The following is a 230,686-nucleotide window of genomic DNA, read 5'->3' on the forward strand; positions in this document are numbered from 1 at the left end:
AGAGCATAAGGATCCTGAGATCCAGTAGGAATAATGCCGATGGAGAAGCAGCCAACAATCGTATCCAATTTATCCGCAAGGCTTACAACGGCGCCTGTTATCGAGGCCGGTGCACGATCTCCAGCAAAGCGCGGCTGGTAATGCTCATTAATGGCAGCAGCAACCGTCTCGTTCTCGCCTGCTTTACGAGCATAATCCTCACCCATAATGCCCTGCAGCTCTGGAAACTCGCCGACCATTTGGGTGACCAGGTCGAACTTGCATATATCAGCCGTCCGGGTAATATGCGCTGCGGTACCCGCATCCACCTGCAATTTCGCTGCAAGCAAATCAGCCAAAGATCTGATACGGCCTACTTTATTAGCAACCGTTCCTAGCTCCTCGTGATATACGATGTTTTCAAGCTTGGCAAGCGCGTCGCCAATGGCCAGCTTCTGATCCTCTTCATAGAAGAACTTCGCATCAGACAGACGGGCGCGAAGCACCTTTTCATTGCCTTTTGCTACAACGTCAATTTTGTTCCGGTCGCCGTTGCGCACCGTTACAAAATAAGGGAGCAGCTGACCTTTGCCGTCCAACACCGGGAAATACCGCTGATGCTCACGCATCGACGTAATAAGCACATCCTGCGGAATGTTGAGGAATTCGGGATCAAATGCACCGTATAATACATTCGGAATTTCCACAAGGAACAGCACTTCCTCCAGCAAATCCTGATTGATGGCAATCTCCCAGTTTTGCTCCTTCGCCAGCTGCTCAATTTGAGTGACGATTATTTGTTCCCGCTCTTCTACATCGACGATGACATGCTGCTCGCGCAAACGTTCTTTGTACGCCGCAGGCTCTGTCACTGACGTCTCAGCGCCGAGGAAACGATGTCCTCTGCTGCTGTTGCCGCTGCGCACGCCTGTAATTTCAAATGGTACAACATCTTGGCCATAAAGCGCCAATAACCATTTTATCGGCCGAATGAACTTCAAATCGTAGCTTCCCCAACGCATATTTTTCGGAAACGACATCGAGGTAATTAAATTCGTCAAGCCTTCGGATAAAACAGCAGCCGTATCGATACCGATGCTGCTTTTGTTCGCATATACATATTCTACCCCTGCCAGCTCCTGAAAATAGAGCTGCTCCGGCTCTGCGCCTTGACTGCGTGCAAAGCCAAGCGCCGCTTTGCTCCAATTGCCCTGATCATCCTGGGCAATTTTGCGGGAAGGGCCTTTAACCTGCTCATTGACATCCGCCTGCTTCTCTTCCACACCTTGCACCAAAACAGCAAGTCTGCGCGGCGTAGCATAGGCTTGTACATCTTGATGAGCAATACGCGATTCCGCGAGCCACTTTACCAGCTTCTCCTTAAGCTGATTCATAGCCCCTCTTACAAATCTTGCAGGAACTTCCTCCAAACCAATTTCCAGCAATAAATCTTTAGCCATTACGCCTCGCTCCTTTCTTTCAGCATCGGGAATCCAAGGCGCTCGCGCTCTTCCAAATAAGTCGCAGCCACTTGGCGTGCCAAATTTCTCACGCGCATAATGTAGCCTGTCCGTTCCGTCACGCTGATGGCGCCGCGCGCATCCAGCTGATTGAACGCATGCGAGCATTTCAGCACATAGTCATAGGCCGGGAACACGAGATTATGCTCCATCGTCTTCTTAGCTTCCTCTTCGTACATATTAAACAATGAGAACAGCATCGCGGTATCCGACGTCTCAAACGTATATTTGGAATGCTCATATTCCGGCTGCTTGAACACATCGCCGTACGTTACGCCATCAACCCATTCGAGATCAAACACGTTTTCCTTGTCCTGAATATAGGAAGCAAGACGCTCCATGCCGTATGTAATTTCCACGGCTACCGGACTTGCATCAAGGCCACCCACCTGCTGGAAATAAGTAAACTGCGTAATTTCCATGCCATCGAGCCATACTTCCCAGCCAAGTCCCCATGCGCCAAGCGTCGGTGCTTCCCAGTTATCCTCAACGAAACGGATATCATGATCTTTCGGATCAATGCCTAGGCGAGTAAGGCTCTCCAAATAAAGCTCTTGAATATTGTCTGGTGACGGCTTCAAAATAACTTGAAACTGATGATGCTGATACAACCTGTTCGGATTTTCACCATAACGGCCATCGTTCGGGCGTCGCGAAGGCTCAACATAAGCTACATTCCAAGGCTCTGGCCCAATGGAGCGTAAAAACGTCATCGGGTTCATCGTGCCTGCCCCTTTCTCTACATCGTAAGGCTGCACCAAAATACAATTTTGCTCGGCCCAGAACTGCTGCAGCGTGAGTATCATGCTTTGAAAGTTCATACCTTTTCCGCTCCTTTTTTTGCTTTTGCAATTTCACCAGCGGCGGCAGTCTCAAGGGAACACAAAAACTCTCGCCTCTACGTCTGCCGCCAGACATAGGGACGAGAGCTGATCTCCCGCGGTTCCACCCTACTTGGCTTTCTTGGATGCAGCAACAATAACCAGTTAACCTTACACCAGTTCTTCTCTACTTGCTGCGCAAGAAAACCCGCTTTCTTAAACGCGACTCCGGAGTGCCCTTTCGCTGCTGGTCCGCTCCGGGCTTCCACTATCCCCGAATCGCTAAAGCTGTAACCATCACAACTACTTTCTCCATCATTGTCCGATATTTATATCTGTTTATCATAAACAAATTGCATGCGGTTGTCAAACCTGATGGCAGAAAGCCGTCTATTCCATTGCCCGTTCCCGTTGAAGCGGCGACCAGCCATCAGCTCCAGCCAAAATATGGGTTAGAGAATAATCAGCTGCCTGATCGGCTGTAAGCTGCTGCGACCAGCTAATACGCTTGTCGCTGGAGCCGCCCGGCCCTGTACTTGCGTATTCCCCATAATGAACGGTAGGGTGGGCTTCAGGCTTGTTCCAATCATCCCATCCGGCAGGAGCAATATGCTCGCCCATCCAGCAGCGAATAAAGATCGTTTTGGCATGATTGCGCCATGGCCTTCCTAAATATACACTTCCTGCTGGAGCATCACCTATCAAGCGGCATTCATTGAATACATATCCGTGAGGCGCATGCTCTGGGGTAGATGCAGCAGCAATCCATCCGTTAATGACATCCGGCTCAGCAGCGCCGCGATTTTTAGCAAAAATATCGCAGTAGTTGAACAGCACCGTAGCCGAGCCGAAAATAAAATCAACATCGCCTTCAATATAACAGTTCTCGTAATATTGCCGGGACTGCCTTCTTGGAGCTCCTTCCCTTGGACCGCCAAAAAAACTGCGGTCAATAGGAACTTCCGGCAGCGGCCCCGTAAACAGCGTATCCTGGTGTCCAATTAAACGACAATTGCGGAAGCAGGCGCGATCGCCATCGGTGTAAAGTGCGAGCGCTTGGCCTACCTTTTCCCCGGGGCCAGCCGTATTGATAAACGTCATATTTTCTCCTATAAAATCATCCGCTCCAACGAAAACAGTATACGAATAAAACGTATGATAGAGCTCGCCGTCCGGAAATGCTTTTGTGGCATGGTCGTCAAAGCTGATGATCGTCTCATTGGCGCTTTCCCCTATTAAGCTGATCATTGGCTTTTCGATATGAAGCTTCTCATAATAAAACCCGTTGCGAATGTAAATGATGACCCGCTCCTTGTTCGTTGCTGGAACGGTATCAACAGCTGCTTGAATAGACGTAAAATCACCGCTTCCGTCAGCGGCTACTACAACGGAGACAACCTTATCTTCTTCTTCTTCTTCTGCTTTCATTCTAGCCGTTACACCTCCGCCGGAAAAGCAGGATGCCTGCCCTCGTCCGTCTCCTGAAAAATCGCTTCCGCTGTCCGTATCGCCCAGGAAAGCTTCTTTGTCTGTTGCATCGCAAAGTCCTCCTTCAATAATGTCTGCCCAGCGCAGACTATAAAGCCGCCATTGCTCCTAGCCTCCTATTAGAATAAATTCTAACTAAATTAGCTCCTTGCAAATCGCTACCGAATTCCGTAAATACAGCTTCGGCTGGATGACAACCGGATATTTAGCATCTTCACCCCGTATTAGTGCCACAATCAGCTCAGCAGCCTGAACAGCCAGCTCGCCGAGCGGCGGGCCGATCGTCGTCAATGCGACCTCGGCATACTGCATATCCGGCAAATCATCGTAACCGATTAACGATATATCCTGCGGCACTTGGAAGCCCGCTTCAATGAAAGCACGCAGCGCCCCGCGTGTAACCAAGTTGTTGAGGCCGATGAAGGCGGTTGGCGAGCTGCTCGTAAACGTGTAGTTGCGTACGGCAAAATAACCGTCTTCCCAAGAGGAATAAGCCGGAAGCACGCTGCCTTCACAAAATTCCAATCCCGTCCGCTGCAGCGCCTCCTTGTATCCTTCAATTTTTATGTTCTGGGAGTTGCCGATAAACCCAATCCGCTCATGGCCATGCGCTTTCAAATGCTCGACCGCTTTGAAGATGCCTTCTTTGCGGTCGATTTTAATATAAGGCGAATTGGGATTTTCATCCGCGCCGAGTACGAAGCATGGCATCGGCATCGAGGAGACGAGCTTCCAGAACGCCTCCCGATCATCCAGCATGTACTCCCAGAAAATACAACCATCGACTCGAAGCTGGCTGAAGATATCTACCCCATCGCCCGCTATGACCAAAATCATTTGATAGCCGCGGCTTTTCAGCTCGCTATGCAAATTTTTCGAGATATTGGAAAAGAGCGGGTTGCTGAGTTCATCCAAAACAAAGCCAATAATATTGCTTTTGCCTGAAGAAAGCTGCTGTGCCATAATATTTTTTCGGTATTGATATTTTTCCGCAATTTCCAGCACCTTCTGTCTAGTTGCCGGTTTAATTAGCGGATCATTGTTCAATGCCTTGGAAACTGTGCTGTAGCTTACTCCTGCAAGCTTGGCGATGTCCTTTATTGTAACCATTCCTGAGCCCACACCTTTCCCATCAACCGCTTGCGGGTCCTCCTGCCCTATGCCCTATGCTATAGAAGCTAGGATTTCGAGGCAGCCAAATACCGATCATACTGAGCCTGTCTGCCCGCAATGATTTGTTCAATATTCATATTTTTTAAGTTTGCAATATAAGCATCGAATTGATCAAGACTTTCTTTTCCTGTAATGAATTTCAAATTCATTTCATCTACATACGTTTGGATGTCCGGCATCGACATATTCTCAACGCTTGCTTCCTCCGGCAGCGCATATACGATAGGGAATGGAGGACGGATGTATTGCTCAAGCTCCTTATCCCGTTTCTCATGCCATGGCGCTACGATTGCATCCGCAGAATCTGTCGATTGCGCGCTAGGCAGATTGACCGGTCCAATGCCATATTTTTGAATGAAGTCATTGTCCTTGCCCTTCTCGGTAAAATGCTTCTTGCCGTCCTTGACTTCGTACGTTACGCCTTCAATACCCCAAGTGTAGTAGGTTTGCGCTTCTTCACCAATAGCATAGTCTAGAAACTTGAAGGCCAGCTCAGGGTTTTTCGCATTTTTGGAAATGCCGAAAATCCCGCTTACTGGCGTACGCCCCACGTAAAACTGGTCACCATGCGGACCTTTCAGCGGCAAAATGCCTTGGATAAGCGGCTCCTCCGGATTGTAGTCCGCGAACAACGGGCTGTAAACCATGGAGGTATACCAGCTGAAGTTGAATGTAGCTCCAGTTACATTTTGTGAAAATCTCGATGTCACTTGATCCGCTGTCGTACTGGCAAAATCAACGCCCAGCAAACCGTCTTTATACAAGCCGTTCAGGTAAGTTAAATACTCCTTGTATACCGGCTCGTAGTAGCCATAATGCACTTTACCGCTGTCATCGGCGTAAAAATTACTCGATAAATCCATACCAAACACCGGACCAAAGGCCATCGGGATAAATTTCGGGTCCATCGACATTGGAATTTCATCCTGCTTGCCATTGCCATTCGGATCATCTGTTTTGAATTTTCTCAGCATTTCTGTAAATTCGTCGAGTGTAGTCGGCTCTTGAAGGCCTAGCTTGCTGAGCCATCTTTCATTTACCATAAACTCTGGCATATAATTTTTCGTCAGCGTCTGCTGCGGGATATAATACATTTTACCATCTGGAGTTGTCAGGCTGGCCTTAATATCTGGCGACTCCCCATAAAGCTTCTTCAAATTGACGCCATATTTCTCGTACAGCTCATTAATCGGCAGAAACATTCCGCTGCTCAAATATTTCATCGTCTGATCCTTGTCGGGCAAATACACAATGTCAGGCAAATCCGTACCAGCTGCAAGCCTCGGCCCTACCGCATCCGGATAGTTTTGCGGAGGCAGCAGCTCCCAGTTTACTTTTACATTGGCATTTTTCTCAATCTGCTTGACAATTTCTGCCGTTGCCAGGTCCACATTCGTCGTCCAAGCATTCGTTCCTAGAATGGACAGCTCCTGGTTAGCTTGGTCGGTTATCGGCCCTGATCCGTTGTAGGCTGGTCCCGACTCCACGGCCGTGCTTGCCGCTGGTGCAGCATTTCCATCTGTTGCTGCCGGCGTCCCACTGTTGCTGCATCCCGCCAATGCTGTTGCCAAAATCATGACCGACAATACTCTTTTTGTCCCTTTTAACTGTTGTGCCATTTAACGTTCCCTCCCATTAGTCAAAGCCGAGTTTACAAGCGGTCATTAGCCTTTCACTGCGCCCAGCGTAATGCCTTTAACGAAATAACGCTGGATAAAGGGGTAAATCATAATAATAGGCAAAATGCTTACGACGATAGACACATATCTGACCTGCAGTGAGGATACCGCAAGCGAGGCCGTCGACGTTGCACCTCCCATACGCTGCATAATTTCCGGAGATGCCATAATGAGCACCCTTCGCAGAAAAATTTGCAGCGGCTGCAGCTCCTGATTGCCTAAATAAAGCAGTGCCGAGAAAAAATTGTTCCAGTGAAACACCGCGTAATACAAGGTCAGTACCGCAAGCGTTGGCTTGACGATCGGTACGGCGAGCCGGAACAGCATCGTAATATCATTCGCTCCATCGATGGAGGCGCTCTCGAAAATTTCCTTCGGAATGCCTTCAAAGGCCGAGCGGCAAATCATGACGTTGAACGTAATGACGAGCACTGGAACGACCATAACCCATCTCGTATTGTAAAGGCCAAGTGTCGTCAGCAACATGTAGAGCGGAATTAATCCGCCGGAGAAATACATCGTAAAGGCAATGAAGAAATTCAGCTTGCGTCTTAGGAAAAAATGCGCTCTGGACAAAGGGAAAGCGGCCAGGCAGGTGGCGACAATGTTCAGCGTCGTTCCGACAACGGTGTACCATACCGTATTGTAAAAGGAAACCCACAGCTCCTTGTACTGAAGCACCATTTTATACCCCGAAATCGTGAAATCGACTGGATATAAAAACACCTGCTGCTTGTCAATCGCGCTGACGGAGCTGAATGATACGCTGACGACATAGAGGAAAGGATATAAAGTTACGAGAATGGCCACACAAGTTATGAAATACACGAGGCCATAATAAATCAGATCTGTGCTAGATTTTTTCATACCTAACTCCTTTTCCAGCGGCTTGTATGGTGTGGGCTTTTACCATAGCGACATGTTCGTTGCCCGACGAGTTAATTGATTCGCCGCAAATACGAGAATAAAAGTAATGATGGAATTGAATACGCCAATGGCTGTTGCGAAGCTGTAGTTTTGCCCGATGATACCCATCCGGTATACATAGGTTGAAAGCACATCTCCTGTTTCATACGTTGCTGCATTATAGAGCAAATATACTTTCTCGAAGCCTACGCTCATAATGCCGCCAAGCGACAGCAGCAGCAAAATAATAATCGTAGGTTTAATGCTCGGAAGCGTTAAATGCCATAATTCCTGAAATTTGTTGACCCCGTCGATTTTTCCCGAATCATACATTTCTGGATCAATGCTCATAATAGCTGCAATATAGATGATGGAGCTAAAACCGAAGCTTTGCCAAATGTCCGAGCTGGTGAAGATCGTTCGGAACCATCCCGGCTCCATCATGAAATTAATCGGTTCAAGTCCTACTTTCCCCAGCAAAATGTTGACGATGCCATCCGTCGGCGACAGGAAGTTGATCAGCATGCCGGCGATGACAACGGTTGAAATAAAATGCGGCAAATACGTAATCGTTTGGGCGAAGCGCTTGAACGCCCTGTTTTTAATTTCGACTACGCAAATCGCGAATAAAATCGGAATCGGAAAGCCGAACAGCAATGGCAGAAAAGCGAGCAAAAAGGTGTTGCGGAGTAGCCTCCAAAAATAAATCGAGTCATAAAATTGGATGAACCATTTTAACCCCACCCAATCTCCGCTGAAGATCCCCTTTCCTGGGGTAAAGTTTTTGAAAGCCATAATGACGCCCGGCATTGGAAAGTACATAATGACCAAATAATAAATAAAAATAGGGGAAAACATGAGCAGCAAATATTTGTCCCGTTTGATTAGCCTAATCAGAGTCGCAGTGCGGCTATTCAATGAAATCCACTCCCTTCAGGTTAAAATTTACAACGTTTGAAAAATTGAATATGACGCTGACTCCAATCAAGGATCAACAGGCAAATTATCTACTCATCATTCCCCCTAACCAAAATTTACAACGTTGTAATTTTAATATAAATGTATGCGTTTTCATTACGTTTTTTATCATTCTAGCAGTTTATTTTCGTTTTGGCAATGAAAACGATTTAGAATTTTTTAAAGTCCCGCCATCACTGGGTTTCAGCGTTCGTTGGATTCGTCAGATTAATGGGGTCCCGCATTCGCTTGCACGATATTCGGAACATTCTGAACTGCATCCAGCGAATAGCTGTAAGGGAACGGCAGCGATGATGGGAATGCAGCTCCAGTGGCCGATGTTCCAGTTGTCTGGTTGTAATAATTGTTGCGCTCATAAAACGTATAGGCATGCGTTGAGCTGTCTAGTCCAACCTGATTGCTTTGATTCGTTTTGTAAAAATAATTGCGTTCAGAAAAAATGACGCTGCCGCTGCCAATTTGGTTCGCATTGTATTGCTGCTGCGAAAATCCGGCTGAATTGTTGCCGCTCGGCGTTGTGCTGTTATCAAAGTAATTGTTGTACAGATGAACAAAGCCTCTCATCAGCGGACGCCCTTTCATATTCGGGCCGAACCAATTGTGATGCATCGTGACATGCAGCTTGCCGCCACCATAGGTGTAAGAATCGTTGGCATTCGAGCCAATAATGAGCGCAAGTCGCTCGGAGGCGAGATCCTGATTAACGCCTACCCAGTTCCACAACGGATTCGGATTCATATTTACCCAGCTGTCTGTAAAGTAGAAATGATTATAGGAGAGGGTTACATTATCCGACTTTTGCGAGACGAGCAGCAAATCGTCACTAATGTTGTAGAAGGTGCAATGGTCCACGAGCGCATTCGTCACCCGGCGGAAGGATACGCCCAAATAGTTGGTGCCGCTTCCGCCTGGCTGCGTCGCTGCTCCTGAAAGATTTTGCAAATCCTGAATTTTGCCGTAAAAGGTAATGTTCTTAATAACGATATTTTCGATATTCGTTCCTGCCGCAAGCAGCTCGCCACTGAACTTGAGCTGAATATTTTGCAGCACCGCTTGTCCGCCTGCCGCCCCTTCAATCGTGACATTGTTCCAGCTGGTGCTCGCGAATGTCAGTGTCGTTAATTGCGAGCCGCCGTAAATGTTGCCTCTAACAATAATGTGATGCTTTCCACTGTTAAAGGCCGCTTGCAGCTCGGCCAGGTTGGTCACGGTGACCGCTGCAGCCGTAGAGCCATCTGTTGTTCCATAACCGCCTGTTGAAGCCGCCGACGCTTTAGATACACCAAAATCTGATACGGGCGCTGAAACTAAACAAGCACTCACCATCAACGTACTCAGTAAAACTATAGACCATTTTTTCAAAAGCATTGCCTTACCTCCTCTTGGGTTTTGGTGAAGCGGTGCAGCTGATCAATCACATCCTCCTTTCTATCCTGAAAGCAAACGATCAAATAGTAAGCGCTTACAAGATGGAATTGATTATACATCTTTTTGTAAATTTTGGATAGTATTTTCTTTTTTTAAAGGGAGCAGGCTCATGGCCTGCTCCCTTCCCTCACCATTCCTTATTTCCCTTTTGCTAATTTTCCTGCCTGCATCCGTTCCCGTTCGATCAGTTCCTTCATTGAGGAATTACCCATCAGCAGTACACAAGCAAGCGCCAGCACGGCCGGCACGATCGACCACATGAACGTTGTGGAAATTGAATGCGACAGCGCGCCAATGATTTTATCCATTATTTCCGCTGGAATCGACTCCCGTTTTTCAGGGGTTAAAATTTGCCGAACATTTTCAGTAGGAAGCGCCGCTCCGCCACTGCCGCCTGAAAAAGCGTCGGTCATGCCATTCGTGAAGCTGTTGCGCTGAATAATCCCAAACACGGTAATGCCCACTGTCATCCCGAACGAACGTATAAAGGACATCGTGGCATTCGCTGAACCACGCTGCCTCATATCGAAGCTGTGGATGGTAGACATTCCAAGCACCGAGAACGAGAAGCCAATCCCAAAGCCGGTAATGAACATATAGAAGGCAAGCGTCCATTTAGTCGTTTCCGGACTGATCGTTGAGAGCAATACAATGCCTGCAATAAAAATAATGGCGGACAGCACCATAACATTGCGATATGGCATTTTATTAGCGAGAAAACCGCCCATTTGCGCTGCAAATACCGAGCCTAATGTCATCGGCAGCAGCATCAGTCCAGAGCTGGTAGCCGTACCTCCGTATACCCCCTGCACAAAAATCGGAATGTACAAAGCTGCTGTAATAAAGGCTGCGCCATAAAAAAGGGCAGCACCTGTACTTGCGCCATACAGGCGCACACGGAACATTTTGAACGAAATTATCGGCTCAGCCGCCTTACGTTCAACAAATATGAAAATAATAAACAAAATAGCGAAAGCCGCGAACAACCCTAAAATTTGGGTAGAATCCCAGGCGTATTCATTGCCGCCAAGCTCAAGAGCGAACATTAAGCTGACAATCGAGCCCACAAGTGTTGCGGCTCCCCACCAATCAATTTTCTGCTTGGAGTGTTCCATCGATTCCTTGTAAAACAATAAAATAAATAACATCGCTACAATACCGAACGGAATATTAATATAAAAAATCCAGCGCCAGTTGATGTAGTCGGTAAAATAGGCGCCAACCAGCGGGCCGAACAAGCTTGACGTACCGAATACGGCGCCAAACAAGCCTCCCATTTTACCGCGCTTTTCAGCTGGAAATACGTCGAAAACAATCGTGAAGGCAATCGGCATCATCGCGCCGCCACCGATACCTTGAATCGCTCGGTAAATGCTGAGCTGTGTGATGGACTCAGCGGTTCCGCAAAGCACCGATCCAAGTAAAAATAAGAAAATACCTAATATAAAAAACCGTTTCCTGCCGTACATGTCGGATAGCTTGCCGAAAATCGGCATTCCTGCCATCTCCGTTACCAAATATGCAGAGGTGACCCATACAAATTTATCCATACCGCCAAGATCGCTCACAATCGTTGCCATTGCCGTCGAAACAATCGTATTATCAATTGATGCAACGAAGATGGCTAGCAGCAATCCTGCTACGACGAAGCCAAGTCTACTTTGACTCGCAGACATTAAAAATTCCCCCTTGAAATGATGTGTTGTACTTGAAAAGCTCAGGTTGTAGCGTATTGCCTTGCTCGCTTAGCCTTGTTATTATAAACAATCTCTACCTAGCGTCCTATTGGACGAGAGAACGAATAAACGCTCGGTCCTGGGACCGAACGTTATTCTTTATAAGCTATATTTATCAAGCTGATCCAGAAAGCCGCGAGATTTCAGCGGAATGCCAATATGCAGATCCATCAGCATACGCATTACCTTCTTAAGCTCCTGCTTCGTTTCTGGCTTGACTTGAATAGAACCAAGCCTGCGCAAATCCATTCGGACAAATAATCGCAGCAACTTATACGCTGCTTCAGATAATACGATACCTTGGGGGTCTTTGTGACCGCAGCGTCGGCATAATACACCGCCTGCGGCTGCACTAATTCGGAAGGGAGTCTCCTCACCGCCGCATTCCACACAATGATCCAGTACAGGCGCATAGCCAGACATATCCAGCACTCTCATCTCGTAAAGATGAGATACAATTTGCGGGTCCTTTCCCTCTACCAAGCCGCTTAAATAAGCTTTCAGCTGCTCGAATAGAAAAGAACTGGTATCCTCCTCCTGCATCGCCCTATCCGTTAATTCTGCCGCATAGGAAGCGTAAGCAGTCAGCTCCAGCTGCTCGCGAAGCAGATGGTTGGACGCTAAAATCTCACCATGATTCAGCGTACCCAGCCCGCTTGTGCGAAAAAAAGTAAATTCCGCGTATGTAAAGGGCTGCGCGAGAGAAGCGTGCCTGCTCCGAGCCTTCTTCGCGCCGCGTATCAATATCCCTACCTTGCCATTCGTATTCGTCAGCACATTAATTATTTTATTATTTTCCCCATAATCCATGCTGCGAATAACGATGCCTTCCAAACGATACAGCATAATGAAACTCCCCCATGACCTGCTTAAGACAGTCAGAAGGCTGCGAGCCCACTGAACTAAGGAGAAGCTTCTTCTAGCTCGGACGCCCATTCCTGGTCATCACCGAGCATTGAGTTAGGATGATCCGCTTCTCCAAGCTGATCCATTTCCTTGTAGAGCATATATGACTCCACATCACCGGTCAATGTAAAATACTTCCACGAAAAATTCCGCAATCGTATCAACCCTTTCCGCCTCGGAAATGCTGCTCCAGACGGTATTAGATTGCGTTGATCGCATGAATGTTATCCTTAGCAATTTACGTCAAATTAGAAGCGGACCATTAGTCATTTCTAAAGCCTAAGTCTTTAAGCACTCTCTCCTGGTTGCGCCAATCCTTCTTGACCTTGACCCACAGCTCAAGGAACGTACGAGAGCCCAGAAGCGCTTCAATATCGCGGCGCGCCAGCTTGCCAACTTCCTTGAGCAAGGCACCCTTTTTCCCGATAATAATGCCCTTCTGGGAATCGCGCTCGACATAGATGACACAGCCGATGTAGACAACGCCATTTTCCTGCACCTTCATGTCCTCAATCGCAACCGCAATGGAATGCGGAATTTCCTCACGCGTCATATGCAAAATCTTCTCGCGCACCAGCTCCGTTACAACGAACTGCTCCGGATGATCCGTAATTTGATCTGCAGGGTAATATTGCGGTCCTTCAGGCAAATAACGGATCAATTGATCCATAAGCGTCTCCACATTATTGCCCTGCAGCGCAGAAATCGGAATGATTTCCGCAAAATCATATAAATCTTTATATTGCGTAATAATTGGCAGCAGCTGCTCTGGATCGATTTTGTCGATTTTGTTCAGCACGAGAAAAATCGGCGTTTTGACCTTTTTAAGCTGCTCGATAATAAAACGGTCGCCGCCACCAATGCCGTCGGCTACATCAACAAGAAACAAGGCAGCTTCGACTTCTTGAAGGGCGCTTTGGGCGGTTTTCATCATGTAGTCGCCAAGCTTGGACTGCGGCTTGTGAATGCCAGGCGTGTCCAGAAATACGATTTGCGTATTGTCTTTCGTGTATACACCATGAATTTTGTTGCGTGTCGTTTGGGGCTTATCCGACATAATGGCAATTTTTTGCCCGATCAGATGATTCATCAGCGTGGACTTGCCCACATTAGGTCGGCCGATGATGGCTACAAAGCCGGAACGAAATTTGCCGTTTGAACGGTTGTCAGTTGTAGGTGTACTCATTAAGCTTCAGCTTGCCCCTTTTTCAATACCATTGGTGTAAATGCTCCAGGCAGCAAGTCTGAGACGGTCGAAATCGACCAGTTGCCCCGCAGATTGCCCATAATAACTGGCGTATCCGGGTAAAGCAGCTCAACGAGCACCTGGCGGCAAATTCCGCATGGCGTAATAGGTTCTTCCGTATTGCCAATAACTGCAATCGCTTGAAATTGTCCTGGCTTTTTGCCATCGGCAATCGCTCGGAACATAGCGGTGCGCTCCGCGCAGTTGCCAGGACCATAAGCGGCATTTTCAACATTGCAGCCAAAGTGGACATGCCCGTCGTTATCCAACAGGGCAGCGCCAACATTAAATTTGGAATACGGGGTGTATGCCCGCGTCATCGCCTCACCTGCCTGATTAAGCAGCGCAGCATAATTCTCCTGTAAACCCTCATAAGTAACTGTCATTTATTATTAGCTCCCTTAAAATCACTGTCTTCCCGCCGTTATTACCTTCCACAATGGCGGGCCAAGAATAATAAAACCAATGAAGACGGCAAAGCATGCTGCCAGCAGTACAGCGCCAGCAGCAACATCTTTTGCCGTCTTAGCGAGCGCATGGCGCTCCGGGCTTGCAAGATCTACAACCTTTTCCACCGCAGTATTAATCATTTCTGCTACGATTACAAGTGCCATCGTGAGCAGCAGCAGTGCCCATTCCATACCTGAAAGCGATAGAAAAGCACCGAGCAGAATGACGGCAGCAGCGACCAGCACATGAATGCGCATATGGCGCTCATTTTGCACGCCAAATGCGATGCCCGCCCACGCAAATCCTAAGCTGCGTATGAATTTTTTCATTAACGCGACAAGCCTGCCTTCGAAAGCACCGCTTCCTGCTTGCTCGTCATCACTGCCTCATCGCTTTCCGTCTCGTGATCATAACCGATTAAATGCAGAAAGCCATGAACGAATAGGAAGCCGATCTCCCGCTCGAGCGAATGGCCGTACTCCTCACTTTGCTCAACCGCTTTCTCCACGGAAATGACGATATCACCCAGCATGCCCGATATAGGATCAACTTCATCTTCGCTTTCCACTTCAAAAATGATGTCCAGCTCATCTGTGCCATCATCCTGCATCGCAAATGATAAAACATCAGTAGGGCGATCAATATTGCGGTAGTCGCGATTCAACTGATGAATTTGCTCATTGTCGGTAAAAGTCAGCGTCACTTCGCCCGTTGTCAAACCTTCCGCTTCGCCAGCCAGCCCAAGCAATTGCTCCAACCGGGTGATCCATGCTTCGGGGATGTCTACCTTATCCTGCTCATTACTATAATCCAGCTGCAAACTCATGCTAAACGCTCCTTTGACTTAACATCCTCAGGGTACTCAATGCGGGAGTGAAAAATCCCGATGACGCTTTCCTTGAGCGACTGCGCGATCTTATCCAGCTCCTTGAGCGTCAAATCGCATTCGTTGTATTGATTGTCGTCCAGCCTGCTTTTGATAATTTTGTTGATCATCGCTTCTACCTGCTCAACCGTTGGGCTGCGCAGGCTGCGGACAGCTGCTTCCACGCAATCGGCAATGCCGACCACAGCGGCTTCCTTCGACTGGGCTTTCGGGCCAGGATAGCGGAAATCATCCTCCGTAAAGGAAGGCTCCTCCCCCTGTTCCTCAGCCTGCTTAAGCGCCTTGTAATAAAAGAATTTCAGCGACGTCGTGCCATGATGCTGCTCGGCAATATCACGAATAGGCTTCGGTATATTATGCGCCTTGAGCATATCGACACCGTCCCGCGCATGAGCGCAAATGATCGACCGGCTGAGCTTTGGATCAATCGAATCATGCGGGTTTTCCATGTTGGTCTGATTTTCAATAAAATAATTCGGCCGCTTCGTCTTCCCAATGTCATGGTAAAACGAGCCTACACGGCAGAGCAGCCCGTCCGCCCCGATGGACTCAGCCGCAGCTTCCGACAAATTGCCGACCATGACGCTGTGATGATACGTTCCCGGCGTCTCCGTGAGCAGCTTGCGCAGCAGCGGATGGTTCGGATTAGACAGCTCGACTAGCTTGAGCGCTGACAAAATGCCAAAGGTCACTTCAAAAAACGGCATAAGGCCAATAACAAGTACGGCTGTAAGCAAGCCGCTCGCAAAGGCAAAGCAAAGCGAATACACAAGCGGCCCCTGATCCAGCCGCTCCGTCAGCAGCATAAGCGTAAGAACGGAAAACGTGCCGAACAGGCTGACCATAATGCCTGCCTTTAAAATCGTCGATCGCTGGCTCGCTCGATGAATCGAGAAAATAGCAGCAACAGATACGACGATAATGACAAAGCCGTATTGAAAATCGAAGATTTGATTTTGCCCCGTGCCCGCATTCAGCACAATGCTGCCGATAATCGCAAACAAAATCGAGCTAATCAATGCCAAATGCATATCCAGCAGCAGCGTAATCAGCATCGTCCCGAGCGCCGCCGGAGCAAGGAAGCCGACATACGGGATTTCATCTGTCTGGATTAATGAAATAATGATCATCACAACGATATTGATCAAATAAATGAGCCACAGCATTAAAATTTGCGCATTGTTATATTTCGGCTTCAGGCCGGAAATGCCGCCAGACTGATGCAAATAGCTGTACATCGCCGTGATGAACAAAACGGACAAAATTAGCAAGCCAAGCTGCGGCCAATAATTGCGTTTATCCTGCAGCAGCGCCGAATCCTTCAGCAGCTCATACATTTCCGGCGTAATGACTTGACCGCGCTTGACGAGAACGTCGCCTTCCTTGATAACGACCTGAGGCGTGTTTTTCTTCGCCTGGATTTTTGCTTCATCCGTTGCTTCCTTATCGAGAAAGCGGTTCGGCATAATCGAGAAACGCGCCAGCTCCTGCACAATTTCACGGCTAGTCCGGTCGGAGAGGGAGCTTGCGTTCACCAGCTCCGCCACACGGGTACGCGCAGCATCCGCACTGCGGAGCTGCTCGCTCATAAGCTTGCGCACAATTTCCTGAGCAACCTGGCGCATTTCCGTGATTGACTCTACCGACATGCGCGGCATTTTATAAAACGTTTCCTCAGGAATCGCATATTCCTGTTCTTTAATAACGACCGCCATCTCATCAAGCAGCGTATCGCTATAAGTGCCATTGCCTTTATTTACCTTGACGTAATTATCGACAAAATCGGGATACCGACCAGGAATTTCATTGCGGTAAATATCGATTTTATTTTGCGTCGTAACCTGATCATCCTGATTCAACTGCTCCATGCGCGAGAATATCTCGCCCAGCAGCAGCTCGCTGCGCAGCGCGACGTTCGAATAGATTGCATCTACGCGGTTCGCCGCTTCCTCCTGCGCCTGAAGCGTCGCCTTGCTGTCCGGTATTTGATGGGGAGCGACGATATCCTTCTCGCTGGCAACGCCCTCTTGAATATCATACGTTTCCGGAACGAGATGCGGAGCGAGACTGAAATAAAACAGCAACACAAATAATAACATGAGCACGAAGCGGACAGCTACGCTCTGTTTCCACCCCGCAGCCTTGGAGCTCTGCAGGTTCCCCTGTTTACCGGAATGATTCTGGTTCTGGTTCTGGTTCATGGAGCGGACATTCCTCTCTATGCTTTGTTCTCAGCGTCCTGATTGTAGGCGACAATGATTTTCTGCACTAAGGAGTGACGGACAACATCCTGCTCGGAAAAAAAGATAAAGCCAAGTTCGTCTATGTTTTGCAAAATCCGTTGTGCTTCTATTAAACCCGAGTTTTTCCCCCTTGGCAAATCAATCTGTGTCACATCGCCAGTAATAACCATCTTTGAGCCGAAGCCTAGCCGTGTCAAAAACATTTTCATTTGCTCCGGCGTCGTATTCTGAGCTTCATCTAAAATAATAAAGGAATCATCAAGGGTCCGTCCCCGCATATACGCAAGCGGTGCAACCTCAATGGTGCCGCGTTCAAAAGCCTTTACCGTCTGCTCAGGTCCCAGCACATCATGCAGGGCATCATAAAGCGGTCGCAAATAAGGATCGACCTTCTCCTGCAAATCGCCGGGCAAAAAGCCGAGATTCTCGCCTGCCTCGACAGCTGGCCTTGTCAGTATAATTCGCTTCACCAAGCCCTGCTTCAAGGCGGCTACAGCGAGCACAACAGCCAGGTAGGTTTTTCCTGTGCCGGCTGGGCCAATACCGAATACGACATCATGCTTGTGAATCGTCTTTACATAATGGCGCTGGCCGATTGTCTTAACCCGGATGGGCTTGCCGCGAAACGTAGTTGTAATTTCAGCCTTGAATAAATCAAGAAGCTCTTCTGCCTGCATCGTACGGGCCAAATCAAGCGCATACATCATGTCTCGCTCTGAAGGCATGTAGCCGCCTCTTACAAGTTGCAGCATAACGCTGAACAGCTGCTCAAGCGAGCGCACCTCCTGCACGGCACCTGAAATGACGATTTCTGCCTCACGAGATGTGATCGAGGACTCGCACTGCGCCTCTACCAGCCTCAGGAACTTGTCCTGCGGGCCAAATACCGCTAATCCTTCTCCCGCGTTTTCCAGCGGAATTCTGACGACTATTGTTTCATTTTGCAAACAACCTCAATCTCCTTGCATCTGGACTAGTGGCATCTCTTTCACAATCGATTGCTCTACTTCAAAAAGAACTTTCATATAAACTTTACCATTCTCCGTCTTTTCATGCAAAACAATTTCATCCCGGATGACCGCATCGCTGCCCGCTTTTGTCATTACATTCGCTTTCGCCTGCAAAATTCCACCCGCGCGCGCTTCATCTGCTGACAGTTTCTGCTCTTCCGTATGTACTTCCATGACCGTCTGCTTCATCCGTCCGAAGGGCAGGCTTATGCTTTTAAAGTTCGCCTTGTCCTCCTCCACGATCGTCTCCGATAGCTCGTACGGATTTTTGCCGTAGCCGCTCACCTGCAGCGCCCTTCCGCCAATGACCACATACCACTTCTCCTTCTTCTCCCCCGTATACACTTTAACCTGCTGAGACATCGGTGAAGCAATATTAAATTCATACCAGACTAGCCCGCGGACAGAGCCCTTCGCCACAACCGACCGCATGTAAGCGCCGCCGCCCAGCGTGCCTGAAATCAACGTTTGGCCTTTTCTGACCTTCGCGTTTTTCTTTACGACAGCGCGACCGCGTTCCGTATAAATTTCCGTAATGACCGCATCAGCAGAAGCGATGAGATGGCGGGGATTTTCCAATTCGCGATGATCAGGTTCGGTCGTTTCCACGACTTGAATGATGATTCTCGTTCCTCTTTTCTCCACACCGATCCATGTTGCTTTCGGCAGCTTGTTGACGAGCCTCTTTGAAATAATATCTGTATCCGCCATGCGGAACGACCATTGGAGCGGGAAAACCCCCTCCTGCCGCGCCGCCTCTACAATTTCCTCCTCCGTCAATTTCACGTTGCCCTTAACTTCAACCGACCATATAAGCGAGGAAAGCAAATAGATGCCAATAAAAAATAACGCAATGCCTGCGATGAAAAATTTTCGTTTTTCCACTCTTACTAACCAAAACGGCATCCCTTGCCGCTTTACGACATGTGCCCTACAGCCTGTCTCCTTTAAAAAAGGCTTCAAGCGAAAATAACCGCTCACCGATACATCAAACTGCAGCTTGCCATCGCCCGTCCAACCGATGGACGCAAGCTGCAGCCCTCCTTCCAATGCCCGATTCACAAGCTGCTCAGGTTGTCCGCCCCTGATAGTTACTGTTACGACGCCGATTACCCAGTCCGACCATTTCAGCTTCAAGCCGCTCCCCTCCTACTCCCGCAAGGCTATGCCCGTAATTTGACCTTCGATAAAAACCTCTTCTGTCCAAATCGTCCGAATAACGAGCGAGCTGCCCGTCACTTCAAGCTCGCCCTTGCTGAGTGCGAGTCTAAGCTGCTCACTGGAAAAATGAATAACACCGCGATGGTTCTCAATATATAACTGGCGATCGCCGATCATCGTCAGCCGGGGAAGATCATAGACGACATCCTGGGGCAAATCCAGAATATCCGCTGTCATTTTGCGAAGTTTGCGTTTTAAACGGTTCATAGGTAAAGGATCGTCCCCCTTATCACGCTCGCCAGACGTTAAATATGACACAAGGCCCATTATCGTACTATATCAAGCTATGCGCCGGGTGATGATTTTATGAAAAATAGCGCAGCCCTCAGCCATCCTTAATGGATTTTTGAAAGCCGCGCTATTCAAAATTAAAGCTTATCTTATCTGACTTTGCCATAAGGACGCTTCGATTTCGGCGGGCCCAATATTTCGGACCAGATGACCGCTTTGCGAAGCTCCTCCGCGCTCAAAGGCGCTAAACGAGTGCCAGTAGCGACCTCAGCCTCGCTGCTAGCCCGATTGCTGCGCCCTGCAGCGGCTTCGCGCTGCTGTGAGGCCGTTATAGCTGCTTGCTGCTTCTGCTTATTCTCAAGCGCTCTGGCGAGCTCTGACAGGTGGCGCTGCTTCTCACGCTCAGCCTCCTCCTCCGCTTGGCGGTAGGAAATCGACCGTTCCTCATAATCATCGTTATCATCCCATTCCGGGTAAGCCTCTTCCTGAGTATATCGACCAGACTGATGCTGCTGCACCTCTGTCCCCTCCTGCGGGTAAGCAGCATCCGCAGCGCTTTGACCATTAAAGTCCGGCATCCGCGGATGGGTCCGTTTTTTCGCACTGACCCGATTGAAAATCGACAGGAGGAAGCCTCCGACAATAACGACGAAATAAATATTTTTTGTAATAAATTCTAATACTTGTTCCACTGGTTCAGATTCACCTCCAGGGTAAGCAGCTACGCCCCTGCTTTATTTGCCATCTTTAATTGTCATTTTTTTCGGTTGGGGCGTCGCTCTTGCCAATGGAATTACGCATTTGTGTATCCGACTCCAGGTTTTTCAGGTTCAAATAGTCCATGACGCCGATTTTTCCGTTTTTGAGCGCTTCAGCCATAGCAACTGGCACTTGCGATTCGGATTCCACGACCTTCGCCCGCATTTCAATAACGCGCGCTTTCATCTCCTGCTCCTGCGCAACTGCCATTGCCCGGCGTTCCTCAGCTTTCGCTTGAGCAATCCGTTTGTCAGCCTCCGCTTGCTCCGTTTGGAGATGGGCACCAATGTTTTTACCTACGTCTACGTCGGCAATATCAATGGACAAGATTTCGAAAGCTGTACCGGCATCGAGACCTTTTCCGAGTACCGTACGGGAAATCATATCCGGATTTTCAAGCACGTCTTTATGGGAATTTGCCGAACCAACCGTCGTAACGATCCCTTCGCCGACACGGGCGATAATCGTCTCTTCACCCGCACCACCGACTAGACGCTCGATGTTTGCACGTACGGTAACACGCGCTTTAACTTTCACCTCAATACCATCTTTTGCTACTGCTGCAACAGTTGGTGTTTCAATGACACGTGGATTAACGCTCATCTGCACCGCTTGAAGCACATCGCGGCCAGCAAGATCAATGGCAGCCGCACGCTCGAACACGAGCGGGATATTGGCGCGCTGCGCCGCAATCAGTGCATTGACAACGCGGTCAACGTTACCGCCTGCAAGAAAATGGCTTTCCAGCTGATTGATATTCAGCCCCAGGCCAGCTTTCGTTGCTTTAATGAGCGGATTAACAATCCGGCTCGGAACAACCCGGCGCAAGCGCATCGCAACGAGCGTAATAATACCGATACGAACACCCGAAGCTAATGCTGAAATCCAGAGCATAATTGGAAAAAAGCTCAGGAAGACGGACAACGCAATAATAACAATAACCGCTATAATCAATATCGAAACAACCGGATCCAGACCCATAAATGAATACCTCCATTGCTTTAGTGAAGCGCTGAATTGCGCTTATGTTATGCTTTTTACTGTCTCTTTCACAACAACCCAAGTTCCTTCTGCCTTAATGACGACAATGCTTGCTCCAGTCGAAATAAACTCGCCTGACGTGACGACATCAATCCGCTGATCGCCGATTTGCACCGTTCCGGCTGGTCTCAGCGGAGTAAGTGTAACCCCAACAAGTCCCAGCAGGCTGTCCTTTTCATCCGCGGATACATAACCCTCTTCCTTCGTCAGCTTATCGCGGAGAATGAATTTGTTCCAAATTCCTCTATGCCTATATTTTCTGAAAATATAATACATCACAAGAACGGCCACTACGAGTGCCGTGACGAGCGAGATAAATGCTGTCATCGGATCAGATGCCGCAGTAACTACCCCAGCAACAAGTGCTGCGCCGCCTAGCAATCCTAAAATTCCGAAGCTTGGAACAAATACCTCGATAATGAGCAAAGCCAAGCCTATTACGAAAAGAACAATCGACTCCATACCTGCAAATCCAGCCACATAATGACCGAAGAAATACAAGCTGAAAGCGATAATGCCCAGTATGCCCGGTACACCGAAGCCTGGCATCAGCAGCTCAACGACGATGCCCGCAATGCCAAGGATGAGCAGCACAGTCATCACATACGGATTAACGAGCCAGCGTGAAGCTTTCTCAGCGAGCGATGGCTCAAACGAAATGAGCTGCTTCTGATCAAGCTTCAGCCATGTAATAGCTTCCCCGACAGAAGCTGCGATATGCTCAGCGTAGCCGCTAGCCAGCGCCTCATCGGCGGATAGGGACAATATTTCCCCAGCCGGTTTCTCTATGCCTGCTTTCGGCAAGCTAAGCGCCACTGTCGTATCAACCATGGCAGCTGCAATATTCGCATCCCGGCCACCCAGCTTTGCAGCCTCCATCATCGTCTTCGTCCAATAGGAGACAATCTTCGGGTTATCAATCAATTGCCCTCTGCCATCAACGACAGCAGCTGCGCCAATTGTGCTTCCCGGCTCCATGACAATATTTTGCGCATTAAGCGCGATGTAAGTACCTGCCGACACCGCTTTTCCCTCAATATACGCGGTTGTAGGAATGGCGCTTTTTCGGATGACCTCCCCGATCTCCTCTGCGCTCGTCACTTCTCCGCCGAACGTGTTAATAACGAGAACGACACGTTCTGCCTTTGCCTCAGCCGCGTCTTTGTAAGCGCGCTCCAAAAATGATTTGAGTCCACTCTCGATTGTCTGTTTGACTGGAACAATGTATACCGCTCCTCCAGCTTCATCTGAGGCAAGCTGCTGAGCCTTTGCAGGCTGCAAACCGACCAGCAGGCCGCTGCCTAAGGCGAGCACCAACGCTGAAAAAACAGCTAATTTCGCCCAAAAAGCGGTTTGGCATTTTTTTATATTCAACCTTCCACCCTCCCTTATATCCATTATATTCGTTATTACGAAGGATTACCCTGAAACGTTGCAAAATAAGCTTAAATAGCTTACACGAACTGAAAACAACGGACCTATTTGGCAAGAAGCCAGAGACCCTTTTTTATGTGATCCGCATATGAAAAAAAGTATGAAAAAGCAAAAAACACCCCTTGGAAGGGATGTTTTCGTCCGAACATATCGTTATTGCAGAAATTGTTGTACGAGCTGATTTACTAGTTTACCGTCAGCGCGCCCTTTCGTTTTTGGCAACAAGGCGCCCATGACTTTCCCCATCTCGGCTTTGGAAGAAGCACCGAGTTCATGGATGGTCTGCGTTACTATCGCTTTTATCTCTTCTTCGGTCAGCTGCGTGGGAAGGTATTGACTAATAATTTCAATTTCTGCGTTAAGACCTGTTACCAGGTCCTCACGGCCGGCTTTGCTAAATTCTTGGAGGGAATCTTTACGTTGTTTGATCTCACGACTTAGGATATCAAGCATTTCACTATCGTCCAGAGGACGCTTCAAATCAATTTCCAAGTTTTTAGCTGACGCACGCATCATACGAATGGTTGTAAGCCGGAACTTGTCCTGATTCCTCATGGCCTGCTTCATATCGTCGTTCAATCTTTCGCTCAGGTTCATTATACTAGGAGCCTCCTAAAACTTTCTCTTACGAGCAGCCTCGGACTTCTTCTTACGCTTTACACTCGGCTTTTCATAATGTTTGCGTTTCTTAACCTCAGCCAACACGCCATCTTTAGCGATAGAACGTTTAAAGCGGCGAAGTGCAGAGTCAATGGTTTCGTTTTTCTTAACCTTAGTTTCAGACACAAGTTTTCCCTCCCTCCGAAACAGACCGTCCAGAGCATTAAACACGGTTTATCAAACTCCATTATAAGTCAAAACAAAATACAGTGTCAACTCACTAATTTCACTCGTAAACAATGCCAAATCCATTTTTCAAAATATCGTAGAACATCATGTAAGTATCCCCATTCGTCAGCTCTTCTACATTGAGCATTTGACCAATGATTTCCTCGCTAATCCAGCCGCGGGAAACGAGATCCTTAAGCGCCGTTTCTCTCGTCGTATCGAGTCCAGCCGTCAGTGCCAGCATATAGGCCGCCTGCTCCAATGTCAATGGCCCCGTCAATAAATCCTTCATATCCTTGACTGCACCGTCAGGAAAACCCGGGAACTGCTCGGGATGCGCTTTTTTGAGCGTTCTAAGCTTGTTCAAATAGCGCCCTATGCTCATCGTGCCATCAAGGTCCCATGCCTCATTGGAATAGCTGCCAGACGTCATATACATGCTCGCAGCTGTCACAAGGCCCTTGAAGTCCTTGTGTTTCATGTAAGCCGGCTGTTCAAACTTTTCATACGTCAAGTCCATGCCCTGCTTAACGAGCTTCTTGCGCAGCTTGCTGATAAGCTTCGTCGATTGGGACAGCTCCCTGACCGTCATGTCGTTGCTAATCGCAAGGCTTGCCGCCGCTCCTGCTGCTTCTGCCGTCGCCATGCCAAGCGGAATGACCCTTGCGCTGCCGTGAGGGATCGTATCAAAGCTGGCTGAGCGTCCAACAACGAGCAGCCCATCAACTTTGAGCGGCACCAGGCTGCGGAATGGGACGCCATATTGCATCGGACTTAGCATAATTGTACCCACATCGCTGTAGTTGATGCTTTGAATATCGACATCGTAGGAGCCATAAGCAATAGCATCCCATTTATCCCGGTTTTCCAGCACATCGGCAAGCGATAGTCTGTATTCGCCGTATATATGACGGGATTCTCTAATATACAGCTCTGATGCAGTACCCGCGTAGTTCATATTGGCAAACTCCGGGTACGTCTTTTTTAAATAATCAACGATGAGCGGAGACTCTTTTTTGCCAACTTCCATTCCTCGAGCCACCGATTCTGGATCAAGCGGATCGACTCCGTAAATTTGCATCGTATTAAACAACATCGTCTCATTGTTTTCTCTGCCAATATTAAGGCTGCGAATTTTCACCTTGTTCGGATCACTCGGCGGATATTTTCTAGCGTCGCCAAATCCCCAAATGCTCGTGCTGTCTAAGCCCAAGCCCTCCAGACCTTTGAAATTCCGCCAAGCCTCGTTCGTCACATTGTCCATTCTAAACACGAGCGTTGCCGCCATCTTCGCTTTGCCTTCGCCAATATCCTGGCGCCCAATGGAGAAAGGCACACCCGAAGCAGCAGCGATATCCGCATCCTGAGTCGCATCAATGACTACTTTCGCCTCTACCTTCTCGGCCTTGCCATCCGGTTTAGTAATGGTCAGCCCCATTAGCTGCATATTCTCGCCGGACTGCTGCAAAATCGGCTCCATCTTCTGCACATGCATGAGCAAATCTATGTTTTGCTCCTGTTTAACCATCTTGTAAAAGACATTGGCCGCCGTATGCGTATCAACCGAACTGCCCTCTACCTGATCAAACCATTCCTGAAATAATCCTTCATTCAAAAACTTCGACTTATGCAAATAGCGGTAATACCATGGTTGATTCGGGGCATAATTCAAATCAAGCGTATTCAGCCCGCCCAGCGTCATTAAACCGCCCAAAATATCGCGGTCCCTGCCTTCAAGCAGCAGTACTTTGAGCCCATTCCTGGCTCCAGACACAGCAGCCATTATACCTTCTGGATCTGTGCCGACAACAATTAAATCATAGTTCGACTGTACGGTTTCAACCGATTCAACCTCCGTAAATGGGGCCTGAACGCGGTCAATGGACAAACGATCGATAGAAGCTACTTTAAATTTATATAAATAATAGCAACCGATCAGCATCAAAAAAGCGAGAGCAACGATCGTCAACATCTTATATTTCGTCTTCAACAACTAAAATAACCTCCGAATTATGAATGCCGCCAAGCAGCAAAGCTTTCATTGCTAGATTAATAGATTCAATTGATTGAAAAAAGAACAGGCCCCCACTTCTCATTAGGAGCCTGCGTATCATGCGGATGCTGCACCTGGCTGCATCAATTCAAGCTGGATTCGGGATGAAGCAGCGTGTGCATATCCGTCGAAGAAATAACGGTCAGCCTTGGAATCTTCATCGGCGGTGTGCCCGGCTGAGCGAAACCGTTGCGAACGGAAAACGCCATCCGGTAACCATTTTCACGCAAATGATAAATAATCTGTGTATTCATCTCGCCGTAAGGGTAAGCAAAATATGGCGAGTCGATGCCCAGCACTTTTATTTTGTGACTATCGCTCGTAATCAAGCTGGTGTCAGCAAGCGATGAATAAGCAATGCCGCAAAGCGCCGTCTCTTTTTTGTGCAAATCAAAGGTGTGGCTGTGATATTCAAATACGTCGCTCGACGCTTTCATTTCGTCATTGGAAAGAAAGCTCGATTTTTTCGGATTAAATGTCGCCGTCTTCTGTTGAATATGGCTGCCTACGACAAACATCGTAGCGTGAAAGCCGTATTTTTTCAAAATCGGATACGCATAAATGATATTGTTTTGATAACCGTCATCAAAGGTAATGACGACCGATTTGTCAGGCAGGACGCCTTCGCCATTAATGTATTTCTCCAATTGCTCCATCGTCGCTGTCTTATAACCGTTCGTGTGCAAATATTCCATTCCCTGCTCAAACGATTCCAAATCAATAATGGAATGATTGTCTGGCTCGCTATTGTCAGCCTTCGGTGTAATGTAATGATACATCAGCACTGGTACCCGCTCAGCATTGCCTGAAAGCGCCAGAGGTTTTGAATCGGCCAACGGCTTAATAGCCTGCTTATGCGTCATAATAAAAGCTTTATTTTTAGCTATTTCCCATGAGGTACAGATTTTTTTCGTAACAACCGTCCCCGGATGGGCTACTGCCGTAGCATAAGCAGCGATAAGCAGGACGAAGGAAAACAAACCAGCAGCAATATACTTTCTGTAACGAACCATGCAAGCTCCTTTCAAAAACGTTTAATGCACGTTTGGCTTGCGCTATTTCGCATTCAAGGCACCAAGCTTCTCTCCGCCGAGCAAATGGAAATGCAAATGGTATACCACTTGGCCACCATCGCTATTCACATTATTAATTAAACGGTAGCCCGATTCGGCAATGCCCTGCTCGATCGCAATTTGACGTGCGGCTGTGAACAGCTCTGCCATGATAGTATCGTCATCTGCAGTCACTTCATTCATCGTGGCGATATGTTTTTTAGGAATGATTAAAATATGTACGGGCGCTTCCGGTTTAATATCTTGAAAGGCAACTACTGTATCCGACTCATACACCTTAGTTGATGGCAATGTACCTTCGACAATTTTACAAAAAATGCAATCCATTCAAAACTCCCCCTAAATTATGTTATACACCCTTCTTCCATCATAACGGAATGAGCAAAGCTCGTCCAATCCCATCCATCTTCCTAAAGGATAATACATAGATGGGCATTGGTTTTTGGCAACTCGCAGCTATCGCAGCTCAACGTCTGTGTGGTCGTCAATCGCCTGCTCCAGCTTATCCGCAATTTCCAGCCAATTGTTATAGCCATTGCCGATTTGAATCGATAAGCTTCTGCTTTCTAATGCATCTGCATTAAAAGCCGTTACAGCTTCCAACTGCTTGCTGAATGCCTGCTTAAGCTTCGTAAGGTAATCCTGCTCGGCTGCCGTTAGAGCGCCTTCATGGCTGCCTGCCTTGGCCAGCGACTGCTGCACCGCGTTAAAATAAGCTTCCAGCTTGCCTGCAGCAAACTCCGTGCCGTTATACTGATGCGCTTCTTTCAGAAAATCCAGCACATGATCCACATTTCGGAAAGCCGCACCAGCATTGAATTTGGCCTCATTTCGTCCCAAAAGCTCCGCTGATGCCCCAAGCTTCTCCAGCTCAGGCAATATCGCATTATAAAATGCAGCGGCACCGATAGCGTCCGAAGCAACTCGCTGGCCCGTCTCATATTTTTTCTCTTGAACGTTCGATAAATATTGCGAATATAAAAACATATTTCCATTAAGGCTGCACACCAGCAGCACAATTGTGATTGCCAACGCAATCGGCTTTTTCTTCGGCGGTTGTTGCTCTACGGACACGCTTTCTTCCCCCTAAAATTAAATCGCCTTACTTAATAACTACTGCTATAGCTGCCACTTCGCCTTTAAGGTGCTGTTCCAGCTTCAACGAAGTCGCACCGACTGACCGCCATCGAAAAAGAACACATAGCATTCTGCTACCTGGCGCAGCAAAACGGCTTCGAGCGCCTCCGCATAAAGCTCCAGCTGAAAACGATGGCGCTCTGCTGCACGCTCCCATTGCTGATTGAGGATCCGGTCCGTTTTATAATCGACCAGCACCAGTCCATGTTGGTCCTCGAACACGCAATCCATAACGCCTTGAATTAAAATCTGTTCATCCTTTGCATCTTCAGCAACGAAAGGATGCACGCGCGAGGCAGGCAGCATACAGCTGAATGGCACCTCGCGCTTGACCTCATCTGCTGCCAGCAGCCGCAAGCCGAGAGGACTTGCGAAAAAAGCAGCAATATTCATGCTGTCGATGGCTTCCGCCTGGCGCGGTGTTAACAGCTTGCGTTCAATCATGCCCTGGGTAGTCTGCATAACGACGTGCTCATCGACAGTTCCCTTAAGCGGTAAATGCTGCATGACCAGGTGATTGACAGAGCCTTTCTCTGCCGCTGTGAGTGAAGTCTGCTCCATAAACCGCGGACGGCGCAATCGAAATGAGCCTCCGGGCGCCGGCTGCAGGTCATTGCTATTATTCCCTTCACCTTGCTCACCCAAGTTATCCGGCTCTTCCGGGAAATCTAGTCGTTCGGACGATGAATGACTGCCGCTTGCGTCTATATCATTGTCCGCTGAGTCTCCAGTGTCAAACAAAGGAGCGGCTTCGCGATCAGCAAAAGCTTCGCCGTGAAGACGTTTAATTTCAGTTACAGACGTTTTGGCAGGCAAAAGAGTTGCAGCTTGATGAGAATAATGAAAATCCAATCGTTCGCGCAGCTCACTATCCTGCTCCTCAGGCTGCAGCTCAAGCTGGGCCAGCGAAAGAACGCCTTGCAGCCGCAGTTCTCTCTCTTCGTGGCCAGCATCTTGCTGAAGCGCTGCCGCTGCTTCAATGCTGAATATCGCAGCTGCAACGAAGCCCGATCGCCATTCCAGCCTTTTCATGCCGGAAAGCTGAGCGATTTGTTCTGTTTCCTGCTGCTCAAAGCTTGTTGCGGCCAGCGGGCCAAGCCAATCCAAAAAAGTCGATGCCGCAGCCAGCTTAAAATCAGGTATTCGACCGCTTGCGTCAACAGCTGCCAGCCAGCCCTGCAGCTTCTTTGCCGCGTCTGCCACCGTGCCGACCAAAAACATTTTTTCCTTCGGGCGGGTGAGAGCCACATATAATATTCGCATTTCCTCGGCCAGCATTTCCATGCGCAGCCTGCGGCGAATCGCTAGAAATGGCAGAGTTGGATAGCTGACGCGCCGCTGTGGATCCACAAATCGCGGGCCAAAACCGAGCTGCTTATGTCGAAGAAAGGCGCTGCGCAAATCCTGCTGGTTAAACGACTTGCCAAGACCTGCCGTGAACACGACGGGAAACTCCAGCCCTTTGCTTTTATGGATCGACATAATGCGGACGACATTTTCCTGCTCGCCAAGCGCCCTTGCCGTGCCTAGGTCCCCTCCGCTATCGCGCATTCGCTCTACGAAACGCAAAAACCGGAACAGGCCCCGGAAGGAGGTCGCCTCGTAACCGCGAGCGCGGTCATATAGAGCGCGTAAATTCGCTTGACGCTGTGTGCCGCCAGGGAGACCGCCAGCAAAATCATAATAACCAGTCTCACGGTAAATACGCCAAATGAGGTCGGCCAACGCTCCCTGTCTGGCATCACTGCGCCAGCGCTCAAGCTGCGCGAGAAAGTAGGTCAGCTTCTGGCGCAATGACTCTGGAAGCGTTAAACTGCCTTCCGCGGCCAGCAGCGCTTCAAAATAACTGACGCCGGATTTTTCAATCCTAATAAGCGCCAGCTCCTCGGCATCCAAGCCAAAAATAGGGGAGCGCAGCGTGCCCGCGAGCGGAATATCCTGATAAGGATTGTCAATGACTCGAAGCAGCGACAATACAGTCTGCACTTCTATGGCATCAAAATAGCCGCTGCTGAGCTCAGCATAGGCAGGTACGCCATCTGCCTGCAGCTCCTCGATAATAATTGGCGCCCATTGCGATGTCGCGCGCAGCAAAATAACGATATCCCGCCATTCCAACGGACGGGTCCGTTTGCTTTTTCCATCGTAAATGCGGTAGCCGCTCTCCATAAGCGACTGAATTTTCTGGGCAATCAGCCGCCCTTCCAGCTGCGCCGTCTGCAAATCCTCCGCCGACTCAGCCGCATCTAGCCCTTCTTCCTCATCCTCTGGCTGCGCTTTATCCTCCGCCATGACGGAGCCTGCCTTATCAATGACGACCAATTCTACTTCAAATTCCCCTGCTTCCTCTGCTGCCGGGAAAGAAGCGCCGCAAACCAGCTCCGCGCGCTGATCATAATCCATTTCGGCTACGGATTCCCGCATAATGCCGCGAAATACATTATTTACGCCGTCAACTACCTCCTGACGGCTGCGGAAGTTGCGCGCCAGATCAATGCGCAAGCCTGCTGAATGGCCAGCGGAAGAAGCTGCTTCAGTGCTTGTATGTGCAAATGCCGCAGCGTCTCTATCCGCTCCATCCGTTCCGGGCAGAACAGCCTGTACGGCATAGCTTTTATACTTGTGCATGAATAGATTGGGCTCCGCGAGCCGAAAGCGGTAAATGCTTTGCTTCACATCACCAACCATGAAACGGTTCCCCGCTCCCGGCCTTGAGATCAGCGTTACAATCGCCTCCTGCACCATATTCATGTCCTGATATTCATCAAGCAAAATTTCATCAAATTGGTTCTGGTATTCCAGCGCCGCGGGCGAAGGCAGCGTCTGCTTCACGGAAGAGTCCTCCGTACGCAATATCCGCAAGCAATAATGCTCCAGATCGCCAAAATCAAGCAGCCCCTTCTCCCGTTTCGCTGCTTCATACCTTTGCCCAAAATCAATAATGAGCTCGCTCAGTGCCGCCATTAATGGAGCCAGCTCCTGCAGCTCCTCCAAAAACTGCTCAGGCGTACGGCCGAACAGCTCTTCGGCTAGCGTGCCCAGCAGCTTCTTGGCACTGTCTCGCAAATCTTTCGCCTGCTCCTGCAGCGATTTATCGTATTCGTCGCCGCGCATAGCCTTCAATTTTCCAAATTCCACCGTATGAAACGGCTCGAACCACTGCTCCCAAGGTCTCTCCTGTACAGCAGCTTTAAGCATAAGGACAAGGGCCAGATCGTCCTCGAAATTGACGGCATAAGGCGCCGGCCCCGCAGGCTCGCGCGTTAAATCAAGCGCCTTTCGAAGCAGCGCTTCCGCTCCGGCGAGAGCCAGCTCCACATCAGCTCGCAAGCTGGCAACCCAGCTGCTGTGCTGAAGCTCGGCTGCATTTTGCAAATTAAAGCTTTCGGACGTCTCGCGCAGCCAAGCTTCAGGCCATGGATGGCTTTGCGCAAAAGCATACAGGTCCTGTACGAGTTTGTACAGCGGCTCATCCCCGCGTTCTCCCCCCAGACGGTCAGCGAGCGCGAGAAAAGCGCCACCAGCCCTAGAGTCGGCATCCGCCTCGTCATATTTCTCCTCGAAGAGCTGATCCAGCACCTCCATCCGCAGCAGCTCGCTCTCCGTTTCATTAGCGATGCGAAAGCCGGGATCAAGCCCAATCAGCGGATAATAACGGCGAATGACATCGAGACAAAAAGAATGCAGCGTCGTGATCGACGACCTGTTCATAAGCGCGAGCTGGCGACGCAAATGCTCAGAGTCAGGCTGGCGATCCAACTCCTTCTCCAGAGCAATGCGAATCCGCTCCTTCATTTCCGCAGCTGCCGCCTTCGTAAAAGTGGCAACGAGCAGGCGGTCCACATCGGTCGAGGATGAAATTTTGCGAATAATGCGCTCCACCAGCACTGCCGTCTTGCCAGAGCCGGCAGCAGCAGCTACAAGAATGTTGGAGCCTTCCGTTACAATGGCGCTCCACTGCTCATCGGTCCAAGTGCTGCCTTCCGGTTTAATGACCTTTGCCATGTCCGTCATCGATGCTTTCTCCTTTCTCCAGCCGCTGCCATAGCTCTTCCGTTGAAGGCTTGCGAAGCCGCACATACTCATTGCCGTCAAACAGCGGATCGAACTGGCAAACCGCCTTATAATCACAATATTGGCACGGAATTTTTGTTCCCAGCTTGTAGGGCTCAATCGATACTTTGCCACAGCTGATTTCCGAGCCAATTCCGCTAATGGTCCTCCGGACAGAATCCCGCAAAATGTCCCACTGCTTGTCCGTCACGACGGAGGAGCTGCTGTAGAACGCCCCATCCTTCTTGAGCGCTACAGGCAATAGCTCGGAATGTCCCGTTTCCAGCTGATCATCCATAAGGCGCACCGCCTCGGCTTCTGCCGTAACAAGTCCTCTTAGCTTAAAGCGTTTGCGCAGCTCTGCTTTGATTTTCGCTTCGTTCATTTGATTAGAAAGCGCCAGCAGCGGATTATGGACGTGAAAATAAAGCACACCCGCAGGCGATGCCTGCTTTCCAAGCCAGCCGGGAGAATGCGTCACCAATACGTCCAAATACGTCAGCATTTGCAGGGAAAGGCCAAAGGCCACTTCCTCCAGGCGCAACTGGGTCACGCTAGACTTGTAATCCAGCACGCGCAAAAGCAGCCCCTGCTCTGTATCCGCAGCATCAACCCGGTCGATTCGCCCGATTATTTCCATGGAACGTCCATCCTGCAAGGGAATAATAAGCGGCGGCAGTGTGCCTTCCGGCCCAAAATCAACCTCCAGCCCAACGGGCTGGAACGCGGCCCGGCGTGCATGCTCGCTCAGCATAATGGCCGCCTGCGCTACAATTTCCTTAAGCTTGCGGGCAATGTAGCGATAGCGGCCGCTGCTCAGCAAAATTTGCGATTGCAGCCTAGGTGCGAGCTCGTCCACCGTATGAACTGCCGCCTCGCGGATCTCACGCTCGGAAGCCGAGCCGAAGGCGTGGCCAAGCCCGCCTTCTCCAGCCAAACGGCTGAGCGCAGCGTGGAACAGCTGTCCCACATCCGGCGCCTCCAGCCGGTGCATTTTACGCTCGCGCAGCTTCAGTCCGTGAATCGCAAAATGCTGAAAAGGGCACGACACGAAACGCTCCATTCTCGATACGCTTGCTCTCAAGCGAACGCCATAAAGCTGCTGTGCCGTATCAGCGGTCAACAGCTCCTCCTGATTCACATAACCAAGGGATTTTGTAAGCAGCGACAGCTTCGTTTGCCATTCTGGGCGCACCGCAAACCAATTGTAAAGCTCCCACCAAAAAGGAGCAATCTCGCTTCCTTGCTTCCAAGCTCGCAGCTCCGTTATTAAATACGACAAGGCCCGTTCTGGATGCTGAATATATTCCCTTTGCTCCTTTAAAGACATAGTCTGCGTAGGCTCCGCCTGCACTTGCTGTATTGGCAAACCGTGAAACAGCTGCCTCACCTGCCTAATAATTTCCGATGGCAGCAGGCTTTTCCCCTCTTCATCAGCCTCCGACCAGCTTATCCACAAATGGCGGCTCGGCGTTGTGAGCGCACTATAAATCAGAAAACGCTCATCCAGCAGCCTTCGCTTGAGGCCCGGCGCCATGACCAAGCCTTCTTCAGCCAGCCGCTCCCGCTCCTGATCCGTCAGCATGCCATCCTCTTGAAAACGCATCGGCATGACGCCATCATTGGCTCCCAGCACGTAACAGATCTGTACCTGACTGGAACGCGTACGGTCCATGCTGCCCACCAGCACTTGATCGAGAGCGGGCGGTATCGCACCTAGTTTGAGGCTTTCCAGACCCGTCTCAAGCATGCCAACGAAAATATCGGGAGGCAGCGGTTCATTCCCAACCAGCTCTACTAATTGGTCAAGCAGATTCATAACTCCATCCCACAGCTGGCGATGACCGCGTGAACGCTGCACTCGGCCAGCTTCGCTATCCTCGCGGCTCCAGCGCTCCAACCGCTCCGCAGCCCCTGTATGCTCAAGCAAGCGATATAGCGCCTCACACATCATTGTGACATTTGAAGCCTTCTCCAGCTCTTTGCCAAACTGCTGCAAAGGTGGAACGATCACGCCGCGCGCGGCCATGACCGCCTCGAACTCTGCCTTTGCACGCAGCGATGGCGCATTGGCCGCTGCATCCTGCTCTTCCTCCAGCGACTCGATGATGAATGGACGCCATCTTTTTTCATCCAGCCACTTCCAGCCATCAATGCCCGCAGCCAAGACGAAGTTTTCCAGCCAATCAAATTGGTCGCGGGGAATGCTTCCATCAAGCGGAAACAGCAGCTCAGTCTTAATGCAGCGGAACACCGCCTCATAGCTCCAATTATGCAGCACCGTCTCAAGCGCCGAGCGAATGAACTCGACGAGCGGATGATGGACGGTCGTATGCCTCTGATCAAGGAAATAGGGGATGCTGTATTCTTGGAATACAGCTTCGATATAGTCGCTGTAATCTCCCGCATTGCGCACCATAACCGTCATATCGCGCCAGCTTAGGCCATCTTCCCTGACTCTGCGCAGCATATCGCGCGCCAGCAGCTCCACCTCGGTTCGCCGATTTGCTGCTGCATGCAGCGATAAGCCGCATAACGGGCTGGTTGCATCGAGCATAGCCGGATTAGGAAGCGCCATTTGTGTCCGCCCTCCGTAATGGCGCTCCAAATGAGCCAGCATCGGGCTGCTGCTAAACCTGCCCAGCGCTTCGGCAGCAGCATTTCCAGTACCGCCGAGCATAATAGGCTCCGCCAATTCAACCCCTAATCCCTCCGCAAGCTCCCTCAGCTTCACATAAGCATCTGCTGTAGGATGAAACAAATCCAGCTCGCCTGGCCGTTCTCCAGCCGTATAGGCTCGATTCAGCTTAAGCGTAATCGTCACTTTCTTCGCCATGCTTATAAGCGAGCTAAGCGCGGCATATTCTTTTGGCGTAAAGCCATTAAAGCCGTCAATCCAAATTTCGGTGTCCCGAATCGTTGAAAATTGCGACAGCCCCGTTGACAGATGAACCAAATAATCCTCCGAATCGACATACAGCCCGGCTAACTCCGCCTCCAGCTTTTCGTATACTAGCTGCAAGTCATGCAGCTTGCGCTTCAGCAGCGCCGAGTCCTGTAAAGCAGAAGCGGCCTCTTCTCTGCGCTCAGCAATCATCGCCGGATTAATGCCATAACGCTTCCATTCCGTCAACAGCTCGCCCAGACGCTCAATGAAACCAGGCTTTCCAGCACCATGCTCGAACAGCTCCAATTGGTCGCCCAGACGCTGCACAATTTTGTACAGCAGCATGTTTTTGCCTTCATCGCCGATTGGAATGAGCGCGGTTCCCCCAGTTTCCTGCATAACGCGAAGAGCAAGCCTGCGAAGGCTCAGCACTTGCGCCCGAATCATTCCCTGCAATCCACTGCCTCGAAGCAGCGTGTATTCGGACTGGAAAGTCGCCTGCTCCGGCACGAGCAAAATAAGCGGAGGCCCATCCGGGTCTGCGCTCAGCCTGCCGCGAATTGCATCCAGGCAATATGTCGTCTTTCCCGCTCCCGAGCGGCCCAGCACTAATTGAAGCGGCATCCTGCAGCCCTCCCTTCCGTAACCTGTCTTTTATCAACCATACTACCATACCCGCAGCGACTTTTCACGAGCCCTTCAAACATACGTTCTTAAATATTTGGCAAAAAAACCTCTTGAACGAGTAAAAAGCATACTCGCCGTTCAAGAGGTTTTTCGTTATTTGCTGCGCACCTCAAAGATGGCAAATTTCAAGTAATGCCCTTCTGTTACGCCAAGCAGCTGCGGATGATCCTTGCCTGCCGCCCGCCATTCCACAAGCCGGAGCAGCTTGCCAGCATCAGCAGCGGCCTCCTGGATCGTCTCGAGAAACAAATCAGGACGCATATGATACGAGCAACTCGCCGTTACCAGATAGCCGCCTTCATTTACCAGCTTCATGCCATGCAAGTTAATATCTTTATAGCCGCGGACAGCGCCTGCTACCGCATTTTTTGTTTTGGCGAACGCTGGAGGGTCCAAAATGACAACGTCCCATGTCTGACCGCCTCCGCTAATTGGCTTGGACGTATCCGTGCCTGCGCGGCTGCGCTCCAGACGCTCCTCCAGCCCCTTCGTTTGCAGTCTCAAGTAATCAAAAGCATCGGTTACGACGAATTGCACGCGATCGGTAAAGCCGTTTCGCTCCACATTGCGGCGCGCCGTATCAATCGCATGCTCGGAAATGTCCAGACAGGTCACTTTCTTTGCTCCGTATTTGCAGGCATGCAAGGTAAAGCTGCCCGTATGAGCAAAGCATTCCAGCACCGTCGCACCGTCCCAGTAGGGGAAGGTCACCTCTTTGCCATTTGCATTGACTGGAACGAGACCGCTTGCTGTCCCTGCACTCGCACTGCCCGCTTCAGCAGGCTTTGGCATCAGTTTAATGCCGCTGCGGTGGCCCCAGCCCTTCATCAGCGGAGCGATGGAAGCGCGATTTTCACGCTGGTCATAGAAATAGCCCGTCTTTTGGCCTTCGACTATATCAACCTCAAGCTTTAGCCCATTTTCTTCGATCTCGAGTATGGCCGGACATTCCCCATATAGCACGCCTGTACGCTTCTCTAAGCCCTCCAGCTGTCTGACACCGACATCACTGCGCTCATAAATGCCGCGCGGCTCAAACACCTCGATAAGCGCTTCAATGATCGCAGCACGGTGAATATCCATGCCAAGTGTCAGCAATTGGATAACCAGCACATCATTAAAGCGATCAACGGTCAGCCCTGGCAGGAAATCAGCTTCTCCGTATACGAGCCTGCAATCCTGATCCGATACGAAACGGCTGCGATGCTCCTTCGCCTGCCGGAAACGCTCATGGAAAAAAGCAGCATCCATCACCTCCAGCGGCTTGTACGAAATAATGCGCACCGTAATTTGCGATTTCGGATTCCAATAGCCCGTCGCCAGATAACGTCCCTGATGGCTGACTACATCAACCAAGCCGCCCGGCTGCGCGGTGCCTTCCATTTTCTCAATCTCGCTTGCATATACCCATGGGTGGCCCTGCTCCAAACGTTTTTTGCGCCCGCGCTGCAGCGCTATCCTTGCTCTCGTCATAATGGAAAAATCAACCTCTCTCATGCTTGTCATGCATGTCTTGTTTGCTGCATATGTATGGGTACACCTGTCACTCGTTTATAAAAAAGGAGATTCAGCCCATGCTTCATTCTATTATTTTGCCGATTGCAATCGGCTTTGCCTTGTTCTTAAGCGGCATGAAGCTGATGGAGCTGGCACTGCATCGCCTTGCCGGGACGCAATTGAATCGTATTTTGCAGCGGTTTACCGCTACGCCCATTCACGGACTGGCGGCTGGCGCCATCTCTACTGCTTTTCTTCAGAGCAGCACAGCCGTAACCGTCATCTCTATAGGTCTCGTCAATGCCGGACTGCTCACCTTTCCGCGAACGCTCGGCATCATTCTTGGCACCAACATCGGCACCTGCCTGACGACGGAGCTGCTTGGGCTGAGCCTTGAGCGTCTTACAATGCCCCTGCTTATTCTCTCAGTCTCTGCCTGGCTGCTGACCGCGCTGCTTGGCGAGCTGCAGCTTATCCCCGCCTTGCGGACTGGCGGCTGGCTAAACACGATTCGCTCCGCTTCCATCGCCACGCTCGGCTTCGGCATATTGCTCGCTGGCATGGCGATGATGCAAAGCGTTGGCCCGGACATTCAGCAAAGCGCCATGTTTGACTGGTTTATGAGCAAAACGGCGGACAGCCTCTGGTGGGGGCTGGCCGCCGGCGCAGTGCTAACCGCAGCCGTGCATAGCAGCACGGCTGTCATTGCCATTATAATGGGTTTTGCGGCAATCGGTGCTATGCCACTAGAGGTTGGCATTGCCGTTGTGCTAGGCGCAAACATCGGCACCTGCATCACTGCGCTGCTCGCCTCAATTAGCGGATCGCGCGCGGGACAATTCGTTGCGCTCGCCCATATAACGCTGAATGTCGGCGGCGCACTGCTCTTTATGCCGTTTGTCGGCCTGCTCGCTGGACTATCAGCTTGGCTTACCGCAGCCCCAGCGGCGCAAATTGCCCATGCGCAAACGCTGTTTAATATTTTCAGCTCGCTGCTTGCCCTGCCGCTCTGCTATTTGCCAGCGCTGCGACGGATGCCTCGCCAAGATTAACCTTCCAATGCTACACCATAAAACTATGTAAATGGTATGCCCAGCAGCTCTAATGCACCGGAGACGATCCGATTATTGTTGTCATAGCCGGATTGCTTCTGTCGTCTCCATGCATCAAGCGGCTCGAACCAATCCACTCCGCGAATTTCTTCTACTTGAGCTTGCAAATCGCCGCCGATGGCTTCAACCAGGTAATAGTGAACCTCTTTATCGACCGTACCATAGGTATCGTGCTGGTACTGATATTTAATTTGGTCAATAGGTGCTATGATATTGCCCTGAAGCCCCGTTTCCTCAGCAATTTCCCGCAATGCGGTCTGCTCAACGGTTTCGCCTGCCTCCATCTTGCCTTTGGGAAGCGATACTTTGCCATAACGATCCTGAATAAGCTGAATTTGCAGCTTGCCTTCCTCCGTGCGGCGGTAGACGACGCCTCCTGCTGATATTTCCTTCACACCTGTTTCCCCCTTGCCTGATTGACATCATATCGCAATAGTGAAAATTCCAGCCGCTTCCTCCAAGTGAAGCCAGCGGCCGAAATTCCCGACTATTATTTGGCCTTTTGTTATGCTCTTAATGCTTCCGCTTTTGTATGAACGGCCGCCTGCTGATCTTGAACATCATCCAGCTCCAACACAAAGCTGTGAGTTTCGGAGCCGCGAAGCGCCTGCGCTTCGCCTTCCAGCACTCGCACAAGCTGGCCTCGGCATTCATTGACACCAGCTTCCGTTACCTTAACGCGGCACAGCTTGCCGATTAAGTCCTCGGAGCCGTTGAATACCACTTGAATGTAGTTGTCGGAGTAACCCATAACAAGTCCCGTTCCTGGAGCTCCCTTGTAGTCGCGCTCTGGAATAATATCAAGCACAGCGCCTACATACTTCTCTGCATAAGCAAGCTGCATGCGCTCAGACAAGTCGATCAGCTTATGGACGCGTTCGTTCTTCAATTCTTCATCCACTTGATCCTCCATGCGCGCTGCTGGTGTACCCGTCCGTTTGGAGTAAGGGAATACGTGCATTTCCGAGAAGCCCAGCTCCTCCATAAAGCGGAAGCCTTCCTCGAACATTTCGTCCGTTTCGCCAGGGAAACCAACGATGACATCCGTTGTAATAGCTACGCCCGGCATAACCTCGCGGATACGCTTGATTTTCGCCGCGAATTCCTCGGTCGTATATTTGCGGCGCATCCGCTTCAGCACGGAGTTTTCGCCGGCCTGCAGTGGAATATGGAGATGGCGGCACATTTTCGTGGACCGATTCAGCACATCAATCATCGCCTCATCGATCTGGCTTGCTTCGATCGAGCTGATGCGGATCCGCTCGAGGCCTTCGATATGATCCAGATCCCAGAGCAGGTCGCTCAGACGGTAGTTATCCAAATCGTCGCCATAGCCGCCTGTGTGAATGCCCGTAAGCACGATTTCCTTGTAGCCTGCCGTAACCAGCTGCTTCGCCTGCTCAACAACGCTATGCGCCTCCCGGCTGCGGGACAAGCCGCGCGACCATGGAATAATGCAGAAGGTGCAGAAGTTGTTGCAGCCCTCCTGAATTTTCAGAAACGCCCGCGTGCGCTCGGCAAAATCCGGCACATCCAGCTCCTCAAACTCGCGCGTCTTCATAATGTTGCGAACAGCATTGACTGGCTGGCGGTCCGCATGAATTTGATCGACAAAGGTCATGATTTTCTCGCGGTCCTGCGTACCGATAACGAGATCGACGCCAGGAATCGCCATAATTTCGGCTGGGGACGTCTGTGCGTAGCACCCTGTTACCGCTATAACGGCATCCGGATTGCGGCGCACCGCGCGGCGAATGATTTGGCGGCTCTTCTTGTCGCCTGTATTGGTCACCGTACAGGTGTTGATTAAATAAACATCGGCGGTCGCTTCAAAATCGACCTGCTCGTAGCCTTCATTTTTGAATAGCTGCCAAATCGCTTCTGTGTCGTAAAAATTCACTTTGCAGCCTAATGTATAAAATGCAACCGATGGCATGTTGTTATACTCCTCCCATTTCTCCGGCTTCATACAGCAAGCATGTCAATCCGACGATACCTGCGGTTTCCGTCCGCAATATCCTTTTGCCGAGGCCGACAATAATGGCTCCTGCTGCTTCTGCCTCATCTGCTTCACGCTCGGTAAAGCCGCCCTCCGGCCCTACCATTAGCAATACGCTCGGAGCGGAAGCATCGCTTCCCCTGTTAGAGCTCCAGCTATTCAGCGCCTGCCTAATACCCACGCCTTCCGCTGCATCGCCTTCGCGTTCGTAACAAAACAAAACTAAATCATAGGAAGCGATCGATTTGACCAGCTCGCGCCAGCTCCGCACCGGCTCTACAGCCGGTACGCGGCAGCGATGCGACTGCTCCGCCGCTTCCTTGGCGATTTTGCCCCAGCGCTCCAGGCGCTTTACTTCCTTCTTGCCGTCATATTGCACAATCATGCGCTCCGACTGGAACGGGACAAACGAATAAGCGCCAATTTCGGTGCCCTTCTGGATGACCAGCTCCATCTTGTCGCCTTTCGGCAAGGCTTGGGCAATCGTAACCGACCAGCTCGGCTCGCTATTTTGGGGAAGCTCTTCTGAAATATCCGCTACAATCTCGGTGGACGCCGCTTCCCGCACAGAAGCAAGCACGACCCGCTGCTCGCCGTCGCTTGCTATAAACATATCGCCTGCCTTCATCCGCATGACGCGCACAGCGTGGAAAGCATCCTCGCCGAGCAAGCGGACTTCATTATCTTCAAACTGCTCTTTCGCTATAAAATACCGCTGCATATCGTCTACATAACCATCCTTCATAATAGCATGTTTTCATGTCGAAAATCCATGACCAAACCGTGTCACCCAAGGTGAAACGGCTGCCCTCCGTCCTTTGGCGGTTAAATAAACAGTCCACCGATCAGGTTCATAAAATAGGCGGCCAATTCCTGCGAAAAGTTAAGAATCGGGCTAATGGTCACCGCGCGAAGCGGTGGAATGAACAATAGCAGCAGGAAAATAATAATGCCCCATTGCATGTTCTGCTCCATTTTATAGCCGACTTTAAGCGGTACGAGATTTTGGATGATCCGGTAGCCGTCAAGCGGCGGCAATGGAATCAGATTGAAAATAAACAGCAAAAAGTTAAGCGATATGAAATAAGAGAAAAAGACTTGTAAAGCGTCCTGTACGCCAATGGAGCCCATATGGTACAGTCCTGTCTTGATGCTGACATAATAAAGAATAATGCCAAGCAGCCCGAGCACAAAGTTGCTGAGCGGACCTGCCGCCGTCACAATAACGCCCATTAAGCGCGGATGCTTAAAGCGATTTTGGTTTACCGGTACAGGCTTGGCCCAGCCGAAGCCTGCAAGCAAAATCAAAATCATCCCCAGCACATCCAAATGAACGCGCGGATTCAGCGTTACCCTGCCTGCATCATAGGCCGTATTGTCACCGAACTTGTACGCCGTGTAAGCATGCGCAAACTCGTGAACGGTGAAAGCAATAATAAGCACAAGCACAGCAAAAGGCAATTCTGCGGTCGGATAAGCAAACCACCCATCCATATTCATTCTGTTACCTGCGGCTTGCGTGCAACGAATACAACCCAATCTTCATTGCGGCGTGTTTCTTCCACGATAAAGCCGGCTTTCACAAGCCCTTGCTCCACAAGCTCTTCCTTGTTTTTATAAATACCGGAGGAAATATACAGCCCGCCCGGTTTCAGCGCCTGATACACCTCATCAATAAACAGCAAAATAATTTCCGCTAAAATATTTGCAACGACCAGATCGACTGGCACTGTAACAGTCGTGGATTCATTAGAGCCCACAGATCCGCGCGCGCCTTTGCCTCCTAATACGCCAAGCAGATCGCTGAGCTTAACTTCGACTTGCTGCTCAAGCCCATTCAGGCGTACATTTTCCGTCGCACTCGAGACGGCAATTGGATCCAGATCAAGTGCAAGCACACGGCTGGCACCCAGTCTGCAAGCCCCAATCGCCAAAATGCCAGAGCCTGTACCAACGTCAATGATTTCCTCGCCGCCTTTAATGACGGATTCCAGCGTCTGCAGGCAGAGGGACGTTGTCGGATGTGTACCTGTCCCAAAAGCCATACCAGGGTCAAGCTCAATAATTTTCTCATTCGGCGCAGCTTCGTACTCTTCCCACGTCGGTTTGATCGTGAGTGTATCCGATACTTTAAGCGGCTTGAAATACTGCTTCCATGCCGTCGCCCAATCCTCTTCATCTACCATTTGTGAAGTCATTTCATAATCGCCTGGATCAATGCCGAATTCGCGCAGCTGCTCGATCGGCGCTACCAGCTCTGCTTTCAAAGCGGCGATATCTGTTCCTTCCGAAAAATACCCCTTTATAACGGCTTGTCCTTCCGGAATATCATTCAGCGGCGTTTCATACCACTGGCCGAGGGACGTATCCCGCTCTTTGTTCAGCGTGCCGGATTCTTCAATGGAAACCCCGTCCGCATCCCGTTCATGCAAAAAGTTAGAAATCATCTCAATCGCTTGCTCCGTCGTCGAGATTGTAAGTTCATGCCATTTCATTTGCTTCTACGCCTCCAGTGTGAAAAACTAACATCTATTGTACACCAATCCGCATTGATGCACAAAATATGTATTTGAAAATGTGATAATCCTGCTATTTTACAGCCTTTCCAGCAGCTATATCGTCTTTTTCGCATACAAAAAGAGAGGGCAGGCCCTTTGCTCCTGCCCTCTCCCGCTTGCGATTGCAAATACGGACTTTCCCCTTGCCCGGTTACATCAATTGCTCCATACTTCCGCCCGCATCCTCAATTAGGCGCAGTGCCCTGTCCTTGACATGCTCTTCAAGCGTCGCTGTAAGTGCCGTACTGTCTGCCTGTCCATCAACCCGAAGCGCCTGCAGCTTGCGCAGCGCTCCCTGTGCCGCCTCAGAATGTTCAAATACAGCGCGTATGTGTTGATCAGCCATAATGAGCCCAGCCTCCTTCTACGTGTAGGTAGGCGGTATTCAACCGCCTTCGCTTCCTACTACGATAGAATGGAAAGCCGGGGCCATTATTATTCGTTTTTTCGCATGCTTTCAGAAAAAAAGACGATCCGCGCTTATTCGCCGCGGAACGCCTTTTTCATCCGTTCAAAAATTGATTCGTGATTTTCTGCTGTTTCTGTCGGAACGGAGCCTGAAACGCCGCCAAACTGGCGAAGCAGCTCTTTCTGTTCATCCGTCAGCTTTTGTGGGGTAACGACTGTCACTTTAACGTGCTGGTCGCCCTGCCCATATCCGCGCAGCTTAGGAACACCTTTGCCTTTCAGGCGGAAGTAAGTGCCCGTCTGAGTGCCGGCTGGAATTTTCAGCTTGATTTTCTCCGTCAGCGTAGGAATTTCGATTTCGTCCCCGAGTGCCGCCTGTACGAAGGACAGGGGAACCTCGCAATAAATATCATCGTTTTCACGCTCGAAAAACTCATGCGCTCTTACGCGAATAACGATGTACAAATCGCCCGCAGGACCGCCGCGTTGACCAGCTTCACCTTCGCCAGACAAACGGATTTGTGCGCCTTCATCAACGCCGGCCGGGATTTTCACTGTAATTTTACGCTGTTTTTTCACTTTGCCTGCGCCATGACAAGTTCCGCATTTTTCTTTGATTACGCGGCCCGTTCCGCTACAGTTGGAGCAAGCACGGCGGTTGACCATACGGCCGAATGGTGTATTTTGCACAACTTCCTGCTGGCCAGTACCGCTACATACGGAGCAAGTGTCCGGTTTCGTTCCTGGCTTAGCACCAGAACCGCTGCAAGTATCACAGTTTTCGGTGCGAGGAATCGTAATCTCCGTTTCCTTGCCGAATACCGCTTCCTTGAAATCGATCGTCATTGTATATTGCAAATCGCTGCCACGCTGTGGCGCATTCGGATCCCGACGGCCACCGCCGCCACCGAAGAACATATCGAAAATATCGCCGAAGCCGCCGCCGTCGAAACCGCCGGCTCCACCGCCCATGCCTTGATTCGGGTCAACATGCCCGTATCGGTCGTAGGTAGAGCGCTTGCCATCGTCACTCAGTACGTCGTAAGCTTCCTTGACTTCTTTAAACTGCGTCTCGGCATCAGCTGCCTTGTTGACGTCCGGATGATACTTTCGCGCGAGCTGACGGTACGATTTCTTAATGTCATCCGCTGAAGCGTCCTTGCCTACACCCAGAATTTCATAATAATCTCTTTTTGACAAACGGTATCACCTCCGCCCATAAATGTGTTGGATAAGCTGGTTACTCCCATGCTTCATATATTTCCTTCGTTCAACTTATCCTTTTAAAAAAAGTATAGCTTCGTATCCATTAATCGTCGAAGCTTTTATGATGACATAATCATGGAACAAGGTCAAAGACAGGGAAAGCCCTGTCTTTGACCTCATCCGCACTACAGGCTTAGTTTTTGTCGTCAACTACTTCGTAGTCAGCGTCAACCACATTGTCTTTGCCTTTTGCTTCCGGCTGTTCGCCTTCTGCGCCTGGCTGCCCAGCCGCTTGCTCATACAGCTTCACGGATAGCTGCTGTACAATTTCAGTCAGCTCATCAGAAGCTGCTTTAATTTCCTCCAGGTTGTCGGTTGCAAGCGAAGCTGTTACTTTTTCTTTCGCAGCATTTGCTTTTTCGATTTCTTCTGGAGCTACTTTGTCGCCAAGATCTTTAATCGTTTTGTCTACCGAGTATACGAGTTGGTCAGCGTTGTTTTTCGCTTCTACCAGCTCACGGCGTTTGCGGTCTTCTTCCGCATTCAGCTCGGCATCCTTCATCATTTGTTCAATTTCCGCGTCGCTCAGGCCGCTGGAAGAAGTGATTGTGATTTTTTGGCTTTTTCCTGTACCTTTATCAAGTGCCGATACGTTAACGATACCGTTCGCATCGATGTCAAAGGTAACTTCAATTTGCGGTACGCCGCGCGGTGCAAGAGGAATATCACTCAGGGTAAAGCGGCCCAACGTTTTGTTGCCCGCTGCCATTTCGCGCTCGCCTTGAAGGACATGAATTTCAACGCCTGGCTGGTTGTCAGCATACGTCGAATACACTTGCGATTTGCTTGTTGGAATCGTAGTGTTGCGGTCGATCATCTTCGTGAAGACGCCACCTGCTGTTTCGATACCAAGGGAAAGCGGAGTAACGTCAAGCAATACAACGTCTTTAACGTCACCAGTCAATACGCCTGCTTGAACAGCCGCGCCCAAAGCAACAACCTCATCCGGGTTAACGCCCTTGTGCGGCTCTTTGCCGATCAGCTTTTTAACCGCTTCTTGAACGGCGGGAATACGTGTCGAACCGCCTACAAGAACGACTTTGTCGATTTGGTTTGCGGACAAGCCGGAATCGCTCAGCGCCTGACGAGTTGGTTTCAGCGTGCGCTCTACGAGGTCTGCTGCCAGCTCTTCAAATTTTGCGCGAGTCAGATTTGTTTCCATATGCTGAGGAACGCCATCTACCATCGTAATAAACGGCAGCGAAATGGTTGTCGACATTACGCCTGACAGTTCTTTTTTTGCTTTTTCAGCAGCATCTTTCAGACGTTGTACAGCCGCTTTATCTTTAGAAAGGTCAGCGCCTTGCTCTTTTTTGAATTCAGCTACGAGGTGATCGATAATGACTTGGTCAAAATCGTCGCCGCCCAGCTTGTTGTCGCCGCTTGTTGCTTTAACTTCGAAGAAGCCATCGCCAAGCTCAAGGATCGATACGTCAAATGTACCGCCGCCAAGGTCATAAACGAGAATCGTTTGATCTTCTGTTTTCTCAAGGCCGTAAGCAAGAGCTGCTGCTGTCGGCTCGTTGACGATACGAAGAACTTCCAGACCTGCGATTTTACCAGCATCTTTTGTTGCTTGACGCTGGCTGTCATTGAAGTAAGCAGGAACCGTAATAACGGCTTGCGTTACGGTTTGACCTAAGTAAGCTTCTGCATCAGACTTTAGCTTTTGCAAAATGATTGCGGAAATTTCTTGTGGCGAATAATCTTTGCCATCAATGCTTTCCTTATGGTTTGTACCAATATGGCGCTTGATCGAAATGATCGTGCGGTCAGGGTTAGTGATCGCTTGGCGCTTCGCGCTTTCACCGACGATACGCTCGCCGTCTTTTTTGAAACCAACGACCGAAGGGGTTGTACGGCTGCCTTCCGGGTTAGGAATAACGACAGCCTCGCCGCCCTCCATTACTGCAACGCAAGAGTTTGTTGTACCAAGGTCGATACCGATTACTTTACTCATCGTGAATTTCCTCCTTATAATGGTTCTTCATTCATACATTCTATTATCAAAGGAAAATATCGGTTAGCCGCTCACTTTAACCATTGCTGGACGGAGAACCTTCTCCTTCAGCATGTAGCCTTTTTGAACTTCCTCCACAATAATTCCTTCTTCATATTCATCGGATTCCACCGTCATAATCGCCTGATGGAAGTCAGGGTTAAAAGCTTCTCCAACGACATTCATCGCCGTGAGACCTTCCTGCTCCAGCGTTTGCGTCAATTGGCGGAAAATCATGTCCACACCTTTCGCAAGTGCCTCTACGTCACCATTAACGGAAACAGCAGCTGTAGCCCGATCGAAGTTGTCGACAACCGGCAGCAGCTCAGTAACGAGCTTCATCGACGCATAACGCGCCAGCTCTTCTCTTTCCTTAGTGGAACGACGACGAAAATTGTCAAAGTCCGCTTGTGTGCGAAGGTAGCGCTGCTGGCTCTCTTCAAGCTGCTTCTCAAGCTCTGCATAACGCGCATCAACTGCTTCAGCTTCATTTTGCCCAGCTTCAGCCGTTTCTTGCGATTCGACAGTCTCGTCTGCCACTAGCTCCTCAACCACATCATTTTGTTGCTCTTTACTCACCCTATTCACCTCCTTCAAATGCCGCTACGGCATGCATGGCTTCATCATTTATACCAGCGGGCCAAAAATGCAGCCATATCTTTAGAAATCAAATCAACCAAGCTCATCACCTTGCCATACTCCATCCGCGTGGGACCAAGAATGCCGATTGTACCGAGCGGCTGCCCGTCAACCGAATAGGAAGCGGTAATCAAGCTGCAGCTGGCGATCGCCAGATTATCATTTTCCGTCCCAATGCGCACTTGTATGCCTGAAGGCAAGGAGGAAAACATTTTCATCACGGCTGGCGTTTCTTCCAGCAAATCCAAAATCGTTTTTACCTTGTCAACATCTTTAAATTCCGGCTGCGTCAGCATATTCGTCGTTCCGCTCAGAAACAGGCGATGATCATTATCAGGCTGCAGCGCCTGATCCAGTACGCTCAGCACTTCCTCGCAATGATCGACGTAACGCTCAAGCTCCTGACCAACCTCAAGATAAAGCTTTGATTTCAAGCGGACTAAAGGAATGCCGACAAGCTTCGTATTCAAAATATGGACGACCTTCTCCAGTTCCTCCATCTTCACCTCAGACGGCAGCGTAATGGTGCGATTCTCGACGCGCCCCGTATTGGTGACAATAATGGCGACCGCAGAACGTTCATCCAGCGGCACAAGGCTGAAATGCTTCAGCGATGTATTAAACAGCTCCGGGCCCAGCAATATCGACGTGTAGTTCGTCAGGCTGGACAAAATCGATGCTGCATGCTGAATAACCTGCTCCATCTGGCTCATCTGCTCGGTGAAAAAAGAACGAACCTTTGTCATATCCGCATCGTTCAACTCTTCCATCCTCATCAGATGATCAACGTAATAGCGATAGCCTTTAGTAGAAGGAATTCGGCCTGCCGACGTATGTGGCTGCTCCAGAAATCCAAGCTCCTCCAAATCCGCCATTTCATTACGAATGGTAGCTGGGCTGAAGCCAACATCACCGCGCTTAGAAATACTGCGTGAACCGACTGGCTCAGCCGAGCGGATATAATCATCTACGATAGCTGTTAAAATCATTCGCTGTCTATCCGTCAACATGCGCATTCCCTCCAAGTCATCGGCTCTGTCATTAGCACTCGTCTTGATTGAGTGCTAATCGTTAATACAAAAATACCAAACCCGCTCGAGCATTGTCAAGTGAGTTTGGCATTTTTAGTTATCCTATTTTAAGAATATTCATTATAATGACTTGCGGAAGCTCGGAAAAGCCTCTACTCCAGCACTTTCAACACGGCGATTTCATCGCAAGCATTCTGCTTCGGACAGTTGACGCAATCGGTCCATACCTTTTCGGGAAAAATGTCTTTATCCACGACCGTGAACCCATTCCGCAGAAAAAAAGCGACCTCATACGTCAGCGCCATTACCTTCGTAATGCCCTGTTCCTTCGCCGCAGCAAGCAAGCCGTCAACGAGCTTGCTGCCAATGCCCAGACCCTTGTAGCCATCCGACATGCCAAGTGACCGGATCTCTACCAAATTATCGCCTAGCTTCGTCAACGAGCCGCAGCCGACAACCTGGTCGCCTACTTCCGCTACTATAAAAGAATTTATCGAATACTCAAGCATATACCGGGTACGTGGCAGCATGATCCCTTTCTCTGCATAGCCTTGAATTAAATCAAACAATACGTCAACATCATCTTTGGTTGCTTTTCTGCACACTGCCTGCAAGCTGTCCATTAGTTTCATGCTGCTCCCCCCATCCGGTGCTTGTTTCATCACCATATATCATTGAATAAATATACAACATCGCGTATGTTTTCTCAATAGGCAATTTTAAAAAATCTTCATATAAATTTTCATCATCGCCTATCTAGCTAAACTTCCAAACCAATAAACGATCCAAACACTTCATTGCCGAGCAATACGCCTTTATCCGTCAGTCGATAACCCGACCCACGCTCATCCTCCAGACGCTCCATTAAGCCGTCATTCAAATGCTTGTCAATAATCGGGCCAAAATAGCCTTCGAGTATCTTCCCGTCAAACTGACGGGTAAAATCAGCTGTACGGATGCCATCCAGCAGACGCAAGCCGACCATCATAAAGTCCTCCATCGCCTCAAGCTCGGATATCGTCTCCGTATCAAGCCGCGGCAGGCGGGCAAGCGTAGCGTCAATATAAGGCTGCACGCCCTTGATATTAACATGGCGCTCGCGATTTGCGTACCCATGGGCACCAGCTCCGAGCCCATAATAGTGCTCATTGCGCCAGTAAGTTGAATTATGTTTACTCTCGTAGCCTGGGCGGGCAAAATTACTTATTTCATAGTGCTGATAGCCGCCAGCCTTAAGCTGCTCAATAAGCAGCAAATACATATTTAAATCCTCATCCTCTGTCGGCAGCGGCAGCTCATTGCGCTCATACAGCTTGTGGAACAGCGTGTTTTCCTCCACTTTAAGGCTGTACAGCGAATAATGCGGCAGCTTAAGCGCAAGTGCCTTCTGCACGCTGTCAGCCAGCAGCTCAACCGTCTGTCCTGGCAAGCCAAACATCAGATCGATCGACAAATTCGTAAAACCTGCTGCTCTAGCATTCTCCAGGCTGCGATACACGTCCTCCACATTGTGAATGCGTCCAATACGCTCCAGCAGCGTGTTGTTAAACGATTGCACGCCAAAGCTGATCCGGTTCACCCCACCGGCATACATCGCCGCCAGCTTGTCAGCATCCGTCGTGCCTGGATTGGCTTCCATAGAAAACTCGACATCTGGTGTAAGTGGAAAATGCCTGCGGACGGCAGCGAGAAATCGCTCCATCTGCGGCGGTGTAAGCACCGTCGGCGTACCTCCGCCTACGAATACCGTATCGATTTGCTCTGGCGGCAGCACGCTGATCGTCCGCTCCATTTCGCGCTCCAGCGCATCCAAATAATCGTCCACAGGCTGGCCTTTCAGCACATAGGACGTAAAATCGCAGTAATGGCACTTATTCGTACAAAAAGGGATATGAATATACAGCGCTCGCGGCGCGTGATGAATCGTCATGCTGTACACCTGCTTTCCTGTGGCAAGCTCTCTTCAAGTGCCAGCCCCTCATAGCGCAGCTGGCTTCTTGCCTCTATCATGATAAAAAGGAGAGCCCCCGGCTCTCCTTCTCCCTCTAGCTTTCGTCGATCTTGAGCACAGCCATGAACGCTTCCTGCGGCACCTCAACGCTGCCGACCTGCTTCATGCGCTTCTTGCCCTCTTTTTGCTTCTCAAGCAGCTTGCGCTTCCGGCTAATGTCGCCGCCGTAACATTTGGCAAGTACGTTTTTGCGCATCGCCTTAACGGTTTCACGGGCAATAACCTTGGTACCCAACGATGCCTGAATCGGAACCTCAAACATTTGACGAGGGATAAGCTCCTTCATCTTCTGACAAATAATCCGTCCACGGAAAAACGCTCTATCGCGGTGAACGATGACGGATAATGCATCGACCTGTTCGCCATTCAGCATAATATCCATCTTCACAAGGTTGGACTTGCGGTAGCCGGATACTTCATAGTCGAACGAAGCATAACCCTTCGTGCTTGATTTCAACTGGTCGAAGAAATCATATACAATTTCCGAAAGCGGAATTTCATACGTAATCGTGACGCGGTTCGTATCCAAATATTCCATGTTAACGAATTCGCCGCGCTTATTCTGGCACAGCTCCATAATCGCGCCGACATAATCATTCGGAACGATAATGCCTGCTTTAACATAAGGCTCCTCGATAAAATCAAGCTTGCCCTGTTCTGGCAGGTTGGACGGATTGTCGATGCTCATGACTGTTCCATCCGTCAGCGTTACCTGATAAATAACGCTTGGCGCCGTCGTAATAAGCGGAATGTTGAACTCGCGCTCAATACGCTCCTGAATAATTTCCATATGCAGGAGGCCCAGGAACCCGCAGCGGAAGCCAAAGCCTAACGCTGTCGACGTTTCCGGCTCGTAGCGCAGCGAAGCATCATTGAGCTCCAGCTTCTCTAGCGCTTCGCGCAAATCGTTGTAATCCTGTGTTTCAATTGGATATAATCCGCAAAATACCATTGGATTAATCCTGCGGTAGCCCGGAAGTGCTTCCGGTGCCGGACGCTTCGCTTCGGTTACGGTATCGCCGACACGCGTGTCTTTTACATTTTTGATACCAGCAACGACAAAGCCTACATCACCGACTGCCAGCTCGTCCACGATGCCCATACGCGGCATGAACGCGCCAACCTCAATAACCTCAAACTCAGCGCCAGTCGCCATAAAGCGGATTTTCTTGCCCGCCTTGATGCTGCCGTCAATAACCCGGACGTAAACGATAACGCCTTTGTACGCATCATAGTGTGAGTCGAAAATCAGCGCCTTAAGCGGCTGATCAGGATCACCTGTAGGAGCTGGAACCTTGGCAACGACCTGCTCTAAAATCTCCTTAATGCCAATGCCTGCCTTCGCCGAAGCATGAACCGCCTCGCTCGCATCCAGCCCAATAACATCTTCAATTTCCTGCTTGACGCGATCTGGCTCTGCGCTTGGCAAGTCGATTTTATTGATGACTGGAAGAATTTCGAGGTTGTTGTCGAGTGCCAAATAAACATTGGCAAGCGTCTGTGCCTCAATCCCTTGCGCAGCGTCTACAACGAGCAGCGCGCCTTCGCAAGCAGCAAGGCTGCGGGAAACTTCATATGTAAAATCGACGTGTCCAGGCGTATCAATCAAATTGAGCAAATATTCCACACCGTCATCCGCCTTATAGGTCAGACGAACAGCCTGCAGCTTAATTGTAATGCCGCGCTCCCGCTCCAAATCCATTTGGTCCAGCACCTGAGCTTGCATTTCTCGCGAAGTGAGCGCCCCAGTGTATTCCAAAATGCGATCCGCAAGCGTAGACTTCCCGTGGTCAATATGCGCGATAATCGAGAAGTTTCTAATTTTCTTTTGTCGGTCACGTACGTCAGCCATGCCTAACCCCCACACCATCCATTATTGCTAATCATTCTTTCCATTATATCAGCAATGAAGTGCGCCAGCAATGCGGTTGCCGAAATTCCGAAAGAGCGCCTTCTTTAATTCGTCACCTTTTCAAACAAATCTACAATAAATGCCATGCTTCCGGTCGAAAAAGATTGCAGCAAGCCTGCTGTGCCATCAGCCAGCTTATTGACCGAGGGCTCCTGATTTTCATAAGGCATACCCGGCAGCCGGTCGCCATACAGCGCATTTTGCTCGGCAAGCTTCCGCACCTCGGCCAGCTCCCTCTCAAGCTCGGATATTTTGCGCGAAGCGGCATCCGACATGCCGGCAATCGACTGTGTTTCTGGTCCAATGCTTCCGCTGCCGCCTTCTTCTGCGCCTTGCCTAATGATCGCATCTACCGGCATGACAGAGGAAGCTCCGGTCTCCTCAATCGGCCCATAAATCCGTTCAATGCCCGAGGAGGACATTTCAATGCCATACAAGATAACAAAAACGAGCACCCCGCCGATGATCGCCCATTTAAACGCATCACGCCGCTTTCTCATACCGCAACTATCCTTTCTACTCTAGATTCGCCATTTAGCTTTGTGGAGCTGTAACCTTCTCATCCTGCCAATAAATATCCGCGATTACTTTAGCCAGCACATCTGCGGTGCGATACGACTCTACCAGCGTATTGTCTACACCGCCTACCTCGATCAGCACGCTGTCTGCGGCGAGCGATTGATTGTATTCCCCGTTGCCTGTGGCGGCTGTTTTGCCCCATATACCCCTTGAAATGCCCGGGTACTGCTTCTCCAGCGCTTCATGAATTTTAGTGGCGAACGCTTCGTTTTCCTTCCAGTTCGGATTTTTATGGCCGATGATAAAATAAACCTGCGCATAGCTTTTGCCCTTAATTTCGGTCGTCGTGTATTTGCGCTTCTGCGAATCGCGATGCAGATCGAATAAAAACTTCAAATCCTTGCTGCTCGCCAGCGCCTCTTTAACCGTCTTCATGGAATATTTATATGACAGCTCCCATTTGTAATTTTTCATGGCGGTCGGATAATCGGTTTCTGAATGCATAGCGCCAACCCCGCGCTGCTCCAACTGCTCCGCAAGCCGCTTGCCGACCAGCGTAATATTCGTTGTGCTGGAATTCGGGTCCTTGGCACCATCCTTCAATTCTGGATACCACGATTCCCGATTATGGGAATGATAGATAAATGCAATCTTAGCCTCCCCTGTCGAAGGCTTCGTATTGCCGCTGCCGCTTTGCCCAGGCTTGTCCCCCGGCTCTAGAGTGCTTGGCGGAAGCGATGGCTGCGGCTCCACATTCGGCTGTCCACCTGTCGTCCCTTCTTCGGCATGCGAAGGAATCGGCTCATTATCCTCAGGCCCGACGGCAGTATCGGTCCCGCTGCCTTTGCGAATGAGAAAGGAATCTCCGGCACTCATGCCGGGCATGCCTGCTGCTAGCAGGCTTTTCGGCTGGGTAGGATTAATATCCGTCATCAGCCTGACTAAAAAAGCGCTCACTTGCGGCACAGACAGCTCGCCTGACTGATTGCTGCCCTGATATGCGGGCAGCTCCATTTCCAGCATATCCCCGAACAAACCGCTCGATACAGCCGCTGCAAAACCTTTCATCGACGACACCGGCGCAGCCGACGCTTGACGGTGGGCAACTGCTGCAATGCCTATAATGACGAAAAAAATCATCGAACATAAAGAAAGAACAGCGAATGTTCTTCCTGTGACCAGCAATTGCCGAAGTTTCCGGCTTCCATACGCCAAATCGAGCAGCATGATTTTACGTCTCATCGTTTCTCTTACCTCCCGGTTCTGTGCTAGAGATGTCCTGCTGCTATTAATCTATGAACAAGCAGGCATTAATAGAACCGACGGCAACTTCATTTTTAATATAATCGGCTGCTAGATTTAGAGTGAAAGAGACATGCTTAATAGACATTGTATTAAGAAGATGAGAAGATGCACAAAAAAAACGCCATACAATGCCTATGTGTTGAAAGGCATCGTATGGCGGCTTGCTGTTAATGGGTATAGGCGGCTACATTATCGGTATCAACCGCATCATGCAGCGAAGCATTAAGCCCGCTCGCAATAATGTTGGCGATGTCCTCGATAAACTGGTCAATCTCCTTCGGCGTCACGAGCAAATCATGGCCGAGCGGGTGAAGCACCTCTTTGACGAGCTGCAGCCGCTCCTGCTCCTCCAACTGGTTCATAATGCCAAACACCTGATTGCTGTCGCCCTTGTTCGTTTCAATGTGGTGGCGCATCAGCTCCAGTGTATTATTCACAATTGTAGAAGCATATACGACTGTCGGAACTCCAATGGCAATGACTGGAATACCTAAAATTTCCTTCGTGAGTCCTTTACGCTTATTGCCGATGCCAGAGCCGGGATGAATGCCGGTATCGGCAATTTGAATCGTCGTGTTCACCCGTTCCACCGCCTTGGATGCAAGAGCATCAATGGCAATAATGACATCGGGCTTCGTTCGCTCGGCAATGCCTTGAATAATATCGCTGGACTCAATGCCGGTAATGCCTAGTACACCAGGCGCAATAGCGCTGACCGCACGATAGCCAGGCGCAACCTGATCGGGCATCAGCTCAAAAAAATGGCGGGTCACCATTACGTTCTCCACGACAATTGGGCCCAGTGCATCCGGCGTCACATTCCAGTTGCCAAGTCCAACAATAAGCACCCGTGCTGTCTTGCCGACACCGATGCGTTCAAGAAAAGTCTCAAAATGCTTGGCGAACATCGTCGCAACCCGGTTCTGCAGCTCCGTATCTTGCGTACGCAGTCCTGGAACCTCCAGCGTGACGTAGTGGCCCTGCATTTTGCCAATTGCCGCGGCCCCTTGCTCATTTTGGACATGGAGGCTTGTAATGACGATGCCATCCTCATCTTGGCGCTCGGAATGGATGCCCGGAATGACGCCGCCCGACTGCTCGGCCATTTCTTTTGCTTCCAGCGCCAAATCCGTTCGAACGTTGTAAGCCTGCAAATCAAGTTGTCCCACCGCATACCCTTCTTCCTTGAAAAAAATAAATGCTTTCTGCCATTAGTGTTCGCAAGCATTTGGTTTTCATGCGTGCTATTGCTTTTTGGGTATACGCGTGATAATATATTTTAAGTTGTGTTATCCAGAATTATAGCGTATGCTAAAGATTGCCTGTGCATATTTCGTAGGAGGTGAAACTCGATGCCAAACATTAAATCCGCAATTAAACGCGTCAAAACGAGCGAAAAACGCCGCGCTTTGAACGCTTCCCAAAAATCCGCGCTTCGTACGGCTGTTAAATCTGCTGACCAAGCTATCGCCGGCACTGATGTAGCTGTTGCTAAAACAGCTCTAATCGCTGCGACGAAAAAATTGGACAAGGCGGTTACTAAAGGCCTGATTCATAAAAATGCGGCTGCCCGCAAAAAATCTCGTCTTGCTAAAAAGCTTAACGCTCTTTCGGCGCAAGCTTAAACCGTCCTTGAACATACAAAGAAGCTGTCTTCCGGTTATCCGGTTGACAGCTTTTTTGTGTGTTATGATGTGGCGGATGGCCTCTATGCCATCCGCTTCGGGGCGCCAAGCGATAATAAATAAAGCTCAAGTCCAAAGTTTTTATCCATTTGCCCTGTCTTCATCTTATAATCCAGATCAGCTATAGAGGATAGCAATGCCCCTAGCCGCGACGTTGAAAACTTCCGGCACTTCTCCGCAGCCAGCTTAACCGCATAAGGATGGAGCCCTAACTGCCCGGCCATTTGCTGCGGTGAATAGCGATGCTGCTCCAGCTCTTTAATTTGCAGCATAATACGCAGCTGTCGTGCAATCAAAGCCGCGATTTTTATCGGCTCCTCGCGCCTGATGAGCAGTTGTCGATACAAGCGGAGCGACCTGTCCACCTGCAATTCCGCAATCGCATCAACTAATGCGAATACATCCTCTTCAACAGTCGACACCGTAAGCAGCTCCACATCCTTGCGTCCAATCTGACCGCCAACACCTGCGTGCAGACAAAGCTTGTCCACTTCCAGCGCCAGCTGCTGCATATGAGCTCCGACCCGTGACAGAAGCAGCTCAACCGCCTCTGTGTCCAGCGTGCGTTTCTGTTCCGCAGCCCGGCGGATCGCCCAGCCCTTCAATTCGGATGCATCCAGCTCTTGAAAAGCAATGAGCGCATTGCGATCCTTCAGCTGCTTAACGAGCTTGCGCCGTTCATCCAGCTTCTCCGCATTTATCAGAAACAAAATGACCGTTGTCTCAGAAGGATTCTCTATATATTGCTGCAAGCGGTCGGTGCGATGGTCCAGCTTGCCCCCCTCTTTCCCGCCAGCTGCAAATACGACGGCATCCCTCACGATGACCAGCTTGCGTTCAACGAAGAAGGGCAGCGTCTCCGCTTCCAGCACGGCCTCATCCAGCACACTTTCCGCTGTATCGAATTTGACGATACCCAGCTCCCGCTCATCAGCGGTGAACATCGCGTCAGCAAGCGCACTCTCAAACTGCTGAATTCGGTATCGGTCTTTGCCGAACACGACATATACAGGGCGAAATCGCTTGCCCTTGATTTCCTTCAATGCTTCTTTCCCATCCAAAGGTTATTCCTCCCTACCTTCTCCTGTGAACGGCAACAAAGGGATGAGCCCGATCGGCTTCATCCCTTTGTCCCTGAACATCTATATAAACATCAGCAGAAAGATCCATGGCTTCCCCTTCTGCTGATGGTCATACGACGATCAAGGCTAACACGTCGCATCTTCTCTCCACTCTTTAACATACGCAGCAAGAGCGGAAAGTGTGCATACACCTGTAGACATTCAACTCAAATTAATGCGCTGCTTTTTCATCCTTAAGCGTATTCAAATCTACCGCATATTTTTCAATGCCGCCCGACTCCAGATGAATTTCATAATTTAATATCTTATTATCCTCTGACCAGCTCAAATTAGCGATTTGGCCGTTTTTGCGCGCTGTTTCCAGCAGCAGCTTATGGTCGCTTGCCTCATAAATCTTAATGGCATAGCCAACAACCTCAGCAGAATAAACGCCGTCAGCAGAAACCAATGGAACCGTTGCAAGAGGAGCTTTCTCCGGTTCGCCTGAAAGGCTTTCCAATGGTTTGCCATCCTCCGCGGCAGGAGCTTGAGAAATGCTAGTGTCTGTACCCGTGTCAGACCTTGCATCTTTGGAATCCGGAGCAGTAAGGCCAGAAGCCGAACCAACATCAGAAGCTCCAAATTCGCTGCTGTTATTGCCGGTAGCGCTTCCGCCATCTTGATTTGATCCATCGACACTTTGATCAGTTACATTCGTTTTAAGACTCATGCCCGTATCAAGCGATTCCGTATTCACTTCGCCCGAAGCCTGTGGATCAGTAGCAACAAATTGCTTAACCGCAGACCTGTCATAGTTTTCCAACGGGCTGTCAGCAGCAGTAGCACTTGCTTCCGTCCGGCTCATGTCATGGTTTGATTGCGACCCATTAAACCAGCCTGCGTTATAGGAAATGATAAATGTACCAGCTACGAGGCACGCCGCAACGACGCCTGTGAGTTGCCGAAGCTTTGATGAAGCGGCACGATTCGGCGTTTTCCTCCGCTTAGGCGTTGCCATCTCTTGCGGCTCCACAACAGAGCCAGCCGCTTCGAATGAAAGCTGCTCCAATTGAGGCATAATAGCATCCACAAGGCTGTAGCTTGGCGTTACATGAGGCAGATTTTCCAATTCCGCAGACAGATTTTTCAGCCGCTCAAACATTGCTGCGCAGTCCGGACATTGTTTGAAATGGTTTGTCATGGTTGCTTTCTCGTATTCATCAAGGTCGCCGTCAAGCTCCCTTTGCATATATTCCATCACCTCTTGACAGTTCATCCCCGGACACCACCTTTCTGATAATCATGTAGTAACGTTTGAAGCTGCTGTCTGGCTCTGAATAAATAGGATTTAACGGTGTTTAAGGGCAAATCCAGAGACTCAGCTATTTCATTGTAGGAAAAATCCTGCAAGTATCGAAGCACGACAACAGCACGGTGATGATCGGGTAGCTTATCAATAGCGTTACGGATGTCTTGAGCTGCGTAAGCGGACAAAACCTCATCCTCTACATTTTGCTTCTCGTGAAACACCATATCATGCTCATCAATGGATACTGTTGGTTTGTTTCTTCTAAACTTGTCTATGCAGATATTCGTTACAATGCGTTGAATCCATGTTTTAAATTGGGCTTTTTCTTCGTAGGAGCCGATTTTGGTATAAATGCGAATGAGTGCCTCCTGTGCCGCATCCATTGCATCCTGCTCGTTGTTTACTATATAGTAGGCTGTCCGATAAACATGTGTTTCAATCTCTCGCAATAGAGTAATCAATGCGTCGCGATCTCCCGACTGAGCGGCTCTAATAAGGCCAGGCTCCACCACGAAGGATCCCCCTCTCTTGCAACCTCTCTGACGAGCAGGTTGCGTAAAATGTTGCAAATCTTCGTACAAATTCAGTTTTTATTTTAGCCACACGGCCCATATTCCGATTTAAAGAAGCGTACTCCACACTCAAGAATATCAAAAAAAGCAAGCACCGTATATAGCAAGTTCATGACTGCATGGAACTAGCCTGCCTGCTTCTTTTAATCAACTGCCTTCTCTAGAAACGCATAGAAGGAAAGATTTATTTTGCCAAAGCGCACTTCGCAGCATTCAGCCGGAAAAAAATCCTGTCCGCCCACGCATGTCTTGAGCTTGGCCAAAATGTTTTCGATGCTGTCACTATCGAGCTTCAGCATTAAACCCGATTGTGCATAATGGAGACTTTCTTCGTCATTAACCTGTGCAAGACCAAGCTCTTTCACTTTTTTACTGTTTATTTGCGCGGCTTCACTCAGAGCTATCACCGCTTCCTCCCCTGCAAGCGTTAGAAGGAAAGCTTCGCAAAGCTCACTTGCACCATTTATATCAAAACGGATATCGATAGCATATTTACCAGCTCTGTTTATTTTTATCATCGGTATCACACTTCCTTGCCATTAATCATCACCTACCGCTACTTATGTTCATTTTACAGGATCATTTCAAAGAAGCCTACACCGTGATTCCATTCACCCCTCTTTTCTTAAGATAAACATATGTATGAAGGAAACGTATAGCTTGATGCATGCCCTAAAGATAAGCAATAGACTGCCAAGTCATGTTGCTATTATAGGCTGTGTTTGCCAACCGGAGCAGGCTCGCCGCTCCTCGGTTAGCGTTTATTCGAGGCTGGGGAACCTCATGCTGCGATTGTTGCTGAGATCAATGTGACTGGGAACACTGCGATTGAGCATCCGCGGCTCGGGACGCGCGCTCCTTTTTTGGCGGACTGAGGTTCCTCTATTTTGGGTTTTGAACCGATTTCTGACCTTAAGCGGACAGGAAATCCGCTATTGCCCTCTTTATCGCAGCAAAGTGGCCATTTGCAGCATATTAGAGGCTCCTGTGTCTGCCAATTGTGCTATACCCTTGATTCTGTTGAAATAGCTGCTTCTGTGTCCGCCTGGTCTAGCTTTGTGCGGGGAATGAGCCTCTGAAATTCGGACCATCAAGCTGCCTTTCGGTACGTAGGTCCACCTTCACAAGTGGAGGCATTTCCAGTAAAAATGGGAATACTTGTGACATCATTAGATTTGATCTGGATCTGGTTTTGATTATAGCTCAATTACGTTTGCATACACGCCTCAACTATGTGCACTTTTATTAAAAATTCTCCTTTTTGTGATTGTGTTTATTATCATTGAAAATCAATTTCCTTTATTCATCGTTCTTGCCAAAAGCCTCTCCGATGCCACCCGGTATTCAATTTCACCATCCTGATCTGTTCGGCGCACCTCGGCTCCAGCCGCCTTCAAGCGTCCCAGCACATCGCCATGAGGATGGCCGTAGCTGTTTGTCGCACCTGCGGAAATCGCCGCACTCAGCGGCTGCCAGCGTTCGAGCCAATTGGCGTCAGTCGAATAACGACTTCCATGATGCGCTACTTTAAGCACATCAACTTTGGAGCAGCAAGCTGCATAAAAAGCTGGATCTTCATCCATAAAGGCCAGCAAACGCTCCTCCGTCTCAAATCCGATGTCTCCCGTCAGCAGAAAAGTATAATTCTTCATCGTCAAATAAAGGACAACACTCGCTTCGTTCTGCTCCTCAATCTCCTCGATTTCCATGCTGGGAATGCTGCTCCGTTCCATGTGGACAACAGCAGGGGGCCATAGTATGGTCAGCTTTGTACCCTTGGCCATTTCCCATCCCTGCCCCGCCTCGGCCCGGTACATCGGAATCTCATGGCGAACCGCATAAGCCAGCAATTCCTCCGCTTCAGGTGAATGCTTCATACTGCCGTTCCATAACAGTCCTTTGACTGGGATCGAATCCATAACCGCTTTAAGCCCCTTAATATGATCGCTATCCAAATGGCTGACGACGAGCAAATCAAGCTGTTGCACTCCGCGCTTCATTAATAGTGGGGCAAGGACCTTCTTGCCTACCTCAAAAGGGTCCTTGCGCGCTCTCCACTCTTCGCCCTCTTTACGGAAAGAAACCGTTCCCCCGCCGTCGATCAACAGATGCTTCCCTTCTGGCGTCCTGACATAAATAGCGTCCCCTTGTCCGATATCAAGCACATGAACGCGGCCGTCATTATCAAATAAGTCAGGATAATAGGCGAAAAACAGCAGCGTTAGCAGCAGGAGGACGGATGAAAACAGGCTGCTGGGATAAAGAAGCGCCATCGCAGAGGTTGCACTCGGAAAGCCTTTAAATCCTAGAGATGATTTATGGGCAGCAATAATACTGCCCATTCTATGTACGGATGAAAGCTCATGGAGCGGCTGCGTCTCCAGCTCGCGATTTTCGCGACCGGCAGCAGGCCCGCCATGCTCTAGCTCTAGCTCTGGATCATGATCAGGGAAAGCTGCCGAATGGCGTACTGGAAGTGCGCGGAATAGCAGCGCTAAAGCGCCATACCAAGCTGCAATCCACCATAGCGGAGGAGTTTTCCAAATTAGGCGGAATAAATCTGCTTTTGCGAGCCAGTCCACGAGCCAAAATGTCCAGTCATTCGCGTAAACGCTCGCCCATGCGAGCAGCTTGCCGCCTGCTGGCCAAGCCATATGAATGAACAGCGCGGCTCCACCTAACGGCATAATAATAAAGCTGATAAATGGTACAAGCAGTATGTTCGCCGGGAGCGACAGCAAATGGAATTGGTTGAAATAATAAATGGAAACCGGGAACGATACGGCCTGTGCCACGACGCTGACGGCAATCAAATCAAGCAGCGCTTTGCCTCGCTTCCAGTCAGGCATGGCTCGCCTTACAGGAGGAACGCCAAGAATAAGGCCTAGCGTTACGATAAACGAAAGCTGGAAGCTGACATTTTCCAGATAAAAAGGATTTAACGCCAGCATAATGACGGCTGCGGCCGCCAGTATATGCAGGCCATCCTTTAGCTTGTGCATGCGTGCAACCAGCAGACCGAGCATGCCCATAACGCCTGCCCTGACAACCGAAGGCGAAGCGCCGCTGAGCAGCACATAGAAGGGCACGGCAAAAATGAGCGTCAGCAGCAGACGCTCCCGCGTCATGCGGCAAAGCCGTAAAATCAGGCCAAGCGCGTAGAGGAATACCGCGACGTGCAGGCCCGATATGGCGAGTATATGCGTTAAGCCGAGACGAGCGAATTGCTGCATGAGGGAGGGATCAAGGTCATCCGTGATCCCGAGGACGAGACCTTGCATGTAGCCGGCCTGCATGCCCGGGTACATGCTCGACAGCTGTGCGCCAAGCCAGGCGCGCACGGTGTCGACGCGGCCGAGCAGCGCGGCCGCGGTCCATGGCGGGCCAGGCGCGATGTCGATCGCGCCTGTGCCCGTAGCTTGAAGCAGCCAGTGGATTTTCTGGCTGCTCAAGTAGCGGCGGTAGTCGAAGCCGCCGCGATTAGCCGGGCCAGCGGGCTGCGCCAGCTGGCCCCTAATGTCAACGACGTCGCCGCGCCGCCAAGCAGCGGCGACCTCCTGCTGCGGCTGCTGCTCAAGCCGCAGCTGCACAAGCATCCGCTCGCCGCCAAGCTGGCGCGGCAAGCCAAACCCCGCTACGCTGGCGGCATTGACCGCCAGCTCAAAGCTTGCCCGGTCGCCGTCGATTTCGACGACCGACGCAATCGTCCCGGACGCTTGAGCCGCTATCGCAGCGTCCAACCCTTGCGCCTCTGCGGCGCGCAGCACGTCCAGCAGGCCAGTCACATTGCGGGCATCCGCCCACATTCGTTCCCCAGCGGCAAGGACGAAGCTGACTACACATATGGCTGCCAGCTTCCGCGTCAGCCGCCCCGACAAAACAAGCGCCAGGGAGGCTACTGCCACGCCGCCCGACGCCAGTGCAGCTCCTGCGCCGCTCAATTTCGCGCCGCTTGCGCAGCCAGCCACAAAACATACCGCAAACCAAAGCAGCGGTCTTCTATCCATTTTCAATCACCTCATTAATTTGATTTGAGCATGGCTTCATTTTCATGAAAACAAGCCAAAGCCACCATACCTATGCATCTTACGCCATCCTATAACGGCAAAAGCTCGTTACGCGGTGGAATATAAATCATTAATAAGCTCAAACTTTTAAGCACCTATATTTGCAAAAAAACACCTCTTATCACATGCGAATACGCAGGCGATAAGAGGTGCTCCCTCTCTAAATAATGGTTATTTTATGTCCCTGGCCATGTTCTTGGCTTTGCTCTTGCTGTTTATTTTTCAATCGCTATTTTTCAATCGCTGTTCATTTTTTATCACTGTTTATGTTCTATTGCTGTTCATTTTTCTACCACTGCTCATGTTTCTATCACTGCATATGTTTCTTTCACTATTGCAATCTCTGCTCTTTTCCCAGTTCCTACCCGCTCAGTTTCATTGCCCTAACTTCCCGTTAACTCGTGAAAATCAAGAAATAACTGACATTCCCGCCTGCGGCGGCGGCTCATAGCCTTCCAGAAAACGAAAGGCAATGCCCTTCTGTCCCATTAGCGTCACAACCTTCTCGCTGTCTTTCGGGTAACCGCGGTGATAGACGACCTCTTTAATCCCGCTGTTCGCAAGCATATTCGCGCAAGTCCAGCAAGGCTGGTCTGTCACATATACCGTTGAGCCTTCACGGTCGGCACGATCGGTAAACAGCAGCAAATTTTGCTCCGCATGGATCGTGCGAATGCAGCGCTGCTTTTTAACCATTTGCTCCTCGCCATTCTCCAGCTTAATTTCCCACTCTTCCGCAATCATGCATCCTGCTTCCGAGCAATCCTGAACGCCCATTGGCGCTCCATTATATGCAGTGCCAAGCAGCTTTTTGCCCTGCACCAAAACAGCTCCCACATGCCGCCTTGGACAGCGTGAGCGCGTCGATACCATATAAGCAATGTCCATAAAATACGTATCCCAGTCTTTACGTTCGGCGTCTTGCCCTACTATTGCCATTGTTTCAGCTTCCTCCTTGATGCTCGTTCAAAATAATCATCAGCCACAATTGCGTCTAAAATTCACGATATATTCGTTTTTTCATTAAATTCGGCTGCTGCCTGTTATTTTCTCATACTTAAGGATTGGCGACAATGCTGTCTTTCATGCCTTCCAGCAGCTTAGAACCAATTCCTTTCACTCGCTGCAAGTCATCGACCGATGTAAACCGCCCATTTTTCTCCCGATTTTCTACGATCGCTTTAGCTTTCGCCGGTCCGATTCCCTTCAGCCCATCGAGCTCCTGAACAGTTGCCCGATTAATATCCAGCTTGCCCGAATCCGTCGACGACGCAACAACTTCACCTGTATCATTTTGTGCCGCTTCAACCTCGCCGTTCCCGTTTTGCCCAACTCCAACACTGTTCGAGGACGGTTTTCCACTGCTGCCATTTGCCGTTGTATTCCCCTGCTGTCCTTCTGCATCCTTCTGCTTCCTTAAGCCACTTCCCTCACCAGACTCGCTCTTCGCCTCAGGAAAGCCGGATTCAATGCTATGCTCTGGCTGCAATGCCGCTTCCACTGCCGAATTTAAAGTTGTCCAGCCGCTTGGCGCCTGCTCCTTCGGCATAAACATAGCAGCTCCAAGCAGCCCACAGGCGACCAGCAAACAACCCGACATAATATTCCGCTTAGCATTCCGACTTCTCCCGTATTGCTGCTTCTTCGCTCGTTGCCCCATCCTTTATCCACACCTTTCGCTATGAATGACCGCGCCAAAAAAGATGAAAATCGTTGACATAACTGCCAAGTTGTCAGGAATACGGTAGAAGAACAGGTAAACTGCGAATAGACTTACTTCGCCTTAAAGCCTGTTCATGTTCACTTTGCAAAATCAATTCCGATCACAAAATGATTCAAATCAGGCCCCCACAAGGCCGCTTCCATTTCACAACCTCACAACGAAGGAGGTCACCCTATGAAAGTTGGATTTATTGGAACGGGAACGATGGGCAGTCTGCTTATTGAGGCATTAATCGCTTCGGGAGCGCTGGAATCCGATCAAATTTCCGTCAGCAATCGCACTTTCTCCAAAGCGCAGGCGCTCGCTGACCGCTATGCCGGACTTCAAGCAGAAGCGAGCAATGCACGTACCGCATTTGGCAAGGATATTGTTTTTCTCTGCATTAAGCCTCATGAATTTAAAAAGGTCATCGACGACATTTCCCCTGTCATAAGGCCTGAGCAACTGCTAGTTTCGATTACAAGCCCGGTGCTGCTCTCACATCTTGAGGAAGTAGTGCCCTGCAAAGTAGCCAAGGTCATTCCCAGCATTACGAATCATGTATGGAGCGGCGCTTCCTTATGTATTTATGGCTCCCGCATCCAGAGCGAGGACAAGGAACGGCTCGAAGCGCTGCTCGCCTTTATTAGCGAGCCGCTGCAAATTGATGAATCCTATACGCGTGTCGTCTCAGACCTCTCCAGCTGCGGACCGGCGTTTATTTCTTGTCTGCTGGAACAGTTCGTCGACGCGGCAGTTGAAGAGACGGGCATTGACCGAGAGGAAGCGCTCAAAGTGGCAAGTGCCATGCTGCTCGGGACAGGGCTGCTCTTGACCGAAGGAGGCCTTACCCCAGCAGATGTGCAGGCCCGGGTAGCCGTTCCCGGAGGCATTACAGCACAAGCGCTCAAATTGCTTCGCAATGAGACCGATGATGTATTCAACCGGCTTATTCGCACAACTCATGCCAAATTCCACGACGATGTCGCCAAAGTTTCCGTATCTTTCTACGGCGAAGAGGTGAACGGTCAATAGCTGTTCTTCAGCTAACTGACCGTTCACCTCTTCATGTGGCTAACGTTTAATTGGCAACGATGTTTACGATTTTACCTTTTACAGCTACAACCTTGCGGATCGTTTTGCCTGCGATAAGCTCCTGCACCTTACTTAGTTCCTTCGCAAGACGTTCCATTTCGGCTTCATCCGTGTCTGCCGCTATTGACAGGCGCTCAATGATTTTGCCATTAACTTGAACGACGATTTCAACTTCTTGGTCAACCGTCCAAGCTTCTTCCCATGTTGGCCAGGACTCGTACGTAATCGTATCTGTTCCGCCCAGCTTCTCCCACAGCTCTTCCGCGATATGCGGCGCAAGCGGGGACAGCATTTTCACAAAGTCAGCCATCGCTTCACGCGGCAGCACTTCGGTTTTGTAAGCTTCATTGACAAAAATCATCAATTGGCTGATCGCTGTGTTAAAACGCAGATGCTCAAAGTCATCGGTTACTTTTTTAATGGTGCGATGCCATGTGCGCTTGAAGGCTTCGGTCGTTTCACCGTCCGAAATTTTCGCACTCAAGCTGCCATCGTCACCGATGAACAGGCGCCATACACGGCTAAGGAAACGGAAGGCTCCTTCTACGCCGTTCGTATTCCAAGGCTTCGTCGCTTCCAGCGGGCCCATGAACATTTCATACAAACGCAGCGTATCTCCGCCGAATTCCGATACAATTTCATCCGGGTTAATGACGTTGCCGCGGGATTTGGACATCTTCTCATTGTTCGTGCCCAAGATCATCCCTTGATTCACGAGTTTATGGAAAGGCTCCTTCGTCTCAACTACGCCCAGATCATACAATACTTTATGCCAGAAGCGCGCATATAGCAAGTGAAGCACAGCATGCTCCGCTCCGCCGATATACAGGTCAACCGGCAGCCATTCGCGCTGTTTCTCCGGCGAACAAATTTCCTTGTCGTTTTTCGGGTCGATAAAGCGCAGGTAGTACCAGCAGCTGCCCGCCCATTGCGGCATCGTGTTCGTCTCGCGGCGCGCTTTCATGCCCGTTTCCGGATCAATCGTATTGACCCATTCCGTTACATTTGCAAGCGGTGATTCCCCTGTACCCGAAGGCTTAATCGCATCAACATCCGGCAGCAGCAGCGGAAGCTGGTCCTCTGGTACTGGCTTCATTGTGCCATCCTCCAGATGAAGAATCGGAATCGGCTCGCCCCAATAACGCTGGCGGCTGAACAGCCAATCGCGCAGACGGTACGTCACTTTGCCATGACCGCTGCCTTTTTCTTCGAGGAAGCTGATCATTTTTGCAATCGCTTCTTCATTATTAAGCCCGTTCAGTAAATCGGAATTAACGTGGGCGCCGTCGCCAGTATAGGCTTCTTTGGAAATATCTCCGCCTTGTACAACTTCCACAATCGGCAGTCCGAACTGTGTGGCAAATTCCCAGTCGCGCGTATCATGGCCTGGAACCGCCATAATCGCACCTGTACCGTAGCCTGCCAGTACATAATCGGCAATCCAGATTGGCGTTTTCTCGCCATTGACCGGGTTAATCGCATAAGCACCCGTGAATACGCCGGATTTTTCCTTCGCCAGATCAGTACGCTCCAAATCGCTCTTGCGGGAAGCTGTCAGCTGGTAAGCCTCAATTGCCGCCTTTTGATCTGCTGTCGTAATTTGGGCAACCAGCTCATGCTCAGGTGCAAGTACGCAATAAGTGGCACCAAACAAAGTATCCGGACGCGTCGTAAACACGACAAGATTCGCATCATGGCCCTCAATAGCAAACGTCACTTCGGCGCCTGTAGACTTGCCGATCCAGTTGCGCTGCATATCCTTGATGCTTTCCGTCCAATCAAGCTCCTCCAGATCCTCCAGCAGGCGCTCCGCATATTCGGTAATTTTCAGTACCCATTGGCGCATTGGCTTGCGTACAACCGGATGATTTCCACGTTCGCTTAGTCCGTCAATGACTTCCTCGTTGGCAAGCACAGTTCCCAGCGCTTCGCACCAGTTAACTGGAACTTCAGCAACATATGCAAGGCCTTTGTTGTACAGCTGGATGAAAATCCACTGCGTCCATTTATAATAATCCGGGTCAGTCGTACTAAACTCGCGATCCCAATCGTAGGAAAAGCCGAGCGATTTGATTTGACGGCGGAAGTTGTCGATATTTTTAAATGTAATTTCACGCGGATGCTGCCCTGTATCCAGTGCATGCTGCTCTGCAGGAAGGCCAAATGCATCCCAGCCCATTGGGTGCAGGACGTTAAAGCCGCGCAGGCGCTTGTAACGCGACACGATATCCGTTGCCGTATAACCTTCCGGATGACCGACGTGCAGGCCTGAACCGGATGGATAAGGGAACATATCAAGTGCATAAAATTTCGGTATGCCCGCTTCTTCCTTCGTAGCGAACGTCTTGTTCTCATCCCAATATTTTTGCCATTTCGGCTCTACTATCAGCGGATTATAGCCTTGCGGTTGCTGATCTTGACTCATGAATGTTTCCTCCTTAAGCTTGGTAAAGCAAAATTTCAGCGGTCTTCCAAGGTGAAACGGCTGTCGCCGTCCTCTGGCGGCGCTGCGCGTTTCAGTCCGAGAAATATAAGCCTATTTATAAGGGAAAACTTATAAATGCTTATATTTCATGCAAAAAAGCTCCCGCCCCTAGCGTATGATCGCTAGGGACGAGAGCTGTCTCCCGTGGTACCACCCTAGTTAGCCCCCGGACATGCTTTGCCGAGTGCTCACTTGTCGCCTTTAACGCAGGCCTTACGGTACGCTTGCGCGCACAGCTCCAAGGTGAGATTCATATCGCTGCAGGTCCGGCTTGCACCATCCGCCGGCTCTCTAAGCCATGCCCCGCGATACTACTGTTCCTCATCAACGCCATATGTGACATTTTAAGAATTAGTTCCGATTATAATGAAGCTTTGACGCGATGTCAAGGGATAAGCTTCTAAGTTTCTCCCTTTTTATCCCAATACACTCACTTCTTGCATGCTTAGATGAACGATGCGTGAATGTCAGTCATTTGTTGCTAGGGACTTCCTTTCTCCTTGCTGCTAAAAAAGCCGCTTCATTTATCCATGGCATTTGCCCCAAGGAGGGGTATAATAGGAGCAGCTAGCTTTTGCAACCCACTACTATTTTCGGAGGAATCGTTATGATGCGTTTTGTAAGCAACAACCATATAACAGACCCTGCGCTTAATTTGGCGCTGGAAGAATATATTTTACGGTCGCTGCCGCCGGAGGACGATTATTTACTGTTTTATATTAATGAGCCTTCCATTATTATTGGCAAAAACCAAAATACACTGGAAGAAATCAACCCGCGCTACGTAGAGGAAAACAACATCCATGTCGTGCGCCGGCTGTCCGGCGGCGGAGCCGTATATCATGACGAAGGGAATTTGAATTTCAGCTTCATCATGAGCGACGACGGCCAATCCTTCCATAACTTCAAGAAATTTACCGAACCGGTTGTGAAAGCACTAGCCAAGCTTGGCGTTCAGGCTGAGCTTACGGGTCGCAACGATATTCAAGTAGGCGAACGAAAAATTTCCGGCAACGCCCAATTTTCAGGACGCGGCAGAATGTTCAGTCATGGGACCTTGCTGTTTGATTCCGAAATTGAAAATGTCGTATCGGCTTTGAAAGCGAATCCCGAAAAATACGTGTCCAAAGCGACAAAATCGATTCGCAGCCGCGTAGCCAACATTTCCGAGTTTCTGGCAGAGCCGATTACAATTGAGGAATTCCGCCAAAGCGTGCTTGCTTCTATTTTTGAAGGCAGTGAGGAAATCCCTTACTACGAGCTGTCCGAGGCGCAATGGGCGGATGTACGCGAGCTGGCACAAACGCGCTATCGCAGCTGGGATTGGAATTATGGCCGATCGCCAGCATTCAATATGCGCCAGACGAAGCGGATCGAAGGAGCTGGAACGTTCGATGTACGCCTGCAAGTGGAGGAAGGTCTTATTGCAGATGCTGCCGTATATGGCGATTTCTTCGGTCGTGGCGAGAGCAGCGAATTTGCCAAGCAGCTCATCGATCAGCGTTATGAAGCTGCTGCACTCGGCAAACTGCTCGGCGAGATCGATTTAGGCTATTATTTCGGCAAAGTAACGAAGGAAGACTTAATGGGCTTGATTTTCGAATAAAAATAAACAGCGCCCCGGCCTTCTCTTATTAAGAGAGTCCGGGGCGCTGTTTATGTCCCGTGATGTCATCCGAAAGAATGAAATCATTAATAGGTTCTTTGAATGCCACTTTTGCCAACTGCCAGCTTGCGAAGCCATAAAACAATGCCATAGCCAAGAACAACAGCAGCGCTGTTCATGAGAATATCATCAATGTCGAAGCTGCCGCGCCTCGTAAGCATTTGCAGTATTTCCAGCAGCGTAATAAACAGCACAAAAGACAGCAGTACCTTGCCCAGCCGCCAGCGGAAAACAATTGGAAGCGCCAAGCCAAAGGGTACAAATACGACAATATTGCCCCCCATATTAATGATCCAATCGATAAAGGGCATATGATGAAAGTTCGTTACATAAAGCTTGATGGTTGAAAAAGGAATGACATTATATCGCAGCTCTGCACCGCTTCTCGCCTGCCGGCCAAAGCCAAAAAACATCGCATAAATGAGCCCCATCGTATATACGAAAATAAGAACGGCTGTCACTTTTTGAGCAAAGGAATCGAATTTTCCGCCTGCCTGCTTCAACGTAATCGCCCCTCCACTTTGCCCGGGTTAATGGGACGCCGGTAATTTTTTCACCCGATACCAGTAGTTATATTGCAGTGTAAAGCCAAGCTTGTCATACAAGCGGTTAGCCGCATCATTGGCATGCGTAACGAGCAAATAGCTGTGCTCCGCCCCATTTTCCTTGCCCCACTGCAAAATATGCAGCAGAAGCTGCTCGCCAAATCCACGTCTGCGAAAATCTGGCGAGGTCACGACGGCATACAGACCGATATATCCCCGCTCCATCACGCCAATACCGCAAGCCGCTGGCACTCCCTCTACATAAAGCACAGCAAAGGCCGTCTGAAACGGCGGTGATGCAAACATATTTCTAAGCGTTTCCCGCTCATCATCGGTATGCTTTGCCATCGACATATAGGCTTCCAGCCAAGCTTCACTTAAAAAAGTGTCTATGCGAACGTCCAGCCCGCCAACCGGTTCTCGCATTTGTGCAAGGGCCGCTGTCTTGACATAGACGGGGTCTATTTTGTCGTAGCCTCGCAGCCCGAGCGTCTCATCCAGCTCCGGCGGCTGGGAGAATGGCGTGATTTTATAGGTCGTATCCAGTCCACGCGCCGTATAAAAAGCTTCGCCATAGGTGATTTTTTGCGAAAGTACTTCCCCGCTGCAGGCTACTGGCACGATGGAGTTTGACCGTTTTGTATAGCCATTCGCCAGACGCAGCTGCCACCCCTCATACATCAGCACCTGAAGCGCAGGCCAAGCATTCATCGACAGCTCCTCCAGCTTGAGATGCAGCTGCTCCTCAGATGACGACTCTAATGCGGCGCTATCCAAACGCTGCTTGATCTGTCCCATATGATGCCGATCATGAGCGATAAAATCTGTTAAATACGCCTGCAGCCGGAATGGATGACCATCGCTGTCTATGTATTCAGCCGCATAATGCTGCTCAGGCAAAGCTTGAATGATCCCAACGATCGCTTCACGGTCTTGAATCGTCTGCCTGATCAGCTTCGCAATCGAAGTATAACGACCATATAGGCGGGCATTTTCATTAAATGCATCATAATCCAAATGCTTTAGCGTCAGCTCCTGCTGCCGACTTAATCTCTCAATTGCTGTCGTAAGAAAATAACGATCCCAAAGCGCAATATGAGCAACGGCTTCGCGAACAGACCATTTTCCCGGAGCCAAGCTTAGCTCCCACACTGCCTCCTCCTGCTGCTCCAGCCCAGCCACAAACGTAATCCATTCCTGAAAATACTTGAGCAACTGCCGTTTTCCCTGCTCCTGCTCCTGCTCCATGAACCGCTCTCCCTCGCTTTGCTATCCAATATATGAACTTTTTTTACAATAAAACTTGTAAAAATCTCGCAATTTGCATGCCCTGCAATATTTCCGCCCTCTTGTCGAACCCAAACAGCCGCCCTGACGGCGGCACATGCCATTCCATTATCCATTAGAGCAATTTAAAGCGGGTGATTTGGTCGAACTGCTGCTCCGCCATTAAGATTGGACGCTGCTTAGGGCCAAACAGATCAAAATGCGGATAATGGTCGCGGTAGTGAATATACCGGGGATCGAGCCCATAGGACGTGCACCACTGCGCCAGCTTGTCTATATTGGAGCAGCCTACCTTCGTTACCGTCTTCATGCCCGGAAAGCGCGGGTCCAGCCAATAATGCGTCAAAAAAGCGATCTCGCCGCTCTGCACCCGTTCCTTCCAAGCATTCATTTCGGTTCTGGATATGCCAAATGCCACCCGTCCATCTCCTTATTCCATTGGTAAAATATGCTTAACGCGGCCTACTTGCCCATCCGTCAGCCGAACTTTAATGCCATGCGGATGCGTGCCGGAGTTCGTCAGCAAATCCTTGACGATGCCCCTCGTCAGCTTGCCTGTACGCTGATCCTGCTTAAGCACAATGTCGACCTGCTGGCCCGGCTTGATTGCCGCGCGATTCGTTCCGTTCATGCGTTACCCTTCCTTTTCAAAAAAGCGTGGTGAACTAAAGTTTGCACTTGATTACGACTTTTTCAAAATATAAGCATTTATAAGTTACAGTCTTATAATCGGCTTATATTTCTCGGAATGAAACGCGCCACGCCGCCAGAGGATGGCGATAGCCGTTTCACCTTGCCATATTTCATACTTTTCTTTCAAAATAGCATAGCATATGTGCAGGAAAGATGCACATGAAGGGTACAACCTGTTATACTTAACACCAAACGATGTTTTATGAAATGAGGAAATTGTCTAATGTCAACTGATTTTACTGCAATGGGCGTCATGCCGGAGCTGGCCTCGCGTCTCCATGAGAACGGAATTACCGAGCCAACCCCGGTTCAAAAGAAATCGATTCCCGTGCTGCTTGCGGGACAAGACGTCATTGCCCAAGCTCAAACCGGAACAGGCAAAACGCTTGCCTTTGCCTTGCCTATATTGCAGCGCATTCAAGTGCACAAGGAACAGGTGCAGGCGCTTATATTGACTCCAACCCGTGAGCTCGCTATTCAAATTACGGCAGAACTGACGAAGCTTGCTCCGACTGTTGGCGCTACGGTGCTAGCTGCTTATGGCGGGCAGGATGTTGTCGCACAAATTCGCAAGCTGAACAACGCTCCCCATATCGTTGTAGCAACACCTGGACGATTGCTTGACCATATTCGCCGGGAGACGATCAACCTGGGCAAGCTGAAAATGCTCGTGCTTGATGAGGCTGATCAAATGCTGCATATGGGCTTCCTGCCAGAGGTCGAGAACATTATCGCGCATATGCCTAGAGCTCGCCAGACGATGCTGTTTTCAGCTACGATGCCGGAAGCGATTAAGCGCCTTGCTGCCAACTACATGAATACGCCAGTCGATATTCGTATTCAAAGCACGCATGTAACGCTGGACAACATTAAGCAATTCGTTATTGAAACGACAGATCGTGGACGTGAACGTGCCGTTATGCAGCTGATTGAGCAGCATAACCCCTATTTGGCCGTTATTTTCTGCCGGACGAAGGTGCGGGCCAAAAAACTGAATGCTGCCTTGCAGGATAAAGGCATTCCTTCGGACGAGTTGCACGGCGACTTGACGCAAGCAAAGCGCGAGCAAGTCATGAAGCGTTTCCGCGATGCCAAACTGCAAATTCTCGTCGCAACGGATGTCGCTGCGCGCGGGCTTGATGTAGAAGGCGTCACCCATGTTTACAACTATGATGTGCCACAGGATTCGGAAATTTATATTCACCGCATCGGCCGTACGGGTCGTGCAGGACAGCGCGGGACAGCGGTAACTCTCTCTTCGCCGCATGATCGCGGCGCTGTTGCTCATATTGAGCGCAGCATTGATGCTTCGCTGCAGCGCTTTACGATTGATGAAGAAGGCCAATTGACAGCCGACAGCACGAAACGCTCAGCAGCTCCAGCCAAAGCATATGGCCGAGGAGATTCCTCCTCTTCAGAGCGCGGCGGCAGAGCACGCGGCGGACGCGATTCGGGACGATCCGGCCAGCAAGGTCGCCGGGGCGGCGAATCCTCTGGTGGACGCGGCCGCCAGCAAGCTGGCGGCAGAGGTCGTGGACAGCAGGCTGAACGGTCAGCTGCTCCAAGCAAGTCCGGCGGCAGCCCATGGGAAACAGCAAGCGGCGGCGATTCTGGAAGCAAGCGTGGCGGCAATGGAGGGCGCAGCTTCGGCGGCGGTGAACGCAGTGAACGTCCTGCTGGTCCTCGCAGCTTCGGCGGCGGTGAGCGCAGTGAACGTTCCTCCTCAGGTGCACCGCGCAGCTCTGGAGCACGCAGCTCCGGTGGACGCAGCTCCGGTTCTGGCAGCGGCGGTCGCAATTCCGGCGGTACCAGCCGTGGCTCCAGCCCTTCCCGTGGCGGCGGAGCTGGAAGCAGCCGCGGTCGCAAAAGATAAATTAACATTTCAAGCAGCTTTCCGTCGATTCCTATCGGCGAAGGCTGCTTTTTTCATCCCTCCCAGGCATTCGCCTCAGTAACATCCTTCATAAATCGCTGGAGTTAGCGGCCTTACTAGCGCCCAATTATAAATGACCCATGACAGGAGTCCATTCCAAACAGGGCGAAATACATACAATACTTTATACCGAGCAGCAGGGAAAAGAACATTTAAATGAAGAAGCACCCTAAGCCGGAAATTAACTGTACAGGAGGAATTAGCATGTCTGGTGTACATGGAGGCTTCACATCGACGGGTGCCATCCTGGTCCTGTTTATTCTTCTGGTCATCATAACTAAAGGATTTTTGTACTAATCCTAACCCAACACCGTATGCAAAAAACCGCCAGGATTCGTGCTCCCGGCGGTTTTTTCTGTGTTTTACTGCTCCTGCTGTGCAAGGAGCAAGGCTCACTTTTTATTTTCACCCTTACGCCTAAGCAGCCGCAAGCTCCGCTTAATGCTCTCAGTTCCTGCAAAGCTCAGCGTTCCTGCCAAAATAGCATTATGAAGCAGCTTAAGCCCCACATTGTATGTCAGCATGCCGATTACGATTTCAATTAGGATGAAACGCCTAATATCTGCTGAAGTAATGACGTACACTTTAAAGGTTTGGACGCGCAAGCAGCAATCACCTCAGGAATGGTATTTATTACCCTACCCTATGATGCCGACAGATTGTCTCATTCATCATGCTTGGAAGGCTGCCACTGTTACGCTTATGTTGAACCTTTACCTGCTATTTTGTGTGTCCCCTCATTATTGCAAATCTGTCCGGCGATAAGTGCGAAGCAGCTCAAGCTCGCCTTCTGTCAGCTCGCGGTAGCTTCCCTCTTCCAGCCCAGTGTCCAGCGCCAAAGGGCCCATGGCCACTCGCTTTAAATGGACAACCTGTTTGCCTACTGCCTCAAACATCCGCTTCACCTGATGGAATTTCCCTTCCATAATCGTTAGGGTAATTATCGACATAACGCCATCATCCGACTGTTCCTGGCTCCGTACATTCAATCGCGCAGGCATCGTCACATACCCATCATCCAGCTCAACGCCTGCAGTAAACTGATCCTGATCGGCACGGCCTACATTGCCTCGCACGACAGCCTCATACGTTTTGGGCACATGCTTGCGCGGCGACAGCAGCTCATGGGCAAGCTGCCCGTCATTAGTCAGCAGCAGAAGGCCAACCGTATCCTTGTCCAGTCGTCCGACCGGAAACGGCTGAATCGCTTGATCCTCATTTTCGAGCAAATCAATAACCGTCTCGTCTTTGCGATCCTCCGTCGCCGATACAACTCCTGCAGGCTTGTTCATCATAAAATAAGCAAATTCCCGGTATTTGACCTGCCGTCCTTCGAACCTGACCTCGTGTATTTCGGAATTAATGATCATGCCGCTATCTTTGACAACAGCTCCGTTTACAGTCACGAGCCCCTGCTTGACGAATTTTTTAATTTCACTTCTCGTGCCGTTGCCCGTATGGGCCAACAGCTTGTCCAGCCTTAATTTTGCTGCCAACACGATCTCTCCTTCAAATATCATCTTCCCTCTTTATGCAACAAACCCCCAAAGGCGCTCGCTTGTGCGCCACTGGAGGTTTGTTATTAGCTTTGCGTACCCTTCTTCGCCCGCAAAACCGCCGCTTCAACGTCAAGAGCAAGCTGCTGGAGCCCGAACAAATCCTCCTGCTCCCACATTTCATTAAACTTCATCTGGAATTGGGCTGCCTCCCGGACACGGTGGTAAAAATAAAGATCCTGTATCGTGCTGAGCACTTTGCTGACTACATTCGAGCTTTCCTCGAAGCCGCGCTGCGCATCCAAAATTTCATGGCGAATGCTCGACATCTCCTCATCCAGGGATGAGGCTGCCTCCGCCGCCTTTTTGAGACGCAGACGCACGTCCTCAGGAAGGCTTTCCTTATATTTATAGTTCAGCGAGTGCTCGATCGTCGCCCAGAAATTCATCGCCAGTGTGCGAATCTGAATTTCTGCCAATACCTTTTTCTGACCGAGCGCTGTTTGGACAGGATATTCCACGATCATATGATAGCTGCGATAACCGCTATCCTTGTAATTCGTAATATAATCCTTCTCATTCACAAGCCTTAAATCTTTGCGCGAACGAATTAATCCGGCAACCCGGTGAATATCATCGACGAACTGGCACATAATGCGAATGCCCGCAATATCCTCAATCCCTTGCTCCAGCTGGTCCGCTGGCACATGCAGCCGCCTTGCCTTCTCCAAAACGCTCGAAACCTTCTTCACTCGGCCTGTGACAAATTCAATTGGCGAATAGGATTCCCGCCTTTTCAGCTCTACGCGCAGCGTTTTAAATTTAACTTTGAGTTCTTCAACTGTTTGCTCGTAAGGCTGTAAAAATAGATTCCAGTCTCGTCCATCCATCAGGGCCGCCTCCTCATCTTATCTATGGTCTGCGCCGATAGCCTCCGTTATGCTGCGGTAGCCATCTTTGCGCAAGCGCTCTTTCAAGCCGCTGGTCAATTCACGCAGCAAGCCTGGGCCCTTATAGATTAAGGCCGTATATACTTCAACCAACGAGGCCCCAGCGCGGATTTTATCGTATGCATCAGCAGCAGTGAAAATGCCTCCCGAGCCAATGATCGGCAGCTTGCCCTCCGTCTGACGGTAAACCGCGCGAATAACCTCCGTCGATCGCTCGCGCACTGGCACGCCACTGAGGCCGCCCATTTCCCCAGCATTTGAATGAGTAAGTCCAGTGCGTGACACGGTCGTATTCGTCGCAATAATGCCGGAAACCCCGCTGTCCTTAATGGTTGCTACCGTCAGCTTAAGCTGCTCATCCGTCATGTCCGGAGCAATTTTGACTAGCACTGGCTTCGCGCTTTTACCTGATTTCGACGCCTGCTGCCTGATTTCCTCCAAAACGGTATCAAGGAGCAGTCTCAGCTCATCCCCATGCTGCAGCGCACGCAAGTCCGGCGTATTAGGCGAGCTAATGTTGACGACAAAAAAATCGCCCTGCCCGTAAAGCGCCTGAATGCATAATCGATAATCCTCATGCGCAAGCTCATTGGGCGTTACTTTGTTTTTTCCGATATTGACAGCCAGCGGTATGCGATGTATTTTGCGCTTATTCAGCCGCTCTGCCATCGCATCAACGCCATCATTATTGAAGCCCATCCGGTTAATCAGCGCTTCATCCGGCGGAAGACGGAATAGTCTCGGCTGCTCATTGCCTGGCTGGCTTTTCGGAGTTACCGTTCCAACTTCCATAAAGCCGAAGCCGATGCTGGAAAAGCCGTCTGCTGCCTTCCCGTTCTTATCCAGCCCCGCCGCAAGCCCTACCGGATGCGGAAAATGGATGCCGAATAAATCCACGGCAAGCTCCGGCGTCTCATTTACTCCGTACATCGCATGCATGATGCCCGTCATGCCTGGCACACGCCCAGCAGCATGCAATCCATCTATAACCAAATGGTGGGCTTTTTCCGGATCCATGCGAAAAAATATTGGTTTACCCAATGAAGAATAAAGCAATTATACTCACTCCGATCTGCAATAAATGTCCTACCCAATAGTGTAGCGTTTTTGCCGAGAAAAGAAAAGGGCAATACCGCCCCTTTGTTATTGCGGCAGTTTCCGAAAACGATTACAATATGACTATATTCCTTACTTACTTAGAAAGAGGTTGATTGCCATGAGTTCACCCAAACGCAAGCCACCCACAGTGAAAGCAAAAACGCCAGAGGAAGTTAATAAGAAAGCAATCGTCTGGATAGGTGCTGCTGTTGGAGTTGTCATTGTCGCCGTCACCGTCTTGTTGTTGGTTAGCGGTTAATCAGCCTAGCCAGTGATACACTTTACCGGGATTCGTCTCGTCCTGACTCGGATTCAGCTTGAAGCGCTCCTTGGATTCCGTAATTTCGGACGGCAGAGTCCCGTTTTTAATTTTAACGACCGTCCCCATCGGTACCAGATCAAACAGCTCCTCTACATCCTGCTTCCCCATCCGAATGCATCCGAGCGATTCATCCTGACCGAGGCTATCCGGCTCATCCGTGCCATGGATGGCATAAAGCGTACTGGAAAGCGTCATCCCCCGGCTGCCGAACTGGCCATTATCGCGCCCATTCGGATTTTTCACTTTCTCGCTAATATAAAAGCTGCCTTCAGGCGTTTTGTCGCCACCAAGCCCAACCTTGAAGCTGCGGACGATAATGTCGCCACTTACAACTGCGAGCCTGTACGTTGACTTATCCACGACGATTTCGAGCGGCTTGCGCCAAGTTTCGTCCACTCCGCCTACTAATTGATCTGAATGGCTTTGCATATACTGCGATTGACGTTGCCTTGAGTCTGTCTGCGGCTTGTCGCCCTCTGCCTCAATTTGCTGCTGCGCAGGCTGTTTCGCCCCTGACTGATCCGTTTTCATTGCGGCAACGAGCGGCTTAAACATCTCCTTCATGCCAGATGCGTCACCAGCCAGAACATTGTTGGGGTATGGCTTAATGAGATCATCCAGCTTTTCCGGCCACCTCTCGTTCATCCGCTTGTACTGATAGATGGCGCTGGCAAGCGTCCAACGAACCTCCTGTTGCTCGCTCCAAGCCATGAACTTCGTTTTCACCGTAGAAGCATCAGCCGGTTTGCAGCTGCATACTCCACCATCAAGCATCTTCACTTCCATCGGCACATAATCGGACTGCTGCTCCACCGACATCAGCAGCTTGCGATTGCCTGTCCATTTGCGCCAGCCTTCCTGCTCTTCCAGCTTGACTACAGCCGCTTCAGACGGCCGCTTGGACCAGGACAGCAGCTCTTCCCAAGCGCTTCCGATTGGATTGCGCTCACCCTTGTCCGTCAGCACAACGCCAAAGGTTGGATCAATGGGTGCATCGATAATAGCCTTCGCTTCTGCCGCAGCGAGATCAGCCAGCTGGCTTGCGTTTGAAGGCATAACCATTAGCAGCAGCACAAGCGAAATCGCTCCCATAATCGCGCGGCGAATCGTCCGTTTTTTACGCTGCTGGCGATTCCATTCCTCCAGCATTTCCTGCGGGCTTTCGGCCAGCGGATGAGGCTTGCGCTCAAACGCCTCGTAAATTTCCCCTGCTTGAATGAAGCAATAATTCGCTTTCGCCGTTTTATCCAACTGCAAATATTGCTTGCCGAGCAAATACCAGGCCATTTTATTGTCAGGATGATTTCTAACATATTGCTTCAGATAGAGGTTATCCTCTAATTGCTCCATCATTAACCCCCCTCAAAGTCCAATAACACTATATCGGCAGCATTTACCTTTTTTTTGACTCAAGTGCAAACGGCTTTGCCATCCTTCGGTGGCAAAAGCTCGTTTCGCGTAGAAATAGAAGCATAATGATAAGCGTCAGCCTTATCTATTCTTCTATATTCAAGTGCAAACGGCTTTGCCATTCTTCGGTGGCAAAAGCTCGTTTCGCGTAGAAATAGAAGCATAATGTTAAGCATCAGCCTTATCTATTCTTCTATATTCAAGTGCAAACGGCTTTGCCATTCTTCTATGTTAATGCCCTCTTCGCACACAAAAAAGCTCCCCATCTACGCAGTGCAACTTCTGCATAGTTGAGGAGCTTAGGTTTGAACTAGGTTTAGTTAAAAGGCGCGTCTGCGATTTTAATCGAATCAGTCGGGCAGCCGTCTACTGCATCTTGCATATCGTCATAAAGATCTTCCGAGATTGCAACACAGCCTCTATTGCCATCGTTACCGAAAATCACCTCTGCCAGACCTTCATCATCGTAATCATAAATGTCAGGAGCCGTTGCGCCGCATGCGCCGCATGCAATGCAAGTATCCTTTTCTACCCAAGTGTACTTAGCCATTCAAAATACCTCCCATAAAGTGACGGAATAATGCCGCTATATAGCTTGTCTTCCGTTAATGACATCATAATAATAAAGCTTCATTCATCAATATATACCATCATTCAGCCTTTGGCAACCTGACACTGCGATTAAAAATCTTCCTTTTGCAGCGAAGTGCCCCGCAGCCGCTTATTGCGAATAAGTGCTGAGGGATCAGCGCTGAGCATCCCCGCCGTTAGCACCGCATCCTCACCAAACTTGTCCCGCAGCAAGTCCATCGTCTTTGTGAGCGCTTCCTTCCGCGGCTGCTCCTCATAATTGAACAAATCCAGCTGGACCGCTGTATCCACCTCAGGCGACAAATTTTGCAGTGTAACTCCCAGCAGCCTCACCGGCTCTCCCTCCGGCCAATGCTTGTCGAACAAGCGGCACGCTTCCTGAAAAATAACTTCCATCGCATGCGTTGGCGAACGAAACGTATTCGAACGGGTAATGGTCGTCATATCCGGCCTGCGTACCGTAATTTGCACCGTAAGCGCCATCAGCTTTTGCCGTCTAAGCCGCCGTGCTGTCTGATCCGCTAAATTAAGCAGAACACGGTGAATGTCTTCCTTTATGATAAAATCCTTCGGCAGCGTCGTCGTATGGCCGATCGACTTGTTCACTTCCCGCTCCCCATTCACAGGAGAGTGGTCAATGCCATTCGCTGCCCCTTTCATCCACGCTCCAACGACGCCAAACTGCTTAATGAGCAGCCGTTCATCCGCCTGCGCAAGCTGTCCAATTGTGCGAATATTGAGTCTGGCCAGCTTGTCTGCCGTCTTTTTCCCTATGCCGAATAGCACGCCGCACGGCTTGTCCCATAGCACCTTGGGCACATCCCGAAGCCGCAGCACCGTCATCCCATTCGGTTTTTTCATATCCGAGGCCATCTTCGCCAGCAGCTTATTCGGGGCAATGCCAATGGAGCTGGGCAACTGCCATTCCGTACGAATACGCTCCTGCAAAGCGCTGGCAATTTCCAGCGGCGTTCCGAATATTTTTGATCCGGTTATGTCCATATAACATTCATCTATAGAAACAGCTTCCACCAAATCTGTATAGCTTCTGGCAAGCGTCATGAAACCTCGTGAATATTTGCGGTATAAATGGAAGTCCGGCTGAATAAGGATGAGTTCAGGACAACGTCTAAGCCCCTCCCGCACCGTCATGCCCGTCTTGATCCCAAGCTTTCTGGCAGTGTATGAGCAGGTGACGATAATGCCCTTGCGCAGCTCCACGCTGCCAGCAACAGCTGTTGGTTTATTTTTATACTTATCAGGCTCCTCCGCCTCATGGACAGAGCAGTAGAAGGCATTCATATCCAGATGCAAAATGACGCGGCCCTTCACCGGATAATGTTCATTCGTATTCGTCATTGTAGGGTTCCACCACCTGCGAGGAGCTCCGCTTGAACGCTAAGTCTCCACCGTTGTTTATTTGTACCTATCAGCATACCGCTGCCGTTGTGGCAAGTCAATTGAACAAAAGCGAACCGCAAAAGTCACAAGCGTAAACGGCTATCGCCGCCCTCTGGCGGCAAAGCGACCGTTTCGAGGGTGGAATATATAAATGTATCAAGGGTGAAACTTATACATTTACCCTCTACATTCCAGTCAACTAGTGTTATAATAATTCATTATAATTGCAAAGGCTATCAGTGAAGAAGGAGGCCTTCTGGCCATGACAATGAATTTAACTATTTTTGACACCACGCTGCGTGATGGTACGCAAGGAGAAGGCATCAGCCTATCAGCGGAGGACAAGCTGAAAATCGCTTTAAAGCTTGATGCACTAGGCGTTCATTATATCGAGGGCGGTAACCCGGGAAGCAATAGCAAGGATATTGAATTTTTCGAGCGCGTTAAAGCGTATAATTTGAAAGCGAAAATTACGGCATTCGGCAGTACTAGACGCAAGTTCAGTCTGGCTCACCAGGATGCCAATTTGCTTAGAATTAAGGAATCCGGTGTTCCTGCGGCAACACTAGTCGGAAAATCATGGGATTTCCACGTACACACCGCTCTGCAGACGACGCTTGAAGAAAACATAGCTATGGTCTACGACTCACTTGCTTTCCTCAAGCATAACGGTATTGAGGCGATGTTTGATGCCGAGCATTTCTTCGACGGCTACAAGCATAACCCGGAATATGCGCTGGCTGTGCTGCGCAAGGCGCAGGAAGCGGGTACGGATTGGCTTGTGCTTTGCGATACGAACGGCGGCACGCTGCCGGGTGAAATTCATGAAATTGTGTCACGCGTCCGTGCTGAGCTGAATGCTCCGATTGGCATTCATACACATAACGACTGTGAGCTAGCCGTTGCCAACTCGCTTGCTGCTATCCAAGCCGGAGCCCGCCAAGTACAAGGCACGATTAATGGATATGGCGAACGCTGCGGAAATGCCAATCTTTGTTCGATTATTCCAAATTTGCAGCTTAAAATGGGCTATAACTGTTTGCCAGATGACAAGCTGAGCTTGCTAACAGGAACCGCACGTTTTGTCAGCGAGATTGCCAACGTTCATATGCCTGTTGGTCAGCCTTATGTCGGCAATGCAGCTTTCGCCCATAAAGGCGGAATCCACGTGTCGGCGATTATGAAGGATTCCAAAACCTATGAGCATATCGCACCGGAACTCGTTGGCAACAAGCAGCGTATTCTCGTTTCCGAGCTGGCTGGCCAAAGCAACATCATTTCCAAGGCTCAGGAGCTTGGCCTGGATGTGAATGCCAACAATGACAAAACGAAGCAAATTATGGAGCGAATTAAAGACTTGGAGCATCAAGGCTATCAATTTGAAGGTGCTGACGCATCGCTTGAGCTGCTGCTTAGGGAAGCTTTTGGCGAGGTTGAAGAAATTTTCACGGTCGAATCCTTTAAAATGCTGGTTGAAAACTCTCAAGGTGTACTCCATACTGAGGCGATCGTCAAGCTGAACGTTGGCGGCGAGCAGGTTTATACCGCTGCGGAGGGCAACGGCCCTGTCAATGCGCTCGATAACGCCCTAAGAAAGGCGCTCGTGCAGTTTTATCCAAAAATCAAGCAGATTCATTTGTCCGACTACAAAGTTCGTGTAATCGATGAGAAAGACGCTACAGCGGCTAAAGTGCGCGTGCTTGTAGAGTCAACCAGCATTGATAACACGTGGAGCACCGTGGGCGTTTCCAACAATGTAATCGAAGCAAGCTGGGAAGCGTTGGTTGACGGCATTCGCTACGCTCTGCTCAACATGGGCAAGCCTGATGCCATTGACACCCCTGTAACCGAGCAGCATGGACTAGTAAACCACTAAAACCGTGCATAAAGAGCAACTGAACGATAATAAAAGGCATTCCTCAAGCCATCAGTTACAACTGGCTAACAGGAATGCCTTTTTTGTGCTGTGTTAAAATGGTCGAATGCTATTTTTGCAAGCCGCTTCGTTTATGATCCCTCTTATGCGCCTATCTCAGCGCGAACTGCTGTGTGCCTGGCTCTCATTCGGAAAAACATGCCCATGCTGGCAATCGTCAAAAAACTCCCAATAAGCTGCGCAGTATTTAAATATTCATTAAGAAGAAAATAAGCCAAAATCATGGCCAGCACCGGCTCGCCGATAATCGCCATCGAAACGTTAGTCGCCCCAATATGCTTCAGCAGCATATTAAACACCAAATGTCCGAAGATCGTTGGAATAATCGCAAGCAAGACGAAATACATCCATTCCTCCGCCGCATACCCCGTCAAAGCAATATGATTGACGAGATTGTAAATGAACATGACTGTTCCTGCAATCAAAAATACGATTAAGCTATACAGATTCGAAGGCAGGCTGCTGCTGACCTTTTGCCCAGCTATCATATACACAGCAACCGCCATCGTTCCAAGCAAGGACAATAAATCGCCAAATAATGCCTCACGCGAAATTCCGATATCTCCCCAAGCGATAACGAAGGAGCCTAATACCGCCATTGCCATACAAAGGCTGCCCGCTATCGTCTGACGCTCTTTAAATAGAAGAAACGAGCCTAGCATAACAAAAAAAGGCTGCAGCGTTATAAATACCATGGAGCTCGCAACAGACGTATATTTCAGCGATTCCATCCAAAGCAAAAAGTGCAGGCCGAGAAAAAAGCCTGCACAACTTAAAACCATCCACTCTTTGCCGGTTAAACGAATCGTCCGCAGCACCTTCCACGGCACAAGCGGCAGCATGATAGCGACGGTAATAAACAACCGGTACATCCCCGCCACCGAGGAAGGAGCATTCGAGAACTTAATAATAATCGACGATATCGCAACAGCCAGAACGGCAATAAACAACCAAGCATAAGGGTGGAGCCATAATTTCTTCTGTTCAGTATTCATGATCGTATATGCTCCCTTGATTGCTTATGAATATTTTTCAATGAGACGATCCCATTCCGAAAGCGGAATGACGCCATTGATTCTCTCGCGAATGACGCCTTTAGAATCGATTAGAAAAGTCGTTGGGAATGTATTAACCTTATATTCCTTCGTGACATCCCCCTCACGATCCATCAAAATCGTAAACGTAAATTCATGATCCAGAACGAATTGCCTTGCCGCACGCTCTTTATCAAACTTAGTTGAATTAACGCCATACATTGCGATTTTATCCCCGTACTTCTCATGAAGCTCCTGCAAATCAGGTGCCTCCAGCTCACAAGGGCCACACCATGACGCCCAAAAATTCACGAAGCTGAGCTTGCCCTGCTCGCCACCAATTTTGTACATCTGCTCATCAAGCGCTTGAAGCTCAAATTGCTGGGCAGAATATCCCGCTTTCGGCTTAAAATCCCCTGAAGCAGCAATAATTGCGCTGTCTTTCTCCATATATTGCGAAATGGCCAAGCCAGCCAGCACAAAAGCTACTATAAACCATGCGGATGCCTTCTTCATTTTCCCAAATCCTCCTGCCAAATTCATGCTTTTATCTGCTTCTATCGTAACACGGCCGGCATGACAAGCTCAAGAAAAACAGCCTTCCTTCATTAAACCGTCATATCCGCCATGTTTTCCCCTTTTATTTTAGGTTAAAATAAAACAAATCATACCTATACCTATTCGATATAGGATTGACGGGAGGGCATTTGCGTGAAGTCGCACCTACTACAAATAACAACCCAGGCTTATGATCAGCTCATTGCCGCCTGCCTTGAAGCACTGCCCAGAGAAGCCTGCGGCATTTTGACAGGTGAACGAGATATCGGCAAAATAGTGGACGTGACCGCTATTGCCAACATCCATTCTTCCCCTGCCACCGCTTTCGCTTTCGCTCCAGACGATTGGGTAAAGGCTTATTATCGCATGCAAAAAAGCCGGCAATCGCTGCTCGGCTTCTTCCATTCTCACCCAACGTCGCCGCCCCATCCTTCAACTGCTGATGAGCTCGGCATCCATTCGGATGATTTATTATTGTCGTATTGGATTATTTCTTTGCAGCAGTCTTTGCAGCCTGAAATACAAGCTTATTACTACATGAACGGATGCTTTCAGCCAACGCAATGGGCTATCGTTGACTGAGATAAGCATACAAGTCGCCAAGGGTATTTATATTCCGCTCAAAAATACGCCGCAAATACACCTGCCACAATTCCGCCGTCATTAAAGAATCCTCCAGCGCGTGATGCCGCTGTGTAATCGTAATGCCGCTGTCTTCCAGCAAATCATCCAGCGCATAGCTCTCACGCTTCGGCTCCAGCCACTTGGCGACCATCATCGTATCCAATACGCGATGGTTTAAGTTCACTTTCGACGTTCGCCATAACGCAGCGTTTAGAAATTGCTTATCATGTCCTGAAGCATGGGCAACGAGCGGCCGCTTGCCAACAAACTCCATGAAATCATGCAGCACCTGCATCAAATCAGGGGCAGCCTCTATCATTTCATTCGTAATGCCTGTAAGCTCCACAATAGCCCGAGGAATACGGCGCTTCGGATTAACGAGGCTGTAGAACGTTTCCGACGAATAAATTTCGCTCCCCCGCATTAATACGGCGCCAAAGGAAATTATTTCATCGCCATTTGACGGGTAAAATCCCGTTGTCTCCAAGTCGAACACGATAAATTCCATTTCCCTAAGCAGCATGTCAAGCGGGGATTGCTTGCGCTGCTCTTTGTTGACAGAGCGAATAAAAGCCATTTGCTGGGCATTTTGCGAGCCCAGCATAGAGGCTATGGCCGGCGTAAAGCCGCCCATTTTATATAAGCTCCACATCCGTCCCACGCCTTTAGGTTCCTTCATAATCTCCATCCACCGCCTTACACAAGCCTTCCCATCGTGGTTTTATACACTTTGCGCTGCAGCTTCTTTCCAAGCCGCAAGCTTTTCTTTAATTGATCTTTCATCTCTTTAGTCAGCTTGCGAGAAGCTACTTTGCCATTGTTGCCATACCAGCCGTTTTCCGAGCTTTCAATCGATAGCAGCCGGAGCTTAAGAATAAAGAGAAAAGCCTGCTCACATTGCTTAGCTTCCTGCTCCGAAAGCTCCTTTTCTTCCAAAAGCCTCCGCAAGCGATCCATCGTTGAAGACTCACGAATGCCTCGCTGTATCGATAACAAACGAATCGCGTTGACCATAGGAATGTAGGCCCCATATTTAATGTCCAGACTGCCTGCATCCTCTCCATACTGCTCCTTGAGCAAATGGCCGAATACGCCAAGCAGCATTTTGTGCCGCATCGTATTTTCCAGCATGCGTCTAATAATAATCGGCGTTGCCAGCATGTCGGTGAAAAAAATATCCTTAAATTTCCTCATAAGCATCTCGCTTCCAAAAATACAGCGTGCATCCGCTATAATTAGCAAATAACGAACAGCCTCCCAGCTCGGCTCCTTAAACCACAGGTTAATTTGCTCCTCCCATGCTGACAGTGATTTGCACCACTCGGGGTTGCTGCTGAGCACTTCTCCCTCGCATGGTGGATATCCCGCCGTTTGGAGGTAGCTGACAATTAACGCTGATAATTCATTGAAATAGTGCTGCACAGCCGACTCATCACCAGCTGCAAACTCATAAACAATGCCGCTGTCCTGATCGCTGGACAAGGTTTGCTCTTCCCTGCCTCCGCTGCCGAATAATAAATAGGCGTAAGGCACGGGAGGAGAACCCTTCCCCATCCGTGCCATTTCCGCTTCTGCGAGTGCAATCGCCCGGCTGATCACCGTATCATGCATCTCATTCAATTGTTCATTAAACTGTTCGACAGGGCTTGCAAGGAGAGCTTCCTTCATCCGATCATGTACCTGATCCCGCAAGCTGCGCAGCGTGCCCGCTTCTTCGGCCGAGCCGATCTGCTCCAGCAGCTCCACATGCACAGGGTCCGTCATCCGAGTCTCTCCCCTTTAAATCGCCCTTATATTATTAAGAGACTGCGACGAAATAAGTACCGCTAATTTGTTGACAAAACTCCCAAAACCGTGGAGATTTTGTCAACAAAAGCGAGTACTAATTTCCTCTCAGCTTCTAACCTTGCAGGTTTTGACCTGCTTTTTTCATTTGCTCAGGATAACCATAAGCGCCATGCTCACTGAGGTCAAGACCTACAATTTCTTGCTCTTCTGTTACACGGAAGCCCATAACCAGCTTCATTATGCCAAGTACCAGGAACGATGCTGCCAGAACGAATGCGCCACATACAACAACGCTCTCGAATTGTACCCACAATTGTTTCCAGCTGCCTGTATCAAGCACGCCGCCTTGGCCTACGCCCACTTTGTCAGCCAATGCTTGCGTTGCAAAAATACCGTTAGCCAGCGTACCCCAAATACCAGCTGCACCGTGAACCGACATCGCATAAATCGGATCGTCGATTTTCATTTTCTCGAAAAACTTCGCGCTGTAGAATACAAGCACACCTGCTACTAGACCGATTACGACAGCCGCCCATGGATCAACGAATGCACAGGAAGCTGTGATTGCAACCAGACCCGCGAGAGTACCATTAAGGGTAGTTGTAATATCCGCTTTGCCTGTTACAGCCCACGAAATCAGCAGCGAGGAAACCGCACCTGCACCTGCTCCAAGCATTGTTGTGAATGCTACATAACCGAAGAAGCCGTCGCCAATGCTCACCGTGCTGCCTGCGTTAAAGCCGAACCAGCCAACCCACAAAAGCAATACCGATAGTGCTGTATACACTTGGTTATGTCCTGCAATTTCATTTGCAGAGCCATCTTTGTTGAACTTGCCAATACGAGGTTTAAGTAAAATAGTTGCTGCCAAAGCTGCCAAGGCGCCGGATAAATGCACGACCGTCGAACCCGCAAAGTCTTGTGCACCATCTGCTGCAAGCCAGCCGCCGCCCCAGATCCAGTGAGCAACCACCGGATAGATCGCAGCAATGTAGATAACGGTGAAAATAAGGTATGAGGACAATTTAGCACGTTCCGCAAAGCCTCCCCATGCGATGGAAAGCGATACAGCTGCGAAAGCTAGTTGGAAAAGGAAGAAAATAGTTGTTGGAAGCTCATCATTTACACTTGAAATCGCTGGATTAAAGAAGAAATCGCCCCAGCCGATAAAGCTGCTTGTTCCTCCATCGGCATTAGCCGTTCCGAACGCAATACCATAACCGATAGCCCAATAAACCAAACCTGCTAGACCAGCTGTGAAAATCGTTTTGCCTGCAACGTGGCCGGCATTTTTCATTCTGGTCGAACCAGTCTCCAGAAGAATAAATCCGCCTTGCATGAGCAAAACTAACACGAAAGCTACCATGACCCATAAGGAGTCGATCCCCATATTCAATGTTGCATTGGATGGGTCATTCGCAAAAGCCATTGCCGGGAATACTAAGCACATTGCCCCTAGTGTGAATAACATCTTTCTAATCATTACGACCACTCCCTATACGTTATGTTTCCTAACATTTCAGGAAAGACTTAATGTCATTATAGTCAGTATAGTCGCATTTGACAATACGTTTTATTCTATTTTCGAAAAAAATCTAACATTCGACCTTAGGAAAGCGGTTAATGTTAAGTTTTTTCACAGTACCTGCTTGGTTCTGGCAGCTTTTAGCGTGATGGGGTTTAACCTTTGTACTTTTTATCTTCTATATAGGAAGCATCTTCCTAGGCATATTCCCCTTCACTTGCCTTTCGATGTAACACGTTTGACTGTATGGTTACTTTACGATTATCATTAAACATAGATATATAGATAGAAGAAAGAAGGTGTACGGATTGGAATCTGCTGAACGTTATAAAATTGGTGAACTCGCTAAACTAGCCAACATCAGTCCACGAACAATTGACTATTATACTTCTATGGGACTTATCGAACCGGCGGAACGCTCTTCGACGAACTACCGCTTGTATAATTCTGAAACGTTGATCCGCTTGAAACGTATTGAACAAATGAAGCAAAACAAGCACACGCTTGAAGAAATTAAACAATCGCTAGCAGCATGGGACAGCGTAACTGCTGAAGAGCAGGTATCGCGCAAGCTGACCGATCTACAGCTTCGTCTAAGCGAGCTGGAACGAGAGGTTAAAGACTTGGAGCCAGTGATCAAGCAAATGAAGCCTCGCCAGGCCAACAGGCTCTACACTCGTATCATGCCGCAAACGGCAGCTTGTATAGAAGCGCTTATGCTGCTGCTAAACAAGGGGAATTTTATGTAGAGATATACAATAAAAGCTTCGCCCCTTGATCGGAAAGTCAAATATATCATTTGGAGGAATGACGTTATGTTTTTTCACAAAATGGACATCCTCATCCTGATCGCTTTCGCTTTATCGATTTGGGCGCAATTTCGGGTTAAAGGAACGTTCAAAACTTGGTCTACCGTTCGCTCCATGAGCGGACTAACCGGCTATCAGGCTGCACGCAAAATGCTGGATGCCCATGGGCTGCAGCAAGTACAAATTGAACCTGTACGGGGCACGCTAAGCGATCATTATGATCCTATATCACGCAAAGTACGACTTTCAGAGCATGTTTATTATGAAAACTCCATATCCGCTTTGTCCGTTGCCTGCCATGAAGTTGGCCATGCCATTCAGCATCAGGCGAAATATCCGATGCTGGTGCTGCGCCATCGTATTTTCCCGGTCGTTAACATTGCATCCGGCATTGCCCCATTCATGCTGATCGCCGGTTTTTTGTTACAGCAGGCTAATCTGATTGGTCTTGGCATTATCTTCTTCTCCGTAGCAGTAGCCTTTCAAGTCATTACACTGCCTGTTGAATTTAATGCAAGCAATCGAGCGCGCCACATTATGATTGCCGAAGGCTTTATTACAAACGAGGAAGAACGCGGCGTTGCCAAAGTTCTGAACGCAGCTGCCCTTACTTATGTAGCAGCCGCGCTTATCTCCTTGCTTGAGCTCTTAAAATATATTATGATCTTCACATCATCGAACCGGGAATAACAAGCTTGCAGAGCAATACACGATTAACACAGATGAGTGGGCCAGCCAAAGCTTTAGGCTGGCCCACTTTCCTTTTATACAAAAAGAACCGCAGCAACGACCAGAATAAAACTGATCGTTGCTGCGGTTCTTTTTCATCCTGCATATAGCAGTTCTTATTTTAAATCCTCTTGCTTCATCTCATTGAAGTAATGCAGCAGAAAGCCATGGAACACCTTCGCAACGAGCGACAACTTCTCATTAGAACGATGAATGATGCCGATATTGCGAGTCACATGCGGCTGCTCCACGCGCACTTTAGCTGGCTGTAAAATGCCTGTATGATGAAGCGCCATTGCCGGCAGCAGACTGACACCCATACCAGCGGCGACAAGCCCGCGAATCGTCTCCGTCTCCTCGCCCTCGAAGCCGATTTTCGGTGTAAATCCGGCCTCCTGGCACGCTTCCCATACGATGGGCCTTAACGAATAACCTTCGCTGAACAATACAAATGTCTCATCCTTGAGCTGACTCAATCGAATCGAGCTCTCCCCAGCGAGAGCATGTGCTGGCGGCAATATCGCATAAAGCTCCTCTGTCAGCAGCACCTGCCCGCATACATGCTCATGCTCATCCGGGAAAGGAGAAATGAAAGCAAGATCAATCTCACCCTTTACCATATCTCGTATAAGCGACGGATACATCCCCTGCCTAAAGCGAAACTTCACATTCGGATGATGCTTGCGAAAAGCAGCTACAACCTGCGGAATTAAGGATACACCGAGGCTATGCGGAAAGCCAAGCCGGATTTCCCCTTTTTCCGGGTCCAGAAATTCATGTATTTCAACTACAGCCCGGTCCAAATCAGCCAATATGACCTCAGCCCGCTTCAGAAACAAATGACCTACAGGCGTCAATTGCAAATTTCTGCCCTTTTGTAAAAAAAGCTTTACGCCAAGCTCTTCCTCCAATTGATGAATTTGACGGCTCACAGCTGACTGAGCAACATGCAACTCTTCCGCCGCCTGTGTCACATGCTCTTTTCTCGCTACTTTGACGAAATAATAAAGCTGACGAAGTTCCATGATCTCTCCTTATCTTATCCAAACATTATCTCCGGACGATCCGCTGCCTGCGAACCATTGCCCGATCGAATAAACCGTACATGAGGAAGCCGGCAAGGCCGCCACCAACATGCGCCCATAAATCTATTGTCGGCAAAATAATGGAATAAATGATACCTGCTCCCAAAATCATATATACGGTTTTGCGTGAACCATCATCCAGCCAAGCTTTACGGAACAGCGACAAGTATAGATACGCTCCATAAACGCCATAAATCGCACCGGATGCTCCTACTGACAAATGGACAAATTCCCCATTGCCCCCCTCGGTCATAACCGTAATAACTGCACTGAACAAATTGCCGAGCAGCCCGCAAAGCAGATAAAATACACCATACTTCACAGGGCGCAGCAGACGCTCCAAGGGCGGTGCAAACACGAGCAGAGCAAACATATTAAAAAGCAGGTGCTGAAAGCCTCCATGCATAAAGATGGACGTTAAATAGCGCCATGGCTCTTCCAGTCCGTACGGATCTCCATGAAACGTTAAAAAGGCGCCCCAGTGGTACAAGTTTTCTCCGTTAGTCGTTCCGCCATTTAAAGCAACAAATATAAAATAGAGCGTATTTAACGCGATTATCGCAGAAGTTACTGGATAAGATCTTAAATAAACGCGAAAGCTTTCGTATCTTAAAAAAATCATTAGGAATTCCCCCGCTCTAAAATTGGACAATATTGCCGCACTCCGATTATAATAAATGGGTATTGACCATTAACTTTGAGGAGGACGTTAACCATGCCGCAAGAACGTGCTGGAGCTGCCGCATTTAAAGGCAATCCACTTACATTAATCGGACCAGAATTGAAAGCTGGCGATAAAGCCCCTGATTTTCAAGTGAACAAAACACTCGTTGATAGCGTATCCTTGAAAGATTATGCTGGTAAAATCAAATTAATCAGCGTTGTTCCTTCTATTGATACAGGCGTATGTGACGCTCAAACTCGCCGCTTCAATGAAGCTGCTGCTACGCTTGGCGACAACGTTGCTGTACTTACAATCAGCGCAGACCTGCCATTTGCCCAAGCTCGCTGGTGCGGTGCTGCAGGCATTGATAAAGTCGAGCTGCTGTCAGACTACAAACTAAAAAGCTTTGGCGAAGCCTATGGCGTTTACATTAAAGAATTCGGTCTGGATATGCGCTCGATCTTTGTAATTGATGCTAATGATACGATTCAATATGTGGAGTACCTGGCAGAAATGACAGAGCACCCTAACTACGAAGCAGCAATTAACGCGGCTAAAGCGCTCGTATAATCCAGTATACAATCTTTTATCTGCACAAACAAAGCGAGTGAAGGGAAACCTTCCTCGCTTTTTGTACGTTTTATGAGTTTCCGGTCGTCTTAAAAGCAGAGAGCTTCTTGTCCAGCGTTCGATAAAGCTCAAGAATAACCCGGTAGTTCGAGCCAAGGTCGCCAAATGAGCCTCTGGAAGCCGAATAAATATCAACGGCTGCATTTACCGGATTTACGCTAATGACCGACACCGTAATATCCATCGTTCGACCGAAAGCCGTCCGCTTCTCTAGTACAATTTCTCCAACCGATTGCACTTCATGCAGCACCTTGTAGCCCTGCATTTTCTTCAGCGTAGATACGACTTCTTCCCAAGCCTTTTCCTTGGACAACTTGTAAAAATGGGATTTGAGCATCGGGTCTTTGGCTTTATCGCCTGTTTGTTCATGACTGCGCAGCAGCCCGATTACGGTCCGCTTCAACAAAAACGATCTCCCCCTCCAGCATCTTTGTATGTAATATCTATATTAACATGTTTTATTACACAAAAAAAGAACCCTGAGCGTGTTAGCGCAGCAGAGTCTCTTGAGTGTAGATAAAAACCCGCCTATGCCGTCCGACTTACATGTTTCTGAACCTCGCTTTCGCAAGGTGGGTGTCCGCAGAAACGAATTAGAAGTCCCCTTTAGAGGGCATGTCAGCATCGTAACAATTTAGGTCTCCCGAGAAACAGCCATTGGTTCAAAACAACGTAAAGCCGAAACGAACATCGCAGGATGTATTGTTATTATAAACGTTACCTTTACAATTGTAAATGTCTAAACGCTTATTTATTGGACGAGCTCGAATCCCCATCTGTCAGCTCTGCGAATTCGACCTCTTCTGCCTCCTGAGCTAGTCTTGCCTTTTCCGCCTGCTCCTGCAGCTTCTGGTAAATCATGTAGAAATTCCAGAACGACAGATAAGCGATAATGCTGCCCATAAAAAACGGAATCAAAAAGGTGAAGCGTGTGCTGATGTAGATGACCGCACCACTCATTACCGCAGAGGAGAACGAGCGTATTGGACGGCCAATCGTAATCAGAATGGCATTTTTCAACAATTGAAACGTTTTCATGTGATAATGGACAAGCATCGAGAAGAAGTTGAACAAGGAAATCACCAGCAGCAGCAGCAGAGCAATAAAGATATAAGATATTAGGCTATACTGGTCGCGATACACAATAAAATCGACAATCATAATGGCAAACAGAATAGCGTAGAAAAACCCGCCGATCATACTTTGAAGATAATTTTCCTTATATCCTCTAAAGTAAGTTTTGAATAGCGGGACATCCGTTTCACCCATCACCCATTTGCGAGCTACTGCAAACATCGCAGCTGTAGCTGGAAATAAGGTGAAAGGAGCAACAATCGCCATGAAAATCAATGTTGTTTTAACATGGTCCAGATATGCCGCCTCATCAAGTGCTGCAGCATTCCCCGGAAATACGCCCACAAACGCCAATAATACGAAAGGAATTGAACATATTAGCCATAATACGTTGATTACCGATAATCGCATAATCCATTCGGAGATGCGGTAAAAACCTCCCATTAAACCCCTTGGCTCCATGTGATCTGCCCCCACTATTCCGTCTTGTTCCTTACTCATTTGGTTGTGACATGCACCAAAGCATATTATTCAATCAAGCAGGCTGGCTTAATCAAATGAACAATAAAAAAGGGAAAGTCAGGACGCCCGTAAGGCATCACGGACTTCCCCGGTTTCTTAAGCTTGGTTATTCGGGCTTATTTCTTCATCCTGTATAAGAACAGGCTGAAATGACCCTAGTTGTTGTTATTGTTGAAGCCTTCGGACGATGGTTTTGGACGACGGTTCTCGCTAGTGCGAGGTCTGCTGCTGCCGCCATCACGGTTACGGTCGTAGCTGCTGCTGCGCGTGCTGGAGCTCGAACCGCTTCCGCCGCCACGTCTGTCATCACGGCCACGATAGCCGCCACCGCCACTGGAGCTGCGGCCACTGCCGCCGCCAAAGGACGAGGAACCAGAATAACGACGACCATTCGAACGAATGTCCGGCTTGCGTTTTTTCGCGCGAAGCGGCTCTTCCGGTGTTAATTCAATATTGACTTCCTTCTTCTCGCCTGTCAGCAATTTAACGGCCGCTGCAAGCAAGTTAACGGAATCATATTGCTCAAGCAATTGAATCGCAATTGCTTTGTATTCCGTGAACTCTTCTTCTTGAACAACTTCGAGCAAACGCTCAGCTGTCAAGCGTTGTTTGCCTTCAATCGCTTCTGCGATGCTAGGCAAAGGTTTTTTGCTAATTTTTTGACGTGTAACTTTCTCGATGAAATGCAGGTGATCAAGCTCACGAGGCGTTACGAACGACCATGCAGTACCTTCTTTGCCTGCGCGGCCAGTACGGCCGATACGGTGAACATAGCTCTCCGGATCTTGCGGAAGGTCAAAGTTGATAACATGCGTTACGCCCGATACGTCGAGGCCACGAGCAGCTACATCCGTTGCAACCAGCACATCAATGCTGCCGTCGCGGAATTTGCGCATTACGCTGTCGCGTTGGTTTTGGGACAAGTCGCCGTGAAGGCCGTCTGCCGTGTAACCACGTTTTTGCAAAGCTTCGCTAAGCTCATCAACCCGGCGCTTCGTACGGCCGAAGATGATTGCAAGCTCTGGGGATTCCATATCAAGCAAACGGCTAAGAGCTTCAAACTTCTGGCGCTCATGAACCTCAATATACGCTTGATCGATAAGCGGTGCCGTTACTTGCTTAGGAATAACCGACACATGCTCAGGGTTTTTCAGAAATTGCTGGGCAAGCTTCTGAATGTTCGGCGGCATTGTAGCCGAGAACAACATCGTGTGACGCTCGTCCGGCACTTGCTTCAGGATCGACTGAATGTCTTCCATGAAGCCCATGTCCAGCATTTCATCCGCTTCATCAAGAATGACCGTCTGTACATCTTCAAGACGGATCGTCTTACGGTTGATATGATCAAGCAAGCGTCCTGGTGTACCAATAATAATTTGCGGCTTCTTCTTCAGAGCGCGAATTTGGCGTCCAATTTCTTGTCCACCGTAAATTGGCAATGAGCGTAAACCTTTGTATCGAGTCAACTTCCCGATTTCATCAGCTACCTGAATAGCGAGTTCACGGGTAGGCGTCATAATTAAGGCGACAATGCGCTCCTCGCTTGTCGGAATTTTATTAATGAGCGGAATTCCGAATGCCGCTGTTTTTCCTGTTCCTGTTTGTGCCTGACCAATTAGATCTTGACCAGCCATTGCAATTGGAATAGCTTTGGACTGGATCGGAGTTGACTCCTCAAACCCCAGCTCCGTGATTGCTTGCAACACTTTAGGTTCCAAGCCAAATTCAGCAAATGTTTTCAAACTTTCTCATACTCCTTTTATCTGCAGCCTACTTGAAAAATATCCAAGCTATTATAGCATACAATCATACACGTTTACCAGCGAAGCTTAAAAACAGATCAAAAGACGCACGCGTAAGCGTTTGCTTTATTTAATATTCCCTGCCCGCTGCGCGCATGGCAGTTAACCCTGTTTTTTTAAAGTTGATCCTGCTATAATGTGGTTATCCCGCTGTTTTAACGTTTTCATGCCATATGTTTTGCCCTGAACCTATGATGAAAGGGTGATGCCAGGTGGATATCGAAACCGTAACACTGTCACAAATTGTAGAGAAGCTAGCACCAGAGCTCAGTCCTTTTCTTACGGATCGGGAACTCTCGATCAATATCGTATTGAGGGACGGACTGGCTGTACTTGAACCGGCGGATGCAATGGAGATTGTTCAGCACAGCATTTGCGAGCACCAAAGAGAAGCCTTACTGCAATGACAAGGGGATATACCGATTGATAGTAAACCTGCTGACGCATACGTCAGCAGGTTTTTTGCATGCTTTTTCCACCGGAAGTCCCCGCCCAAAAATGGTGCTTTAAGCAACATTTCTCTGTGTAAAATTACGCTTTTTGAAAAAAATAAGTGTCACGCAGCCTAATTCTGCTTTATAATTTGGAAAGAAGAGCTAGCGGGGAGAGAAGGAAATGGACATCATCTTTTCAACTGTCATGCTGTTATACAGCTTGTTGACGGGAAGCGGAGAGGATCATGCAGCCGCCCGGGAGCTCGCAGCCTCGGTACTAAACGCTTCACTAGGAACAACGATCGTGCAGGCGAGCCCATCGGACGGAGAAGGCCTGGAGACGTCTGAGACGGGTGCTAAGCGCGATCCACAGAAAGATGCTCCAATTGTGAAGGGCATCTACGTGACGGCTCACAGTGCAGGTGGAGCGCGTATGGACAGCTTGCTGAAGCTCATCGATGATACGAAGCTGAACAGCATGGTCATCGATGTAAAGGACGACAACGGCTATATCACCTACCCAACGGAGACGCCGGAGCTGCTTGAACTGGGAACTACACAGAAGTACATTCGCGACATTGGCGACTTGATGAAGAAATTGAAGCAGCATGAGGTTTATCCCATTGCCAGAATCGTCGTCTTTAAGGACACTGTGCTGGCACGCCAGCATCCGGAGCTGTCCTTCCGCCATTCAGACGGAACGATTTGGAAAAATGGCCGCGGCGAAAGCTTTGTTAATCCTTATATGAAAGAAGTATGGAGTTATAATGTAGCTGTTGCCAAGGAAGCAGCCAAGCTGGGCTTTAAGGAGATCCAGTTTGATTATGTCCGTTTTCCTGAAGGCTTTGATAAGAAAGCCGATTCGCTGAAGTATGAGAAAACAGAGCAAAGCCGGGTCGATGCCGTCGCAGGATTCGTGAAATATGCCCGTGAGCAGCTTGAGCCGCTTGGCGTGCGTGTATCGGTCGATATTTTCGGCTACGCCGCATCGGTGCCTGCCGCCGAAGGAATTGGGCAGGACTTTGTAAAAATTTCCAATGATGTGCACGTTATATCCCCCATGGTTTATCCGAGCCATTACAGCACAGGCTGGTTCAAGCAGAAGGTGCCGGATAAAAAACCCTATGAAACCATCGTTGGCGCTATGGAGGATACCCATGCCAAGCTTGACCCGATTGGCGACGCCAAGCCGATTATTCGTCCTTGGATTCAGGATTTTACAGCCAGCTGGCTGGGACAGGGCAATTATATGAAATATGGCAAGAAAGAAGTCGAGGCACAGATTAAGGCGCTAGCCGACACCGATATTCATGAATTTCTTTTATGGAATGCAGGCAATAAATATTCAGAGGGCGTTAATTACGAATAACCATTCAAGTAAGGCTAGCTGCTTTTACTTAGGCTTCTCGCCACAAGGTGAAACGGCTGACGCCATCCTTTGGCCGCGCAGCGCGTTTCAATCCGAGAAATATAGAGAAAGGATAGCGTTAGGATATCATCCTATATTTCAAAAACAAATAACCTCCGGTACGCTGTCTTAAAGCGTTGCCGGAGGTTATTTGTTTGTTTAGCCAGAAGGCATTATTGCGACAGGCGCAGCGCGAGCTCATACAACTCCAGGTTGAATGGCTTCTTCGTATTGACAACCGTATCAATATCCGTAGAAAGAAACTCTCCGCGCACGATACCGCAAGCTTTGCCCGAATCGCCAGCCATCAGCTGATGCACAGCATAATCGCCAAGACGGCTTGCAAGAATACGGTCAACCGCAGTCGGCGTTCCGCCGCGTTGAATATGTCCAAGCACGGTTACTCGCGGCTCAAGTCCACAACCACGCGTAATTTCGCTGGATACATCATGTCCATTGCCTGCTCCTTCAGCAACAACAATAATACTGTGACGCTTGCCTTTGGCAAAATTGGCTTCCATCCGCTGCGAAACTTCCGTTAGGTTGAACGGAACCTCCGGTACAAGAATCGTCTCGGCGCCGCTTGCAAGTCCAGCATAAAGCGCAATATCTCCGCAATGACGGCCCATTACCTCAACGACTGACGAACGCTCATGGGATGACATCGTGTCGCGAATTTTGTTGATGGCATCAACAACGATGCCAACCGCTGTATCGAAACCGATTGTATAATCCGTGAAAGGAATATCGTTATCGATCGTTCCTGGCAATGCCATCGTCTTAATTCCAAGCTTGCTCAGCTTGTTAGCACCTTGATAGGAGCCGTCGCCGCCGATAACAACCAAACCGTCGATGCCGCGCCCACGCAAAACTTCAGCGCCCTTCTCCTGGCCTTCAGCTGTCATAAACTCTTTGCAGCGCGCCGTCTGCAAAATGGTGCCCCCGCGCTGAATAATATCGCCTACGCTGCGAAGATCCATTTGACGCAAATCGTCATTCAGAAGACCCTGATAACCGCGTTGTACACCGTATACTTCCAGCCCGTTATACAAAGCGCTCCGCACTACAGCGCGAACGGCTGCATTCATCCCTTGGGAGTCACCGCCACTGGTTAATACTGCGATTGATTTTACTGAAGACATAGTCATTCCTCCAAAATGATGTAATATATTGCTAAGCCTGCTGCTTCCTGATCCACACGCTGTTAATCAGGAAAAACAGGCGGGTAAGCGGACTGTTCTTCATCAGCTTGCGCGTTACGCTGCGCACTTCTTTCTGCGCACGCACCTTCGGATCGGATAAATAAAGGGCCAGCAGCCCTTCAATGATAAGGCGATGAAACCGGGAAGCCGGCAAATGCCGGACATCCTCCCTTGCCCACTCCACTATTGTACCGATCCGTTCCGCCATCAAAGGGAAGCTGTCGTAATAATTGCAGAAATTCAAATCTCCGCCTGCCTGGTCCTCCGCCTGATCGATCAAATAATCAAGCATAATATGCAGGCCGCATACGTGCGGAAAATAAATTTCTTTAATCGCAGACGCATCCGGCGAAGACAGACCCTCACCGCTAGCCGCTAAAAAAAGCATAAACATGCCGAGCGTCGATCCGCTGGCCGCTGCGAATTCATTCCATTGCAAGTGCGGGTAGCGCTGTGCATGCTTCTCCCACCAAGCGAGCAGCTTCGGCTCGCGCAAGTCATTGCGAATGTGCTTGTATACCTGCAAATCACCATATAGGCTGACCAGCTCGGTTACGTCACGTTGAACGCTGGCATAGGAAGGAAGCAGCGCTGTATGGTGCTGGCACACGGCAACGAGGTGGTGCAAATAGCCGCCGTCGTCCCGCTCCTTCCGGTGGGCATAATAATCCCGGAGCGGCGCTGCCGGATTAACCGCATCAAGCATGGACTGATGCAAGAGGCGGAAATCATCCGCATCAAGAGAAGTGCTGCGATCGCATAAATTGTCCAGGTAGTCGCTAATCGTTTGCAGCGCAACAATAAGCGGTATAAGAATATGCCGCTGTTCCAAGTTGGCCGCTGCATATACAGCCCCTCCCTGACAATGGAATTTCTTGCTCGCCATGCTGCTCAGCGCCTGCGTCCGCAGCTCCCTGTCGGGAATTTGCTCTGCCATAGCCCGCAGCTTCCCCAGCTGCGCTTCAACTTCCGGCAGCACATATTTATATACGCGATGCATAAGTTTTAAAGGCCCTCGGGGCGCACGGCTGCCTGAAAATGTCTTCAATCTCACGATGCACCTCCTCCTCTTAAAAAAATGCTGAATAACCGCCGGCTACCAGCCCATTATTACACGATGAATGAAACCTCCACTCATAAATGTACCATTTCAATAAACAATAATCCAGCAGTTCATGCTATAATGGTTTACAATCTATTAATAATTAGCTATAACACCTGTATAATCAAGGTTTTTTACAGTTATGGAGTGAATACAGCAATGACACAACTTGGCCTAGAAAAGGCGAAGCTTAACACATCCCAAGAAACGCTGCGTCTTCGCGCCTTCAGCTTTTCTGCCTATTCAACACAGGCGCTGCTCGTCTCCTACCTGCCTTTATACTTTCTGGCGCGAGGCTATTCCGAGCATCAAATCGGCATTATCTATGCAACTGGGCCCTTCATATCCGTCCTTGCCAATTTATTGCTAGGCTGGGCAAGTGACCGATTTCAGACAATAAAAAAATTATTTATATTTTTATTATTCGGGCAGCTGGTCATGATATCGCTGCTGTTCCCGATTCAAGATTTTACGATGATCTGTCTAGTGATGACGATCTTTTATTTTTTTCAGACACCTATTAATCCATTAAATGACAGCATGATTTTATTATCCAGTCAATATACAGCTGTTCCTTATGCCCTCATTCGCATTTTCGGCTCACTCGGGTTTGCGATATCCGCCTACTTGTTCGGCATTATATTGAAGCAGATGGGCTCCAATTGGACACTGCCGCTCGCAGTCTGTACGATAACGATAACGCTAGCGCTCTCCTTCCTGCTGCGAGATTATCGCGGGAGTGCCCGCAAAGTGGATTTCAGCGGTTTTTTCAAGCTGCTGGGCAAAAGAGAGGTCGTTTCCTTTTTCGTCCTTATTTTGATCGTATCAATCGCGCATCGCATGTACGAAGGGTTTCTTGCAGTAACGCTGCATCAAATGGGAGCTAGCGATTCGCTTGTCGGCCTCGCCTGGACCCTTTCCGCCTGCAGCGAAATTCCCGTGCTGTTTCTGCTTGGAAAGTACGGCCATAAATTCAAGGAGCTGCCGCTGCTGTTTATCGCATGCGTATTGTATGCCCTGCGAATGTGGCTCATTGGACATTTGAGCAGCCCTTATCTCGTCGTGGCGACACAGCTCATGCACAGCATTACATTCGGCATCTACTTCTCAACTGCATTGCGTTATATTTCACAGCTCATTCCCGATGAATTTCGCGCATCTGGCCAAGCGGTATACGCCGTCGTATGGACAGGACTTGCTGGTCTGCTCAGCGGAACCGTTGGCGGCTATGTATATGAAAGCTTCGGACGCACCGCCTTCTTTAACTTAGGTACTACGCTTGCGTTAATAGCAGCAGCAGGTTTTATTTACAAACATTATACGAGGCGCAGCGCATGAACGAATGCCGCATGAGCCTATAGCTCTTGAACGAATTCAAAAAAAACAGCTTCAGGCTCCACACGATCATGTGGCTCCCGAAGCTGCTTTTTTGCTCCAGCCTGACTATGTAGACGTTAGTCCTCAAATCAGTCCTCAAGCTCGAAGTTCGTATAAACGTCCTGTACATCGTCATTATCGTCGAAGGAGTCCATCATTTTGGACAGCTTGTCCGCATTTTCGCCTTCTACAGCCACCATGTTTTGCGGCAGCCAGCGTACTCCAGCGCTTACGAACGTATAGCCTTCCGCTTCAAGTGCGCCTTTCACCTGCTCGAACTCATGCGGATGCGTCAAAATCTCGAAGCTGTCTTCGTTTACGACCAGATCCTCTGCTCCAGCCTCCAGCGTCACCATCATCATGGAGTCCTCATCAATTTCTAAATCCTCACGGTCCACGACTAGCAAGCCTTTATGATCGAACATATAGGATACGCAGCCGCTTTCACCCATATTGCCGCCACGCTTATTAAAAGCCGAGCGTACATCAGCCGCAGTACGATTGCGATTGTCCGTCAAACAACGAACCATAATCGCGACACCGCCTGGGCCGTAGCCTTCATACATAATTTCTTCATAATCGACCGCGTCGCCGCCCGTCGCCTTCTTGATTGCCCGTTCAACGTTGTCATTGGGCATCTGCTCCGCGCGTGCATTGGCAATGGCTGTCTTCAGGCCAAAATTCGCCTCAGGGTTCGCTCCGCCCTTACGTGCCTGCACATAAATTTCACGCGACAGCTTTACAAACTTATTATTTTTAGCCTGATCGGCCTTCCCTTTGCGATCCTTAAACAATTTAAACTTCATGCCACTCGCTCCTCCGACAAAGATTCCACCTAACAGTGTAACATTTCCGGCCTAATCCGGTCAAAGTCTAAAATGTGAAAAGCGCATGGCAAATTAACGTCCCCATACTTCCTATCACTAAGAAATATAGCCTTTCTCCCTCCAATATTCCATCGCAAAATCTTCGCCACAAAAAGGTTTTGTTCCATCCAGCATATCTTGGTTGTAACGTGTAATCAGCTTTCGGCCTTTTTCAAAAAATTTGACCGCATCCAGCAATTTAGCTCCGCCTTCGTAATTGACCATCGTATAATCGTCATCATCTTCATCTTCTGAATACTGAACGGAAACACATTCAGAGCCGTCCATATGCTTCTGTATACGGTATGAGCAATATTCGACCTTGGCCTCGCCCTGTTCATCGGTATAGTCTCTGGCCATGCGAACCATTGCCAATCGCGGGACATCCTTGTAAAGTTCACCCTCTTGCCGAAATGAAAAATATATATCGCCGATCCATAGCCCGTTCCGCTCTTCATCATAATAATCGTTATAGGGCTCAACAAGCGGGAGAGCCAATATCTCCCGTATAAGCTGCGGATCAATGAGATGACGGGCATATTCATAGGTCGATACAGCTTGCAGCAAATAAACCCAATTTTGCTGGCATAGCTGCTGGATAGCGGCCGGTGAATCATCATCGATAACCGACCAATCTACAATCTCGTCCGTGACTTTGCGATATTTGCCCGATAACTGCCATTGCATAGGGTGTGAATGAGCTGCAGAGCCTGATTGCGCAGCAACTGGTTCTATTTTCAGCAAAGCCCCGTACTCCTCGCCATCCTGAAAATAAACGCTTCGAAAATGTCCCGAATCCGCTTCATTGCCATACGCAGTTGCACGAAAAAACTGATCACCCAGCCAAAACTCATAGCTTGAGCTAGCAGCTTCAGGCTCACCGAGGAAGCAAAGAGAATCCGCAGTTACCTGCTGCATATAAAGCGGCCGGAGCTGTGTATCTGCGAATAACAAAGGAATTTGCGGTTGTTCACGAACCGGCTTGATTCGATCTTCATATAGGATAGGCTTGTCTTCTTCCAAAAGACGCAGCATTTCCTCTCGCCAGACGAATGGCTCTTCATCCTCATCTATAATAATTTCTGGAACAAAAAGCTCGGTCATGTCGAAGCCCTGCCATACACCGAAGTCGTCCCAATCTACTATGTATCGTTCAAAGGCCGATGTCCCCTGAATGCGTACTCTATATTGATCGCTCGTCATCATCAGCTCCGCCTGCATATGGCCCTCAACGATGAGATCGCCGTGATTATAATCTCCCCAAAACATTTTTTCCACCTGCAAATCGCCAGCGATATGGATCTCCTGCCCACCAACAACCATATGGCTGGCGCGCATATCGCCTAGAACGATCAGGCCGGTAGCCCCGTCTGTATCTGTATTGCCAATATAGCGATCCACTATCAAATTTCCTTCAACGAGAATGAGCATAGCATCCAAGTCGAGCAGAAGCTCACTAAGCCGCAAATCCCCTTTATAATACCAAACGTTCTCTGCTTCAAGTTCTCCATCATTTTGTTCATTGCGCAAGTAATACCAGCTCTCGCGAGGCAATTTCAGCTTAATGTCACTAAAGCTAAGCCTCTCAAACACGGCACCGGCTTCCATCATCATTCTCCCCCTTTAAAAATAGTGAAAAACAAGGTTCATCATGCTTTATTTTGCTGCTTTTATTTTTACGTATTTCCCGCGCCAAGGTTCTCCTTTTTTCCGCTCTTTTCGAACTATTATGCAGCACCATCCGCTGCCCACTGTCCTAGTGGCTTGTTAAAATGCGAAAAGGAGCCCCGGATTAACCGGAAGCTCCTGTACATGCTGCAATCAAGTATTATAAGAAACTTCGAATCTTATAATTTAACGACGTTAGCCGCTTGTGCACCGCGATTGCCTTCAGTGATGTCGAACTCTACCTCTTGGCCTTCGTCAAGCGATTTGAAGCCTTCGCTTTGGATAGCGGAGAAATGAACGAATACATCCTCGCCGCCTTCGACCGAGATAAAGCCATAGCCTTTCTCTGCGTTAAACCATTTAACTGTTCCTTTCAAATGAACAACCTCCTAAAAAAATAAACCGCTGTTTAATCAGCGTATACCCTATATTATACAGTCTTAAACTGGAAAATGCAATTAAACCCTTATTTTCAAAAATAAATCTGATCCAGGAATAAAAGGAAGTTTCGCCGGCATAAGCTCCGCCTGTCCGCCCCGCTCTGCGACAGCCTTTAGCAGCTCATCCATGTGCGGGTAAGCATTCCAGCTTAGCGATAACAGCGGGTAAATCCTCACCTGTCCCCCCGGCTTGCACAATCGCATCATTTCCAAAACAGCCTGCTTATGGAAATTGAAATCAAACTGCTCTGCATACAAAAACAAAAAATGGCTGCATAACACAAGCGAGAAGGTTCCTTGCTCAAAAGGAAGCTCCGGCAGCTGCCCAAAACGATAACGGGCTTGCCCTTCAACAGATCGCAAATGGCTTGCAAACAGCTCAAGCGAACGCTCTCTTCCCGCGCGATGATTCGCCGGGTCCTTATAATAGCTCCAGTCGAATGCCTCCTGCAGTGCGATCAGCTTGTTTGTGGAAACTTCAATTTCATCTGCAGACTGTGCAATCCACGACTTCACATCTCCCGCATAACGCGGATCAACAGCATGGGCATCATACCCTCGGGCACATGCCTCAGCGGTAAAAGAAGCTCCCCCGGCAGCAATGTCCAGTAGAGGCCCCGCGCCCAAATCTTCTTCTTTCAGTCCGAACATGTGTACATACTCATCAAAACCCCGGCAGGTAATAGCAACGCCTACCTGCTCATACTTCAATTGCTTCATCTTCTCATCTCTCCTCGTCTCAGCTACACTCACCCTCGCGATTACGCTCCTACCTCTATAGAAGCTTCGCCTCGCAAATGCCTCTTTCCCGCATTATAGCTGATATTATAACACCATCCCTTATTGCTTTCCACCCCCTGGATAGCTAAAATAGTAAGAATACGGTGTAAGCCGTAACGAAAGGTAAGGTGACCTACAACATGTTCAAGAAATACGAGATATTCAAAACCGACAAGTACAATATGCTGACGGTAGAGGTACAGGGGAAAACCCTCGTCGTACGAGATATTTCCGATCAATGGGGCGAAGAATGCTTTACGTTCGTAAGCCGTCCAGAAATGATGCATTGGGCCGAAAATCGCTTCCGTGCTGACCAGTATGTTGGCCGCGAGGAAGAGCGGGAGAACATCATCCGTGCTTTCAAGGAAGTATAAGCAGGAAAATTCAACCTTAACAGCGAAAACTAACGAGGCCATGTTGTGCTTGCGGTTACAGGGGGTGTACGTTTCGAGATGGATTTAATGACTAATATCATCTTTATTGTCGCATCCTTTGCACTAGGATGGATAGTCCTTGCAAAACGCGATACTCTCGCTCCCAATTTGCGCCGCGGGCTGGCACTTGCTTCTATTGTTTTAATTGCATTCTCGTTTTTCCTCATTGTATTCAGCCTGTTTCAGATGGGAAGCTCATAAGCGCTGGCGGCAGCTGACAAGCCATACACCGAGGAGCAGCCGCCAACGCATTAAATACAAGAGCAGCCGATTGCCACATCTAAGAGTTTAGAAAGTTCTTGTATTTCAACATAACAAGGCAGCCTCCGGTACATACTAGGTACAAATTTATGCCCGGAGGCGAACGCAACTATGAAATGGCTACCCGTCCTTGTCTCTCTAAGCCTGACAGCCGGAATTAGTGGCGCTGAGGGAATGATTCAGCCCGCCTATTCCAAAACTGCACCACATGCTACTTCATCTACCATTATACCAAGGAGGAATTCGATGAATCACGTACCTAAGCGTTCCGAAACGAAAGTAGAAGCCCGTTGGAAGCTCGAAGACCTGTTTGCAGATCAAGCTGCTTGGGATAAGGAGTTTGCCGCTGCCAAAAGCCTGATTGGCAAAATCAGCGCTTTCCAAGGCACATTGGCAGACCCGGCCCAGCTGAAAGCCTGCTTCGAGCAGGAGGATGAATTGTCGCTGCATGTGGAGCGTCTATACGTATATGCCAATATGAAGCATCATGAGGATACGGCAGAGCCGACCTATCAGGCCTTGTCCGACAAATCCAAGAAGCTGAGCGTGGAAACAGGAGAAGCCCTCTCTTTCATTACGCCGGAGGTGCTTTCCTTAAGCGACGAGGCGCTGGATCAATTGATCGCAAATCCTGAGCTGGCAGCGTTCCGTCATACACTTGAAGAAATGCGCCGCCAGAAAGCCCATGTTCTTTCGAAAAATGAAGAGGCGCTGCTTGCGCAAGTAGGCAATATGAGCTCTGCTCCCGGCACGATTTACAGCCTGCTTAACAATGCTGATTTGAAGTTCCCGAAAGTGAAGGACGAGAACGGCGAAGAGGTTGAACTGACGCAGGGCCGTTACATCCAGTTCCTTGAGAGCAAAAACCGCGACGTGCGCAAAGAAGCTTTCCAAGCGATGTACGATACATACGGAAAGCTCAAAAACACAATCGGGGCAACGCTGAATGCCAATGTAACGAAAAATATTTTTTACTCCCGTGCCCGCAAGCACGATTCCGTTCTCGCCATGTCGCTCTATGGGGATAACATTCCCGAGACGGTATACACAAACCTGGTTGACACGATTCACAAGCATTTGCCGCTGATGCATCGCTATATGAACCTGCGCAAAAAGCTGCTCGGCGTCGACAAGCTTCATATGTATGATCTGTTCGCTCCGCTTGTAGAGGAATTCGATATGAACATTACGTATGAGGATGCGAAAAAAACGGTCAAAGAAAGCTTGAAGCCGCTCGGCGACGATTATTTGAACGTGTTGCAGCATGGCTTTGACGATGGCTGGATCGACGTATATGAGAATGAAGGCAAGCGCAGCGGCGCTTACAGCTGGGGAGCATTCGGCACGCATCCTTATGTGCTGCTCAATCACAAGGACAACTTGAACAGCATGTTTACGCTGACGCATGAAATGGGCCACGCCCTGCATTCGTATTATTCCGACACAACCCAGAACTACCGTGATGCGCAATATACGATTTTCCTCGCGGAAGTGGCTTCCACGCTAAACGAAGCGCTGCTGATGGACTATTTGCTTGACAAGTCTACCGATCCGAAGGAAAAAATGTACCTGCTCACCTACTATGCGGATCAATTCCGGACCACGGTGTTCCGTCAAACGATGTTTGCCGAATTCGAGAAAATCATTCACGAAAGAAGCGAGCAAGGCGAATCGCTGACTCCGCAGGATTTGAGCAAAATCTACTACGACCTCAATGTGCTGTATTATGGCGACGATATGGCCGTAGATGAAGATATTGCGATGGAATGGGCACGCATTCCCCATTTCTACAACAGCTTCTATGTGTATAAATACGCGACTGGCTTCTCGGCCGCAACGAGCTTCTCCAAGCAAATTTTGGAGGAAGGCGCGCCAGCAGTCGAGCGTTATCTCGGCTTCCTGAAGAGCGGCGGCAGCGACTTCTCAATCAATATTTTGAAAAAAGCGGGCGTCGACATGTCCTCGCCAGAGCCGATTGAGCAAGCGATGAGCGTGTTCGAAAGCCTCATCGGCCAAATGGAAGAGCTAACTAAAAAATAAATTTGCCTCTCCTCTTTGCCTGCCTTGTTTTCTGAGCTAAGGGGATAACCTAAAAAACAAAAATAACACCTTCCACTCCTGTATCAAGGAGCGAAGGTGTTATTTTATTTTGCAGCTAAAGCCACCAGAGGCCCAGTGCTAAGCCAACTACACCTGCAAACAAGGATGACAGCATATTAACCCGGTCATTGTTCATAAAATCAAACCCGCGTGTCCGCTCGGCCTTTACGCCGCAGTGCGTGCGGCGCTCCGTCTCGCTGCCGCAGCTTGTGCAGCGGTACATCGCCTGCCAGGTGGCGCCGAGCCAAGAGTCAGCGAAGCATCCGGCAAAGCCAGCTATTGCAGCCGCCGCAATAAGAGCTACAGCTGAGGCTAGGCCGAGCCCTCCGCCCGCAAGCCCCGCGTTCCCAGCCTGCATATCGGCTGCAGACGCTGGATGAAACCATGCCAGCATAATGGCGGCTACGACGCCGATGCAGGCAGCACCAGCGAGCGCCGCCAGTGAGCCGAGCAGCGTCACAGCGCCGCTCGTGCCGGGAGCGACGACTTTGCCGCTCGTCACCGAACGCGGTGGACGCTTGCTCAGCGCACCGATCTCCGTCGCCCATGTGTCGGCATTTACGGCCGCCATAACTCCAATATAGGCGAGCAGCCAGCCATCGCCGGATGCTGGATACAGCGCATGGCCGAAGCACAGCAGCAGGCCTGCTCCGCCATTCGCCCACACTTGTCCAGCGTCGCGACGTCCTGTTTTTTCATATCCCGCTTCCGCCTTCGCTTTCGCCCGGGAGTGCTTTTTCCATTTCGACCATAGGGTTGAGGTAACAAAAAACGCAATAAGACAGGCGAACCATACTGGTTCGCCCCATGTCACAAAGCCTGTTCCCATTGCCATTGCCGATAATGCGCCCGATAACGAAAGAGAGCGGAAACGATAGGCGACGAAAGCAATTAAGCCGCTGCCAACAAGGCCGCCAAGCAGCCTGAGCCACCATTCATCGATCCAGCCTACCATTTCTCTTTCTCCTCTCCAGTTCTATTTCTCAGTCCTGCCATTGCCTGCCGCCAGCGATTCGGGAAATTCGTGCAAATCATCAGCTCCCGGTCCAGCTCAGCGATTTTGCGAATAGCCCGTTCCTCGTTTATCGTCCAGGCCATCACCTGAATGCCCGCTTCCTTAAGCAGCTTCACTCGCTCCTTATTCAGCCTCGAATAATCAATCGAAAGCAAGGTCGACCCCGTCTGGCTCAGCTCCAGAGGCAGCGTCTGGCGCCATCCGTCAATAATCAAGCCAGTACGAATACGTCCTTCCGTCAGCTTGAACAGCTTATTCAGCGCTCCGGCATAGAAGGAGGTCAGCACCACTTCATTTTCCACGCCAAATCGGCGCACGCTTGCAAGCACTTGCTCCTCAAGCGCAGGATAGCGAATACCATTTGTTTTGAGCTCAATATTAACGTTGCAGCGCCCAGCTGTTAATGCCAGCACTTGATCAAGCGTTGGTACTCCCTCATCTTTGAACAAGGGGGAAAACCAACTGCCCGCATCAAGCGCACCTAGTTCGGCAGCCGTCCAATTGCGGACATCGCCTTTGCCATTCGTTGTACGCCTTAGCTTATAATCATGAATAACGACTGGAATATGATCCTTCGATAGCTGCACATCAATTTCAATCCAATACACATCAGGCTCTTCCATCGCCAGCTTCACTGCGGCAAGCGTGTTCTCAGGCGCACGCCCTGACCACCCGCGGTGGGCTACGCATACATTTCTTGGCTCTGCCATGCGCTCCTCCTCGCTGCTCTTTATTTAGAGACGAGAGCGCCATCCTCTCGGAGCTTCACGCCAAAGGACAGGCTCGTCAGGCGCGTTAGCAGCGCTGTCGCATTTTCCGAATCCATGAGCACTGGCTGCGCTTTGTCGGAGGACATCGGGTAAAACTTCAGGTCACAGTCCCCTTTTTTCGTACAAATCGCATCCAGCACACCTGTCTCGGCAGTCGGTCCCTTCGGGTAAGCGCTAAAAATAAAGTTCCCTAAACTGTATGCAATCCACTTGCCTTTATACGTCTCAAAACCTTGCAGCACATGAGGGTGGCTGCCGATAATAAGATCGGCTCCCGAATCTATGTATTCGCGTGCAAAATCCCGCTGGTATTGCAGCGGCGTATCTTTGCGCTCTTCTCCCCAGTGAACCATCACGACAACCAGATCGGCCTGCTCCTTCGCTTGCTTAATTGCCGCCTTCGCTCTTGTCGTATCGTAGGTTTCCGCTACGCCTGCAACATTTTTGTCTGCTTTCCATGATACTTCCGGTACAACTCTGCTCAGTCCAATGTACGCTACTTTAATACCGCGCACCTCTTTAATGACAGGCGCAAACGCATCCGTATCATTTTTCCCGGCTCCCATATGGGAAATTCCCGTCTCATCGAGATGCTTCATCGTATTAAATAATCCTTCGACACCTTGGTCAAGCGTATGGTTGTTCGCCAGGCTTACGACATCAAAGCCGGCATCTCGAAAAGCAGGAAGCGCTTCTGGAGAACCTTTGAACACATACGTCTTATCTACTGCCGGAACACCGCTATCCGTCACCGGATACTCCAAATTAGCGGCCATTATATCCGGCTCGCTCAAATAAAGCAGCGATTGCTTATACGGATAGTCATACCCATTCAGCTTCATCATATCGCCAACCGAAGCAGCCAGCAAAATATCGCCAACAAAGCTCAGCTTCACCGTATCCTCGTCGCCAGCTTCAATTGATGGCTGCTGCCCGGAACCTTCATTGCCGCCCGTTCCATCGACTGCTTCATGGTCTTCCTCCTCAGGCTGCTTGGCTGGCGTTGCCGCTGCCTCGCCTTCACCGTTAGTCACATCGGCTGTAGGAACAGGATCATTCGTCGCTGCCGCTTCTGCAGATGGAGAAGGCGAGCTGCTGCCTGCACCCGTTTCTGCGTTTGGCGGCTCCTGACTACCAGTGGTACCGGTGGAGGCGGCATCGGCTGCCTGAGGTTTATTTTCCCCATTAAATAAAGATGCAGCATCAAACCAATTTTGCGTATTAAGCCATAAGCCAATAACGACCGCAATAAGTCCAAGCATAAATCCGTTGAAAATGATGAGGCGTCTTAGTCTTCTTTTACGCCTGACTTTTTGCTGTTGTCGCGATTCTGTTCTAGATCTATTCATGACAGGATGCTCCTTTATGAATAAAGTTTCCTGTCTATTATAGCAAGCTTGTTATAAATATGCGAAATAACTAGAAGGGAAGCTGCTTCATTCACCATGCATCTAGGAAGAGGAGAGCGCAGCAGCCGCAATTTCCTTGCCCTGCCGAATACAGTCCGGCAAACCTACGCCGTCGAAAGCCGCTCCTGTAATATGAATGCCCGGCACCTGCTGGGCCAAACGCTTGCGCAGGCGCTTAGTATGGTCCAGATGGCCAACCGGATATTGCGGCATAGAGCGCGGCAGCCGTGTAATTTCTGTAAATAAAGGTTCCGCGGTAATATTCATCGTCTTCTTCACATCTTCTCTTACAGCGGCCATAAGCTGGTCATCCGGCAAAAAAGGCGTTATCTGATCGCCTGCCCGGCCTACATAACAGCGAAGCAGCACTTTGTCTCCCGGACTCGTATGCAGCCATTTCGTCGAGGTCCATGTGCACGCTGTAATTCGCAAGCCTTCCGAACGCGGAATAACGAACCCCGAACCTTTGAAGGTTACACCAAGGCTCGCTTTGTCAAAAGCCATGACGACGTTTGCGACCGATATGTAATCGATCTCCCGCAGCTCCGCGCAATCAACCAGCGGCTCCAGCAGCTCCGCTGCCTGAAACGCAGGCGCCGTCATAATCACTTTATCGGCAGGCAGCCGTTCCCCGTTTGCCAGCTCAATGGTGTAGCGGGGCCCCGACTTTTCCCCGTCCGCCATGCCAGCCAAACTTGCGGCTTCATCACCCGCAGCTCTATCCTGAATTCCGATAACCGCTTGGCCTAATTTGCGCTCCATGCCCGGCAAAGCTCGGTCCAGCGCATTTACCAAAGTAGACAGTCCACCCTTAAAGGTAAGAAACACGCTGCTTCTTGCCCCTTCCGGCAGCATGCTCATATCGGGAGCCTTAGCGAGCTTTTTGTTGCTGCGCATCCCGCGAATCAAGCTGCCATGCTTGCGCTCTGCAGCTGCGAACTGTGGGAACGTCGCTTGAATGCTCAGCTTGTTAAGATCGCCAGCGTAAATGCCCGCCAGCAGCGGCTCTGCAATGCGCTGCACAACCTGCGTCCCCAGCCGCCGGCCAAGGAAACCTCCCAGCGACTCGTCGCCAGCTTCACTACGCGAAGGCATGATGAAGTCTAGCAGCGCCCGCAGCTTGCCGCCCCAAGTAAGCAAGCCCGTCCGGGCGAAAGGCATAATTTCCGTCGGAATGCCGAGCACGAGTCCCTGCGGCATCGCATGAAGCTTATTTTTGAACAAAATATAGGATTGCTTTCCCTTCGGGTTCGTTCCCGTCAGCTCGGACTCTATGCCTAGCTCTTTAGCCAGCTCAATAATCGCCAGCTTGCGGCTAAGAAAAGAATCCGGGCCGCGTTCGATGACGAAGCCGTCACGTTGCAGCGTATTGATTTTGCCGCCCAGTACCTCGGCGCTATCGACAAGTGTTATATGAATCTCTTTGCCTTGCCGCTCCGCTTCCCGCTGCAAATAAAAAGCGGAGCTCAGCCCGCTGATCCCCCCGCCAATAATGACAATTCGATCAGCTTCTCCGATTCTCCGCATCTCATTCATCCTCTCTTACCAACCTCTACGTTGCTTCTATTACAGACTCCGCCAGCGTCTCCATATAGAGCGGGTCACGATTTAACATTTTAATTCGTTCAAGGGTGATGCCCATATTTTTCGCTGTTGTCTTCGCTTCGATATCGAGGTCGAAGAGCACCTCAAGATGATCCGACACAAAGCCGATTGGCGCGGCCAATACAGCCTTTACCCCTTGCTCAGCAAGCTCGGCAAGCGTCTCCAAAATGTCCGGGCCAAGCCAAGGCTCTCTCGTCCGCCCTGCGCTTTGCCAAGTAAACTGCCATCCATCATCCGCAAGGCCCGCCTGCTTGGCTACTGCTCGCGACGTCTCCAGCAGCTGCTCCTCATAGGGATCACCGAGCTCGCGAATTTTCTCCGGCAAGCTGTGCGCGCTGAATAGCACCTTTACATTCGTCTCCCCGCCCGATGACGTGCTTAGCCGTGCAAGCCCATCCGTTACCCGTTCTGTCAACGCCTGTAGCAGCTTCGGATGCAGATGGTATTGCTTGACAAACGTCATTTCCACGCCAAGCCCGCTAGCCTTCTCCTGCGCACGCTTGATGTAGCTGCCGACGCTCATCGTCGAATAATGCGGGGCCAGCACGATGCCTACTGCCTGCTTAATGCCATCGCGAGCCATTTCCTCTACACCGTCTTCAATATATGGACGGGCATGCTTCAGCCCCTGATAACAAGCATAACGGCCTGGTGCGAGCTGCTCCAGCTTATCCGCAAGGCCGGCTACCTGTCCGTTCGTATTTTCACGAAGCGGGAATACGCCGCCGACAATCGCCTCATAACGGCCATACAAATCCGTTAATTGCTCTGGAGTAGGAGGATGGCCACGACGAATATGCGTATAATACGCTTCTACATCATCAAGGCTTTCTGGTGTTCCATATGACATAACGAGAACTCCGATTTTGCTGTTTTCAGCTTCCGACATGGCTCGTTTCCTTCCCTTCGCGCGCTGCAATATATTTTTTTGAATACGAATGTATGTAAGCCGTTAGCTCTTGAAGCTTCTCAAGCGAAGCCTCAGGAAATAATCCATGCCCCAAATTAAAAATAAATCCTGGCTCTTCCAGTCCCTGCTCAATAATTTCCGCGGCATACGATTCAAGCACGCTCATTGGAGCTGTCAGCAGGACGGGATCCAGATTGCCCTGTACCGCAAAGCCGTGATTCAAACGGCGGCGTCCTTCGGGAATCGATACTCTCCAGTCAAGGCCAATCACATCAGCCTGCAGCTTGTGCAGCTCCGGCAGCAGCTCGCCCGAGCTTACGCCTGGGAAATAAATTTTCGGCTGCGGCAAATCCGACAGCTCGCTAAAGATGCGCTCGATAGTCGGCAGAACAAACTTGCGGAAGTCTGCTGGCGCAAGCGCGCCTACCCAGCTATCAAACAATTGAAAAGCCTTGCCGCCACTCTCAATGTGCGCACGCAAATAAGCGATAACCATATCGCCCAGCTTGTCCATCAGCTTATTCCACACATCTGGTTCACTGTACATCATAGCCTTCGTGCGCAAATAGTTTTTGGATGGTCTGCCTTCAATCAAATAGCTGGCAATCGTAAACGGCGCTCCGGCAAATGTAATAAGCGGAACATCAAGCTCCCGATCCAAAATACGGATCGTTTCCAGCACATGGCCGAGATCGCCTTCTACATCGATTGGCTTCAGCCGGTCTACATCCGCCGCGCAGCGAATCGGGTTATCGATCACGGGCCCCACGTTCGCCACAATATCAAAATCAATACCGATTGAAGCAACCGGATTCATAATATCCGAATATAAAATAGCGGCATCCACGCCGAGCTTGCGCACCGGCATCATCGTCACTTCCGCAGCCAGCTCCGGCTGCTTGCAAATTTCGAGCAGCGAATATTTCTCTTTTATTTTTCGATATTCAGGGTCGTATCTTCCAGCTTGGCGCATATACCAGACGGGTACCTGATCCAGCTGTTCCTTGCGGCAGGCCCGAATGAAACGGTCATTATAGCTCATGTTCGCCGTTCCTCTTTTCTATAATAATTTTCTATTAACTCCATTATGCCCGTTTTTGCAGGGGCTAACAACCGTCAGCTCCGGACTTCCTATGACAATGTTATGACACTCTCTTTACGCATTCACTTTATTATAACCTGATTCAAGGCGAATTTCGTGGTTTTCTGACATATAAGCATATAAGTATATAAGCATTAATAAGTTTCACATTTATAAACCTTCTTATATTTCTCGGACTGAAACGCGCCGCGCCGCCAAAAGACGGAGGGCAGCCGTTTCACCTTGACTAATTGTTCTTCGCATTTCTGTCTGGCTGGCAGCTTGTGCTATACTAAAAAACATGGAACAGTGGAAAAAAAATCTCATCGTGCTTTGGTTCGGGCAATTTCTCGTAATGGCTGGAATGACCATGATCATTCCTTTTATGGCGTTTTATTTGCAATTTGAGCTGGGTCTGACCGATCCGCATGAAATTGCCTTATGGGCTGGCCTTATTTTCGCCGGCAACTTCGTCACGCAATTTATTTTTCAGCCGATATGGGGAAAATACGCCGATCGCTACGGACGCAAGCTGATGCTGCTTCGCTCCGGCATTGGCATGGCGATTGTCATTGTGCTGATGGGCTTTGCGACGACGCCGTGGCATCTGCTGCTGCTGCGCATGCTGAACGGCACAATTTCCGGCTTTAATCCCGCGGCTGTTGCGCTGATTTCTGCCAGCACGCCCAAGGATCGCATGGGCTATGCGATGGGAACGCTCCAATCAGGCGGCATTGCCGGAACGATATTAGGCCCTTTTATCGGCGGGCTGCTGGCTGATGCTGTCGGCTACCGTCCGATTTTTTATTTGACAGGCTCCCTATTGTTCGCTGCATCCATGCTGGCGTTGTTCGTCGTGAAGGAGACGTTCGATTTGCAGAAGGCAGCAGCTAAAGTGCAAATTTCCGTCATCGAAGGCTTCAAGCGGCTGCGCGGCATTCATGAGCTGACGGCGCTGTATGCGGTCACCTTCCTCATCCAGTTCGCCATGATGAGCTCGATGACGCTGCTGCCGCTGCATGTTCAAAGCCTGCATGGCCCCACAGCCAATTTGGCTTTTTGGGCAGGCTTCGTCGGCTCTGCGGCTGGCATCTCCAATCTCATTGCGTCGCCCGTGCTAGGGAAGCTCAGCGATCGCATCGGGTCGGAGCGCATACTCGGCTATTCGCTCATCGGGGCAGGGTTGACCTTTATCCCGCAGGCACTCGCGGACAGCGTGCCGCAGCTGCTCATTTCCCGATTTGTGCTGGGCATTTTCCTCGGCGGACTTGTGCCGACGGTCAACTCGCTCATTCGCAAATATACGCCGGACGGCATGGAATCCCGAGCCTATAGCTTTAACAGCAGCACGCTCGGCCTCGGCAATATGGTCGGCCCGATTACAGGCGGCGCGCTATCCGGCTGGATTGGCATCCGGGGACTGTTCATTATGTCCGCGGTTATGATGCTGCTGAATGCATTGTGGGTGCATCGGTCGCTGCTGCGGGGCAAACGCCGGGCCTTGCAAAATTAGCCAGAGTCAGCTAGTGCCAGCCTTGAACTTGCGAATCCCTATCAGCTCAGCCCAACTGTAAAACAACTTCATAGGGAAAAAGGAGATAAAAGCAGCCTGGGCATATACGCCGAGGCTGCTTTTTCAAAATATAAGCATTTATAGGCGAGGAAAATCACTCATCTTGCTGCTATCCACTTCTAGCTATCCACTTCCTATTTCCCGCTCAGTCGTCAGAAAGCAAGAATAGCTCATCGCCAACATGCACAAGCCCCGCTCTCGTAACCGAGGCGTATAAGCCGACATGCAGATGAAGCTCCTGGTTTACCTTTTGGAGCAGCGACATATCCCGCGCCAGCGTATCGGGGTCTAGCGCAATCATGGAGCAGCGCTCGCAATGCTCATCTACTCGCAGCTCCGCGCTGCCAAGCTGGAGCCGCTTGCCGATCCAGCTGTCTTCATCCGGCGCATCGCCCGCAAGCGCCACAATCAGGTTCGCCCGGAACCGCCGCGCATCGAGCGGCTTGCCCCACATCGCCTCAAGCTTGCTGAGCAGCGCATCCGTTACAATGAGCACGCTGCTGGCATCCGCGCCCAGCAAATCCGGTGTTTGCGGCGCATAACGCCGCATGGAAATGGTCGTGCGGGTGTGCGCCTGTATTTCGGCGAGCAGCTGCACGCTCCAGGCGAGCTCGCGATTGTCAGGCGACGTGACCGTCACTTCGGGAAACTCGGAAGCCGCTGCCGTACCCTTTTCACAATCATCATTGCCTTGAAGCTTCGCCTTGTAGCCAAGCATCGCCGGAATTTGCCGCGCCGTAATAAAGCTGTCCCAGCCTTCCTTCGTTTCATCTATAAAAGCATGGCTGCGGTCGCCGTACAGCCCATACGTCTCCATCCTGCTGGATGTGAGCCGCTCGCCCGCAAATGATTTAATCGGATAACGGTTCATTTCCTTAATCGTGCCAATCCGTGTTTTTACGAGTCCGACTGCCGGTTTTTCTGCCACTGCCCACTTCTCCTGTCTCATGCAAAATAACTGCGTGAAACGGGCGCTGCCCCCATAGAGCGGCAGCGCCCGATTACATTTATACGATTCTATTAGCTATCATAGCACAGGAAGCTCTTTCTTCAAGCGTCTGGGCTTCCTATTTACTACGATTATGCTGGATGCGACAAGTGCAAGGCCCACCGCCAAATTGATCGTGACATGCTCATTCAAAAACAATACGCTGAACACGATCGCTATAAGCGGGATCAGAAACATGAACGAGCCGACCTTCGCTGAATCGCCATTGCGAATGAGCTTGAAGTAGATAAGCCAGCCGATCGCGATGACAAAAATAGAGATGAACAGCGTATCGAATATGAACGACATATTCCATACAATATCAGACCAGCTTTCGGTCATCGACCCTGTGCCCAAAATAACGACACCGCCAATCGCCACCTGCATCGCGGTCATCCATAGGGAATCGACTCGCGCCGCCATTTTTTTCGTATATATCGTGCCTCCTGCCCAGCTTATAGCCGAAACAATCGCAAGCAGCAAGCCCCATACGGAAATATGGCCGGATATACCTCCCGTCGTTATCGCCGCAACACCGGCGAAGCCCAGCAGAAGGCCGATAATTTTCAGCGGGTACATCGCCTCGCCTAGCCACAGCCATGCAAACACACCGAGCAGCACAGGCTGTAAAAAGACAATCGCCGTGAATAGTCCTGCCGGCATATATTGGAGCCCTATCGTCTGAAAGCTGTAATACATAATGATGTTCAGCATAGAAGCAATAAGATAAATCAGCCAATTCTGCTTAAGCCGCAGCGGTCCCCGCTTCCAAATGGCAAAGCCTACAAGCAAAATGCCGCCAATGAGCGTTCGAATGCCCGCAAATAACAAAGGCGGAGAAAAGTCCAGCGCATATTTGGTAAGCGGCCAATTGATGCCCCATATAAACACGAGAAAAATTAAATACATCGTTGCCGCTGATCGGGAAATACCAGGCACCTTGAACAGCTCCTTGTGTGGTCGTTTTACCGAATGATACAATAGTTTTCAACATAAATAAAATAAATGTTTATTATAGGGGGCATAACACTTTAGTTATGACAAACTCGCAGCTAACGATATTCATTAAAATTGCCGAAACCGGTAGCTTCACGAAGGCGGGACTTGAGCTGAATATGACGCAGCCCGCCGTGAGCCGGGCTATATCTACGCTCGAATCGGAGCTTGGTGTCGTGCTGCTCATACGCGATCGTCGAAATGGCGTCCTGCTAACGGATATCGGCAGGCGGCTGCTGACGATGTTTCGGGAAATTTTGAAATCGTATGAGCGAATTGAGCAGGAAATTTCCCGTGAAAAAGGGCTGGAGATCGGCACGATTCGCGTCGGCGCCTTCCCGGTTGCTTCCGCTTACTTTTTACCCAAAATCATGCGGGCCATCGCCGCCAAATATCCTCATCTTGAATTTGAGCTGCATGAAGGCACGATTGACGAGGTGAAGGAATGGCTCCATACGCGCATCATCGATGTGGCCCTCATCATTCCGCCGGACGAAGCGTTTGAAACGATCCCTTTGTATAAGGAGCGGATGTATGCCGTTATGCGGGACGATCATCCTTTGGCCGGCAATGAAGTCATTTCGGTTAAGGACATTAGCGGCAATCCACTCATTAACTGCAAATCAGGTTATGAGACGCCTATAGTGGAGCTGTTTCAGCGGGCCGAGACGGAGCTGGAAATTAAATTCATCATTAAAAATGTCAATACGCTGCTCAGCATGATACAGGAAGGACTCGGCATGTCCATTTTGTCAGAGCTAGCGATGCAATCACTGCCGCCAAATGTGATCAAGCTAGAGCTTTCTCCCGAAGGCTATCGGGAAATTCGGCTCGCCGTGCCGTCGCTTGAGGAAGCATCGCTTGCGGTCAAGCTGTTTATCGAGACGGCTTTGGAGCTGTTTGAGTGAATATGCAAAGTAGGGTTTCAAGAACTTTTTCTAGTTATCTGGCATCCTCCAATGTCGTGATCTTACTGATTATCCATATAGCAATATGCTATAATTTAACTATCATTTGATGCTATAAGTATGTGAAAATACGATTTAAAAATTAAGCTATAAGGGTGTGATTACACTGAAACTCGTATCGTTTAGTTACATAAACAAAGAAACGAACTGGAAATTAAATCAGCTGGAATTTGATGCTCTAACCTTATTAGTTGGAGCTAGTGGTGTAGGTAAAACAAAGATATTGAAAGCTTTAACCAGTTTAAAGGATTTAGCTTTAGGGGAAACAACTTCGCAAATTGATAATCTATCTTTTTCTATAACCTTTGAAGAATTGGGGGTATTGTATTTATGGGAAGGAGAAACAGAATCCTCCCATTCACTTGACATTGCTGGATTCGATGCGCTAAATGAAAACTCCCCTTCGTTTGGGTTTACTTTTGAAAAACTATCCATCATTCACCCAAACTTGGATCAAGAAACGCTTTTTAATCGTTCTAGAACCGACCTTATCTTTTCTAATGGAAAATCTGCTCCAAAAATCGCCTTGAATAAAAGCTGCATTGGCGTTTTTTCGGAGGAAGACACTATAAAACCTGTATACACTGCTTTTAAGAAAATAGTACTTTTTGATTTCGAAGCAGGTCGACATATCGTATTCAATTCTAAAATTATTCCCGACTTTAAAAAACTAGTACCAGAACCAGACTCAGAATTCTATAACGAGTTACTTGCTTATTTGAAAAAACAAAATGCACCTATTGCATTAAAGCTTCTTATTGCCTCATTTGTTTTCAAAGATATAGTAAATAAGATTAAAACAGAATTTAATCACGTTTTTGATTTTATAACTGACGTAAGGTTCCACTTGGAAGATTCGCCTAATCAAGAAGACTCTTATGTATTGCAAATACATGAGGATGGCGTAGGCTGGATTTCCTCATACGACATGTCTTCTGGCATGCTAAAAACACTTCTCTTTCTTTCTCTTCGTTATTTGGAACCTGAGGACAGTATTATACTAGTCGATGAGTTCGAGAATAGTTTAGGTATTAATTGTATTGATTTATTTGACTTCGGCTCTAATCGCAGCTCTCAATATATTTTAACTAGCCATCACCCATACATTATCAACAAAATCCCCATGCATCATTGGAAAATTGTCAGCAGGGAGGCTGGTACAGTAATCGTTAAGAATGCTTCGGATTACAATTTGGGCAAATCCAGACATGATGCATTCAAACAGCTTATTAATCTTGCCGCTTATTCAGAAGGGCGGGATTAAACATGAATTTATATATTCTGGTGGAAGGTCGATCAGAAAAATATATTTACCCCGCTTGGCTCCGTTTTTTGTTGCCAGAGCTTACATCCGTACAACAGCTTGGTGACGTAGACTGCAATCAATATTATTTATTCAGTTGCGGCGGCTACCCGAACATCATTGATGATGTTGGCAATGCAATTGAGGACATGAAGGAGCATTCAAAATTCGATTACCTTATGGTCGTTCTTGATGGAGATGATATCGGGATACCTGCCCGCAAACAAGAAGTGTTGGCTGAAGCGCACAAGCATCGCTTTGACCCTGATCGTTTAATAACCGTTGTTCAAAACCCATGTATTGAAACCTGGTGTCTAGGAAACCGCAAAATCTTCAGAAGAAATCCTGATTCACCTGAATTCCAAAATTGCTTCAAACACTTCAATGTGAGTGAGCTTGATCCTGAATCAATGCCTTTGCATCCGGAGCTTTCGCAATATACAACTACAGCTCAATATCACGAGCATTACTTAAAATCTATGCTGGCTGATCGTGGCTTGAGCTATACAAAAGGCAAAGGAACTAAGGCTGTACAAAATGATCATTATTTCTCTGAAATGATAAAACGTGTTAATGAAACCAACCATTTGCCATCATTCCGCGACTTTATCTTTTCAATGTCGCAATTAAAATTAAAAATTCATGGTCAAGATACCGCCGCTCCCTCAATTGAAAGCTAATTAACAGCAGTTATATAGATGCTTGATCTACTAGTTAAATGGATGTTGTTCATTTTAAATGAAATGAACAACATCCATTTTTCATATCCCTAGCTTATTTCTAACCACTCCTTGATCTTGAAAATAAAGCTTACTCGCCCACCGCATTTAGCCGTGCGTTATAACCTCAACTCCCTACGCTGAGCGACCAGCTCGCTGAATTTAAGCTCCAGCGCCGCCTTATCCTCTGCTGAACGCTGCGGCAGCGACAGCCGCGCCAACGTCTCAGCGAACTCGCGCTCCAGCTTCAGCCGCAGCTCCTCCCGCTCCACGCTCGCATGCGTTGCTCCTGTTCCTACTCTTGTTCCTGCTGAAGCCGAGTTGCTGGCAGCATCGCCAACATCGTCAACCGTTTCATTCTCGCTTAAGCGCCATTCCCCGTCACCAAACAGCTGTAGTATATGCGTCGCTGCTCTGCTGACCAAGCGCCGATCATGCGACGCAAATATAATCGTGCCGGGATACGCCCGAAGTGTCTCCTCCAACTGCTCGCGAGCGTAAATATCCAAATAATTGGAAGGTTCATCGAGCAGCAGCGTATTATGCCGCCCCAGCAGCAGCTTCGCAAGCGCCGCCTTCACCCGTTCGCCGCCGCTCAGCAGCGCCACCTGCTTAAACACATCCTCGCCTTTGAACAGCGTCCTTGCCAATACGGTACGCACATGCGCATCGGGGTAGACGGCTGATGCCAACACGTTTTGCAAGACGCTTTTGGATTCATCCAGCAGCGATAAATTTTGGCGAAAATAGCCCATACGGCAGGATGGTGCCACTACAATCCCTTCCGTCTGCTCGTATATGCTCCGAAGCAGCGTCGTTTTGCCCGCCCCATTGCCGCCTACCAGCGCAATGCGCATGCCTGGCTTGATTTGAACGGACAGCTCATGGAACAGCCTGCGGCCATCTGATAGCCCTGCCTCCAGCTGCTCCAGCCGCAGCACATGCTTGCTGCGGCAAGGCTCATGCACCTGCGCATCGAATAGAGGCACTTCCTGCTCAGCCGGCTTCTGCTTCACCTCCAGCCGCTCCAAGCGGCTTTCCAGCGCATCCGCCGCCTTGTTCAGCTTCGCTTGCGAGCTGCGCATGCCTTCGAGCCCCAGATTCGCCTCCTTGTAGCTCATTCGCTTCGGCTTGTGGCTGATGCCCTGCGCCGACTGGCGCACTTTGGCGAGCGAATCCAGCAGACGGCTCTTCTCCTTGGCATATTGCTCATATTCAAAAGCTGCGCGGGCCCGCTTCGCTTCCTTTTCCCGCTTGTAAGCCGAATAATTGCCTTTGAAAATAAGGATTTCCCCATCCTCCAGCTCGATAATCGAGGTGCACACATGGTCCAGCAGCTCGCGGTCATGAGAAACGAAGATGACGGCTCCCGGATACGCCGTGAAGGCTTCTTCCAACTGGCGAATGCCTGCCGCATCCAAATGGCTCGTCGGCTCATCCGCAAACAATATTTCCGCACCGCTGGCGAACAGCTCGGCTATCGCCGTTCTCGTCTTCTCTCCTCCGCTGCCAAAGCCTCTCGCTTCCCCCGCATCCAGAGCCTGCCAGCGACTGGCGTTCTCCCCTTCGCTATGGCTACGGGAGCGGCAAATCACCTCCTCTTGCAGCTCATGCTCACCGCTGAGCACACCAGAGAGCTGCTGCTCTGCTTGCTGATCTGCCGCTGCCTCGCCCCGATAGCCCGCTGCCTGACGCAGCTCGGCAGCAGAGCCGCTGCGAGTCACTGTGCCTTTATCCGGCTCCAGCCTGCCCGCCAGCACAGCCAGCAGCGTCGATTTGCCCGCTCCATTAACGCCGATAATGCCGACGCGATCGCGAGCTCCCAGCTCCCAGACTCCATCCAGCCTGCCTAACAATCGATCCTGTACTGCTATTTCAATATGCCTAATCTCTAATTTTCCCATAAAAAAACCTCCCCAGCTCGAATAAGTATCGATCTGAAGAGGATTATTCGCCTATTATTGCCATTCCGATAAAAGCATGCAGCTATCCCTGTTCAGGTGTAGCAGCAAACAAGCGCGTCAAGGTAAAACGGCTGTCGCCGTCCTTTGGCGGCAAAGCTACCGTTTCGAGGGTGAAACGTACGAGGCATGTCCGGAAATGGGCGCAATAATCCTATCTTCAGAAAATGAACTTTTGATCAATCATAAGTTGTCATTAATAAGCTTCTGAACGAATAGGTTATTTTCTCATGATCCTCGGACACCGTTCCCTCTCTCGCAGGGCGCTGTTATTAATTCCCCATCATTATAAAATAATAAGCTTGCAAGCGTCAACCTTCGTTCCACCCCCTGCGTTCCCGCTTGGGAACATCAGGAGGCGGGCGCAGCCGCGCGCAACAGACAGGTCTTCCTTCGCCCCGCCCCGCTATTTTACAATCGCTATGGCCAGTCCATCATAGCCGGGCAGCACTGTGCTAAGCAGCCGCTCGTCATTTGCAATCCGCTCATTGAACGCCCTCACGGCTTGTATAGCCGGGCCAACTCTGGCCGCATTCATAGTCCGCCCACGCAAAAACACATTGTCGCCTACGATAACGGCTCCTGGCGTCGCTAAAGCGAGCGCATATTCCAAATACACGGGATAACCTTCCTTATCCGCATCGATAAAGAAAAAATCAAACTGCCGACCCTCTGCCTTAAGCTGCTCCATGCTCGCTTTGCCATCGCCGATTTTGAACGTGACGGCCTGTCCGTAGCCCGCTTCCTCCACATTGCCCCGCGCGACCTCCGCGTATTCCGCTTTTAGCTCCAACGATGTCAGCCGCCCGCCTTCTCCCGCTCCCCGGAGCAGACAAATACCGCTGTAGCCGCCAAGCGCCCCAACTTCGAGCAGCTGCTTCGCACCTGACATGGCGACCAGCATCGTCAGCAGCCGGCCGTAGCCATCAGCGACGGAAATGTCCGGCATCCCGTTTGCAGCCAGGGTTTTACGCACCCGAATCAGGTCCAAATCTTCCTTATATAAGCTGTCTGCATATTGTTCATTTTCGATCGACATTTTTTTACTCATCCTTTCATTTGTCAAAACAAGCTGCGTTTACTATACTTGATTGTATGATTTTGACCGTGAGGATTCAACTGCGCTTTACATACGAAGGAGAGAGTGACACGAATGACAACGAAAATTGAATTGATCGCAACGACGCCGATGGGCCTTGAGGCGATTGTCGCACGCGAGCTGAAGGAGCTTGGCTACACCGACTTGACAGTAGAAAATGGACGCATTACTTTCCCAGCCGAGCCAATCGATATTTGCCGGACCAACTTATGGCTGCGCTCGGCAGGACGGATCTTGGTCAAGATGGGCGAATTTCAGGCGACCACCTTCGAGGAGCTGTTCGAAGGCACGAAGGCACTGAACTGGCCTGACTGGATTCCCGGAGATGGTGAATTTCCGGTGGATGGACGTTCCCATAAGTCGCAGCTGTCCAGCGTTCCTGCCTGCCAGAGCGTCGTGAAGAAGGCAGTCGTAGAAAAAATGAAAGAGCGCTACGGCACCGAGTGGTTTCCGGAAAATGAAGGCCGCTACGTCATCGAAGTTACGCTGCTTAATGATCGCGCGCAGCTGACGCTTGATACGACAGGCGCTGGCCTGCATAAGCGCGGCTATCGCAATGTGGCGACGGAAGCGCCGCTGCGTGAGACGATGGCAGCTGCGCTGCTGCAAATTAGCCGCTGGCAGCCGGAGCGTCCGCTCTACGACCCGTTCTGCGGGTCGGGCACCATTCTGATTGAAGCCGCTATGCTGGCGTGGAACGTCGCTCCTGGGCTGCGCCGCTCCTTCAACAGCGAGGGCTGGCCGCTTGTGCCGGACAAGCTGTGGGAAACGGCGCGTGAAGAAGCTTTTGATGCGGTGAAGGATGATGTGGCGCTGCAAATTGCCGGTTCGGATATTGACCCCGGCGCCATCGAAATCGCGACAGCCAATATTAAAAAAGCCGGCTTCGGCAAAGACATTAAGCTGAGCGTCATGCCAGCAGCGAAAATTAAGCCTGAGGGCGAATACGGCGTCATCGTGACCAACCCGCCATACGGCGAGCGTCTTGGCGATGATCGCGAGGCGGAAGCGGCGCTGCGCCAGTTCGGCATGTCGGCGCTCCATTTGCCGACCTGGTCATTTTTCGCTTTTACGCCTGTTGCTGCTATCGAGCATTATATGGGCCGCCCTGCCGACAAGAAACGCAAGCTGTTCAACGGGCGGATTGAATGCAACTATTACCAGTTTTTCGGACCAGGCGGCCTGTATGCAAACCGCAAATCCCAATCACCAGAAAAATAATAAATAGAGAAATAATAAATAGAGAAATAGAATCGCTTTTTGGGAGAGGAAAGGGACTCTAAGAGAGGGACTTTCAATTCATGCATCAAAAAAGATACAAAGCTCTAACCAACAGCTTGCAAGCAGCAGCCCGCTGGGGACGGCGTCCCTATGGCGCGGAACTGCTGCTTTTTTTCGGAGTGCTGCTGCTCAAGCTGTATGCCTTTGATTTATTTATAGCTGTGCCGAATATGAAAATGAACGTCTATGATGTCAAAATCGCCATCGGCACCCTTGCGCTTTGCAGCTTCTGGACACTGCTGCTGCCGCTGCAGGGCAGATTCATTGCGTTATTCACAATGAATGCCTTGTTCTCGGCTATTTTGTATGCCGATTTAATTTATTACCGCTACTTCGAGGATTTGATTTCCGTGCCCGTCCTGCTGCAGGCCGGGCAGGTGGACGCGCTTGGAGGCAGCATTGCTACACTGCTGAGAGCGGAAGATTTTGTATTGCTGGCCGATATCCCGCTGCTGCTTGGTTATGTCGGCCTGCTGGCTTGGAAGCGGCACGCTGTCGAGCCAGCTGCCGTTTCTGTTGCCATGCCAGCTGCCACAAATGCTGAGACCGCTTTGCTCACGCACGGCAAGCAGCCACCTCGGAGAGTAAAAGCACGGCGTTTACTCTTAAGCTTCGTCCTGCTGACCATCGGATTAATGGTGACCTTTGGCGGCATTAATGATGCCAAGCGCACATGGGCAAAAGGATTATTCGAAAGCAATTGGTGGAATTTATCGCTCTATAATGTGACAGGCGCACTAGGCTTTCATGGCTATGATCTGTATCGTTATGCGACGCTGCATTGGCTGAATGCAGAAGCCGTCTCTGCCGAGACGACTTCACAGGTGCTCGTCTGGAAGGAGCAATCCGGGGAATCGCGCGCTAAGCTGGAGCAGGACTTAAGCTTTGGCGCGTATAAAGGCAGCAATATTATTTTGGTACAGGCAGAAGCTTTCCAAAACTTCATGATTGGCAAGTCATTCAACGGCCAGGTAATAACACCAAACGTCAATAAGCTGGTGAAGAGCAGCGCTTATTTCAGCTCCTTTTATCACCAGACCGCGCAGGGCCGAACGTCGGACGCTGATTTTGCCAGCAATTGCTCACTTCAGCCGCTCTCCAGCGGCTCGGTATTTATTCAATATGCCGGGAATGAATTTCAATGCTTGCCGCAGACGCTGCATAATAATGGCTACTACACTAGTGTTTTTCATGCCTATGAAGGAAGCTTCTGGAACCGCAATACGATGTATGCGAATATGAAATACGATGCTTTTATGAGCAAAAAACAATACGAGCTGGACGAGCCGATCGGCTGGTCGCTTGGAGACAAATCCTTTTTCCGGCAATCGCTTGACCAAATTGCCAAGCAGCCACAGCCGTTTCACTCTTTTCTCATTACGCTGTCCAGTCATCACCCCTATCAAATTCCCGCAGCGGAACAGACACTTTCGCTCGGCGAGCTTGAAGGCACGATAATGGGCGATTATTTGCAAGCGATCCATTACGTGGATGAAGCGCTTGGCGAGCTTATCGTACGGCTTCAGCGGGAAGGGCTTTGGGATCATACGATATTTGCTATGTATGGCGATCATGATAATTCGATCAGCGATTGGAGCTTGTTTGAAACTTTTCTGGGCAAACCGTTAAATGAGCTGGAGCGGGAACAAATCGTTAAGCAGGTGCCGTTGCTCGTCCATTTGCCAGACGATCGTTATGCAGGAGCCTATACCGCTCCGAGTGGACAGCTTGATGTCGCGCCAACGCTGCTGCATTTGCTTGGAATATCGTCGAGCGAGCTTGCGATGATTGGAACGCCGCTTATTTCGGAAAGCATGAGTCAGCCGCAGCAATATCAGCAAAACAGCAAGCTTGTTGTGCTGCGCAATGGCGCATTTACGAATGGCGACGTTTATTATATCCCTTCCGCTGATGGACTTGCCGAGCATGGCACATGCTGGAACGCAGCGGAACAATCGCCTGGCGAACTGGCACCATGCCTTAGCCTGCGGGCTGCCGCGCAAACTGAGCTGTCCATGTCGGACCTTCTAGTCATCCATAATTTGATCCCCGAGCTTTATGATAAAAGCATAGTTCGAGCAGGCGGCACCCAAATAGCCACGCAAAAATAAAGCAAATGCCCCATGACAGGCCACAATACAAGTGGCGATGCCATGGGGCATTTTTATGGGGCTGGCCTTTAAGCAGCAAGCCCCCCGGTTTATTTTCACCCTGCGATCAGGATTTCCCATGGGTTTGCAGCCAGAGCAAAATATCGTCAATGGTCCTTACTGGCACGACAAGCAGCTCAGGCGCTGCGCTCTTCGCCTCTTGCTCAAGCTCTGCCGGTACGAAGAAAACATCCGCATCGGTCCGGCTCACCGCATAGGCCTTCTGCGGCACACCGCCGACGAGGCCCACCGAGCCATCCGGCTCTATCGTGCCGGTGCCGGCGATTTGCAGCCCATGAGTCACCCCGCCTGGCGTAAGCTGATCCAGAAGCGCCAACGTGAGCATGGCGCCATGGGATGGCCCGCCGATATGAGCAATATACGAATAATAGCTGACAGTCCTTGGGGCATCCAGCTTCAGTTCATTTTGCACCGAAATGCCAAATACGGCGCGCACGGGCAACTGTTCGGTCGCCGCAGCGGCTGCTGTCTTCACCTCAAGAGTTAATTTTTCTGCTAACGCCCCCCTTCGGACCCCGACTTGAACCGAATCTCCTGGTCTAACAAAAGCTGGATCTGCCATAAGTGAGGTCAGTTCCGTCACACTCTCCACCCCCTTGCCGTTCAAGCTGACGATTAAATCGCCAGGAACGAGTGCGTCCTGAGCAATGGAATCCTTCGTCATGCCGACAATGCGGACCCCCGTCGTTGTTACGCCATTTCCTATGCCCGCTTTGCCCTCGGCGATTGCAGCGGCGACACTGTTCGCATCTGTTTTCATCGTCGATACGAGTGTATAGGACTCTGACAAGGAGGGCTCGTTCTCAGGCTTGCGCTCAAACGTATATTCCGGCAGCACCAGGCTGTACAGCCAGTCCGCAGGCACTGCGGGCCGGTCAAACACCAGCACGCCGCTAATGCTGCCTCCAGCGGCTCCTCCTTCAACATGGGCATAGCGGTTCATGTTCATCGTAAGGCCCGGATAAGTGACGATATAATTTGTCGGGTACACCAGTACAAAAGCAGCGGCTAGCCCAGAGCCCAGCATCCAAATAAAGGTTTTTGGCCAGCGCCCTCCGCGCTTCTCCATACTGCGGCGCGCAAGCAGCTCGCTCCAAACCATTTCAATACATACAATCAGCAGCATACCGCCGATAAGCGGCAGCGATAGTATTAACCTTTGCGGAAAAAAAGCAATGCATCCGATAGCGGACACACCGAGCAGTGCGATGCCATATTGAACGACTGCAAGCAGCCGCTCGAAACGAATCGTGGCAACGCGAGCAAATCCGCCGCTACGATTCACCCGCTCCACAATGCCTCGGCAGCCGCCAACCAGCCAGAGCAAAGGAATGAAAGCGAGCGCATAGAGCAGCCAGTTAATCATATCAATCCAAAGCATGCCAGAAGCAGCCAGCTTAAGCGGAGCGGGGAGCCAGATTAGCTCGGCAGCTGCAATGTACAGCAAGGCCAAAATCAATCCAGCGATATAATAGCGGAAACGACGCATGCTCACTCAACCTCCTCAAATATTAAAGCGTAAACGGGCACTGCCTTCAAAAAATGGCAATGCCCGCTCACGCTTCTATTTGCAAAAAAAGACCCAACAGATGTTGAGTCTCTTCACTGCTGCCATATATTTACTATCCTTTAATGTAACGTTTGGCCTTCTCAATCGCTTCATCTTCTGTAGCGCCTTTAATATAACGCCCATTAATAAAAATAAATGGCGACCTAGCGCAAGGCCCGCAATAGGATTTGCAGCCAACGCGAATTTCCGCATCGGGCGCTAGCTTTTGCAGCTTCGGCACAAGCGTCTTAACCTGATAAAACCTGCATTTGTCACATACCATTATATCATTTGCCATGATTGTTAGTCCTACTTCCGTATGGTCTTCGGTCTCACGGCCTGTTAATGGTCGCCGTGATTGCCTTGGGAAGGGTTCGTAATGGCAAAGCCTTCTTCAGGCACATAGAAGTAGTCAATGCGAATGCCATCAAGGAATTTATTGTCCTTCTCCAAAATAACATCGATATCTTTATCTGTGGATACGACAATATCTTTATCCGTCGGATCATCAATACCCATGCCATAGTGCGCATGGTCGCCGTGAGAATGCGTCACATGTACGCGAAGCTTCTTTCCTTCATTCTCAGGCTTGTCCAGCTCAAGCTTCAATATTTTTGCCGCATTGCGCGAAATTTTGACTGTCATCATCACTTAAACACTCCTTCATTTGTCTAACCAGCAATTAGAAAAAAATTTTAGCTTATCCTATTATACTTGTTCTCGGTTCTGCGGGCAAACCATTCTGCAACAATCATCGTCACGGCTATATCATCAAACGGCAAATAGGGCAATGCGTCAGGCAAAACCCAATACAGCAGCACCGGGACAAGAAACAGCAGCTTGTCTTTCCAGGAAACCTCCTTGGAGCGAAGCAGCTGAAAAATTCGGCTGAACGTACGCTGCCAATGGCGGAGCGATAAAAATTTACGCATGTCATTCGCCGCCTTTCATTGTTATTTTTCGCCTTCATTATAGCATAATCATCCCTGCTGCAAAGCTGGACTAAAGACGGGCAACTATTCCTCATCCCGTTCAACTAGCAATAGCCGCAGGAGAACGAAGCTGAGCTTCATTTCCTACGGCTATTCGCGCTTTGCTTTGCGCACACAGCGTTTACATTAAAAAATGGCTAAAGCTCCCTTTCCCGGTGAAGCGACAACGCCTCCACGAGAAGCGGCTTCACCGACTCATAGATGGCGGGCAGCTGCTGAGGCGGCAGCGGATTTTCTCCCCGTCCCGCTTCAATCGTAAAGCCTGGCCTTCTAAATCGCTGGATAAACCAATCTTTATAGCCGGCATCGCTGCCTGTCAGCTTCACTGGCTTATAACCGCTGACGAGGGCTAGCCGCTCCGCCAGCTGCTCCGATTCCTTTGGCTCATAGCCGCGATAGTTCCAATAAATTTCCTCTCCCTGCGTGTGCAGGGCGACGGTCAAATCAAAGCGCTGCGCTGTCGTTAAATTTGCCATCGCCATCGCTTCTGGCTCACTTAACGGATAAGGTCCCGGATAATCGCGCGGACCAGGTCCCTGAACTTCGCGACGCAGACACTCTTCCTCCCAATGTGCCGGAAACTGATCATTCAAATCAACGCCGCGCGCATTGGCTTTCCAATCGGCAAAGGACTCCCGGCCTTCATTCCATGCCATAAGCTGGGAATAGAACGGGTGGGTAGGCAGCGCTCCTTGCTGCGCAAGCTCCACGCCATCCGGATTGACCATAGGCACGGCCCACAGCGTCGTCTCCTCATGCAGCCGCGAAGCCAGCTCGCCGCAGATCGAGCGGCCTTCAGCGCATGACGCAGCATAATCCCCTACGAATCGCATAAGCATAGCCGACGTAATCCATTCATTCGCATGGAAAGCACCATTCATATGAATGCTTCTTGCACCCGATCCGCAGCGCAGCGCAACAATGGGCTTGCCGAGCACGCTATGCCCAATCGTATGAACGGTGACAAATGGGTACGTTTGCGTCAGCTCGCGGCAGTTCGCGAGCAGCTCCTGATAGCCGTATTTATTTTCCCACACTATATTAACCGTATTCCTCACCTCGCTCCAAAATGGCCTCTCCCTCCGAGTATATTCGGCAAAAAAGCCTCCCATGCCACTTGCCAGCGGCTTGAGAAGCTTTTTCGAAAGATGAGAAATATGCTGCGCTAAAAAGGATAAAGCTTATCCGATCGTTGGCACCTGCCATACGACAGGCGTCAGCTCAATTTGCTCACCAAGCCATTGCTGGGCAATGGTTTTGAACATTAAGGGGTCGCCACTGGAGAAAAACTGATGAACAGGCAGCACTTCGCCTCGGGAAAGCTGGCCCTTATCATGAAGGATCGTACTAATATCGCGAGCCGTCTCGTCTGCGGAGCTGATGAGCTCTATGCGGGAGCCAACAACTTCAGCTATCGCTTCTGTCAAAAAAGGATAATGCGTACAGCCTAAAATAAGGCAATCCATCGGATAATGGCTTAAATGGCCGATAGATCGGCGAATCGTCTCATACGTTTCGCTGGAACGAAAATTGCCCCGCTCCACAAGCGGTACAAATAACGGACAAGCCTCGCTTATAACGCGTACGCTTGGTGACAGCTCCTTGAGTGCTTGTTCATAAGCGCCGCTTCTTATTGTTCCCTCTGTACCAATGACTCCAATACAGCCCGTCTGGGTGCGCTTGATGGCCGCTCTTGCCCCGGGATTAATAACACCAATGACAGGTATGTTTACTCTAGAACGTATATCCTCCAGTGCAACCGCCGTAGCGGTGTTGCAAGCTATAATAATCATTTTCGGCCGAAACTGGATTAAATAATCGACAATTTCCCGTGTGAATTGAACGACTTCCTGCGAAGGACGAGGTCCATATGGTGTTCGAGCCGTATCCCCAAAATAAATAATTTTTTCACGCGGCAGTTGGCGCATGACTTCCTTGGCGACGGTAAGCCCGCCCACGCCTGAATCAAATATGGCAATCGGTTGCTGCACAAACACACCGCTTTCTTAAACGTATTGTAGTCGCTCATGAGGAGAATAAGACATCAATAGCATATGTTTTCTGCTATCAAAACGTACCTACATCTTATCTCAATTATGGACAGCCTACAAGAAATACGCTTTAGATGCGGCGCAATAAGCGACCTGGAAAATATGGACAGCAGCTGGCAAGGTGAAACGGCAGTTGCCGTCCTTTGGGGGCAAAGCTACCGTTTCGAGGGTGAAAGATAAGCCCATTATAAGTGTGATATTTATACATGCTTATATTTGGACTAAAGGAAAGAGCCTGCTCCCAATTAAGGCAGGCTCTATACGTAGTTGCTGCTTTATTCCTCATCTAGCGCAGCTTCACAGAGCTGCCGACGCACTATTTTTCAATCGTTTCCGCAGCTACCGTATCAGCTGTTCCCTCTGATGCCAGCTCCTCCGATCGGCTTGCTGCTTCCACTGAGTCTTCTAGTTGCCCCAATTCGCCCGCAGCCTCCGTCGTTAATTGGGGCCTGCCTTTTCTCCATATACGCACGTTGCTAATCAGAGCTTCTGCTCCATCCTTGGCACAATCCGCGATGTGTACCGCTTTATCGCCCAGCTGTCTAGCTGCCTCAGTCGTTTTCTCGCCGCACTGCTCTACTGCTCTAACCGTTTTTTCGCTCAAATCTTGAACACCGCCTGCAATATCCTGGCGCAGCTCCTTGCCTGCTTTTGGAGCGAGCAGCAGCGCTGTAACGGTTCCTGCTACCGTACCTGCCAATGCCCCCAACCAAAATCCTTTCGCTTGCTTCTGCTTTGCCATACGATTCGCTCCCCTCATTATTGCGGTGCAATCCGCCATTTCCGCACCGTTATTGCTTTCAGCTATTATGCTTGCGTTTAGTTTGCCAAAGCTGCCACGCCAGCATACCTAGCTCAGCCCATTCCATCGCTTCTTTTGCCTTATTTCTCGTTTCAGCCTTCGCTATATGCTGGGCAGCGGATTCGGACAACAGCGAGGAGACCCGGCTAACGGTTTCTGTCGTTTGCTCAATCGTCTCGCCAATTTGCCCTGCCGCCGAGAACAAGGATTGGACATTTTGCAGCTGCTGGTGCACCAGCAGGAAGGATTGCTTCGCCGGCTCCATTAAAGCGACTGTCTCAGCCGCTGTATGCTGCAGCTGTCCCCGCAGCTCGTCGGCGCTTGTTCGCAAGCTTTCGAGCTGTATCAGCCCTTTGCGCAAGCCAAGCAACACGCCCGCCACTAACCCAATAAATGCTAATGTGGCTGCAATCGCACATCCCGCTATAATGTTCATCGCCCGTTCACCTCCCGTTGTAAACCAGAGCAGGGCATCTGCCCATTTCGTAATGCCATTATAAGCAGCATGGGCTTGGCTTGACACAACCGCATGCAAAAAAAACCGATGGCTAGAACACGGTCATATGACCTGCCTATCCATCAGTTTCTCCCTTAAACGTATTTAGAACCTATATAAAACCTATACGGCACTTATCTTGTACGTGCACTTGGTCCCGCCTTTTGCGAGGCATTCGGTCCGCTCTACCTCTGCATGAAGCAGAGACTGAAATAACGTCAGCTCACAGCTGCAAGCCTGTTGATATTGATTCGCCACCTGTGCGATTGGGCAGTTATACTCATTTAATACAAAATGCCCCTCGCCTGCCGGCTCAACCTCAACCATATAACCTCCGGCATTTTGTATAGCTGCAAGCTCCAGAACCTTCTGCTCCAATGCTTTGCCCGCCATGCGCGGAGCATATCGCTCCAGCAGCTTCTGCTTGCGGCCTTCAAACATGCGGGTAATAAGGCCTGCTGTAGCCGCCTCATCTGCCAGCTCGCCGAGTAAATCAAGCGCCAGTGTATGGTAGTTTTTTGGAAAACGGTCATCCGCATGTGCCGTAAGCTCGTATCGATGCAGCGGTCTTCCCATTGCCTGCTTGACCATTACAATTTGAATAGCTTGTTCCTCTTCAAGTGCATACATATGCCGCCTGATGGCCATTTCAGTCAGCGCAAGCTCGCTTGCAAGCTGCGCAGCATTCATGGAGCCATTCATCTTGAGCAAATGCAGTATGCGCTGACGCGTAGAGCCTGGAGACGTTCTCTTATCCGGCGCAGGACCGGAGCTTCGTTGATTTTGCTGCTTCACCCTATCGCCACCTTCGAACGCTTGTTACAGGTATTGTAACATATTCTAAAAGTATGGTGTGTACGATTCGGTTTATACCTTTCCCTCAAAATCAACCAGCTCGCGCTCCAGATAAAGCTCCACTTCCTGTTTGAAACGCAGCAATTGCGGAGCAAGCTGACTGGTTAGCGGATGCAGCTCGCCACGCTGCCATTCATAATATTGCTGAACGAGCGGCCTGCGCAGCTGTACCAATTGCTTGAAAGTCGGCAGCAGTTCTACGGAAAATACGCCTTCAGCTCCTGTCACATCCACAATATCCTCATAACTGCTCGCATCACGCATCATAAATCCGTCAATAAGATAGCTACCGACATCGGTAACGGTTTCAACTGCAAGATGCAGCGCCCGCTCCTGTGCAAGTCCCTGCAGCATGCTGCCATTCCACTCGTCTGCAATGAAGGTCAGTGCCTCGGAAATGTCAGGAATTGCATTAAGCCGCACCGCAATTTGTTCGCGATTCACGTAATACATACCGCTTCGCCACCTTTATCGTTACTTCTTTTTTTTGGCCTTGCGCTTCAGCACAGCGACCATAATAATGCTGCTGGCAATAATGACGAACAAATACGTCATTATTTGATATACGTCTTCTCCCATTGCCATTAACGTCCTCTCTTAAGGCTGGCTTGTCATGGAGACTGCGACGAAATAAAGCACCGTTAGTTTCCTCGCAGCTCCTTAGCTTTCAAAATCGATGCTTACAGACGCTTCGCGAACCTGGGTCATATGCTCAATTACTTTCTGGTGCACCGGATGAACCTGATAAGCCGCCAATGCATCAAGCGATTCGAAAGTTGTGATCAGTCCAATATCATAAGAACGTTCGGAATGGAGAACGTCCAGGCCGACCGTAATCGATTTCAATTCGTCAATTTTACCTTCCATATTGCGAAGCACCTGCGCGGTTGTTTCCACGCTCTCGGCGCTGTTATCCTTTAGTTTAAACAAAACAATATGCGTAATCATTATCGTATTACTCCCTTCGACTAGTGGAATTGCTTAAACCCTTTTGTCACATAATAACCCAAGCAGCTGCAATCCGGCAACGTTAAACCGATGAGAGAGGACTGATTTACCATGCGTTATAAATTTACAACCATTGCCGCCCTGATTGGACTGGCTTTATGCCTGTACAATTCCACCGGCTACGACCCGCATAATATGGTGTTTTTTATGTTAAGTGTCCCAGCCTGGTTCGTAGACTTGTTTATTGATGTTCATGAGGTAAGCGTGATGCTCATGTATGTACTTACAATTGCAACATGGGCGCTGCTCGGATTAATTGCCGACGTCATGGTGTACCGAACCTCGTCCAAAACGCGTTATCGCGCCTAGCGTAAACAAACGGCCGAAAGCCGTCCTCTGATGACAAGGCTACCGTTTCGAGGGTGAAAATTAAGCCGATTATAAGGGGGAAACTTATACCTGCTTATACTTTTAAGAAGAGGAGCCAGTCGGCTCCTCTTCTTGTTTATAAAACCTATGTGCAGAAAGCGCCTCAAAGCACCTTCTCTTATTAATGAAAAATTCGTTTATTAAGCCGCTTCTACAATTAGCTTCGTCTTCATCTCCAAATGACCCGTACCGCATGGAACGGAGCAATGCATCACATACTCGCCCGGCTTGTCGAACTCAATATTTGCTTCCAGCTTCTCGCCTTCAAGATCAACATTCAGCTCATCAATTTGCAAACCGTGAATACCGCTTTTGTTTTTCAGACGAAGAATGACTTTGTCTCCAACCTTCACTTTGTATTCCGGTTGATCGAAAGTGAAATCGGCGTTGGCTTGTACGTTAACTAGCACCGTTCCTTCTGGCAATGAAGCAGATTCATCCACTGGCTTTGGCGGCAAGCCTACTGTTAGCAAATAAACACCTAGCAGTGATGCCGCTGTCATTAATACAAACATAATCCACTTATGCATTACAACGTACTCCCCTTTACTATCTAATGTTTACTTCTTATATTACATAAGATCGTCCTATGTACTCAAGCTTAAACTGATTAAGGGGAAAACTTTTTTGGTGATTATGACAAAATGATGAACTTTTCTCGATTGTCGCTAAAAGCAGCCAGGGTGATGCTTGACATTTCATTTGTAAAGCAGTTCTTATTATTATCGACAATACGTTCGAAGCAGCTGCTCCGATTCCGAGCGAATATATCCCCATAACAAAATGAATCGGTGGCGGTAACCTCGGCAAATATACTGCGCCTCCAGCCCATCCTCACTTCGCTTCTCTTCAACCATTTCAATGCCCTTGCTTCGCAGCTGTTTACGAAGAGCAGCCAATTCGAGCAACACCCGGTCCTGCAAGCCAAGGAGCATCGTCTCATAAAGCTTAGGAAGCTTGGCTTCGCTTGAATGAAGCACACGTATATCATGATCCAGAATCCGTACAATGATGCCAAGCAGCACATAACGCCTTGCCAGCACAAGCTCCTCCTCTCTCTGAATCGGTTGACGCCTCATAACTAGCACACGCGCAGTCGGTTTCTCCAATGACTTCATCGAAATAAACAGCTCCCTTCGCAATAAGAACACTTGTTCCTATTATATACAAAGTGAGCCGCTTTATACAAGTGCTACATTGCCCAACGTTTACTTATTTTTATCCTTTAAAATTTCAATCATTTGGCGAAGCTTATCCGGGAGCGGCAAGCCCAATCTTCCGTAATTTTCAGTAATAGAGATCAATTCATTGGCAATATAAAAATAAATAGCCGCTCCCATCGTCATATTATTAGCATCCAACAATAGATCTACATGGTGTGCGATGAGTATCACGAGCAGCATAAGCCCTTTGCGAGCAAGTCCCCATGCTCCAAATGAACTGTTAAGGCCTCGTCCTTCCTTTAAAGATGCAGACACTCCAGTCAAATAGTCAATAGCCATGACGATGATCAGCAGTGTTAGCGATTCCATCCAAACACCAAAAGCAAATGTCACAATAGACCCTAGAAACGCACAAATGGAGCAAACATATACAAACCCGGGCATCAGGTATCCTCCTCTACTCAATCCATACAATATCGTATGCTGGGAGATTAGGGATGGTCTGTTCATTCTATTAAATATGCGTTTAACCAAGAGTAATTCTTCCATCATCCATCCTGATCTAATAGATTTTTCCTTTCTTAAACACTATCATGATGACGGCTGCCAGTGCCAAAAGCAGAATATTGGTCAAATCCCAGAAGGGCCAAATGGTTGCAAGTCCGTTTATAAACGGCATGTTTGGGCCAATTGCATAAGCAAGCCCGAACATTAGCAAGCCGAATGGAAATATCAATGCACGATGCTCCCGCAGTCCAAGAAATTGAGATAAGCCATATATAAAGGCAAAAGCATTAATTAACACTTTCACATAGGTGGAAACGATATAGCTGATAACCAGCACAGCCTCAACCCGTTCAATAAATCGGCCTATGCTAATTCTTTTCGCCATGGCGTACGCAGCATATATTTGATGCTCTGTCATATATTCACCCAGCACAAGCAGCGACATAATAACGATCAGAAATAAGGAGAAACTGGCTATCAGGGAGGCTACCATAAAATCTCGAGTCCAACTTTCTGATTGCTTCATGGCAGGAAAGAGCATAAAAAGAGTAACCATTTGAAAGAAAGGAAAGGAGGTTGTATACAATACGCCTTTGCCATAGTCCGCTGCTTTGTGGTGAAAAACAGGCAGCAAGTTGGAAAGTGTCGCTTCCGGAAGCAGCATAATGATGAACATAATAAACATCAGCACCACGCCCACAATAAAAACCTCGGCCGATTTTGCAAAAACAGTCAGGCCAGCCCTCAAGGTAATAACAACTATAAGTGTAATCATTAGGACCGTTACTCGAGCTGGTGTTTCCGGCATCATTTGGGTGGTAACGAAGTCTCCGACAACTCTCAGCTGCACACCTACGGAATTAAAAAGCAGGTATAAAAAAAACAAGCTGCATAGGCCACCCAGCCATTTTCCTAACGCCTTTTTATGAATTTCTATCAACGTAAGTCCCGGAAAAAGGCGGTAGCACTTATCTATAAACCAGACGACGACGAGTCCTGAGAACATGCTTAGCAAAGAGGGGATCCAGGCATCCGAGTCCAGAACAGTAGCAAGCACGGTCGGAATAAACCAAAACATATCGCCCACAATGAAAAATAGCACGAATACAGCCATTTGTCTTGTGCTTATGCTTTCCCGCTTCAGCATGCTCTCGCCCCCTCGAATTATAATGCATTGAACCAATTTTCCATTGGCTTATAAATGTACACAATAATATTTAAGGGGCTGGGCAATCTGATTTGGTTGACCGCACATATGCTCAAAAAAGCCCCCCCCAGCAGCATTATCAAATAAACAACGATTTCTTTCTTCCAGCCTTTTTTCGCAAGCTTCGGCAGCTCAAGGCATGCAAGAGTTATGGCCAAAGCCGAGACAAATAGGATTCCAGCCACTTGGCCTCACTCATTTCTTCAAATAGTTTTGAAACGCATCATTTGTCGTGCCAACCTTTGGAATTTGAACCTCAATATCATATTCCAGCTTGACCTGTGGAAAAAGCTCATCCCAATCGTCCTTCCACTTTTCCCACTGCTGGGGCTTGTATTCATGAAACGTATTGCCGAAGCCAAATATATCGGCATTATAGGTTTTCTGTACATGCTCAACTGCCCTCGCAATGAGCTCCTTCAGCTTCTTCTCTCCGTTTTCTTCCAGCATTTTAATCGTTTCCGGCTTTGTCAAATCGATTTTGCATTCCACATCGGCTACCGATGCGACCTGCTTCATCTTCACCTTAATGACCGGCTTCCCGTCGACGACCTTTGGAATAAGCTTCGTTTTATTGCGTATTACCTCCATGACTATGTAGCCCCCACCCGGACAATTCTGATGCCCTACGGTACTTGTCACGTTATTCATTATATAATTGTAGCCCTTGCTGTAATTTTCATTGAGCCAGCCGATAAGCTTGTCAGAATGAAAAACCGCAAGCCCGGTAATTCGGGTACGCGTTCGCGAATCAGCCTGCTGGATATTCGAAATGCTTTCCCCTTCCTGGGCTTTGCCTTCCAGTCGCACCCCCGTCAACACAGGGCTCATTCCGTCTGTAACAAGCTGCTCGATTAAACGTTCTATCGTAACCGTTGTCGTGGGCGCCCATGTTTTGGCAGATGTATCCAGCGCATAAAATAAATTTTCCGCCGGGATCTTCTCTAGCGACGTCAAAATTTTCAAAATTTGATTCGCCGGCGCATCATGTGCAATCATTAAATAAAAATCCGTCCGGGCTTCTGGATTCCGCGACAGCAGGTCAAGAACATTGGATATCCCTTCCCTAGCTAGCGATTCCCCGATAATCAGCACTCGGATATGCGCGGAATATATTTTTCGCGAGCTCGTTTCCGTCAGTTTTCGAAACGCTTCAAATACAGTAGGTGCGGTCGCCTCATACATGGCTACCGGCGAGCGCCCTCCCCCGCTAGCCTTGGCCGACAGCTCACTAGGAATAACAACCTGAACGGACACCCGGTATTGGTTGCCAACCCTGTCAATGGCCGTTCCGAGCTGAATGCCGAGCGTATCCAGCTCCCGCCGATTCCAGCAGCCGCTAACTACAGAAGCGGCAAGCGACCACACCATTAATAGCAAGGCCAGTTTGCCTGCTCGCCGAGTAAATCCGCTCATGCTTGATCCTCCTAAGTTTTTGATTTGCTCCTTGGCCTTTGCCGAACCAAATTTTTCTCTCCGGTGCCAACAGGGCGGGTTCGTATTTTCGTCCAGGGTAGCCGGAACAGCGTGTCCTTCTGATTGCTCCATACGAATGGGGAAAACGACTGCATATAAGGAATGCCGAACGACTGCAGACTATTCAAATGCAGGACGAGCAAAATATAGCCTAGCAAAATGCCGAACAGGCCAAAGGAAGCGGCAAGTCCCATTAGGACGAATCGAATCATCCGTACCGATATCGACATGCTCGTTGCCGGTATAACAAAGCTCGATATCGCCGTAATGGACACGATAATAACCATCGCCGCCGAGACGATGCCCGCGTCTACGGCAGCCTGTCCAATCACGAGCGTGCCGACAATCGATACCGCTTGTCCAACGGTTTTCGGCATTCGCACGCCAGCTTCCCGCAATATTTCGAAGGTCAGCTCCATCGCCAGCGCTTCAATAAAGGCCGGGAATGGCACACCCTCGCGCTGAGCCGCCAGATTTATAAGCAGGCTGGTTGGAAGCATTTCTTGATGGAAGGTCGTTATGGCGATATAAAGCGATGGAGCTAGCAGCGTGATCATAAAAGCAACAAACCGCAGCATCCTCAGCAAGGTGCTGATGTCCGCCCGCTGATAATAATCTTCCGCTGATTGGAAAAATTGAATAAACAGCGCCGGCACCAGCAGCACAAAGGGCGTACCATCTACCAATATCGCAACTCGGCCTTCCAGCAGACCGCCAGCAATCGTATCGGGCCGTTCGGTATTGTATATCGTAGCAAAGGGAGTCAAGGCGGTATCCTGGATCAGCTCCTCAATATAGCCACTCTCCAAAATCCCGTCGATATTGATTTCACCAAGCCGCTTTCTCACTTCCGCGACGATCTTCTCATCTGCTATATTGCGAAGGTACATAATGGATACAGAGGTTTTCGTAATCTTGCCTATTTCCATGCCTTCTGTCCACAGCTGCGGGTCTTTGATTTTCCGCCGGATGAGTGCTCTATTGGTTACAATATTTTCAGTAAAAGCTTCCATTGGACCCCTGACGACAACCTGCGAGGTAGGCTCGCTGACGTTGCGATCCTTCCAGCCCTCTGCGGCTACACAAATCGCTTCTGAACAGTCTTCCAATAGCAACACAGCCCAGCCGGACAGCAATTGATAAAATAACGGGTCCCATTCGCTGATCGTTACGGCCTCACCTACCGCCAGCACCGCATTTTTCAAATATAATAGCCTATTGCCGTTTTTGTAGCTCGACGTTTGCTCCTCAGACATAAAATAATCTAGTATGACATGATGAATGACAGTGGAATCCGTTAAGCCATCCATATATACAAGAGCTGCTTGCATCCCAATGTCATTATTCATTTCTTTAATCACGAGATCCTGGCTGTTGCCAAGGCTGGCTCTGATGAACGAGAGATTGCTCATTAATTTACGATCCAGCCGCTTGACCACAGAAACGCTCATCCAGACTCCACCTCCCAAACCTGCACATAATTGCATATATTGTCCAATCAGACTGCTGATTATGCCTTGGAATTGGAAATTTCGAAGCGTGATTATTTCTCCTGCTTCATGCTGGCCCCCCGCTTCTTGCTCCAGCCCTGCCTGAGCCGAGCTGCTATATAACTTAGCAGCAGCAGCCCCGGCGAGTAAGTATACACCCAGAACAGCCATGCCACATCAAATTGCACAAAAGCAACGATGCCCGGTGCTAAAAAATAAGCATAGCCGACGATAAGAAACCCGAATGGCCACAGCATAAACCGATGGTCTCGAAGCTTAAACAGCTGCTGCAACCCCCGTATAAAAGCATAACCATAGATAAGGCTTCGAAAATAAGTGGAAATGATATAGTCAATTGCCAGCACCGCCTCCAGGCGCTGCACAAAGTCGCCAATATTGATTTTTTTCCCCATCACATAAGGTGAATATACGGTAATTTCCGTAGCAAAAACGCCCAGAACGCATATACACATCACAATAATGACCCAAATGGCCATACCGGCTATGAGAGCAGCCAGTAAATAATCACGGGTCTTGTGCTCGCTTTCCTCTACGCTATGGAAAATCATCAGAAAGGCGAAAAGCTCGCAATAGGGAAACGCGATAAAAAAAAGCGACCCCTTCACGATGCCCGGGAATCCCGTTAACTCGATCGGCAGCAGCTGGGTCAAATCTATTTTTGGAATTAGCAAAATGATGAGTAAAATAAACAAAGCGGAATAAAGCGGGAAGATCACCTCTCCTAGCCGCCCAATCGTTGTGATACTACCACGCAGCGCAAGCGTAATCGGCAAAACCATCAACAGGTAAATGACCAGTTGGGGAGTCTCCTCCATCATTTGCGTCGTTATGAAATCGGAAATTTCCCGTATTTGTGTAATCGACGTATTGAACATCATGGCAAGAAATACAAGCGATAAAAGCCCTCCGGCTATTTTTCCAAATGCCTGATTATTGATATCGATTAAGCTTTTCCCGGGGAAACGTTTGCTGATCCTGAAAATAAACCAAGCGGCTCCAACACCAAACGGCAGGCCAATTATCCCCGACATCCAGGCCGATTGTTTCGCATAAGCAGCTGTCAAAGGGGGCAAATACAACTGCATATCGCCGATAATGAAAAATAAAACGAGGATGGCTAGCTGCCTGACGCTAATCTTTTGATGTTGCTGCATTTCTTATCACCCGCTTTGCCATTGAAATATAACCGTCATCCATTTTGTCCAGCAAGATGTTGAATTATCCATAAATGGATGCCTGGCTGCTGTCGGTCATTCGGTCGTCTCCTTCATGGGCAGCTTGCCCCGCAGCTTTGCAAATCCCCAGCCGAGCAGCAGCAGCCCCGGCGAATAAGTCAAAATCCAGAGCACCCACGGCACGGCCAGGATGTTAAGAAACACAATTCCTGGCGTCACCATGTAGGAATAACCCAGCGCCATAAAAGCGAAGGGAACCGTTAATATTCGAAAATCTCGAAGCTTGAACAACTGCGATATGCCCAGAACGAAGGCATATCCGTAGATCAGGCTGCGAAAATAGGCGGTAATAATGAAGCTGATCGCAAATATTGCCTCCATCCGCTGGACGAAGTTGCCGATGTTGATTTTTTTCGACATAATGTACGGGGAATAGAAGGTATGTTGGGTTATGTAAGTTCCAAGTACTAGCAAGCACAGCAAAACCATGATCCAAATGGCTAGCCCTCCTGTTAAAACCCCGAGCATATAGTCACGGGCACGGTGTTTGCTCTGAACAACATTCGGAAAAATCATCAAAAACGCGAACAGCTCGCAAAAAGGAAAACCCACAAAAAATAATGAACCCTTCATAATTCCCGCAGCGCCCGCACCCCAGATCGGAAAAAGCTCTGTGGGCGTCAAGCTCGGCAGGAGCATCAGCAGGAGCAGTACAAACAACAATACAAATAGGGGAAATATCGTTTCGCCCACTCGGCCAACCGCCCTAATCCCCCCATGTATCGCGATCGCTAATGGAAAAATCATTAGGAGGCAGATCATGATATTTGGCGTCTCAATCAATATTTGTGTGGTGACAAAATCACCGATTTCCCGAATTTGGATAATCGAGGTGTTGAACATCATCGCCAGAAACAGCAGCGAAACGAGGCTTCCAGCTAGTTTGCCAAAAGCCTGATGATTGATTTCGATGAGCGTCATATTTGGAAAATGCTTGCTGAGGCTGTATATAAACCAGGCCATGCCAAGCCCGATGGGCAGACCAATTAACCCGGACATCCAGGCGGCTTCCTCTGCGAATTCAGCCGTAAGGGAAGGTAAAAACAGCTGCATATCGCCCATGATAAAATAAATAACGAGAATAGCCAGCTGCCTTGCGCTTATCGATGGCTGTTCTTTCTGCATGCTGCTTCACCCGCTTCGTGCTTAAAATGTCGGCTTGCTGCCGTATTCCATTTTGTCCACAGGGATGAATAATTATCCAACATGCTCGGGGCAGGGCAAGATAGGCAAAACCAGCTGGGCAGGCTAGCTGTACAATTCGCGGTAAGCTTTCGGGGAGACGTGTTCCGCTTTGCGAAAAACGCGTATGAAGTAGCTGGATTGGGAAAATCCCGTCCGGCTGGCGATTTCGCTGACAGGCAGTTTGGTCGCGACAAGCAGGCTTTTGGCCGCCGCGATACGACAGGCGGTCAAATATTGCTGCGGGGTACGCCCCATGACTTGCCGAAACAGCCGCAAAAAATAATACGGGCTGTAGCCGCACAGCGCCGCCATCTCCGGCAGCGTCCACGCTTGTCCGCTCGTGCTGCGTATAAGGTCTGCCGCTTCACGAATTGCATTTTTGGTAATAAGTGGCAGTGCATCGTGCTCCAGGCGCTCCGAATTATGGGCAAGCTCCGCCAGCAGCTCATATAGAAGCGCTGACATGCGCGGCTCATGCCTCGTCTCGAAACTGCCGCACAACTCGTACATCTCCTCTGTCAGCTCAATAAAACGCGCAAGCGAAGCTTGTGATACGGCAAACAGCCACACGCTGGAAGCATCCGCTGCCCGCAGCAGCATAAGCTCTATCGGCACCATAAAATGAACCCAGCGCACATCCCATGGCTGCTCGGGATCGGTTCCATAATGCTGGAAAGCTCCCCGAGGATATAAGAAGCCTTCTCCCGCCTTTAGGCTGACGCGCTGCCCCTCCTTCATCACATAGCCGCCTCCAGAGCAGACAATATGCAAATTATAGGTAATTATAGTCCCTGCGGCCCGCCGCTCGTTATGCTGGGGAAAATCATTATAGCGGCCGACTGAATCCGGATAACAGACATAATGCCCAGCAGCCGGCTCGGGCAATTGATAGTAGGTACGCATCGATTAGCTCCTTTTCGCCAAAGAGCGCAATATTTTCATATCGATCACAATATAATAGTATATACGCACTGAAATACTGATTCTACAATAATAAAATAACCGATAGATAGCAATTTATTATTATTTCTATGGAGGTATAACCTTTATGACACACGTAAACCCAATAAATGAGTTTGCCCTTGGCGTCTGCTATTACCCTGAGCAATGGCCGGAGGAGCTATGGGATGATGATCTTCGCCGGATGAAGGAAATGGGGCTGTCGATCATTCGGGTAGCCGAATTTGCCTGGTCGGTGTTCGAGCCCGAGGAAGGCGTATTCCAATTTGATCTGTTTGACAAAGTCATGGACCTGGCTCATAAGCATGGGCTGAAGGTCATTATCGGCACCCCTACAGCAACGCCGCCTGCATGGCTGACGTTCAAGTATCCCGAGGTGCTCAACGTAACCTTTGATGGGGTCACGCTTCAGCATGGGCTGCGCCGCCACACCAACTATAACAGTCCCAAATATCGGGAGCTGAGCGCTCGCATTGCTCGCCAAATGGCGGAGCATTACTGCGATCATCCGGCCGTCGTTGGCTGGCAAATCGACAATGAATTCAATTGTGAAATTTCCGAATTTTATTCGGAAGCGGACCATCTGGCTTTTCGAGAATGGCTGCAGCGCAAATACGTTACGCTCGGCAAGCTGAATGAGGCTTGGGGCGCTGTCTTTTGGAATCAGACGTATTCCGCTTGGGAGCAAGTCTTTCTTCCGCGCCCAACTGCGGCGCCAAGACAGCCGAATCCGCATCAGGCTTTGGATGAGAAGCGGTTTATATCCGACAGCACCATTTCTTACGCCGAAGTGCAGGCCAGGGTGCTGCGCGAGGCAGCGCCCAAGCAGTGGGTAACGACGAATGGCTTGTTCGGCCATCTCGACAGCCACCGGATGACGGACGAGCTGCTGGACTTTTTCAGCTACGACTCCTACCCGCAGTTTTCCACCATTAACTATGACAAAAATGAGGAAAACCCGCTGCTCGATCGCGGCTGGAGCCTGACGCTGTCTACAACCCGCTCCATTTCGCCGAATTTCTGCATTATGGAGCAGCAGGCTGGTCCAGGCGGCTGGGTGAACCGCATGGATATGCCTTCGCCGAAGCCGGGTCAAATGCGCCTGTGGACGTACCAATCCATTGCCCATGGCGCAGATATGGTCGTTTATTTCCGCTGGAGAACGGCAGCCTTTGGCAATGAAATCTATTGGCATGGCCTAAACGACTACCATAATGGACCGAACCGCCGCCTTCGTGAAGCAGCGCAAATCGGCGCTGAGCTTGCCAAGGCCGGTCCGCACATTGTCGGTACGCGCAACCGGGCGGAGGTTGCCCTCGTACGCGATTATGACAATGAGTGGGATGGCGAATACGATGTTTGGCACGGCCCGTTCTCCTGGAAAAGCGGCAAGGAATGGTTCAAGGCGCTGCAGCACCAGCATATTCCAAGTGATGTTCTTTACATGCGAAATGTCACAACGCTTGCTGATCTGCAGCGCTACCGCGTGCTCGTCTATCCGCATCCGGCGATTATGCGGGATGAAACAGCTGCTTTGCTGCAGCAATATGCCGAAAGCGGCGGCACAATTATATTCGGCTGCCGCACGGGCTACAAGGATGAGCACGGTCACTGCTACATGCGTCCATTCCCTGGCGCTGCTGCAGGTCTTGTCGGCATTTCCGTCGAGGAGTTTACACAAATTAAAGGTACGCGCAAGCCGGCAACGATCCAGTGGAAGCAAGGAGGCGGCGAAGCAACTACGGCGGATCTGTTCAATGATGTACTCGCAGTCGAAAGCGATACCGTCGAAATCATTGGCGAATATGCCTCCGATTATTATGCAGGCAAGCCCGCTGTTACCCGCAATGCCGTTGGGACAGGCTCAGCTTGGTATTACGGCGCTGTATTCAATGAGGCAGCAGCTCGTCATGTGATTGGCCTGCTCGGCTTGTCATCGCCTGTTGCCAATTGGCTTTCCCTGCCAGAGCAGGTGGAGCTGACTATTCGCGAGGGTGAGGCTGGGCCGCTCTATTTCCTCCTCAACTATGCGGAGGAAGCTGCCGAGCTTACTCTCAGCGAGCCACGCACCGACCTTATCAGCGGCGATGCGCTTCAAGGCTCAGTCGTGCTGGAGCCTTATGGCGTGCTTATATTGACCTAAATGACCTTAGGCTAGACTGCGTTCAAAAAATATAACCTAAAGCAAACAGCACCCCTATCCGCCTCATCCGCTGAGGAAGATTCGGGGTGCTGTTCTTTTAGCCTTGCCATAAGCAGAAGGCATCTAGCAAATGTCAATCGCATCTCACTACTACGCTTCCGCCTTCAGCGCCAGTTCAAACTCTGCATCGCGGTCACAGACCAGCTTGCCATCCTTCACCTCAAGCTTGGCTGCTTGAATGGAGCTTCGACGCGTATGGTACCCTGGCACCTGACCTGGTGCCTCCCAATCGCCCCGTCTGCCCGGATGGGTAAAATAGAAAATATAAGCCTGCTCGCCTTGGACCACGACATCGGCATGCAAGCCAATGGTCCCGTCATCCTCACGCTGGCCGGGCTTATCTAAGATCAAGTTGTTTCGCTCCCAGCTCTCCAAATCATCCGAGCGGAAAACGCCTTGTCCCCGCCATTCGTCAACGATCATCCAATATGAGCCTTGCAGCCGGAATACATTCGGCCCTTCATGCCCTCGCCCCGTTATGACAGGACCAACCACTTTCCAGCTATACAAATCGCTGCTGTCGGCAGCGTAAGTGAACGAGCCGTGCGCCTCATCCTTATACCACATGCGGAACCTGCCATCCGGCAGCTCATAGATGCAGGCATCAATGACTCGATCCGAGCTGAGACGCACATTGGATACAAACGTCCAGTCGAGCAAATTAGTGCTTGTATAATGGAAAATCTCCCGTTTATGGCCAGCCCAATCATCGGGCACACCTTGAATATAGCTGACGTACATATGGTAAAGCCCATTATGCCAAATGATTTCCGGGGCCCAAAATGTATTTCGTCCCCATTCAATATCCAGCCCCGTCAGCGTTCCCCGGTAATTCCAGCTGCGGCCGCCATCTGCGGAAGATGCGACGCCTAAATCCGTGCCATGCACCCATGCAAAGCCTGGACCTTCCACCGTAGCACGGCGATTCGTATAAATAATCCACCATTCCTGCTGCTCGCGATTATAAATGACGACCGGATCCGCCGCTCCGTCAAAGATTGGATCTCTGAATAATGGCGCCTTCATCTGCTTATTCCTCCCGGCAAGCTCTGTTATCCTTCTAAAATAATCAGCTGCTGTCAATGGTTAATGGCTTGCAACAGAGCGCCACCTGACATCATTTGGATTCGGACAGCTTTTTTCCTTATATTTAGCGGAGATTTGCACAATACATCCGCAAACCGTGCAGGTTGTCCCGCTCATGAGCTTCGGACAGCTGCCGCATTCCCGAAGGCGCGCTGCGTACACTTCATCGTCCACGCAGCGTTCGGACGACTGAAACATCGGCGCAGCCAAAATTCGCTGGATCTGCGCTTCTGTGACTGTATAGCTGTCATCACAGCCTTTGCAGTTTCTCGCACTCCTGTCCATGCCCGGCTTCATGCCGTCCGCCTCCTTTGCATTCTAACCATAACTTTGATTATTGCTCGATCAGCTCAAGCACCGTAACCGACATCGCTGGAAGCTTTGCGGATACCTGTGCGCCATCCCATGTAAAGCTTGTAAATGCGGCTGGCTCTACTGCATTTGGCTGCTCAAACGTATTATGCGAGTCAATGGCCGTGCCCGACAGCACCGTACCTTTCATTGTTTTCAAGCCTTGTGTCAAGCCGCGCAGCGCAATGGATACATCCGCTTCGGCACTATGATCCAGATTGCACAAGCTGATATGGATTTTGCCATCTGCCGCTTTGGAAGCCGATACAGAAATTTGCGGCAGCTTTTCGTCGCCATGCTCGTAACGGGCGCTAGACGTATGCGTATCCAGAAGCTCTGCATCCTGATGCACCTTAAACATATCAAAAATATGATAGGTAGGCGTCAGCAGCATTTTTTCCCCTTCTGTTAAAATAACCGATTGCAGCACGTTAACGATTTGCGCAATGTTTGCCATTTGTACACGGTCGCAATGATCGTGGAAAATATGCAGCGTAAGGCCGGCAACGAGCGCATCGCGAATCGAATTTTGCTGGTATAGGAAGCCTGGGTTTGTGCCCGGCTCAGTATTGAACCATGTGCCCCACTCATCGACGATCAAGCCCACGCGCTTCTCTGGATCATATTGATCCATAATTGCCGAATGCTTCGTAATAAGCTCCTCCATCCACAACGCTTTTCTAAGCGTAAGAGCCCACTCGTCCTCTGGGAAGCCGGTAGCTGCTCCCTTGTCCTGCCAATCCTTCGGAACGGTATAGTAGTGGAGGCTGATGCCATCCATTTTGCTCGCAGCTTCCCGCATCAGCACTTCCATCCACTTGTAATCGTCGACGTTCGGGCCGCAGGCAATACGATAAATTTCATTGTCGCCATAATTGCGAACGTAAGTCTGGTAGCGGCGGTACAAATCCGCATAATATTCCGGACGCATATTGCCGCCGCAGCCCCAGTTTTCATTGCCGACGCCAAAATATTTCAGCTTCCACGGCTTCTCGCGGCCGTTTTTCTCACGCAGCTCCGCCATCGGCGATACGCCGTCGAAGGTCATATATTCAACCCACTCGGACATCTCCTGCACCGTTCCGCTGCCTACATTGCCGGAAATATAAGGCTCGCAGCCGAGCTGTTCGCAAAGCAGCAAAAACTCATGTGTGCCAAAGTGGTTATTTTCAACTACGCCGCCCCAGTGGGTATTGATCATGCGCTTGCGCTCTTCGCTTGGGCCAATGCCGTCCTTCCAGTGATATTCATCGGCAAAACAGCCGCCCGGCCAGCGCAGCACCGGAATATTCAATTTTTTGAGCGCTTCCACAACATCGTTGCGAATGCCCTTTGTATTTGGAATGACCGAATCCTCGCCAACCCAGAAGCCTTCATAAATACAACGTCCCAAATGCTCGGAGAAATGTCCATAAATATTGCGGTTAATCGTACCTTTAGCAATGTCTGCATTAATTGTAATTTGATTGCTCATTGTTATAGCCCCCTAAATGAATTAATAAAAATATAAATCGTTTATTGATAACATTAATTTAACTTCATCATAAACAATCCAAACGCAATTATCAACCCTCTTTTGAAAAATAAATCGGAAAAACGTAAACGCTTACGTCATTGCCCGCTGCCGCCCTAAATCTGTCGCCTACCCGTCTATCCGGACTGTAACGTGAAACTAAAAAAAGCTTCTCCATCCTCGCTCGGATGGAGAAGCTTTCTGCTTCAAGCCTTATACAACTTCGCTTGTTATGCGCTTGCCCGTGAACTGGCTGTTATACAGATCGGCATAGAATCCGCCCTGCTCCAGCAGTTCCTCATGTCTTCCTTGCTCTATAATAGAACCGTTGTTCATAACTAAAATCAGATCAGCGCCGCGAATCGTCGACAAGCGGTGGGCAATGACAAAGCTGGTGCGATTTTTCATCAGCTCGCCCATCGCCCGCTGGATAATAATTTCCGTACGCGTATCGACACTGCTCGTCGCTTCATCAAGGATTAGTATCGATGGATCTGCTAAAATGGCACGGGCAATGGTAAGCAGCTGCTTCTGCCCTTGAGAAATATTCGATGCTTCCTCGTTCAGAATCGTGTCATAGCCTTCTGGAAGCGTCCGAATGAAATGATCTGCATGCGCCGCCCTTGCTGCTTGATACACCTCTTCCTCCGCAGCATTCTCGCGTCCATAGGCGATGTTGTCTCGAATGCTGCCATTGAACAGCCACGTATCCTGCAGCACCATGCCGAACACCTGGCGCAGGCTTCTGCGCTGAAGCGCCGTAATGTCCTCGCCATCAATCGTTATGCGGCCGCCATTCAGTTCATAGAAGCGCATCAGCAAATTAATCATCGTCGTCTTGCCCGCTCCGGTCGGACCGACTATGGCGACGGTCTGACCTGGCTTAACATCAATATTCATCCCGCTAATGAGCGGCTCATCCGATTTGTAGCCGAAATCCACCTGCTCGAAGCGAACGGCGCCAGCTGGCTTGCTGATTGCTTTAGCATTTTTCGTCTCGGGTACCTCATCCTCTTCATCCAGCAGCTCAAATACCCGCTCTGCGGAGGCGATTGTAGATTGAATAATATTCGCAATGTTGGCAAGCTGCGTAATCGGCATTGTAAACTGTCTTGTGTATTGAATAAATGCCAAAATATCACCGATTTTTATCGCATTTCTCGTAACCAGCAAACCGCCGATGACGCATACAAGCACATAGCCGATATTACTGATGAAGCTCATAATCGGCATAATGATGCCCGACACAAATTGTGCGCGCCAGCCGGAATCATACAGCTTTTCATTCATTTCATTAAATTCATCCAGCGATTTGCGCTCATGGCCGAATGCTTTGACGATTTTGTGCCCCGTGTACATTTCCTCGACATGTCCGTTCAAGCGTCCGAGCTCCGCCTGTTGTCCCGCAAAATATTTTTGCGAACGCTTGGCGATCGCCTTCGTTGCAAGAAGGCTTGCTGGAATCGTCAAGAACACGATCAGCGTTAGAAGCGGGCTGATGGTCAGCATCATAACGATGACGCCGACTAGGGTAATGAAGGACGTGATGAGCTGCGTCAAGCTCTGCTGAAGCGTATTGCTGATATTGTCCACATCGTTGACGACCCGGCTCAGCACCTCGCCGTTGGAGCGAGAATCGAAAAACTTCAGCGGCAAGCGCGCAAATTTATTATTTACATCCTTGCGCAGGTCGTAGACGGTTTTCTGCGCGACGCCAGCCATTAAATACTGCTGAATGAAGCCAAATGCGGCGCTGATCAAATACAGCGCGACTAACGTCAGCAGAATCGTATTAATGGCATCAAAATCAATATGTGCACCCGGCACGCCTTGGGCTATTCCCATTACACCCTCGTACAGCTTCGTTGTCGCATGCCCCATCATTTTCGGGCTGACAATGCTGAATACGGTACTTAAAATCGCGGTCAGCAGCACTAGCGCAAGCTTTGTGCGATGCGGCTTCAAGTAGGCAGCCAGCCGTTTCAAGGTACCCTTGAAATCCTTCGCCTTCTGAGGGGGCATCATCATACCCATTCCTGGAGGACCCATGCCGATTCCTTTCGGCCTTTGCGGGGAATTCTGCTTCTGCTCACTCATGCAATTTCCTCCTCCGAAAGCTGTGAATAAACGATTTCCCGGTATACATCACAAGACTCCATTAGCTCCCGATGCGTCCCGATTCCCGCTAGGTGTCCTTCATCTAGTACGATGATGCGATCGGCATCAAGCACTGTACTTACCCGCTGGGCAACGAGCAGCACCGTCGAATCTACCGTTTCCTCACGCAAGGCGGCACGCAGCTTCGCATCCGTCTTAAAGTCGAGCGCCGAGAAGCTGTCGTCGAACACATAGATTTCTGGCTGGCGCACGAGTGCCCGAGCAATGGAAAGGCGCTGCTTTTGGCCGCCGGAAAGATTATTTCCTCCCTGCGATACGCTTGCGCCATATCCTTCCTTCATCGTGCCAATGAATTCTGCTGCCTGCGCCACCTCTGCAGCGTGCTTCATTTCCTCATCGGTCGCATTTTCTTTGCCATAGCGGATATTTTCGGCGATCGTGCCAGTGAACAAAACGGCCTTTTGCGGCACAAAGCCGATTTTTTCACGCAGCGTTTCCTGGGATAGCTCCCTTATATCCACATCGTCAATAATGATGCTGCCACTCGCCGTATCATAAAAGCGCGGAATCAAATTAACAAGCGTCGACTTGCCTGAGCCTGTTCCTCCAATAATAGCCGTCACCTCACCAGGCGCCGCCTTGAACGATATATTCGATAAAGCGGGCTGCTCGGCTCCCGGGTAGCTGAATGTCACATCACGGAACTCGATGTACCCCTTGCGCGAGCCTGTGTTCTTGACGCTGGCGCTGTCCGCAATATCCGGCACCATGTCTAGCACTTCATTAATACGCACTGCCGATGCTGATGCACGAGGAACCATAACAAGCATCATCGATAACATCAGAAGCGAGAACATAATTTGCATCGCATATTGGATGAAAGCCATTAATGAGCCGACTTCCATATCGCCATTCTCGATGCGCAGCCCGCCGATGGCAATAATTGCCACTGTAGATAAATTCATGACGAGCATCATAAGCGGCATCATTACCGCCATAATTTTGTTCACTTTAATTGCCGTTTCGGTCAGATCGCTGTTGGCAGCGTCAAATTTTTTATTTTCATAATTTGTTCGATCAAATGAGCGAATAACCCGAATGCCTGTCAGTCCTTCGCGCAGCACCAAGTTCAGCTTATCGATCCGAACCTGCATCATTTTAAACAGTGGAATTCCTTTGCGGACGACGAGCAAAATCGCGCCAGCGAGCACAGGCAGTGCGACAACCAACACAAGCGACAGCTTCGCATCCTTGGACACGGCCATAATAATGCCCCCGATGCACATCATCGGCGCCATCACCATCATGCGCAAAATCATCATCAATACTTGCTGTACCTGCGTAATATCATTCGTTGTACGCGTAATAAGCGAGGCTGTGCCGATTTTGTCAAACTCCTGCAGCGAGAAGTTTTGCACATGCCCAAACACCTTCTCCCGCACAAGGCGCCCGAAGCTCGCTGAGGCTTTTGCCGAAAAATAGCTGGCACCAATGGAGCTGATGCCTCCTATTGCCGCTATGAGCAGCATAAAGGAGCCGATTTTCCAAATAAGCGGAGTGTCTCCTTTAGCTACTCCATCATCGACGATGTCGGCCATTAGGGTGGGGAGATATAAATCAGACAGCGACTGAATAAAAACAAGCACAAGCACCGCGGCTATCAGCCAGCGAAACGGCTTTAAAAAGCGGAATAACTTTAACATTGCTGCTCATCCCCCGTTAGTTCAGACTCATTAAGTTCATCAAAATATTCAAATGATTTGGATAAAATCCGAATCAGCTCAAGGGAATCCTGCTCTCCCAAGTATTGAGCCAGTCCTGCCATTCGATTCATAAAATCGGCAATGACCTTCTCCGCAATGCGTTCCCCTTCCTCAGTCAGCGAGATACGAACGGCCCGCCGGTCATCGGGATCAGCGTTTCTCTGCACGAGTCCATTCACCTCCATGCCATTGACCAGTTGAGTAATCGTAGGAGATGTTACCCGGAGCAGGCGGCTGATGACCGAGATTTTCATCCCCGGCTTATCCTGCGCCTTCATAGAACCGCGCTTGATGCACATCAGTACCTGCATCTCGCTAAACTTTCCGCCTGGATTAGGCTTCTGCCGCCAATTGAGTCGATGAAAGCTGCGAAACACACCAATTAATTCATTCGTAATTTGCTCGCTATGTTCCGTTGCATTGCATTTTTTGCTTGTGTCGTCTGTTTTGTCTTTGCTGCTCTTATTGCTTGTATCAATTTTGTTATGTTCCAAAAGAGCCCTCCTTTCATTTATATTTCTTTGCCCTTTCATGTTGGCTACCAATTATTTTCCCATTAATTATTTTTCTTATGATTATCTTATAACTAAAATAATAGGCTACCTAATTATAAAGCGCTAATTAAATGGCTGTCAATAACCCATTTTCAAGCTTTTAGCGTTTGTTTGCAAACCAGAGTTGACCTCCTGTTTGCTTAGAGCTTATCCGCGTTCCATCTCATCTGACGGTTCAGATTTGAGAACCGAAGCGTTCGATAGTTGCTGATATCGTTCGGCTTGGGTGCCCACTCCTAGTTTGGAGGACTGAGATTCCGCTAATCCAGCTTTTAATCCGATAATCAGGCGTAAGCGGACAGGAGATCCGCTATCGCGCTCCTGTGTCCACCAAGTCGATCATTTTTTTAATAAATGAAATCTAAAACGGAGAGTATGAAGCTAGCTTTCGGTATGCATTTCACATTCATGGGGGGTGACATTCCCAAGAGGAAAGGGAGAGGGCGATTAGCCGGCCTCTTCCTCCACTAGAATCTGTATATGTTTGCATACACATCTAGCATACGGCTTTGAACTCGGGCTTTGGGCTTTGGGCTTTGGGCTTTGGGCTTTGGGCTTTGGGCTTTGGGCTTTGGGCTTTGGGCTTTTGTTCTTCTCATCTTTGCGATTTGGTTTAGGCTTTTAAATTTTAAGTGGGGGGTGGGGAAGCGGAGCGAAGTGAAGGGGTGGGGAGTAAGAAGCGGAGCGTTCGCTTTTAGCCTTGGATTTCTACCTATAGGGTGGAAATAACTGAATAGAAATCCAAGGCTAATGGCGATCGAGCCCCAACCCCTTCACGCAGTGCAGCGACCTTTACACCCCCATTTACGTTTCAAACATAAATGAATAAATTCTCATTAACTTCTCATAAACACCAAACAATACGATTTCCCCTTCCTTTGCGCTCTCATCATGAGAAAAGGCTCATTTTTCGGTGTGGTATAGTGTTTTTAGCCAAAACGAATCGTACAACGAAAGGAATCACACCATTATGATTAAGAGAAACTTTTTTCGCTCCGTCATCAAATTGAGCTTATGCGCAAGTATTGGTTTGACAGCCTTCACATTCGCTTCAGGCAACCAGGCACATGCCGCAACTGAAACTTCCCTTCAATTAATCGACTCCGGCAAGGAGTTTATCGGAACCCCCTATAAATATGGAGCCCCAGCAGGCATTACATACGCTTTTGACTGCTCTTCCTTTACCCAGTATATATTCGATGCCATGGGCGTTTCGCTGCCACGCAGCAGTTCCTCCCAAGCATCCGTTGGAGCCAAAGTAGCTAAGGAGAACCTTAGTGTAGGCGATCTTGTTTTCTTTAATACGAGCGGCAGAGGCATTAGCCATGTGGCTATCTATGCGGGAGACAACAAAATTTTGCACAGTGCCACCAGCACGGGCGTAACGATCAGCAGCCTTGGCGAGTCCTACTGGCATAAGCGCTACGTGACAGCACGCCGTGTATTGAAATCCTAGTTCGCAACGCAGCTATAGCGCTCTACAAGCAAACCCCTATATAAGCAAAAACGTCCTGAACACTAATCCGTTCAGGACGTTTTTGCTTATCATTGCCGTTTCAGTGCTCCTCCAAATAAAAAAAGCCGCTCCTTCTTCAGCATCAGGCTGATTCAGGGGGCGGCCTTACGTCATTACACTTATTTGCTGAGCGTTTCTGTCAATACAGGAACGATTTGCGATTTTCGGGATACTACGCCCTTCAGAACGGCTTTGTTGTCAGCCAGCGTTACATTGTACGCTTTCTCAACTGCACCTGCTGCGCTGCCGATAGCAAGCGCTACAGAATCACTGTTCAAAATGTCAGTTACGACGAACAGGAACAGGTTCAAGCCTTTTTCAGAGACGATAGCGTTAATCGCTGTTTCCAGATCCGCTTGGCGAACCAGTACATCGTTTGTGTCAACCGCGTTAACTTGTGCGATTTCTACTTTGCTGCTGCCCATTTGGAATTCTTTCGCATCAAGTGAAAGCAGCTGAGCGATCGATTTGTCGCGTACGTCTGCTCCTGCTTTTAGCATTTCCAGACCGTATGCATCTGTATCAACGCCAGCGATAGCAGCAAGCTCCTTAGCAGCCGCTACATCTTGCTCGGTGCAAGTTGGCGATTTGAACAGCAAGGAGTCGGAAATGATTGCAGACAGCATCAGACCTGCGATTTGTGGCTCGATAGCTACGCCGTTTTCTTTGTACAATTTATTCAAAATCGTAGCTGTGCAGCCTACAGGCTCAGCGCGATAGTATAGCGGGTGACTTGTCTCAAAATTCGCAATACGATGGTGGTCGATAACTTCCAGCACGCGAACTTGATCGATATCTGCTGCGCTTTGCTGACGTTCATTGTGGTCAACGAGAATAACGGTCTCCACTTCATTAGCTACTGTTTCTACAAGACGGGGAGCTTCTGCTTTGAAATGGGTCAGCGCATATTGCGTTTCACCGCTAATTTCACCCAAACGAACCGCTTCAACGTCAAAGCCCAGCTTAGCCTTCAAATCAGCATATGCGATCGCAGAACAGATAGTATCCGTATCCGGATTTTTATGCCCGAAAATAAATGTTTTTGCCATTTTACTGTCTCCTTAGTTCTTTTATTTGGGTTTGCGGCAGGCCGCATTTCCCAATAAGTTTTTCCCACATTTGATTATATAATATAATGAAGTATATACCTATGCCCTTACAGAGATTTTTGCAAACAATTCTCAAATAAGCTTGCTTAAAAGCAGAAGCGAATGGTATAAGGGGTATAGAACATTCGGCTGCCGAGTTACCACATCAACTAGACAGAACAGGAGACTTACAAAAGATGAGTTATAAAATTGCGTTTTTTGATATTGATGGCACATTATTAGATGAAGAAAAACAAATTCCCCAAGATACGATTGATGCGATTCGTGAAATTCAGGAGCAGGGCGTCGAGGCTGTCATTGCGACGGGACGCGCGCCTTATTTTTTCAAGGATATTGCCGAGAAGCTTGCGATTAACTCCTTCGTCAGCCTGAACGGCGCATACGTCGTGTACAATGGCGTTCCCGTATACCACAATCCCATTCCGCGCACAGATGTCAAGGCGCTTGTTGAGCATGCCGGACTTCATAACCATTCCCTCGTCTTTGAAGGCCATGACGCATTCTTTTCCAATGCTGAAGCGCATCCGCAGGTGTTCGACTCCGTAACGTCGCTGCGCGTGGCACAGCCGGGCTACGATCCAAGCTATTGGGAAAAAGCAGACATTTATCAAATTTTCCTGCACTGCGAGCCGCAGGACGAACATCTGTACACCGATGTCATCCCAGGCTTGCGCTATATTCGCTGGCATCCGTTCGCGATGGACGTCCTTACGAATGATGGCTCCAAGGCGCTTGGCATCGCTGCGCTGCTGGAGCATTTGGGACTGACGGCGCAGGAAGCACTTGCCTTCGGTGACGGACTAAACGACAAGGAAATGCTCGAAACTGTCGGACTAGGCATCGCCATGGGCAACTCCCATCCGGAGCTGCTGCCCTTCGCTGATTACGTAACGACCCATGTGAGTGAAAATGGCATTCGGGGTGGCTTGCGTCACGCCGGCTTGTTGAAGTAATAACGCCACTATAGCCATTTCATTAAAAAATAAAGAGGTACAGCTAACGGTTCGAAGCGTCAGCTGTACCTCTTTTGATATATTTGGAATTAGCTGCCGTTTACGTTCAGCCAATCACTTTCCTAATGTTAGACATACTCACGCAGGTCAGCCTGGCAAAACGTACTGGCCTTATTTCCGCTTATTGCTCTTCTACTACGGTGCTTTGAAACAAAAATTGAATGAGCCACCACAAGGACAGCAGCACAATAACTGCCGATGAGGTTAAAGAAATCCATTTAAAAAACAAATACAAAAAAGGGTTGCTGGAACGTGTTCTTCTGTGATCCCCACCGCTAAGGTTCATAATAAATTTCGCCTCCTGTATGCGTTTTATGAAGCTCTAATCCATGCCGTATTGCCATGCTGTCTTCCTCCCTCTAATCATTAAGGCCTCTTTGTTCAAGAGGCCTTATCACTACTCTAACATATATATGACATTAGAACCACAGTTCACCATCAATTAGTCAATAATACGTCATATTTGACAATGAGTTTTAAACTGATATTAAACTTGACAAAAGTTAGTTCGTAAAATATAGTTTGTTACAAATAGTAATTAACTTAATATAGGAGGAATTACACATGACCTACAGTATAAATGCCGATACTGTACTCGGGACAGTAAAGCTGAACATTAGCGATATGAAACGTTCGCTGCCATTTTATCAGGAGGTTGTTGGCTTGCAGGTGCTTGAGCAGCGAGGCAATGTTGCCCGTCTTACGGTTGACGGCGTCAACACACTCCTTGAGCTGGAAGAGATTCCAAATGCAATCGTCTCCGAACGCAGAACGACGACTGGCCTTTACCACTACGCCCTGCTGCTGCCTAATCGTGGAGCGCTCGGCGCAGCACTCGCCCGGTTAATCGCCTCCGGCATTCATATCGGTCAAGCCGATCACCTCGTCAGCGAAGCGCTGTATATCACGGACCCTGACAATAATGGCATTGAAATTTATGCAGACAGACCACGCTCGGAGTGGAAAAAAGATGACAATGGCGATTACGTTATGGCTAGCAACCCCGTCGATTGGGACGGACTTCTTGCCGCTGCCGATCCGGCTGCCGCTACACTACTGCCACCCGGCACAATAATTGGGCATATTCATCTTCATATTAATGGCATACCGGCTGCCCGCGCCTTTTACAATGGGCTGCTCGGCTTTGATATCGTAGGCGACTACACCGATTTCAAAGCGTTGTTCGTCTCAGCCGGAGGCTACCACCATCATATCGGGCTTAACATTTGGGCCGGCATTGGCGCCCCTGCACCAGCTGCCAGGACTACTGGGCTGAACTACTTCACCATCGTCTATCCGAATCAAGCGGAACGGGCTACAGCTATAAGCAGGCTGAGGGAAGCGGGAACAGCACTTAATGAGTCGGACGGCGTTGTTTTTGCCACCGATCCTTCCAGCATTCGGATTAAGCTTGCAGTGGCCGAATAATAGGCCAGCAAGCAGCAGCTACAGCAAAAGCCACGCAAAACCACTGGCATGTGGTATTGCGTGGCTTTTTGCTTTTTCTACTGAAGCATTTAGCTCCATTTCAATATAAGAGCCATACTTATTCGTTGCCGCTCAAAAGTGCAGCTTCCGGCGTTACCTCATAAATCGTTATGTTGCTGCCGCCTCCGCCAAAGCCGCGGAAGCTATTGTCACTATTTCGATCAGTAAAAAATCCATTACTACCGCCGCCACTTTCAGCGCTAGAATTACTGCTGTTGAAGCCACCGCTATTATTGCTAGCTATATCGCTGTTATCCGCCACATCCTCGCCTCCAGCTGTCTTCTGCCATTCACTGGATTCAACCTGCTTGCCATGGGAAGTAATCCACTGCGTCAGCTCATTATTATTGCTGCCCCCGCGCCCGCCTTGCGAAACGAGGAAATATTTCAATTCCCCTGCGGCCACGAGCGCCTTCAGCCGGTCTACAGACAGGACGGGATCGGAGCCGGAATAACCGCCGAGTATAATGACATTTTCACCGGAATCGATAATATACGGCGCTGCGGTCGAATAGCTGTTCGTCGCAAACAGATACTTCTCGCCTGTATTGTGCGCCTTCAAAAAAGCAAGCGCGGCTTCATTGAGCGGCTCATCGCGAGAAGAGGCATTCGTCTGATCAGGCCCTGCCTCCGGCAGCTGGCTGCTCTGCCCGTATACGATAGGTGTTGCCGCCCAGTAAGCCGGACCAATGAACAGCACAAGCAGCCCGAGCAGCACAATCAGATTTACGGCTGGCTGCTGCCAAATTTTTCGACGGCTCGCCGCATGCTCTCCGTTTTGAACGCCAGCATACGCTGTCAAATATCCGCCCTGCTCATACGGCAGCTTGCCGCCATACAGCTCGTTATCTGCGCCAGCATCCGCACCTGCTTCATCCCCTTCTGTGCCACCACTACTGTGCCCTATTAATGACTTCACCTGATTCTGCTTCGCTATCCGCCTTCCAATGAGCAGCAAACTTGCTGCCATTCCGCCAACTAGCACGGCAAGCGACCACCCGCTGCCAATTGTCGCGTCAAATGGATGCATAATGTACCATTCGAACCCAGCTGTTGCTGCAATACCGAGCGGCAGCAGCCAGCTGAGCCAGCCCTTTTTGCTGCGGTATTGACTCCACAGCTCACTCCAGCCTGCTCCAAGCAGCGCGGCAATCGGAGATCCCATCATAATTAAATAATATTGATGAAAAAAACCTGCGACGCTGAAAAAGGCCATAACCGGTACCAGCCACGCCAGCCAGAACAACGCTTCCTTATGCTTCATCGTCATATTCCGTCTGCGGATGCTGGCCAGTATGCCCACGCAGCCTACAAATACAAGAGGCAAAAACCAGCTTGCTTGACCGGACAGCTCGGCTTGGAATAAACGAAGCGGCCCTGCCGTTCCTGTTCCAAACATGCCGCCTGAGCCACCGCCGCCGCGACCACCTATGCCGTCCATACCGCCACCAGGGCCGCCGTTAAAACCGCCGGCTCCAGCGTCTCCCCCGGCAACTCCTGAGAACCCACCGGCTCCGCCATCATTTCCTCTGCCATTGCCAAAATTCCCGACTCCGCCGCCATTATTGTTATTGTTAGTGATATACGCGCCCTGACTGCTATCACCACGGCGGCTGCCACCATCGCCGCTCGCCTTCTGCCCATCCTGCTCTACAGCCGCGATGCTGCGATTCCCGCCTGGCACATTGCCGCTGAACCAGCTATTTACAATATTCGTCTGGGCAAAAGCAGTGCTTCCAACCGCTGGAAGCTGCTGCGGCCCCATCATCGAGCTGGTACCGCCTCCGCGATTTCCAGTCAGCCTTGAAAGTCCGTTATACCCGAAAGCCAGCTCCAACACGGAGTTTGTCTGGCTGCTGCCCACATAGGGCCGACTATCTGTCGAAATAGAATCAACTGTTACCGCCCAGGACAAGGAAATCACGAGCATAATGGCGGTCGCTCCTGCCAGCAGGCTGATTTTTTTAAACCATTTTCCCTTCCACGCCATTAAAGCAAATAAATAAAACGCTGGAAGCACCATGTAGGCTTCCATCATTTTCATATTAAATCCGACACCTATGACGGCAAAAGCGCCTATCAGCCAAAGCGCCTTGCCCTGCTTCGTTCCACGGAATAACAGCCATACCGCAAGCAGCAGCGTAAAAACGAGCATGCTGTCGATATTATTCGTCCGGCTCACGGCAACCGCAACCGGCATCGTTGCCATCGCTGCTGCTCCAATCCGTGCTGCCGTAAGACCAAAGGACGGTTTTAGCAGCACATACAGCAAAATCGTCGAGCCAATACCCGCCAGCGCTTGGGGCAAAATCACGCTCCAGCCATGCAGGCCCAGCACATAGGCAAAAGCCGTCTGCACCCAGAACGTGACTGGCGGCTTGTCAACGGTTACGAAGCCTCCAGAATCTACGGTTGCAAAGAAAAAATTGTGGAAGCTTTGCAGCATGCTTGCGACCGTAGTCGTGTAATACGTATTGACATGGTCATCTGTCCAGATTAAAAATCCATTTAAAAATGCCGATACGAGGATACATACCATTAATATTGCATCCACGCGCTGTTTTTTTATTACTGCCATGGCTCAGCCGCCCTTTCGCTTCCGTCTCTTGCTTCACTATGAGAGATTGTGCGCCTTTTCCCTGAAAATCGAATGAAGCAAAGCTGAAAATGAGCTTAAAAAACAGAAATGATATAATTGGAACAATAAAAGCAAGGCTGAGGGACAGCGAAAAAAAGGTTTTATCTAAACTTGGCCCAGAGCGCGGATTAGAATCGCCGCAAACTCCGCTCGGGTTACCTCTTGATTGGGATTAAACATGCCCTGCGCGTCCCCTTCGACTCTAATCGCAGGGCTATGCTAGGTTTGAACAAGATTTGCAAACATGGTAGACTTTTTCATGAGATCGCCCGTGGTGAGAAGCAACCGTTTGCAAAACTGGAGATGATACAATGTCGGTAAAAGGAATTAAGCTGCTGCTTGTTGATGACGAGCCGCATATCGTGCAGTTTTTGGAGCTTGGCTTGCTGAATGAAGGCGCGGATGTACGGACAGCCAGCAATGGCGAGGAAGCGATTATGGTCGCTAGCGACTTTAGGCCCCATGTTGTCATTTTGGATGTGATGATGCCGGGAATGAACGGCTTTGATGTTTGCCAGGCGCTTAAAGCAACGGGAGATAATATCGCCATTATTATGCTGACTGCCAAAGATGAAACGCAGGATCGCGTGAAAGGGCTGCGCATTGGTGCTGACGATTATGTCATTAAGCCGTTCAGCTTTGAGGAATTGCTTGCCCGCATTCAAGCGAGGCTTCGCAACCAGTTTCCGAATTTGCTCGGGGAAGTCGTATACGGCCCGTTTCGCATCGACGATCTGCGCAAGGAGCTATCCTACATAGATCAAGCGCTGGAGCTGTCGCCAACCGAATATGAGCTGCTGAAATTTATTGTAATGAACAACGGCATAGTGCTGAGCAAGGCGCTTATTTTGGACAAAGTATGGGGCTATCATTTTGGCGGCGAGGAAAATATCGTTGAGGTGTATATCCGTTCACTGCGCGAGAAGCTGCAGGACAAGGAGCACCGGCTTATTCGCACGCTGCGCGGCTCTGGCTACCGCATGGATTTGCCATGACGGACCGCAAAGCTCCGCTGCTGCTTCGCCTACTAAAGCCCGAATCGCTGCGCTATCAGCTGCTTAGCCGTTCGCTGTTCGTACTGGCAGGGCTGCTTCTGTTAATTGGAACGCTGCAACACATTTTAGCGAAGGACTTTATTTATCATAATCGCGCCGAGGCATTGGAAGCGCAAATTCAGGCGATGCCTCCCCTGTGGCATATGGACAACATACCCGCATACCCAAAAAAATTTCCCTATAACGGTTATGTAGCACCGGATGATGCCACATCTGCAGCATCGCCGGAGAGCCTAAGCAATATGCCTGCGATTACTCAGCCAAGGTTATCTCTTGCCTATGTTAGCAACACAGGAGAACGGACGGTACTGACGATTAGCAGTGAAACTTGGACACCAGAGCTTAGTCAAGCGGAATACATGAAAATTTTAGAAGATTTGAAAAACCATCACGATGTCAACTACCAGCTGCTCAAAAACAGCGAAGGCGCACAGCAGCTTGTCGTCTTTCGGCTGGCCGGACCGCCGGATTCGCCAGTTGGACTCATTCAAGCAGGCAACGACACAGATTTGCTGCAAACGGTACTTGCGTATCAGCTCACGATTTTCGCTGGGCTGTCTATTCTTGCCTTGGCAGGAGGCCTATCGCTGTATTTGCCAATATTGCGCAAGACGCTTACGCCGCTGTCGCGTATCGTGAAAGCAGCCCAACGTACCGATGCCGTCAATCTCACAGAGCGGCTTCCTATATCGCAAGGACAGCAGGAAATCGATCTGCTTTCGGAAGCGTTCAACGGCATGCTCGGCCGACTGGAAAGCTCCTTCGAGACGGAGCGGCAAACAACGGAACGGATGCGGCGTTTTGTTGCCGACGCTTCGCATGAGCTGCGGACACCGCTCACTTCTATTCATGGGTTTCTGGAGGTGCTGCTGCGCGGTGCCGTTTCAAATCCGGAGCAGCTGCACCGTGCCTTAACGAGCATGAAGCTGGAATCGACGCGCATCAACAAGCTGGTCGAGGATTTACTGCTGCTAGCCAAGCTTGATCAGGCGCCAGAGCTCGTTAAGGTCGATACGAACCTTGGCAATCTCATTCATGAGCTGGAGCTGCAGCTGCATATTTTGGGCGGAGAGCGCGAGGTGCAAATGGATGCTGATGTGAGCATCAGCGGGTGCTGCAATCCAGATCAGCTAAAGCAGGTGGTGCTCAATTTATTTTTAAATGCGGTCCAGCATACCGATGCCAATCAGGGAAAAATATCGCTAAAGCTCGCTAAAACCGGAGCCTATGCCGCCATTTCCATTACCGATAATGGAACGGGCATTCATCCTGAGCATATCCCCCATTTGTTTGAACGTTTTTATCGCAGTGAATTTTCCCGCACCCGCCTAAGCGGCGGAGCAGGCCTCGGGCTTTCGATTACGCAGTCCATCGTTGAAGCGCATGGCGGAACAATTGAGGCGGCCAGCATCGTCGGCGAAGGCAGTACATTCACCGTCAAGCTGCCATTGGCGGACGTATAGCTTGTTCTATTCGAAGCATATAAGCAAACAGGGTGCCCCACAATGCCACAATCTGGCCGCGGGGACACCCTGTTTTATTTTTCACTTTGCAGCACGAACGCATCCAGCTTGTGGCCATCCACATCATAAGCCTCGTATGTCAGCTTATCTCCTTCGATGGTAATACCGGCAAACATTTGCTTATTATTTTGAAAATGAACCTTATGATAAAATTGATCCTCTTTCTTCTCATTAAACTTCTGCCCCGCTGCGTTAGTTACGACGTAGACGGTGCCGCTTGCTGTGCTGATGACACCCTCTCCATCCCCCGTCACCTTGCCATCCTTCAGCGGATATGATCTTGCATATTCATGATTGTGCCCCTGAAGCACGAGATCAACCCCGTATTTGTCAAACAGCTTAACCCAATCATCGATTTTCTCGTATTGATTGCCGGCATAGGGACCACGATGAACCGATACGATAATCCAGCGCTTGTCTGTAACTGCCAATTCCTTCTCCAGCCACTTGGTCTGCTCCTTCTTGTTCGATTCCGTGTTCAGCATGATGAAGTGAGCAGAGCCGTAGTCGTACGAATACGTCGTACCTACGATGGAGCCGTCCGCCCCACTCTCTGGCAAATTGAAATGGGAGACAAACTCATCTGCGTTGTTATCAACCTCGTCATGATTGCCTGTCACGGGCATAAGCGGAAAGCGTGTTACCCACTGCTGCGCCTTGCCAAAAAAGTTTTGCCACGCGATTTCATCATCCGGATTTTCCGTTAAATCGCCGTTATGCACAATAAACTGCGCACCAGGAAATGTGCGAAACGCCTGATCCAGCGTATTTCCCCACAGCTCAAAATCCTGCTCCGTTATGCCTTGCGAATCCGTCACATTAATAAATGTGAAAGGATCTGCATCCTGCGCCTCCGTCATAAAATGGAACGCTTCGCTCCAGCCGCTCTCGCTCCCGTCGCCCACGCGGTACGTATAGGCTGTACCCGGCGACAGCCCCGTAAGCTCCAGCTTATGCACCCCTCTTACTGCGCCATTGCCTGTATCCAGCGTTGCTGTCTTCCCCTCTAGACGACTGACCTGCGTGCCCTCACCCTCGCCTGACAATTTCCCCGCATCCATTCCTTCGACCCATTCAATTACCGTTCCTGACTGCAGATTATCGGTGAACCAAGTAAATGCGCGGCTCGTGGCCGCATCCTCCTTAAAGGTTGTAACGATAGCGTAAGGCTTCCCAGCAGCCTTTTCTGTTGTCCCCTCCGATTTCAGCCACTCTATTCCTGCAACAACGAGCAATAGTACAAGGCAAAGGGCCAAAATCCATATCCATTCTTTTTTCATCTTAATCTCCTTTCCCGTGAAGTTCATACCTGTGCTGCCTTTTACGATAACGCTCCCGCATAAGGGGAGTCAAACGTTTCACCCGGCATTCAGCAATCTCTCAGCTGGCATTCAGCAATCTTTCAGCGGGCACTCATTTTCACATCAGCATCTAAATTTACAATAGCTTTACAAACAGCTTAGCCAAGACACGATAATAGCTAAACGATTGATAGAGAGAAGGAGGGAGTAAATTGCAGCAAAATTTGAAGTTCCGGCATGAGCTGAAATTCATCATTAACCAGCATCAATATTTCATTATCCGGCAGCGGCTAAAAAATATGATGCAGCAGGACGCCAATGTCGGCGATACGGGCGAATATCACATTCGAAGCTTGTACTTCGACGATGTGAACAATAAAGCGCTGCATGAGAAGCTTGGCGGCGTACGTGACCGAAGCAAATATCGGATTCGCATTTATAATACGCAGGACAAGGTTATCCATTTTGAGAAAAAAATCAAATTCAAGGATTACATTGCCAAAGTCAAGGAGCCGCTTACGCGGGCTATGTATGAACAGATGATGGCTGGCGACTACGAGGTATTTAATCGGCCCGATAAGCCGCTGCTTATGGAAATTTACAATGAGATGAAGTACCGGCTGCTTCGTCCGAAGGTGATTGTCGATTATGTTCGCGAGCCTTACGTTTACGAAAATGGCAATGTGCGGATTACATTCGACAAGGATTTGCGAACAGGCCTGCATGCGCTGGACATTTTTGACCCGAATCTTGACCCCGTCATTGCACTTGAGGACAACCGGATGATTCTTGAAGTGAAATTTGATGAGTACATTCCGGCCTCTATTAAAATCGCGCTCCAGCTCGAAGGGCTGCACCGCACCTCGGCATCCAAATACGTGATCTGCCGCAAATATCTTAAATTCAACACTTGGGAGGATTTTTAAACGATGGAGACAACGACTACGGCAGCTGCCGCAACGACAGAAGCAGCGGAAACGGCAACCTCTTTTTCCGATATTATTAAAAACTCGGTGATGAGCAACTTTACCTCTGATATTAGCATTTCAAAAATACTCATTACAATGGGCGTAGCTTTTCTGATTGGTTTCTTCATCTATACGCTGTACAAACGAATATTCAGCGGCGTGCTTTATTCCAAAAGCTTCAACGTCTCGCTCATCGGCATGACGATGGTTACGGCTATGGTCATTATAGCGATCAACTCCAATCTGGTGCTCTCGCTCGGTATGGTCGGCGCACTATCCATCGTCCGCTTTAGAACGCCAATTAAAGATCCAACCGATCTGATCTTCCTGTTCTGGGCAGCCGTTGCCGGTATCGTCTCGGGTGCAGGCTTCTATACGCTCGCAGCTATTGGCTCTGTCATTGTCGGTCTCGTGCTCTTCTTCTTCGTCAAAGGCGGCTCGGTTGAGCAGCCGTACCTTCTTGTCGTCAACTGTGACAATGAAACGACTGAGAAGGAGATTCACGGCCGTCTGAACAAGCTCGTCAAGCGTTACAATGTGAAGCAAAAAACCGTTACGCGCGGCAATGTGGAAATAACGATCGAAATTAGGCTGCGTGATCAGGAAGGTGCGTTTGTTAACCAGCTTTCCGAGCTTGAAGGTGTAAAAAATGCCGTCTTGATTAGCTACAGCGGGGATTATGTATCTTAATAATAAGGAGGTTTCCGGCATGAAGGCAAAAGCTTCAACCTTGCTTCTAAGCCTGTGCTCCCTCCTGCTGCTTCTCACCATTACAGCCTGTACCAATGGTACAGGCTCTACTACAACGACAACGGAAGCAAGTGTTGTTTCTGATGGGGAGCAGACGCTGGATGAGACGGTATTTCCCAAGGACAAGGTTATTGACGTAAAAATTACCGTGGACAAAGATGATTTTCAAAATATGCTGGACAATGCCAGCTCCGAGGAATTTAAGGAAGCGACCGTCGATTACAACGGCCAAGTTTTCAATAATGTCGGCTTACGCACGAAGGGCAATCTCAGCTTGATCAGCGTCGTCAATAATAAAGATTCGGACCGCTACAGCTTAAAGCTCTCATTCGACGAATATGTTAATCAGACGATTGAAGGCATTAGCAAAATCAATCTGAACAACAATTACAGCGACGCCTCCTATATGCGTGAGTTCCTTACCTATGAGCTTGCTGAAGCCATGGGCTTGCCAACCCCTAAATATTCCTATGTGAATGTGTATGTAAATGGCGAGCTTTGGGGCTTTTACTTAGCCGTTGAGCAAATTGGCGAGGAATATTTGGAGCGCAACTTTGGCAACAGCTACGGTGCGCTTTACAAGGCAAACGGCGGAACTGGCAGCGAGCTGAACTGGCTGGAGACGATGAAATCGTATACGGGGCTTGATCTCAAATCGGCTTCGTCCAATGACGATATTTTATTGAAAATGCTCGATGAATTAAATAACGGAACGGACTATGACAGCGTTTTGGATGTACAGGAAGTGCTGAAGTTTATCGCCTTGAACACGGTGGCGGGCAATATGGACAGCTATTTGTCGATGACAAAGCATAACTACTATTTATATGAGGATGATGGTCTGTTCTCGATTTTGCCATGGGATTACAATATGTCCTTCGGCGGCTTTGGAGGCGCAGGCGTACTCATTGATGAACCGACGTCAGGCAAACTGGCGGAACGGCCTCTCGTCGCCAAATTGCTGGCAGTAGATGAATACAAGGAGCAGTACCACGCGATTATAAAAGAAATGGTTGAAGGATATTTGGCAGACGATACCCTTGCTGCCCGAGTTAAAGAAATTACCGGGCTGATCTCTCCTTATGTAAAAGCAGACCCTTCTTCCTTCTATTCGTATGAAGAGTATGAGCAGGGCATTACGACGCTGCTTTCCTTTGCAAGCACGCAGGTAGCAAGCGTCACGCAGCAGCTCGACGGCACAATCCCATCCTCTGGGGATGGCTCCGGCAGCGGCTCTGAAGGTGGCGACATGGGCGGTATGATGCCACCGAATGGCGTGGGCGGCCAAGGCGGCATGGCGCTACCGAATGGCACGGGCCAACAAGGCGGTATGATGCCACCGAATGGCGTGGGCGGCCAAGGCAGCATGGCGCTACCGAATGGCATGGGCCAACAAGGCGGTATGATGCCACCGAATGGTATGGACTTCGGCGGCATGATGCCACCGAATGGCATGGGCTTCGGCTTCGGTCAAAACGCCCAGCCGCAGGGCAGCACTTCGGAAGCTATTACTGCAGGCATCGCCTTAATTATTTTAATCTTGTCGAGTGTGTTCGTTATTTTCTACAACCGCAGAAGACTGTAAACAACCATGTGAAACGGAGCGTGAAAAATCGCAGAATAAGCGATTTTTCACGCTCTTTTCTTTTGTTAAGGCTGCGCTCAAATTTTTATTAGACTACCTTCCCTTGCATCGACTGCCCGTTCTAAAATGCAAACAGATGTTCACATTTCATCAATATTATTAGAAGCTAACTTAATTTTTTGATGACAACAGAAGCGTTTACGTTTGGTTGTTTGCCCCCCGCCAAAGTCTTAAGACCAACCGCAGCAGCTGAACTATGATTTCGGAGAGTAAGAACATCACCGGCCGTTAGAGCAATTATAGCCTGCCCATTGTTTTGATGAGTGTCGGCACCTGAACCATATACAGTTCCCGTAACCAGCGTACCATTTAAAAACAGGGCGAATTGGTTGGGTTCTACACACGTCACAGAAAAAGCAACCTCGTATTGGCCCAGATTGCTAACTGCAATTTGTGCGGTTCCAGGGTCATGTTTGATTCCCGGTGAAAGAATACCATTTGAATCAAAAATAACATCCGTTTCTACAGGAACAGTTTGAGCACCTACATTATAAATAACACCGGAAATTATTGGGGGAATGATAGGGTATATAATCGCCATTCATTTTCACTTCCTTTATTTAGTTTTCAAGTACATATGTACGAAAACAATATCCCCAAAAGTATATAAAAAGACAATGCCGACAATTCAAAACAATATAATTGTCGGCATCTCATCAATAAAGATGATTAGTTTACAACAAATTCGATTACAACTGGTGTCGCAGGATCGAGTGCATCACCACCAGGTATGGTGATCGCAGTGGTAGTAACGGTTGAAGTATCTGCTGTTTGAATCAGCGCATTAATATATAGATTATAATACGCGGGGGCAGATGGAAAGGCAGTGGCAGCGGCTCCGGCATCATTGGTGGTGGCTGTTGCAAGAATATTATATGTTGCGCCTGTACCTGTTCCGTCTCCAATTGTAGCCGTAAACCTTCGAGCAGCCATAAAGGGTTTTGTAATTGCCATTTATATCACCTCCCTTCTTCAATCTCTATTAGTAAATGATAGTGATAGATAAAAGGGAAGGGCGGATCATCTGATTAAACGCACATTTTATAAGGTTACTTGAGCAAAAAATTGAATGATTTCGATAATAATAGGCGTACCTGAATAAAGAGTTTGATTGTTTAGATTAATGTTCAAGGCATTTTCATTTAAGCTATATATACTGCCTTCTTGTAATATCCCATTGATGTAAAGATTACTATAGCTATTTTGACCAATGCCTGTAAATGCGGTTATTAATGCTCCCTCATCGTTTGTAAATTCATTAGCCGGAATGGTTACAAAGGACTGTATATCTGAGGTCACAATATAAAAATATCTTTGGGCACTTGGCAAAATAATGACGTCAGGAAGAATGACAGGTCCCGGTGGTCCTTGCGGGCCTGGAGGTCCTTGCGTCCCTTGCGGGCCTGGAGGTCCTTGCGCCCCTTGCGGGCCTGGAGGTCCTTGCGTCCCTTGCGGGCCTGGAGGTCCTTGCGTCCCTTGCGGGCCTGGAGGTCCTTGCATCCCTTGCGAGCCCGGAGATCCTTGCGTCCCTTGCGAGCCTGGAGATCCTTGCGTCCCTTGCGAGCCCGGAGGTCCTTGCGTCCCTTGCGAACCCAGAGATCCTTGCGTCCCTTGCGAGCCTGGAGGTCCTTGTATATCTCGCGGAGCTGCTACAATATTTTCCGGCTGTGTACAAGCAACACGATTAATTTTTTTCCTGGATAAAATAAACTTTTTACGTTCTTTTTTTCTTCTTAGAGGGCAAACAATAATTGTTTTCTTTTTAAAATCTTTTTTTCGACCAGTATTAGAGTGCTTAACTTTCCGTTTATCTGTTATACGTATGTTCTTTTTTTTGACGATACATTTCTTATTACGTGCATGTTTTCTTGTCACTGAAGTCATTCCATTTTTATGATGGATATTGACACTCCACAAACTAAACACCTCCCTATACAACAATTGTATACTATGAGATTTCTCTACCGAAGGTATAGACTTTTAACTAATAACGATATAGACGTTAATCTAATTTACTGAAAATAGGTGTCAGACTATTTCTCTTTATTTTCCTCGTCCCCAACTTTATTTAAAGTGAATACCATTTCAGATTACTCTGAAAAATAGACGTACTTTTTTCCCTTTCCAATGTTCAAATATTCGCCTTTTCAAAAGATAAATGTTCATTTATTGGCGAATCATTCGAATATCCCCCTCCATTTCTGTCAAAATAAATACTGTCAACAGTGCTCATGACGCTTTCTTCTTTTCCTTTCATTGCGGCTGTAAACGCTATACATTAACATGATTATAATCACGTTTGTTAGCAGTCACATGACAAACGGTGAAAACATGTTGCGCGCGATGATCGCTTCGTTCATTCATATACCCGCGCCTATCGAAGCTGTTATTGCTTCGCAATTCATTGAGGAGGAGTCATGTCATGAGTAGTCAAGAAGTACAACAATCGTCATCCGGCGGTGTAAAGGTAGGGGTGCAGAAATTCGGCAGATTCTTAAGCGGGATGGTTATGCCAAATATCGGTGCATTTATTGCCTGGGGGATTATTACAACCCTGTTCATTCCGACCGGCTGGTTTCCAAATGAAGATTTGGCAACGCTTGTTGGCCCAACCATTACTTATTTGCTTCCGCTCCTGATCGGTTATACAGGTGGTAAAATGGTTCACGGCACCCGCGGCGGCGTCATCGGGGCCATGGTCACGATGGGCGTTATTCTCGGATCGGATATTACGATGTTCCTTGGAGCTATGATCGTAGGTCCGCTGGCGGCATGGATATTGAAAAAATTCGACCAAGCGCTGGAAGGTAAAATTCCATCCGGCTTCGAAATGCTTATCAATAACTTTTCTTCCGGCATCATCGGCGCTGCTCTCTCGATTGGGGCATACAAAGGCGTTGGCCCGCTCGTTACCGCATTCAGCAAGCTGATTTCTTCCGGCGTTGAATTTCTCATCAACCACGGGCTCTTGCCACTGGCTAACATATTAATTGAGCCGGGTAAAATTTTATTCCTGAACAATGCGATCAACCACGGGATTTTAAGTCCCATCGGGCTTGAGCAATCACTTGCTACTGGAAAATCCATTATGTTCATGCTGGAGTCAAACCCAGGCCCCGGTCTTGGCATTTTGCTCGCGTACTGGCTGTTTGGCAAAGGCGCAGCGAAAGGCTCTGCTCCAGGCGCTATCATCATTCAGTTTTTCGGCGGTATTCACGAAATTTATTTCCCATACGTTCTCATGAATCCGCGCCTCATTCTTGCGGTTATCGGCGGCGGCATGGCTGGTACGTTTACCTTCTCCCTGCTGGGCGCAGGCCTTACAGCCGCTCCTTCACCAGGAAGTATTCTCGCTTATTTTGCGCTCGTGCCTAAAGACGGCTACTTTGCTATGATTAGCGGTGTTGTTATCGCGGCGGCGGTATCATTCGTAATCGGTGCGCTTCTGCTGAAAACAAGCAAAAACGCTCAAGGCGATATCGAGGAGGCCACGACAAAAATGCATGACATGAAAGCCTCGTCCAAAGGCGCTGAAACAGCCGGCACTCAAGCTGACACAGCTTCCGCAGCTGCTAGCACCGTGAAATCGAAGGAAGATGTGAGCAAAATTATTTTTGCCTGCGATGCTGGGATGGGCTCTAGTGCAATGGGCGCTTCCATTATGAAAAAGAAAGTCAAAGCAGCTGGTCTTCCTATACAGGTGACCAACACGGCGATTAACGATCTCCCTTCTGATGCGGATATCGTCATTACCCATAAATCGCTGACTGAACGGGCGCGCCTTAAAGTTCCTGGAGCTGAGCACATCTCCATTGAAGATTTCTTGAAGAGCCCTGAGTATGATGCTTTGATCAAAAGATTAAGCTAAGCTTAAACGAATGAAGCTGCCCTTTGTCGGCAAAGCTGCCGTTTCGAGGGTAAAATATAAGTCCATTTATAAGTGTGAGGTTTATAAATTCTTATATTTTAAATGAAGCAAGTCTAGACTTTGCACTTAACGCTGACATTAAATGTCGGCGTTAAGTCCATTTCCCGGATAAGGATGATCTCCTATCAAAGTATCGACGAGACAGCGACGTATTGTAGAGCTGCTGCTGGAGCAGCGGGATGAAATAACAGCGGCCGATATTGCCGCTGAGGTCGGGGCAAGCACCCGGACGATTCACCGCGAGCTCAGTGACATTGAGCTTGTACTAGCTGCCAATCATATCAAACTGCATAAGCGTTCTGGAATCGGGATCAAACTCGAAGCGGACAGCGAGAGGCTGGAACGTTTTAAACAAGCGCTGGAGCATGCGGATCTATTTGAGTATTCAGCCGAGGAGCGCAAGGCGCTTATATTGTGCAAGCTGCTTAAGCATAACGAACCCATCAAGCAATTTTCGCTATCCCATCAGCTGCGCGTTACGATGCCAACGATTAGCCACGATCTTGACGATCTGGAGCAAATGATTCAGAGCCACGGGCTGACTCTCGTGCGCAGGCGCGGCTATGGCGTAGAAATAAGCGGACCAGAGTCAGCAAAAAGGCTGTTTATTGCCTGGCTCGCGCAAACCCATCTGGATGAATCCGACCTGTTTGGCCAAGCTCAGGAAGCCATCGCCTTGCATCCTTTATCGAAAGAGCTGCTCGCGATGGTTGGCAGGAAGCATTTTTTCTCCTTGGAGCAGGCGTTTTGGAAGCTGGAGGATGGCTGGCAGCTGCAATTGTCAGAAAAAGAGCATTTAAATCTGCTCATTCGGCTTGCGGTCACGCTGACGCGAATTCAGGAAGGCCATTTGATTCCGCCGCATATTAACGGCGCTCCTCCCTCCTACTCCGTTAGAGGGGAAAGCAAGGCCGAGGAGCTGCTGCGCATGCTCGCACTGGAGCTTCCTGCTGAAGAAGTCCGCTATATCGCCAAGCTGCTTAAAGCTACCGATTCGGCTGAAGAAGATGGGCTGCTGCTCGCCCAGGGGGATTGGACGCTTAATGCAAGCGTAACGAAGCTGATCGCTTTTATGGAGGAGCAGCTCGGCGAGCCTTTCACCGAGGATCGTTCCTTAAGAGAAGGGCTCTATCAGCATATGCTGCCTGCGTTTCGCAGAATTGAGGAAGGCAGCGTGATTCGCAATCCGCTGCTTGCGCAAATTAAGAAAGATTATGAATTGCTGTTTACCCTTATTCGCAAAGGCATTAATGCTATTATAAGCACGATCGAAGTGCCTGATGAGGAAATTGGCTACATGGTCATGCATTTTGGCGCTTCCATGGAACGGCTGAGGCAGTTTCCGCGAAAAGTTAGAGCGGTGCTCGTATGCACCAGCGGTATCGGTTCTTCAAAGCTGCTGGCCGTTCGAATTAGCAAGGAGCTGCCGCAAATCGAGCTGATTGGCAACCGTTCTTGGTACGAAGCGGCTCGCATGCCCGAGCAGCAATACGATCTCATTATTTCAACCGTTGATTTGCCGATAGCTGCCGAGCGTTATATTAAGCTGAGTCCCCTGCTGCTGGAAGCGGAAGTCGAACGACTGCGATCCTTTATTCAAAATATTACGCTCAAGCATGCTCCGTCGCCAACAACGCCGGAAACGAGCAGCCACTCGCCGCTGGAGCGGTTGATGCTGTTGAAAATGTATGCTTCCGATGCGGTTATGCTGCTGGACACCTTTCAGGTTTATACAATGCCGGAGCGGACCGACCTGCCGCGCTGCGATTTAGCGGGCGTCACCGAGGAGCTCATTAAGAGCATTCAGCATTTGCATGCAGTGACCGACGAGCAGAAGGTCGTTCAACTGCTGCTAACACGGGAACAGCATGGCAGTCAGGTCATTCCCGACTCGGAGCTGGCGTTGTTCCATACTCGCTCGGATGCCATTGCCTTTCCTGTGCTCAGCCTATTTCGGTTTAATGAGCCGCTGCCCTTTGAAGACAGCAGCTCTGTCCCAGTAAAGCAAATTTTATTGATGCTTGGCCCTGCCGAGCTTCGCCGCACCGCTTTGGAGATTTTGAGTGAAGTTAGCGCGCTGCTGCTGATGTCGGAGCTGACAGAGCTGCTCAAGCACGGCAGCGCCGCGGAGATTCAAGCTTTTATATCCTTTCACCTAGAGAAAGAAATTAAATTCAAACTGGATTGGAGAAATGAGCCATGACTATTTTATCCACAGACAAAGTGAAATTGAACGTGCAAGTTAGCGACAAATATGAAGCGATCCGCCTTGCGGGACAGCTGCTCGTTGAAGCAGGCCATGTTCCGGCCTCCTACGTTGACAAAATGCTTGAGCGCGAAGAACTGCTCTCGACTTATATTGGCGGCGGACTGGCGATGCCCCACGGCACCAATGATTCCAAAAGCCTCATCCACTCGACGGGCATGTCGATACTAATCGTGCCGGGCGGAGTAGATTTTGGCGGAGACGAGCCAGCTAGACTCGTCATTGGGCTCGCTGCGGTCGGCGATGACCATCTGAACATTTTAACGAGCGTGGCGATGCTTGTATCTGAGGAAGACGATATGGAGCGGATTTTGAACGCCAGCTCTGAGGGCGAGCTCATCGCGATTTTTGAGCAAGGTATGGAAGAATGAGGGCCGTCCATTTTGGCGCAGGCAACATAGGGCGAGGCTTCATTGGCCTCCTGCTCTCGCAAGCAGGCTGCAGCGTCACGTTCGTCGATGTGAATGCCTCACTTGTCGCGCTGCTGCAGGAAAAACAGCAATACACCGTTAAGCTTGCAAGCGAGCAAGCTGAGTCGTTCACCGTCTCGGGCGTCAATGCGATTAACGGCAATGATACGGCGCTCGTTGCTGCTGCCATTGCCGAGGCTGACCTCGTCACAACAGCCGTCGGCGTATCAGTCCTGAAGCATATTGCCGGAGCCATTGCTGAAGGTATCACGCTTCGACTGGCGAAGAGCCAAGCAGCTGCTGCTTCTCCCTTGCCTGTTATCGCCTGTGAAAATGCGATTGGCGGCAGCACGCAGCTGAGGGAGCTTGTTTATTCCCATCTGGCTGCTGACGTCAAAGCACAGGCAGAGCAAGCGATTGCTTTTCCAGACGCCGCCGTTGACCGCATCGTTCCGCAACAGCTGCATGACGATCCGCTGCAGGTGACAGTTGAGCCTTTTTATGAGTGGACGGTTGACCGCTCTGCGCTGCCGCAAGGAACGCCGGAAATTCCCGGCATCCATTATGTCGATCAGCTCCAGCCCTATATCGAACGCAAGCTGTTCACCGTTAATACCGGGCATTGTGTTGCCGCTTATCATGGCTATTTGCAAGGGTACGCCACTATTCAGGAAGCGATGCAGGACGCCGCTGTCCGCAGGGAAGTCGAGGGGGCGCTCAAAGAAACGGGCGCGATGCTTGTTCGCACATACAGCTTCTCGGAAAGCGAGCATCAAGCGTATATTGAGCAAATTTTAGAGCGTTTTATTAATCCTTATTTGACGGATGAAGTGGTGCGTGTCGGACGTTCGCCGATTCGCAAGCTGTCGCCGGATGACCGTCTCGTACGGCCCGCCCTGCTCGCCTTTGAGCTCGGACTGCCAACTGCCCATTTGACAAAAGCGATGGCCGCAGCGCTGCGCTTCACCTATACAGAAGATTCCGAGGCTGCGGAAATTCAGGCAGCTCTTACAAGCTCCACACTCAGCGACGTTATTGCACGTTATACGTCATTGCCAGCGGAACACCCGCTGCACGCACAAATTGTGGCAGCCTATAGCAAGCTGTAATCATTTTTGAAACGAATGGCTCTTGGTTCAATTCAAGTAGCCAAGGAACCATTGAGTCAAGGAAAGGAATGAGGTTGCATGACAGCAGTTTGGAAAGGTACGGGTGCTTCGCCAGGGCTTGCGGCAGCTCCCGCCTACTTTATTCATCAAGACCGCTACACGCCAAAAAAGCTTGAAGCTGTAAACAGGACTGGGGAAATTCAACGTTTTCGCAGCGCAGTAGCCCAAGCGCAGGAAGAGATTGAAGCGATTCGGGTTTCCACAGAGCAAAAGCTTGGCGCGGATAAAGCCGAAATTTTTGAAGGCCATCTGATGATACTGGAAGACCCTGATTTCATTGATGCTGCCGAGGAAAAAATGAGCGACGAAGGCATTAACGCTGAATATGCCCTTCATGAAGTATCGACTTCCTTCATTGAACTATTGCAAGCGATGGAGGATGAACTGCTTCAAGGCCGCGCCGTCGATATTAAAGATGTGGCGGGCCGCATTATGAGCCATTTGCGCGGAGTGCCCCATCTCGATCTTGCGAATATGACCGAGGAATGTATTATTATTGCCGAGGATTTGACGCCTTCGGATACGGCACAGCTCAATTTGGACGTCGTGCGCGGTTTCATTACCGAAATCGGCAGCCGCACATCCCATTCAGCAATTATGGCGCGGACACTGGAAATTCCGGCAATCGTGGGCGTCGGTTCCTCTCTTCGCTCATTGCCGGTGGATGCTTTTATCCTAATGGATGCCGAAGCAGGCTCCATCCTTATCAACCCGTCCGCTGACGAGCTTGCTGCCTTCCAACAGCAAAAGCAGCAATATGACCAGCATAAAGCTGAGCTGACCAAGCTCAAGGATCAGCCAACCTTTTCCCGAGACGGCAAGCAGGTAGAGCTTGCGGCCAACATCGGCAAGCTGGAGGATGTTCAGCGCGCGCTCGATAATGGCGCTGAAGGCATCGGCTTGTTCCGCACCGAATTTCTTTATATGGGACGCAGCTCGCTGCCAACCGAAGAGGAGCAATATACCAGCTACAAATACGTACTGGAAAAAATGAACGGCAAGCCCGTCGTCATCCGCACGCTCGACATTGGCGGCGACAAAGAGCTGCCTTACATGGATTTGCCGAAGGAAAGCAATCCATTCCTTGGGCAGCGCGCGCTTCGGCTCTGCCTCGACCGCCAGGATATTTTCCGCACGCAGCTGCGCGCTCTGCTTCGTGCCAGCAGTCACGGCAATCTTAAAATTATGTTCCCAATGATTGCAGTCATTGAAGAACTGCTTGAAGCGAAAAAACTGCTCGCCGAAGAACAGGCAAAGCTTGCGGCCGAAGGCGTTGCTGTCGCAGAACACATTGAAGTCGGCATGATGGTTGAAATTCCGTCCGCTGCTGTTTCCGCTGATCTGTTCGCGCCAGAGGTTGATTTTTTCAGCATCGGGACGAACGATTTGATTCAATATACGATGGCGGCAGACCGGATGAATGAGACGGTATCTTATTTGTATCAGCCATGGCATCCTTCGATTTTGCGCCTCATCAGCATGGTGATCAAAGCCGCGAAGCAAGAGGGTAAATGGGTGGGCATGTGCGGGGAAATGGCTGGCGATACAACGGCGATTCCGCTGCTGCTTGGTCTTGGCCTGGATGAATTCAGCATGAGCGCTGGCGCGATTTTGCAGGCTAGACAGCTCGTTGGCGAGCTTGATCAGGCCGAATGGGCTGCCTATGCGGATCAGGCGCTTCGCATTCGCAGCTACGAGCAAGTGACCGCCTTCGTCGAGCAAAAACGGAAATAAGGAATAAAATACATCCGAAATGGAGTGATCTCCTCATGATCAGTCAAACCTTTACGATTCTTAACCCAACAGGTTTTCACGTTCGCCCGGCTAAAACGTTCGTTCAAGCCGCAAGCGCCTTTCCCTGCAAAATTTCTGTCCTGAACAAGGGCAAAAAAGTAAATGGCAAAAGCTCGCTCAGCATGCTGACGCTCGGCATTGCCGTGAACGAGGAAGTGACGCTGGAAATCGACGGCGAGCAGGAAGCCGAAGCAATGAAGGTGCTTGGCGAATTGCTGACACAAATTCACGAATAAGCGGAAATAGCGCCACAGCCGTCACAGCATTTATGGAAAAAGAGAGGGAAGCCGTTTGCTTAAGCATCAACTTAAGCAAACGGCTTCCTCTTCTTTTTTATTCAAGCAAGCTCTTCCTACTCATTTGTAGGCAACTGGAATCATCACATAGAAGGTGCTGCCTTTGCCAACCTCAGGCCATACGCCAATTTTGCCATCATGGGCTTCCACAATTTGCTTGGCAATCGCAAGTCCCAGCCCATGGCCGGACGTTCGCCGCGTTCGCACCTTGTCCGTCCGATAGAAACGGTCAAATATGCGGGCAGCGTCTGCCGCTTTAATACCCGGTCCTTTATCCTGCACCGTCAGCCTAAACAAGCCCCTCCGCTCCGAGGGTGACGCGCTTAGCTGGATGATAATACGCTCTCCCTCAGGTGAAAACTTAATCGCATTATCGAGTAAAATGTACAGCACCTGCTTCATGCGCTCCGCGTCGCCACGCATCATCGTCCTATTTGGCGCTTCAAGCTCCAGACGTATGCTTCTGGCAGCGGCCAGCGTCTCCATCGATCGAACGGTCTTTTCGGCAATGGGGCGAAAATCAAACATTTTATGCTCCAGCTCAAGCTCACTCGCATCCGATCGGGCCAGCAGCAGCAAATCACCAACGAGCCGCGTCATCCGCTTCACTTCATCCTTCATCGTTGCAAGCGTCTTAGAAACAAAATCATTATCGTCTCCCGCGCCCTTCCCAGATCGCGCTGCACCTGAAGTATTGTCACGCACCGTATGAACGGGGGGTTCCAGCTCAAGCGCATTGATCGACATCATCAGCACGCTCAGCGGCGTACGGAGCTCATGCGACGCATCCGCTGTAAAGGTGCGCTGCCGCTCATACGATTCGGCAATGGGCAGCATAGCCCGGTGCGACATATACCGCCCAATTAGAAAAGCGACAATCGTAAACGAAGCCGCGACGCCTATGAGAATGCAGAGCAGCCATTGAAACAGCGAATGCTGCTGGGAAATATTTTTCGCCACATAAAAAATGCTGGAGCTGCCCTGACCAGTCAGAACAGGCTTGCCCGCAATCATTAATGAAAGCTTGCCAGCTGGCGGCCTGTCCTCAGGCATGCCGTCCGCAGAAGCGGCATCTGTCGTTATCGTCTCGTAGCTGACCTCATTATTGCCGGGCTTCCAGTTCTTCACCAGCTCCAGCAGCTCTGGCCTCAAAACAGGAAATACTTCTTTCCCCGCAATAAGTGCGCCATCTGCACCAATCAAATAATAAAAAAACTGGTCATTGCCAAAGCCGAGCAAGTTGCGGTCATTCAAGTCAATTTCTTCCGCTTGCCGATTGTCTTTCATCTGCTTCTCAATAACGTTCGTCGACTGATCGAGAAACGACAGCAGCTCCTTCTTCTGCTCATTGTAAATGACAAGCGACAGCAGCCAATACACAACGACGACGAACACGGCGAGAAACAGCGACAGCAAGCCGACATAGAGCAGCGTCAGCCGCGCCTGCGTCTGCGCGAACACATCTTTATTTTTGAATAACCGATTAATCATCAAATTTATACCCGACGCCGCGAATGCTCAGGATTTTGTCGGCGTTGCCAAACGGCTCCAGCTTTTTGCGCAGCAGCTTGATCGTCGCATCTACCGTCTTCATCGCAACATCCGTTTCAAAGCCCCATATCCGCTCCAAAATCAATTCGCGCGGCAAAACGCTCCCCTTGTTGCGCAGCAGCAGATCGAGCAGTTGGAACTCACGCGGGCTAAGCGCCGCCTCCTGCTCTCCCTGCTTCATTGCTTGTGTGCTGCGGTTGAGTGTCATATCGCTAATGTGGACGACTTCCTCTACCAGCGGTGCAAAATTCCGGCGTCCCAGCGCTCTCAATCGAGCAAGCAGCTCGAACAGCTCAAACGGCTTGACCAAATAATCATCGGCCCCTGAATCGAGGCCCTCTATTCGATCGTGCAGCGAATCGCGAGCCGTCAGCATGAGAATGGCTCCACCGTAGCCCTGCTCCCGCAGTTTGCTGCATACCTCTACACCTGTCATGCCCGGCATCATCCAGTCGAGTAAGACAACTTCATAATGAGCAGCGAGACAATAATCATACGCATCCTCGCCATCCTGTACCCAGTCCACCTGATGATAGCCGGATTTATCAAGCATCTGCACAACTAGTCCCCCTAGCCGCTCATCATCCTCAGCTAACAAAATATGGCCTTGGAGCATACTATCCCTCCTCGTATCGCCTTGCCAGTATGTTGTGCTTTTTCCAGTGTTTTCACACCGTTCCAGTTCATACGTCTTCTACGTTTGACAGGGTTAGCCATCAGTTTACACTTTGAAAATGTACAAGCTATGAACGCGGCCGATGTAAAAAATGGAAGCAGCTGTCCAAACAACGCTCAAATCAAAAAAGCCGGAACGCTCTGTACGCGGCCTCCGTTTCACAGAAGCCTGCGCCAGAAAGTTCCGGCTTTCAGCATACGATTTTTGAACCTGCTCCACATTCTAATTTAAGCTCAGACGATAAATCCGATCCCGCTCATGCGCTGCTCCAGCATTTTGCGCAAAACAGAGCCAATATGAGCCCCCGCTTCCACGGGGGGCGTACCTCTTGCATGAATATTGGAAATAACCGTTCGCTCCGAATCCTTCTTTCCCGGATAGGGGCGATAGCACATATAAGCGCTCATTGAAGTAGCTGCCGCAAGGCCAGGGCGTTCTCCAATGAGAAGGACAAGCGACTCAGGCTCCAAAATCCGCCCGATATCGTCCATACAGCCAACCCGCGCCCCTCTAACATAGAAGGGTGTTCCCGCCGTTAACCCGTTTGCTTCCAATGAATCCATTAAAGCAGGCAAAATATCGGGCAGATTAGCATCGACCGCCTTGGCGCTCAGCCCATCCGCCACGACGACCTGCACTTGGGGACGCATCAAGCAGCGCTCCACTATTGCCGCACTCCCCTCCGCGGACAGCAGCCTGCCTTTATCAGGACGCTTCAAATATAATTCTTTGTCATGAAACTGAGTATCAACAGAAAACAATTCGAATTCCGCAAGCAATGCCGGAGATACTTCTCCGTATACCGCATCCACCGCATGGGCATGATCCAGCCTCAGCTTCAGCACTTCCTGCGTAAGCGCGCGGGTACCTGTGCGTCCAACTCCAATTCGAGCGGGCGAGTGGGCCGCGAGGCTTTCAAAGATTTCGGCCTGTCTTTGTCGATCCATTAGATGGCCTCCTCTCTCAATAGACGAACCGGACGGCATCTCCCGCCTCAGCGGTGAGCCTGCCGCCCCGCATGACGCCGACGCTTTCCAGCCATGCTTCAAACGCAGGAGCCGGCTTCATCCGCAGCGTCTCACGCACGGTGGCAATATCATGATAGCTTAACGACTGGTAATTAAGCATGCAGTCATCCGCTAACGGAACGCCAATAACGAAGCTGACTCCAGCAGATGCGAGCAAAATGCTCAAGTTATCCATATCATTCTGATCAGCCTGCATATGGTTCGTATAGCATATGTCGCAGCCCATTGGCAGCCCGTGAAGCTTCGCCATAAAATGATCCTCAAGCCCCGCGCGGATGACCTGCTTGCTGTCATACAAATATTCAGGACCGATAAAGCCGACAACCGTGTTGACGATAAACGGGTTAAACCGTTTTGCAAGGCCGTAGCATCTGGCTTCCAGCGTAACCTGATCGATGCCGAAATGCGATTCCGAAGACAGCTCGGAGCCTTGCCCCGTCTCAAAATACCAGCGGTTCGGCCCCTCCGCTGTACCCCGTGCGCGAATTAAAGCATCCGCTTCCTCAAGCAGCGCCAGATCAATGCCGAAGCCGCGATTGCCCTCCTCGGTTCCAGCGAGGCTCTGGAAAAGCATATCTGCAGGAGCCCCTTCCTCCACTGCACGCATTTGCGTCGTGATATGGGCAAGCACGCAGTTTTGGGTTGGAATCGCCCAGCGGTCTATGACCTCCTTCGTCGCATAGAGCAGCGACTTCATATTTTCAACCGCATCCGTCGCCGGGTTGATGCCAATGACCGCATCACCGATGCCGTAGCTGAGCGCCTCGAACAGCGAAGCCTTCATGCCGCCAACATGGTCGGACGGGTGATTCGGCTGGGCGCGGGAAGCAAGCGTCCCCTTATAGCCGATTGTTGTCCGGCAGGTTGTCAATATTTCCATCCGCGAAGCCGCCTGAATTAAATCCAGATTGGACATCAGCTTGCATACCGCCGCTATCATTTCACTCGTCAAGCCCGAGCCGACCCGCAGCAGCTCGCTGCCTGTCGTATCAGAGCGAAGCAAATACTCCCGCAGCTCGCCGACCGAATAGTTGGCGAACGCCTGATAGACGTCCTCGGCAAGATCCTCCTCGATCAGCCGCGAAACCTCGTCCTTATCGGGGCATAGCAGCGGATTTTCCCGAATATCTGCGAGGCGCAGCTCCGAGAGCACATATTTGGCGGCAACCCGCTCCGCCACATCGGCAGCAGCAATGCCTGCCAGCCGGTCTCCCGATTTCTCTTCGTTTGCTTTGGCCAACACCTCTTTCAAATGATGGAAGGAGTAAGTCCGGCCTTTGAGTCTAACGGATAACTTCATGCTTGTTCCTCCCCGCTCTCCCGCCGGTGAAACACCAGCGTTTTCATGATTACCGGAACCATGTCCTCCTTTATTGGAAGGCCAACGTCAACATAATCGCCGTCAGCGGCGTTTATCTGATCGACGCATACGAGCCGCTGCTTGCCTCGCAGCCGCTTCGCAAGCGCATGTCCAAGCGCCTTGGCCATATCATTTTGGCAAATGACCAGCAGTACTGAGGACTCAGGAGCAGTAGCCGTATATTCGGCGTATAACGCTGCTGCCAGCTTTTGCAGGCGAATATACGAGCAAACTCCGCCGCCTTGCAGAGCTAAAGCAAAGGGCGGATCGGACATTCCGCTGCCATACAAGCCAGCTGCCAGCTGCACACTGGCCCGCACCACTTGCTCCAGCTCGTCATCGGCTGGCGGCAAGCGGCAGATGCCAACCGGAATGTTGCGCAGCGGCAGCGCCTCCAAATCATAATACAGCGTCGCTCCGCTCACCTCCGTCATATGCGTTCCTGCGCCAATAACCGTCGCACGGGCCGACTCTTCCGCTTGCCTGACTGGAACCCCATGCCGACTTGCTAATTGCGCCAGCTGCGCTCCTAGCTCCGGCCCGATATCGCCATATTTGGCTATTTCCTCCATTGTAAGGGAATCTGACATATCCATCAATGCGCCCACTCCGCCGGAAATAAAAATTTCGCCTGGCATCGGGAGTTCACCGGCAGGCGGCGCGACAAGCAGCACATCCGTTTCCCATCCACAGCGAACCGCATGTCCGCCTGATATGATGCACGAATACAAATGATCTGCCATTCGCTTGCACAATAGACGCAAAGCTGCGAGCGGAAGCAGACTGCCTATCGCGGGCAGCTCGCTTTCATAGCCCTGTTGCTTTGCCCAGAGCTGCCAATGGGCTGATACATATACGACTTTCCCCTCAGGTGTTAAACGAATAAGACGGCCGCCAATATGCAGCGTCACCGTCCCTATCATAGCGCCATCGCGGAAATAGGCCGCATTTGCTGTCCCGCCGCCGACATCCACGTTGACGATTACGCCAGGCTGCCGCGCTGAGCGGGCAGCCGCTCCAGAACCCCGCCCGGCGAGCAAGGATTCCAGATCAGCACCTGCTGTTGCGACGACAAATTGTCCAGCATGCCCGGCCATCGCATGTACAATTTTCTCAGAATTGTCCTTCGTCGCCGTCTCGCCCGTGATGATAACGGCTCCGGTCTGCACATCCTGCGGCTTAATGCCGGCCTGTTGATATTCTCGCTCCAATAGACCCGATAAAGCTTGCAGATCAATTTCGGATTCGCCTAGCAGCGGAGTTGAAAATACCGGGCTTATATAAGCCAGCCTTCGCTCAGTGATTTCATAGCGCGGCAGTGAAAAGCCTCCGGAGGTCTCCACAACCTTAAGCTTCGAAACAATCCACTTGGTTGTGCTTGTACCCAGATCAATGCCTACACTCGTCAGCCATTTCTCCAGCGCTATGCTGCTCATGCCATTTTCCAGCCAATTTCCGGCGGTATTCGGCGGGCGCATCCCGTGGATATAGCAGCTTCAATAACGGAAAGCCGCACTTTAGCAACGACCTGCTCATTAAAGATGCTCGGAATAATATATTGCTCATTGAGCTCCTCGTCCGAAACGACGGCAGCAATGGCCCGCGCCGCTGCCAGCTTCATTGCCTCATTAATTTGGCGCGCGCGGCAGTCCAGCGCCCCCCGGAAAATGCCGGGAAACACAAGCACATTGTTAATCTGGTTCGGCAGGTCGCTGCGACCCGTTGCAAAAATGCGAACATGGGGCAATGCATCTTCCGGCTCGATTTCCGGCGCGGGATTCGCCATTGCAAACACAATGCTGTCCTTTGCCATCGTCTGAATATCCTGGCTATTCAGCAGGCCGCCCCGCGATACGCCGATGAACACATCCGCTCCAGCTAGCAGTTCCTTCAAGCTTCCGGGAGTTCGTTCAACCTGAGGCTGCATCGCCAGCCACTGCCACATCGGATTGTCATAGGCACCGCCGAAGACGATAGCGCCGTCCCGATCAATCGGGACGAGATGGCTCACTCCTGCGGCAAGCAGCATTTTACAAATCGATACGCCTGCCGCTCCAATGCCATTTACCACAATTCGCACATCCGCAAGCTGCTTCCCCGTTACCTTGAGCGCATTCAGCAGGCCAGCCATCGCAACGATTGCCGTACCGTGCTGGTCGTCGTGAAATACTGGAATATCCAGCTCCTCCACTAGCCTGCGCTCAATTTCAAAGCAGCGGGGCGAAGAAATATCTTCAAGATTTATGCCGCCAAAAATCGGGCTGACCGCTTTAATTGTGCGGATCAGCTCCTCCGTGTCCTGCGTATCCAGGCAAAGCGGGAACGCATCTACATCCGCAAGCTGCTTGAACAGCATCGCTTTGCCTTCCATAACGGGAGCAGCAGCATAAGGTCCAATGTCGCCAAGCCCCAGCACCGCCGTTCCGTCGGTAATAACCGCAATCGTATTGCGCTTGATTGTCAGCGAATACGCCTTATCCGGGTTTTCATGAATGGCCTTCGACACTTTAGCCACTCCGGGCGTATACACCTTGGAAAGATCATCCCGATTTTTGACCATTAGCTTCGGGCTCGTGGCAATTTTCCCGCCCAAATGGGCGAGAAATACCGGGTCAGATACATGGATTAGCTTCGTCCCTTGCAGCTCATCCAGCCGCCTTAGCAATGGGCTCTCATCCGAATCATTAATATGGACTGTAATGTCGCGTACCGACATGTCCTTGCCAGAGCGAATGACATCAATTGATGTCATATCGCCGCCAGCATGGCTGACCTGAGAGGCAATCTCGCCGAACTGAACCAGCCGATGATCCATCTCCAACCTTATAATCAAACTGCTAATCGTCATGTATGCTTCCTCCGCCATTTTGGCATCCGGTTCTATTTTTGCTTCCATACATCTGGAGGACCGGCAGATACGCCGCCATCCAGTACAAACTCCGCTCCTGTCGCATATGAAGATTCATCGGAGGCAAGATACAGGGCCAGCCGTGCTACGTCGAGCGTACTGCCTACTTTGCCAAGGGGAACAAGCGCCCCTTGATCCTCCACCTTCTTGCTTGCAAGCTCTGCCGCATAATCGATCATTTGCGTATGAATATAGCCCGGATGAATGGAGTTGACCCGAATATTCGCCGAAGCAAACTCAAGCGCCGCATCCTTCGACATAATGCGGACAGCCCCTTTGGTCGCGCCATACAGCGTGAGCCCTGAGGCCCCAAACAGGCCCGCATTGGATGATGCATTAATAATCGAGCCGCCTTTGCCACCGGCCAGCATCAGGGGAATAATATGCTTCATTCCAAGAAAAACTCCTGTTACATTAACGGACATCAGGCGCTCCCAATCCGCAAGCGTCGTCTCCAGCAGCGGCTTAATCATAAACAGCCCCGCGTTGTTGAATAAAATATCCGCTTTGCCGTAAATGTTCGCCGTCTGAGCAGCAACCTCCTCCCAGTCCGTCTCGCTGCGTACATCATGCTTAATGAATAAAGCTTGTCCGCCCAGCTCTATGATTTCCTTGACAGTCTTCAGACCGCTATCCTCGTCAATATCCGTTACAACGGCGCTGGCCCCCTCGCCTGCAAACAGCAAGCTGGTCGCTCTACCAATTCCCGTTCCACCGCCAGTGATGACGGCCGTTTTTCCTTTTAGGCGCATTCAAACGTCTCCCTTCCGGACTATACGATCCAAACGATGGATATGCCTGCTCAAGTCTGCGTCTTCGTGCGGGCGTAATAATCGAACATAACCGCGCCGATAATAATGCAGCCTTTGAATACAGACTGCCAGTACGGGCTTAGCGACAAACTGTCAAAGACGTTGGACAGCACCGCCAATATACAGCCTCCCACAATCGTTCTCCAGATCGCTCCTTCGCCCCCGCTTAGCGAGGTTCCGCCAATGACGACTGCCGCAATTACGTCCAGTGCAATCGTCTCGCCGATATTCGCCTGACCTTGGCCGAGCCGTGAAGCAATGAGAATGCCAGATACAGCTGCGCACAATCCGCTTAAGCCGTAAGTGCTGGAAATAAGCCAGTTCACGCGAAGGCCGGACAAGCGGCTCGCTTCCTTATTGCCACCAAGCGCATACAGCGAACGGCCATAGGTTGTAAAAGCAAGCACGATCGCACCAACGACGTAAACGAGGAATAGCAGAAACACCGCGATGGGAATCGCGCCAAGCTCGCCGGAGCCCATCCATTGAAACGATTCTTTTTGTACAAAGAAAGGCTGGGCATTGGAATAAATAAGGGCAATTCCCGTAAACACAGAGCCTGTCCCCAGCGTAGCTACAAATGGTGGAACCCTGAGCCTCGTCACGAGCACACCATTAATGAGTCCTGCAGCCAAGCCGACAACGAGCGTAATGGCAAAAGCAACCGGAAGCAGCATGCTGTCCGCATAGCTCGCAATTAAAGTGGCGCACAGCGCATAAATGCCGCCCACCGACATATCGAGTCCGCCTGTAATCATTACAAAGGTCATCCCAATGCTCATAATGCCGACAATCGCGAGCTGGCTAAAAATATTGACTAAGTTCGCCGGGCGCAAAAAACCCGGATACAGGATGGCAGACAAACCAACCACAACGATAAAAGCAACGACCACTCCGTAGCGCAGCATGAGGCTATTCATATTTTTGAACAATCCCTGTCGCTCCATATTCCTATTAAGCTGATTTTCCAGCGTGCTCATACGATAACCCCCTTTTTCTAAAATGTAGCTTGCAAAATATGATCGACGCTAATTTCCGAGCGCTGGCTCAGCTCCTTCACCAGCCGTCCTTTGGACAGCACCAGCACGCGGTTGCTTACAGCAATGACCTCCTCCAGCTCCGAGGAAATAATGACAATCGCCATGCCTTCGTTTGCAAGCTGGCGTAATATTTTCAGCACCTCGACCTTAACGCCAATATCAATGCCACGAGTAGGCTCATCGACAATGAGCACCTTCGGGCGCAAATTGCATACTTTCGCCAGCAGCACCTTCTGCTGATTGCCTCCGGAGAGATTGCGGCAAAGCGTTTGAATCGGACGGGTAAGGCCAAATCTTTTGCTAAGTCCATCAGCGATATGGCCGGCCTTCGCCTTGCGGTAAAAGCCCAGCTTCTTGACCTGCCCAAAGTTCACCATGTTGATATTGTCCTCGCAGGACATTCCGAGCACCAGCCCCTGATGCTTGCGATCCTCTGGCGCCAAGGCAATGCCCAGGCTCATCGGATAGCCTGGCTCACGCGGCCATTTGACCTGCTTTCCTTCAATCCACAGAGTGCCGGTCGATTTGGGCTCAAGTCCGGCCAGCGCCCGCACGAGCGTCGTCCTCCCCGAGCCTACCAGCCCGCCGATACCGACGATTTCGCCGGCATGGAGCGTAATCGCAATATCCTCGATTGCGCCCGGCACACTCACCCCGGTTGCCCGAAGCAGCCCCGGGCCGGGAGGGGTATCCTCATGCTGGGTTTCCTGCGTCACTCTAACAATTTCCTCCGCCACCTCTGCACCTAGCATGGAAGACACCAGCTTGTCCTTCGTCCAATAGGCACGCGGCTGGCTCACAATCTTCTCCCCATTGCGCAATATCGTCACGCTATCGCTGAGCTCAAGCACTTCATCGAGATGGTGGCTCACATAAATGATCGTAATACCGCCCGCTTGCAGCGTCTTGATCGTTTTCAGCAGCGACTTGCGCTCAGGGGGAGCGAGCGAAGCCGTCGGTTCATCCAAGATCAGGATGCTTGCATTCAGCTGGAGGCCCCGCATAATTTCCAGCATTTGCTGATCGGCAATCGACATATTCCCCGCCCGCTGGAGCGGCGAAATATTCACACCCATTATTGCGCAAAGCTCCATATAGCGCTTTGTCATCCGCTTGCGGGAAATAAAGCCGTTGACCGACAAGAGCTGCCCTAGAAAAACATTTTCCAGCGCACTCAGATTGGGGGCAATCGTCAGCTCCTGATAAATCGTCGCAACACCGAGCTTGCGCGAGGATCTTGGGTCGCCGTAATGCAGCTCGCTGCCAAATATGCGGACGCTCCCCTCGCTCGGAGCTGTCCGGCCGGACAAAATGCCAAGCAGCGTCGATTTTCCCGCTCCATTTTGTCCAACCAGCGAATGAATTTCTCCGCGCTGAATGTCGATATTCACCCCGTTCAGGGCGCGAAAGCCTCCATAGGACTTAATAAGCTCCGATATTTCAATCGCCATTTCCTTCTTTACCGGCACCGCTTCAGCTACAGCTCCTCCACTCATTCGCAACCTCTCCTCCGCTTAATATTCTGGCAATCCTTTAGCTGTAAAATCAGCCATGTTGTCCTTATAGACAAACGGTGTGCCAGGGAGAATCGGATCTTTGGTCAGATCGATATATTTCTCTACTTCTTTACCGTTGAACGAATCGTAGAGCGCCTGGATCGCATGCTGAACCTCCTCGACCGGAAGCATGACAACCGTCGATTTGATTTTGCCGGAGCTTACCGAATCAAAAGCCCATTTGTCGCCTCCGAAATCATAGACCGCTACATCATCGCGTTTGGCCGCATCAATCGCTTTAACGACGCCGACGGTCATGCCCGAATAGTTGGAGAAAATAACGTCGAGGTTTTTATTGGCCTGCAAAATATTTTGCGCCACTTGGAACGCCTCGTTCGCCGTATAAGTCGTCGCATGCATGCCAATCAGCTTCCACTCCGGGTGATTTGGCAGCTCGCTGTCAAAGGCAGCCTTCATGCTCAAGTACGGACCGCCAGTTGCTGGGCCGCCAATGACGGCGATTGTGCCGCCTTCCGGCTTGTCGCTGAAAATTTTATTCACGATTTCTTTATAAACGTTGACTTCCTGACCGCCCACATAAGTCAGCGTTCCTTCCTGCCAATCCGGCGATCCGCACAGCGTAGCATTAATGATGGCTACCGCTACACCTTTGGCCGGCACATCCTTGGACAACACCTTGCAGAGCTGGTTGCCATCGACCGGTTCAACGACGAACCCTTTATATTTCCCGGTTGTCACCGCATTTTGAATTTGATTGAGCTGCGTCAACGGATCAAAGCGTCCGTCAAACGTATCGATTTCGAATCCAAGCTCCTTCGCTTTGGATTCTGCTGCTTCCAGCCCTTTTTGAAGATATGCATTTGAGGCTCCGGCGGAAAAATAAGCAATTTTCCCAGCTCCGCCCGCTGCGTCTGACGAGCCAGACGGCTCGGATGAAGCGATGCCTGGACTGGAGCTATTTCCGCTGCAAGCGGAGGCTGCAAAAACAAGGACAAGAAGGGCGATTCCTGCTATCATGTGCGCGGATAAGCGTTTCATATAAAATCCTCTCCCTTTTCTCATAAGTTAGTTGGAACGTTCCTGTGCATATGGAGCATGATTTGCGTACATTCCGCTTTTGCGAATGCGGTCATTGAAAGTCGTCGCCGCGCCAGTCTTGCGATTTTCATAAAGCAAATCCAGATTGACGGCTCCAGTTATAACGGTTTGTACGTTCGTTTCCGCTTCAACAGCTATGCCGTTGGCCGTCCACGGCGTGTCGCATGGCGTCAATATTGCGGAGCGGCCATAACCGCTGTCAATCGGCTTGCCGATCTCACAAATCGTCGGGCAATGCACGACATAAATCTGATTTTCAATGCTGCGGGACTGCGCGCAATGACGAACCCGCCAAAAACCGAACTCCGTGTACGTATAGGATGGACAAAATACAATATCCGCTCCCTGCCTGCTCAAAATATGGGAGACCTCGGGAATTTCAGCCTCATAGCAAATCGCAATGCCAATGCGGGCCGGACCAATGTCAAAGACGTTCAGCTCCTCGCCTTCCCTCGTCTTCCAATTGCCCTCTGCGGGAAAAATATGCGATTTCTTATGCTCCGCCATGTCGCCATTCGGCTGAAAGATCGTGCTTACATTAAAATAATCCTCGCCCCGCTTCTCCAAATGTGAACCGGCGACAATAATTTGCCCCCGCTGCGCTGCAAGGTCTGCGAACAGTTTCTTGAAAGGAACGGTGAATTGGTCCAGCCTCATCATCGCTGACGGTCCCGCTGTCTCCCAATCAGGGAATGAGGTCAGCAGGCCAACGGTGAACAGCTCAGGGAACAGCACATAATCCGAATCCAGCGGCACTTCCTCCATCAGCCCTCGAACCTGCCGCTCAAAGTCTTCAAAGCCGGATACACGCTCTGCGCGGAACTGTACAGCAGAAATACGAATGTTTGTCATAGTTGCCTCCTATTTAACCAGTGTAGGCTTTCTCTTATGAGTTGCTTGCATCTGCCTCGTTATCGGTATAGGCATCATAAATTTCCCCTAGCGTTGCGAACCAGGCTCCGCGCGATTCCATATGCTGAATCAGCTTCTCCAGCATTTGAATGTTATGCGCCCGGCCAATCGTCTGCGGATGTGTCGTCAGCACATAACATGCGCCCTCTTCATTGTCACAAGCATAGTCAAAAATATCTCTCCAACGCTCGAATACCTCATGCGTAGAGCGCATGCCTTCCGCTCCGCCAATGACATATTCTTGGGTTGGAAAATCATCCAAATACCATGAAACCGGAATTTCCACGATTCGGCTAGGCGGGCCAAATACATTCGCCTTGTCCATATTAATCTCTACGACTTCCCTTGGGCGGTAGGGATGCAAATCATTGCCCATCAGACTGCTGTCATAGCTGAATCCGTGCTTCTCCAGCAGCTTCAAGGTATTGGGGCTGTAATCCCATGCAGGCGAGCGGTAGCCGCGCGGCTTGACCCCCAGCCTATCCAGCGCCGTAAAGCCGCGGAGCAAAATTTCTTCCTCTTCTTCATAGCTCATATGGGTTGGATTTTCATGCGCATAACCGTGATGGCAGATTTCATGTCCGGCGGCTACGATTTCACGACATACCTCCATATGCGTGTCGATCGTATGGCCCGGAATGCACCAGGTTGTCGTGATGCCGTATTTGCGGAACAAATGAAGTAGGCGAGGTGCGCCCACCTCTGCGCAAAATTCGCCGCGTGACAGATAGGCAGGCGAGAAGCGGTCGAATGTCCCCATCCATACGGATGCTGCATCAAAATCGACACCGATGTTGACGGCGACCTTTTTTCCTGTAGGAAGTTTCACCTTACCAGATCGTTGCATTTTTAACCCTCCCGTTAACTTTTCTCACATGATTTTGTCATTCGTCTGATTTAGGGCTTAAAGCCAGTTGCATTTGCCCCAGCCGCTTAAATTCATTATAAGATCGCTTACAAAACAAAAAAACTCTAACAATTTGCGGAAAGGTGTACTTTTTCACGGTATCAGGTTAATATTTCCTACACATTCATGCATTTATTTTTCAAATAACACTTGTCAAGCTCTTTACTATTCATGATATATTAATTAACAAGCGTTATAAAAGTCTATCGTCTACACCATGATCGGAAATTAAAGGAGGGTCCCGGTGGCGAGAGTGCCTTTGAGTGTAAAATATAAAATGATGCTTGTTCATACCATCGTCATTATGATTCCGATAATTGCTGTCCAGTGGTTGGCTTTTCAGGCGCTGAGCAGCAAGCTCTACGATAATGTTGTGGAGAGTAATCTCAATATTTTAGATGAAGCAAGCAACAGCCTGATCTTTCTTAATCTCAATGCGCTGCAGCTGGAGGATAAAGGAAACGATCAGGTCCAGCAATTTATTTTTTACGGCCTTGCCAATACCGCCATGGGAAAAGACAGCGACGTCATTATTAGCAACCATAGCGGGCAAACATTATTTTCCACGAATAAGCATCTCGCTTCCAAGCATCTGCATGAACAAATTTTCACATCCAAGGAGGGCAAAGGCTCATTTACCGTCGATTATCTGCATGTCAAACGGGTCGTCTTCTATTCGTATAATGCTTTCGCAGACTGGTACATTATTGTGTACACGCCGGAATCATCCATTATGGAAAAACTGTCGTACATTCATCATTTAATGGGTATTCTGATGCTTTCGAGCGGAATTATGTGCGTCGTGCTCATTATTATTCTATCGATCTACTATTCGGGACCGATTATTTTGTTAAATCGGAAAATGCGGCAATACGCCACCGGAAAAATCGATATGATGCGCCCACACCGGCGCCAAGACGAGGTTGAGGAATTGGAGGGCTACTTCGAGGACATCGTTATTCGGCTGAAGGAAAGCGTAAATCGGGAATATGAGATGAAAATGAAATCCGATAAAGCGAAGCTGCTGGCGCTGCAAGCACAAATCAATCCGCATTTTCTCCATAATGCACTGGAAACGATCAATTCCATTGCCCTGATCCACCGTGTGCCGCTCATTTCAGAGCTTGCTCGCTCCTTGTCCCAGATGTTCCGCTACAATATTGTCAATGAGGAGAAGCTGGTAACAATCGATGATGAGCTTCATCATATTGAGCATTATTTGAAGGTTCAATTAATCCGCTTCGATCAAGCGATTCAAACGAAAATCGATATTGATCCCAACGTTCGAAAGAGCCGCACGATCAAATTCGTCCTGCAGCCTATTGTTGAAAATAGCATTGTGCACGGCTTTCGAAATATAGACAAGGAAGGCTTTATTAACATTACCGGGTACTGCGAACGAAGCCGGGTTATTCTCACCGTCCGCGACTCCGGCGAAGGCATGAGCGAGGAAGATGTCCAGCAAATGAACGATAAGCTTGGCAATTTGGACATGTCGCTTAGCCTAGAGCAGGATTCGCAGGAATCAGCTGGGCATAATCGCGCTTATGAATACGGAATCGGCATATACAACGTCAATAACCGCATCAAGCTTGCTTTTGGCGAGCAATACGGCCTCACTTACCGCGCTATGGAGGAAGGACTGCTGGTCATCATTACATTGCCTTATCAACCGGAGGGATAATCATGTACAAGACTATCATTGTGGAAGATGAGCCATGGATTCGCAAAGGAATTGAAGAGGTTATCCCTTGGAATGAGCTGCCGCTGCTGCATGCTGGAAGCTTCCGCGATGGCCTGGAGGCGCTGGAATGGTTGGCTTGCAATGAAGCCGATATCATCATTACTGATATTCGAATGCCCAAGGTGGACGGCATTGAAATGCTGGGCCGGATTGCGGCCACAAACGGCAAGCAGCCAAAATGCATCATTTTATCCGGATACGATGATTTTAGTTATGCTAAAAAAGCGATTGCTTACGGGGTTAAAGAATATTTGCTGAAGCCGATTAACCCCCAGGAAATAGCGAGCGCCATGGAGAAGCTAACCGTTGAACTAGACAAGGAAAGCAGCACGCGCAATATAGAGCTGAAAAATCGTGTTTGCGAAATTATTCTTGACGACACGACACTGGCTGCCTGCGAGGAGCTGCCTTATTCAAGCCTTTGTCTGCTGCTTGCAAATGAGCCGCTTCCGCAGCAAAGCGAGCTTCAGTCAGGGATTACCCTCATCGCCATTCCGCTTGGCTCGCATACGGTGTATTGCGCGGCTTCTGACGAGAAGGACAAGCTTGCCGAATGGCTGAAGCTCCTCCCTCCGTTTGAAGCTAATGCAGCAAGGGTATCCAGTGCTATTTTTAATGGGGATGCCCATTCTTTGCAGCAAGCCTACCGAGAAGCCGAAAAACAACTGCATATGCTGCGTTGCTCGACTACCGCAAGTCAGGTGGGCTTGACGCCACAGGATGAGAACAGCTTTGCACTTTCGGTTCAGAAGGAAGGCAAGCAAGCGGTGTTAAAGCTGCTTGAGGAATATGAGCAGCGGTTCCACACCTTTGAGGAACGGTGGATTGTGTATTTGCAGCTCTGGATTTCTATCAGCAAACATGCAACGAGTCCTTCCTGCCTGGAAGGACTGCAATCGTTGAACGAGCTTAAACGCACGAACACGCTTGTGTCGCTGGCCGCTTGGCGTTCGCAGCAGCTCGAGCCCCTTATTGACAAGCTGGCAGATGGCGTGCTGGCGACGAATGGCTCCAGCTCTCATACCGCACTTAGCATTAAACGATATGTGGAACAAAACTATCGCAACTCTTCCCTGTCGCTGCTGGAGGCAGCCGAGCGGTTTCAGCTGTCCTTCTCCTACTTGAGCAGCTTGTTCAAATCGCAATATGGCGTCAATTTCACTGTATTCGTTACAAACCTGAGGGTAGAGGAAGCTAAGCGAATGCTCTCCACCTCTAGGCAAACGGTCTATGAAATTGGCGAGCTGGTCGGCTTTAATGATGTGAAATATTTTGTTCGCGTCTTCAAGAAAGTGACGGGAATAACGCCCAGCTCCTATCGGGAATTAAATGGGAGCCTCTAAGCGTCTTTTAACCACTAAAACGTACACCCAGCTTGAATATTTGGAATTTACCGCCGCCAGCGTTCCTCCTATCCTAGTTATATAAAGACAGTTGTATAACTTACCTGGAGGTGCATACGGCATGAAACGTTTGCAAAATAAAGTAGCCCTTGTCACAGGAGCAGCCGGAGGAATTGGAGCCGCTATAGCCGCTGTCTTCGCAGCCGAAGGCGCCAAGGTTGTGCTGACAGACCTATCGGAACCCGCGCTGAAAGAAACCGCTGAAGCTATTTGCGAAACGGGCGGCGATGTTTACCCCCTTGCTCAGGATGTCTCATCGGAGCAACAATGGCAGCATGTGACCCAACAGGCCGTCCAGCGTTATGGAAAACTAAATATTTTGGTCAATAATGCAGGCATCGCTTCGCCCTTCAACGTGGAGGAGGAAACGGTGGAGCGTTGGGATAAGGTTCAGGCGGTCAACTCCCGCGGCGTGTTTCTAGGCATGAAATACGCCGTGCCTGAAATCCGCAAAGCCGGAGGAGGCTCCATCATTAATATTTCTTCGATTTTCGGCATCATTGGCGCAGGTGGAGAAGCTGCCTATCACGCCTCCAAGGGAGCCGTGCGGCTGTTGACAAAAACGACAGCGATCGATTTAGCCAAAGACTTTATTCGTGTCAACTCCATTCATCCCGGAATGATTGAAACGCCGATGACCGAGCATAAACTGACCAATCCCGCGGGATTTGAAGCAGCCAAGCAGGTTACGCCATGGCCAAGGCTCGGCAAGCCGACTGACATCGCTTATGGTGCGCTGTATCTCGCATCGGATGAGTCTAGCTTCGTCACCGGCTCCGAGCTCGTCATTGACGGCGGCTGGGTTGCTCATTAATTCGCAGAGCTGTTATTTGTTTTTTTAGCTCAGCACTCCAAGTTATTTTTTTGTTTTGCCGGCTTTCTCCGTTTTTTCACTTTTATCGCTTATCTTATAGAGGCCGGCAAGCACATACAAACAAACTATAACCTTTAGGAGTGATTGAACAATGAAAAAACTAATTCCGATTACCCTGGGCCTTGCCCTTACCTTCTCCAGCTCTGCATTTGCTGCACAAACGATAAATTCCGCAGCACCAGTCAAGACAGCTGCAGCGATTACCGCTTCCAGCCAAACAGCGATTAAAACAGCAACAAGCGGCGGCTTTACCGTCAAAACCGACATGAACGCCATCATTACCAGCCAACCTCTGCTCAAGCTGCTGAATGTAACGCGTGACGAACTGAACACTCAGCTGAAAGCGGGCAAAACGCTGGAAACGATTGCCAAGGCGAAAGGCGTATCAACAGACAAGGTCATCAGCTGCTTAATGCTGACGCAAACGACCCAAATCGCAGCCAATGTCAAAGCAGGCAAGCTGACGCAAGCTAAATCGACCCAAGTCGTAAATGAGCTGAAAACACAAATTAAAAAAGCCGTTCAGCAAAAGTACGTTACAACGACGACTACCACGACTACGACAAAAACAACGACGACGAGTAAAACTGCCGCAGATAGCAAAAGCAGCGCGGTAGACAATGAACGACTAAACGCAGCCGCCAAGGCGCTGGGACTTACCGAAGCGCAGCTTAAAAAGCAGGCGGAAGCGGGAAAATCGATCGTCCAAGTTGCCAAAACATATGATGTCAGCGAGCAAACTATTGCGAACGCTGTGTACAAGCAGGATCAGCAATGGCTGTCCGAGCAGCTGCAAGTAAAATGGGAGAAAACAGACGGCACAGCTAAAGGAGCCAATGAGGATCTTCAGCGTTTAGTCGATGACGGCTATCTTTCCAAAGCGGCTTCTTCCATCGGCGTCACACAGCAAAGCCTGCTGAAGCAGCTTCAGGAAGGCAAGTCCTTAAATGAAGTATGCGAGCAAAATAATGCCGATACCGCTAAGCTTGCCAGCGCTCTTGAAGCCCATTGCAAGGATCAAATTGCCAGCCAGATTAAAACAGCCGGCGAGCATTTTGAATAACCCCGCTTGAACCTTTCCAGCAGCATCTCGCGCAAGGCCGACTCTATTCGGCCTTGCGTTTTTTCGTGCCCTTCCATTTGACCGGAAAAATCGGTAAAATGGTAGAGAATTGTTCAGCAATATGGATAGCAAGCCCATTTTACAAATAGGAAGGAATAATTAAATATGATCATTCAACCTAAAACACGCGGTTTTATTTGTACGACAGCACACCCGGAAGGCTGCGCTGAGCAAGTCCATCGTCAAATCAAGTATGTTGCATCCAAGCCAGCTATTGCAGGACCGCGCAATGTGCTCGTAATCGGCGCTTCTACAGGCTACGGCCTGGCATCGCGCATCGTATCTTCCTTTGCAGCTGGGGCCAATACGATTGGCGTTTATTTCGACAAAGCCGCTGAAGGCGCGCGTACCGCTTCCGCAGGCTGGTACAATTCCGCTGCTTTCGAGAAAGCCGCAGCTGAAGCTGGCCGCAAATCGTATAGCATCGTCGGCGACGCTTTCTCTGATGAGATCAAAGCCCAAACGATTGACCTGATCCGCAGCGAACTGGGCAGCATTGATCTGGTCGTGTACAGCGTAGCTTCGCCTCGCCGTACCCATCCGAAAACTGGTGAAACCTTTTCTTCAGTCATTAAGCCGATTGGCGAAACCTATACGAACAAAACGGTTAACTTCCACAGCGGCGATGTAACGGAAGCTACGATTGAGCCGGCAACTGAGGAAGAAATCAGCCAGACGATTGCCGTTATGGGCGGAGAAGACTGGCAAATGTGGATCGACCAGCTTGAGGAAGCAGGCGTACTGGCAGACGGCGCAACGACTGTTGCCTACTCCTATATCGGACCGGAAATTACGCATGCAGTTTACCGTGAAGGAACGATTGGTTATGCTAAAAATGACCTCGAAGCAACGGCGAAGCGACTGAGCGAGCAGCTCAGCACGAAAGGCGGACGTGCCTATGTGTCCGTCAACAAAGCGCTTGTTACCCAATCCAGTTCGGCGATTCCGGTTGTACCTCTGTACATTTCCGCGCTGTATAAGGTGATGAAAGAAAAAGGAACGCATGAGGGCTGCATTGAGCAAATGTACCGCCTGTTCTCTGATCGCCTGTATAATGCTTCTGGAGAAACGCTCGTTGATGACAGAGGCCTCATCCGCGTTGACGATTGGGAAATGAGACCTGAAATTCAAGCTGAGGTTGCAAAGCTATGGTCAGAGCTAACTACAGAAAATGTGTACGAGCTGTCCGACCTTGCTGGCTACCGCAAAGAGTTTTTCCAGCTGTTCGGCTTTGAGACCGACGGCATTGATTATGAAGCTGATGCCAATCCGGATGTTGCAATCCCCAACCTTCGTTAATCGCTATATTTGATAAGACAGCCTCCAAACTTGCGTTAATCGCAGGCCTGGAGGCTTTTTTTTATTTTATATTTCAGCTGCCAGCAAGTCAGGAGTTTGTTGCCTTTAAACGAAAACCCTCGTCCAAACTGACGCTAGCTTCTTAAATTGAACGAACTATGACTTGAATCTGACCTCCTTCAATGTATAATGGAATGTAGTAGTTTTTCGTAGCAAACTTGAGTTTACGCTTTCGAAGCAGTTTTGCTGCGCAAAACTTAAGTTTATGCTTTCGAAGCAGCTTTGCTGCGCAAAACTTAAGTTTACGCTTTCGAAGCAGTTTTGCTGCGCAAAACTTTAAGGAGGAGCACAATGCAGAAGGTAAAAATATTTTCGGGATCATCCAATCGCGCGCTTGCCGAGGAAATTTGTGGTTCACTCGGAATTCCGCTGGGCAATGTAGCGATATCCCGTCAGCAAAGCGGCGAAATTCACGTATCGTATGAAGAACCTATTCGGACATGCCACGTCTTTATTGTACAAGCGCTGTCCCATCCGGTTAATGAGCATTTAGTGGAATTGATGATTATGATCGATGCGGCGAAGCGCGCTTCCGCCAAAACCATCAATCTCGTCATTCCTTATTATGGATATGCGCGCCAGGAACGCAAATCCGCTCCTCGTGAGCCGATTTCCGCCAAGCTGGTTGCTGATGTGCTGACTACGGTCGGCGCTCACCGCATCATTACCGTGGATTTGCATGCAGATCCTATTCAAGGCTTTTTCGAAATTCCGGTCGATCATCTGACGGCTCTGGATCTCATTATCAGACATTTGAAAAGCCAAAATATCGTCAATCCCGTCGTCGTTTCGCCGGATGCTGGACGAGCTTCAACGGCTGAGAAGCTGGCGAACTATTTGGATTGCCCGTTTGCGATTATGATTAAAAACCGCCCTGCCCACAACCAATCGGAAATTACCCATATTATCGGTGAAGTAGAAGGCATGACGCCGATTATTATTGAGGATCTGATCGATACGGGCAGTACCATCGTAAACGTCGTAGAAGCGCTCCACAAAAAAGGCGCTCATGACGCCTACGTTTGCGCGACTCACGGCTTGTTCTCGGCCAACGCCATTGAGAAGCTGACGCATCCGAACATCCGCCAGGTTGTTGTAACGGATACGATTGCGCTGAGCGATCATTCGGACAAGTTTTTTGTTCTGCCGATGTCGCCACTCATTGCAACCGCCATTAAGATCATTTCCGAAGGCGGCTCGCTCGATAAGCTCTTCAAAATCGGCGGCTAATCTTTTATAGCCATACATGCCGCAATGGCGGCAACGCAAAAACGCATCGGAGTGCTGCCAGCAAGCAGCCCTCCGATGCGTTTTATTATAAAAGCTTAGTTAACCCACTGCACAATCTCCTCTAAAGGCAGCCTTGATTTCGGGCGCTTCGGCTCAGCGAGCCGGTAGCCAAAAGCGGCCATTACGGACACTTCCATATTCCCGCCCTCCAGCAGCCCTTCCCCGTCCAACATCGCATGCACCTGATCCAGATTAAAGCCTTCAATCGGACAGGAATCAATGCCAATTTGTGCTGCTGCGGTCATCATGTTGGCAAGCGGGATATACGTTTGCTTCGACGACCAATCCAGCAGGGTACGCTCATTATCCAGCAAATGCAGATCAGACTCCTGAAAAGCCTTGTAAATAACAGGAACCTTCTGATAAACTTCCTCGCGCATCCCTTTAACCTGCGTGTACATATACTTCATATATTCCGAATCATAGCGCACATTGCGGCGGGCTAGAATAACGATAAAATGGCTTGCCGTTTCCAGCTGTTTCTTCGCTCCCCAGGAAACTTCAGCCAGCTTCGCGCGCAGCGCCTGGTTTTGAATAATGGTAAATTTCCATGGCTCCAGCCCAACGGAACTAGGAGACAGCCTGCCCGTTTCCAAAATAAAATGAAAATCCTCATCGGATATTTTTCGCTCGGGGTCAAATTCCTTCGTCGCATGCCTGAACCACAACGCGTCCAGAATTTGCTGTTTTTTTGCTTCGTAATCGTTCATGCCTCGCTTCCTTTCCAAACCGATAAATTAATCATAATGGAATTTTCGGACTGGAACAAGAGGACGCCTTTATGCCGCCTGCCAGGCTCCCTACCACTTGTAAACAAGCGAACAACGCCCGCCAGCATCAGTTTACTGACAATGGCGGGCGTTATTAAATAGCCATGCATAGGCATTAAATCGGCATGTTATTTCTTACTGTGCTTGCCGCCAGCATATTTTGCCGTCCTTGCATCCTGAATGACACCGCTCCAGTTCAGCCCGTAGCCGAAATCGTACGCATGGCCTGCTGTGTCCACATACACATCCATATCATGCGGCGTGTCTTCAAGCTGCTCCTCTACCGTCCTCATATCCAGCGGCATTTGGAAAGGCAGCAAACCAGATGGCTCAGAAGCACCGATAAGCGTCTCCAGCAGCGCCTGCTCCTGCAAGCCAAAATGGGCAATAATCGCATCGGCTTCAGCTTCAAATTCAGCGACTACCGCAGGGTTGCTGAGCGTAATCGAAACGATGACGGGCTTGCCCTTCATTTTCGCTTTCGTGTCCAGCACCATATCCAGATCGGATTCATTCGCAACGTTAACCGTCTTCCCTTTGTAGCTGCGATTCAGCACATCGCGGGCATCGCCTGCAAGACTCGTCTCACGTGCATGTACAGCCGTATACGGACGGTATTGAAGGCTGACCGGCACATAGCCATTTCCGCCCGCTTCGGCGTTTGCCTTGCTGTAGCCCATCGTGCTATGCGGGCTTTCGATGCACACCAATGCGAAATCCGCCTGCTCCGGGTTGTCCGTCACTTCAAAATACTTCTGGACCGTATCCACACTAATTGGATAACCCTCGAAGGACGGTGTCGGCAGGCCGAGCCAGCTCGCACCCTCCGGCCGGAACTTCCTAGGAATATAGACGGTCAGGCGTCCGCTTGCAGCAGGCAGCGGCAGCGTTTGCCCTTCATTTTTCAGCAGCACCATCGATTTCAGCTGGGCTTCATAGCCTGCCGCCATGAAAGTCGGGGAACCGACCGTCGCAGCCGTCTGCGCCACTTCCAAATAAGGATTTTCAAAGAGGCCAAGCCGGAAAATATTTTTCAGCAGCCGCACCGCCGATTGCTCGAAACGGCTGCGCATGAACGCCTCGCCATGCTGCTGCACGCCGATCTGATAAGCTTCAATAACCGGACCCGTCTCATTGTTGCCGCCAAATTGGTCTACGCCAGCCATGAGCAGCTTGTAATGGCGCTCCGCTATGCTGTAGCCTTCCTCCACACCCCAGCAGCGGCCGCCGCTCATCAGCCTCGTAATGTCATCGCCTTCATCTGCAGTAATGCCCCAGTCCGTGCAGACGACGCCATCGTAGCCGTACCGCTCGCGCAGCAAATCGTTTATGAGGTAGCTGTTGTAGGAGTTGCCGACATTTTCGCCGTTAACCGGGTCTTGTCCCTGCGAAATCGTATAATAAGGCATAACCGCAGAAGCTTTGCCGGTCTTGCCATCCAGCTTGAACGCCCCTTCCGTAAAAGGACGCAAATGCTGCTCAAATTGCTCTCCCGGATAAACGGCATATTTGCCATAGCCAAAATGCGCATCGCGGCCGCCTTCACCCGAGCCCCCGCCCGGCCAATGCTTCACCATCGCATTCACGCTGTCATAGCCCCAGCCTTCAGCAATTTCCTGCTCGCCCTCTGACGTCTGGAAGCCGTCAATATAAGCACGGCCCATATCGGTGGACAGTTGGGGATCTTCGCCGAAGGTCATGCCAAAACGGAACCAGCGCGGATCGGTGCCAATATCGACCTGCGGCGACAGCGCCGTGCCAATGCCGAGCGCCCGATACTCCTTGGCTGCAACCTCGCCGAATTTTTTGGCTTCCTCTGGATTAAACGTAGCGGCAAGCCCCATCGTCTCCGGCCACATCGAGATGCTGCCGCCAGCTCCGGCATTAAATTCCTTCGTCGAATCTGTCGCATGCCGCGGATCAGAGCTCGTATTTACCGGGATGCCCAGCCCCAAGCCTTCAACGTACGCCTGCATCGTGTTGTTCCACTGCGCCGCCGTTTCCGGGCTTTCCACCATCGTCAGCAGCACATGGCGCAAATGATCCTGCTCCAGAAAAGCAAGCTGCTGGTCCGTCAGCGCATGCGAGTCTGCGCCACTATCCGCGTAAGTTTTCCCCCCATAGGTGCCGGGGTGCCAGCCCAGGCTAGCGGGAACGGCCTGATGGCTGCTGTAGAGCATAAGCCCGGCAATTTGCTCGACACTCATTTTCGAAGCGAGATCTTCGGCCCGCTCCTGCGGACTAAGCCGCCAATCCTCATATTTATCCAGCTTGCCATCCTTGTTCAAATCTTTAAAATAAAAACCGTCCTGCTCCAAAATACGGACGCCGGACAAGGTGGAATAGCCGAGCTTCGGTCCATTTTTATTATGAATATATTGAATAGTAGAAGCCTGATCACGCTTGTCTGTCAAACCGATCCCATCCCTTCGCTTACCTGTAGATGCCTTGCTTACCTTCTAATTATAGCGAATTTGGCCATGCTCAGGCTAATCGTATTCCGACTTTTTAGTTGTGCTATTAAGACTATTATTGAAAAAATGGCTGCAGAGCATGTTCGCGCTCCGCAGCCATTAAAAGATCGGTCGGTGACTTCCGTTCCTTCACCGTTTTATTAACCCAGCCCACTGCCTAATTCGCTTATTTCTCGAACAGGGTTTGTGCATCGTCAAGCGCCATGCTGTGGCCTAGCGACGAATAATCAAGCCATTTTTGCCCGTCAAGCACATAGACATGGTTGTTCTTTACAGCCTTCAGATTGAGCCATACTGGATTTTGCTCCAGCTGCTCGAAATTCGCTTTCGCCTCATTGCCTTTGCTGATGATGACGAAAATCGCATCTGCGTCAAAATCAGGCAGCACCTCCTGCGAAATGACGGCATAAGGCTCATCCGTAATTTTTTCAACGCCCGTTGCCGGAGTCAGCCCCAAATCCTCGAACATAATCGGTCCTACCGGACGTTTCATGCCCATGACGCGAAGCTCCTTCGCTGTTGTGCGAATCGCCATCACCTTGGCATCAGCGCCAAGCTTGCTGTTGATAAGGGTCTTCACGCTATCCGCTTTCGCTTCATAATCTTTAATAAACTGCTCCGCTTCCGCCTGCTTGTCGACATGCTCGGCAATCCGCTTTAAATGATCTCTCCATGTGCCATTATCCATATCGATGGAAATCGTCGGGGCAATTTTCTCGAATTTGGCGAGGTCTGCGCCGGAGTATACTTCATCGATGTAGATAACATCAGGCTTCAGCGCCAGCACAGCTTCCATATCCGGATCTGTAACAACGCCAAGCTTCGCTGTTCCCTTCAGACGATCCGCCACATGGGGCAGGAAGTCCTTCACGTCGCCGCCGACAACCGAGCCAGCTGGTTTAATTCCTAGAGCAAGCAGATTGTTCGTAATATGAATGGACATGGAGGCAATTTTCACATCAGGGCCATGCGGCTCCACATGTTCAGCGCTCGGTGAAGCGCTCGCTCCTGCATCAGCTTCGGCCCCTTGACCTGCATTGCTCCCATTCGTGCTTTGTGGCGAGGCAGCCTGTCCACATGCCGCCAGCATTGCCACGATAATAAGGCTGATTAGCGACAGCAGCGCTTTAGAAGAAAACCGTGATTTTTTCATAACTCGTTAAGTCCCCCGTATTCATCGTCTGAACGTCCGTTCAGCGTTTACTATAATTAGTTATTTCAAAACCATTCCTTACCTATCCGATCTACCCTCCTTCACTTCACTTCACTGCCCTGCTCAAACTTTCTTCCTGAACAGCATGTACAGAAAATACGGCCCGCCTATAAGGGCAACGATGACACCGGCTGGAATCGCATTAGGCTGAAAAATAGACCGTCCAATCGTATCCGCAGCTACGAGTATCACAAGCCCGATGCTAGCCGCCGCTGGCAAAAAATAGCGATGCTGAGGACCCGCTAGCCTGCGTGCCAAATGCGGCGCTACAAGTCCGATAAAACCAATACCGCCGGTCATGGAGACGCTGGCGCAGGACAAAGCTACGGCAAGAATAAGCATGAGCAGCCGATTTCGCGTAACGCTGCTACCTACGCCTGAAGCGATTTCATCGCCAAAGCTGAATAAATCCAGCGTCTTCGATTTTAAGTAAATGATCGGCACTAAAATAACGATCCACGGCAGCAGCGCCCAGACGTTGATCCAATCTCTGCCCCACACGCTTCCCGCGAGCCAACGAGCAGCGAAAGCATAGGTATCCGGGTCAAGCTTAAGGGAAAGGAACAATGTAATCGCACTTACGCCTGCTTCTATCGCAATCCCTACAAGAATGAGCCGAATCGGCATAATTCCCTGCTGCCTGTCATACGCCAGCAAAATAATGATGATGGCAATCACGCTGCCTCCGGCAAACGTAAACATCGGAATGAGCATCGCAAGCGAGCCCTCCATCGTCCGAAAGAAGGAGACAAATACGATTAGCCCGAAGGCGGCTCCGGCATGCAGGCCCAAAATGCCCGGATCAGCCAGCGCATTGCGCGATACGCCCTGCAGCACCGCTCCGGCTACGCCAAGGCCGATGCCGCCTAGCATCGTGACAATGATGCGCGGCAGCCGGTAGTCAAGCAAAATCATCTGCTCCTCCGTCGTTCCCCCGCCCAGAAGCGTCTGCCAAACCGCAAGCGGCGATAAACGAATCGTCCCTGTGTTTAAACCAATCATAATGACCACAATAGCCAAAATAAACATGACGATGCTTACCGTAATCGCTCTGCGAGCTCGGTATGCCGATTGATCCATGACTACAGCTCCCTCCTCTCTTTACGTGCTAAATAGAGGAAAAATGGAACGCCGACCATAGCGACCATTGCGCCAATGGCAAATTCCCGCGGGGGATTGACCATCCGCGATGCATAATCAGCCCAGACGAGCAGGCTTCCGCCAAGCAGCGCCGAAAGTGGCAGCACAAACCGGTAATCGACGCCAACGATCCGGCGGGCAATATGCGGGATAACAAGCCCGACAAAAGCGATAGAGCCGGCAGCTGACACCGAAGCTCCTGCCAACACTACAGCTATGAGCAGGCCGAGTATGCGGATGCGGGTTGTTTTAATACCCAGTCCCGTCGCCGCTTCTTCACCAAGCGAGAGAAACGTAATGGGGCGTCCGAGCAGCATCGCACCTGCCAGGCCAGCAAGTATAACAGGGGCCAGCAGCTTCAAATGCATCCACTTAATGCCCGCTACACCGCCTGCATACCAGAACGCCAAATCTTGGCTGAGGTCAAAATAAATCGCAATGCCAGTACTAAGCGAATGCAAAATAGCAGCAACAACAGCGCCAGCAATCGTCAGCCGCAGCGATGTAAGTCCGCCCGGAGCCGCCGAGCCCAGCAGCATGATGAACAAGGTACTTAAAGCAGCGCCGATGAAGGAGAGCAGCATTAATTGCGAATAGGATAACGCCGGAAGCAGCGCAAAGCAAAGCGCTACAACGAAAGCCGCCCCGGCATTTACACCCAGCAAGCCTGTATCCGCCATTGGATTGCGGGTTACCCCTTGCATAATAGCGCCTGCTACGGCAAAGGCCATACCCGTAAGTGCTGCGCCCAATACGCGCGGCAGTCTCAGCTCATGTATAATTTGATGCGGCGTCAAGCTGGCATTATAATCGAAAACAGCCGTCCACACCGTATGCAAATCCATTTCCTTAGCGCCACCCGACACAGCTATAAACAGCGAGAACCCCAGCCATGCGCAGCCTGCAATAAGCGATAAACTAATCGTATATCCTTTGTTCCATTTCATACGCTTTTACCCGTAAAGCCTCCCCAAATATCAATATTGATAATCATTATCATCTTCTTCATTATAACGATTCCCGCTTTCCCGTACATGACATAATTCAAGATCGCCATATGGATTATTCTCAGGTTTACAGCGATAATCTATTCGGTGAAAGCAGCAATTGCCTCGCTTCCTCCATCTGCAACTCTATGCCATAAGGGGCGTAGACGATCCATTTTGTTTTATCGAGGAAATAGACACGATCATTTTTCACGGCGGGAAAGCTTCTCCACACCGCATTCGTTTTCAGCAATTCTACGAGAAGCTTATGCTCCGCCTCGTCCGAGAAAGCGAGAAACAAATAATCGGCTTCATAACCGGCCAGCTCCTCGGGCTGTATCGAAACCCAGTTGAAACCCGTTCCCGGCGCATGCTGCGCGAGCTTCTCACGGATTTTAGCAGGCGGTGATAGCTGCAGCGAGCGATAAAGCACATGCCCAATGTTGCGGGTGCCATAAATGCGCAGCTCCTCCTGGCGTGCGACGCATATCGTCGCTGTCGTGCCTATGGAAAAAGAGCGCAGCAAGCTTCTGCGGATCTGCTCCGCCTTGCGTTCATGGCGATCCAGCCATTTTCGCGCAGCCTCCTGCCTGCCCGTCAGTTCGGCCAGCTCATGCATATGGCTGTATATATCCATCGTTGACCAAGGTATGCCTACAATTGGCGCTACGTCATTCACATGCTTGAGCGCCTTCGCCAGCACATTATCTTTGCAAATAAACAAATCCGGCTGCACTTCAAGAAAAATTTGGCGCCCGATTTCCCAAGGATCGACCGCATGCTTTGGCAGCTCCAGCTCCCTGGTCACAATAGGCAAATGCCTATGAACCTGGGCTGCGCAAATGTCCAATCCCAGCGTAAATAGATGATCTGTATAGGCATAGGAAAGCGAGCTTATTTTTAAATCCCGATTCCGCGTGTAAACCGTCGGCGCATAACCGCTCGTTGCCTTGAAGCGGCGGCTGAAATAAAATTCGTCCCCATAGCCGACATCCCCGGCAATATCATGAATCGGCTTATCCGTCAGCAGCAGCAGCTCCTTCGCCTTGTTCATCCGCAGATCGGTTAGAAAAGCGACCGGCGTCTTATTCATCACTTTTTTGAACACCTGTGAATAATAAGACGGGTGCAGTTGGGCAATTTCAGCAAGCTTATCCACTCGAATGTCTTCGCGAAAATGGGTTTGCATATAGCGCAGCGTCAGCCCCAGCCGCTCTTCCAAATCATTCGCCGCAGCGGGAGCCGCCTGCGCAATAAAACTTTCTAGCATTTCGTGCAAATAATGCTGCTCCAGAAACCGGCTGCTCTCCCGCATACCGCTCTGTTCAGCCGTCAGCAAATAAAGCAGTCGCTTGAAGCGGCTTCCTTTGAGCTTAATAAGCCCTTCCACCGGGAACTCCAGCACTCGCTCATATGCTCGCTGATCCTCTCCCCGCTCCTTTATACGGAATAAATCAAAAATCACCCACCGCAGCTCGACAGGCGCAGCTGTACTTAGAGATAGCTCAATTACCGTATTTGGTGAAAAAATGTAATAGCCATCGCGGGCAAGCTTCCCACGTTCCCCGTTTATGATCAGTTCTCCTCTGCCTTTCGCTGCATACAGCAGCGTATGGCTGAGCAGCGTTTGCCCGCCATCGGTCCAGCTTGGGGGGGAAGCGGCTTGCCTGGCTTGTTTAATTTCCAATAAAAAATCGGTCAAAAATGTCGTCATTTCCCGGACTCTCCCTCATTTGCCGCAGCAGGACAAGCACAGCTTGGATCGTTTAGCGCTGGACCTAGTCCGATTGTACGGTTTGCTGCTATTCATTATATAGAAAAAAAGTATCGCTGGCACCCTTATCTCTAGCGAGCAGCCTATCTCATCTGTATACAAATTGCCTCTGCTGGAAAAAATACCAGAACCTAAGCGAATCAACAGGGAGGATGTCTGCCGCTATGCCTGATAACTATACAGAGCAAAACAAACCGCATAGCGATTGCATCAGCACCGATTTACAGGAAAATATAGAAAAAATCCAGCGGCTTTTCGCCGATACCCCCGATATGGTTATCCGCCACCTCACCATTAAACAATCAGCCAAGCAGGCTTTGCTCATCTATATCGACGGGTTGAATGACAAAGCAGCCATTAATGACGATGTACTGCGCCCCCTTCAGCAGGAAATGACCGTCGGCAGTCAGGAAATTGCTGTCACGATTGGCCATTTGGAGCATTCGTACGATTGGGAGCATGTGGAGCTGGCGCTTTTTCAAGGAAACAGCCTTTTGTTTATCGATGGCAGTGAGCACGCCTATTCCCTTGATACGAAGGGGTGGCCGCAGCGCAGCATTGAAGATCCTCAGCTCGAATCGTCATTGAAAGGCGCGCATCAAGGTTTTCTGGAAACAGGTGATTTGAACATCGCCCTTATTCGCCGTTATATCCCCCACCGGGGACTTAAAATTAAACGGCTCACGGTAGGTCAGCGAGGGAAAACAACCGTTTCGATTTTGTACATTGAGGATATTGCAAACGAGAAGTATATTTCTAAGCTGGAACAACGGATTCAGCAAATTAATGTCGATGCCGTCATTAATACGGGTGAGCTGTGTGAATTTATTGAGGATAATCCTTTCTCGCTGTTCCCGCAGTTGATTACAACTGAGCGCCCGGACACAGCGGCCTCCCAATTGCTGCAAGGACGCTGCGCCGTTGTCGTCGACCGTTCTCCGAACGTGCTGATTGCACCTGTAACCTTTCTGTCCTTTTTTCAAAATATTGACGATTACAGCTCACGCTGGACGATAGCGACGTTTCTTCGTCTATTGCGCCTGTTTGCGTTTTTTATGGCAGCGTTTCTCCCAGCCTTCTATATTTCCGTCGTATCCTATCACTTTGAAATTATTCCGCTCAAGCTGCTGCTAACGCTCGGCGAATCAAGGGGACAGGTTCCTTTCCCTCCGTTTGTTGAAGCGATTCTCATGGAAATTACGCTGGAGCTGCTGCGGGAGGCGGGTATCCGGCTGCCTGCGCCCGTCGGGCAAACCGTAGGCATTGTCGGTGGTATCGTCATTGGACAAGCGGTTGTTCAAGCCGGGCTCATAAGCAACGTTATGGTTATTGTTGTCGCCTTTACGGCGATCTCGTCCTTCATTTTGCCTAACTATGACATGGTAGCGGCGGTGCGGTTGATCCGCTTTATTTTAATGATTTTGGCATCGATGTTTGGATTCGTTGGTCTTGTCATTGGTTTCATGACGATGATTGGGCATATTCTTGCGCTAAAATCGCTCGGCACCGCCTATGGCAGCCCTATTGGTCCTGTCCGGCTGGCGGATTTGAAGGATACGATTATCCGGATCCCTCTCTGGCTTATGGATAAACGTCCGCTCAGCACAGCTCCCAAACAGTCAGTAAGACAACGTCAAAGTCGGATACAGGAGGACACGGAATGAAAAGCTACGTTGGAAAGCAAATTACGCTTTTCCAGTTCATTGCCATCATTTCCGGCAGTCAGGTAAGCGTAGCGGTGCTTAGCCTGCCCAGACGTTTGGCTGAAACGGCAGGTACCGATGGCTGGATTTCCATTATTATTGGTTGGGCAGTTAGCCTGATCGCTGGCCTTTCCATTGTAGCCGTCATGAAATATTATCCTGAAGGCACCTTATTCGATCTATTGTCGGAATATATGGGACGCTGGGCCGGAGTATTGGCCGCTTTGCTGTTTGTGCTTTATTTTTTTTACCTGATGTATGATGGGCTTGTACGCACAATTCTCGTCACGAAAACGTGGCTGCTGCCGAATACGATGTCGTCCACACTTATGCTGCTTATGCTTATTCCAGCCTATTCCATTGTTCGGCATGGCATCCGCAACGTGGCGAGATATGCTGAGCTTGTTATTTGGATATCGCTTTGGATTCCCTTTGTATACTTGTTCACGCTTAGACATGCACATTGGCTGTATTTGCTGCCCATCTTCAAGGATGGCTGGATGCCTGTACTATCTGCCGTGAAGTCAACGATATATCCAATGCTGGGCATGGTCGAAATTTTCGTGCTGTATCCGCATCTAAAATATAAGCAATATGCAGCAAAAGGTATTGTAATCGCCAATTCTTTTACATCGCTGCTGTATCTGTTCGTTACGATTATTTGCTACGTATATTTCAGTCCGGAGGAAAGCCGATTCTACAATGATCCTGTTATTAGCGTGCTGAAGTCTATTGAGTTTAAATTTATAGAACGCATTGAGGTTACGTTTATTGCTTTCTATTTGTTTATCTTCTCGCTCATTTGGATTCCTACGCTGTATTTGGTATCCTATTGCATCTCCTGGATATTCAAGCGGGAAAGCAGCGCGCTCCCCCTTCACATACTCATCATTTTGCTTGTCGTTGGGACCTATTTTTATTTTCCCACTTACAATGTCAGCACCTATATGGCAAGCCAATTGACGTGGGTCGGACTTGCAATGGAGTATATTTTCCCAATTTGCCTGCTTGGCTATTTATGGCTAAGCAAGCTTTGGAGAAAAGAAAGGAGCAGCCCATGAGCCGTACCATCACCAGGCTGGCCATCATTGCTGTATTGTCGCTCATCCTTTCCAGCTGCGGTGATCAGCTTAATTTGGAAAATGCCACTATACCGCTTCTACTCGGGATGGACCTCGATAAAAATGATAAATTCCATTTTTATTTGACCACCCCAGTGTTCAGTAAAAATATTAAAAAGAAAAGCAGCGAAATGATCGGTGTCGCTAAAACACTGCGGCAGTCCAGATCCGAGCAGGATGCCCAATCAGCAGGCTCCACCCAAGGCCGCAATTACCAAATTATTCTGATAGGCAAGCGAATGCTGGAGCATGAGGGCTGGTTTCCAATGCTTGACGTCATTTACCGGGACGCTCGAAACACGATTACAGACCGGGTCGTTGTCGTTGATGGCTCCGTTCCAGAGATGCTGTATTTGAATCCGCCGGATCAGCCGATGCTGCCTATTTTGCTCCGCGGCATGGTGGATACTACCAGTTCCCATTCGGAAACGGTCAGTACGACGGCGCATGAGCTTCACCGGCAGTTTTTTGACAAGGGAGTCACCCCCTATGTTTCGCAGGTCAAAATCATTGGCGGCAAAGTACGAATTCAGGGAACAGCACTCCTATCGAAAACGGGCATATATAAGGGGCTCCTCAATGCCCAGGAAACAGTGCTAATGAGTATTTTACAGAAAAATGCATTGCCGGGCTTCAGTCTCTCCTACCAGCTGCCTGAAGAGCCGAAAAAAACGCCGTTTGCCACGAATACGGTCAGCTTCTCAACGGGGAAGGTCAAAACCAAAATTAAAACCGGCTTTAAAAACAACCGCTTCAAATTTGATATAAAAGTAAGCTTGGTTGTAGGCCTATCCGAGCATCTGTTTCCCTTCGATGTGTATCATGACAGCAAGCAGCTGGAGAATATGATTTCCCAGCAGGTAACCTCCCATTTCAATGCGCTTATCACCAAGTTTCAAAAGCTCGAAATTGATCCCATCGGGCTAGGCGTATACGCGAGAGCACACGAATACAAAGCGTTCAAAAAAGTTGAGGATGATTGGGCAAAAGTGCTGTCGCAGGCCGATATTACCGTGACAGCCAAAGTCAAAATCGCCGCAATGGGACCCATAAAATAAGATAAGCAGGCTATCCTTGACGGATGGCCTGCTTGCCTTGTTTATTAACGGTATAACGCTTCGTTCAAATGCTGGCTTATGTCTGCTTAATAATGTCGAGCTTGTCACCCGGTGCCATTACTTTGCCATTAAGGCCGCGTGCTTCCAGCTCCTGCACGAAGCTTTCGGCATCCTGCCTGATTGGCTCAAATGTATTATAGTGAACAGGAATAACGAGCTTAGCCCGGTACCATTCCGCTGCCTGAAGCGCTTCCTGCGGTCCCATTGTAAAATGGTCGCCGATAGGGATAAAGGCAACATCAATAACCTCTTGATCGCCGATAAGCTTCATATCGCTGAATAGCGCGGTGTCGCCGGCATGAAGGATTGTCAGCCCTTCGGAGCGAAGAACATAACCCGAAGCAAGACCGCCATATGTAATCGTCTGCTTTTCTTCGTCAATAATGCCTGATGTATGAATAGCTGGTACCATTTTGGCCTGCGCAAAGCCTAAATCGACGGTGCCTCCGATATTCATCGGTATCGTCTGTACACCTTTCCATGACATATACGCCGCTAGTTCAAAATTAGCTACAACAGGAGCATCATTTGCTTTAGCTATTGGCGCCGCATCCAAAATATGATCTTGATGAGCGTGTGTCAGAAGGACAGCATTCACTTTAATATCCTCAGGTTTCGTAACCGCCTGCCCATTTCCACTTATGAACGGATCAATAATCAGCGACTTGTCCCCTGTAATGAGCTGCACAGCAGAATGTCCATGATAAATAATTTGCATTGCTTCCTGCACTCCTTTAACGATAAGTTTGCTTGAAGTCCTCGTTTCCATATTACGCTCCTGCCTGCCGAGTTGCAACCTGTCGCGCTCAGCTCAGCCTTGAATACGCGCGGGGGCAAGCAAAAGGCGGCCAAACGATAATAACCGTTTGCCGCCCGCCAGGCTTGATGAAGTAGCTTTATAATGAAAAAAGTTTATTTTTGGCTGTTATCCTAGCTTAGTCCTTCAAGAATCCGATCCTGAATGATCGAGTCATCCTCAACAATCGTTGCTCCAGCCTTCATAATATAAATAATGCCTCCAAAAAAACAAGCCGTAAGAATCAAAAAACACAACATCGCTCACACCCCCTTGAACTATTTTCCTCTACCCTTATTATAGGAGAGTATTGAGGGCAGTGGAGCAGGAGAATTTAACAGGATGGTGAACATCTGCTGCTGTCTTCACATGAATTTGTACAAACGAAAATAAGCTTTGAATTTTATCCATTGTACAACTGGACTTAATCCATTATGCTAATCATCGATAATGATTATCAATATCCTTAAGACAACACAGGAGGAGAAACACAATGAAACAAGCAGGACGCATTATTTCCTTACTTACTACTGTCGCATTAATGGGGGCATTATTGTTGGCATGCGGAAGCAACACGGAGCAGTCAGCTGCTGAACAGGCAAGCACCGCTCCTGCTACAGAAGTGAGCAGCTCACCAGCTGCCGAAAGCCCGGCGGCTTCAGCGGAAGCTGAAACCGGAACGCGTTTATTCAAAGACTGGACAGGCCATGAGGTTGAAGTTCCGGTTACGCCTCAGCGCGTTATTTACCATGGCGAGACGACAGGCGATTTGCTCGCGCTTGGCGTTACACCTATCGGGGTGATGAAAAACACAGAAGGGTCCGTCTATGAGGAGCAAATTAAAGATGCGGAAGATGTTGGCTTTCCTATCAGCGTCGAAAAGTCATTGTCGCTTTCTCCTGATTTGATCATTTTCGGCAATTCGGATGACGCCCAATATGAGGCGCTTGCCAAAGTCGCACCAACCATTACCTTTGATACGTTTGCTCCGCTTGAGGACCGCATGCGCATTTTGGGCGACCTGCTTAATAAGAAGCAGGAAGCCGAGGATTGGATTGCCCAATATACAGCGAAAACAAAAGAAATGTGGGCTATGCTGCACGAGAACGGCTTGAAAGAAGGAGAAACCGCTTCCATCTTCACGATGTATCCAGGCAACCGCCTGTTCATTATGGCTAATGCTGGACTTCCACAAGCGGTTTACAACGAGGACGGCTTCAAGCCGACTCCTTTAATCCAGGAAATTATTGACGCTGGCGAAGGCTTCCGGGAAATCTCTTCGGAAATTTTGCCTGAAGCCGCCGGCGATCGAATTTTCATTTTGAACCCTGTACCTGAGGATGCCAAGAAAGATACGGAAGAATTGCTGAAAAGCACAATTTGGAAAAACCTCCCTGCTGTAAAAGAAGGAAAAGTATACTACTTTGACATTCAGAAAGCTTCCAGCGACGCAGCTTCCCGCGACTGGCTGATTGACGCGCTGCCAGCAGAAATTTTGAAAAAATAACGTTTAATGCACAAGCTTCGTTACAAATAATAAACGATACAGGTTGAGTTACAGGGCATGATTTAGCCCTGACTCGGCCTGTTTTCTTTTTCGTCCATTCGCTTCCCCTCCATTCTATGGCATAATGAAAGGAAACAAAGCAATCCTATTGCTAATGAACTTAAAAGTAAGGAGTCCCGCTCGCATGACTGCCCATGAAACCCCGTCCGTTCCGCTTCACCACCTTATGCTTAAGCTTGTCAGCATGAAACGGTTAACGAAGTCTGCGGACATTACTTTCGCCGAGCAAACCGTCGAGAGCCATACGCTGCTCATCATTGTCGACAGTGAAGGCACCCTTTATTTGAACAATCGCTATATCCGTTTTGAAGCGTTCAGCGCATTCCAATTGGCCCCCGGGGATTGCTACCAATTTGATGGCCAGACGAATGAAACGATGGACTATTATTGCCTCGTTTATTCGGTCGTTCGCCTCGACTATGTTCAGCCCTCGTATTATCAGCATTCGCTATTTCCTGGCAAGCATGAGCTGCGCCTTTACCCGCTTGCTCCATACGCTAAGCTGCTGGAAGCGATACAGGCAGATGGCAAAGCGCTGCAAGGCATCGAAGCCTATAAGCAAAATCTCGCTTTCCAAAAGCTGATGGGCATGCTGCTGGAGCAGCATCTTCCAGCAAGCCAAGGGAATCGCCAGCTATATTCATTAGAAGATACGGTTCACTATATTCAGCTTCATTATAAGAGTCCGCTTACGGTCAAGCAGCTCGCAGCGCTGACGAACATGCCCCAGTGGCAATACAGCTCCTTATTTAAAGCGCTCACTGGCAAAAAACCGCTCGATTATTTAGTATCGCTGCGCATAGACCATGCGAAGGAATGGCTCGCGAACTCCCATGCCTCGCTGCGTGAAATTGCCGAATGGTGCGGCTTCGCCGACGAATATTATTTCAGCCGCCGCTTCCGGCAAATGACCGGCGGTTCGCCAAGGCAGTATGCCCTTTCCATGCGGCAGCGCGTTCAGGTCAAAGACTGGATGGGACATCAAGTGATCATTCCAGCAGAGCCGCAGCGCATCCTGTATTATGGCGAGACATTGGGTGACCTGCATGTACTCGGATTTCAAACGGTAGGAGGAGCGGATTATTCCGTTTCCCCGGTGTTCAATAAAGAACAAGCAGCGGAGCAGGAGCCTGATTTGATTATTTTAGCGAGCGGTGACGAGCAGATTTATGAGCAGGCGGCGGACATTGCCCCGACGCTTGCCTTTGACTCCTGGGGAACGCTGGAGGAGCGTTTGCTTATGCTGGGCGACTGGCTAGGCAAGAAACAGGAGGCGTTACGCTGGCTTGCTAGACATGAGCGGCGGACAGAACAGATGTGGCAGCAGCTAGGCAGCCATATAAGAGAAGGCGAGACCGCTTCCGTATTCATTTTTGAACGGGGAAATCGGCTGTTTATAATGGCAGGCAGCGGGCTGGCATCCACGCTCTATCATCCGCTTGGCTTTGCCCCAATCAGCGAAGTGAAAATGCTCATTGCCGCTCAGCGAGCTTATAAGGAAATTACAGTCGGCTCCCTGCCCCAATATGCCGGAGATCGCCTGTTTATGATCATGCCCGACACAGAGGATTCTCGGCAAGCGATGGAATCGCTTATAAGCAGTCCACTCTGGCAGCAGCTTCCGGCTGTGCAAAAGGGCCATGCTCACGTAGTCGACAATAGCTGGAACTACGGCGATGCGAAAACAGCAAACAAGCTGCTTGGCATGCTGCCCAAATTACTGCAAAAACCGTCCTGAAGCCGCAGCCTCTGGACGGTTTTTTAGATTTTTAATTGAATTTATAGTTAGATTTTCAATTAGCCTCTCACTGCGCAGTTTTCCACCAAATGGAGGATGGAAGCCGGCCAGCTCCAACGGCTACCGGTTCGCCAATGATTGGCGTTGCAACTTGCACATTCAGCTGCTTGGCCGCTTGCGTCACGCGCTCTACTGGATCATTCCAGTCGTGGAAACTGAGTGTAAAAGCTCCCCAATGAATCGGAAGCAGCGTTTTTCCTTTTACATCGACATGGGCCTGCACCGTTTCCTCCGGCATCATATGAATCGACGCCCAGCGCGGATCATATTGTCCGCATTCCATCAGGGTCAGGTCAAACGGACCGTATTTCTCGCCAATTTCTTTGAAATGCGCGCCATAACCGCTATCTCCGCTAAAATAAATGTTAGCTGCGCGTCCTGTAATTACCCAGGAGCACCACAACGTAGAATCCCGGTTGTTGAGGTTGCGTCCTGAAAAATGCTGCGCTGGAGCGGCCGTGAGCCGAATGCCTTCAAACTCCAGCTCCTCCCACCAGTCATGCTCGGTTATGATCGATTTCTCCACTCCCCACCGCTCCAAATGGCTGCCTACGCCGAGCGGAACGATAAAGCGGCGGACTTTGTTTTTAAGCTTGAGAATCGAATCATAGTCCAGATGGTCATAATGATCATGGGATAACACAACAGCGTCAATTTGTGGCAGCTCGGCAATTTCAAATGGCAATTTGCCACTATAACGTTTGTTTCCGAAAAAAGGGAACGGTGATGGCGCTTGGCCAAACATCGGATCGAGTAATATATGTTTTCCATCCAGCTCCAGCAGCATAGCCGAATGTCCAAACCAAGTGACTCGCGCTTGCTCGCCCTTATCGTCCCCGCCAAATTGCAGCTGCTGCAGCGGCAGCTTAGCCTGCGGCTTGCGATTTGGGTTTGTTTTCATATAATCGCGCAGCATGGAAAATAGATTGCTTGCGCTGTTGTCCATGGCCGGCGCACTCAAATTTTTAAACTTGCCGTCCTTGTAATGGGGCAAACGTGAGAATGCCGCAAGCTGCTCCTTCGTTAATACGCCTCCAAGCGCAGGATAGAACTTTAAAACAAGCATTACCGCAAGCAGCAGTACAGCAAGCACAATAATAGCAGTCAGCATGGCGATTACTCCTTTAAATTATGGTTAATGAAAAATAAACTCCTTATAAACGAACGATCATTTATTAAAATAAAACCTTCGAAAACTTAAATCAAGCTCCTTCGCTAATAATAAATGATCATTCAGTTATTGTCAATATAGATGCGACTGCCTCCTGTTAGCTTCGTCTAAAAGATTGTAACATTTTTCACAGCTTCACTGCGCCTAATGGATTATAATAGAAGCGAGCCCGGAAGAATAAGGAGGAAGCCCATATGTCTATCCAACATACCGTTCATTTCAAAATCATTCGCCCCCATGAAACGAAGATGCTGCACGGGTTGATTTTTCTGGAAGAGAACCAGCACCCCACTGTAGAAGATTATGCCAAATGCCTTAAATTGTGCGGCCACGATGTGGTCATTCACGATGCCGATAAGTTTATTTTCAAAGCAGAATCTGACGGCCAATCCTATTTAATTGATGTTCTAGAGGATTTCGAGAAGCGTGTGCGCGATCTAGACGCTGAAAACCTTAGCAGAAGCTTCCAGAAGCCAAACCCTAGCTTTTAATCCACTCCACTGCTTATTAGTAAAAAAACGCCAAGCTCCAGTCCTTCGCAGGTCTGATGCTTGGCGTTTTGCTTATCATTTTGCTTACTATCTGACCGGGCGGCGCTCGCTCGCTTGCGGAAAGTAGCCAATCGACGTTGCATACGCAAGCATATTTCCGATTAGCTGCTCATTAGGCGCTGCGCATGTAATGCCCGAATGCTGCAAAGCAGCGCTTGTTCGCTCGCAGCTGTAGCGATAGGCAGAATCCTTCGCCCCATCGCCTTCCAATTGCGCGATCGCAAGCTGCACACCCTCCTGATTTTTCGGGATGGCTTTATCAAGCAGCCACTTCGTATAGGCGGCTGGGCTTGACGTCTCTATGGCGTAGCCATTGCTGCGCAGCATGTCCATCAACGATCCGTAAGGCAGTGGCTCCGGGTTGCAAATATGGTAGACACCTCCTGCCGTTTCCGGCTGCAATGCCAGACTGACAATCGACTGGCCCGCATAATCAATGGGCGTAATATCGATGTCCCAAGTAACCTCTGGCGCTTGTCCAAGCAGCAGCATCGATTTGAGCATACGGTAAAATGCATTGCTGTCAATGTTGCGCTGGAAGCTTCCGCTTACCGAGTGGCAGGACAAATTGCCTGCCCGGTAAATGCTGACGGGAACGCCCTGCTCAGCAGCAGCATACAGCAGCTTCTCTGCTTCCATCTTGCTATTCGTATACAAGCTCTCGACACGCAGCTCTGGGGCAAGCTCTCCAGCGGCTACAACGGCTTCCCATTGCCCGCTTAAAGCCAAGTCCTCTGGAATGCCAAGCGTAGAAATATGGTGGAAGCGAACCGTTTGGCGGCAAACTGCGGCTAGCTCCAGCAAATACGCCGTCCCATTCACATTCGTACGGGCAAACTGTCCCTCTTCGCCAAAGTGCCTCACATCCGCTGCACTGTGCATAATTGCATCCAGACTGCTCATTAACTGCTGATACTGCTGCTCCTCAAGCCCGAGCCGCGGCATTTCCAAATTGCCTTCTACTGCTATAACGCGCCCTTCCATTAATGGAATAGCTGCATCACCAAAATAATACGCAAGATGGCTCCGAAGTCTCGTTTCACCCGGCTCTGTTCCTGGCCGTACGAGGCAATAAACGGTCGCGTCGCTTTGCATAAGCAATTCATAAAGCAAATAACCGCCTAGATATCCAGTAGCTCCAGTTAACAGCACGGCCTTCGTCCGCTGCTCAAAGCTGACAGACGGTTCAGACTTATAACGCATAGCTGGCAGCTCTTCCAGTGGCATAGCTGGCCCAACATGGCGGGCCGTCTCCTGCTGCTCTGGCGCTTCGGCAGCAAGCTGCTCGATGCGAGCGGCAATCGCTTCGATCGTTCTATATTGAAATAAATCATTAATTTTCAATTCCGGGTAATACGGCTTGAGACTGGCCAAAATATGAATAATTCCGAGCGAGTCGCCGCCAATCGTAAAGAAATCATCATGAATGCCGATATGAACGAGGCTGAGTGCCTCGGCCCATGCGCCCGCAATCATTCGTTGGATGCCATTTTGAGGGGCAACGTAGTCGACGCTGATCTGCTCCTCTTGGTAGGAATAGCTGTGCAGCCTTTTCCGGTCGATTTTTCCGGTTGGAGAAATCGGCATTTCGTCCAGTTGGACGATCCATTTCGGTACAAAATACGAGGGCAGCTTATCGCTCAGCTCTTGCTTAATGGTAACGGTAGTGAGCGGCTTACCGTCCTTTGAAGTAAAGAAGCCTACGAGCATATTTTGCTCCTGTGCATCTTTTTTGCAGATGACTGCTACGTTTTGCACATTGGTGATTTTCGAAAAGCTGTCTTCGATTTCCCCAATCTCAATGCGATGTCCGCGAATTTTAATTTGCGAATCCCGGCGTCCCACGTATTCAATTGTGCCGTCCGGCAGCAGCTTCGCAATATCGCCTGACTTATAAATTTGACCGTCGCCAAATGGATTGGCGACAAAGGCGTCCGCCGTTTTCTCCGGCTGATTTAAATACCCTTTCGCCAGGCCGATCGTCTCAATCAGCACCTCGCCGTGTACATGCACAGGGCATAGCTGGTTCAGCTCGTTGACGATATACACTTTGTAGTTTTGGATCGGCTTGCCGATTGGTACGTTTGTCAAATCATCGGAAATATAACCGCTGATTTTATGAGTTGTTGTACACACCGTGCATTCCGTTGGGCCATATACATTGACAATAGCAATATTGTCCTGGAACTTCCGCTGGAACGCCCGAACCTGCTCGCCATAAAGCGCCTCTCCTGCTACAGTGATCAGCTTTACGCCTGCAAGCTTTTTGTAGCCCTCATCCGACAAATAGGCCGAAAGCTGGTTAAAAAAGACGGTAGGCAAAATCGTAATAATCGTCGTTTTCGTCCGTTCGATCGCTGAAGCAAATTCCTCTACAGACACGCGTTCCTCTGGAGACAATAAATACAAATGCGCACCATAGAACAGCGCTCCAATCGTATCCCATACCGATGCATCAAAGCTGTAGGTGGCGAACTGCGTCAGTATATCCTCATGCCCAATTTCACAATCCTGCCGCACCGTGTCGCCGAGATTGACGACTCCTTCATGCGCGATGAGAGCTCCCTTCGGCCTTCCCGTAGAGCCAGATGTATAAATAATATAGGCCAAATCATCCGGTGCTACCTGAGCGTTCGGGTTCGAAGCCTCTATCCTGTCATAAGCGATATGCTCCACTACGATAATTTCCTTCAACTGCTCAAGTCCTTCGGATTGATGCTGCGCCTGCTCTTTGTATATCGCTTTGGTCAGTACAAACACCGACCGGGTATCTTGCAAAATGTAGCGATTGCGCTCCTCTGGATGCTCGGGATCGAGCGGCACATAGGCGGCTCCCGCCTTCAAAATGCCAAGCAGGCTGACAATGAGCTCCAAGCTCCGCTCCATGTAAATGGTAACGAAATCGCCTTTGCTCACGCCTTTGCTGATCAACAGGTTCGCCATTTGGTTCGCCTGCTCATTGAGCTCACGGTAGGTAAGCTCCCCGTGTATAGATGATACTGCCGTTCTCTCTCCATGCTGCGCTGCAGCAAGCTCAATCATGCCATGAATCGTCTGCTTGCGGTCATAAGCGACAGCTGTCGCATTCATTTTCTCATAGACGAGCTGGTCCTCGGCGGTTAATAGATCAATGGCTGCCACATGAGCGGCCAGATCAGTTAAAGCTGCTGTGAACAGCGTCTTATAATAAGCGGCATAGCGGTCGACGGTTGCTTTCTCCAGCAACGATCGGTCATATTGCATGCTGAGCTGCCACTTTCCACTGCGTTTCAGAAGTTGAAGGCTGATAATTTCCGAAGTAGGCTGTACCGTGTGTCGATGCGAGAAGCGAGTGTCATAATGGGCTTGTTCCGAGGTTGATCCGTCATTTACAGCTTGCACTAACGAGGTTTTTAGGCTATCAAATGTAGGCGTTTCTTCGATCTGGACTAACCATGGCTTATCGTTACCCTGGCTATTCTGCACACCGATGAGCAGCTGCTTCTCGCTTGAAAGTCGGTATAAGAGCGCTGCATACGCCGCAGCGGCCTCTGCTTCTAAATCCTTTTCTTCTCTCGTTTCTATCAGTTGGCTTACCTGTTCGCCCAGCGCGTAATCTTCCGTTGCATAAGAATACGTGCGGTTATGACGCGAAAAATCTAGTGGAATTAATAAGACAAATTCGCTGGAAGCAATCTGGTTAGTTGTAGTGTGTTTATTTTCCGTCATAATTGTAAAACCTCCTGTGGGGGATTTGCCCCGCAGCTGCCACACAGCCGCAGGGCTCCCTTTATGATAGTTATACCGGGATTAAGAAGTACGGACCTGGAAATGGTTGATGAGCTCCTGCAGCTCTTCCGACATTTGTGTCAATTGTGTCGATGATTCCACAATGGCTTTCATCGATTCTTTTTGCTCGGCAATCGATTTGGAAATTTTCGCACTGTTTGCTGCTGTAATGCCTGCCGAAGTCGACAGATTTTCAGCCGTAGCCGTCAATTCTTCCGTACCTGCAGAAATCTGCTCTGTGGAGCTTGATACTTCTTGAATTTGCAGCGTTACACTGCGAGTAGCTGTCAAAATATCGTCCAGAAGCGAACCCGTCTCGCTGGAAATTTGTAAGCCTGTACGAACTTGGCCCGTCCCCAAATTCAGGGCATTTACAGCCGTTGTAATTTCTTGCTGGATTTCCTTGATCAATCCGGAAATTTGAGTTGCCGAGCTATTGGACTGCTCAGCCAGCTTGCGAACCTCCCCTGCTACAACTGCAAAGCCTTTGCCATGCTCGCCGACTCTTGCTGCCTCAATCGCTGCATTAAGCGCCAGAAGATTCGTCTGCGTCGCAACGCCCATAATGAGCGAAACGATATTTTCAATTTCCTGCGAGCGGCTGGCAAGGGATTGAATCGCACTTGATGACTCCACCACAAACTTCTCAATCTGCTCCATTTGCTCAACAACCTGGCCGACTACTTTATTGCCTTCCTTCGATTTGTGCTCCATATCGCCAGCTTCTTCTGCTACGCTCGACGAGCTGTGGGCAATGTTCTGAATAACGGTCGACATCTCGTTCATCGCTTTGGCAGCTTCGCCGGAGGACAACTCCTGGTTGGCGATTTCAACGTTGATTTCGCGCATGTTCTCGGTAATTTCTTCTACCGTTTTGCTGTTATTTTCGGAAAACTCATACAAGGATTTAGCAGAATCGGTTACCGCATTCGACGTTAGACGCACTTTGACCATCATGTCGTTGATTCGGCCAATCATAATGTTGAATTTGTGATTGACGACACCGAGATCGTCCACGCCAGATTTCAGCTCGATATTTAAGTTGCCGGCACTTACTTCCTCAATGCCTTTAATAAGCTCTTTAATCGGCTTCATGGTCATTCGTGAAATAAAGAACTGAAGCAAGAAAATGAGCACAAGGAAAATAAGCATGATCGAAATGCCGCTGATCAGCAGCGTGTGCAGACCGTTAGGCACCGCGCTCGCATCTACATCCGCCGCGAAGAAAGCGAATACGTTGCCACCGCTGTCTTTGATTGGATAAAGAATCGTCGTCCAAATGCCGAAATCATCGGTGTAAAAGCTGGTGAAGGTAGGCACTCCTGTATTCAGCATTTCCACTATAGCGGTCGACATCGCCGCTGGCTGCTCATACATCGTGCCCACACCCATATTTTCGCTGGAGAAAGCTTCTACCAGATTCGTAGGCATAGCAATAATTGACGTTTGATTGCCATTCGTCAGCTCAGTTCCGAATACATAAGCCTGTGCGATATTCGGGTTATATTTATGTATCAGATCCAGCGTTTCTTTCAATTCCAATTGGGTGGCACCTTCGTAGCTTTTCTCAGTGATCGCTTGCTGGATTTTCGCAGGTTCCATTTCCTGTGCCCATTCCTGTGTAATGGCGCTAATTTGTCCTCGAAGCTGCTTAATCAAAATATCCTTTTGAATGATGTAACTTGATGCAATTAAGATCGATCCAATTAATACGATGTTAAAGAAGGCAAGCAGCAAATTTTTAGAGAAAAAGGACATTCGTTTTATGAACTGCATTCTGTCAACGCTCCTATGTGTGTGATGTAATGCTACGCAAAAAATGATTGGGACGGTTCGTTCACGGCTCAGTCATCCGGCTGTTGCAGTTGGCTGCATTCTATTTGTTTCCCACCCGTGACTGCGACTAAAGTTCTATTACTGAAACTTGCTAAGTTCCCATTCGAACCTTTGCCTTATACCGGTTTATTTATTAGAGAATTCTAAACATTAACCACTCCCTCTCTTTTATCTATATATCTATATATGATCTGCCGAAAGTTTCCCCTCAATCAAACACAATACATTAATCAACAGATACTAATAATACTATCGACCTATTCATTACGAATAGTAATAGATTTTGCTAAATTGTTATTTATCTTATGTAAAAATTTATACAACAGCTCCATCGAAAACAAGCGAACGACAGGAAATCCCTGTGTCCGCTTGCTCTCAAACCGAGTATAACAGCCTGCTTCAACTACTATATCACCTGCCTGACCATACCACTGTAATTTCGTTATAGCCATCTTTGTCCCGGTTGTTCCGCCGCCTTCGGTGGAGGAGCTGCTGCCAGTGGTTACCTTATTGCTTCCTGCATAAGCCTACGACCCAGGAACCATGCTTTCAAACAGGCTAGCCGCTCACCAATATATTGAATCGAAATTATACGCGGAGCGCGACCGAATTCGTGCAATAAAAAAAACCACTGAATTACAGTGGTTTTTTGTCAAGCGCTGCCTTTTCCGGCTTCTCCACATCCAGCACATCCATGAGGAACATGAAGATGGGAATACCGATAATGAGTCCCCATATGCCCATATAATGCTGGGAGAAGATGAGGATGATAAAGGTGTAGAACATCGGAAGCTTTGTTTTGTGCGCATACAGCCTTGGATTAAGGAAATACGTCTCCACCGCGTGTATGAACAAAATAATGCCGATCGCCCACAGCACCATCGGCAGCCCGCCAATCTGGTAGCCGATAATACCAATCGGGATGAACGAAATGATAACGCCTGCTACTGGAATCAGACTGAGCAGAAATACCATAATCGTCAGCGCGATTAAATAGGGGAAACCAAGTATCCAAAGACCAATTACCGTGAGTATTGTGTTAAACAGGGCTATTAGCAATTGAACCTCTACCACCTTGCCGAAGGAAGAAGCAAATTTGCCGCCGAAATAATGAAACTCTCGGTATGCCCAGGAAATCTTGCTATAACGGAATTTCTCGGTAAACTGATTGACCTTGTTTTTTTGCAAAAGGTAGAAAAAGCTGAGCAATATTACGAACAAAATAATTTCCAGCCATTTTCCCAGCTTCATAATATAATCAACGGCATTGCCCAGATACTTCTGATAGTCCACCTTCTCCAAAGCATCGACCAGCATTCCGACAACCTGATTGTCTTGAGAGGTGTCTAAAAACCTCGTAATATTATTAATCATATCCACGACTTGATTGATAATTTTAGGCAAATAATTTGATATCCCGAATACTAAACCGGTCATAAGCAATACGTATAACACAACCGTCACCAAAATGGGCGATACCGGAAACAGCTTGCTGAGCTTTTTCGTAATAAATCCTTCAAGCCGTCCCATAACGAACGTTACAAGAAAGAGGAGCAGCAGTAAATTGAGCATATTGTGAAGGCTGTAGAACAACAGCACAACCAACATAATAAACAATATTCTCCTCACAACTGGATGGGCAAAAAATATGCGCAACGCTTCCATAGACTTCCCTCATTTTTATCTAGTCTCTTCTCTTTGAACCCTTTTACCTTATACGGTGCAAGCCTGTGCATGTTTCACTTTTTTTGTAAAAGGCTGCCGATTAAAGCAATATGTTCATCACTAATAGTACCTGATACCTAAGCGAGACACAAGCAGTCGCCGCGATTTATCCTTCATATAAAATTCAAACAAAATCATAAATTTACGGCATCGCAACTAGTTGGGTCAAACCTTTAAGATAAAGGAGGATTGAACATTAGCTGATTATAAGCAATCCGTCCGGTGGAGGGGATTCATGACTACGATGAGGCTAAAAGATAAAGTCGTCTTTATTACCGATGCGGACAGCGGCTCTGGAAGAGCGCTTTTCCGCCTTTTTGCCGAGCAGGGCGCGCATTTTATTTTAAATAGCATGTCGGGCGGCGCCCTTATTAACGAGGAGCTTAAGCAGGCTAGCGCCGCAGGACTTCAGGTCTTCGTGAGCGCTGCAGATCTTTGCAGCAGCAGTGGGCTGCAAGCGATGCTGGAGCAAGCAGCGACCAAGCTTGGCCGAGCAAATGTAGATGCACTCATTCATAATAATGATCTCATGAAACCTATCTCTATTGAATATGGTGAGGAGGATTTGTTTCTAGATCTGCTGCATACGAACGCTAAATCCGCTTTTATATGCACGAAGATAGTTGGCAAGCAAATGGCTGATGCCGGGTCAGGGTCGATCATCTACGTCTCCTCGATTCATGCGCAGAAGCCGGCCGGCTCCTCCTTCGCCTACAGCGCGTCCAAAGGCGCGGTCAGCATGCTGGCGAAAGAAGCAGCTCTCGTACTTGGGCGCAGCGGCATAACTGTCAATACGATTGAGCTGGGCCCAATAGAAGGCGATGATAAGCGGTTCGCAAGCGAGCTATCCTCGCTGTATGAGGATTACGCTTACAAAGTGCCAAATGCAGCACTCGGCAGCTACGATGATATGGCGCAGCTTGCCCTATTCTTGTCCTCTGGTGAGGCGCGATATATTAATGGCGCAGACATTCGGCTAGATGGCGGATTTTTGCAGCATTATATGGATTTCAATATGAAGCGTCCACCAGAGCTGAGCGATCAAGGAGGATGAGCATGGACCTGACAGGCAAAGTAGCTCTCGTAACAGGCGCAGGAACAGGCATCGGCCAAGGTGTTGCCGTCCAGCTCGCACAATGTGGCGCAAAGGTCATCATTCATTATAATCGCAGCGATGCCGGAGCGAAAGAAACGCTAGCGCAAATTCAGGCGGCCGGTGGCGAGGCAGTGCTCGCGCAAGCCGATGTTGCCTGCAAAGCAGAAATCGAACGTTTGATGAAGCAAGCCGCATTTGCCTTTCCTGCGGAGGAGGCTGACGGAACAATCGATATTTTAGTCAACAATGCCGCTTTGCAGCTTAATTATGGGCTGTTTGATCATGATGAAACGTCCTTTGACCGCATGATGAACATTAATTTGAAGGGTTATTGGCAGTGTATGCAAGCCGTTATTCCTTTTATGAAAAACAACGCTGCCGGAGGCCGTATCATTCTCATCTCATCAGTTCACAGCAAGCGGCCAACTGATTTTGACGCTGTTTATTCCATGACCAAGGGCGGCATCCGCATGCTCGGGCGAGAAGCTGCGATCGAGCTGGCTAAGTATGGCATTACCGTCAATATCATTGAGCCTGGGCAAATTGACGTTGGCGTGCAGTCTGCAAGAGAATCCCGGCCCATTGGACCGGATGTCTCAAACCCTGACGGAGCAAAGTCCGTACGCCCAAAGCGGGATATCCGCAAAAAGTTTCCGCTCGGACGTGTCGGCAAGCCGCTTGATGTCGCCCGTCTCGTCTGCTTTATCGCATCCGAAGAAAGCGAGTTTATGACCGGCTCTGCCATTCGTTTGGACGGGGGCAGCATGCTGCTGTAGCGGCCGGTAAGCCAAATTATATCGATAATAGGGGAGTGACGGTTGTGATTAATAAAGAAACGTACGAGGAAACGCTGGCCCATGTGCGAACAAGCTCGAATCCGACAGAGCTGCGCATTACTGATATCCGGTTCACTGACATTGTAGGAGGTCCTTTCCATAGCAGCCTCATTAAAGTATATACAAATCAGGGGCTGGTCGGATTTGGCGAAGTGCGTGACGGAGCCGATAAAGTGTATGCGCAAATGCTAAAGGCACGGCTGCTGGGTGAAAATCCTTGCCATGTTGATAAGTTGTTCCGCCGCATCAAGCAGTTCGGCGGTCATGCCCGTCAAGGCGGCGGTGTAAGCGGCATTGAAATTGCCCTATGGGATTTGGCTGGAAAAGCGTACGGCGTTCCTGTCTATCAAATGTTGGGCGGACGCTTTCGCGACCGCATTCGCATGTACTGCGATACGGAAGTCGTAGGCAAAGACACCGGCAAGGCTATGGGCGAGGCGCTCAAGAAACGCATGGACGAAGGCTTTACTTTTCTAAAAATGGATCTCGGCATTGGCCAGATCATCCATGAACCGGGCACCCTAAGCGCCCCGCTCGGCTTTCTGGAGGAAATGCGGGAAAAATCGCGCAACCGCTACAATCAAAATTTTGACGGCATGTCGGATGATCAGCTTCGCGAAATAACGAACCGCCATTATGATATTTATAATATTGCTCACCCATTTACCGCCATTCAGGTGACTGAAAAAGGGCTCGATCTGCTTGAGCAATATGTAGCAGATGTCCGATCCGTCATCGGCTATCAGGTACCGCTCGCCATCGACCACTTTGGACATATCGGACTGGAAAGCTGCATCAAGCTTGGCCGCCGCGTCGAGAAGTTCAACCTCGCTTGGATGGAGGATATGCTGCCGTGGCAGTATACCGAGCAGTACGCTAAGCTTGCACGGGCAGTTGCAACACCGATCTGTACGGGCGAGGACATCTATTTGAAGGAAAACTTCAAGCCTTTGCTGGAAGCCGGCGGCGTATCCGTCATTCATCCGGATGTGCTCACGACCGGAGGAATTTTAGAGACGAAAAAAATCGGCGATATGGCGCAGGACTACGGCGCAGCAATGGCTATCCATATGGCAGAAAGTCCGATTGCCTGCCTCGCGGCAGCTCATGTCGCAGCTGCAACGGAAAATTTCCTCGCCCTCGAATACCATTCCTGCGAGGTGCCTTGGTGGGATGATATTATGATTAGCAGCAAGCTGCCAAACAAGCTGGTACAGAATGGCTTCATTACAGTCAGCGATGCGCCTGGACTAGGCATTGATGATTTGAATGACGAGGTGCTTGCCGAGCATCTGCATCCCGATGTTCCTGGCATCTGGGAGTCCACTGACTCGTGGAACAAGCTGCTGTCGAACGACCGTTTGTGGAGTTAGGCAACAGGAAGGATAAGAAAGCAACATTATTCTAAAATAAATAAGTGTTCATAAGAAGCAAGCTGCTTCACATGCCCTAAGGGGATTAGTGAAGCAGCTTGTTTGTTTTTGCTTTTTTGCTGTTTATTTCAGATTTTTACCACTTGGAAGGATCAATGTCCCCGGGGTTAAGCCCTGCCCATACGTTCGGTACGTTCACCGCAGATGGGTCATCAAATACGAGAAACGCGGTCGGCAGATAACGCCCGCCTTCACTTTTAGAGGAGG

206 protein-coding genes, 1 other RNA gene and 1 other annotated feature (2 of these 208 running past the window's edge) are annotated in these 230,686 nt (G+C 49.6%); of the genes, 55 read left to right on the plus strand and 152 right to left on the minus strand.

What is annotated here, in order from left to right:
• The 31 genes from glyS to ABEW34_RS08735 all read right to left on the minus strand — a co-directional run.
• Positions 1 to 1,439, minus strand: the 5' portion of a protein-coding gene (glyS, locus tag ABEW34_RS08585) for a glycine--tRNA ligase subunit beta (RefSeq protein ID WP_430157109.1). 646 nt of this gene lie to the left of the window's left edge; only the first 1,439 of its 2,085 coding nucleotides appear in the window; its start codon is at positions 1,437 to 1,439; the stop codon falls past the left edge of the window.
• Positions 1,439 to 2,320 carry a glycine--tRNA ligase subunit alpha gene (glyQ, locus tag ABEW34_RS08590; RefSeq protein WP_046229903.1) on the minus strand — a complete coding sequence of 294 codons (882 nt, stop codon included), beginning with the start codon at positions 2,318 to 2,320 and terminating at the stop codon, positions 1,439 to 1,441. Before glyQ ends, glyS begins: the two co-directional genes overlap by 1 nt.
• Before the next feature lie 390 nt (positions 2,321 to 2,710).
• Positions 2,711 to 3,748, minus strand: coding sequence for a pectinesterase family protein (locus ABEW34_RS08595; RefSeq protein WP_430157112.1), 1,038 nt, complete (start codon positions 3,746 to 3,748; stop codon positions 2,711 to 2,713).
• 195 nt (positions 3,749 to 3,943) lie between these two features.
• Entirely contained in the window at positions 3,944 to 4,918 is a 975-nt protein-coding gene (locus tag ABEW34_RS08600; protein ID WP_430157114.1) for a LacI family DNA-binding transcriptional regulator, read from the minus strand.
• Positions 4,919 to 4,986: 68 nt separating this feature from the next.
• Positions 4,987 to 6,600 carry an extracellular solute-binding protein gene (locus ABEW34_RS08605; protein ID WP_430157117.1) on the minus strand — a complete coding sequence of 538 codons (1,614 nt, stop codon included), beginning with the start codon at positions 6,598 to 6,600 and terminating at the stop codon, positions 4,987 to 4,989.
• Positions 6,601 to 6,645: 45 nt separating this feature from the next.
• Entirely contained in the window at positions 6,646 to 7,527 is an 882-nt protein-coding gene (locus ABEW34_RS08610; protein ID WP_430157120.1) for a carbohydrate ABC transporter permease, read from the minus strand.
• A 39-nt stretch (positions 7,528 to 7,566) separates the two neighbouring features.
• Positions 7,567 to 8,424: an ABC transporter permease gene (locus ABEW34_RS08615; protein WP_430158522.1), complete on the minus strand. Its 858-nt coding sequence runs from the start codon at positions 8,422 to 8,424 to the stop codon at positions 7,567 to 7,569.
• Between the two features lie 327 nt (positions 8,425 to 8,751).
• Positions 8,752 to 9,912 (minus strand): pectate lyase family protein, encoded by a 1,161-nt coding sequence (locus ABEW34_RS08620; protein WP_430157123.1) that lies wholly within the window; start codon positions 9,910 to 9,912, stop codon positions 8,752 to 8,754.
• Between the two features lie 197 nt (positions 9,913 to 10,109).
• Positions 10,110 to 11,648: an MDR family MFS transporter gene (locus tag ABEW34_RS08625; RefSeq protein ID WP_430157126.1), complete on the minus strand. Its 1,539-nt coding sequence runs from the start codon at positions 11,646 to 11,648 to the stop codon at positions 10,110 to 10,112.
• Between the two features lie 159 nt (positions 11,649 to 11,807).
• A complete protein-coding gene (gene recO / locus ABEW34_RS08630) occupies positions 11,808 to 12,554 on the minus strand; it encodes a DNA repair protein RecO (protein ID WP_056029308.1) in 747 nt (248 codons plus the stop codon).
• Positions 12,555 to 12,610: 56 nt separating this feature from the next.
• Entirely contained in the window at positions 12,611 to 12,778 is a 168-nt protein-coding gene (locus tag ABEW34_RS08635) for a YqzL family protein (RefSeq protein WP_430157129.1), read from the minus strand.
• Between the two features lie 98 nt (positions 12,779 to 12,876).
• On the minus strand, positions 12,877 to 13,800 hold the full coding sequence (gene era, locus ABEW34_RS08640) for a GTPase Era (RefSeq protein WP_046229910.1): 924 nt from the start codon (positions 13,798 to 13,800) through the stop codon (positions 12,877 to 12,879).
• Positions 13,800 to 14,246: a cytidine deaminase gene (gene cdd / locus ABEW34_RS08645; protein ID WP_046229911.1), complete on the minus strand. Its 447-nt coding sequence runs from the start codon at positions 14,244 to 14,246 to the stop codon at positions 13,800 to 13,802. The genes era and cdd overlap by 1 nt, the downstream gene beginning before the upstream one ends.
• A gap of 21 nt (positions 14,247 to 14,267) precedes the next feature.
• Positions 14,268 to 14,639: a diacylglycerol kinase gene (locus ABEW34_RS08650; protein WP_430157132.1), complete on the minus strand. Its 372-nt coding sequence runs from the start codon at positions 14,637 to 14,639 to the stop codon at positions 14,268 to 14,270.
• A complete protein-coding gene (gene ybeY, locus ABEW34_RS08655) occupies positions 14,639 to 15,136 on the minus strand; it encodes an rRNA maturation RNase YbeY (protein WP_430157135.1) in 498 nt (165 codons plus the stop codon). Before ybeY ends, ABEW34_RS08650 begins: the two co-directional genes overlap by 1 nt.
• Positions 15,133 to 17,397: an HD family phosphohydrolase gene (locus ABEW34_RS08660; protein WP_430157137.1), complete on the minus strand. Its 2,265-nt coding sequence runs from the start codon at positions 17,395 to 17,397 to the stop codon at positions 15,133 to 15,135. Before ABEW34_RS08660 ends, ybeY begins: the two co-directional genes overlap by 4 nt.
• 17 nt (positions 17,398 to 17,414) lie before the next feature.
• Entirely contained in the window at positions 17,415 to 18,386 is a 972-nt protein-coding gene (locus tag ABEW34_RS08665; RefSeq protein ID WP_338551966.1) for a PhoH family protein, read from the minus strand.
• Positions 18,387 to 18,392: 6 nt separating this feature from the next.
• Positions 18,393 to 19,586, minus strand: coding sequence for a sporulation protein YqfD (yqfD, locus tag ABEW34_RS08670; protein ID WP_430157139.1), 1,194 nt, complete (start codon positions 19,584 to 19,586; stop codon positions 18,393 to 18,395).
• A 12-nt stretch (positions 19,587 to 19,598) separates the two neighbouring features.
• A complete protein-coding gene (gene yqfC / locus ABEW34_RS08675; protein WP_046229917.1) occupies positions 19,599 to 19,877 on the minus strand; it encodes a sporulation protein YqfC in 279 nt (92 codons plus the stop codon).
• A gap of 173 nt (positions 19,878 to 20,050) precedes the next feature.
• Complete coding sequence (locus tag ABEW34_RS08680) at positions 20,051 to 20,593, minus strand: hypothetical protein (RefSeq protein ID WP_430157141.1); 543 nt, start codon at positions 20,591 to 20,593, stop codon at positions 20,051 to 20,053.
• 55 nt (positions 20,594 to 20,648) lie between these two features.
• Positions 20,649 to 21,641 carry a flotillin-like protein FloA gene (gene floA, locus ABEW34_RS08685; RefSeq protein WP_056029336.1) on the minus strand — a complete coding sequence of 331 codons (993 nt, stop codon included), beginning with the start codon at positions 21,639 to 21,641 and terminating at the stop codon, positions 20,649 to 20,651.
• A gap of 42 nt (positions 21,642 to 21,683) precedes the next feature.
• Positions 21,684 to 23,075 (minus strand): NfeD family protein, encoded by a 1,392-nt coding sequence (locus tag ABEW34_RS08690; protein WP_430157145.1) that lies wholly within the window; start codon positions 23,073 to 23,075, stop codon positions 21,684 to 21,686.
• Between the two features lie 213 nt (positions 23,076 to 23,288).
• A complete protein-coding gene (locus ABEW34_RS08695; protein ID WP_046229920.1) occupies positions 23,289 to 23,732 on the minus strand; it encodes a GatB/YqeY domain-containing protein in 444 nt (147 codons plus the stop codon).
• A gap of 15 nt (positions 23,733 to 23,747) precedes the next feature.
• Positions 23,748 to 23,921: a 30S ribosomal protein S21 gene (rpsU, locus tag ABEW34_RS08700; protein ID WP_046230300.1), complete on the minus strand. Its 174-nt coding sequence runs from the start codon at positions 23,919 to 23,921 to the stop codon at positions 23,748 to 23,750.
• 100 nt (positions 23,922 to 24,021) lie between these two features.
• On the minus strand, positions 24,022 to 25,956 hold the full coding sequence (locus tag ABEW34_RS08705; protein ID WP_430157148.1) for an FAD-dependent oxidoreductase: 1,935 nt from the start codon (positions 25,954 to 25,956) through the stop codon (positions 24,022 to 24,024).
• Between the two features lie 143 nt (positions 25,957 to 26,099).
• Positions 26,100 to 27,029, minus strand: a complete 930-nt coding sequence (locus tag ABEW34_RS08710) for a polysaccharide deacetylase family protein (protein WP_430157150.1) — start codon at positions 27,027 to 27,029, stop codon at positions 26,100 to 26,102.
• 42 nt (positions 27,030 to 27,071) lie between these two features.
• On the minus strand, positions 27,072 to 27,416 hold the full coding sequence (locus ABEW34_RS08715) for a histidine triad nucleotide-binding protein (protein WP_430157152.1): 345 nt from the start codon (positions 27,414 to 27,416) through the stop codon (positions 27,072 to 27,074).
• 129 nt (positions 27,417 to 27,545) lie between these two features.
• On the minus strand, positions 27,546 to 28,163 hold the full coding sequence (locus tag ABEW34_RS08720; RefSeq protein WP_430157154.1) for a hypothetical protein: 618 nt from the start codon (positions 28,161 to 28,163) through the stop codon (positions 27,546 to 27,548).
• An 84-nt stretch (positions 28,164 to 28,247) separates the two neighbouring features.
• Entirely contained in the window at positions 28,248 to 32,240 is a 3,993-nt protein-coding gene (addA, locus tag ABEW34_RS08725) for a helicase-exonuclease AddAB subunit AddA (RefSeq protein ID WP_430157155.1), read from the minus strand.
• Entirely contained in the window at positions 32,215 to 35,790 is a 3,576-nt protein-coding gene (gene addB, locus ABEW34_RS08730; protein WP_430157157.1) for a helicase-exonuclease AddAB subunit AddB, read from the minus strand. The genes addA and addB overlap by 26 nt, the downstream gene beginning before the upstream one ends.
• Before the next feature lie 156 nt (positions 35,791 to 35,946).
• The gene (locus ABEW34_RS08735) at positions 35,947 to 37,326 is read right to left on the minus strand and encodes a class I SAM-dependent rRNA methyltransferase (protein WP_430157159.1); all 1,380 of its coding nucleotides are present in this window, start codon (positions 37,324 to 37,326) and stop codon (positions 35,947 to 35,949) included.
• A 101-nt stretch (positions 37,327 to 37,427) separates the two neighbouring features.
• Here ABEW34_RS08735 and ABEW34_RS08740 point away from each other — a divergent pair, with 101 nt between their 5' ends.
• Positions 37,428 to 38,402, plus strand: coding sequence for a Na/Pi cotransporter family protein (locus ABEW34_RS08740; protein WP_430157161.1), 975 nt, complete (start codon positions 37,428 to 37,430; stop codon positions 38,400 to 38,402).
• 23 nt (positions 38,403 to 38,425) lie between these two features.
• Here ABEW34_RS08740 and ABEW34_RS08745 read toward each other — a convergent pair whose 3' ends face one another.
• The 16 genes from ABEW34_RS08745 to gpr all read right to left on the minus strand — a co-directional run bounded on the left by ABEW34_RS08745 (position 38,426) and on the right by gpr (position 55,278).
• Positions 38,426 to 38,857 carry an NUDIX hydrolase gene (locus ABEW34_RS08745; protein WP_056029360.1) on the minus strand — a complete coding sequence of 144 codons (432 nt, stop codon included), beginning with the start codon at positions 38,855 to 38,857 and terminating at the stop codon, positions 38,426 to 38,428.
• Between the two features lie 110 nt (positions 38,858 to 38,967).
• Positions 38,968 to 40,398: a tRNA (N(6)-L-threonylcarbamoyladenosine(37)-C(2))-methylthiotransferase MtaB gene (gene mtaB, locus ABEW34_RS08750; protein ID WP_430157164.1), complete on the minus strand. Its 1,431-nt coding sequence runs from the start codon at positions 40,396 to 40,398 to the stop codon at positions 38,968 to 38,970.
• 4 nt (positions 40,399 to 40,402) lie between these two features.
• Positions 40,403 to 41,182, minus strand: coding sequence for an RsmE family RNA methyltransferase (locus ABEW34_RS08755; RefSeq protein WP_430158525.1), 780 nt, complete (start codon positions 41,180 to 41,182; stop codon positions 40,403 to 40,405).
• A 104-nt stretch (positions 41,183 to 41,286) separates the two neighbouring features.
• Complete coding sequence (locus ABEW34_RS08760) at positions 41,287 to 41,961, minus strand: site-2 protease family protein (protein WP_430157167.1); 675 nt, start codon at positions 41,959 to 41,961, stop codon at positions 41,287 to 41,289.
• Complete coding sequence (gene prmA, locus ABEW34_RS08765; RefSeq protein WP_430157170.1) at positions 41,958 to 42,956, minus strand: 50S ribosomal protein L11 methyltransferase; 999 nt, start codon at positions 42,954 to 42,956, stop codon at positions 41,958 to 41,960. The genes ABEW34_RS08760 and prmA overlap by 4 nt, the downstream gene beginning before the upstream one ends.
• 214 nt (positions 42,957 to 43,170) lie before the next feature.
• Positions 43,171 to 43,365: a hypothetical protein gene (locus tag ABEW34_RS08770; RefSeq protein ID WP_099519697.1), complete on the minus strand. Its 195-nt coding sequence runs from the start codon at positions 43,363 to 43,365 to the stop codon at positions 43,171 to 43,173.
• A 134-nt stretch (positions 43,366 to 43,499) separates the two neighbouring features.
• Positions 43,500 to 44,627 carry a molecular chaperone DnaJ gene (gene dnaJ / locus ABEW34_RS08775; RefSeq protein ID WP_056029374.1) on the minus strand — a complete coding sequence of 376 codons (1,128 nt, stop codon included), beginning with the start codon at positions 44,625 to 44,627 and terminating at the stop codon, positions 43,500 to 43,502.
• A 199-nt stretch (positions 44,628 to 44,826) separates the two neighbouring features.
• On the minus strand, positions 44,827 to 46,653 hold the full coding sequence (dnaK, locus tag ABEW34_RS08780; protein ID WP_430157174.1) for a molecular chaperone DnaK: 1,827 nt from the start codon (positions 46,651 to 46,653) through the stop codon (positions 44,827 to 44,829).
• 63 nt (positions 46,654 to 46,716) lie between these two features.
• A complete protein-coding gene (gene grpE / locus ABEW34_RS08785) occupies positions 46,717 to 47,289 on the minus strand; it encodes a nucleotide exchange factor GrpE (protein WP_430157177.1) in 573 nt (190 codons plus the stop codon).
• Positions 47,290 to 47,315: 26 nt separating this feature from the next.
• Positions 47,316 to 48,341 carry a heat-inducible transcriptional repressor HrcA gene (gene hrcA, locus ABEW34_RS08790; RefSeq protein ID WP_099519693.1) on the minus strand — a complete coding sequence of 342 codons (1,026 nt, stop codon included), beginning with the start codon at positions 48,339 to 48,341 and terminating at the stop codon, positions 47,316 to 47,318.
• Between the two features lie 173 nt (positions 48,342 to 48,514).
• The gene (locus ABEW34_RS08795) at positions 48,515 to 48,994 is read right to left on the minus strand and encodes an N-acetyltransferase (protein ID WP_430157180.1); all 480 of its coding nucleotides are present in this window, start codon (positions 48,992 to 48,994) and stop codon (positions 48,515 to 48,517) included.
• 128 nt (positions 48,995 to 49,122) lie between these two features.
• On the minus strand, positions 49,123 to 50,292 hold the full coding sequence (gene hemW / locus ABEW34_RS08800) for a radical SAM family heme chaperone HemW (protein ID WP_430157183.1): 1,170 nt from the start codon (positions 50,290 to 50,292) through the stop codon (positions 49,123 to 49,125).
• A gap of 115 nt (positions 50,293 to 50,407) precedes the next feature.
• Positions 50,408 to 52,225, minus strand: coding sequence for a translation elongation factor 4 (gene lepA / locus ABEW34_RS08805; protein ID WP_056029385.1), 1,818 nt, complete (start codon positions 52,223 to 52,225; stop codon positions 50,408 to 50,410).
• Positions 52,226 to 52,329: 104 nt separating this feature from the next.
• Positions 52,330 to 52,785: a hypothetical protein gene (locus ABEW34_RS08810; RefSeq protein ID WP_430157186.1), complete on the minus strand. Its 456-nt coding sequence runs from the start codon at positions 52,783 to 52,785 to the stop codon at positions 52,330 to 52,332.
• A gap of 34 nt (positions 52,786 to 52,819) precedes the next feature.
• Positions 52,820 to 54,046, minus strand: a complete 1,227-nt coding sequence (spoIIP, locus tag ABEW34_RS08815; protein ID WP_430157189.1) for a stage II sporulation protein P — start codon at positions 54,044 to 54,046, stop codon at positions 52,820 to 52,822.
• A gap of 230 nt (positions 54,047 to 54,276) precedes the next feature.
• Entirely contained in the window at positions 54,277 to 55,278 is a 1,002-nt protein-coding gene (gpr, locus tag ABEW34_RS08820) for a GPR endopeptidase (RefSeq protein WP_430157192.1), read from the minus strand.
• A gap of 183 nt (positions 55,279 to 55,461) precedes the next feature.
• Between gpr and rpsT the strand changes: the two genes are divergently transcribed.
• Positions 55,462 to 55,734, plus strand: a complete 273-nt coding sequence (gene rpsT / locus ABEW34_RS08825; RefSeq protein ID WP_056029395.1) for a 30S ribosomal protein S20 — start codon at positions 55,462 to 55,464, stop codon at positions 55,732 to 55,734.
• Between the two features lie 83 nt (positions 55,735 to 55,817).
• Here rpsT and holA read toward each other — a convergent pair whose 3' ends face one another.
• The 7 genes from holA to ABEW34_RS08860 form a co-directional block, all read right to left on the minus strand.
• A complete protein-coding gene (gene holA / locus ABEW34_RS08830) occupies positions 55,818 to 56,855 on the minus strand; it encodes a DNA polymerase III subunit delta (protein WP_430157195.1) in 1,038 nt (345 codons plus the stop codon).
• A gap of 232 nt (positions 56,856 to 57,087) precedes the next feature.
• Positions 57,088 to 58,131, minus strand: coding sequence for an anti-sigma factor family protein (locus tag ABEW34_RS08835; RefSeq protein WP_430157198.1), 1,044 nt, complete (start codon positions 58,129 to 58,131; stop codon positions 57,088 to 57,090).
• Positions 58,128 to 58,676 (minus strand): RNA polymerase sigma factor, encoded by a 549-nt coding sequence (locus ABEW34_RS08840; RefSeq protein WP_056029404.1) that lies wholly within the window; start codon positions 58,674 to 58,676, stop codon positions 58,128 to 58,130. The genes ABEW34_RS08835 and ABEW34_RS08840 overlap by 4 nt, the downstream gene beginning before the upstream one ends.
• Before the next feature lie 203 nt (positions 58,677 to 58,879).
• Positions 58,880 to 59,254, minus strand: a complete 375-nt coding sequence (locus ABEW34_RS08845) for a hypothetical protein (protein WP_430157201.1) — start codon at positions 59,252 to 59,254, stop codon at positions 58,880 to 58,882.
• A 771-nt stretch (positions 59,255 to 60,025) separates the two neighbouring features.
• Positions 60,026 to 62,743 (minus strand): ComEC/Rec2 family competence protein, encoded by a 2,718-nt coding sequence (locus ABEW34_RS08850; protein ID WP_430157204.1) that lies wholly within the window; start codon positions 62,741 to 62,743, stop codon positions 60,026 to 60,028.
• Between the two features lie 468 nt (positions 62,744 to 63,211).
• Entirely contained in the window at positions 63,212 to 63,742 is a 531-nt protein-coding gene (locus ABEW34_RS08855; RefSeq protein ID WP_430157207.1) for a deoxycytidylate deaminase, read from the minus strand.
• Between the two features lie 118 nt (positions 63,743 to 63,860).
• Positions 63,861 to 64,463, minus strand: coding sequence for a ComEA family DNA-binding protein (locus ABEW34_RS08860; protein WP_430157209.1), 603 nt, complete (start codon positions 64,461 to 64,463; stop codon positions 63,861 to 63,863).
• Between the two features lie 237 nt (positions 64,464 to 64,700).
• Here ABEW34_RS08860 and comER point away from each other — a divergent pair, with 237 nt between their 5' ends.
• Positions 64,701 to 65,540, plus strand: coding sequence for a late competence protein ComER (comER, locus tag ABEW34_RS08865; protein WP_430157212.1), 840 nt, complete (start codon positions 64,701 to 64,703; stop codon positions 65,538 to 65,540).
• 46 nt (positions 65,541 to 65,586) lie between these two features.
• On the opposite strand, the gene leuS is transcribed toward comER, so the two are convergent.
• On the minus strand, positions 65,587 to 68,025 hold the full coding sequence (leuS, locus tag ABEW34_RS08870) for a leucine--tRNA ligase (protein WP_430157215.1): 2,439 nt from the start codon (positions 68,023 to 68,025) through the stop codon (positions 65,587 to 65,589).
• 181 nt (positions 68,026 to 68,206) lie between these two features.
• Positions 68,207 to 68,422, minus strand: a binding site (T-box leader).
• Between the two features lie 273 nt (positions 68,423 to 68,695).
• Here leuS and ABEW34_RS08875 point away from each other — a divergent pair.
• Positions 68,696 to 69,691: a lipoate--protein ligase gene (locus ABEW34_RS08875; protein ID WP_430158528.1), complete on the plus strand. Its 996-nt coding sequence runs from the start codon at positions 68,696 to 68,698 to the stop codon at positions 69,689 to 69,691.
• A gap of 86 nt (positions 69,692 to 69,777) precedes the next feature.
• Here the strand turns inward: ABEW34_RS08875 and ABEW34_RS08880 are convergent, their stop codons facing one another.
• From ABEW34_RS08880 to ABEW34_RS08895, 4 genes are all read right to left on the minus strand, one after another.
• Positions 69,778 to 70,254, minus strand: a complete 477-nt coding sequence (locus ABEW34_RS08880; protein WP_430157217.1) for a VanZ family protein — start codon at positions 70,252 to 70,254, stop codon at positions 69,778 to 69,780.
• Between the two features lie 27 nt (positions 70,255 to 70,281).
• Positions 70,282 to 71,544 (minus strand): GNAT family N-acetyltransferase, encoded by a 1,263-nt coding sequence (locus tag ABEW34_RS08885; protein ID WP_430157218.1) that lies wholly within the window; start codon positions 71,542 to 71,544, stop codon positions 70,282 to 70,284.
• Between the two features lie 154 nt (positions 71,545 to 71,698).
• Positions 71,699 to 72,001, minus strand: coding sequence for a hypothetical protein (locus tag ABEW34_RS08890; protein WP_430157221.1), 303 nt, complete (start codon positions 71,999 to 72,001; stop codon positions 71,699 to 71,701).
• Between the two features lie 12 nt (positions 72,002 to 72,013).
• Complete coding sequence (locus tag ABEW34_RS08895; RefSeq protein WP_056029433.1) at positions 72,014 to 72,214, minus strand: YwbE family protein; 201 nt, start codon at positions 72,212 to 72,214, stop codon at positions 72,014 to 72,016.
• 285 nt (positions 72,215 to 72,499) lie between these two features.
• On the opposite strand from ABEW34_RS08895, the gene ABEW34_RS08900 reads away from it, so the two are divergent.
• Positions 72,500 to 74,149 (plus strand): DEAD/DEAH box helicase, encoded by a 1,650-nt coding sequence (locus tag ABEW34_RS08900; protein WP_430157224.1) that lies wholly within the window; start codon positions 72,500 to 72,502, stop codon positions 74,147 to 74,149.
• Positions 74,150 to 74,413: 264 nt separating this feature from the next.
• Positions 74,414 to 74,506: a sporulation protein YjcZ gene (locus ABEW34_RS08905; protein WP_081418580.1), complete on the plus strand. Its 93-nt coding sequence runs from the start codon at positions 74,414 to 74,416 to the stop codon at positions 74,504 to 74,506.
• Between the two features lie 95 nt (positions 74,507 to 74,601).
• Here ABEW34_RS08905 and ABEW34_RS08910 read toward each other — a convergent pair whose 3' ends face one another.
• From ABEW34_RS08910 to ABEW34_RS08925, 4 genes are all read right to left on the minus strand, one after another.
• Positions 74,602 to 74,814 carry a hypothetical protein gene (locus ABEW34_RS08910; protein WP_430157227.1) on the minus strand — a complete coding sequence of 71 codons (213 nt, stop codon included), beginning with the start codon at positions 74,812 to 74,814 and terminating at the stop codon, positions 74,602 to 74,604.
• Positions 74,815 to 74,949: 135 nt separating this feature from the next.
• Entirely contained in the window at positions 74,950 to 75,705 is a 756-nt protein-coding gene (locus tag ABEW34_RS08915; protein ID WP_430157230.1) for a pseudouridine synthase, read from the minus strand.
• Between the two features lie 86 nt (positions 75,706 to 75,791).
• Positions 75,792 to 76,595, minus strand: a complete 804-nt coding sequence (locus ABEW34_RS08920) for a GTP pyrophosphokinase (protein ID WP_056029444.1) — start codon at positions 76,593 to 76,595, stop codon at positions 75,792 to 75,794.
• A gap of 18 nt (positions 76,596 to 76,613) precedes the next feature.
• Positions 76,614 to 77,711 carry a quinone-dependent dihydroorotate dehydrogenase gene (locus ABEW34_RS08925; RefSeq protein ID WP_430157233.1) on the minus strand — a complete coding sequence of 366 codons (1,098 nt, stop codon included), beginning with the start codon at positions 77,709 to 77,711 and terminating at the stop codon, positions 76,614 to 76,616.
• Between the two features lie 160 nt (positions 77,712 to 77,871).
• Here ABEW34_RS08925 and ABEW34_RS08930 point away from each other — a divergent pair, with 160 nt between their 5' ends.
• A complete protein-coding gene (locus tag ABEW34_RS08930; RefSeq protein WP_430157236.1) occupies positions 77,872 to 78,012 on the plus strand; it encodes a hypothetical protein in 141 nt (46 codons plus the stop codon).
• Here ABEW34_RS08930 and ABEW34_RS08935 read toward each other — a convergent pair whose 3' ends face one another.
• From ABEW34_RS08935 to ABEW34_RS08945, 3 genes are all read right to left on the minus strand, one after another.
• Complete coding sequence (locus ABEW34_RS08935; RefSeq protein ID WP_430157239.1) at positions 78,013 to 79,425, minus strand: L,D-transpeptidase family protein; 1,413 nt, start codon at positions 79,423 to 79,425, stop codon at positions 78,013 to 78,015.
• A 376-nt stretch (positions 79,426 to 79,801) separates the two neighbouring features.
• A complete protein-coding gene (locus ABEW34_RS08940) occupies positions 79,802 to 80,035 on the minus strand; it encodes a ferredoxin (protein ID WP_338552009.1) in 234 nt (77 codons plus the stop codon).
• Positions 80,036 to 80,166: 131 nt separating this feature from the next.
• Positions 80,167 to 81,435 carry a DNA polymerase IV gene (locus ABEW34_RS08945; RefSeq protein ID WP_430157242.1) on the minus strand — a complete coding sequence of 423 codons (1,269 nt, stop codon included), beginning with the start codon at positions 81,433 to 81,435 and terminating at the stop codon, positions 80,167 to 80,169.
• 304 nt (positions 81,436 to 81,739) lie between these two features.
• On the opposite strand from ABEW34_RS08945, the gene cimA reads away from it, so the two are divergent.
• Positions 81,740 to 83,353, plus strand: a complete 1,614-nt coding sequence (gene cimA, locus ABEW34_RS08950; protein WP_430157245.1) for a citramalate synthase — start codon at positions 81,740 to 81,742, stop codon at positions 83,351 to 83,353.
• A 143-nt stretch (positions 83,354 to 83,496) separates the two neighbouring features.
• Here the strand turns inward: cimA and ABEW34_RS08955 are convergent, their stop codons facing one another.
• The gene (locus ABEW34_RS08955; RefSeq protein WP_430157248.1) at positions 83,497 to 84,408 is read right to left on the minus strand and encodes a DMT family transporter; all 912 of its coding nucleotides are present in this window, start codon (positions 84,406 to 84,408) and stop codon (positions 83,497 to 83,499) included.
• Positions 84,409 to 84,432: 24 nt separating this feature from the next.
• On the minus strand, positions 84,433 to 84,963 hold the full coding sequence (locus ABEW34_RS08960) for a TlpA family protein disulfide reductase (protein WP_430157251.1): 531 nt from the start codon (positions 84,961 to 84,963) through the stop codon (positions 84,433 to 84,435).
• Positions 84,964 to 85,158: 195 nt separating this feature from the next.
• Here ABEW34_RS08960 and ABEW34_RS08965 point away from each other — a divergent pair, with 195 nt between their 5' ends.
• Complete coding sequence (locus ABEW34_RS08965) at positions 85,159 to 85,587, plus strand: Mov34/MPN/PAD-1 family protein (RefSeq protein ID WP_430157254.1); 429 nt, start codon at positions 85,159 to 85,161, stop codon at positions 85,585 to 85,587.
• Here the strand turns inward: ABEW34_RS08965 and ABEW34_RS08970 are convergent.
• The 3 genes from ABEW34_RS08970 to ABEW34_RS08980 all read right to left on the minus strand — a co-directional run bounded on the left by ABEW34_RS08970 (position 85,574) and on the right by ABEW34_RS08980 (position 88,900).
• Positions 85,574 to 86,308, minus strand: coding sequence for a 3'-5' exonuclease (locus ABEW34_RS08970; RefSeq protein WP_430157256.1), 735 nt, complete (start codon positions 86,306 to 86,308; stop codon positions 85,574 to 85,576). The genes ABEW34_RS08965 and ABEW34_RS08970 overlap by 14 nt on opposite strands.
• A 17-nt stretch (positions 86,309 to 86,325) precedes the next feature.
• Positions 86,326 to 87,393 carry a DUF294 nucleotidyltransferase-like domain-containing protein gene (locus tag ABEW34_RS08975; RefSeq protein WP_430157259.1) on the minus strand — a complete coding sequence of 356 codons (1,068 nt, stop codon included), beginning with the start codon at positions 87,391 to 87,393 and terminating at the stop codon, positions 86,326 to 86,328.
• Positions 87,394 to 87,529: 136 nt separating this feature from the next.
• Positions 87,530 to 88,900, minus strand: coding sequence for an ammonium transporter (locus ABEW34_RS08980; protein WP_430157262.1), 1,371 nt, complete (start codon positions 88,898 to 88,900; stop codon positions 87,530 to 87,532).
• Positions 88,901 to 89,250: 350 nt separating this feature from the next.
• Between ABEW34_RS08980 and ABEW34_RS08985 the strand changes: the two genes are divergently transcribed.
• Positions 89,251 to 89,691, plus strand: a complete 441-nt coding sequence (locus ABEW34_RS08985; protein WP_099519670.1) for a MerR family transcriptional regulator — start codon at positions 89,251 to 89,253, stop codon at positions 89,689 to 89,691.
• A gap of 66 nt (positions 89,692 to 89,757) precedes the next feature.
• Positions 89,758 to 90,441 carry a zinc metallopeptidase gene (locus ABEW34_RS08990; protein ID WP_430157265.1) on the plus strand — a complete coding sequence of 228 codons (684 nt, stop codon included), beginning with the start codon at positions 89,758 to 89,760 and terminating at the stop codon, positions 90,439 to 90,441.
• Positions 90,442 to 90,596: 155 nt separating this feature from the next.
• Here ABEW34_RS08990 and ABEW34_RS08995 read toward each other — a convergent pair whose 3' ends face one another.
• Positions 90,597 to 91,505, minus strand: a complete 909-nt coding sequence (locus ABEW34_RS08995) for a LysR family transcriptional regulator (RefSeq protein ID WP_430157268.1) — start codon at positions 91,503 to 91,505, stop codon at positions 90,597 to 90,599.
• A gap of 25 nt (positions 91,506 to 91,530) precedes the next feature.
• Positions 91,531 to 92,187 carry a rhomboid family intramembrane serine protease gene (locus ABEW34_RS09000; protein WP_430157271.1) on the minus strand — a complete coding sequence of 219 codons (657 nt, stop codon included), beginning with the start codon at positions 92,185 to 92,187 and terminating at the stop codon, positions 91,531 to 91,533.
• A 93-nt stretch (positions 92,188 to 92,280) separates the two neighbouring features.
• On the opposite strand from ABEW34_RS09000, the gene tpx reads away from it, so the two are divergent.
• The gene (gene tpx, locus ABEW34_RS09005) at positions 92,281 to 92,799 is read left to right on the plus strand and encodes a thiol peroxidase (protein WP_430157274.1); all 519 of its coding nucleotides are present in this window, start codon (positions 92,281 to 92,283) and stop codon (positions 92,797 to 92,799) included.
• Positions 92,800 to 92,869: 70 nt separating this feature from the next.
• On the opposite strand, the gene ABEW34_RS09010 is transcribed toward tpx, so the two are convergent.
• The 4 genes from ABEW34_RS09010 to ABEW34_RS09025 all read right to left on the minus strand — a co-directional run bounded on the left by ABEW34_RS09010 (position 92,870) and on the right by ABEW34_RS09025 (position 96,197).
• On the minus strand, positions 92,870 to 93,265 hold the full coding sequence (locus tag ABEW34_RS09010) for a DUF1499 domain-containing protein (protein ID WP_056029495.1): 396 nt from the start codon (positions 93,263 to 93,265) through the stop codon (positions 92,870 to 92,872).
• A 111-nt stretch (positions 93,266 to 93,376) separates the two neighbouring features.
• Positions 93,377 to 93,561: non-coding RNA, 6S RNA (gene ssrS / locus ABEW34_RS09015), on the minus strand.
• Positions 93,562 to 93,606: 45 nt separating this feature from the next.
• Positions 93,607 to 94,395: a YesL family protein gene (locus ABEW34_RS09020; protein ID WP_430157277.1), complete on the minus strand. Its 789-nt coding sequence runs from the start codon at positions 94,393 to 94,395 to the stop codon at positions 93,607 to 93,609.
• 215 nt (positions 94,396 to 94,610) lie between these two features.
• On the minus strand, positions 94,611 to 96,197 hold the full coding sequence (locus ABEW34_RS09025; protein ID WP_430157280.1) for a DEAD/DEAH box helicase: 1,587 nt from the start codon (positions 96,195 to 96,197) through the stop codon (positions 94,611 to 94,613).
• 272 nt (positions 96,198 to 96,469) lie between these two features.
• On the opposite strand from ABEW34_RS09025, the gene ABEW34_RS09030 reads away from it, so the two are divergent.
• On the plus strand, positions 96,470 to 96,664 hold the full coding sequence (locus tag ABEW34_RS09030; protein ID WP_046229973.1) for a hypothetical protein: 195 nt from the start codon (positions 96,470 to 96,472) through the stop codon (positions 96,662 to 96,664).
• 208 nt (positions 96,665 to 96,872) lie between these two features.
• Positions 96,873 to 98,060 carry a putative glycoside hydrolase gene (locus ABEW34_RS09035; protein ID WP_430157282.1) on the plus strand — a complete coding sequence of 396 codons (1,188 nt, stop codon included), beginning with the start codon at positions 96,873 to 96,875 and terminating at the stop codon, positions 98,058 to 98,060.
• Between the two features lie 212 nt (positions 98,061 to 98,272).
• On the opposite strand, the gene pfkA is transcribed toward ABEW34_RS09035, so the two are convergent.
• Together pfkA and ABEW34_RS09045 are read right to left on the minus strand one after the other, a co-directional pair.
• Positions 98,273 to 99,241, minus strand: coding sequence for a 6-phosphofructokinase (gene pfkA, locus ABEW34_RS09040; protein ID WP_430157285.1), 969 nt, complete (start codon positions 99,239 to 99,241; stop codon positions 98,273 to 98,275).
• A 31-nt stretch (positions 99,242 to 99,272) separates the two neighbouring features.
• Positions 99,273 to 100,301, minus strand: a complete 1,029-nt coding sequence (locus ABEW34_RS09045; RefSeq protein ID WP_430158529.1) for a tetraprenyl-beta-curcumene synthase family protein — start codon at positions 100,299 to 100,301, stop codon at positions 99,273 to 99,275.
• 261 nt (positions 100,302 to 100,562) lie between these two features.
• Here ABEW34_RS09045 and ABEW34_RS09050 point away from each other — a divergent pair, with 261 nt between their 5' ends.
• Positions 100,563 to 101,741 (plus strand): MFS transporter, encoded by a 1,179-nt coding sequence (locus tag ABEW34_RS09050; RefSeq protein WP_430157288.1) that lies wholly within the window; start codon positions 100,563 to 100,565, stop codon positions 101,739 to 101,741.
• A 128-nt stretch (positions 101,742 to 101,869) separates the two neighbouring features.
• Here the strand turns inward: ABEW34_RS09050 and ABEW34_RS09055 are convergent, their stop codons facing one another.
• The 4 genes from ABEW34_RS09055 to ABEW34_RS09070 all read right to left on the minus strand — a co-directional run bounded on the left by ABEW34_RS09055 (position 101,870) and on the right by ABEW34_RS09070 (position 105,474).
• Positions 101,870 to 102,586, minus strand: coding sequence for a YebC/PmpR family DNA-binding transcriptional regulator (locus ABEW34_RS09055; RefSeq protein WP_056029519.1), 717 nt, complete (start codon positions 102,584 to 102,586; stop codon positions 101,870 to 101,872).
• Between the two features lie 117 nt (positions 102,587 to 102,703).
• Positions 102,704 to 104,257, minus strand: a complete 1,554-nt coding sequence (locus ABEW34_RS09060) for a hypothetical protein (protein ID WP_430157291.1) — start codon at positions 104,255 to 104,257, stop codon at positions 102,704 to 102,706.
• A 236-nt stretch (positions 104,258 to 104,493) separates the two neighbouring features.
• Positions 104,494 to 104,691, minus strand: coding sequence for a cold shock domain-containing protein (locus ABEW34_RS09065; protein ID WP_046229980.1), 198 nt, complete (start codon positions 104,689 to 104,691; stop codon positions 104,494 to 104,496).
• Between the two features lie 81 nt (positions 104,692 to 104,772).
• Complete coding sequence (locus tag ABEW34_RS09070) at positions 104,773 to 105,474, minus strand: class I SAM-dependent methyltransferase (RefSeq protein WP_430157293.1); 702 nt, start codon at positions 105,472 to 105,474, stop codon at positions 104,773 to 104,775.
• A gap of 200 nt (positions 105,475 to 105,674) precedes the next feature.
• Between ABEW34_RS09070 and ABEW34_RS09075 the strand changes: the two genes are divergently transcribed.
• The 3 genes from ABEW34_RS09075 to pepF all read left to right on the plus strand — a co-directional run bounded on the left by ABEW34_RS09075 (position 105,675) and on the right by pepF (position 108,269).
• Complete coding sequence (locus tag ABEW34_RS09075) at positions 105,675 to 105,908, plus strand: hypothetical protein (protein ID WP_046229982.1); 234 nt, start codon at positions 105,675 to 105,677, stop codon at positions 105,906 to 105,908.
• Between the two features lie 78 nt (positions 105,909 to 105,986).
• Complete coding sequence (locus ABEW34_RS09080) at positions 105,987 to 106,169, plus strand: hypothetical protein (RefSeq protein WP_099519659.1); 183 nt, start codon at positions 105,987 to 105,989, stop codon at positions 106,167 to 106,169.
• Between the two features lie 306 nt (positions 106,170 to 106,475).
• Complete coding sequence (gene pepF / locus ABEW34_RS09085) at positions 106,476 to 108,269, plus strand: oligoendopeptidase F (protein ID WP_430157296.1); 1,794 nt, start codon at positions 106,476 to 106,478, stop codon at positions 108,267 to 108,269.
• A gap of 115 nt (positions 108,270 to 108,384) precedes the next feature.
• Here pepF and ABEW34_RS09090 read toward each other — a convergent pair whose 3' ends face one another.
• From ABEW34_RS09090 to hemE, 6 genes are all read right to left on the minus strand, one after another.
• Positions 108,385 to 109,284 carry a DUF92 domain-containing protein gene (locus tag ABEW34_RS09090; RefSeq protein WP_430157299.1) on the minus strand — a complete coding sequence of 300 codons (900 nt, stop codon included), beginning with the start codon at positions 109,282 to 109,284 and terminating at the stop codon, positions 108,385 to 108,387.
• Complete coding sequence (locus ABEW34_RS09095; RefSeq protein ID WP_430157302.1) at positions 109,278 to 110,054, minus strand: glycerophosphodiester phosphodiesterase; 777 nt, start codon at positions 110,052 to 110,054, stop codon at positions 109,278 to 109,280. Before ABEW34_RS09095 ends, ABEW34_RS09090 begins: the two co-directional genes overlap by 7 nt.
• 20 nt (positions 110,055 to 110,074) lie before the next feature.
• A complete protein-coding gene (locus ABEW34_RS09100) occupies positions 110,075 to 111,463 on the minus strand; it encodes a CapA family protein (protein ID WP_430157304.1) in 1,389 nt (462 codons plus the stop codon).
• 102 nt (positions 111,464 to 111,565) lie between these two features.
• A complete protein-coding gene (hemG, locus tag ABEW34_RS09105) occupies positions 111,566 to 113,050 on the minus strand; it encodes a protoporphyrinogen oxidase (protein WP_430157307.1) in 1,485 nt (494 codons plus the stop codon).
• A gap of 25 nt (positions 113,051 to 113,075) precedes the next feature.
• Entirely contained in the window at positions 113,076 to 114,017 is a 942-nt protein-coding gene (gene hemH, locus ABEW34_RS09110; RefSeq protein WP_430157310.1) for a ferrochelatase, read from the minus strand.
• Positions 114,004 to 115,080: a uroporphyrinogen decarboxylase gene (gene hemE / locus ABEW34_RS09115; RefSeq protein ID WP_430157313.1), complete on the minus strand. Its 1,077-nt coding sequence runs from the start codon at positions 115,078 to 115,080 to the stop codon at positions 114,004 to 114,006. The genes hemH and hemE overlap by 14 nt, the downstream gene beginning before the upstream one ends.
• A gap of 340 nt (positions 115,081 to 115,420) precedes the next feature.
• Here hemE and ABEW34_RS09120 point away from each other — a divergent pair, with 340 nt between their 5' ends.
• Positions 115,421 to 116,632, plus strand: a complete 1,212-nt coding sequence (locus ABEW34_RS09120; RefSeq protein WP_430157315.1) for an MFS transporter — start codon at positions 115,421 to 115,423, stop codon at positions 116,630 to 116,632.
• 205 nt (positions 116,633 to 116,837) lie between these two features.
• Here ABEW34_RS09120 and ABEW34_RS09125 read toward each other — a convergent pair whose 3' ends face one another.
• The gene (locus ABEW34_RS09125) at positions 116,838 to 117,620 is read right to left on the minus strand and encodes an MOSC domain-containing protein (protein ID WP_430157318.1); all 783 of its coding nucleotides are present in this window, start codon (positions 117,618 to 117,620) and stop codon (positions 116,838 to 116,840) included.
• A 99-nt stretch (positions 117,621 to 117,719) separates the two neighbouring features.
• On the minus strand, positions 117,720 to 118,619 hold the full coding sequence (locus ABEW34_RS09130) for a DMT family transporter (RefSeq protein WP_430157320.1): 900 nt from the start codon (positions 118,617 to 118,619) through the stop codon (positions 117,720 to 117,722).
• 98 nt (positions 118,620 to 118,717) lie between these two features.
• On the opposite strand from ABEW34_RS09130, the gene ABEW34_RS09135 reads away from it, so the two are divergent.
• The 3 genes from ABEW34_RS09135 to ABEW34_RS09145 all read left to right on the plus strand — a co-directional run bounded on the left by ABEW34_RS09135 (position 118,718) and on the right by ABEW34_RS09145 (position 121,627).
• Complete coding sequence (locus tag ABEW34_RS09135) at positions 118,718 to 119,584, plus strand: LysR family transcriptional regulator (RefSeq protein WP_430157322.1); 867 nt, start codon at positions 118,718 to 118,720, stop codon at positions 119,582 to 119,584.
• A 157-nt stretch (positions 119,585 to 119,741) separates the two neighbouring features.
• Positions 119,742 to 120,908: an ATP-binding protein gene (locus ABEW34_RS09140; protein WP_430157324.1), complete on the plus strand. Its 1,167-nt coding sequence runs from the start codon at positions 119,742 to 119,744 to the stop codon at positions 120,906 to 120,908.
• Between the two features lie 2 nt (positions 120,909 to 120,910).
• Entirely contained in the window at positions 120,911 to 121,627 is a 717-nt protein-coding gene (locus ABEW34_RS09145; RefSeq protein ID WP_430157327.1) for a hypothetical protein, read from the plus strand.
• A 158-nt stretch (positions 121,628 to 121,785) separates the two neighbouring features.
• On the opposite strand, the gene abc-f is transcribed toward ABEW34_RS09145, so the two are convergent.
• Entirely contained in the window at positions 121,786 to 123,570 is a 1,785-nt protein-coding gene (gene abc-f, locus ABEW34_RS09150) for a ribosomal protection-like ABC-F family protein (protein ID WP_430157330.1), read from the minus strand.
• A 463-nt stretch (positions 123,571 to 124,033) separates the two neighbouring features.
• The gene (locus tag ABEW34_RS09155; protein WP_430157333.1) at positions 124,034 to 124,666 is read right to left on the minus strand and encodes an O-methyltransferase; all 633 of its coding nucleotides are present in this window, start codon (positions 124,664 to 124,666) and stop codon (positions 124,034 to 124,036) included.
• A gap of 114 nt (positions 124,667 to 124,780) precedes the next feature.
• On the opposite strand from ABEW34_RS09155, the gene ABEW34_RS09160 reads away from it, so the two are divergent.
• Both ABEW34_RS09160 and ABEW34_RS09165 read left to right on the plus strand, forming a co-directional pair.
• Entirely contained in the window at positions 124,781 to 125,947 is a 1,167-nt protein-coding gene (locus ABEW34_RS09160) for a THUMP domain-containing class I SAM-dependent RNA methyltransferase (protein WP_430157336.1), read from the plus strand.
• An 80-nt stretch (positions 125,948 to 126,027) separates the two neighbouring features.
• Positions 126,028 to 128,118, plus strand: coding sequence for an LTA synthase family protein (locus ABEW34_RS09165; RefSeq protein ID WP_430157339.1), 2,091 nt, complete (start codon positions 126,028 to 126,030; stop codon positions 128,116 to 128,118).
• A 106-nt stretch (positions 128,119 to 128,224) separates the two neighbouring features.
• On the opposite strand, the gene ABEW34_RS09170 is transcribed toward ABEW34_RS09165, so the two are convergent.
• The 11 genes from ABEW34_RS09170 to ABEW34_RS09220 all read right to left on the minus strand — a co-directional run bounded on the left by ABEW34_RS09170 (position 128,225) and on the right by ABEW34_RS09220 (position 135,871).
• Positions 128,225 to 129,667, minus strand: coding sequence for a PDZ domain-containing protein (locus ABEW34_RS09170; protein WP_430158532.1), 1,443 nt, complete (start codon positions 129,665 to 129,667; stop codon positions 128,225 to 128,227).
• A gap of 133 nt (positions 129,668 to 129,800) precedes the next feature.
• A complete protein-coding gene (locus ABEW34_RS09175; RefSeq protein WP_056029575.1) occupies positions 129,801 to 130,025 on the minus strand; it encodes a DUF1450 domain-containing protein in 225 nt (74 codons plus the stop codon).
• Between the two features lie 44 nt (positions 130,026 to 130,069).
• The gene (locus ABEW34_RS09180; RefSeq protein ID WP_430158535.1) at positions 130,070 to 130,372 is read right to left on the minus strand and encodes an iron-sulfur cluster assembly accessory protein; all 303 of its coding nucleotides are present in this window, start codon (positions 130,370 to 130,372) and stop codon (positions 130,070 to 130,072) included.
• A 50-nt stretch (positions 130,373 to 130,422) separates the two neighbouring features.
• Positions 130,423 to 130,659 (minus strand): hypothetical protein, encoded by a 237-nt coding sequence (locus ABEW34_RS09185; protein WP_056029577.1) that lies wholly within the window; start codon positions 130,657 to 130,659, stop codon positions 130,423 to 130,425.
• 197 nt (positions 130,660 to 130,856) lie between these two features.
• Positions 130,857 to 131,756, minus strand: a complete 900-nt coding sequence (locus tag ABEW34_RS09190; protein WP_430157342.1) for a M14 family metallopeptidase — start codon at positions 131,754 to 131,756, stop codon at positions 130,857 to 130,859.
• 144 nt (positions 131,757 to 131,900) lie between these two features.
• Entirely contained in the window at positions 131,901 to 132,710 is an 810-nt protein-coding gene (racE, locus tag ABEW34_RS09195) for a glutamate racemase (protein WP_430157346.1), read from the minus strand.
• Between the two features lie 376 nt (positions 132,711 to 133,086).
• A complete protein-coding gene (locus tag ABEW34_RS09200; protein ID WP_430157349.1) occupies positions 133,087 to 133,512 on the minus strand; it encodes a YtxH domain-containing protein in 426 nt (141 codons plus the stop codon).
• Between the two features lie 58 nt (positions 133,513 to 133,570).
• Positions 133,571 to 134,008: a hypothetical protein gene (locus tag ABEW34_RS09205; RefSeq protein ID WP_430157351.1), complete on the minus strand. Its 438-nt coding sequence runs from the start codon at positions 134,006 to 134,008 to the stop codon at positions 133,571 to 133,573.
• 183 nt (positions 134,009 to 134,191) lie between these two features.
• Positions 134,192 to 134,863 (minus strand): helix-turn-helix transcriptional regulator, encoded by a 672-nt coding sequence (locus ABEW34_RS09210; RefSeq protein ID WP_430157353.1) that lies wholly within the window; start codon positions 134,861 to 134,863, stop codon positions 134,192 to 134,194.
• 72 nt (positions 134,864 to 134,935) lie between these two features.
• On the minus strand, positions 134,936 to 135,376 hold the full coding sequence (locus ABEW34_RS09215) for a DUF86 domain-containing protein (protein ID WP_430157355.1): 441 nt from the start codon (positions 135,374 to 135,376) through the stop codon (positions 134,936 to 134,938).
• 207 nt (positions 135,377 to 135,583) lie between these two features.
• Positions 135,584 to 135,871, minus strand: a complete 288-nt coding sequence (locus tag ABEW34_RS09220; protein WP_056029594.1) for a Dabb family protein — start codon at positions 135,869 to 135,871, stop codon at positions 135,584 to 135,586.
• 111 nt (positions 135,872 to 135,982) lie between these two features.
• Here ABEW34_RS09220 and ABEW34_RS09225 point away from each other — a divergent pair, with 111 nt between their 5' ends.
• Positions 135,983 to 136,240 carry a hypothetical protein gene (locus ABEW34_RS09225; RefSeq protein WP_430157359.1) on the plus strand — a complete coding sequence of 86 codons (258 nt, stop codon included), beginning with the start codon at positions 135,983 to 135,985 and terminating at the stop codon, positions 136,238 to 136,240.
• A 200-nt stretch (positions 136,241 to 136,440) separates the two neighbouring features.
• Here the strand turns inward: ABEW34_RS09225 and ABEW34_RS09230 are convergent, their stop codons facing one another.
• The 9 genes from ABEW34_RS09230 to ABEW34_RS09270 all read right to left on the minus strand — a co-directional run bounded on the left by ABEW34_RS09230 (position 136,441) and on the right by ABEW34_RS09270 (position 145,487).
• On the minus strand, positions 136,441 to 136,830 hold the full coding sequence (locus tag ABEW34_RS09230) for a cytochrome C oxidase subunit II (RefSeq protein ID WP_430157362.1): 390 nt from the start codon (positions 136,828 to 136,830) through the stop codon (positions 136,441 to 136,443).
• A 192-nt stretch (positions 136,831 to 137,022) separates the two neighbouring features.
• Positions 137,023 to 137,418 carry a hypothetical protein gene (locus ABEW34_RS09235; protein WP_430157364.1) on the minus strand — a complete coding sequence of 132 codons (396 nt, stop codon included), beginning with the start codon at positions 137,416 to 137,418 and terminating at the stop codon, positions 137,023 to 137,025.
• Between the two features lie 90 nt (positions 137,419 to 137,508).
• Positions 137,509 to 137,907, minus strand: a complete 399-nt coding sequence (locus ABEW34_RS09240; protein WP_430157366.1) for a phage holin family protein — start codon at positions 137,905 to 137,907, stop codon at positions 137,509 to 137,511.
• A gap of 118 nt (positions 137,908 to 138,025) precedes the next feature.
• Positions 138,026 to 139,117 carry a GerAB/ArcD/ProY family transporter gene (locus tag ABEW34_RS09245; protein ID WP_430157369.1) on the minus strand — a complete coding sequence of 364 codons (1,092 nt, stop codon included), beginning with the start codon at positions 139,115 to 139,117 and terminating at the stop codon, positions 138,026 to 138,028.
• A 255-nt stretch (positions 139,118 to 139,372) separates the two neighbouring features.
• Positions 139,373 to 140,593, minus strand: a complete 1,221-nt coding sequence (locus ABEW34_RS09250; RefSeq protein WP_430157372.1) for a Ger(x)C family spore germination protein — start codon at positions 140,591 to 140,593, stop codon at positions 139,373 to 139,375.
• Positions 140,594 to 140,604: 11 nt separating this feature from the next.
• Positions 140,605 to 142,104: a spore germination protein gene (locus tag ABEW34_RS09255; protein WP_430157375.1), complete on the minus strand. Its 1,500-nt coding sequence runs from the start codon at positions 142,102 to 142,104 to the stop codon at positions 140,605 to 140,607.
• A 92-nt stretch (positions 142,105 to 142,196) separates the two neighbouring features.
• Positions 142,197 to 143,318 carry a GerAB/ArcD/ProY family transporter gene (locus tag ABEW34_RS09260; protein WP_430157378.1) on the minus strand — a complete coding sequence of 374 codons (1,122 nt, stop codon included), beginning with the start codon at positions 143,316 to 143,318 and terminating at the stop codon, positions 142,197 to 142,199.
• 96 nt (positions 143,319 to 143,414) lie between these two features.
• Positions 143,415 to 144,524 (minus strand): GerAB/ArcD/ProY family transporter, encoded by a 1,110-nt coding sequence (locus tag ABEW34_RS09265; RefSeq protein ID WP_430157381.1) that lies wholly within the window; start codon positions 144,522 to 144,524, stop codon positions 143,415 to 143,417.
• A gap of 123 nt (positions 144,525 to 144,647) precedes the next feature.
• Entirely contained in the window at positions 144,648 to 145,487 is an 840-nt protein-coding gene (locus ABEW34_RS09270; RefSeq protein WP_430157384.1) for an AraC family transcriptional regulator, read from the minus strand.
• Positions 145,488 to 145,632: 145 nt separating this feature from the next.
• Here ABEW34_RS09270 and ABEW34_RS09275 point away from each other — a divergent pair, with 145 nt between their 5' ends.
• Positions 145,633 to 147,687: a beta-galactosidase gene (locus ABEW34_RS09275; RefSeq protein WP_430157387.1), complete on the plus strand. Its 2,055-nt coding sequence runs from the start codon at positions 145,633 to 145,635 to the stop codon at positions 147,685 to 147,687.
• 150 nt (positions 147,688 to 147,837) lie between these two features.
• Here ABEW34_RS09275 and ABEW34_RS09280 read toward each other — a convergent pair whose 3' ends face one another.
• The 6 genes from ABEW34_RS09280 to ABEW34_RS09305 all read right to left on the minus strand — a co-directional run bounded on the left by ABEW34_RS09280 (position 147,838) and on the right by ABEW34_RS09305 (position 155,072).
• On the minus strand, positions 147,838 to 148,773 hold the full coding sequence (locus ABEW34_RS09280; protein ID WP_430157390.1) for a family 43 glycosylhydrolase: 936 nt from the start codon (positions 148,771 to 148,773) through the stop codon (positions 147,838 to 147,840).
• Positions 148,774 to 148,833: 60 nt separating this feature from the next.
• Entirely contained in the window at positions 148,834 to 149,130 is a 297-nt protein-coding gene (locus tag ABEW34_RS09285; RefSeq protein ID WP_430157393.1) for a hypothetical protein, read from the minus strand.
• 37 nt (positions 149,131 to 149,167) lie between these two features.
• On the minus strand, positions 149,168 to 150,658 hold the full coding sequence (locus ABEW34_RS09290; protein WP_430157395.1) for an alpha-N-arabinofuranosidase: 1,491 nt from the start codon (positions 150,656 to 150,658) through the stop codon (positions 149,168 to 149,170).
• A gap of 252 nt (positions 150,659 to 150,910) precedes the next feature.
• Positions 150,911 to 152,794 (minus strand): ABC transporter ATP-binding protein, encoded by a 1,884-nt coding sequence (locus tag ABEW34_RS09295; protein ID WP_430157398.1) that lies wholly within the window; start codon positions 152,792 to 152,794, stop codon positions 150,911 to 150,913.
• The gene (locus tag ABEW34_RS09300) at positions 152,791 to 154,518 is read right to left on the minus strand and encodes an ABC transporter ATP-binding protein (RefSeq protein WP_430157401.1); all 1,728 of its coding nucleotides are present in this window, start codon (positions 154,516 to 154,518) and stop codon (positions 152,791 to 152,793) included. The genes ABEW34_RS09295 and ABEW34_RS09300 overlap by 4 nt, the downstream gene beginning before the upstream one ends.
• Positions 154,512 to 155,072: a MarR family winged helix-turn-helix transcriptional regulator gene (locus ABEW34_RS09305; RefSeq protein WP_430157404.1), complete on the minus strand. Its 561-nt coding sequence runs from the start codon at positions 155,070 to 155,072 to the stop codon at positions 154,512 to 154,514. Before ABEW34_RS09305 ends, ABEW34_RS09300 begins: the two co-directional genes overlap by 7 nt.
• 1,030 nt (positions 155,073 to 156,102) lie before the next feature.
• Between ABEW34_RS09305 and ABEW34_RS09310 the strand changes: the two genes are divergently transcribed.
• Positions 156,103 to 156,588 (plus strand): C40 family peptidase, encoded by a 486-nt coding sequence (locus ABEW34_RS09310; RefSeq protein WP_430157407.1) that lies wholly within the window; start codon positions 156,103 to 156,105, stop codon positions 156,586 to 156,588.
• 179 nt (positions 156,589 to 156,767) lie between these two features.
• Here ABEW34_RS09310 and ABEW34_RS09315 read toward each other — a convergent pair whose 3' ends face one another.
• Positions 156,768 to 157,697, minus strand: coding sequence for a manganese-dependent inorganic pyrophosphatase (locus ABEW34_RS09315; protein WP_430157410.1), 930 nt, complete (start codon positions 157,695 to 157,697; stop codon positions 156,768 to 156,770).
• A 236-nt stretch (positions 157,698 to 157,933) separates the two neighbouring features.
• On the opposite strand from ABEW34_RS09315, the gene ABEW34_RS09320 reads away from it, so the two are divergent.
• Entirely contained in the window at positions 157,934 to 158,710 is a 777-nt protein-coding gene (locus ABEW34_RS09320) for a Cof-type HAD-IIB family hydrolase (protein ID WP_430157412.1), read from the plus strand.
• Between the two features lie 181 nt (positions 158,711 to 158,891).
• Here ABEW34_RS09320 and ABEW34_RS09325 read toward each other — a convergent pair whose 3' ends face one another.
• Positions 158,892 to 159,056: a hypothetical protein gene (locus tag ABEW34_RS09325; RefSeq protein WP_172455568.1), complete on the minus strand. Its 165-nt coding sequence runs from the start codon at positions 159,054 to 159,056 to the stop codon at positions 158,892 to 158,894.
• Positions 159,057 to 159,334: 278 nt separating this feature from the next.
• Here ABEW34_RS09325 and ABEW34_RS09330 point away from each other — a divergent pair, with 278 nt between their 5' ends.
• Positions 159,335 to 160,198 carry a VOC family protein gene (locus ABEW34_RS09330; protein WP_430157415.1) on the plus strand — a complete coding sequence of 288 codons (864 nt, stop codon included), beginning with the start codon at positions 159,335 to 159,337 and terminating at the stop codon, positions 160,196 to 160,198.
• 118 nt (positions 160,199 to 160,316) lie between these two features.
• On the opposite strand, the gene ABEW34_RS09335 is transcribed toward ABEW34_RS09330, so the two are convergent.
• Together ABEW34_RS09335 and ABEW34_RS09340 are read right to left on the minus strand one after the other, a co-directional pair.
• Positions 160,317 to 162,836 carry a glycosyltransferase family 39 protein gene (locus ABEW34_RS09335; protein WP_430157417.1) on the minus strand — a complete coding sequence of 840 codons (2,520 nt, stop codon included), beginning with the start codon at positions 162,834 to 162,836 and terminating at the stop codon, positions 160,317 to 160,319.
• A 165-nt stretch (positions 162,837 to 163,001) separates the two neighbouring features.
• Complete coding sequence (locus tag ABEW34_RS09340) at positions 163,002 to 163,103, minus strand: S-layer homology domain-containing protein (RefSeq protein WP_430158537.1); 102 nt, start codon at positions 163,101 to 163,103, stop codon at positions 163,002 to 163,004.
• 104 nt (positions 163,104 to 163,207) lie between these two features.
• Between ABEW34_RS09340 and ABEW34_RS09345 the strand changes: the two genes are divergently transcribed.
• Together ABEW34_RS09345 and ABEW34_RS09350 are read left to right on the plus strand one after the other, a co-directional pair.
• Positions 163,208 to 163,891 carry a response regulator transcription factor gene (locus ABEW34_RS09345; RefSeq protein WP_430157420.1) on the plus strand — a complete coding sequence of 228 codons (684 nt, stop codon included), beginning with the start codon at positions 163,208 to 163,210 and terminating at the stop codon, positions 163,889 to 163,891.
• Positions 163,888 to 165,414: a sensor histidine kinase gene (locus ABEW34_RS09350; RefSeq protein ID WP_430157422.1), complete on the plus strand. Its 1,527-nt coding sequence runs from the start codon at positions 163,888 to 163,890 to the stop codon at positions 165,412 to 165,414. Before ABEW34_RS09345 ends, ABEW34_RS09350 begins: the two co-directional genes overlap by 4 nt.
• Before the next feature lie 74 nt (positions 165,415 to 165,488).
• On the opposite strand, the gene ABEW34_RS09355 is transcribed toward ABEW34_RS09350, so the two are convergent.
• Complete coding sequence (locus tag ABEW34_RS09355) at positions 165,489 to 166,754, minus strand: purple acid phosphatase family protein (RefSeq protein WP_430157424.1); 1,266 nt, start codon at positions 166,752 to 166,754, stop codon at positions 165,489 to 165,491.
• A gap of 233 nt (positions 166,755 to 166,987) precedes the next feature.
• Between ABEW34_RS09355 and ABEW34_RS09360 the strand changes: the two genes are divergently transcribed.
• Genes ABEW34_RS09360 through ABEW34_RS09370 form a run of 3 tightly spaced genes read left to right on the plus strand, consistent with a single transcriptional unit; the run spans position 166,988 to position 170,078 of the window.
• Positions 166,988 to 167,701, plus strand: a complete 714-nt coding sequence (locus tag ABEW34_RS09360) for a polyphosphate polymerase domain-containing protein (RefSeq protein WP_430157427.1) — start codon at positions 166,988 to 166,990, stop codon at positions 167,699 to 167,701.
• 3 nt (positions 167,702 to 167,704) lie between these two features.
• Entirely contained in the window at positions 167,705 to 168,433 is a 729-nt protein-coding gene (locus tag ABEW34_RS09365; protein ID WP_430157430.1) for a DUF4956 domain-containing protein, read from the plus strand.
• 19 nt (positions 168,434 to 168,452) lie between these two features.
• Entirely contained in the window at positions 168,453 to 170,078 is a 1,626-nt protein-coding gene (locus ABEW34_RS09370; protein ID WP_430157433.1) for a CotH kinase family protein, read from the plus strand.
• 166 nt (positions 170,079 to 170,244) lie between these two features.
• On the opposite strand, the gene ABEW34_RS09375 is transcribed toward ABEW34_RS09370, so the two are convergent.
• The 3 genes from ABEW34_RS09375 to ABEW34_RS09385 all read right to left on the minus strand — a co-directional run bounded on the left by ABEW34_RS09375 (position 170,245) and on the right by ABEW34_RS09385 (position 172,055).
• Positions 170,245 to 170,679 (minus strand): BclA C-terminal domain-containing protein, encoded by a 435-nt coding sequence (locus tag ABEW34_RS09375; RefSeq protein WP_430157436.1) that lies wholly within the window; start codon positions 170,677 to 170,679, stop codon positions 170,245 to 170,247.
• A 128-nt stretch (positions 170,680 to 170,807) separates the two neighbouring features.
• Positions 170,808 to 171,092 carry a DUF4183 domain-containing protein gene (locus ABEW34_RS09380; protein ID WP_430157438.1) on the minus strand — a complete coding sequence of 95 codons (285 nt, stop codon included), beginning with the start codon at positions 171,090 to 171,092 and terminating at the stop codon, positions 170,808 to 170,810.
• Positions 171,093 to 171,179: 87 nt separating this feature from the next.
• Positions 171,180 to 172,055, minus strand: coding sequence for a DUF4183 domain-containing protein (locus ABEW34_RS09385; RefSeq protein ID WP_430157441.1), 876 nt, complete (start codon positions 172,053 to 172,055; stop codon positions 171,180 to 171,182).
• A gap of 505 nt (positions 172,056 to 172,560) precedes the next feature.
• Here ABEW34_RS09385 and ABEW34_RS09390 point away from each other — a divergent pair.
• From ABEW34_RS09390 to ABEW34_RS09415, 6 genes are all read left to right on the plus strand, one after another.
• Entirely contained in the window at positions 172,561 to 174,006 is a 1,446-nt protein-coding gene (locus ABEW34_RS09390; protein WP_430157444.1) for a PTS mannitol transporter subunit IICB, read from the plus strand.
• Positions 174,007 to 174,217: 211 nt separating this feature from the next.
• On the plus strand, positions 174,218 to 176,269 hold the full coding sequence (locus ABEW34_RS09395) for a BglG family transcription antiterminator (RefSeq protein ID WP_430158539.1): 2,052 nt from the start codon (positions 174,218 to 174,220) through the stop codon (positions 176,267 to 176,269).
• Positions 176,266 to 176,703: a PTS sugar transporter subunit IIA gene (locus ABEW34_RS09400; protein WP_430157446.1), complete on the plus strand. Its 438-nt coding sequence runs from the start codon at positions 176,266 to 176,268 to the stop codon at positions 176,701 to 176,703. The genes ABEW34_RS09395 and ABEW34_RS09400 overlap by 4 nt, the downstream gene beginning before the upstream one ends.
• Positions 176,700 to 177,851, plus strand: a complete 1,152-nt coding sequence (locus ABEW34_RS09405; RefSeq protein ID WP_430157449.1) for a mannitol-1-phosphate 5-dehydrogenase — start codon at positions 176,700 to 176,702, stop codon at positions 177,849 to 177,851. Before ABEW34_RS09400 ends, ABEW34_RS09405 begins: the two co-directional genes overlap by 4 nt.
• Before the next feature lie 78 nt (positions 177,852 to 177,929).
• Positions 177,930 to 179,645: a phosphoenolpyruvate--protein phosphotransferase gene (gene ptsP, locus ABEW34_RS09410; protein WP_430157451.1), complete on the plus strand. Its 1,716-nt coding sequence runs from the start codon at positions 177,930 to 177,932 to the stop codon at positions 179,643 to 179,645.
• A 35-nt stretch (positions 179,646 to 179,680) separates the two neighbouring features.
• Complete coding sequence (locus ABEW34_RS09415) at positions 179,681 to 179,941, plus strand: HPr family phosphocarrier protein (protein ID WP_430157454.1); 261 nt, start codon at positions 179,681 to 179,683, stop codon at positions 179,939 to 179,941.
• Positions 179,942 to 180,061: 120 nt separating this feature from the next.
• On the opposite strand, the gene ABEW34_RS09420 is transcribed toward ABEW34_RS09415, so the two are convergent.
• The 12 genes from ABEW34_RS09420 to ABEW34_RS09475 form a co-directional block, all read right to left on the minus strand.
• On the minus strand, positions 180,062 to 181,492 hold the full coding sequence (locus tag ABEW34_RS09420; protein WP_430157457.1) for a sensor histidine kinase: 1,431 nt from the start codon (positions 181,490 to 181,492) through the stop codon (positions 180,062 to 180,064).
• Entirely contained in the window at positions 181,485 to 182,168 is a 684-nt protein-coding gene (locus ABEW34_RS09425) for a response regulator transcription factor (RefSeq protein WP_430157460.1), read from the minus strand. The genes ABEW34_RS09420 and ABEW34_RS09425 overlap by 8 nt, the downstream gene beginning before the upstream one ends.
• Positions 182,169 to 182,461: 293 nt before the next feature.
• A complete protein-coding gene (gene eutC, locus ABEW34_RS09430; RefSeq protein ID WP_430157463.1) occupies positions 182,462 to 183,175 on the minus strand; it encodes an ethanolamine ammonia-lyase subunit EutC in 714 nt (237 codons plus the stop codon).
• 16 nt (positions 183,176 to 183,191) lie between these two features.
• Positions 183,192 to 184,556 carry an ethanolamine ammonia-lyase subunit EutB gene (locus tag ABEW34_RS09435; protein ID WP_430157465.1) on the minus strand — a complete coding sequence of 455 codons (1,365 nt, stop codon included), beginning with the start codon at positions 184,554 to 184,556 and terminating at the stop codon, positions 183,192 to 183,194.
• Entirely contained in the window at positions 184,553 to 186,052 is a 1,500-nt protein-coding gene (locus ABEW34_RS09440; RefSeq protein ID WP_430157467.1) for an ethanolamine ammonia-lyase reactivating factor EutA, read from the minus strand. Before ABEW34_RS09440 ends, ABEW34_RS09435 begins: the two co-directional genes overlap by 4 nt.
• Complete coding sequence (locus ABEW34_RS09445) at positions 186,049 to 187,464, minus strand: NAD-dependent malic enzyme (protein WP_430157469.1); 1,416 nt, start codon at positions 187,462 to 187,464, stop codon at positions 186,049 to 186,051. Before ABEW34_RS09445 ends, ABEW34_RS09440 begins: the two co-directional genes overlap by 4 nt.
• 32 nt (positions 187,465 to 187,496) lie before the next feature.
• Positions 187,497 to 188,276 carry an SDR family NAD(P)-dependent oxidoreductase gene (locus tag ABEW34_RS09450; RefSeq protein ID WP_430157472.1) on the minus strand — a complete coding sequence of 260 codons (780 nt, stop codon included), beginning with the start codon at positions 188,274 to 188,276 and terminating at the stop codon, positions 187,497 to 187,499.
• A gap of 50 nt (positions 188,277 to 188,326) precedes the next feature.
• On the minus strand, positions 188,327 to 189,316 hold the full coding sequence (locus tag ABEW34_RS09455) for an ABC transporter permease (protein ID WP_430157474.1): 990 nt from the start codon (positions 189,314 to 189,316) through the stop codon (positions 188,327 to 188,329).
• A 17-nt stretch (positions 189,317 to 189,333) separates the two neighbouring features.
• Positions 189,334 to 190,872 (minus strand): sugar ABC transporter ATP-binding protein, encoded by a 1,539-nt coding sequence (locus ABEW34_RS09460; RefSeq protein WP_430157476.1) that lies wholly within the window; start codon positions 190,870 to 190,872, stop codon positions 189,334 to 189,336.
• A gap of 18 nt (positions 190,873 to 190,890) precedes the next feature.
• On the minus strand, positions 190,891 to 191,931 hold the full coding sequence (locus ABEW34_RS09465) for a sugar ABC transporter substrate-binding protein (protein WP_430157479.1): 1,041 nt from the start codon (positions 191,929 to 191,931) through the stop codon (positions 190,891 to 190,893).
• 27 nt (positions 191,932 to 191,958) lie between these two features.
• Positions 191,959 to 192,843 (minus strand): nitrilase-related carbon-nitrogen hydrolase, encoded by an 885-nt coding sequence (locus ABEW34_RS09470; protein ID WP_430157483.1) that lies wholly within the window; start codon positions 192,841 to 192,843, stop codon positions 191,959 to 191,961.
• Positions 192,844 to 192,877: 34 nt separating this feature from the next.
• Positions 192,878 to 193,750, minus strand: a complete 873-nt coding sequence (locus tag ABEW34_RS09475; protein WP_430157486.1) for a polysaccharide deacetylase family protein — start codon at positions 193,748 to 193,750, stop codon at positions 192,878 to 192,880.
• A gap of 304 nt (positions 193,751 to 194,054) precedes the next feature.
• Between ABEW34_RS09475 and ABEW34_RS09480 the strand changes: the two genes are divergently transcribed.
• The 6 genes from ABEW34_RS09480 (at position 194,055) to ABEW34_RS09505 (ending at position 201,543) form a co-directional block, all read left to right on the plus strand.
• Complete coding sequence (locus ABEW34_RS09480) at positions 194,055 to 195,494, plus strand: sensor histidine kinase (protein WP_430157489.1); 1,440 nt, start codon at positions 194,055 to 194,057, stop codon at positions 195,492 to 195,494.
• A 2-nt stretch (positions 195,495 to 195,496) separates the two neighbouring features.
• The gene (locus tag ABEW34_RS09485) at positions 195,497 to 196,897 is read left to right on the plus strand and encodes a response regulator transcription factor (protein ID WP_430157492.1); all 1,401 of its coding nucleotides are present in this window, start codon (positions 195,497 to 195,499) and stop codon (positions 196,895 to 196,897) included.
• A gap of 121 nt (positions 196,898 to 197,018) precedes the next feature.
• Positions 197,019 to 197,771 carry a glucose 1-dehydrogenase gene (locus tag ABEW34_RS09490; protein WP_430157494.1) on the plus strand — a complete coding sequence of 251 codons (753 nt, stop codon included), beginning with the start codon at positions 197,019 to 197,021 and terminating at the stop codon, positions 197,769 to 197,771.
• Positions 197,772 to 197,922: 151 nt separating this feature from the next.
• Positions 197,923 to 198,894 carry a hypothetical protein gene (locus ABEW34_RS09495; RefSeq protein ID WP_430157497.1) on the plus strand — a complete coding sequence of 324 codons (972 nt, stop codon included), beginning with the start codon at positions 197,923 to 197,925 and terminating at the stop codon, positions 198,892 to 198,894.
• A gap of 165 nt (positions 198,895 to 199,059) precedes the next feature.
• Complete coding sequence (fabV, locus tag ABEW34_RS09500) at positions 199,060 to 200,253, plus strand: enoyl-ACP reductase FabV (RefSeq protein WP_430157500.1); 1,194 nt, start codon at positions 199,060 to 199,062, stop codon at positions 200,251 to 200,253.
• A 351-nt stretch (positions 200,254 to 200,604) separates the two neighbouring features.
• Entirely contained in the window at positions 200,605 to 201,543 is a 939-nt protein-coding gene (locus tag ABEW34_RS09505; protein ID WP_056029736.1) for a ribose-phosphate diphosphokinase, read from the plus strand.
• Positions 201,544 to 201,638: 95 nt separating this feature from the next.
• On the opposite strand, the gene ABEW34_RS09510 is transcribed toward ABEW34_RS09505, so the two are convergent.
• The 6 genes from ABEW34_RS09510 to ABEW34_RS09535 all read right to left on the minus strand — a co-directional run bounded on the left by ABEW34_RS09510 (position 201,639) and on the right by ABEW34_RS09535 (position 209,900).
• Complete coding sequence (locus ABEW34_RS09510; protein ID WP_430157503.1) at positions 201,639 to 202,313, minus strand: NAD(P)H-dependent oxidoreductase; 675 nt, start codon at positions 202,311 to 202,313, stop codon at positions 201,639 to 201,641.
• A gap of 188 nt (positions 202,314 to 202,501) precedes the next feature.
• Positions 202,502 to 204,793, minus strand: coding sequence for a glycoside hydrolase family 3 protein (locus ABEW34_RS09515; RefSeq protein WP_430158542.1), 2,292 nt, complete (start codon positions 204,791 to 204,793; stop codon positions 202,502 to 202,504).
• 220 nt (positions 204,794 to 205,013) lie between these two features.
• Complete coding sequence (locus ABEW34_RS09520; RefSeq protein ID WP_430157506.1) at positions 205,014 to 206,000, minus strand: iron-hydroxamate ABC transporter substrate-binding protein; 987 nt, start codon at positions 205,998 to 206,000, stop codon at positions 205,014 to 205,016.
• Between the two features lie 123 nt (positions 206,001 to 206,123).
• On the minus strand, positions 206,124 to 207,140 hold the full coding sequence (locus tag ABEW34_RS09525; RefSeq protein WP_430157509.1) for a FecCD family ABC transporter permease: 1,017 nt from the start codon (positions 207,138 to 207,140) through the stop codon (positions 206,124 to 206,126).
• Positions 207,141 to 207,142: 2 nt separating this feature from the next.
• Positions 207,143 to 208,147 (minus strand): FecCD family ABC transporter permease, encoded by a 1,005-nt coding sequence (locus ABEW34_RS09530; RefSeq protein WP_430157511.1) that lies wholly within the window; start codon positions 208,145 to 208,147, stop codon positions 207,143 to 207,145.
• A gap of 127 nt (positions 208,148 to 208,274) precedes the next feature.
• Positions 208,275 to 209,900: a helix-turn-helix domain-containing protein gene (locus tag ABEW34_RS09535; RefSeq protein WP_430157513.1), complete on the minus strand. Its 1,626-nt coding sequence runs from the start codon at positions 209,898 to 209,900 to the stop codon at positions 208,275 to 208,277.
• 224 nt (positions 209,901 to 210,124) lie between these two features.
• On the opposite strand from ABEW34_RS09535, the gene ABEW34_RS09540 reads away from it, so the two are divergent.
• The 3 genes from ABEW34_RS09540 to ABEW34_RS09550 are packed head-to-tail and all read left to right on the plus strand — an operon-like array spanning position 210,125 to position 213,842.
• Positions 210,125 to 211,624, plus strand: coding sequence for a spore germination protein (locus ABEW34_RS09540; protein WP_430157516.1), 1,500 nt, complete (start codon positions 210,125 to 210,127; stop codon positions 211,622 to 211,624).
• A complete protein-coding gene (locus ABEW34_RS09545) occupies positions 211,621 to 212,724 on the plus strand; it encodes a GerAB/ArcD/ProY family transporter (RefSeq protein ID WP_430157518.1) in 1,104 nt (367 codons plus the stop codon). Before ABEW34_RS09540 ends, ABEW34_RS09545 begins: the two co-directional genes overlap by 4 nt.
• Complete coding sequence (locus ABEW34_RS09550; protein WP_430157521.1) at positions 212,721 to 213,842, plus strand: Ger(x)C family spore germination protein; 1,122 nt, start codon at positions 212,721 to 212,723, stop codon at positions 213,840 to 213,842. Before ABEW34_RS09545 ends, ABEW34_RS09550 begins: the two co-directional genes overlap by 4 nt.
• A 76-nt stretch (positions 213,843 to 213,918) precedes the next feature.
• On the opposite strand, the gene ABEW34_RS09555 is transcribed toward ABEW34_RS09550, so the two are convergent.
• Positions 213,919 to 214,620: a metal-dependent hydrolase gene (locus tag ABEW34_RS09555; protein WP_430157524.1), complete on the minus strand. Its 702-nt coding sequence runs from the start codon at positions 214,618 to 214,620 to the stop codon at positions 213,919 to 213,921.
• 212 nt (positions 214,621 to 214,832) lie between these two features.
• The gene (locus ABEW34_RS09560) at positions 214,833 to 214,958 is read right to left on the minus strand and encodes a hypothetical protein (RefSeq protein ID WP_257790756.1); all 126 of its coding nucleotides are present in this window, start codon (positions 214,956 to 214,958) and stop codon (positions 214,833 to 214,835) included.
• 233 nt (positions 214,959 to 215,191) lie between these two features.
• On the opposite strand from ABEW34_RS09560, the gene ABEW34_RS09565 reads away from it, so the two are divergent.
• Positions 215,192 to 216,205, plus strand: a complete 1,014-nt coding sequence (locus ABEW34_RS09565) for an ABC transporter substrate-binding protein (protein ID WP_430157527.1) — start codon at positions 215,192 to 215,194, stop codon at positions 216,203 to 216,205.
• A gap of 184 nt (positions 216,206 to 216,389) precedes the next feature.
• Entirely contained in the window at positions 216,390 to 218,003 is a 1,614-nt protein-coding gene (locus tag ABEW34_RS09570) for a helix-turn-helix domain-containing protein (RefSeq protein WP_430157530.1), read from the plus strand.
• A 67-nt stretch (positions 218,004 to 218,070) separates the two neighbouring features.
• Here ABEW34_RS09570 and ABEW34_RS09575 read toward each other — a convergent pair whose 3' ends face one another.
• Positions 218,071 to 219,174 (minus strand): MBL fold metallo-hydrolase, encoded by a 1,104-nt coding sequence (locus ABEW34_RS09575; RefSeq protein ID WP_430157533.1) that lies wholly within the window; start codon positions 219,172 to 219,174, stop codon positions 218,071 to 218,073.
• Between the two features lie 254 nt (positions 219,175 to 219,428).
• On the opposite strand from ABEW34_RS09575, the gene ABEW34_RS09580 reads away from it, so the two are divergent.
• Positions 219,429 to 219,725 carry a hypothetical protein gene (locus ABEW34_RS09580; protein ID WP_430157536.1) on the plus strand — a complete coding sequence of 99 codons (297 nt, stop codon included), beginning with the start codon at positions 219,429 to 219,431 and terminating at the stop codon, positions 219,723 to 219,725.
• Positions 219,726 to 219,812: 87 nt separating this feature from the next.
• Here the strand turns inward: ABEW34_RS09580 and ABEW34_RS09585 are convergent, their stop codons facing one another.
• From ABEW34_RS09585 to ABEW34_RS09595, 3 genes are all read right to left on the minus strand, one after another.
• Entirely contained in the window at positions 219,813 to 223,493 is a 3,681-nt protein-coding gene (locus ABEW34_RS09585) for an amino acid adenylation domain-containing protein (protein WP_430157539.1), read from the minus strand.
• An 81-nt stretch (positions 223,494 to 223,574) separates the two neighbouring features.
• Positions 223,575 to 225,329, minus strand: a complete 1,755-nt coding sequence (locus tag ABEW34_RS09590) for a methyl-accepting chemotaxis protein (RefSeq protein ID WP_430157542.1) — start codon at positions 225,327 to 225,329, stop codon at positions 223,575 to 223,577.
• 696 nt (positions 225,330 to 226,025) lie between these two features.
• Complete coding sequence (locus ABEW34_RS09595; RefSeq protein WP_430157545.1) at positions 226,026 to 227,054, minus strand: AI-2E family transporter; 1,029 nt, start codon at positions 227,052 to 227,054, stop codon at positions 226,026 to 226,028.
• 295 nt (positions 227,055 to 227,349) lie between these two features.
• Between ABEW34_RS09595 and ABEW34_RS09600 the strand changes: the two genes are divergently transcribed.
• Genes ABEW34_RS09600 through ABEW34_RS09610 form a run of 3 tightly spaced genes read left to right on the plus strand, consistent with a single transcriptional unit; the run spans position 227,350 to position 230,419 of the window.
• Positions 227,350 to 228,168: an SDR family NAD(P)-dependent oxidoreductase gene (locus ABEW34_RS09600; protein WP_430157548.1), complete on the plus strand. Its 819-nt coding sequence runs from the start codon at positions 227,350 to 227,352 to the stop codon at positions 228,166 to 228,168.
• A gap of 2 nt (positions 228,169 to 228,170) precedes the next feature.
• Positions 228,171 to 228,986 carry an SDR family NAD(P)-dependent oxidoreductase gene (locus ABEW34_RS09605; protein WP_430157551.1) on the plus strand — a complete coding sequence of 272 codons (816 nt, stop codon included), beginning with the start codon at positions 228,171 to 228,173 and terminating at the stop codon, positions 228,984 to 228,986.
• Positions 228,987 to 229,030: 44 nt separating this feature from the next.
• Positions 229,031 to 230,419: a mandelate racemase/muconate lactonizing enzyme family protein gene (locus ABEW34_RS09610; RefSeq protein ID WP_430157554.1), complete on the plus strand. Its 1,389-nt coding sequence runs from the start codon at positions 229,031 to 229,033 to the stop codon at positions 230,417 to 230,419.
• Between the two features lie 136 nt (positions 230,420 to 230,555).
• On the opposite strand, the gene ABEW34_RS09615 is transcribed toward ABEW34_RS09610, so the two are convergent.
• Positions 230,556 to 230,686, minus strand: the 3' portion of a protein-coding gene (locus ABEW34_RS09615) for a phosphodiester glycosidase family protein (protein WP_430158545.1). 979 nt of this gene lie beyond the right edge of the window; only the last 131 of its 1,110 coding nucleotides appear in the window; the start codon falls outside the window, past its right edge; its stop codon occupies positions 230,556 to 230,558.

Origin of the sequence: Paenibacillus algorifonticola (genome assembly GCF_050481745.1) — a bacterium.
Lineage (GTDB): Bacteria > Bacillota > Bacilli > Paenibacillales > Paenibacillaceae > Pristimantibacillus > Pristimantibacillus algorifonticola_A.

Bases quoted from the DNA above. Each gene is read 5' to 3' on its own strand.
- glyQ (WP_046229903.1), bottom strand. From the start codon at position 2,320: ATGAACTTTCAAAGCATGATACTCACGCTGCAGCAGTTCTGGGCCGAG.
- ABEW34_RS08595 (WP_430157112.1), bottom strand. From the start codon at position 3,748: ATGAAAGCAGAAGAAGAAGAAGAAGATAAGGTTGTCTCCGTTGTAGTA.
- ABEW34_RS08600 (WP_430157114.1), bottom strand. From the start codon at position 4,918: ATGGTTACAATAAAGGACATCGCCAAGCTTGCAGGAGTAAGCTACAGC.
- ABEW34_RS08605 (WP_430157117.1), bottom strand. From the start codon at position 6,600: ATGGCACAACAGTTAAAAGGGACAAAAAGAGTATTGTCGGTCATGATT.
- ABEW34_RS08610 (WP_430157120.1), bottom strand. From the start codon at position 7,527: ATGAAAAAATCTAGCACAGATCTGATTTATTATGGCCTCGTGTATTTC.
- ABEW34_RS08615 (WP_430158522.1), bottom strand. From the start codon at position 8,424: ATGTTTTCCCCTATTTTTATTTATTATTTGGTCATTATGTACTTTCCA.
- ABEW34_RS08620 (WP_430157123.1), bottom strand. From the start codon at position 9,912: ATGCTTTTGAAAAAATGGTCTATAGTTTTACTGAGTACGTTGATGGTG.
- ABEW34_RS08625 (WP_430157126.1), bottom strand. From the start codon at position 11,648: ATGTCTGCGAGTCAAAGTAGACTTGGCTTCGTCGTAGCAGGATTGCTG.
- recO (WP_056029308.1), bottom strand. From the start codon at position 12,554: ATGCTGTATCGTTTGGAAGGCATCGTTATTCGCAGCATGGATTATGGG.
- era (WP_046229910.1), bottom strand. From the start codon at position 13,800: ATGAGTACACCTACAACTGACAACCGTTCAAACGGCAAATTTCGTTCC.
- cdd (WP_046229911.1), bottom strand. From the start codon at position 14,246: ATGACAGTTACTTATGAGGGTTTACAGGAGAATTATGCTGCGCTGCTT.
- ABEW34_RS08650 (WP_430157132.1), bottom strand. From the start codon at position 14,639: ATGAAAAAATTCATACGCAGCTTAGGATTTGCGTGGGCGGGCATCGCA.
- ybeY (WP_430157135.1), bottom strand. From the start codon at position 15,136: ATGAGTTTGCAGCTGGATTATAGTAATGAGCAGGATAAGGTAGACATC.
- ABEW34_RS08660 (WP_430157137.1), bottom strand. From the start codon at position 17,397: ATGAACCAGAACCAGAACCAGAATCATTCCGGTAAACAGGGGAACCTG.
- yqfC (WP_046229917.1), bottom strand. From the start codon at position 19,877: ATGAACCGTTTAAAACGCAAACTTCGCAAAATGACAGCGGATATTCTG.
- floA (WP_056029336.1), bottom strand. From the start codon at position 21,641: ATGGGTCTGGATCCGGTTGTTTCGATATTGATTATAGCGGTTATTGTT.
- ABEW34_RS08695 (WP_046229920.1), bottom strand. From the start codon at position 23,732: ATGAACCTGAGCGAAAGATTGAACGACGATATGAAGCAGGCCATGAGG.
- ABEW34_RS08710 (WP_430157150.1), bottom strand. From the start codon at position 27,029: ATGGTTCGTTACAGAAAGTATATTGCTGCTGGTTTGTTTTCCTTCGTC.
- ABEW34_RS08715 (WP_430157152.1), bottom strand. From the start codon at position 27,416: ATGGATTGCATTTTTTGTAAAATTGTCGAAGGTACATTGCCATCAACT.
- addA (WP_430157155.1), bottom strand. From the start codon at position 32,240: ATGACGGACATGGCAAAGGTCATTAAACCGGAAGGCAGCACTTGGACC.
- addB (WP_430157157.1), bottom strand. From the start codon at position 35,790: ATGCCGCTTCAATTAGTGCTGGGCCGCTCGGGAGCGGGAAAGACGACA.
- ABEW34_RS08735 (WP_430157159.1), bottom strand. From the start codon at position 37,326: ATGACGAGAGCAAGGATAGCGCTGCAGCGCGGGCGCAAAAAACGTTTG.
- ABEW34_RS08740 (WP_430157161.1), top strand. From the start codon at position 37,428: ATGCTTCATTCTATTATTTTGCCGATTGCAATCGGCTTTGCCTTGTTC.
- mtaB (WP_430157164.1), bottom strand. From the start codon at position 40,398: ATGCCATCGGTTGCATTTTATACATTAGGCTGCAAAGTGAATTTTTAC.
- ABEW34_RS08755 (WP_430158525.1), bottom strand. From the start codon at position 41,182: ATGCAGCGGTATTTTATAGCGAAAGAGCAGTTTGAAGATAATGAAGTC.
- ABEW34_RS08760 (WP_430157167.1), bottom strand. From the start codon at position 41,961: ATGAATATGGATGGGTGGTTTGCTTATCCGACCGCAGAATTGCCTTTT.
- prmA (WP_430157170.1), bottom strand. From the start codon at position 42,956: ATGAAATGGCATGAACTTACAATCTCGACGACGGAGCAAGCGATTGAG.
- ABEW34_RS08770 (WP_099519697.1), bottom strand. From the start codon at position 43,365: ATGGCTGATCAACACATACGCGCTGTATTTGAACATTCTGAGGCGGCA.
- dnaK (WP_430157174.1), bottom strand. From the start codon at position 46,653: ATGAGTAAAGTAATCGGTATCGACCTTGGTACAACAAACTCTTGCGTT.
- hrcA (WP_099519693.1), bottom strand. From the start codon at position 48,341: ATGTTGACGGATAGACAGCGAATGATTTTAACAGCTATCGTAGATGAT.
- ABEW34_RS08795 (WP_430157180.1), bottom strand. From the start codon at position 48,994: ATGAAACTAATGGACAGCTTGCAGGCAGTGTGCAGAAAAGCAACCAAA.
- hemW (WP_430157183.1), bottom strand. From the start codon at position 50,292: ATGACGATTCATCACGCGCCGCGAGCGCTGTATATTCATATCCCTTTT.
- lepA (WP_056029385.1), bottom strand. From the start codon at position 52,225: ATGGCTGACGTACGTGACCGACAAAAGAAAATTAGAAACTTCTCGATT.
- ABEW34_RS08810 (WP_430157186.1), bottom strand. From the start codon at position 52,785: ATGAGAAAGCGGCGTGATGCGTTTAAATGGGCGATCATCGGCGGGGTG.
- spoIIP (WP_430157189.1), bottom strand. From the start codon at position 54,046: ATGAGACGTAAAATCATGCTGCTCGATTTGGCGTATGGAAGCCGGAAA.
- rpsT (WP_056029395.1), top strand. From the start codon at position 55,462: ATGCCAAACATTAAATCCGCAATTAAACGCGTCAAAACGAGCGAAAAA.
- ABEW34_RS08835 (WP_430157198.1), bottom strand. From the start codon at position 58,131: ATGAACTGTCAAGAGGTGATGGAATATATGCAAAGGGAGCTTGACGGC.
- ABEW34_RS08845 (WP_430157201.1), bottom strand. From the start codon at position 59,254: ATGATAAAAATAAACAGAGCTGGTAAATATGCTATCGATATCCGTTTT.
- ABEW34_RS08850 (WP_430157204.1), bottom strand. From the start codon at position 62,743: ATGGATAGAAGACCGCTGCTTTGGTTTGCGGTATGTTTTGTGGCTGGC.
- ABEW34_RS08855 (WP_430157207.1), bottom strand. From the start codon at position 63,742: ATGGCAATAGTAGGGCAAGACGCCGAACGTAAAGACTGGGATACGTAT.
- ABEW34_RS08860 (WP_430157209.1), bottom strand. From the start codon at position 64,463: ATGGGGCAACGAGCGAAGAAGCAGCAATACGGGAGAAGTCGGAATGCT.
- comER (WP_430157212.1), top strand. From the start codon at position 64,701: ATGAAAGTTGGATTTATTGGAACGGGAACGATGGGCAGTCTGCTTATT.
- leuS (WP_430157215.1), bottom strand. From the start codon at position 68,025: ATGAGTCAAGATCAGCAACCGCAAGGCTATAATCCGCTGATAGTAGAG.
- ABEW34_RS08875 (WP_430158528.1), top strand. From the start codon at position 68,696: ATGCGTTTTGTAAGCAACAACCATATAACAGACCCTGCGCTTAATTTG.
- ABEW34_RS08885 (WP_430157218.1), bottom strand. From the start codon at position 71,544: ATGGAGCAGGAGCAGGAGCAGGGAAAACGGCAGTTGCTCAAGTATTTT.
- ABEW34_RS08895 (WP_056029433.1), bottom strand. From the start codon at position 72,214: ATGAACGGAACGAATCGCGCGGCAATCAAGCCGGGCCAGCAGGTCGAC.
- ABEW34_RS08900 (WP_430157224.1), top strand. From the start codon at position 72,500: ATGTCAACTGATTTTACTGCAATGGGCGTCATGCCGGAGCTGGCCTCG.
- ABEW34_RS08905 (WP_081418580.1), top strand. From the start codon at position 74,414: ATGTCTGGTGTACATGGAGGCTTCACATCGACGGGTGCCATCCTGGTC.
- ABEW34_RS08920 (WP_056029444.1), bottom strand. From the start codon at position 76,595: ATGGATGGACGAGACTGGAATCTATTTTTACAGCCTTACGAGCAAACA.
- ABEW34_RS08930 (WP_430157236.1), top strand. From the start codon at position 77,872: ATGAGTTCACCCAAACGCAAGCCACCCACAGTGAAAGCAAAAACGCCA.
- ABEW34_RS08935 (WP_430157239.1), bottom strand. From the start codon at position 79,425: ATGGAGCAATTAGAGGATAACCTCTATCTGAAGCAATATGTTAGAAAT.
- ABEW34_RS08940 (WP_338552009.1), bottom strand. From the start codon at position 80,035: ATGGCTAAGTACACTTGGGTAGAAAAGGATACTTGCATTGCATGCGGC.
- ABEW34_RS08945 (WP_430157242.1), bottom strand. From the start codon at position 81,435: ATGACGAATACGAATGAACATTATCCGGTGAAGGGCCGCGTCATTTTG.
- cimA (WP_430157245.1), top strand. From the start codon at position 81,740: ATGACAATGAATTTAACTATTTTTGACACCACGCTGCGTGATGGTACG.
- ABEW34_RS08955 (WP_430157248.1), bottom strand. From the start codon at position 84,408: ATGAATACTGAACAGAAGAAATTATGGCTCCACCCTTATGCTTGGTTG.
- ABEW34_RS08960 (WP_430157251.1), bottom strand. From the start codon at position 84,963: ATGAAGAAGGCATCCGCATGGTTTATAGTAGCTTTTGTGCTGGCTGGC.
- ABEW34_RS08970 (WP_430157256.1), bottom strand. From the start codon at position 86,308: ATGAAGGAACCTAAAGGCGTGGGACGGATGTGGAGCTTATATAAAATG.
- ABEW34_RS08975 (WP_430157259.1), bottom strand. From the start codon at position 87,393: ATGACGGACCCTGTGCATGTGGAGCTGCTGGAGCAGATCGGCTCGGCC.
- ABEW34_RS08980 (WP_430157262.1), bottom strand. From the start codon at position 88,900: ATGATTAGAAAGATGTTATTCACACTAGGGGCAATGTGCTTAGTATTC.
- ABEW34_RS08990 (WP_430157265.1), top strand. From the start codon at position 89,758: ATGTTTTTTCACAAAATGGACATCCTCATCCTGATCGCTTTCGCTTTA.
- ABEW34_RS08995 (WP_430157268.1), bottom strand. From the start codon at position 91,505: ATGGAACTTCGTCAGCTTTATTATTTCGTCAAAGTAGCGAGAAAAGAG.
- ABEW34_RS09000 (WP_430157271.1), bottom strand. From the start codon at position 92,187: ATGATTTTTTTAAGATACGAAAGCTTTCGCGTTTATTTAAGATCTTAT.
- tpx (WP_430157274.1), top strand. From the start codon at position 92,281: ATGCCGCAAGAACGTGCTGGAGCTGCCGCATTTAAAGGCAATCCACTT.
- ABEW34_RS09020 (WP_430157277.1), bottom strand. From the start codon at position 94,395: ATGGAGCCAAGGGGTTTAATGGGAGGTTTTTACCGCATCTCCGAATGG.
- ABEW34_RS09035 (WP_430157282.1), top strand. From the start codon at position 96,873: ATGGACATCATCTTTTCAACTGTCATGCTGTTATACAGCTTGTTGACG.
- pfkA (WP_430157285.1), bottom strand. From the start codon at position 99,241: ATGTCTTCAGTAAAATCAATCGCAGTATTAACCAGTGGCGGTGACTCC.
- ABEW34_RS09045 (WP_430158529.1), bottom strand. From the start codon at position 100,301: ATGCATCGCGTATATAAATATGTGCTGCCGGAAGTTGAAGCGCAGCTG.
- ABEW34_RS09050 (WP_430157288.1), top strand. From the start codon at position 100,563: ATGACACAACTTGGCCTAGAAAAGGCGAAGCTTAACACATCCCAAGAA.
- ABEW34_RS09055 (WP_056029519.1), bottom strand. From the start codon at position 102,586: ATGAAGTTTAAATTGTTTAAGGATCGCAAAGGGAAGGCCGATCAGGCT.
- ABEW34_RS09060 (WP_430157291.1), bottom strand. From the start codon at position 104,257: ATGATGGAAGCCGGTGCCGTGTTTGAGAGGCTTAGCTTTAGTGACATT.
- ABEW34_RS09070 (WP_430157293.1), bottom strand. From the start codon at position 105,474: ATGAAGCAATTGAAGTATGAGCAGGTAGGCGTTGCTATTACCTGCCGG.
- ABEW34_RS09075 (WP_046229982.1), top strand. From the start codon at position 105,675: ATGTTCAAGAAATACGAGATATTCAAAACCGACAAGTACAATATGCTG.
- ABEW34_RS09080 (WP_099519659.1), top strand. From the start codon at position 105,987: ATGGATTTAATGACTAATATCATCTTTATTGTCGCATCCTTTGCACTA.
- pepF (WP_430157296.1), top strand. From the start codon at position 106,476: ATGAATCACGTACCTAAGCGTTCCGAAACGAAAGTAGAAGCCCGTTGG.
- ABEW34_RS09090 (WP_430157299.1), bottom strand. From the start codon at position 109,284: ATGGTAGGCTGGATCGATGAATGGTGGCTCAGGCTGCTTGGCGGCCTT.
- ABEW34_RS09095 (WP_430157302.1), bottom strand. From the start codon at position 110,054: ATGGCAGAGCCAAGAAATGTATGCGTAGCCCACCGCGGGTGGTCAGGG.
- ABEW34_RS09100 (WP_430157304.1), bottom strand. From the start codon at position 111,463: ATGAATAGATCTAGAACAGAATCGCGACAACAGCAAAAAGTCAGGCGT.
- hemG (WP_430157307.1), bottom strand. From the start codon at position 113,050: ATGCGGAGAATCGGAGAAGCTGATCGAATTGTCATTATTGGCGGGGGG.
- hemH (WP_430157310.1), bottom strand. From the start codon at position 114,017: ATGTCGGAAGCTGAAAACAGCAAAATCGGAGTTCTCGTTATGTCATAT.
- hemE (WP_430157313.1), bottom strand. From the start codon at position 115,080: ATGAGCTATAATGACCGTTTCATTCGGGCCTGCCGCAAGGAACAGCTG.
- ABEW34_RS09120 (WP_430157315.1), top strand. From the start codon at position 115,421: ATGGAACAGTGGAAAAAAAATCTCATCGTGCTTTGGTTCGGGCAATTT.
- ABEW34_RS09135 (WP_430157322.1), top strand. From the start codon at position 118,718: ATGACAAACTCGCAGCTAACGATATTCATTAAAATTGCCGAAACCGGT.
- ABEW34_RS09145 (WP_430157327.1), top strand. From the start codon at position 120,911: ATGAATTTATATATTCTGGTGGAAGGTCGATCAGAAAAATATATTTAC.
- abc-f (WP_430157330.1), bottom strand. From the start codon at position 123,570: ATGGGAAAATTAGAGATTAGGCATATTGAAATAGCAGTACAGGATCGA.
- ABEW34_RS09155 (WP_430157333.1), bottom strand. From the start codon at position 124,666: ATGTCGATCGAAAATGAACAATATGCAGACAGCTTATATAAGGAAGAT.
- ABEW34_RS09160 (WP_430157336.1), top strand. From the start codon at position 124,781: ATGACAACGAAAATTGAATTGATCGCAACGACGCCGATGGGCCTTGAG.
- ABEW34_RS09165 (WP_430157339.1), top strand. From the start codon at position 126,028: ATGCATCAAAAAAGATACAAAGCTCTAACCAACAGCTTGCAAGCAGCA.
- ABEW34_RS09170 (WP_430158532.1), bottom strand. From the start codon at position 129,667: ATGCGTCGTTTCCGCTATTATATCGCTGGATTGATTTTGGCCTTGCTG.
- ABEW34_RS09175 (WP_056029575.1), bottom strand. From the start codon at position 130,025: ATGGCAAATGATATAATGGTATGTGACAAATGCAGGTTTTATCAGGTT.
- ABEW34_RS09180 (WP_430158535.1), bottom strand. From the start codon at position 130,372: ATGACAGTCAAAATTTCGCGCAATGCGGCAAAAATATTGAAGCTTGAG.
- ABEW34_RS09185 (WP_056029577.1), bottom strand. From the start codon at position 130,659: ATGCGTAAATTTTTATCGCTCCGCCATTGGCAGCGTACGTTCAGCCGA.
- ABEW34_RS09200 (WP_430157349.1), bottom strand. From the start codon at position 133,512: ATGGCAAAGCAGAAGCAAGCGAAAGGATTTTGGTTGGGGGCATTGGCA.
- ABEW34_RS09205 (WP_430157351.1), bottom strand. From the start codon at position 134,008: ATGAACATTATAGCGGGATGTGCGATTGCAGCCACATTAGCATTTATT.
- ABEW34_RS09215 (WP_430157355.1), bottom strand. From the start codon at position 135,376: ATGTATTACGTGAATCGCGAACAAATTGCGGTGCGGCTTAATGCAATT.
- ABEW34_RS09220 (WP_056029594.1), bottom strand. From the start codon at position 135,871: ATGATTACGCATATTGTTTTGTTTAAACTAAAGGATAACAGCGCCGAG.
- ABEW34_RS09225 (WP_430157359.1), top strand. From the start codon at position 135,983: ATGCGTTATAAATTTACAACCATTGCCGCCCTGATTGGACTGGCTTTA.
- ABEW34_RS09230 (WP_430157362.1), bottom strand. From the start codon at position 136,830: ATGCATAAGTGGATTATGTTTGTATTAATGACAGCGGCATCACTGCTA.
- ABEW34_RS09235 (WP_430157364.1), bottom strand. From the start codon at position 137,418: ATGAAGTCATTGGAGAAACCGACTGCGCGTGTGCTAGTTATGAGGCGT.
- ABEW34_RS09240 (WP_430157366.1), bottom strand. From the start codon at position 137,907: ATGCCCGGGTTTGTATATGTTTGCTCCATTTGTGCGTTTCTAGGGTCT.
- ABEW34_RS09245 (WP_430157369.1), bottom strand. From the start codon at position 139,117: ATGCTGAAGCGGGAAAGCATAAGCACAAGACAAATGGCTGTATTCGTG.
- ABEW34_RS09250 (WP_430157372.1), bottom strand. From the start codon at position 140,593: ATGAGCGGATTTACTCGGCGAGCAGGCAAACTGGCCTTGCTATTAATG.
- ABEW34_RS09255 (WP_430157375.1), bottom strand. From the start codon at position 142,104: ATGAGCGTTTCTGTGGTCAAGCGGCTGGATCGTAAATTAATGAGCAAT.
- ABEW34_RS09260 (WP_430157378.1), bottom strand. From the start codon at position 143,318: ATGCAGCAACATCAAAAGATTAGCGTCAGGCAGCTAGCCATCCTCGTT.
- ABEW34_RS09265 (WP_430157381.1), bottom strand. From the start codon at position 144,524: ATGCAGAAAGAACAGCCATCGATAAGCGCAAGGCAGCTGGCTATTCTC.
- ABEW34_RS09270 (WP_430157384.1), bottom strand. From the start codon at position 145,487: ATGCGTACCTACTATCAATTGCCCGAGCCGGCTGCTGGGCATTATGTC.
- ABEW34_RS09275 (WP_430157387.1), top strand. From the start codon at position 145,633: ATGACACACGTAAACCCAATAAATGAGTTTGCCCTTGGCGTCTGCTAT.
- ABEW34_RS09280 (WP_430157390.1), bottom strand. From the start codon at position 148,773: ATGAAGGCGCCATTATTCAGAGATCCAATCTTTGACGGAGCGGCGGAT.
- ABEW34_RS09285 (WP_430157393.1), bottom strand. From the start codon at position 149,130: ATGAAGCCGGGCATGGACAGGAGTGCGAGAAACTGCAAAGGCTGTGAT.
- ABEW34_RS09290 (WP_430157395.1), bottom strand. From the start codon at position 150,658: ATGAGCAATCAAATTACAATTAATGCAGACATTGCTAAAGGTACGATT.
- ABEW34_RS09295 (WP_430157398.1), bottom strand. From the start codon at position 152,794: ATGAGTGAGCAGAAGCAGAATTCCCCGCAAAGGCCGAAAGGAATCGGC.
- ABEW34_RS09300 (WP_430157401.1), bottom strand. From the start codon at position 154,518: ATGTTAAAGTTATTCCGCTTTTTAAAGCCGTTTCGCTGGCTGATAGCC.
- ABEW34_RS09310 (WP_430157407.1), top strand. From the start codon at position 156,103: ATGATTAAGAGAAACTTTTTTCGCTCCGTCATCAAATTGAGCTTATGC.
- ABEW34_RS09315 (WP_430157410.1), bottom strand. From the start codon at position 157,697: ATGGCAAAAACATTTATTTTCGGGCATAAAAATCCGGATACGGATACT.
- ABEW34_RS09320 (WP_430157412.1), top strand. From the start codon at position 157,934: ATGAGTTATAAAATTGCGTTTTTTGATATTGATGGCACATTATTAGAT.
- ABEW34_RS09325 (WP_172455568.1), bottom strand. From the start codon at position 159,056: ATGAACCTTAGCGGTGGGGATCACAGAAGAACACGTTCCAGCAACCCT.
- ABEW34_RS09330 (WP_430157415.1), top strand. From the start codon at position 159,335: ATGACCTACAGTATAAATGCCGATACTGTACTCGGGACAGTAAAGCTG.
- ABEW34_RS09335 (WP_430157417.1), bottom strand. From the start codon at position 162,836: ATGGCAGTAATAAAAAAACAGCGCGTGGATGCAATATTAATGGTATGT.
- ABEW34_RS09345 (WP_430157420.1), top strand. From the start codon at position 163,208: ATGTCGGTAAAAGGAATTAAGCTGCTGCTTGTTGATGACGAGCCGCAT.
- ABEW34_RS09350 (WP_430157422.1), top strand. From the start codon at position 163,888: ATGACGGACCGCAAAGCTCCGCTGCTGCTTCGCCTACTAAAGCCCGAA.
- ABEW34_RS09355 (WP_430157424.1), bottom strand. From the start codon at position 166,754: ATGAAAAAAGAATGGATATGGATTTTGGCCCTTTGCCTTGTACTATTG.
- ABEW34_RS09365 (WP_430157430.1), top strand. From the start codon at position 167,705: ATGGAGACAACGACTACGGCAGCTGCCGCAACGACAGAAGCAGCGGAA.
- ABEW34_RS09370 (WP_430157433.1), top strand. From the start codon at position 168,453: ATGAAGGCAAAAGCTTCAACCTTGCTTCTAAGCCTGTGCTCCCTCCTG.
- ABEW34_RS09375 (WP_430157436.1), bottom strand. From the start codon at position 170,679: ATGGCGATTATATACCCTATCATTCCCCCAATAATTTCCGGTGTTATT.
- ABEW34_RS09380 (WP_430157438.1), bottom strand. From the start codon at position 171,092: ATGGCAATTACAAAACCCTTTATGGCTGCTCGAAGGTTTACGGCTACA.
- ABEW34_RS09390 (WP_430157444.1), top strand. From the start codon at position 172,561: ATGAGTAGTCAAGAAGTACAACAATCGTCATCCGGCGGTGTAAAGGTA.
- ABEW34_RS09400 (WP_430157446.1), top strand. From the start codon at position 176,266: ATGACTATTTTATCCACAGACAAAGTGAAATTGAACGTGCAAGTTAGC.
- ABEW34_RS09405 (WP_430157449.1), top strand. From the start codon at position 176,700: ATGAGGGCCGTCCATTTTGGCGCAGGCAACATAGGGCGAGGCTTCATT.
- ptsP (WP_430157451.1), top strand. From the start codon at position 177,930: ATGACAGCAGTTTGGAAAGGTACGGGTGCTTCGCCAGGGCTTGCGGCA.
- ABEW34_RS09415 (WP_430157454.1), top strand. From the start codon at position 179,681: ATGATCAGTCAAACCTTTACGATTCTTAACCCAACAGGTTTTCACGTT.
- ABEW34_RS09420 (WP_430157457.1), bottom strand. From the start codon at position 181,492: ATGATTAATCGGTTATTCAAAAATAAAGATGTGTTCGCGCAGACGCAG.
- ABEW34_RS09425 (WP_430157460.1), bottom strand. From the start codon at position 182,168: ATGCTCCAAGGCCATATTTTGTTAGCTGAGGATGATGAGCGGCTAGGG.
- eutC (WP_430157463.1), bottom strand. From the start codon at position 183,175: ATGGATCGACAAAGACAGGCCGAAATCTTTGAAAGCCTCGCGGCCCAC.
- ABEW34_RS09435 (WP_430157465.1), bottom strand. From the start codon at position 184,556: ATGAAGTTATCCGTTAGACTCAAAGGCCGGACTTACTCCTTCCATCAT.
- ABEW34_RS09440 (WP_430157467.1), bottom strand. From the start codon at position 186,052: ATGAGCAGCATAGCGCTGGAGAAATGGCTGACGAGTGTAGGCATTGAT.
- ABEW34_RS09445 (WP_430157469.1), bottom strand. From the start codon at position 187,464: ATGACGATTAGCAGTTTGATTATAAGGTTGGAGATGGATCATCGGCTG.
- ABEW34_RS09450 (WP_430157472.1), bottom strand. From the start codon at position 188,276: ATGCGCCTAAAAGGAAAAACGGCCGTCATCACTGGCGGTGGAACGGGA.
- ABEW34_RS09455 (WP_430157474.1), bottom strand. From the start codon at position 189,316: ATGAGCACGCTGGAAAATCAGCTTAATAGGAATATGGAGCGACAGGGA.
- ABEW34_RS09460 (WP_430157476.1), bottom strand. From the start codon at position 190,872: ATGAGTGGAGGAGCTGTAGCTGAAGCGGTGCCGGTAAAGAAGGAAATG.
- ABEW34_RS09465 (WP_430157479.1), bottom strand. From the start codon at position 191,931: ATGAAACGCTTATCCGCGCACATGATAGCAGGAATCGCCCTTCTTGTC.
- ABEW34_RS09470 (WP_430157483.1), bottom strand. From the start codon at position 192,843: ATGACAAACATTCGTATTTCTGCTGTACAGTTCCGCGCAGAGCGTGTA.
- ABEW34_RS09475 (WP_430157486.1), bottom strand. From the start codon at position 193,750: ATGCAACGATCTGGTAAGGTGAAACTTCCTACAGGAAAAAAGGTCGCC.
- ABEW34_RS09485 (WP_430157492.1), top strand. From the start codon at position 195,497: ATGTACAAGACTATCATTGTGGAAGATGAGCCATGGATTCGCAAAGGA.
- ABEW34_RS09490 (WP_430157494.1), top strand. From the start codon at position 197,019: ATGAAACGTTTGCAAAATAAAGTAGCCCTTGTCACAGGAGCAGCCGGA.
- ABEW34_RS09495 (WP_430157497.1), top strand. From the start codon at position 197,923: ATGAAAAAACTAATTCCGATTACCCTGGGCCTTGCCCTTACCTTCTCC.
- fabV (WP_430157500.1), top strand. From the start codon at position 199,060: ATGATCATTCAACCTAAAACACGCGGTTTTATTTGTACGACAGCACAC.
- ABEW34_RS09505 (WP_056029736.1), top strand. From the start codon at position 200,605: ATGCAGAAGGTAAAAATATTTTCGGGATCATCCAATCGCGCGCTTGCC.
- ABEW34_RS09510 (WP_430157503.1), bottom strand. From the start codon at position 202,313: ATGAACGATTACGAAGCAAAAAAACAGCAAATTCTGGACGCGTTGTGG.
- ABEW34_RS09520 (WP_430157506.1), bottom strand. From the start codon at position 206,000: ATGAAAAAATCACGGTTTTCTTCTAAAGCGCTGCTGTCGCTAATCAGC.
- ABEW34_RS09525 (WP_430157509.1), bottom strand. From the start codon at position 207,140: ATGGATCAATCGGCATACCGAGCTCGCAGAGCGATTACGGTAAGCATC.
- ABEW34_RS09530 (WP_430157511.1), bottom strand. From the start codon at position 208,147: ATGAAATGGAACAAAGGATATACGATTAGTTTATCGCTTATTGCAGGC.
- ABEW34_RS09535 (WP_430157513.1), bottom strand. From the start codon at position 209,900: ATGACGACATTTTTGACCGATTTTTTATTGGAAATTAAACAAGCCAGG.
- ABEW34_RS09540 (WP_430157516.1), top strand. From the start codon at position 210,125: ATGCCTGATAACTATACAGAGCAAAACAAACCGCATAGCGATTGCATC.
- ABEW34_RS09545 (WP_430157518.1), top strand. From the start codon at position 211,621: ATGAAAAGCTACGTTGGAAAGCAAATTACGCTTTTCCAGTTCATTGCC.
- ABEW34_RS09550 (WP_430157521.1), top strand. From the start codon at position 212,721: ATGAGCCGTACCATCACCAGGCTGGCCATCATTGCTGTATTGTCGCTC.
- ABEW34_RS09555 (WP_430157524.1), bottom strand. From the start codon at position 214,620: ATGCAAATTATTTATCATGGACATTCTGCTGTGCAGCTCATTACAGGG.
- ABEW34_RS09560 (WP_257790756.1), bottom strand. From the start codon at position 214,958: ATGTTGTGTTTTTTGATTCTTACGGCTTGTTTTTTTGGAGGCATTATT.
- ABEW34_RS09565 (WP_430157527.1), top strand. From the start codon at position 215,192: ATGAAACAAGCAGGACGCATTATTTCCTTACTTACTACTGTCGCATTA.
- ABEW34_RS09570 (WP_430157530.1), top strand. From the start codon at position 216,390: ATGACTGCCCATGAAACCCCGTCCGTTCCGCTTCACCACCTTATGCTT.
- ABEW34_RS09575 (WP_430157533.1), bottom strand. From the start codon at position 219,174: ATGCTGACTGCTATTATTGTGCTTGCTGTACTGCTGCTTGCGGTAATG.
- ABEW34_RS09580 (WP_430157536.1), top strand. From the start codon at position 219,429: ATGTCTATCCAACATACCGTTCATTTCAAAATCATTCGCCCCCATGAA.
- ABEW34_RS09585 (WP_430157539.1), bottom strand. From the start codon at position 223,493: ATGACGGAAAATAAACACACTACAACTAACCAGATTGCTTCCAGCGAA.
- ABEW34_RS09590 (WP_430157542.1), bottom strand. From the start codon at position 225,329: ATGCAGTTCATAAAACGAATGTCCTTTTTCTCTAAAAATTTGCTGCTT.
- ABEW34_RS09595 (WP_430157545.1), bottom strand. From the start codon at position 227,054: ATGGAAGCGTTGCGCATATTTTTTGCCCATCCAGTTGTGAGGAGAATA.
- ABEW34_RS09600 (WP_430157548.1), top strand. From the start codon at position 227,350: ATGACTACGATGAGGCTAAAAGATAAAGTCGTCTTTATTACCGATGCG.
- ABEW34_RS09605 (WP_430157551.1), top strand. From the start codon at position 228,171: ATGGACCTGACAGGCAAAGTAGCTCTCGTAACAGGCGCAGGAACAGGC.